This is a genomic window from Streptomyces sp. APSN-46.1, assembly GCF_022815725.1.
Taxonomy (GTDB): domain Bacteria; phylum Actinomycetota; class Actinomycetes; order Streptomycetales; family Streptomycetaceae; genus Streptomyces.
This window is the reverse complement of the sequence record NZ_JALGRF010000002.1, coordinates 740,786-965,990: the sequence shown is the minus strand read 5'-3', so window position 1 is coordinate 965,990 and position 225,205 is coordinate 740,786. Positions and strand designations below refer to the sequence as shown.

Here is a 225,205-nt window from a genome sequence, read left to right as displayed (position 1 = left end):
GAACCTCGGTTCGGTCATCGGCAACAGCGAGCTCCCGCAGCAGCAGCTGTGGGGCACGGTCCTGGCCTGCGCGATCGCCGCCCGCTCCCCGCGCGTCCTGCGTGAGCTGGAGCCGGAGGCGAAGGCGGCCCTGTCGCCGGAGGCGTACACCGCCGCCAAGTCCGCCGCCGCGGTCATGGCGATGAACAACGTCTTCTACCGCACGCGGCACCTGCTCTCCGACCCGGAGTACGGCACGCTGCGCGCCGGTCTGCGGATGAACGTCATCGGCAACCCGGGCGTGGAGAAGGTCGACTTCGAGCTGTGGTCGCTCGCGGTCTCCGCGATCAACGGCTGCGGCCAGTGCCTCGACTCGCACGAGCAGGTCCTGCGCAAGGCCGGTGTCGACCGCGAGACGATCCAGGAGGCGTTCAAGATCGCCTCGGTGATCCAGGCCGTCGCGGTCACCCTCGACGCGGAGGCCGCCCTCGCCGGCGAGTGACACGTCGTACGAAGTTCAGTGCCCCCGCGGCCATTCCCGGCGGCGGGGGCACTGTGCCGTCCCGGCGCTGTCCGGGCGCTGTCCCGGCGCCTCCCCGGCGTTCCCCGGCGGGTCTACTTCTTCAGCCGGGTCATCAGCGCGCGCATGTCCTCGATCATGGCCGCCTTGATCGCGTCCTCGTCCTGCTCGTCCTCGTCGCCGAGCCAGTCCACCATCATCGTGAACTCCGCGCCGCCGTCGAGCACCTCCAGCCTGGGCCCTCTGTACCCGCCGATCACGTGGCTCATCACCGCGCGCTCGCCGAGCCCCGGCACCTGCTCCTGCTGGGCGCTGCCGCCCTCGTACATATCCCTCGCGAACCCCGGCCCGGCGCCGAACTCCTCCCGGGGATCGGTCTTCTTGTGCAGCTCGACCACCGTCATGACCATGTACGACACCTGGCCATCGGAGTAGGCGGTGTTGTGCATGCAGGACGACCAGTCCAGCGCGGGTTCCTCCTTGTGGCGCCGGGTGCCGGGCTCGAAGGCCATCAGGGTCTTGGAGAGCCCGGCCAGGGGCTCCTCCCCGCACAGGTCCTCGGCATGCCGGTAGCCGATCCGGGGCGGTGCGTCGCCAAAACGATTCTGCACCGCCAGGGTGCCCGCCCAGACCGCCGAGGCCACCACCGCACCGCCCAGCGCCCACAGCCACGGCGCGCGCCGCCGCCCCCGTACCGGTACCTGCTCGCCCGCCGGAGCCGGCTCCGCCGCCTCGGCCGGACGGCCCGCCTCCCACACCCCGTCGAACTCGGGCTCGCTGATCATCCCTTGCCCCTCCCCCGGTTCCCCGTCGCTCTCAGGCCCTGCGGTCCTCGCCCGTCTCCAGTGCGGTCACGCCCAGGGCCATCGCACCGTGGGGCGCCGCACCGACCAGCGGGGCGCCCGCGCGGAGCTGGTCCTGCGAATACGCCCGCAGGTAGCCCACCACCGTGTTGGTGACGGCCACCAGCGGGACGGCGACGACCGCTCCGCCGATGCCCGCGATCATCCCGCCGGCGGCCACCGAGAGCACCACCGCGAGCGGGTGCACCCGTACCGCCCGGCCCAGGATGAAGGGCTGGAGCACGTGCCCCTCGATCTGCTGCACGAGCAGCACCACGGCCAGCACGCCCAGCGCCGTGTACACGCCCTGGGTCACCAGGGCCACGACCACCGCGAGGGCTCCCGAGATCACCGCGCCGACCAGCGGGATGAAGGCGAACAGGAAGATGAAGACCGCGAGCGGCACCGCCATCGTCACGTCGAGGAAGTACAGGCCGAGGCCGATGAAGACGGCGTCGATGAGCGCGACGAGGACCGTGCCGCGCACGTACGCGGTCAGCGTGCGCCAGGCGCGCGGACCGGCGCCCGCGACTCCCTGCCGCGCGGGCGCGGGGACCAGGCCGAGCACCCAGGTCCAGATGCGCTTGCCGTCGTACAGCAGGAACAGCGTCGAGAACATCGCGAGCAGCATGCCCGTCAGCACCTCGACGAGGACCGTCACGCCTTGGAGGCCGGCGGAGGTGATCTCCTCGGTGTTGGTGCCGATGGTGTCGGTGAGGTTCTTCGCGATGTCGTTGATCTGCTTCTCGGTCACATGGAACGGACTGTCCAGCGCCCAGAGTTTGAGCTCGTTGATGCCGTCGCGCACCCGGTCGGAGAGGTCGTCGAGGTTCTCCATGACCTGCCAGACGACGAACCAGCCGACCAGCCCGATGACCACGAAGCCCAGGATCGCGGTGACGGCGGTGGCCAGCCCGCGCGGCAGGCCCAGCCGGCGCAGCCGCACCACGAAGGGCTGGAGCAGTGCGGTGACGAGCAGCGCGGCGGCGAAGGCGAGGACGACCAGGCGGACTTCGCTGATCACCCGCATCATCACCCAGAGCATGCCCGCGAGCAGCAGCAGCCGCCAGCTGACCTCGGCGGCGACCCGCATCCCCCACGGGACGACGCTCACGGGGTCGGGGCGCGCCCGCAATCCGTCCGCGGGGACCGGCGGTGCGGTTTCGACGGGAGCGACGGGAGTGGCGGGAGTGACGTGCTGCTGGGGCACGCCCGAGGTCTCGGCCTCGACCTCGGCACGCCGTTCGTCGAGGCGCGCCTCCATCCGGCTCAGCCGGTTTCCCAGCCGGCCGAGCCAGCCTGCTCTCTTCGCCATGTCTTTCCTTCCCCCGCCCGATCCACTCGGTCACACCTCGCACGACCGTACACGCGAGGAGCCCCGCACCATATGACGGTGCGGGGCTCCCCGGGGTTGAGCGGCCGGCGCGGGGCCGGACCTGCGCCTAGTACCAGTGGTTGGCCTGCCAGAAGCTCCAGGCGCCGCAGGGGCTGCCGTAGCGCTCGTTCATGTAGGTCAGGCCCCACTTGATCTGCGTGGCCGGGTTGGTGCGCCAGTCGGCTCCGGCCGAGGACATCTTGGACCCCGGGAGCGCCTGGACGAGGCCGTACGCGCCCGAAGACGCGTTCACCGCCTTGTAGTTCCAGGTGGACTCGTGGTTCACGATGTTGGAGAAGCACTGGAACTGCCCGGCCGGGATCATCTGCTGGGCCATGGCCTTGACCTGGGCGACCGTGTAGGAGCTCTGGACCGCGAAGTCGCGGGCGGCGGAGCGGCTCGCGACCTGCTCCTTCTCGTCCCGCTCCTTCTTCTCCTGCGCGGCCTTCTCGTCCGCGGCCTTCTGCGCCTCGGCCTTCTTGGCCTTGGCGTCCTCGGCGGCCTGGATGCGGGCGGCCTCCTCCGCCGAGCGCTTGGCGTCGGCGTCGGCGGCGTGGGCGATGGCGTCGGCCTGCTGCGTCAGGGACGCGCTCTGGACAACGGCCTGGTCGCCGACCGGGATGTCAGTGAGGAGAGTCGCGCCGGACGCGGTCGTCTCGAGGTCGTTCGAGGCGGGGTCGCCGGTGGCGACGCCCACGACTGCTCCGACGGTGGTGACCGCAGTGGCCGAAGCCACGGCGAATCCCCGGACCGAGATCCGGCTCACACGGTGTCCTTCCAGCAGCGTCCGCAGTGACCGCGCGGGCGCAAGAGTGCCCCTCGACACTGGCCTCCGTGGTGATGCGGTCACTGGAGGCGCGGGCCCGTGGGCAACTCCTCTGCGAGGAGCGCCGCGTGAAGCTCGGGCGGCATACGGCGAACGGTTCTGGAGTTATCGGTGGTGCGCGTACCCACAGGGGATACAAGGGTGCCGTATGCGGGGCCTGACGGAAACCAGACTCTGCCGGACCCCGACACCGCAAGGCAATTCTCCGTTGCGTGGGAAAGGTCACACCTGGCATGGCGCGGTTGTTTCGGACAAAGGCCTGTGCAGCGCGACGCCGCCCGGCTAGGCTCCCGGGCCTTTGCCGGGCGGCGTCAACTCGCCTTCCCGCTATGGGGTCTTTGACCCTTTTCGCGCTTACAGGGATTCGAGCATCTCGGTGACCAGCGCGGCGATCGGCGAGCGCTCGGAACGCGTCAGCGTGACGTGCGCGAAGAGCGGATGCCCCTTCAGCTTCTCGACCACGGCGACGACTCCGTCGTACCGGCCGACCCGCAGGTTGTCCCGCTGAGCGACGTCGTGGGTCAGCACCACCCTCGAATTCGCGCCGATTCGGGACAGAACGGTCAGAAGGACATTTCGCTCCAGCGACTGCGCCTCGTCCACGATCACGAAGGCGTCGTGCAGCGAGCGGCCCCGGATGTGCGTGAGCGGCAGGACCTCCAGCATCCCGCGGTTCAGCACCTCCTCGATGACCTCGCGCCCGGCGACCGAGGAGAGGGTGTCGAAGACCGCCTGCGCCCAGGGGCTCATCTTCTCCCCCTGGTCACCCGGCAGGTAGCCGAGCTCCTGCCCGCCCACCGCGTACAGCGGCCGGAAGACCATCACCTTCTGATGCTGCCTCCGCTCCAGCACCGCCTCCAGTCCCGCGCACAGCGCCAGCGCCGACTTGCCGGTGCCGGCCCGGCCGCCCATCGAGATGATCCCGATGTCCGGATCGAGCAGCAGGTCCAGCGCGATGCGCTGCTCGGCGCTGCGGCCATGCAGCCCGAAGGCCTCGCGGTCGCCGCGTACGAGCTTCACGTTGCCGTTGGCCGTGACCCGGCCCAGCGCCTTGCCGCGCTCGGACTGGAGCACCAGTCCGGTGTGCACGGGCATCTCGGCCGCCTCCGGGACGTACAGCCGCTCCTCCGAGTAGAGGAGGTCCACCTGCTCCCCGGAGAGGGCGAGTTCGCTCATGCCGGTCCAGCCGGCGTCGGTGATCGCGAGCTCCGCCCGGTACTCCTCGGCGAGCAGCCCCACGGAGGAGGCCTTGATGCGCAGGGGGAGGTCCTTCGAGACCACCGTGACGTCGTAGCCCTCGGCCTGGAGATTGCGGGCGACGGCGAGGATCCGCGCGTCGTTGTCCCCCAATCGGCCCCGCTCGTTCAAGAACGTGGCGGGAAGGGCACCGGCGTCGGAGTGGTTGAGCTCGACACGCAGGGTGCCGCCCAGATCGCCCAGCGGGATGGGGGAGTCGAGGCGTCCGTAGCGAACCCGGAAGTCGTCGAGCAGGCGGAGGGCCTGACGGGCGAAGTAGCCGAGTTCGGGATGGTGCCTCTTTGCCTCCAGCTCGGTGATCACCACGATCGGGAGCACGACCTCGTGCTCGTCGAAGCGGGAGATCGCGTTGGGGTCTGCCAGCAGGACGCTGGTGTCGAGGACGTAGGTCCGCCTGTCGGGCAGGCGGCGCTTTGTGCTGGTCACCACGGAAGGACGTACCCCCTCGGAAGAGGTCGGGCCATGAAGACCGGACCGGTCATCGGCACCCATGCGGGGCCGACTTCCGGCCCTCCCACTCCGTCCGTGCGAACCGCACGTGCGTCCTGGTGCAAGGGGCCTCCCGGGCGGACGACCCCATGCCGTCCGCTGAGACTCGACACCCGTGGATCGGGCGTCGACCTGAAAGGGATATTCCCCGAACCGGCCAGGCCATGCCATGGCATATGACGGACGCTCGGTGAATCCCAGGTGAAGGCTTACGAGGGGGGACGCGAGGGGCGCGGGGGACGGCCGAGGGCCCGAGGGGGCGTCAGCTCACGGGGATCCGGGGGGAGATCCCTGTATTCCGGGGGCTCCGGAGGCTCCGGAGGCTCCGGAGGCTCCGAGACTCCAGGACTCCGGGGATCAGGTCCCGTACCGCCGGTGGCGCGCCGCGTAGTCGCGCAGCGCGCGCAGGAAGTCGACCTTCCGGAAGGCCGGCCAGAAGACCTCGCAGAAGTAGTACTCCGAGTGGGCGCTCTGCCACAGCATGAATCCGGACAGGCGCTGCTCGCCGCTGGTGCGGATCACGAGGTCCGGGTCGGGCTGGCCGCGCGTGTAGAGGTGCTCCGCGATGTGGTCGATGTCGAGGATCTCGGCGAGCTCCTCGAAGGAAGTGCCCTTCTCGGCGTGCTCCAGCAGCAGCGAGCGGACCGCGTCGGCGATCTCCTGGCGGCCGCCGTAGCCGACGGCGACGTTGACGAGTATCCCCTCGACGCCGTGCGTGGCCTGCTCGGCCTCCTTCAGCACCGCCTGGGTCCGCGGGGGCAGGATGTCGAGGTTGCCGACGTGGTGGACGCGCCACCGGCCGTCCGCGGCGAGGCCCCGCACGGTGTTCTCGATGATGTTGAGCAGCGGACGGAGTTCGACCTCCGGCCGGTCCAGGTTGTCCGTGGACAGCATCCACAGGGTGACGACCTCGACGTCCGTCTCGGTGCACCAGCCCAGCATCTCGGAGATCTTGTCGGCCCCCGCCTGGTGGCCCTGTTCCGTCGTACCACCGGACGCCTTCGCCCAGCGTCTGTTCCCGTCCAGGATGACACCGATGTGCTTGGGCGCCGCGTCATGGTCGAGGCGGCCTTCCACCCGGCGTGCATAGAGCCTGTACACCAGGTCGCGCAGCTTCACGATCTTCGAGCCCCTCCGTGCAATGCCCCCGTGCGGATTGCGGTCTCCCCCGAGAGGCGCCACATTACTGCGCGGTGGGATCGGGTACCCAACTCGGTGTGTCACGAGTCCGTGATAGGGAGGACAACGTGACTGATAACAATCCCTATCGGGCAGAGCCCTCGCGCTACGACTCCATGGAGTACCGGCGCTCCGGCCGCAGCGGCCTCAAGCTCCCCGCCATCTCCCTCGGCCTCTGGCACAACTTCGGCGACGACAAGTCGCTGGAGTCCCAGCGGGCGATCCTGCGCCGGGCCTTCGACCTCGGCGTGACCCACTTCGACCTGGCGAACAACTACGGTCCGCCCGCCGGCTCGGCCGAGCTCAACTTCGGCAAGATCTTCGCGCAGGACTTCGCGTCCTACCGCGAGGAGCTGGTGATCTCCACCAAGGCCGGCTACCAGATGCACGACGGCCCGTACGGCGAGTGGGGCAGCCGGAAGTACCTGCTCGGCTCGCTCGACGCCTCCCTGAAGCGGATGGGCGTGGACTACGTGGACATCTTCTACTCGCACCGCTTCGACCCGGACACCCCGCTGGAGGAGACCATGGGCGCGCTCGCGTCCGCGGTCCAGCAGGGCAAGGCGCTCTACGTCGGCGTCTCCTCGTACACCGCGCGGCAGACGGCCGAGGCGGCCGGGATCCTGCGCGAGATGGGCGTGCGCCCGCTGATCCACCAGCCCTCGTACTCCATGATCAACCGCTGGACGGAGGAGGACGCGCTGCTGGACACCCTGGAGGAGAACGGCATGGGCTGCATCTCCTTCGTGCCGCTCGCGCAGGGGCTGCTGACGGGCAAGTACCTCAAGGGCATCCCGGCGGACTCGCGGGCCGCCCAGGGCAAGTCCCTGAACCCGGACCTGCTGTCGGACGAGGTGCTGCGGCGCCTGGGCGGGCTGAACGACATCGCGGCGCGGCGCGGGCAGTCGCTGGCGCAGCTGGCGCTGAGCTGGGTGCTGCGGGACGAGCGGATGACCTCGGCGCTGATCGGCGCTTCGAGCGTGGCCCAGCTGGAGGAAAACGTCGCGGCCCTGGCCGGCGCGCCCCTCTCGGAGCGGGAACTGAAGGAGATCGACTCCTTCGCCGTCTCCACTCCCGGCACCAATATCTGGGCTCAGCGCGGCTGACCTGCGCTTTTGGCGTACCGGTCGGTCGGGGCGGGGGAAAGAAAAAACGGGCCGGTCCGTGGGGGGGATACGGACCGGCCCGAGGGGGGGGTTCCACCATAACCCTTCGTAAAGCGCACTGCGTGCATTGGCGCGAGATGATTACGCTCCGAATCCGCCCCACAGCACTCCGGTGAGGGTTCCGGCGGCCATGAAGGGCCCGAACGGGAATGCCGCCTTGAGGCCCGCGCGGCCCTTCAGCACTAGGCCGAGGCCGTAGAGGGCCCCGTAGACGAAGCCCAGGAACGCTCCGAGCGCCCATACCCCCCACCCGTACCACCCAAGAGCGACCCCCAGGGCGAGCGCCAGCTTGACGTCGCCGAAGCCGATGCCGGCCGGGTTGATCAGGAACAGCAGGAGGTACGAGGCCCCGAGCGCGGCCCCGCCGAGCAGCGCGAGCCGCCACGACCCGGCGGCGCGGGGCGCGAGGGCGGCCGCGCCGAGCAGCGCGGCGGTGGCGGCGGCCAGGGGCAGGGTGAGCAGGTCGGGCAGCCGGTGCACGGCCAGGTCCACGAGCGCGAGCAGGACGAGTACGGGCGCGAGCCCCACGAAGACCGCCACCTCGGGCCGCACCCCCACAGCCACCCCGACCGCACCGCACACCACGCCACTGACACCGCCCACCCGAAGGCGGGACACCCCGTACCGGTGCCCGCCCCGCACCCCACCGCCGGGCGCGGCCTGGGGGGCCTCGGGGGCCTGCGGGGCCCCAACACCTGGAGCGGCCTGGCGGGCCTGGCCGGCCTGGCGGGCCCCGACACCCGGCGCGGCCTGCGGGGCCTCCGGAGCCTGGGCGGCCTGCGGGGCCTCGGGGGCCCGGCAGACTCCGCCACCCGGCGCTGCCCGCGGGGCCTCGGGAGCCCGGGGGGTCTCGGGGGGCCGGCAGTGGGCGGGGCCGAGCCAGCCTGGGAGGGGGTGGCCCTCGGGGCAGCGGTCGCGCCACGGCTCCCCCGGGGCCACCGACAGGCGGTAGGCCGCCCGGGGCAGCGACAGCCCGGCGGCCACGCCGTACGCGGCGGCGAGAACGGTGATCACGACCACACTCATCCGCTGACGGTAGGCCCCGCCACCCCCGAGTGGCGTGGGCCCCCGGACCCATCCCCGCTCCGCCCCGCCCGGCCTAGGCTGGCGACGCCGGACCGGACCGGACCGGGGCCAAGGGAGGGCAGAGCAGCGTGCGGCAGCAGCACTGGCACGACGGGGCAGCCGTCCTCCGCGTCGGCGGCGGCCCGGCGATCCGCCCGGCGATCCCCCTGGAGATCGCCGCCTCCTACCGCGCCCGCACCCGCGGCCTCCTCGGCCGCGACGGCGTCGACGGGGCGCTGCTGCTCACCCCGGCCGCGAGTGTGCACACCTTCCGGATGCGGTTCGCCATCGACGTGGCGTACCTCGACCGGAACCTGCGCGTCATCGCCCTGACCACCATGGCCCCCGGCCGCCTCGGCCTGCCGCGCCCTCGTTCCCGCCACATCCTGGAGGCCGCCGCCGGCGCCATGGCCGGATGGGGCCTGCGCGTCGGTACCCCGCTGGCCGTCGAACCGCACTCGCGTCTCACCTCGCGCTAGGCGTGGTCCCCGCCCGGCGGTAGGTTGGGGCGGTTGAGCCGGGGTGTCAGGGGAGCGTCATGACGGAGAACGCGCGGGTCAAGGCGCTGGAGCAGATCATGCCGGCGACGCACGGCGCCGACGAGGACATCGACTGGCGGGCCGTGGAGGCGGCCTGGGGCACCCGGTTCCCGGCCGATTTCGTCGCGTTCATGGGCCGCTTCGGCGCCGGCTCCATCAACGGTGAGGCCAGCGTGCTGCTGCCGCTGCCCAAGCCCGGACTCCAGTGGGACCCGGCCGGGATGGCCGAGGAGACCGGCAACGCCCGGGCCGTCTGGGAGGCGGAGGGCGGCCGCGCCGCCTTCGACGTGGACCCGGAATCGATCATCGCCTGGGGCGTCACCGGCGGCTCCGACATCCTGTGCTGGCTCACCACCGACCCCGACCCGGACCAGTGGCCGGTATTGGTCTGTGGGCGGCACACCGCCGATTCCTTCGCCGTGTACCCGTACGGCATGGCCGAATTCCTCTACCGGCTGTGCGCCGACGAGTTCGACATGAGCCCCGTCAGCATCACCTTCTGGGACGGCGGCCACCTCAGCTTCGTGCACTGGCGCAAGGCCCAGCGCCGTTGGCAGGAGGGCCGCAACCCGGAGACGGGCGAGCCCGATCCCTACGCCGGAGACTTCTCCGACTAGCGATAGCGACGCCGGCCGGCGAAAACTACCGCCCTTCCCTCCTCCCGCACCACCCAACCCCGTTCCCTGGCCGGAAACGGGCGTTTCGGCATGTCTACGCGCGTTGGAATTGTGGATCACATATCGGAAAACACCAGCCGGAAAAGCCCTAGTTGGAGCATTGAACACAAGTACCGCCCCAATGGAATCAACCACCCTGCCCCCAGGAGAGAATTCCGGCCAACGGGCCACGGACGGACATCCCCAGCCCGGAGCAACTCGCAAGTAACAACGGGACTCAAAAGGAATTCAGGGGAACCCCACCGTGCGACGAAGAATTTTCAGCGCGACCGCGAGCACGCTCGCGCTCGGCATGCTGATACCGCTGACCGGCTGCGGAGGTTCCGGAGAGGACGCGGGTGACGGCAGTACGCTGCGCCTCGTCGCCGCGGAATACGGCGATGGTCCGGCCACCAGCTCCAAGGCTTTCTGGGACAAGGTTTCGGCCGATTTCACCACTGCCAACCCCGGCATCAAGGTCGAGGTCCAGCTCCTGCCGTGGGCCGACATCGACCGCGAGGTATCCCGTATGGTCAAGGCCGGCAAGGCGCCGGACATGGCACTGATGGGCTCCTACTCGGACTTCGCGGCGCAGGGCAAGCTCTATTCCGCGGAGGAACTCCTGTCGGTCACCGCCGAGGCGAACTTCCTTCAGCCGCTCGCCGAGGCCGGCTCCGTCGGCAACACCCTCTACGGCCTGCCCTTCGTGGCGAGCAGCCGTCTCCTCTTCTACAACGAGGCGCTGTTCGCCAAGGCCGGGGTCAGCGCCCCCAAGACCTGGTCCGACCTGAAGTCCGCCGCCAAGGCGCTGAAGGACAAGGGCGTGAAGTTCCCGTACGCCCTGCCGCTGGGCCCCGAGGAGGCGCACGCCGAGGCGATGATCTGGGAGCTGAGCAACGGCGGCGGCTACGCCGACAGCAGCGGCAACTACAGCCTGGCCTCCGACCAGAACATCGAGACCTTCCGCTGGATCAAGGACAACCTGGTCTCCCCGGGCCTGACCGGCCCGACCCCGCCCTCGCAGCTCAACCGGGCCGACGCCTTCGCCGCGTTCCTGCGCGGCGAGGTCGGCATGCTCAACGGCTACCCGTCGCTCGCCCACGAGGCGCGCGCCAAGGGCATCGGCGTCGGCACGGTGGCCATGCCGGTCTCGGACACGCTCGGCTCCGGTGAGAACCCGCCGGTCGTGGGGGTGGCCGACTGGATGATGGCGTTCAAGCAGAACGGCAAGCGGGCCGAGATCGGCACGTTCATGGACTTCGTCTACCAGGACAAGAACCTGTCGGACTTCGCGGGCCGCTACCACCTGCTGCCTTCGACGGTCTCCGCCGCCCGCACGCCGGCCGGCGGCGGCGGCCTCGACAAGAACGACGAGTTCTTCCTGACCGCCCTGCGCGGCGCTCAGCTCTACCCGGTGAACGACCCGTCCTGGGTGACGGTCAGCGACACCATCAAGCGCAACATCGGGCGCGCCGTCGAACCGGCCGGCGACCCGAAGACCGTCCTCGAAGACATCGCCGGCAAGGCGAACGAGGCGTCCAAAAAGCACTGAACGGACCCCCGACACGGGACCTTTGACCCTGCCGCATCCCACCCCGTGCGGCATCATGGCTGCTACGGCTCTTGATCCAAGGCCGCGGCCCAGCCGCCCGCCGAGCACTCACGAGGTGCGCGGGGCGGCCGGCCCCCACTCCCGACCGCCGACCGACCGCCGACCGCGCGCTACCGCGGATCGTTGCCGGACGTCTTGTACTGGACCCCGCGCAAGAAGCGGGGAGCTGACACAGTCTCGGCGCCTCAGGAACATAACCTGATCACCACCCGTTTTCCGAGCAGATACGACCGAACGATCTGATCAACGGGGGATGTCCATGAGCGTGAGCGTGGATGTGAGCGTCAACGGCACGGTGGCGACGGGCTGGGAGTCCGTACGGGAGGAGTTCGCGGCCTTCGTCGCGGCCGAAGCCCACTCGCCCGAGGCCCAGTTGGTGGTGCACCACCACGGCCGCCCCGTGGTGGACCTGTGGGCCGGCGAGGACACCGACGGGGACACCCTGAGCGGCGTCTACTCGATCACCAAGGGCGCGGCCCACCTGGTCGTGGCGCTGCTCGTGCAGGACGGCGTACTGGAGCTGGACCGTCCGGTGTCGGCGTACTGGCCCGAGTTCACGGGGTACGGCAAGGAGCGGCTGACGGTACGACAGCTCGTGTCGCACCAGGCGGGCCTCATCAACAGGCCCGAGGGATTCACCCTCGACGAGCTGGCCGACGACGCGGTGGTCGCGGCGAAGCTGGCCGCCGCGAAGCCGTACTGGGAGCCCGGGACGGCGTACGGCTACCACGCGTTCGTGATCGCCGCGCTGACCGGCGAGGTGGTGCGCCGCGTGACCGGCGGCCGCTCGATCCAGGACGTCTACGAGGAGCGGATCCGCGCGCCGTACGGTCTGGACCTATACCTTGGCCTGCCCGCCGAGCGGGAGGGCCGCTGGAAGCCGATCCTGGAGGCGCTGCCCACGCCGGAGCAGCTGGCCGCGATGGCGGCCGGGCCGGCGCCGTCGCCGCTGATGACCGTCGCGTTCAACTGGCACACCGACCCGCCGATGGACCTGATCGCCTTCGCCAACCACCCCGAGGTGAAGGCGCTCGGCCCGGCTTCGGCGGGCGGGGTCGGCTCGGCGCGCGGTGTCGCGGGCATGTACGCGGCGATGATCAGCGAGGTGGACGGCCGGGCTCCGCTGCTGAAGCCGGACACGGCCGCCGAGTTCGCGAAGCCGCACACCCCGGGCGAGGACCTGGTCGCGCCGGGTCCGGACCACTTCGCGCTCGGCTTCGAGCGGCTGCCCGACGTGGGGCCGCGGGCGCTCGGCCACAGCGGTGCGGCGGGAGGCCAGGGATTCGCCGATCCGGCGACGGGTGTGGCGTACGGGTACACGCGCCGCCGGTTCGGCTTCCCGGGCGGGCCGGCCCCGGAGAACGAGCGCCTGACGGCGGCGGTGCTGAAGGCGGCGCGGGCCGCCGGATAACCGCGCGGCGGGTCAGGCCTGGCCGGTCTCGAAGCGGCTGATGTGCCCGTCGTCGGAGACCGTGAAGCGCCAGGTGGTGCGCATCTCGCCCCACGTGTCGTTGCGGTAGTTGACCACGAGGGCGTGGCCGCCGTCGGACTCGGACTCGACCAGCATCCGGCCGCCGGAGGAGAAGATCTCCTTGTCGGCCCATTGAGCGACGTCACGGTCCGAGCCGTCGTCGGACATCGTCGCGTCGGGGGTGAGGACCGCCTCGAAGGCGTCCTGGTCACCCGCGTTGACGGCGGTGACGAAGGCGCGGACGGCGGGGTCGGACAGATGGCTCGGGGCGATCACGAGGGCCTCCTGGTCGGGTGTGCGGATGGGCTGCCCGACCAGGGAACACCTCGGGCGGGGCCGGGGCGCTGACCCTCACCCGTTCGCCGCCGGACGGCGTGTCAGGACGGCGTGTCAGGACGGCCCGGATGCGGGGGTGTCGGGCTCCGTGCGCACCGGGAAGCCGGTCGGGCGGCCCTGGTCCCCCAGCCAGGCCAGCACCTGGTCGAGGGCCTCGACGGTCTGCGCGCGGTTGCCGCCGCCGTCGTGGAAGAGGACCGTCGGGCCGTTGCCCATCTCGCGCTTCACCGCGTTGACGATCGCGGCCACGCCGGGCTTCTCGAAGTCCTTGGTGTCCACGTTCCAGCCGAGCGGGCGCATGCCGTTCGCGGCGGCGATGCGCCGGCTGTCGGGGGTGAACGCGCCGCCGGGGGCCCGGTAGTACTCGACCTTCGCGCCGCTGCCGGCGGCTTCCTCGATCAGCTTCTTCGCCTCCAGGATCTGGCGCTCCTGGTAGTCGACGGGCTTCTTGTCCATGGACGTGTCGTGGTCCATGGAGTGGTCGCAGAGCCGGTGGCCGCCCGCGACGACCTTCTTGACCAGGTCCGGGTGCGCCTTGGCCGCCGGGCCGACCATGCAGAAGGTGGCCTTCACGTCGTACTTCTTCAGTACGTCCAGGATCTGGGGGGTCCACCGGGGGTCGGGGCCGTCGTCGATGGTGATGTTGACGGCGTTCGCGCCGCTCTCGGAGGCGTGGGCGATGCCCTCGGGTATGCGGGGACGGGGACCGCCGCTCGCGGGGTCGCCGCCCGGCTTGCCGTCCGGCTTGCCGTCCGTGCCCTTCTTGCCGTCGTTGTCGCGCTGCGCGTCCGTCTGCCGTGAGGCGTTGTCCCGCAGGCTGTGTTGCCCCGGCTCGACCAGGGCCACCACTCCCCACACCGTCGCCGCCACGGCCGCGGCCGATGCCGCGACGGCTATCCGTGCCCGTGTCCCCTGACTGTGCATGCGCGCCATGAACCCCATGAACCCGTCCCCCTACCCGTCCGGCGTTGCGAGCCCTCCGTGGGTCATGACGTCGGTCAACGCAGCGGGGTTCCCGCCAAATCCCCCTAAAGGCGGAAGGCCCGGCCGCCGGTGGATCCGTTGATCCACCGGCGGCCGGGCCGTCCCGTCGTGCGTGTAGCGATACGTCGATCAGTGCGCGAGGGACTCCTGCGCGCGGCCCGACGCTCCGTCACCGGGGCCCGCACCCGCACCTGCACCCGCACCGGCATCCGCATCCGCTTCCGCGCCGGCCGGGGCCTTGGCCGGGCCCGCGCCCTTCAGCGGGACCTCCTTGACGAACCAGGCCGCGACGAAGCCCAGGACGGCGATGGCCGCGCCCAGCAGGAACGCCGAGTGCGTACCGGCGGCGACGGCGTACTGGTACGCCTCGCGCACCGCCTCCGGCAGCTTGGCCAGGCTCGCGGCGTCCAACTGCGCGGAGCCGGCGGCGCTCGCGGCCTCGGGGCCGAGGCGGTCGGCCATGGTGTTCGTGACCTGGGTGGTGAACAGGGAGCCCATCAGGGCCACACCGAAGGAGCCGCCGAGCGTGCGGAAGAGGGTCGCCGAGGAGGAGGCGACGCCCATGTCCTTCATGTCCACGCTGTTCTGTGCGACCAGCATGGTGATCTGCATGAGGAAACCGAGTCCCGCACCCAGCACGGCCATGTACAGGCCGGAGACCAGGCGGCTCGTCCCGACGTCCATCGTCGCCAGCAGGAACAGGCCGACGATCATGAGCGCGCCGCCGATGATCGGGAAGATCTTGTACTTGCCGCTGCTGGTGGTGATGCGGCCCGCGATGAGCGAGACGACCATCATCGAGAGCAGCATGGGCAGGAGCAGCAGGCCCGAGTTGGTGGCGGAGGCGCCCTGCACCGACTGCTGGAAGAGCGGCAGGTAGAGCACGCCGCCGAACATCGCGAAGCCGACGAGGAAGCCGATCACGCTCATGAGGGTGAAATTGCGGCTGCGGAAGATGTGCAGCGGCATCACCGGCTCGGCGGCCCTGGTCTCGGCGTAGAGGAACGCGGCGGTCGACAGCGCGCCGACCACGATCAGGCCGAGGATCTCGACGGACCCCCACGCGTACTCGGTGCCACCCCAGGTCGTCACGAGGACGGTGGAGGTGATGGCGATGGTCAGCAGGGCGGCGCCCAGGTAGTCGATCTTCCCCTGCGCTGCCCTCTTCTTGGGCAGGTGCAGCACGGCGGTGACCATGGCCAGCGCGACCGCGCCGAGGGGGAGGTTGATGTAGAAGGACCAGCGCCAGCCCATGTGGTCGGTGATGGTTCCGCCGACCAGCGGGCCGCCGATCATGGCGAGGGCCATCACGCCGGCCATCATGCCCTGGTACTTGCCGCGCTCGCGGGGCGGGATCAGGTCGCCGATGATCGCCATGACGCCGACCATCAGACCGCCGGCGCCCAGGCCCTGGATGGCGCGGAAGCCGATGAGCTGGCCCATGTCCTGGGCCATGCCGCTGAGGACCGAGCCGACGAGGAAGATCACGATCGAGGTGAGGAAGGCGCCCTTGCGCCCGTACATGTCGCCGAGCTTGCCCCAGATGGGGGTGGAGGCGGCGGTGGCCAGCGTGTACGCGGTGACCACCCAGGAGAGGTGCTCCAGGCCGCCGAGCTCACCGACGATGGTGGGCATCGCCGTACCGATGATCATGTTGTCGAGCATGGCCAGCAACATCGCGATCATGAGCGCCATCAGCACGACCCGGACGCTGCGCGGCTTCACCCCCGTCGCCCCCTCGGAGGGGTCGGCCTTTTCGACTGTCTCGCTCATGTCCACTCCCCTGGCACTGCCACGCCGGCCCACGCCCATCGGCACTTCTCGTCACTTGCTGCCGGCCGGGCACTTACTTGCCGACCGGCTAGTTCACTACACTGGGGAAGGTAGACCCGCTACTAGCCGGGCGTCAAGTAAGTTTTGGGGAGAGCCATGTCCGCGAGCAACAGTCCTCAGCAGCGCCGGGGCAACACCCGCCAGCGCATCCAGGACGTCGCACTGGAGCTCTTCGCCGAGCAGGGGTACGAGAAGACCTCGCTGCGCGAGATCGCGGAGCGGCTGGAGGTCACGAAGGCGGCGCTGTACTACCACTTCAAGACCAAGGAAGACATCATCATCAGCGTCTTCGAGGACCTGACGCGGCCGATCGACGAGCTGATCGAATGGGCGGAGGCTCAGCCGCGCACCCTGGAGATGAAGCGCGAGGTGCTGCGCCGCTACAGCGAGGCGATGGCGGCGGGCGCGCCGCTGTACCGCTTCATGCAGGAGAACCAGGCGACGATGCGGGAGCTGACCATCGGCGAGACCGTCAAGCGGCGGCTGTTCACCCTGGTCGAGCTGCTGCGCACCACGGACGGGCCCCTGGAGGACCAAGTGCGCTGCGTGAGCGCCCTGTTCACGCTGCACGCCGGGATGATGTTCCTCCAGCACGTGGAGGGCGACCCGGAGGAGACCCGCCTGGCGGCCCTCCAGGTCGCGACGGACCTGATCACCCAGGCGCACCACGCGGCGTAGCCGGGGTGGTGGGCCTGGGTGACGGCGTGGGTCAAGTGACGGGCGGGGGTCAGCGGCGGCCGATGACCCCCGCGAAGGCGGCCAGGGAGATGGTGCCGGTCTTCTTGGCGGCGCTTCCGACGGCGCCCCAGCTGCCGATGGACTGGCCGTAGTTGGCGGTCAGGGCGGTTCCGGTGGCGGCGTTCTTCGGGTCGGACATGTCCGTGCCGGCCGCCATCTCCACGACCAGCGGGACCTGGGTGGAGAGGTTGACGGAGCCCTGGAGGACCTTTCCGGCGATCTTCCCGGAGGCGGTGGAGGTCCCGACCACCTTCGCGCCCGTGGTGCCGATGTAGTTGAAGACGGTCGAGGCCTCGGACGCGGCGCTCCCGCCGGTGGTGGCCAGGAACGTGCGGCCCGCGGTCTTGGAGACCACGCTGGCCTTGGACACCGCGCCGCTCGCCACGCCGATCGTCTTCATGGCGACCTGCCCGGCCTTGAGGCTCTTGGCGACCGCGCCGATCCCGGGCAGGGCCGCGAGGGCGTCGGCGCCGAGGCCGACGAACGTCATCGCGTCCCAGTCACCCTTGATCGACGCGTCCACGGTGTGCGCGCCGAGCGCGGCGACGGCGGTCACGACGGCGATGGGCCCCGCGATCGGCGTGAGGACGGGGACGAGGGCCAGGACGCCGGCGACGGCGGAGACGATGCCGAGGATGTCGCCGAAGAGTCCCCAGAAACCGCCGCCCTGTTCGGCGGCCGCGGCCTCGGCCGCCTTGCGCGCGGCCTCGGCCTTGAGCCACTCGAACTCCTGGCCCCGGGTCTGGATGATCCGGGTGAACTCCCGGTCGGTGAGCAGGCACTGGAGCTGGAACTCGGCCTGGAGGGCGATCGCGGTGTCGACTAGATCGTAGAGGTGGCCGTCGGGGATGCGGTCGCGCGCGTAGCCGTTGTCCTTCAGCCGCCAGTAGTTGCCGGTGAAGCTCATGCCGCCCATGGCGAGCGAGTAGTTGGGGCCGGTGTTGCGGGCGATCTCCGGGTGCATGAAGGACATCACGCCCTGCACCGAATCCCGCAGCGCGTACCTGTCGCCCTCGTCGGGCCACCACGGTGACTCCTCGGAGGGCTTCCACTCCTCCATCTGCGTGTACTGCTTCTCCAGGTCCGACCGGAGGGACTCGGTGAAAGCCTCGGCCTGGGCGGCGGCTTCCGGGTTCGACTCCAGGTACGCGCCGTACTCCTCGTCGAGGCGCCGCAGCGCGGAGAGGATCTGGCCCCTCTGGAAGACGAACATCCGCAGGAGCTGGTCGATCTTGTAGCGTTCGGCACTGGTCAGGGCGTTCGCGTCCCAGCCCCAGATCCTCATCGCCATCGACTCGTCGCCGGTGTACATGTTCAGTTCGGAGTGGACCGCGCCGACGAACTTGTCGCTCCCCGGGTCGAAGCCGAGGCTGTAGAGGGGTGAGCTGATCTGGTACGAGATGTGCATGGCGGGGAGATCCCTTCTCAGGCAGCGGCTTCGGCGAAGGCGATGGTCTTGCAGACCTGGCCGATGATCTCGACGCAGTCGTCCCACTCGGCGATGTTCTCGGTGGCGATGGCGAAGTCCGCCATCGCGAGGCGGCCCGGGATGGGCACGAACACGTGGAGCTGGCGCACGGTGGTGGCGCCTCCCCCTTCGCCGAGGAGGTTCACCGGGCGCTCGACCTTCCGCTCCTCGGTGATCAGCACGGCGGGGCCGGCCTCCAGACGGACGACACCGACCTCTGCGTCCGGGTAGATCGCCCCCATGGTGCGGGCCAGGCGGTGCACGGTGAGCTCGTTCGACAGCTCGGCGGGGCGGGCGGTCACCGTCAGGGTCACCGAGGAGAGCTTCTTCTCCGGCTCCTCCGGCGAAGGCCCGGACAGCAGGGTGCCCGCGTAGACGGCTCCTGCCGCGCTGAGCATCTCGTACATCGACTGCTGGGACAGGACCGCGTGCGCGATCTCCTCGTCCGACGGCTTCGGATCGACCATGTTCAACCGCTCGATCAGCCGGTTGGTGTTCACCTCGGCGGAGACGGCGAAGTCGATGTCCTGGAAATGCTCCGGCACTCCGAAGCTGAGCGGCAGATCGATGGTGACATCGGGCACGGAGGCGCTCCTTGAGGGATGGAGGAGGGGCAGGAAGCACGGACGGCGCCGTCACGGGATCGACCGTGATCGGCCCGGCGGCGCCATCCTCGACAGGAGCCGGAATACCGACAAGGCGACACATCCGGCCATCCGCGCGAGACGGCCCGTTCCGCCCCCCAGGGGCTCCGGAAGATCCGGATCTCATCCGGAATGCGGAGGCCCCGGGCGGAAGTGAATGTCCTGATACTCCGTCACCCACACGAGGGGCGCCCCCCGCCGCCGGTCAGGCGGGAAGGTAGTCGGCGGCCCCGTGCCGGGGCAGGCTGGCCCAGGTGCGCGTGCCGCCTCCGGGCTCGCGGGACTCGCCGAACCCCCACGCCCCGCCGCACTCGCGCACCACCACCGCCATCAGCCGCAGCGCCGCCCGCCGCCGGGCCTCGCAGTGCGCGGCCAGCCGGGGGTGGGGGTGGGACGCGTGGCCGTCGTAGACGCTGAGGCGGAGCGAATCGTCCCGGTACCGGACGGACAGGTACAGGCTCCGCCCGGGGTCCAGGCGCCAGGCCGCGGCGACGAGTTCCCCGGTGACCTGCACGGCTGCGGGGGCCAGCGGGTCGAGCCGGTAGGCGTGCAGGACGGACCGTACGGCGCCCCGCGCGATCTGGGCGCTGTACGGGGCCCCGGGCACGGTGAGGCTGCACGTGAGCGTGTCGAGCGAGGGCGGCTCGCTCCCCGTGGGCGCGGGCGGGGTGACGGGGCAGGACATGAAGGGGCTGGGCATCGCGGACTCCCTGAGGTCGGTGGTGGCAGCGGTGAGTTCGACGCGCACGGGTGGCTGACGCGGAGATGGGAGCGTGGCTCGTCGCCGAGGCCGAGGCATGCTGCGGCGATGCACTTCAACTCCCCTGCGTGAGCGGTGCATTACCTAATGTAGCGCCGGTGGGCAGATTTTGGCCCGGGTAGCGGGAGAACTCTGCCGCCCGTGGCCGGAGGGGGCGCGTACGCGCGAGACTGCACACCATGACCGCTAGGACAGCTCCCACAGAGCGTCAGAAGAGGCTGGGACACGAGCTGCGCAGGATGCGCACATCGGCAGGCATCTCGGCCGAGTTCGCGGCCGGCCTCCTGGGTGTGGACCGAGGCGCCGTATCCGCCATGGAGTCCGGCACACGCGCCATCACGGCCGAACGGCTACGGACGCTGGCATGCAACTGCGAGGTGACCGATGAGCAGTACATCGCCGGGCTGACGGAGATGGCCCAGCCCGTCGGGCGCAGGTGGTGGGATCGCTACCGCGGCCAACTGCCCCAGGGATTCCTGGACATCGCCGAACTGGAGACACACAGCACCCGCATGCGGGGTGCCTACTCCGTTCACATGCCCGGGCTTCTCCAGACCTCCGACCACGCCCTCGCGGTGTTCCGGATGGTCATCCCCGCTCTGCCGGAACATGAGGTCGCGTTGCGGCTGGCACTGCGCGTCGAGCGCCAGCAAGTGCTGGACGGGGAGAACGGGCGCGACTTCGTCGCCATCGTGCACGAGGCCGCCCTGCGCATGCAGTTCGGCGGTCGCACCGTACTGCGCGCGCAGCTGAACCACTTGCTCAATCGGTCCGAGCAGGACAATGTGACGGTACTCGTCCTCCCGTTCGATGCGGGCGGCTTCCCGGGCGCAGGCCAGACCGTGCTCTACGCCGAGGGGCCGACAACCCAGCTCGACACCGTGCAGGTGGACAACTCGCACGGACCTGACTTCCTGCACACCGAAAGACAACTCGCCAAGTACCGGGCCCATTTCGACCTGATGGAGAAAATGGCGCTGTCCCCTCGGGACTCTCGGGACTTCATCCACACCGTCGCAAACCAGCTGTGAAAGGGGAGACCATGACCTCCGTAACGTGGGAAGAGCCGTTCTGCGGTGAAGGAAACTCCTGCTACCGGATCGGGGTGGACGGGGACGGCAACAGCTACATCGCCGTCGCGGGCGCGGAGGCCTCGTACCTCACCGACTCCACGGACGCCCTGCGCCAGCTGATCCGGGACATCAAGGCCGGCAAGGCCGATCACCTCCTGACGGACTGACCGGCGGCGGGCGGTTCCGAGGCCGCGAAGGCCTCGAACGCCATGCGGTCGGTCCGTGCGGGGTCGCCGTTCAGGCGGTGGAGCAGGAGCCAGCGGCCGTCGTCGTGCGCCACCGCGACGGCAGACGCGGCGCGCGTGGCGCCGTTGTGCCACAGCGAGGCGTTACCCCGTTGCCACGTGGGTGCCGGCGGGCCGAGCCTGCGCTCGACGAGCAGGCCGACCAGGATGGCGGCCATGGTCCTGGGGGTGGACCACAGGCCGCCGGAAGGCAGCATCGGCCCGGTCAGGGTCCAGATCGCACGGGGACGGCCGAACAGGGTGCGCGCCACCAGGCGCCGGTCGGCCGGGGGGACCGCCGTGGCCGCGCCCGGTGGCAGGCCCAGGGGTTCCAGCACGTATGCGTCGACCAGTTGCTGGTACGTACATCCCGACACCGCGGTCAGCGCCCGTCCGAGCACCGCGTACCCGAGGTTGGAGTACTCCGTCGCCCCGGGACGCGCCGTCACCACCCGCTCCAGGTCACGCAGCAGCACGCCGAGCGCGGCCTCGGTGAAGTCGAGGTACGGGTCGTCGGCGGGGCCGGTGTCGCCAGGTGGCAGGCGCGGCAGGCCCGATGTGTGCTCGGCGAGGTGGCGCAGGGTGATCCCGGTACCGGGGGGCACCTCGGCGAGGCAGTCCTCAAGGGGGGTGTCGAGGCCGGTCACCCCCCTTCCGGCGAGCCCCATCAGGATGGTTCCGGTCATCACCTTGCTCAGGGATCCGAGTTCCACGAACCGGTCCGCGTCATGCCCGCGGGTGACCCGGTCCGTGATCCCCTCTCCGCCCAGCAGGCAAGTGGCTGTCAGCACGTGAACTCGCTCCCGTCAGACCGTCCGCCGGTCGAGTGTCCCCGAGAGGAAGGCCAGGTCGCAAGCAACCACCGTCAGCGCGAAGCCCGCCAGGCCCTCCGGGTGGGCGGGGTGGCGGCACAGCGGCGGGTCGGTACCCCCGTCCAGGCCAACGCCGGAGGATCGGCCGGGGTGGCCTCCATCAGCCGCTTGGCCAACTGCTGCAGCAGCCCGCCGTCGCCCGTCAGCTGATGGCCGCCTGGGCTCGTCCACCTCGTCGATGAGCTGGCCGTTCACAGCCTTCCCCATCTGGGATTCAGCCGTCTCGGCGGTCTCGGCGGTTGTATTTTCACTTGGAAATTCCGGGGTGAGTGACGGTGCCAATTCTGGCCTGCTCGGCCCAAAGGCGTAGGGGGCTGGCTTGAATTACTCATATAGCTAGTTACTTGAGGTGCATCTGAGATTCCTGTGTGATCTGGGGCACAGCTTGGCTAAATCGGTTGATCACAAAGCGGCGAACCGAACAAACTCAAGAAGTCGGCGAGCCCGCACATCTCCCCGCTTGCTCAATGCGGAGGCGGGCGCATTCGCAACAACTGATTTGGGAGCGATCGTGAAGAACGCACAATTTTGGACGTGGCGGCGGGAAATCGCTGTGACTCTCATCGCGACAGGCTCTGCGGTCGCGTTGGTGGCAACCGCAGGTGCCGGGGTGTCCCACGCAAGCGAGGGCCCGGTAAGCATTCCCGCAAGTTCGCTCTCCGCAGATGGCAAGTTTTTCACACCTGGCCCGAACACCGTGGTCAAGCGGAACGCCGGGGCGACTGAAACCCGCAGCGAGTTAGCGCAGAACGTCGCCCCAGTGTCTCCGGCACCTGCGGGGACGACGGATTACTACGCGATTAAAAACGCACACTGGATAAGCCAGTCGTGTGGCACTAACGTGATCCAGCAGACGAGCGGGCAGGGCAAGACCACCCTCGTCCTGTCGGTTGAAAAGAGCGTCGCTGCGACCGTCACCAAGGAGGTGAACGTCGACCTGAAGTACATCTCCGCCGGCATGGGATGGAGCGTCACTAATACCTACAGCGTCAAGAACGAGACGCGCTACGAGGTTCCCAGTGGCAAGTTTGGGACCGTCCAAGCCTTCCCGCTGTACGATGTGTTCGTAGGTGACGCCTGGTCAGGAGCCGGCGGTCGGTTCCCCACAGGGAAGAAGGTGTACGCCTACAAGCCTGTAGGCGTCTGCTTTAATCAGTGGCTGCGATGATGATCCGCTGAGAATTCGAAAAGGATGAGGTGCGGCCGCGTGGCTTGGAAAATTCGACCCTTAGCCTTAGCGGCTGCCTTCATTTTTGCGCTTACTGGGTGCGAGGATAGCGTCACGCCGGATGTCAACCCCACCAAAAGTGCCATCAGATTCACCCCGCTAAACGAACTTGAATCGATTGGCGTATCCGACGATCCGCTGAACGATTTCGAAGAAGCCTCGGCCGGCTCCCTCAGGATCCTCGCCGAGCTAGATAGCAGCCAGCGGCGAATTATCGCGTACATAAACGGCGATTCCTGCGGCCTCTTGATCACCTCTAAGGCAGACCCCAAGGTGAACGATATTCATCTCGTGTCGCATTTCGCGAGGGGAGATGATGGTACCAATCCCTATCCCGCCGGTCCATATAACAGCGCTTCCGGTGCTGGAAGCTCTACAAAATGGGCATCCATGCATTGTGGCACGAATGCCATAGTGATCGAATACACGCCAGGCGAACCCGATGCCCCGATGAATGCGCGCGGCCATGCGTCAGTGATGCGAATACCGCACGGCCCATCGGCCACACGGATCGTTATTGGAGAACAAAAGACGCGAGAGCAGATCGCGGACCGAGCGAAAGCATCGGACAACGCAATTCCCTCGAGCTCTTCGCAATGAAATCGAATCGCCGACCATTTGTCACGATGTCGCGATAGCGTCTCCCGGCAACCCAGGGCTAAAGCCCAGCCCGAACTGAGGGCCCGCCTCGGTCGCGGAACGAGTGTCCCGCGGGCCTGCACGCTGGGCCCGGATCGGCGCCGCCCGTCATGGGCCGCGGTCCGCCCGGACTTGAACGGTGCCTACGACGCGGCGGACGCGATGAAGCCGGTGAGGTTTTCGGCGTAGCGGTCGGGGTGGGTGAGGTGTGGGACGTGTCCGGCCCCGTCCAGGGTGCGTACCCGCGCCTGGGGGAGGGCGGCGGAGAGCCTGTCGATGATGACGGGGAACCAGGGCGGGCTCTCGGTGCCTGTGGTCAGGAGCGCCGGGCCGGTGTAGTGGGACGACAGGCGGTCGAGGTCCACCGTGTTCCAGCCCGGGTCCGCCTGTTCGTCGGCGAAGGTGGGGGCGTTGGCGGCGAAGGTCTGGCGGATCGGCTCCGGCAGCGCGTCCCACGCGCCGGGGCCGAAGGCGACCTCCTCGACGAAGCGGCGCGCCCCGGCCCGCTCGTCGCCCGCGCGCAGGGAGGCGAGGACGCCCTCGATGCTGCCCTGGGTGGCCCGCATCAGCGGTCGCAATTCCGGGTCGTCGGCCACGATGCCCATGAGCGGCGGCTCGTGGGCGGTGAGGGTGCGCAGCAGCTCGGGGCGGCGAGCGGCGAGGCCGAGCGCGGTGGAGGCGCCGAAGGAGTTCCCGGCGACGTGGGCCGGCGCGCCGAGCATCTCGATGATCGCCGCGAGGTCGTCCTCGTCCTCGGTACGGCTGCCCTGGCCCGGCGGTCGCTCGCTCCGGCTGTGTCCGCGGCGGTCGTAGACGAGGACCTCGAACGAGCGGGCGAGGCGGGGCAGGACGCCCTGCCAGCCGAGGTGGTCGCTCCAGGAGCCGTGGACCAGGACCAGCGGGTCGCCCGCGCCGTGGACCTCGTAGAAGAGCTCGACGCCGTTCAAGCGGGCCCTTGGCATGCCTGGCCTCCGTCTGCTCACCGGTGTACCGACCGACCGTCCGTCCACCGGACACATACCGCGGGCCGGGGCGGGCCACCCGCCGGGCGCCGCCCCGTAGCCCGTCCAGGTCAGCCGAGCCGGCGGTCCGCGGCGGTGATCGGGACGTCGTTGATGCTGGCTTCGCGGCGGCGCATCAGGCCGTTGTCGGCGAACTCCCACTGCTCGTTGCCGTGGCTGCGCCACCACTGGCCGGAGGTGTCGTGCCACTCGTACTCGAAGCGGACGGAGATGCGGTTGCCGGTGTACGCCCAGAGCTCCTTGCGCAGCCGGTAGTCGAGCTCGCGCCGCCACTTTTCGGCGAGGAAGGCGCGGATCTCGGCGCGGCCGGTGAGGAAGCGGTCGCGGTTGCGCCAGACGGAGTCCTCCGTGTAAGCGAGGGCGACGCGCTCGGGGTCGCGGGTGTTCCAGGCGTCCTCGGCGGCCTGGACCTTGGCGCGGGCGGACTCCTCGGTGAAGGGCGGCAGGGGCGGGCGTACGGGGTCGGGCAGTCGCATGGCGGTCACCTCTCGGTCGCGAGAACGATCGTTCTCGAAGAGTATGAGAACGATCGTTCTCCACGCAAGGGGATGCTGGGCTACGCTGCCGTCATGGACGACGAAGAGGCCCGCACCCGGCTCCTGGACGCGGCGGAGACGCTGTTCTACGCCGAGGGCATCCAGGCCGTCGGGATGGACCGCATCCGCGCGGAGTCGGGGGTGCCGCTGAAGCGGCTGTACCGGCTCTTCCCGGCGAAGGAGGCGCTGGTCACGGCGTACCTGGAGCGGCGGGACGCGCGGTGGATGGCGAGCCTGCGGGGCGCGGTGGCCGGGGAGGCCGGGGTGTCCGGGGAGACCGATCCGGTGGGGGCCGTCTTCGACTGGCTGGAGCGGTGGTTCGCGGAGCCTGACTTCCGGGGGTGCGCGTTCCTGAACGCGTACGGGGAGCTGGGGGCCGGTGGGCCGGCCGGGGTGCTGGACGTCGTACGCCGGCACAAGGCGGAGCTGCGGGCGCTGCTGGCGGAGGTGGCCGGCCCGGGCCGACCGGAGCTGGCCGACCAGCTGCTGATCCTGGTCGAGGGCGCGACGGTGGTGGCCGCCCTCACCCCGGGCCCGACGGCCTCGGCCTCGGCCCCGGCCCGCCGGGCCCGGGAGGCGGCGTACGCGCTGCTGCGCTGACCCGGGGCCGGGCGGGACCGTCAGTTGCCGACGCTGCGGGGGAAGGTGATCTCCACGCGGCGGTTCTTCTTGCGGCCTTCGTCGGTGCTGTTGTCGGCGATCGGGTAGTCCTCGCTGTAACCGCGGACGTCGTAGGTGACGGAGGGGTTCGTCACGGTCTTGGCGAGCTCGGCCTGCACGGCGTCGGCGCGCTGCTTGGAGAGCTCCTTGCCGTGCTCGTAGCTGCCCTGGTCGTCGGTGAACCCGAAGACGCGGATGCGGGTGGCTTTCTGAGTGTTGATCTCCTGCCCGATGGCCTGTATCCGCGCGGCGGCCTGGGCGTTGAAGACGGCGCTGTTCTCGGGGAAGAGCACCTCGGACTGCAGCGCCATCATGACGGTCTGGTTGGTCTCCTGCCGCCGCTGCTCCCCGCCGAGGTCTTCGACGACCTCGGCGATGTCCAACACCTTGACGGGCGCGAGCGTTCCTCCCTGGGGGATCTTGAGCCCGGGGGCGTTGGAGTCGATCGCCACTGGCGGTGACGCGGATGGCTCGGTGCCGGGGGGGATTGAGGGCTTCACGTCATCGGCGTGGGCGCTGGTCGCGCCGACAAGGTGGGCACCAGCTATGACAAGCCCGGCGACCAGGGTCGCGGTGGAGATGCGGTGGCTTTTGGTCATGGCGTCACCCGGAGATCTTCAGAGTGGTCGAAGCGAATGTGGGGAAGTTGAACTCCACCTCGCTGGTGGTCGCGGGAGGTGCCGGGAACTGGGCGAAGAAGGGCACTGACTGACCTGCCTCGATGATGACAACGCCGGTGGTGCACAGGCACCTGCCATCCGTGTCCCGAAGAACGTAGTACCTCTTCTTGCCCACCTTGTCGACCAGCGTGACTCCCGCCATGGAAACGCCACTCGCCTTGAGTTCGTTGCCACGCCAAGCCGCTGTGTTGCCAAAGGGTTTGTCCCCGGTGTTCTTGATCTGACCGCTGACCGTGATGAAGCCTCCGGCATCCCGGGCAGCAGAGTTGATGTCCAGGACGATTCCCGCCTCCCCCTTGGCGGTCGCGATGATCTGCGGAGGTGCAGACGGCTGGCTGCTGCTCGCCTGAGGCTGCGATCCTGCGCTGGGCGTAGCGCTCTTCACCGGCGGAGCACTTGGGGAGGTCTTGGCTTGGCCGTCCTCGCCACATCCGGCCAAGGTGAGGAGCAACGCCGCCGAAATCGCAACGCCCGCCCCCCCACGCACTTTCACCCTATGCCGCATGCCCATCGAAGCCGCTTCCTTATCTCTCATCAATTTGTCAGCCGGCCAAGCGCACATCAAAGAGACTCCGCGCCAACGTTTTCCAGCGATCCGGTTTCAGAGGGTCGAACCTCACGGTTGTCCCGCCCCGACATTTGAAGACCACGGGGTCAGCCGAGGGGGAGGCTGTCGGCGAGGGTGCGACGGTCGGCGAAGGTGACGGCGCACCGGGAGGGTCTGCAGCGAAGCCCAGCTCGCACCGCGGCACGATCTCGGCCACCGCCTTGGCCTTGGCATGCGTCCCCTCGGTTCCCGGGACCACCGAGTCCCCCACCGTGCCGTCCGTGGTCACCTCGACGGTGAACCGCAGCATCGAGCGACTGCAGGTCCCCGCCGCATCGTTCCGCCGCGCGAAAGCCTCAGCAGCTCCACAGGCCCGTGACCAATCGAAGGACCGCCCCTCGACGACGCCCTCCCAGTCTTGAGGCTTGAGCATGGCGAGATCCAAGGCCGGGTCCAAGTTGTCCCTAGCTTCCCGCGCCGCCGCCAGGGCCGCCGCGTCCGCCGCCCCTTGGGCGTCGCTGCGTACCACGGCGGCCTGGCCGAACACGAAGAACACGAGGGCAGCGAAGAGCAGGGCAGCCACTACCACCACGTAGAGCGGAAAGGCCTGGCCCCTGTCATCCGGCCTCCCTGGAATCACGAACCGGCTGTGAGGCCCGCGATCGCCGTCGTGATGCGACCCACGATGGCGGTACCAATGCCGGTGCCGACCATGGCGCCGATGATCACCACGACCACCAGGATGATGCCCAGGTATTCGAAGGCCGTCTGGCCGCGGTCGTGGGCGGGGTTGGTCGGGTAGCGCTTTCGCATCCTCGCCAGGGTGTTCTGCAACATGGGGGTTTCCTCCCGGGCTGGTGCCGCTGTTGGTTTGCGGACCGTACGGGGTGTGACGGGGCGTTACCAAGGGTCCCGGGGCCCAATTGCGGACCCATTGTGTACTCCGTCTAGCCATGGCCGGTTACTCCTGGACGGGCGGTTCCCAGCCAGCGGGCTATCGCCTCGCTGCGGGTGGTGCTGTGGAGCTTCGCGAAGATGCGGTTGATGTGGTTCTTCACCGTCTTCTCGCTGATGAAGCAGGCGGCCGCGATCTGCTGGTTGCTCATCCCGGACGCGATCAGTTCCATGATCTCTACCTCCCGAGAACTCAGCCCGAAGACAACAGAGTTGTGCACCCGCTCAGAAGACTGTGCCACAGTTCGTTGCGGTTGCGAAGAGGTGCGGAGTTCCGCGAGGAGGGCGCTCGCCGCTGTCGTCGTGAAATGGGCCCGGCCCTCGCGGACGTCGCGGACCGCGCGGATCAGGTCGTCGGCCGTGAACTCACCGTGGACGAGGTACCCGCCGGCGCCCAGGAGCAGCGCTTCCCGGACGATCTCCGGCTCCTGGCTGTACGTCAGCATCAGGACGGGGGCCAAGCGCACGAGGTGCGGCAGGGCCGAGATGCCGTCGACGCCCGGCATGCGCACGTCCAGCAGGATCACGTCCGGGGTGTGGGTCCGGGTCAGGCTCAGGGCCTCGCGGCCGTCCGCCGCCTGGGCGGTGACCTCGATGTGCTCGGCCGTCGCCAGGAGGGCCGCGAGGCCGGCGCGGACGACCGGGTTGTCGTCGGCGATCAGGACCCGGATCGGCGTCATCACAGGGCTCCCGTCAGCGGGAGGTCCAGGCGGACCTGGGTACCGGGGGCGCCGCCCGGGCGGGGGCCGATGTGGAGGCGGGCGCCGATGGCGGCGGCGCGTTCGGTCATGCCGAGCAGGCCGAAGCGGCCCGCCCGCCGGAGGGCCGCGAGGTCGATGCCGCCCGGCAGGCCGCGGCCGTCGTCCCAGACGGTGAGGGTGAGGTGGGCCGCTTCCACGACCGCCTCGACGACCACCCGCGCCGCGTCCGCGTGCCGGCGGGCGTTCTCCAGCGCCTCGGAGGCCACCGCGACGACCTGCCGGGCCACCGCCGCCGGGACCTCCGGGAGCTCGGCGGCCAGCCGCAGTTCCGCGTCGGCGCCCAGCGCGTGGAGCTCCGCGGCCAGGGAGACCCCGGGGGCCGCCCGCAGGTCCGTCAGGAGGGCGCGGGACTCCCGTGCCGCCCGCCGGGCGGCGTCCGCGACGAGGGCCGCCCGCTCGTGCAGCGCGTCGGGGTCCCCGGTACGGGCCAGGGCGTCGGCGGCCAGGGCGAGGCCGTGCAGGGTCTTGGAGACCGAGTCGTGCATCTCGCGGGCCAGGCGGTCCCGTTCGGCGCGGACCGCCTCGGCGGCCGCCAGCCGGGCCCGCGTCTCCGTCAGGGCCTGACTCGCCGCGCCGAAGCGGAGGAGGAGGTCCCGCAGCGAGGCGCCCGCCGCCCCCGCCAGCAGGCACAGGGCGGGGAGGACGATTCCGCCCGCCCCGACACCCGCCCCGACGCCCGTCCCGACGCCCGCCACCAGGGCCGCCTGGAGCGCGGCGTAGACCGCGGAGCCGCGCCAGCCGTAGACCAGCCCGGCCAGCAGCGGCGTGCAGAGGGCGACCAGGCCGAGGGGTGAGTCCGCCGTCGCCGTGACGAGCAGGAGCCCGCTCAGCGCCATGTCCGGGGCCAGCAGCCAGCGGTGGCGCAGCAGTAAGGGCCCGAACCGCTCCCAGTCGCGGAACAGGACGTAGGACAGCATGAAGGTGAGCAGGATCGCGCCGGCCACGAGGTACGTCGGGCCGCCGCGTGCGGTGCGGCCCAGGACCAGCGGGGCCCCGAGGCCGATCATCACCATCCGGAAGGCGAAGACCCGCCGGCACAGGGCCTGAAGGGCCTTCGCCCGGAGATGGAGGAGATGGGGGAGATGGGGGAGGTGGACGAGGGGGAGCGAGGAATCCTCCGCCCGGTCGGCCGGCCCCGCCGAAACCGCCCCCGCCCCCGCGCGCCCCCGCCCGCCCGGCCACCGAGGCCACCGCGGCCACCGCGCCCGCCGCGGTGAGCCGGTGTCCAGGACCGCCACGCCGCTCACCCGCCCCCCAGCATCGCGCCGAAGTCCACGTTCGCCCCGTAGACGAAGCCGCACACGAGCAGGATCAGCGTGCCGGGCAGCATGAACATCGTCACCGCGAACGTCGCCTTCGGGACGGCCCGCGCCGCCCGCCGCCGCGCGTTCTGCGCGTCCGTACGCCGCATGTCCTCCGCGATGGCGATCAGCGTCTCGACGATCGGCGAGCCGAGCTCCTCGCCCTGCTGGAGGGCGGTCACGAACTGGGCCACCTGCTCGCTGTCGTTGCGCCGGCGCAGCTCGTCGAAGGCCTGGCGGCGGCTGACGCCCATGTCCATCTGCTGGAGGGTGATCCGGATCTCGTCCGACCACGGGCCGTCGTACTTGGCCGCCACCCGCTCCAGCGCCTGCCGGAAGCCGAGCCCGGCGCTGACGACGACGGCCAGGACGTCCAGGAAGTCCGGCAGGGTCCGCTCGATGTGGTCGCGGCGCATCCGGATCGCCGACCACAGGCCGGCCTCGATCCAGAACAGCCCGAACGCGACCATCAGCAGCGCCGGTACGAGCTGCCCGTTGAGCAGCATCGCAAGCGCGCCCAGGCCGCCGAGGAAGCCGTACACCGCCCGCCGGGCCGCGTAGCGGTCTATGGTCAGGCCCGCCGGATTGCCCGCCATGTCGATCTGGCGGCGCTTCCTCGCCACCCGCCCGGGGCCCATCAGGCGCAGCACCAGCGGCGCCCAGCGGATGCCCAGCCGGTCGACGGCCGAGCCGACCGCCGTCGTACGGGTGGCGCCGACCTCCAGGGCCAGCGCCAGATCGGTCGGCAGTTTCACCTCGGCCCGGTACATCCGTACGCCGTGGAAGACGCCGAAGACCGACGCACCCACGATCACGGCCAGCAGCAGTGCGATCACGACCGCCCCCTCACACGTCGATCTTCGACAAGCGGCGGATGAGGACGAAGCCCAGCGTGAACAGGCCGAGCGCGACCAGCACCGCCGTCTGGCCGATGAACGCGCCGGTCATCCGGTCCAGCGCGCCGGGCATCATCAGGTTCACCAGCAGCAGCGAGCCGAGTCCGATCGCCGGGACCAAGTACGCCGTCACCGTCACCTGGGACAGCTGGGTGCGGATCTCGCGCCGCGTCTCCTTGCGCTGCTCCAGCGTCACCGTCAGGTTGCGCAGGCTGCCGACGATCGCGCCGCCCGCCCGCGCGGACAGGACGAGGGTGGAGACCAGCACGACCAGTTCGCGCGACGGGAGCCGCTCGGCGATCTCGCCCAGCGATTCCTCGATGGAGTGGCCGACGGCGAGCCGGTCGGCGACCCGCGCGAGCTCCTCGCCCGCCGGGGCCTCCAGCTCCTCGGCCGCCATGGCGATGGCCGTACGCAGGGCCAGTCCGGCCTGGGTGGCGTTGGCCAGGATGCGGGCGAGCTCGGGCAGCTGGTTGATGAACCGCTCGGTGCGGCGGGACCGCTGCCAGTTGAGGAAGCCGTTGCCCGCCCACAGCCCGATCAGGCCGGCCACCGGCCCGAAGAACGGGGCCAGGAAACTCGCCGCGATCAGCCACGTCCCGGCCACGGACATCAGCACGTAGACGAAGAACTCCCCCGGGGTCAGGTCCAGGCCCGTCACGGCGAGCTTGACCTCGATCCGCTTGCCCAGCGCGGTCCTTCGCAGGCGGCGGTCCACGCCGGCGAAGCGGCGTCGGCGGCCGGTCGGTTCGGGTGCGCCGTCCGTGGCGAGACGTTCGATCAGGGCCGCGCGCTGGGCGCGGCCCGCGGCGTACGCGTGGACGCCGGCGACCACGAGCACACAGGCGAGCAGGGTAGCGCCGAGGGTGGCGAGGATGAAGGGGTTCAGGTTCACAGGGCGGTCCGGGTGATGCGGGTGGCGAGGGGGTCGCCGAGAGGGTCGGCGAGAGGGTCGGCGCGGTGGTCGGCCAGCGGGTCATTGCGGTGGTCGTCCGGCGGCGCGACCCCGAAGGCCTGCGGGATCGGCTGGTTGTTCATGTAGAGGCGCTCGGCGATGCGGCGCGGCAGCGGGTAGTACGCGAAGTAGCCGTGGACGCGCCCGTCCGGCCCCATGGGCTGGGCGGCGAAGCGGCAGACGGTGGTGATCCGGAAGGGCTCACGGCCGTGCGACTCCAGGATGGAGATCTCCGTGATGCGGCGCGAGCCGTCTCCGAAGCGGGTCAGCTGGACCACCACGTTCACGGCACTGTTGATCTGGTCCTGGAGGGCCTCGAACGGGACCTCCACCTCCGACATGGAGGCGAGGGTCTGCAGCCGCATCAGCGCGTCCTCGGCGCTGTTGGCGTGGACGGTGGCCAAGGAGCCGTCGTGGCCGGTGGACATCGCCTGGAGCATGTCGAGGGTCTCGCCGCCGCGGACCTCGCCGACGATGATGCGGTCGGGACGCATGCGCAGGGAGTTGCGGACCAGGTCGCGGATGGTGATCTGCCCCTTGCCCTCGACGTTCGCCGGGCGGGACTCCAGGCGGATGACATGGGCCTGCTGGAGCTGGAGCTCCGCCGAGTCCTCGATGGTGATGATGCGCTCGCCCTCCGGGATCAGGCCGGAGAGGGCGTTGAGGAGGGTGGTCTTGCCGGTGCCGGTGGCCCCGGAGACGATCAGGTTCATCTTCGCCTGGACCAGGCCGGAGAGCAGGAGCAGCATCTGCTCGTCCAGCGAGCCGAGGGCGATCATCTCGTGCAGGGTGAAGGCGCGCGGGAAACGGCGGATCGTGAGCGTGGCACCGGTCAGGGAGAGCGGCGGGATGATCACGTTGACGCGCTCGCCGCTCGGCAGGCGGGCGTCGACCATCGGATTCGCCTCGTCCACACGCCGGTTGACGGTGGAGACGATGCGCTCGATGGTCTGCATCAGCTGCTCGTGCGAGGCGAAGCGCAGCGGGAGCTGCTCGACGCGGCCGGCGCGCTCGACGAAGATCTGGTCGGGCCCGTTGACCATGATCTCGGAGATCGAGGTGTCTTCGAGGAGCGGTTCGAGCACGCCGAGGCCGAGTGCCTCGTCCACGACCCGGCGGATCAGCTGCGCCCGCTCGGCGGTGGAGAGTACGGGGCCCTCGCGGCTGATGATGTGGCCGAGGACGCGCTCCAGGCGCGCCCGGCGCTCGGCGGGGGCGAGCGCCGACATCTCGGCGAGGTCGATCTCCTCCAGCAGCTTGGCGCGGTACGAGGAGACCAGCCGGCCGTCCTCGCGGGGGCTGTGGCGGTCGTCGGGGGTGTTGACCCGGGAACGCAGGCTCATGGTCCGGTCACCTTCGGGTCGTCGTTGGGCATGACGGCCGTTGCCCTGGCCGGTTCGGGATTCAGTCCCGGGATGATCGAGTTGATCGTGATGGACACGCTCGCCGTGACGGCGTCGGCGTCCTTGCTCACGGAGACGTCGGCGGTGAGCCCGCCGCGCACCGCCGCCCGGCCGGCCGCGGCCCCGCCCGAGCCCTTGCGGGCCTCCACCCGCGCCGCCGTGCGCGCGGCCGTGTCCGCCTGCTCGTGTACGTACGCCACCCAGCCCAGCTGGATCCCGCAGAGCGCGACGAACAACAGGATCGGGATGAAGCCGATGTACTCCAGGGCGACTTGGCCCCGGTCGAGGTGCGCGCGCCGCCTCGTCTCGCTCCTCATCTCACTCCTCCCTCTCCATCGCGGCACCGGCGGTGCCTGCCAGCGAGCCGAAGTCGAGCCCGGGGAACAGCACGGGAATCCGCAGGGTGACGGTCGCCTTGTACACATCACCCGCGGGGCCGCAGTCCACGGACATGCCCCACGCGTCCCCGATGTGCCGGCCCGCGGCCGTACGGCACTCCCCGTCGCCCTTGACCGCCCCCGCCCGCGCCGCCTCGTCCGCCGCGTTGCCCGCCAGGGAGAAGGCGTACCCGATCAGTACGCACTCCCACACCGCCGCCACGAGCAGCAGGATCAGCGGCACCATGCCGACGAACTCGACGGCCACCTGGCCGAGGTCGCGGTCGTGGGCGCGGCCCCGGCGGCTGCATCTGCGACGCGCGGGCACCGGTCAGTCCTCCCGGCCGCGGCGCGACCAGCCGCCCACCGCGCCCCGGTCGCCGACCCGGTCCCGGCCGCGGTCGCCGCCCCGGTCGCCGCCGCCCCGCAGCCGCGCCACCGGACCGGAGGCCCGTACCGCCAGGGCCGCGCCCGGGGTGCCGGCGGCAGCGGCGGCGGCAGCGGCGGCGGCAGCGGCTTGCGGCTCCGCCGGGGCCGACAGCAGCCCGAGTTCGCCCGCCAGGGTCCACAGCGCCTGTTTCACGCTGGAGCGGTTGTCGAGGTCCTGCACCCGGCCCGCGTCCACCACCGCCTGGAGTTCCTTGAAGGCCGCCGGCACCGGGGTCCGCGTCGCCCGGGTCTTCGTGATCTTCTCGATCAGGGAGGGCTGGATCTCCGTGTGCTTGGTCCAGCGGTTGACCACCATCGCGGTGTCCTCGGCCTTGCGGACCTGGAGCCGTTCCCACATCCGGACCAGCCGCTTCGCCGCCCGGACCGCGACCACGTCCGGGGTGGTCACGAGCACCGCCACGTCGGCCATCTCCACCGCCGCCGCGTTGGCGCCCGTCACCTGGGTGCCGCAGTCGATGACGACGATCTCGTAGCGGCCGCGCAGGGCGCCGACGATGTGCCGGGTGGCCCGTTCGTCCACCTCCTCGCCGCGCTCGCCGTCCGCCGGGGCCAGCAGCAGCGCCAGCCCCGTCCGGTCGTCGTAGACCGCGTCCTGAAGCACCCGCGGCGAGATGTCCTGGATCCCGGCGAGATCGGCGATGGAGCGGCGGAACTGCACGTCGAGGTACGAGCCCACGTCGCCGGCCTGGAGGTCCATGTCCACCAGGGCCGTACGGCGGCCCGAGGCGACCGCGGCGAGGGCGAACTGCACGGCGGTGAAGGTGGTGCCGACGCCGCCCTTGGCCCCGGCGACCGTGACCACCCGGCCGCCCGGTCCGGCGGGCAGGTCGGGGCCCCGGCCCAGGTGGCGGCGTACGCCCACGGCCCACTGGGCGGCGGCCTGGACGCGGGCGGCGAGTTCCTCGTAGGCGAGCGGCAGCCCGACCAGACCCCGCGCGCCCGAGTCCATGGCGGCGGAGAACAGCGCCGGGCCCGCGTCGGAGGAGACCAGTACCACGCCCACCGCCGGGAAGCGGAGGGCGACTTCGCGGATGAGGTCCAGCGCGGGCACCGGGCCGATCCGCTCGTGGACCAGGACCACCTCGGGCAGTTCGTCGATCGACTCGGCGGCCAGCCGGGCCAGCGTGTCGAGCAGCGAGCCCGAGTCGGGGACGGGCCCGGCCGGCTCGGCGGCCGGCAGCTGGCTGAGGAGCGTGGAAATGACACGGGCGGCTTCCGGGTCGCCGACCGCGGGGAGGATTCGGGTGGTCATCGGACTTCTTTCGTGGAAACGCCCTGCTTCAGCTGGGTGGTAGTGGGTCCTTCGGGTCGGGTGGTGTAGGCGTATCCATCCGCTCGTTGGAGAAGGCGGAAGTGTTTGTGCCCGATGCCCTGGACAAGGCCGTGGGCGGTTTTGATGTCGAAGCTGCCGTTGGCGCGGACGGCGATACGGCCGGTGTGGGTGCCGGTCTTCTTGCCGGTGGGGACGACAGCGCGGGCGAAGTCGCCGGTCTGATAGCCGAAGAACGTCTTGTGCCTGGGCAGGCGCTGACGGGGGAAGCCGTACTTGTCGGGGCGGGTGCGGGTGTAGGTGCCGCGTCCGGTCGCGGTGACCGCGAGGACGTGGGCTGGGGAGCGGGTGACGGTGTCGAGATGGCCGACGCACAGGGCGTCGAGGGTGTGCGTCTTGGGCAAGCCGGTCCGCTGCCGGTTCCATTTGGTGCGGCCACCTGATGCGGTGCGCACGGTGTCGAACGAGGTGTCGAGGGCACGCCACAGTGCCCAGCGGGTGGCGTTGACGGCTGCCGCGTCGCGGAGCGGGGTCTTGGCTTGGGCGAGGATGCGAGCCAGCCGGCGCGGCGACTGCTTGAGGAAGTCCTCGACGGGCTGGTTGGACTTCTTCTCGTTGCAGGGGACGCAGGCGGTGCACAGGTTGGAGATGCGGTCGCTCCCGCCGCGTGAGCGGGGGTGGATGTGGTCGATGTTGAGGGGGACTCCGGTGGTCCCGCAGTAGGCGCAGGTCCGCTCCCATTTGGCGAGGAGGTACTCACGGACCTCTGTGCCGTGGAGGGTGCCGTGTTGGTACTCGGCGCCCTCCAGCGGTCCGCCGCTGGACATCGCGTGGGTGTCGAAGGCGACGCGTTCCACATGCACGGCGCGGACGGGTGCCCAGCGTGCGAGCCGTGTGGTCCACGACATGGTCGTCTCCACGCGGTGACGCAGCGACGGGGCGAGCCAGCCCTTGGGGCGAGTGCGGTTGGAGAATCGGGGTGCGCGGTAGCGCAGGTTGCGGCCGCGCCTACGGCGCCGGTAGCCAGCACGAGCCGTGAGCTTGTCCCGGATAGCGCCACCGCGGTGGGCGAGCTCGACCGCGTACAGGCCACGGCGCTCACCGTCCTTCGCGGTGAACACGGCGATGCCGGTGTGCTTCGATCCGGGGTCGATCCCGAGTTCCACACCTTCCACCTGCGATTCGGAGACCGTGCGGTCTTTGAGGCGGATCACGAACGGGGTGTGCCGGGCAATGGCCGCCCGGCCCTTCCTAAGGAGCTTGCGGGCCCTCGCGGGGCTGGTCGGTTGCAGCGGTGTGCCGTGCTTGTCCAGGACGAACACGACGGGATGGCCCTCACGGGCCTTCTCCCCAACCTCACGGTTGGGGGTGACGCGCCCGGCGCCAGGTGAAGCGCCGGGCATCTCCCCTCGCACATGTACCGCGCCGGGTGCCTCACGGCGTTCGAGCCCCGTTTCGTCCCCGATCCGGGGGGTGTCTGCTGACTCGAATTCGAGAGCGAGCTGCTGAGGAAGCACAGCTCGGTCGGTCTTCTGTCCTACGCGGTACGTAGCCAACTTCGTTCACCTCCAAATATGTCTTGTTGGCTGGTGCTGGTAACGGCGGCCCTCAGCCGGTGCGGCCGAAAGCCCTCTCCTTTAGGAGGGGGATCCCGTTACTACTTGTCCCCGTCGAGGGTGTACGTGCGGTCGCCCGCGCTGGGCGCGGAGTCGGTGCCGGGGGCTACCAGGGCCAGGCGGACGTGCTCCGCGAAGGACTCCGCGTAGGCGACGCGCTGGGTGTCCTTGGTGTTCAGGGCGAAGGTGATCGGGACCGCCTCGGCGGGGCCTCTCTTGTCGCTGTCCTTGTCGAGGGCCGTGAGCTTGCCGACGTTCAGGACCCGGGCGTTGGCCACGATGATCACCGAGCGCGAGGGGTCGGTGTCCTTGGCGCCCTTGAAGGTGGCGATGATGTTGACCTTGGCCCCGGAGTAGATCTTGCCGGCCACGCCCGTCGCCGCGTCGATCATGATGGCGATCTCCTGCTCCCCGGCCTGGAGCTGCGGCTTGTCCACGAACATGTCCGTCTGGAGCAGCGAGCCCTTCTTCAGCGTGGTGAGCGCGATCTTGTCCTTGAGCCGGCCGAGGTCGGTGACGGCCGTCTCGGACAGCCAGCGCTTGGGGATCGTGACCTCCTCGAACTGGCCTGCCGCCAGCGGACTGTACGGCGCGATGTCGCCCTTGGCCCGGTACGCGACGACCTCGGCCCCGACCTTGGAGTTGACGTCGCCGATCACCACGAGGACTCCGCCGAACGCCGCCAGGGCGCACAGAACCGACAGGAGCAGAAGGATGACGCCGCGGCGCTGGCGTGAGTTCATGAGCCGTACTACCTCGCCGTTCTTCGTTCGGTCTGGCCGGTCAGAGTCTTGATCTGGACGCGCTGGAAGGACTGGAAGGATTGGACGAAGCACTGGCTGCGGGCGGTGGTGCGGTGAGCGGCGCGGCGCAGAAGCCGCAGCGGTCGCCGATGAGCTCGAAGCCGCACCAGCGGCATTCCTCGCGGCGGACCGAGGCGACCAGCTGGTAGAGCACGGACGGGTCCGGGATGGCGGCGGCGAACTCCACGAGTTTCGGCGTGGCCCACCAGAGGGGCGAGGCGGCCGGGAGCGGGTTCTCCATCACGCCCTGGACCTGCCAGGCGGGGGCGAGTTCGGCGGCCACCCAGTCGGAGGCGAGCTGGCCGCGCGCGAAGGTGAGGTGGGTGGCGAACCCGGGCCCGGGAGGCAGTCCGCCGCCCGCTCCCGCGCGAGGCCCGCCGCCGTGCGCCCCTCCACCACGCGCCCCGCCGCCGCCGAGTTTGACGAGGTGCGGCGCCGGGTGGGCCAGTACGGCGAACTGCGCGCTCGGCGACCAGGACCGCGCGTGCGCCTTGAGGCTGACCGCGACCCGGTCGAGCTTGGCGACCGATCCCAGCAGGGCTCCCGCGTAGATGTAGTGGGACAGCAGCCGGGCCGCGGAGGCGAGCACTCCGGGGCTGAAGTCGCACACGCTGAGCTGGCGCAGCTGACGTACCAGCAGGGCGGTGGCCAGGGGCGGCAGATCGATGTCGAGAAGGGCGATCCGGTCGGTTTCCAGGATGGCCCGTACGGTGTGCAGCCGCTGGACGGTGGCGGGCGGCAGCCAGGGCGGTACGACGGCCACGAGATGGCCGTGGCGCTCCAGCAGGGTGCTCGTCTCGGCGAGCGCGCCCTCCAGGTCGAGCTGCCCCGGCGGGTGCAGTACGACGGCCGGCGGCGTGTGCCGGTCAGGGGCCGGCAGCACCAGATCGGCGCTGGTGACGGCAATGGCGGTCGGCACGCGAATCCCCCTGTTCACCCCGTACGCCACGAAGTTCACGCGACCCTCGCGCACGCGCACACCCCTGCGCGACCGCAAACGATCGGCGCCCTTCCCCCCTTGCCCCAGCACCATATCCGCGTCACCCCTGGCAGGGCAGGGCCTTGGGAATTCCCGTGCCACAAGCACATGTCACAGGAGGCCGAAAGCGCTGACAACCAGCCAACCAGGATCCGGAGGTCGATCAGTTCAAGCCACTTCGCAAAGAGTATTGACACGAGGATTGGTCTGGACCAACTTGTGTGCGGGGTCCCCGACTTACTCCCCCACGCGTTTCCCCGCTCCTTTCCCCGCTCGTTTCCCCACCCACATCCCCACCCACATCCTCACGCCCTTCTCCCCCCACGGAGCCCACGTGAACCGCATACGCTCCCTCGCCCTGCTGGGCGCGGCCTCCCTCGCGGCCGGCGGCCTCACCGCCCTCGCCACCGGTACCGCCCAGGCCGCCGACGTGAACGTCGCCCGCAACGGCGGCTTCGAGTCCGGCCTCGCCAACTGGTCCTGTTCGGGAGGCAGCGGCGCCGTCGTCTCCTCCCCCGTGTACGCGGGGGCCGGCGCCCTCAAGGCCACCCCGGCGGGCTCGGACAACGCCCGCTGCAGCCAGACCGTCACGGTCAAGCCGAACTCGACGTACACCCTGAGCACGCAGGTGCAGGGCTCCTACGTGTACCTGGGCGCGACCGGGACCGGCACGCAGGACGTCTCCACCTGGACCCCCGGCTCGGGCGGCGGCTGGCAGAAGCTCTCCACCACCTTCTCGACCGGCCCCAGCACCACCCAGGTCACCGTCTACACCCACGGCTGGTACGGCCAGCCGGCCTACGTCGCGGACGAGTTCAGCGTGTTCGGCCCGGACGGGGGCGGCGGCACCGACCCCGGCCCCTCGATCCCCGGAGCCCCGACCGGAACCGCTGTTTCCGGACAGAGTGCGAGCGGGCTCACCCTTTCGTGGAACGCGGTCAGCGGAGCCACCGGCTATTACGTGTATCAGGACGGCACCCGGGTCCAGACGGTCTCCGGGGCCTCCGCCCAGCTCACCGGGCTGGCGGCCTCGACCTCGTACTCCTTCCAGGTGAGCGCCTACAACGCGGCGGGCGAGGGCCCCAAGTCGGCGGCGGTCACGGGCACGACCACCGGCGGCGGCCCGAACCCCAACCCGTCCGTCCCCAAGCACGCCCTCACCGGCTACTGGCAGAACTTCAACAACGGCGCGACCGTCCAGAAGCTCTCCGACGTCTCGGCGCAGTACGACATCATCGCCGTCTCCTTCGCCGACGCCACGACCACGCCCGGGGCCATCACCTTCAACCTCGACTCGGCCGGCCTCGGCGGCTACACGGTCGCCCAGTTCAAGGCGGACATCGCCGCGAAGAAGGCGGCCGGCAAGTCCGTCATCCTCTCCATCGGCGGCGAGAAGGGCACCATCTCGGTGAACGACTCCGCCTCCGCGAACAACCTGGCGAACTCGGCGTACGCGCTGATGCAGGAGTACGGGTTCTCCGGCATCGACATCGACCTGGAGAACGGCCTGAACCCGACCTACATGACGCAGGCGCTGCGCTCGCTGTCCGCGAAGGCGGGTTCCTCGCTCGTCATCACGATGGCCCCGCAGACCATCGACATGCAGTCCACGCAGGGCGGCTACTTCAAGACGGCGCTGAACATCAAGGACATCCTCACCGTCGTCAACATGCAGTACTACAACAGCGGCTCGATGAACGGCTGCGACGGCAAGGTCTACTCCCAGGGCACGGTGGACTTCCTCACCGCGCTGGCCTGCATCCAGTTGGAGGGCGGCCTCGACCCCTCGCAGGTGGGCATCGGCGTGCCGGCCTCGCCGAGCGGTGCGGGCAGCGGGTACGTCTCCCCGACCGTCGTGAACAACGCGCTGGACTGCCTGGCGCGCGGCACGAACTGCGGCTCCTTCAAGCCGTCGAAGACCTACCCCGGGCTGCGCGGCGCGATGACCTGGTCGACCAACTGGGACGCCAAGGCGGGTAGCGCTTGGTCCAACGCGGTGGGTCCGAAGGTTCACGCCCTGCCGTAGGCGGTACGTGTGGGGGTGGCCGGATCGGGTCGGCGGGCACAGCGAGTCCTTGACCAGGACATGCCACGAGAGCACGCTGTCCGCACGTCCGCACGGCTCCCCCCACACTCCCCACCCAGGAGAACTGCATGCGGCTTCACACCCGCCGAAGGGCCGCCGTCACAGCGGCCCTGCTGGCGCTCGCACTCGGCGCACCCGCCTACGGAATGAGCGCCACGGCGTCGCCACCACCCACTCCGTCCACCGCCACCCAGGACGAGGCCATCGTCCAGTACCGGATCCACGGGCCGTCCACGGTCACCGACCGCACGGCCCTGCTCCGTACGGGTGTCTCGATCGACGAGGTCGAGGACCACACCGTCGTCGTCAGCGCCGACACCGCACAGGCCAAGAACCTGCGGGCGCTCGGCTACAAGCTCACCGCGCTGCCCGGCCCGCCGGACCGCTCCGAACCCGGTATCGCGACGAGCCCGATGGACTTCCCGTCCGCGGACTCGAAGTACCACAACTACGCCGAGGCGAACGCCGAGATCGACCAGCGCATCGCCCAGTACCCCGGGATCATGAGCAAGCGGGTCATCGGGAAGTCGTACCAGGGCCGCGATCTCGTCGCGATCAAGATCAGCGACAACGTCGCGACGGACGAGAACGAGCCCGAGGTGCTCTTCACGCACCACCAGCACGCGCGTGAGCACCTGACCGTGGAAATGGCCCTCTACCTGCTCAAGGAGTTCGGCTCCAAGTACGGGACCGAGAGCCGCGTCACCAACATGGTCAACGGCCGCGAGATCTGGATCATCCCGGACCTCAACCCGGACGGCGGCGAGTACGACATCGCGACGGGCTCGTACCGCTCGTGGCGCAAGAACCGGCAGCCGAACTCGGGTTCCTCGTACGTGGGTACGGACGAGAACCGGAACTGGAACTACAAGTGGGGCTGCTGCGGCGGCTCCAGCGGCAGCAGGAGCTCCGAGACCTACCGGGGCGCGGCCGCCGAGTCGGCGCCCGAGGTGAAGGTGGTCTCCGACTTCGTCCGTAGCCGGGTGGTCGGCGGCAAGCAGCAGATCAAGGCGGCCATCGACTTCCACACGTACAGCGAGCTGATCTTGTGGCCGTTCGGCTACACCTACAACGACACGGCGCCGGGCCTGACCGCGGACGACCTCGCGGCGTACAAGAAGATCGGGACCGGCATGGCGGCCAGCAACGGCTACACGCCGGAGCAGTCGAGCGAGCTGTACATCACGGACGGCACGATCGACGACTGGCTGTGGGGCGACCAGAAGATCTTCGCCTACACCTTCGAGATGTACCCGGCCTCGGGCGGGGGCGGCTTCTACCCGCCCGACGAGGTGATCGACCGCGAGACCGCGCGCAACAAGGACGCGGTGCTCCAGCTGCTGGAGAACGCGGACTGCGTGTACCGCTCGATCGGCAAGGAAGCGCAGTACTGCGCGTAGTGGTATCGAGTGCGTGTGAACCGGGGCGCCCCACCGCCAGGGGGGCGCCCCTCACCGTGGGCTATCCGAGGACGGCGAGCGCGTCGATCTCGATGAGCAGCCCGGCGGGCAGACCGACGTACACGGTCGTACGGGCGGCCGGGGCTTCCTTCAGGCCCTGCTCCTCGAAATAGGCGTTGTAGATGCCGTTCATCTCGGCGAAGTGCTCCGTGTCCGTCAGGTAGACGCGGATCATCATCACGTCGTCCCAGCCCGCCCCGCCGGCCTCCAGTACGGAGCGGACGTTGTCCAGCGTCTGGAGGGTCTGCGCGCGCAGCGTCGGCCCCGCCGGGGTGGGCGGCTGCCCGTCCACGTGCGGGAGGAAGCCGACCTGGCCCGCGACCTGGAGGATGTTCCCCTTGCGCAACCCGTGCGAGAACCGTGCGGGCGGGGCGGTGTGCGTGTCGGGGGTGATGGCGGTCTTCTCTGTCTTCTCGGTCACGACGGGTCGTCCCTCTGTACGGAGCCGGAGTACTCCCGGCTGATGGTTTCGGCGGTACGGCGCACCAGGGGCAGCAGTTCGAGCAGTTCCTCGGCGGTGACCACCACGGTGGGCGCGGAGATCGACAGGGCGGCGGCGACCCGCCCGTCGGGCCCGCGCACGGGGGCGCCGACGCAGTTGACGGCCTCTTCGTGGCCACCGAGGTCGGTGGCCCAGCCCTGTTCCCTTACGAGGGCCAGCTCGCGCAGGAAGTCCTGCGGACCGGGGGTCGAGCGGGCGGTGTAACGGGGGTAGGCGATCCGGCCGGCCAGCGCCTCGCGCTCGGTCTCGGGGAGGTCGGCGAGGAGCAGCTTGGCGACGGCGGCGACGGTGAGGGGGACGGGCTTGCCGATGCGGGAGTACATCCGGACGGGGTAGCGGCTGTCCACCTTGTCGATGTAGACGACCTCGTCGTCCTGGTGGAGGGCGAGGTGCACGGTGTGGCCGGTGGCCTTGTTCAGCTCGACGAGGTGCGGGTGGGCGACGGCGCGCACGTCGAGGGTTTCGAGCGCCTGCGCGGCGAGTGCGAAGAGCTGGGCGCCGAGGCGGTAGCGGCCGTCGGGCTGGCGGTAGACGAAGCCGCGCTCGTGGAGGGTGCGGAGGAGTCTGAGCGCGGTGCTCTTGTGGACGCCGAGCTCGTCGGCGACGGCCCCGAGACCGGCCGGGCCTTGCGCGAGCAGCGGCAGGATGCCGAGGGCTCGTTCCACGGACTGGCTCATCCCTCGTCCTCTCGTACCGTTCAGACGAACCCGGCTCCGCCGGGCCCCGGGCTCCGCCCGGACCCGCGCCTCAAACGCCGGCGGGGCTGAAAGATCCAGCCCCGCCGGCGTTTGAGGCGCGGGGTCTGGGGCGGAGCCCCAGCAGTGGCGCCCGCACCCGGCAGTCGGCGTTGACCCGTCGTCACCCGGGATGTTAGACAGCAGGCAGCGCCATACGCAACGACCGTTGCATGTCACGCAACACCCCGGGAGGCACCGCACATGCCCAGTGACCCCGTCAAGGAACTCGCCGACGAACCGGTCGACCACCGGTTCAAGGGCCTGCCCCCGGACGCGCACGCCGCCGGCCTCACCGTCGGCCAACTGGCCGCCCAGCGCCGGGACCTGTACGGCGGCGGGTTCACCACCCCGGTCCTCACCCTGGACGCCGACGCCCTCGCGCACAACATCGCCACGCTGGAGACGTACGCCACCCGCCACGGCCTCGCCTTCGCCCCGCACGGCAAGACCTGCATGGCCCCCCAGCTCTTCCGCCGCCAGCTGGACCACGGAGCGTGGGGCATCACCGCCGCCGTCCCCCATCAGGCCCGCGTGTACCGCGCCTTCGGCATCCAGCGGATCTTCCTCGCCAACGAGCTCGTCGATGCCGCCGCCCTGCGCTGGGTCGCCGCCGAGCTCGCCGCCGACCCCGGCTTCCGCTTCGTCTGCTACGTCGACTCCGTGCGCGGCGTCCAGCTCATGGACCGCGCCCTGCGGGACGAGTCGGCCGTCATCGACGTGGTCGTCGAACTCGGCGCGGGCGAGGGGGCCCGGACCGGCGCCCGGACCGACGAGGACGTCCGCGCCGTCGCCGACGCCGTCGCGCGGACCGCCACCCTCCGCCTCGTCGGCATCGCCGGCTACGAGGCCGAGGTGCCCGGCGCCGACCCGGACTCCGTCCACGCCTACCTGCGCCGGCTCACCGCCCTCGCCGTCGAGTTCGACAAGGCGGGCCGCTTCGCCGGCGACCTCGACGAGATCATCGTCAGCGCCGGCGGCTCGTCCTGGTTCGACGCCGTCGCCGACGTCTTCGCCGAGCTGCCCGAGCTGTCCCGGCCCACCCTGCGGCTGCTCCGCTCCGGTGCTTACGTCTCCCACGACCACGGCTGGTACACCAACCTGACCCCCTTCAACCGGGTCCCCGAAGAGGGCGGCCTGCGGCCCGCGTTCCGCCTCTGGACCCAGGTGGTCTCCCGCCCCTCCCCCACCCAGGCCTTCGTCAACGCCGGAAAGCGCGACATCGCCTACGACCTGGGCCTGCCGGAGGCCGAGCTGGTCCGCGACCCCCTCACCGGCGCCGAGCGGCCCGCCACCGGGGTCCGCGTCGTCAAACTGTCCGACCAGCACGCCTGGCTGGAGACCGACTCCGCCGAGGACGTGAACGTCGGCGACTGGGTGGCCCTCGGCATGTCCCACCCCTGCACCATCTTCGAGAAGTGGCCGCTGATCCCGGTCGTGGAGGCCGACGGCACGGTCAGCGACTACGTCCGCACCTTCTTCTGATCCGGCCGTGGACCTGCTCATCCGCGGGGCCCGCGTCGTGGACGGCACGGGCGGGCCCTCGTACACCGCCGACGTCGCCGTGCACGAGGGTCGGATCGCCGGCATCGGAAGGATCCCCTCCGGTGGCCGCGAGACCCTCGACGCGCACGGCCTCGTCCTGGCCCCCGGCTTCATCGACATGCACGCCCACAGCGACCTCGCCCTGCTCCGGGACCCGGACCACAGCGCGAAGGCCGCCCAGGGCGTGACCCTCGAAGTCCTCGGCCAGGACGGCCTGTCGTACGCGCCGGCCGACGACCGCACCCTCGGCGAGGTGCAGACCGTCATCGCGGGCTGGAACGGCTCGGGGGACGACGTCGACTTCGACTGGCGCACGGTCGGCGAGTACCTCGACCGGCTCGATCGCGCCCACGGCGGTCAGGGCTGTGCCGTGAACGCCGCGTACCTCGTCCCCCAGGGCACGGTCCGCGCGTACGCCCTCGGCTGGGACGACCGCCCGGCGAGCCCGGCCGAGCTGGACCGGATGCGTACGCTCGTCGCCGACGGCCTCGCGCAGGGCGCCGTCGGGATGTCCTCCGGCCTCACCTATACCCCAGGCATGTACGCGTCCGGCGCCGAACTGGCCGAGTTGTGCCGCGTGGTGGCGCGGTACGGCGGCTACTACTGCCCGCACCACCGCTCGTACGGCCGCGGCGCGCTGGCCGCGTACGCCGAGATGGTGGAGCTGACGCGGGAGGCCGGCTGCGCCCTGCACCTCGCGCACGCCACCATGAACTTCGCGGAGAACGAGGGCCGCGCCCCCGAGCTGCTGGCCCTGCTCGACGCGGCCCTCGCCGCCGGCGCCGACATCACCCTCGACAGCTATCCGTACACCCCCGGCTGCACCACCCTCGTCGCCCTCCTGCCGAGCTGGGCGAACGAGGGCGGCCCCGACGCGGTCCTCGCCCGCCTGCGCGACGACGCCGAGGCCGAGCGGATCCGGTACGCCCTGGAGGTCACCGGGGCCGACGGCTGCCACGGGGTGCCCGTCGACTGGTCGACGATCGAGATCTCGGGGACCACGGATCCCGCGTACGGGGCGCACGTCGGAACCCGCCTCGACGGCTGGGAGACCGCCCGGCGGCTCCTCCTCGGGGACCGCCTGGGGCCCACGATCCTCCAGCACGTCGGCCACGAGGAGAACGTCCGGGCGATCATGCGCCACCCGGTCCACACCGGCGGCTCGGACGGCATCCTGCGGGGCGCGAAGCCGCACCCGAGGGCGTACGGCACGTTCCCGCGCTACCTCGGCCGCTACGTCCGCGAACTCGGCGTGCTGTCCCTGGAGGAGTGCGTGGCCCACCTGTCCGGGCGGCCGGCGGCCCGGCTGCGCCTGCCCGACCGGGGTCTGGTCCGTGAGGGATACCGCGCCGACCTGGTGCTTTTCGATCCGGAGACGGTCGCGGCCGGTTCGACGTACGAGAATCCGCGCGCGGCGCCGACGGGCATCCCGCACGTCCTGATCGACGGCCGGTTCGTGATGCGGGACGGCCGCAGGACGGACGTCCTGGCCGGCCGGTCCGTCCGCCGCACGCCGTACGGGGGCCGGTGAGGCACGAGGAGGCCCCGGAAAGACACGGCGGAGCCCGGTCCGGGTGGGCCCGGGCCGGGCTGGGCTCGGCTAGCAGCAGATTCCGGTCGGCGCTAAGGAAGGAAGCGCTCGATGACCGCCGGGCCCTCCTTCTCGATCAGCTGGCGTGCCTTCTGGATCCGCTCCGGAGTCGGGTCCGCACCGGTCGCCATCACGAGGTCCTCGGGGTCGTACGGCCGTTCCCCGCCCGTGAAGAGCCGGTCCGACCGGGTGGGCTGCTGGTCCGATTCAGTGTCCATCGCGTACCTCCTCCAGTGCCGCCCCCTGGCCCCCATCCTCCGGCCCCGCCGCCATGAACGCACCTCGGCCGCCCGCGCGGGCCCGCGCGGCCGGATCACGCGACCTCGTAGACCGTCACGTCCACGTCCCGCGCGCACAGCGCGTCGGTGATCAGCGGCTCGATGCGGGACCACTTGCCGCCCGCGAGCCCGCAGCCGATGCGCGGCATGTGCACCGACGCGCCCAGCTCGACGGCGTGGTCGGCCAGGGCCGCCAGGCAGCGCTCCAGCGCCTCGTAGCGGATAGGCGGGCCGCTGCTGCCCGTGCGGGTCCCGCGCTGGCCGACCATGTTGGCCACCCACACGTCCGGCGCGACCTGGACCAGCTGGACCGCGCCCAGACCGAAATCGTTGCCGCTGCGCGCGCGATGCCAGGCCCGGTACCGCGCCTCGGGTCCGGGCCAGCGCTTCGAGACCGCCAGGACGAAGCCCTTGCCCCAGCCTCCGATGTCGTTGCAGACATGCGCGATGATCTTCGGCCCCTTGGCCTGGGGGCAGGTCGCGTCCCCCGAAATGATCTTGAGTGCCTTCACCGGGCCCATTCTCACCCCGCCCGGGCCCGTCGAACCCGCGGTTTTCCGGCGGGGCGGCGACCTCCGGCGCCGCGGTCACCGCCGCGCGAAGGCCCGCCGGTTACTCGCTCGGTGCGGCGGCGGTAGTCCGCCGGCTTCTATCCGTCCTGGCTCATGGGGGCAAGCGTCTCAAATCAGCTCAGTGATCCTGTGCCAGACAGAGCATCTGGTTCGGGGACGTGTTCCCACCGTGGAGGGGTGGCGTGGACGTGGAGGTGGAATCCCGCGCCCAGTGCTGCCCCTCGCGGCCGGTGTCGGCTGGTGGGTGTGCTGATCGTCGTCACGCCCTGGTGCCGGTGGGCTGCGCGGGGCAGCCGTGGCCGGTCCGTGTGAGCGTGTCCCTCCGGACGCTTGCCCGCCGGACCCGAGGGCCTGGTGGGGGAGGGTGTCCGGCGTCGCCTGGGCGTCGGACGTGTTGCCTGGTGCCGGGTGGGTCCGGTCTTGGACCGGTCCCGTCGGCTGGTCTTCGGCGTGGTCGGTGTGATGACCGCGCCCGCTTCGAGTCGGTCCACGACAGTGCGGATGGCCATCGCGCCGGTGGTGCGGTCGCAGGCAGTCTTTGCCTGGTGGACCAGGCCGCGGGCTGCGATGCGCTGCCAGGCGCCCTGGTCGCGGTCGCCCTGCCAGGAGCAGGTGGGGTTCGGGCAGCTGGCCCATTTCCAGCCGGGGACGGTGGGCCGGTCGGGGGCCTTGCGGTGCCGCAGTGGGGTGAGGCACCGGGGGCAGTGTCTGGAGGTGTTCCTGGCGGGGACGGTGACGACGGCGATGCCGGTCTCGGAGGCGAGGTGCCGCATGCGTTCCACGATCCGCCCGCGCACCTGCTGGGAGAGACGGGTGTTGAGGGTGCGGCCCATGCCACGGGCTTCCATCGAGCGGAGGTCTTCGACATAGATGACGCTCGCCCCGGCCGTGATGGCCTGATCCACCGCCCAGCGGGCGGCGGCCCACGCCAGTGCGTCGTTCAGGTTTGACCGGCGCGCGGAGACGTGCGCGATCTCGTCGCTCAGAATGGTGTGCTTGGCGGCCAGGGCATGCTGTTCGTCCCCGGCTGTCAGCCGCTGGTAGTGATCTGCCTTGGCGTGCAAGTACTCGCCTTGTCGGCGCAGGCGGTGCTGCTTGGCGAGGACGCCGGCCGTCCGGAACATGCCCCCGGCTCCGAAGGCGGTGATCCGCCCGTCGTCGTGGAGGCGAGCCGCGCCCGCGCTGAGCAGGGTGTTCAGGCCCCAGTCCACACCCAAAGCGACCGTATGCCCACTGCGGTCCGCCTTCGGCACGGCGTGGGTGTAGGCGACATCGGCCCGCACCCGGCCCCGGTGCGGGCGCAGGGTGGGCAGGTGCAGCACCGCGCCCGCCGGGACCGTCGGCGGCAGCCTGAGCGGGCAGGCCACCCACGACCAGTCCCGATAGGACTGCGGGTCCGGGCGGGTGGGCAACTGCAAGCGCAACAGCGCACGGCCCGACTCGGTCTCGTGACGTTCGATGGTCGCCTGCTGCCCGTCACACGCCGACAGCAACAGCAACCCCGCCGTCTTGGGCGCGCTCTCTACCTCGAACACATCGACAGGCATCCGCCCGTGCTTCTTCACGAAAGCGCTGATCTGCCGGGTGCGGGAGGTGATGACGCTGGACGGCAGATGCTCTCCGCCCGGCACCGCCGCACGCACCGCATCCCACTCCTCCGGCGTGCGCCTGGTCGGCTCAGCGGGCCACGCCTTGAGGACTCCGGCGGTCAGATCGGCCCGCCAGTGCGCCGAGCGCAGCAAACGCCCGGCCTGCTCCTGCGCCATCCGCACGATCCGGTCATTGACCCGAACACCCTCGGGCGGCGCGACACTCCAGCCCAGACGCCGCAAAGCCATCCACGCGTTCGACGGCAACTTCCGCCCGCCCACGTCCACCCCGGAAGCCAGCACATCCACATCGGCGGCGTTCCAGTGGACGGCCAGCAGCTCCGTGACCATCGCGGCCACCAGACCGGCCGCCCAGCCCACCGGCTCCGCCAGCACGGAGCCGGACACCAGCTCACCGCTCTCCTCATCCACACCCGACCGCAACAGACCACGGGCGCAAGCGGTCCGGGCGCTCTGACCCGCGGCGAGGGGCACCTTCCGACTCAACGCCCACCTCCCCCGCCACCGGTGCTGTCATCCGACCAACGACAGCACGCGCGAAAGGTCACCCATTCGACCCACGAACCCACATCCGGCACCCACACACGACGGACACCACCGCGAGAACGCAACACGATCACTACAGATCCCCAAGGAACAACGTGAGCCTCGCCGGGAGGCCGGCGGGCCGCATGAGTGCGCGTACTCACGCGTCCCGCTCGGACACTCCCTCACCCCAGGGCGCCCGTACTCAGCCCGCGCAAGGTCGCACAAGGTCACGCGCAAGGTCCCGCGCAAGGTGACGAGCGCAACACGGCGCCGCGTACGCGCCCCGCCCCGCTCCATTCCGCAGGCCGGAACGCGGGGCCGGCCGTCCTTTCCAAGGGTGGGCCGCGTCGCCGCCTCCGCATCGCGCGAAACGGGGCATACCGACCCGTTGCCTCCTCCCCGAATATCGCTGCGATCCCGCACCGGGGCCCGTAAGCTCCCGTCATGCAGGTGATCCAGTCAACGAAACTCGCCAATGTCTGCTACGAGATCCGCGGCCCCGTGCTCGAAGAGGCCATGCGGCTCGAAGCGGCAGGTCATCGCATCCTCAAGCTCAACACCGGCAACCCCGCGGCCTTCGGCTTCGAGTGCCCGCCGGAGATCCTTGAGGACATGCTCCGCAACCTGGGCAACGCCCACGGCTACGGGGACGCGAAGGGGCTGCTCTCCGCGCGCCGCGCGGTCATGCAGCACTACCAGACCAAGGGCATCGAACTGGGCGTCGAGGACATCTACCTCGGCAACGGCGCGTCCGAGCTGATCCAGATGTCGATGCAGGCGCTGCTCGACGACGGCGACGAGGTCCTCGTCCCCGCGCCGGACTACCCGCTGTGGACCGCCTCCGTATCGCTGGCCGGCGGCACCGCCGTGCACTACCGGTGCGACGAGCAGGCGGACTGGATGCCCGACCTCGCCGACATCGAGCGCAAGGTCACCGACCGCACCCGCGCGATCGTGATCATCAACCCGAACAACCCGACCGGCGCCGTCTACGACGACGAGATGCTGCGCGGGCTCACGGACATCGCCCGCCGCCACAACCTGGTCGTCTGCTCCGACGAGATCTACGACCGGATCCTCTTCGACGGCGCCACGCACACGAACACGGCCGCGATCGCCCCCGACCTGCTGACGCTCACGTTCAACGGGCTCTCCAAGAACTACCGCGTCGCCGGCTACCGGGCCGGCTGGATGGCGGTCTGCGGCCCCAAGAAGAACGCCTCGTCGTACATCGAGGGCCTGACGATCCTGGCCAACATGCGCCTGTGCGCGAACATGCCCTCGCAGCACGCCATCGCCACCGCCCTCGGCGGCCGGCAGTCCATCGAGGACCTGGTCCTGCCGGGCGGGCGGCTGCTGGAGCAGCGCGACACGGCGTACGACCTGCTGACCGGGATCCCCGGCATCACCTGCGTGAAGCCCAAGGGCGCGCTGTACCTGTTCCCGAGGCTGGACCCGTCCGTCTACAAGATCAAGGACGACCGGCAGATGGTCCTCGACCTGCTGCGGGAAGAGAAGATCATGGTCGTGCACGGCACGGGCTTCAACTGGCCCGAGCCCGACCACTTCCGGATCGTGACGCTGCCGAGCGCCAAGGACCTGGCCGACGCGGTGACCCGGATCGGGAACTTCCTCGACGGCTACGGCCAGATGTAGCCGGCCGGCCACACTCAGCCAGTCGCCGTCTCATATTCGGATGCGCCTCAACTTTAGAACCGATCCAATGTAGGATGGCCTCCTGACCACGCAGGAGGCCTCCTCATGTACGAGCCGATCCGCACCAAGTCGGTCGTCCACCGCATGGGTGACAGCCGCGCCGACTATCCCCACCGCAGCCGCGGCGAAGCCCTGGACATGCAGCTCGCCGGGCATTTGGCGGCCCTGCTCGCCGTCACCGACGAGCTCGGGCTCGTCGAGAGCGGCGACCGGATCGCCGCCCAGGTGGCGCGGCTGCGCGGGGCGCAGCCCGTCCGCGCGCCGCACGGCCCCGGCGGGGACATCGCCGCCCTGCACCAGCGGGCACACGACCACGCCGCCCGCGCGCTGCTCGTCGCCGCCTCCCGGGCCGACACCGCCGCCGCGATCCTCGCCGCCGAGCGGATGGACGCGCACGCCGCCGCGCTCCGCTCCGTCGGCCTGGCCGGCGCCCTCTGACGGCCCCGGTCCGGGGCCGCGGAGGCTCCGGACCGGGAGCCATGTCCCCTGCGGGGTCGCTTACCGGGGCCCGCGGGTGCGGGTCACTGCCGGGGCTCCGCCCCGTACCCCCGCGCCTCAAACGCCGGCGAGGCTGAATTAGTCGGCGAGGCTGTAATCGGCGATGCCGCACCAGGGGGTGGTGGCCGGGGGCCAGATGGGGCCGATGGCTTCGGCTTGTTCGGGGGTGGCGGGGGTGACGCCCGGGATCTTCACCAGGGACTGCGCCGACCGGGTTCCCGGCTGCGGGTCCTCGCTGTCGCGGAACTCCACCGTGACCACGTACGAGCCCTGGCCGCTCGCCTCGACTCCGGCCACCACCCGGCGGCTTGCCGGATCGATTCGGCATCCGGTGACCCGTACCGACTCCGCCACCGCGGGCGGTACCGCCGACGGCGGCGGGTCGCCGCTGGCCCATACGTACAGCCCCAGCGGGGCGAACACCAGCAGACCGGCCAGTACCACCAGCCCGACCAGCCAGCCCTGCCACTTCAACGCGCTCACGCCCATGGCGACGATCCTCCCGGCCTCCCGCCCCGCCCACCAGCACCCACGGACTCACACAGCATTTCGAAGTGGGACCGCCTGGACACCTGACGTTCATTCAAGTCATCGCGGAATGTGGGTTTCCGCGAGCACGCTGCACCCGTGAGACGCATCCTCGGAATCGCTCTGGCGGTCCTCCTGATCGGTGGCGTGATCGCCGTCGTCATCGGGGGCCAGGGACCAGAGGGCACGGCAACGAAGACCGTGCGTGGCGTCATCGGATCGGAGAAGTCGGAGTACTTCCGCGATCCTGACGTCGTCAAGGCCCTTGCGGACAAGGGCTACACCGTGAAGACGGAGACCTCGGGCTCCTGGGCGATGGACCAGCTCGCCCTCAAGGAGTTCGACTTCGCCTTCCCCAGCAGCAGTGAACCCGCCAAGGAGATCGAGGCGGCGGCCGGCGTCAAGGGCGCCCAGAACGCCAAGCCCTTCTTCTCGCCACTCGTCGTCATCGCCCGGCCGGGCGCGGCCAAGGTGCTGACCGACAACGGCCTCGCCAAGATGACCGGCAAGAACTCCGGCACGCTCCTGATGGGCCCCTACCTGAAGGCCGCCGGCGAGGACCGCACCTGGCAGCAGCTCCAGGGCAGCGCGCCCCATCCCGAACTGACCGGCACGGTGTTCATCAAGACCACCGACCCGGCGACCTCCAACTCCGGCGCGCTCTACCTCGCCGCGACCTCCAATGTCGCCAACCACCTCAACGTCGTCGCCGACGAAGCCGGGATCGAACGCACCGCCCCCCTGATGCACAAGCTGATCTCCGTACAGGGTGCCCTGGAGCCCAGCACCGACGACCCGTTCCGGGCCTTCATCAGCGGCAGCGGCGAACCGCTCATCCTGGCGTACGAATCGCAAGTGGCCTCGCTGCTGCTCCGGAGGCAGGACCCGGGCGAGATGGTCGTCCTCTACCCGGACACCACCGTGAACTCCCCGCACACCTTCGTGCCGATCAGCGACCGGGCCAGGGAACTCGGCAGCCTGCTCGCCACCGACCCGAAGCTGCGCGAGCTGGCCGTCCGCCACGGGTTCCGCCCGCAGGAGGGGGTCGCCGAGTTCACCGCCGCGACCGCGCCGCACGCCGCCTACCTCAACCCGGGACTGACCGGCATCCGCCAGGTCGGCGCTCCCACCGTCAAGATCCTGATGGCGCTGGCCGCGCGCGCCAAGGGCTAGGGGGACCACACGATGACAATGACGCCAACCGCCGACGGAAACGACGCCCCGCTCGTCCTCACCGCTCCCGAACCCGTCGCCCCCGTCAAGCGGGAGCAGGCATCCGGCCTGGTTCCGCTCCAGGACGGCGTGCGCGAGGAGATGGCCCGCCGGGCCGGGGAGTACGTCGGCTCGCTCGCCGGGATCGACACCCGCTCCCCCGAGTTCGCCACCCGCATCGGGGAGATCGCCGGACTCGGCGCCGCCGACATCCGGGGCGCCGCCCAGCAGTCCAACCGGATGCTGGAGCGGGCCGTACGGTCCCTCGGCTCGGACGGGGGCGGCGACGCGCAGGCCCGGGTCGCCGGGTCGCTCGTCGAGCTGCGCCGGACCGTCGAGGACCTCGACCCGCGGGACACGCCCGCGAAGGGGGCCCGCAAGCTGCTCGCGAAGCTGCCGGGCGGCAACAGGTTCCGTGACCACGTGGCCAAGTACGCCTCCTCGCAGGCCACCCTCAACCGGATCGTGGGCGCACTGCGCGGCGGCCAGGACGAGCTGCGCCGGGACAACGCCGCCCTGCACACCGAACGGGCCCGCCTGTGGGAGACGATGGGCAAGCTCCAGGAGTACGCCGTCCTCACCGAGGCGCTGGACACGGCCGTCGAGCAGCGGATCTCCGAGGCCGAGCTCTCCGACCCTCAGCGGGCGGACGCGATGCGGGCGGACGTGCTCTTCCCGGTCCGCCAGAAGCACCAGGACCTGCTGACCCAGCTGGCCGTGTGCGCGCAGGGCTACCTGGCGATGGACGTGGTCCGGCGCAACAACGACGAGCTGATCAAGGGCGTGGACCGGGCCGCCACCACGACGGTGTCCGCGCTGCGGATCGCCGTGATGCTGGCCTCGGCGCTGGACAGCCAGCGCAAGGTGATCGAGCAGGTCAACACGCTCCGCGACACCACGGAGGACCTGATCCGGGGCAACGCGGAGATGCTGTCCACGCAGAGCGGCGAGATTCAGCGGATCGCGGCCGATCCGGCGGTGGGTGCGGAGACCCTGCGGACCGCGTTCGCGCAGATCTACAAGACGCTCGACGCGATCGACACGTTCAAGGTGCAGGCCACCGAGAACATGGCCGCGACCGTGGAGTCCCTGACGGGGGAGCTTCAGACTGCGTCGGCGTATCTCGCGCGGACGCGGACCGCCTCCGCGTTGGAGGGTGGTGCGCTGTGAGCGGGCGTCCGCTGCGCGGGGCCCTTCCCCACCCCGCCCCTTCCCGACGTACCGAATATGCGGCTCCGCCGCGTGGGGGGCTCCGCCCCCAGACCCCCGCGCCTCAAACGCCGGCGAGGCTGAGTAGGCGGGGCTGGATTGTCGCCCTCGCCGTGCTCGTGGGCGCGAGCGGCTGCACCGCCGACTCGCCCGACGGTCCGAAGCCCACCGCCTACAAGGAAGGCACCCTGCGGGTGCTGGCCTCCAGTGAGCTGGCCGACATGCGGCCAGTGCTGGATCAGGCCAAGAAGGCCACCGGGGTCACGGTCGAGCTGACCTCGTCCGGGACCCTCGACGCGGTCGAGCAGATCGCCTCGGGGAAGGCCGACGGCAAGTACGACGCGATCTGGCTGTCCTCCAACGACTACCTGCGGCTGCGGCCCGAGGCCGCCGGGAAGCTCGCCAACGAGACGCCGGTGATGTCCTCGCCCGTCGCCCTCGGCGTGCGGCCGGAGGCGCTGTCCCGGCTGGGGTGGACGCCCGGGGAGGTGACCTGGTCGGCGGTGCACGAGGCGGTCGCCGGCGGGAAGCTGACGTACGGGATGACGGATCCGGTGCGCTCCAACTCCGGTTTCTCCGCGCTGGTCTCGGTGGCGTCGGGGCTGTCGGGCGCCCAAGCGGCGCTGACCGACGCCGACGTGCGGACGGCCCGGCCCAAGCTGAAGGAGTTCTTCGCCGGGCAGAAGCTGACCTCGGGCTCCTCCGGCTGGCTGGCGACCGCGTACGGCAAGCGCGGGGACGTGGACGCGCTGGTGAACTACGAGTCGGTGCTGCTGTCCATGAACCGGGACGCGAAGACGAACCTGACGGTGATCCGGCCGAAGGACGGGGTGGTCACGGCGCACTATCCGCTGACCCTGCTGACCTCGGCCCCCGCCGGGGCCCGCGAGTCGGGCCGGGCGCTGACGGACTACCTGCGCGGCGCGGAGGCCCAGAAGGCGATCACCGACCGGACGCTGCGCCGGCCGGTCGCGGCCGGGGTGACTCCCGCGGACGGGCTGGACGCCGAGAAGCGGCGCGAGCTGCCGTTCCCCGGCACCCGGTCGGTCGCGGACGGGCTGCTGTCCTCGTACGAGAACGAGCTGCGGCGTCCCTCGCGCACGGTCTACGTCCTGGACACCTCCGGCTCGATGGCGGAGGAGGACCGGATCGGGCGGCTGAAGTCGGCGCTCACGGAGCTGACGGGCACGGGCGGTTCGGGAACCGGGCAGCGGTTCCGCGACCGCGAGGAGGTCACGCTGCTGCCCTTCGGCGACAAGGTGAAGAAGGTGCTGACGCACGTCGTCGAGCCGGGCGATCCCGGGCCGGCGCTGGACGCGATCCGGGGTGATGTGAAGTCGCTGCGGCCGGAGGGCGGTACGGCGGTGTACGGCAGCCTGAAGGCGGCGTACGAGCACCTGGGGAAGGGCAGCGGGGACGCGTTCACCTCGATCGTGCTGATGACGGACGGGAAGAGCGACGACGAGGTGAAGGCCTTCGACTCCTTCTACGCCTCGCTGCCGGAGGGCCAGAAGCACACGCCGGTCTTCGCGGTGGTGTTCGGGGACTCGGACCGCAAGGAGCTCACGCACATCGCCGAACTGACCGGCGGGCACCTGTTCGACGCGACCGACGGGAACAGTTCCCTGGACGGAGCCTTCGAGGAGATCCGTGGCTACCAGTAGACCCCACAAGGTGCTCGGCTACCTGGAATCGAAGAAGAACCTGGCCGGCTGCGCCTGCGGCGTCGCCGGGCTGGGCCTGACCGTCACCGGCCTGGCGGGCACGTACTGGCCGGTGGTGGTGGCCGGCCTGTACGGCGCGGGCGCGCTGATCGCCCCGCCGGAGCGGGTTGCCCCTCCGGAGTTCGATGATCCGCAGGCCCGGCTGGGTCTGGTACGGGAGCAGTTCGGGCTGCTCCAGGAGTACCTGGCGGAGGTGGAGCTGCCGGCGGCGGCCGCCGGCCGGCTGGCGGAGCTGATGGAGCTGTACGGGGCGCTGCTGGAGCCGGGCTGGGTGGCGGAGGTCCTGGCCACCGAGCCGGAGGCGGTGCACGCGCTGTCGCGGACGATCCGGCTGGATGTCCCGGAGTGCGTGGACACGTACCACCGGACGCGCTGGTGGAACCGGCTCACGCCGGGCGGGGAGTCCCCGGAGCGCCACCTGGAGCGGCAGCTGGACCTGCTGTACGAGGAGGCGGAACGCCTGACGGCGGACCTCCGCGAAGCAGAGGCCCGCCGTCAGCAGACGCACACGACCTACCTGGAGGAGCGCGGACGCTCCTGACAGGTATCACTTTTGGCCGGTGCTGCGGTGGGAACCGCTTGGTCGGGGGCTCCCACGTTCATGCGCCCTTGGCCGGGCTCGGGCTCAGCCGAGCCGCTCGACCAGGGCGTGGTACTGGTCCCACAGCTCCTTCGGAGTGTGGTCGCCGTAGGTGTTCAGGTGCTCGGGGACCAGGGAGGCCTCGTCGCGCCAGACCTCCTTGTCGACGGTGAGGAGGAGCTCCAGGTCCTCGGCCGGGATGTCCAGGCCGTCGGTGTCCAGGGAGTCGACGGTCGGGAGGATGCCGATGGGGGTCTCGACGCCCTCGGCCTTGCCGTCGAGGCGGTCCACGATCCACTTCAGGACGCGGCTGTTCTCGCCGAAGCCCGGCCACACGAACTTGCCCGCGTCGTTCTTGCGGAACCAGTTCACGTAGTAGATCTTCGGGAGCTTGGCCTGGTCGGCACGGGCGCCGACCTTGATCCAGTGGGCCATGTAGTCGCCCATGTTGTAGCCGCAGAACGGCAGCATGGCGAACGGGTCGCGGCGCAGCTCGCCGACCTTGCCCTCGGCGGCGGCGGTCTTCTCGGAGGCGATGTTCGAGCCGATGAAGACGCCGTGGTTCCAGTCGAAGGACTCGGTGACCAGCGGGACCGCGGAGGCGCGGCGGCCGCCGAAGAGGATCGCGGAGATCGGGACGCCCTTGGGGTCCTCCCACTCGGGGGCGATCGTCGGGCACTGGGAGGCCGGGACGGCGAAGCGGGCGTTGGGGTGGGCCGCCGGGCTGTATCCATTTTCTGTCTGGGCCGACTCCGGAGTCCAGTCGTTGCCCTTCCAGTCGATGAGGTGCGCGGGCGCCTCTTCGGTCATGCCCTCCCACCAGACGTCGGAGCCGTCCGGGGTGAGCGCGACGTTGGTGAAGACGGTGTTCGCGTACATCGTCTTCATGGCGTTGGCGTTGGTGTGCTCGCCGGTGCCGGGCGCGACGCCGAAGAAGCCTGCCTCGGGGTTGATCGCGTACAGGCGACCGTCCGCGCCGAAGCGCATCCAGGCGATGTCGTCGCCGATGGTCTCGACCGTCCAGCCGGGGATCGTGGGCTCCAGCATGGCCAGGTTGGTCTTGCCGCAGGCGGAGGGGAACGCCGCCGCGACGTACTTCGCCTCACCCTGCGGCGGGGTGAGCTTGAGGATCAGCATGTGCTCCGCGAGCCAGCCCTCGTCGCGGGCCATGACGGACGCGATGCGCAGGGCGTAGCACTTCTTGCCGAGCAGGGCGTTGCCGCCGTAGCCGGACCCGTAGGACCAGATCTCGCGGGTCTCGGGGAAGTGCGAGATGTACTTGGTGGTGTTGCACGGCCACGGGACGTCGGCCTCGCCCTCGGCGAGCGGAGCGCCGAGGGTGTGGACGGCCTTGACGAAGAAGCCGTCGGTGCCGAGCTCGTCCAGGACGGCCTTGCCCATGCGGGTCATGGTGCGCATGGCGACCGCGACGTAGGCGGAGTCGGTGATCTCGACGCCGATCGCGGAGAGCTCGGAGCCGAGGGGGCCCATGCAGAACGGGACGACGTACATCGTCCGGCCCTTCATGGAGCCGCGGAAGATGCCTTCCTGCCCGGCGAAGATCTCCTTCATTTCGGAAGGAGCCTTCCAGTGGTTCGTGGGGCCCGCGTCCTCGGCCTTCTCGGAGCAGATGAAGGTCCGGTCCTCGACGCGCGCGACGTCGGAGGGGTCGGAGGCGGCGTAGTACGAGTTCGGGCGCTTCGTCTCGTCGAGCTTCTTGAACGTGCCCTTGGCGACGAGCTCCTCGCACAGGCGCTCGTACTCGCCCTCGGAACCGTCGCACCAGACGACGCGGTCCGGCTGGGTGAGGGCTGCGATCTCGTCCACCCAGGAGATCAGCTCCTGGTGGGACGGCGGGACGGAAGTGGTGGGAGCCGCGTTGTCGCGCGCCACGATTGCTCCTTGTCGAGGGGTGTGTTTGGTGTTTGCCCCGTGGGGGCTGCGACCCGGACGCTTCGCGCTCCGCTCATCCGGTGCCGACCGCACTCATCTGATCATCCGGTGCGTGTGCGCATATGTCCAGAGGGCCTCTCACGTGAGCATCGCCACTCCCGTCAATCTTCCGTAAAGAGGACTACCAGAAAGCTACGGACCCGTAGGTAGCATGACGTGCATGACTTCTGAAGCCGCCGCCACGGCCTTGCCGGAACCAGAACCGGATCCGGAACCGGAGGCCAAGCCCCTGATGCGCGGCTGGCTCCACACGGGGATGTTCCCCGCGGTGGTGGTCGCGGGCGTGGTGCTGATGGCCTTCACCGGCTCGACCCGGGCCCGGGTGGCGTGCGGGGTCTACATCCTCACGGCCTGCCTGCTCTTCGGCGTCAGCGCGGTGTACCACCGGGGCACATGGGGCCCGCGCGGCGAGGCGATCCTGCGGCGGCTCGACCACGCCAACATCTTTCTGATCATCGCGGGCACGTACACCCCGCTGACCGTCCTCCTGCTCCCGCCCTCCACCGGGCGGACGCTGCTGTGGGCGGTCTGGATCGCGGCGGCGGCCGGCATCGCCTTCCGCGTCTTCTGGGTCGGCGCCCCGCGCTGGCTCTACACCCCGTGCTACATAGCGATGGGCTGGGCCGCCGTCTTCTTCCTGCCCGACTTCATGCGGGCCGGCGGTATCGCGGTGCTGGTCCTGGTCATCGTCGGCGGCCTGCTCTACAGCGCGGGCGGCGTCATCTACGGAATGAAGCGCCCCAACCCCTCCCCCCGCTTCTTCGGCTTCCACGAGGTCTTCCACTCCCTGACGCTGGCGGCCTTCGTCACGCACTACGTCGGTATCTCGCTCGCCGCGTACGCGCACTGAGCGCGCTCCGTACCACCGGGGGCCCGGCTCCCAGGGCGATCGGGTGAAAGAGGCGTGTCTCCCCCTGCGGTTCGATCCGGCACTTCCCCCGCTTGGAAAGATCCGGCGTGAAGGATCGCGGTGACCCGCACGGGAGTGGAGAGCCATACATGAAGACGCACGGGTGGTCTCGTCGGATCGTCGGCCTCGCCACGGTGACGGGGCTGGGCGTCGCGCTGCCCCTGACCACGGGGGCCGTACCGGCGTACGCACAGGCGCAGCTGAGCGTCACGAAGACCCACGAGGGCGACTTCGCCCGAGGAGGGTTCGGCGACTACCTCATCACCGTGACGAACGTGGGGAACGAGGACGCGACCGAGGGCCTCGTCTTCGAGGACAACCTTCCGACAGGGCTCACGGTGAACGCCGTGACCTCGTCCGCGCCCGCCGGGCAGTGGGATTGTGGCATCGCGGCTGATCAGTCGAGCGTGGTGTGCACCGTCTCCAGCGACCTGCCCGCCAACAGCTCCTTCACGTTCACCGTGCAGGTCAGAGTCGCCGCCGACGCTCCCTGCGCCGTCACCAACATGGCCACGGCCACCCTTGCGCAACCTGATGGCTCCAGCGATTCGGCGAGCGATCCGACCAGGATCACCGGCGGCGAGTGCGACGGCGGCGATGGCGGGAACGGGGGTGGTGGGGGCAACGGGGGCTCGATCCTGCCCATCAACCTCAGCGGCATCCTCCCCATGTTCAACAACATCTCCATCAACAACAACATCCACAGCCCCGGCGCCAGCAACAACAGCCGCCAGACCTTCGGGCTGAACGCACCCTGAGACTGAGCAAGAGCACGAGCACGAGCACGGAAAGGGGGCCCGGCCGCGCACGCGGCCGGGCCCCCTCCCCTTGGTTCAGCGGGCGTGGCTTCAGCAGGCGTAGCCGTCGCGGTCGGGGTCGAGGCGGAGCGGGTCGCTGCCGTTGACCTTCATGCGCTTCGGGTACTGGTGGGAGGCCAGCCAGTCGCAGCGGGCCTTGGTCGTCCCCTTTACCTCCGCCGGGAACCTCGTCGGGACGCACAGGTTGACCGTGCCGTAGTGGCGGTCGCAGCCGGCCACGCCGGGCGAGACCGGGACGGAGTCCCGCTTGGCCGGATTGGTCTTCGGGGCCGCCTTCAGCGCGTCCGCGAAATCGTGGACGTGCGGCGAGGGCTGCTCTCCGCCGACGGCGGTCTTCGCCAGCGCCGCCGGACCGCCGAGGTGGACCCAGGTCGCGACCGAGGGGACGCCGTTCGCGTCGACGCCGAAGAGCATGTACCAGCCGGGCGGGGCCAGGTTGGGGTTGCTCGTGACGTTGAGGTCGATGGTGGTCTCGTTGACCACCGTCATCGGCAGGTCCACGAACCGCTGGTTCGGGTCCGAGGAGTGCGTGACCGCCGCCGGGCGGATCAGCTCGGCCTTGACGATGGGCCGGTTGACGGTGATCCGCTGCGTGTCGCCGTAGACCCACTCCGTGTCGATCACCGAGGTGAGCTGCGGGCGCGCGCCCTTGAACAGGTACGGCGGGGTGTAGATCGACACGTTGTGGTTGTACGTGCCGTTGCCCGGATTGTCGCCGACGCTCATGACCCGGCCGTCGGGCAGCAGGAACGACCCGGAGTGGTACGTCCGCGGGATCGGGTCGGCCGGCAGCCCCGCCTTGTAGGTGTTGGTCACCGGGTCGAAGAACGAGGCCTCGAACACCGGGTCGGCCCGGTCGTGCAGGGCGCCGCCGGTCTCCAGGACCTTGCCGTCGGGCAGCAGGACGGCGGACACGTACATCTTGCCCTCGGCGCCGGTCTGCTGGCGCTTGACCCCGCCCACGTCGACCAGACCCTGCGGAAGGTCCGGTCCCGCCGTGTACGCGGGGCTCGGCGCCTTCAGGTCGATGAGCTCGGTGAGCCGGTTCGCCGCCGGGTTGGACACGTTGTTGCCGCCTCCGACGGTCAGGACCCGCTGGTCCTGCGCCGGGGGCAGCAGTACGCTCGCGGACTCGTCGCGCTCGTCCTTCTTGCGCAGCCCGGGCACGTCCGTGACGGTGTTGGCGTCGTAGTCGTAGATCGACGCGCCGCTGCCCTGCGTCCCGTTGCCGAAGGTGTGGCTGCCCGAGTAGAAGAGCCTGCCGTCCTGCATCAGGATCATCGACGGGTACAGGCCCCAGTACGACCAGGTCTGGTTGACCTCGTTCATCGGCAGCCACTTGCCCTGCGCCGCCGAGAACTTCTCCGCGGTCACATTGCCCGTCGAGTCCTCCTTCAGCCCGCCGAAGGAGATCACGTCGCCGTTGCCGAGGATCGTCGCCGACGGGTACCAGTGCCCGCCGTTCATGTCGTTCGTCTTCGTGTACTGCTCGGTCGCCGGGTCGAAGACGTACGAGTCCTTCAGCCCCTGGTAGCCGATCTTCCCGTCGGCGGACGGATAGCCCTTGTTGCCGCTCATCACCAGCACCCGGCCGTCCGCCAGCTGCACGTGGCCCGAGCAGAACATGTCCACCGGCGTCGGGATCGTCTTGACGGACCCGTTCACCGGGTCGTAGACGGCCGAGGTGAAGGTGCCGGCGTTGAACTGGGCGATGTCGTTGCCCGAACCCGCGATCAGCAGGACCTTGCCGTTCTTGAGCACGACGGCGTGCATCGAGCGCACCGGGTTCTTGGTGGACATCACCTCCCACTTGCCCTTGGCGCACTCCTCGGGCGTGCCCGTACAGCCGGCCTGCGGCGGGGCCGCGCCGACCTCCTCCACCGCGTAGTCGTCGGTGGTGAGGGTGCCCACCCCGTACACCGACAGCCCCCACGCGATCTTGTCCGTGTTGGGCGGCACGGCGGGCGTACGGACCTCCGTGCGCGCCCAGCCCGCGCTGACCGGCGGGTTCTGCAGGTCGGTCCAGTACTGCCAGCCGGCCGTGGTGTCCCGGCGGAAGACCGTCACCGACACGTCCGGGGTGTTCGACTTGTACCAGGCGGACAGGTCGTACTGCCTGCCCGGCACCACGGTCGGGGCGCAGGTGGTGTTCTCGGTGACCAGGGCCTTGCGGTCGCCGTCGACGCGGCGCGTCAGCGCGACCTTCATCGCCTTGGTGCCGGTGTGCGCGTCGGCGACGGTGGCGAAGGTGAAGTCGTTGTCACCCCAGCCGGATTTGGACCAGCAGGAGGGCATGTCGGCGCCGGGCGCGCCGGCGGTCTCGAAGCCGGGATTGCTCAGCAGATTGGGCGGTCCGGCCGTGGCTTGCTGCGGTGCGGTGATCAGCAGGCCCGCGGTCATCGCCCCGACGGCCAGCAGGGCGGCCCGCCGCCCTGCCCGCCGCCGGATGTTCAGGCGCATGGACATGTTCCCTTCTGTGGTGCCGGTACGGCTCACTCGGCTACGGCTCAGGTACGACTCGGGTATGTCTCAGGTACGGCTCCCGGCCGTACGCCCCGCCGCGCGCGGGAGGTAGACGAGCGCCTCGGTGGCCGCGAACCGCAGGACGAAGGTGGTGACGAGGGCGAGGGCGGTGGCGGGCAGCACGGCCAGGCCGAACTGGCCGACGAACACCGCGATCAGCGGGATCCGCAGCAGCAGATCGGCGTTGGCGAGCAGCGTGAAGCGACCGATCCGGTCGGCCCAGTGGCGGTGCCGGCGGCGGTCGCGGAACAGGAACGTCTCGATGAGGACGAAGTTCCAGAGCACACCGGCCTGGTTGGCGACGATCTCGGCGGGCAGGTAGTGCATCCCGGCCCGCGTGAGCAGCCACAGCCCGGCCAGGTTCGGCAGGAACCCGGACAGCCCGATCAGCCCGAAGCCGATCATCCGGGCCACCGGGGACGCGGAGCGCAGCGCGGCCAGGTGGGTCAGGAAGCGCAGCCCTTCCCGAGCGGTGGACTTGGACTCCCCCGCGTACCGGTCCTGGAAGACGAACGGCACCTCGGCGACCTTGGCGGGGCGGCAGCGTACGGCCAGTTCCAGCAGGATCTTGTAGCCCAGCGGCCTCAGCGCGTCGGCCGTCACGACCGAGCGGCGCATCGCGAAGAAGCCGCTCATCGGATCGCTGACGCCGCGCAGGGCTCGTGGGAAGAGCCCCTTGGTGAGCCAGGTCGCGCCGCGCGAGACGGCGACCCGGTAGCTGCCGGCGAGCCCGGCGCGGCTGCCGCCCGGGAGGTAGCGGGAGGCGACGACGAGGTCGGCGCCGGTGCGCTCGCCCTCGCCGACGAGTTCGGGGACGAGGTGGGGCGGGTGCTGGAGGTCGGCGTCCATGACGACGATCCAGTCGCTCGCCGCCCGCCGCACCCCTTCGACGACGGCCCCGCCGAGGCCGCCCTCGGGCGTGTCCCGGTGCAGGACCGCCACCGGGAAGGGGCATCCGGAGGCGGCCTTCTCGATGACGGCCGGGGTGTCGTCCGTGGAGTCGTCCACGAACAGCACCTCGCAGGGCAGGTGGGCGGGGAGCGAGCCGGCCAGCCGGCGCAGCAACTCGCCGACGTTCGCGGACTCGTTGAAGGTCGGGATGATGAGGGTCACGCTGCCCTCCGCGGGAACCTCGGCGAGACCCTCGGAGAGAACCTCCGCGAGAACCTCCGCGGGAACCTCGGCGGGGTCGAGGCCGGTCGATCCGAGCCGGGCCGGAGCGGCGGACAGCTCCGGTTCGTCCAGGGCATGCGGGGCCCACAGGTCTTCGCTCACGCTGGCTCAGCTCCCACTCTCGCGGTCGGTCCGGCGTATCTCGATGCGGTCCTCGCCCGTGCCGAAGACGGCGACGGGGGTCGAGTGCTCCAGTGCGGCCTTCACGTTGGGCAGGTCCACCGCGTCGCGGCGGACGGTGGGCGAGGAGACCACGTAGTCGATGTCCCGCCAGCCGCGCGGCAGGGTCTGGGTGACGGCGGGGTCGAGGTCGGCCTTGTAGAACCAGATGGCGCCGAGGCCCGGTTCGAAGCCGTGGTGCACGGCGTCCAGCCAGAGCGCGTCGTCGACGAGGACGCGCGTACGGGCCGGGTCGGGGACCTCGCGGCCGAGCCAGGCCGCGGCCTGCCGGTACGGGGCGTTCGCGTCGACGGTGAGCGCGGTGCGGTTGCCGTCGTACCAGCGCGGGACGACGTACACCGCGGCGGACGCGGCGAGTACGCCGATCAGCGCCCAGCGCCCGATGACGAGGGTCCTGCCCTCCCCGGGCTTGCGGCCGCGGCGCAGCACGGCGTGCGTGATGCTGGCCGCGCCCCCGGCGAGGACCAGGGCGAGGAACGGCAGCGCCTGGATCACGTACATCGCCGGGAGGTAGCCGGAGGGCCGCATCGCGACGAGTCCGAGGATCACGGCGGCCAGCGCGGGCCCGGCGAGCGCGCGGGCGGTGACGGACCAGCGGTGGGTGACCAGCAGCAGGACGGCGCCGGCCAGCCCGCCGAGCGGCAGGACGGTGTCGTAGTAGAGCCAGGAGGTGAAGACGCCGTTCGAGCCTGTGCCGGGGGTGAGGATGAAGCCGGAGCCCGGGCGGCTCATCTGGTAGGAGATGCCGTCGATCAGCGAGACGTGCCCGGCGCCGGGCAGCAGTTCGCTGTTGAGCAGGGCGAAGAGCGGGTACGACAGGCCGATGAGCGTGCAGGCGGTGATGGCTCCGGTGACGGCGAACTTGCGGGTGTCGCGGTGGCTGTGGCGCCACATCGTCACCAGCAGCGCCGGGAGCACCACCAGCATCGTCTCCTTGGTCAGGACGGCGGTGGCGGCCGCCAGTCCCGAGGCGAAGAGGTGCCACAGGTGCCGGCTGGGGGACGCGGCGCAGCAGAAGGCCAGCAGCATCCACATCACGGCGAGGTTGTCGAGGAAGATCTCCCGCTGGAGGACGACGGAGAGCGGGGAGAGGCCGAAGAGGCCCATCGCCAGACCGGCCGCCCAGCGCGGCAGCCACAGCCGGCGCGCGAGGACGTAGATCAGCACGGCGCTGACGGCGGAGACGGCGAGCATCGAGAACCGCATGGGCGCGACGGTCATCGCGTCGGGCACGAAGAGGGACGGCAGGTACGTCAGGCCCGCTATCTGGATCCAGCCCAGCGGCGGGTGGTCGTACCAGTACGTGTAGTGGGCCAGGCCGTCGCCCTGCTGGACGGCCCACGCCTGGGCGAGGTACGTACCCTCGTCGTCGCTCAGGGTCGGGAAGTTGGTGATGTTCCAGCCCTGGACGAGGACGATCGCGAGCAGCAGGACTCCGCAGAGCAGCAGGTCGGGGCGGGAGGAGCGGAAGCGCACGAGCGGGCGGGCCGGGGCGGGCGGACGCACCCCGAGGCCTCCGGGCCGGCGCCGGACGGGGAGGCTCTGCGCGTGCGCTGCGCCGTTCGACTGGGGGTGGGGATCAGTGGCCGTGGGCAGGGTGGCGGTCACTGGCGGCGGTCCTCTCGGATGGAGGTGGCGGTGGCGGTGGCCGTGGCGGTGGCGGTGGATGTGGCGCCGGCGACGGCGACGGCCGGGCCGGCGGGCGCGAGGGCCTTGGCGGAGGCGTGCGCCGAGGCGGTCACAGCCGTCAGGTGGGCGCCGGTGTGGCTGGTCAGCTCCCACTCGTTGCGGCCGCGCTGCTCGCGCCAGACCGCGCGGATGGCCGCGCCCGCCAGCATCACCTGGTAGAACGGGCCGCCGACGACGAGCTTGACGTAGTGGATGAACCGCACGCGCAGGCCGTACTGGCGGCCGAAGTCGTGCAGGCCGACGATCTCGAAGACGAAGGTCACCATCGCCGTGATCATGGGCAGGAACGTGATGATCGCGATGCCGACCGGGACGTCGAGGAAGACCGCGATGGCGAAGTTCAGCGGGATGATCACACCGGAGGCCGCCTGCATGAACGGCGTCATCAGCGTGTAGCGGGCCAGCCAGCGCTGACCGCGGCCGGGCAGCTGCTGCCAGTCCTTCTTGCGGTAGACCTGGAGGAAGCCCTGGTTCCAGCGGGTGCGCTGCTTGAGCAGGCTCATCAGCGAGCCGGGCGTCTCCTCGCGGGTGACCATGTCGGAGTCGTAGGCGACGACTACCTTCTTGCCGGCCGACGACAGCCGCACCCCGAGGTCGCAGTCCTCGGCGAGGCAGTTCTGGTCCCAGCCGCCGGCCTCGCGCAGCACGTCGGTGCGCACGAAGACGGTGTTGCCGCCGAGCGGGATGAAGCCCTTCTCGGCGTGCAGGTGCAGCCGGGAGCGGAACCAGAAGAAGTACTCCAGGCAGTTGCGCAGGCTGTACCAGCTGGAGTGGAAGTTGATGAGCTGGACGCCGCCCTGGACCACGTCGGCGCCGGTGGCGCGGAAGGCGTGGTCGACGTGGGCGAGCAGCTCGGGGTGGACCTGGTCCTCGGCGTCGAAGACCCCGACGATGTCGCCCCGGCAGTGCGGGAGGGCGGTGTTGAGGGCCTTCGGCTTGTTCTTGACCTCGTGGTGGTCGGTGACCACCCGCACCCTCTCGGGCGCCCGGGCCGCGGCGCGTTCGGCGACGGCGGCCGTCTCGGGATCGTCGTGGCCGACGATGACGATGATCTCGTAGTCGGTGTGGCTCGATTCGAGCAGCCGGTCGATGGTGTGCTCCAGGACCGCCTGTTCGTGGCGGGCCGGCAGCAGCAGGGAGAAGGCCAGCCGGCCCTCCCCGTCGGGGTGGTCGAAACGGGTCGAGGCGAGCGTCTCAGGTGTGCGCCACGCGTGCATCTGCCACCAGAGGGTGAACGCGGCCATCCAGAAGAGCGCCAGCGATACGGCAGAAATGAACACAGAGGTGTACAAACTGTCCCCCCATAGACATGCCGCAACCCCAGGCGGCGATCGTCAAACCCCCCGGGGGACGAGGCGGGCCCCCCGGCCCGCCGCCCCCGATTCCCCTTGCGCGCGCACCCCCCAGTGCGCGGTCTCGGTGTCTCCCGAAGGCATGAGACTAGGCAGTGAACGTGACGCCGGGGCACTGCCTGGATAAAAAGCGCGTTGCCGAACTCCCTCTCGGACAACCGGAATTGACGGCACTCCAGTCTAATCAGGGACGAACCGCACCCAACTGCCCCGCAAGTTCGACCGGATCTGTCGTAGGCCGCGCGCAGACGAAATGTCGACACACGTACGCCGTCGGAAGGTCGCGTACGAGTGTGCGCTCGGCCAGAAGGGGGAACTCCCCGCCACTCCCGTCCGCCGCACGCGGCAGCCCGACCGCCACCACGGCCCCGGGAGCCGTACCCAGCAACGCGGTCCGGTGCAGCGCCGCCCGGCCCGGATCGTCCGGATGGCCGACGACCGCCACCTCGCGCGGGCCGTCGAGGAGCGCCTCGGCCACCGCCAGGCCGTGCCCGATGAAGCGCGGGGCGCGCGGACCGAGCGCCTGGACCACCCCGAGCGCCCGCTCGGCCGCCGTGCGGTGTGCCTCCGAGCCGGTGTGCGCGGCGTACGAGAGCAGCGCGCCGGCGGCGGCGGTCCAGCCGGAGGGGGCCGCCGTGTCGGTGGGGTCCTGGGGCCTGCGGATCAGCTTCTCCGCGTCGTGCGCGGTGTCGTACAGGGAGCCGTCCTCGGCGGTGAACCGGTCCAGGACCAGGTCCACGAGGAACCCGGCGAACTCCAGCCAGACCCCTTCGCCGGTCACGGACGCCAGCGCGAGGAACCCCTCGGCGACGTCACCGTAGTCCTCCAGCACTCCGGCGTTGGCGCCGACGTGGCCGTCCCTGCTGGTCCGGGCCAGCCGGGCCCGGCCGGCCGCCACGTCGAAGTGCACCCTGACCAGCAGGTCCGCGGCCTCCGTGGCCCGCTCGACCAGGTCCGGGCGCTCGAAGTAGGCCCCGCACTCGGCGAGGGCGGCGATCGCCAGCCCGTTCCAGGCGGCCACCACCTTGTCGTCCCGCCCGGGCGCCGGGCGCCGGTCCCGCGCGGCGAGCAGCCGCTCCTTGACGGAGGCGATCCTCTCCGCGTCCGCCGCCGGACCGTCCTGCGGCAGCTGGAGTACGGATTTCCCGTGCTCGAAGGTGCCTTCCTCGGTCACCCCGAAGTAACCGACGGCGAACGACCCGTCGGCCTCCCCCAGCACCTCCCGCAGCTGCGCGGGGGTCCAGGCGTAGTAGGCGCCCTCCACGTGCTCACCGGTCCGCGGATCCTCGCTGTCCGCGTCGAGCGCGGAGGCGAACCCGCCCTCGCGGGTGCGCAGCTCCCGCACGATGAAGTCGGCGGTCTCCAGCGCGACGCGCCGCGCGAGATCCGAACGAGTGGCCCGCCACAGGTGGGCGTAGACGCGGCAGAGCAGCGCGTTGTCGTAGAGCATCTTCTCGAAGTGGGGTACGACCCACTCGCGGTCCACGGAGTAGCGCGCGAACCCGCCGCCCAGCTGGTCGTAGATCCCGCCCCGGGCCATCGCCTCGCAGGTGTCCGCGGCCATCTGGAGGGCCCCCTCGGAGCCGGTCCGGGCGTGGTGGCGCAGCAGGAACTCCACCACCATGGACGGCGGAAACTTCGGCGCGCCGCCGAACCCGCCGCGCATGGCGTCATACTCCCGGGTCAGTCCGAGCAGCGCGTTGCCCTGGGACTCGGCGGTCGGCAGCTCCGAGCCCCCTGCCCCGAGCGCGCGCCCGGCCAGGTCGCGAGTGATCTTCTGCGCGACCTCGGCCACCTCCTCGCGCCGCCCGACCCACGCGGTCCGCACTCCTTCGAGCACCTGCATGAACGAGGCCGAACCGTGCCGGGGCTCGGGCGGGAAGTACGTACCGAAGTAGAAGGGCTCCCCGTCGGCCGTCATGAAGACGGACATCGGCCAACCGCCCTGCCCCGTCGCCGCCTGCACCGCCTCCATATAGACGGCATCGACGTCCGGCCGCTCCTCCCGGTCGACTTTGATGTTCACGAAGTGCTCGTTCATGTACGCGGCCGTCAGCTCGTCCTCGAAGGACTCGTGCGCCATCACATGGCACCAGTGACACGCAGAGTAACCAACCGACAACAGAACGGGCACATCGCGCCGTCGCGCTTCCTCGAAGGCCTCGGGCCCCCAAGGCCACCAGTCGACCGGATTGTCTGCATGCTGGAGGAGGTACGGGGACGTGGCCTGCGCAAGTCGGTTGGGCATGTACTCATCCTTACGCACCCCGCGACGCCCCGCCCAGGTGCCACGAGGTTGTATATCCAGCGCTCCTCGTGTCGTCCCGATGACGACCACGCTAGGAGCCGTTGTGACCAACTCGACGTTGACCTGTGCGGTGTCAGAAAGCTCCTCCTTGACACGGGGAGGCGCAAGGCGCCGAAAGCCCCCACGCTGTAATAAACACTGTCTTACACTGTGGGTATGAAGCCGACCCGAGCTGGCACCACCGAGAACATTTCTGTCTCCATGCCCGCCGAGCTGATCAGTGAGCTCCGCTCTCGGGCCGGACGCCGCGGAGTGTCCAGCTACATCACCGAGGCGGTCCGACACCAGCTCGCCATGGACGGGCTCGCCGAGATCGTCGCCGCACACGAAGAGGAACACGGCGCACTCACGGAGCAGGAGATCGAAACCGCTCGCCGCGAGCTGTTCGTGGAAGGGAACTCTCAGGACGCCGGACGGGCCGCTGCGTGAAGGAGCACCCCGCCCGATCCCTGGTGCTCGACTCCGAAGCGCTCTCCCTGCTCCTACGCAACGACCGCAAGATGGCAGCTCGCATCGAGGCATCCCGGCAGGCCGGCGTTCCCGTCCTCGTGTCCGTCCTGACCATCGTCGAAGCGACACAGGGGAAGACCGATTTCGCGCGGCTGAACTGGGTTCTCTCCCGACTTCGAGTGGAACCGGTCAGCCAGGAGGACTCGCTGACCGCAGTAGCGCTGCTTCGGGACGCCGGTGGGCTACACGGACACAAATACGCCATCGACGCCCTCATCGCCGCGCTGGCCCTCCGTGCCCCTGCGCCCGTCATCGTTCTGACTTCCGACCGCGACGACTGGTGGAAGCTGTGCGGCAACCGCGTCATCGTCAGGGAGACGTGAAGGCGCAGGGACAACCAGTGGCAGGAGGGAGCTGTAGCCAACGCTCAGGAACACGGGCAGGAACCTCGTGTCCCCCCGATCGGGCGGTCGTGGAGTGCGGGGTCAGGTGCGGGTGCACATGTGGATCGACATCTTGCCGGACATGTCGAAGTGGCGGATGCGCAGTTCTGTGCCGTTGTACGCGACCTCCAGGCGGCCGAACACGTCCTGGGCGCCCATCGGGTACCAGCGCAGGTTGAGCGCGAGGTCGCCCTCCACGGTGTCGGGGACCTTCTCGGCGGAGGAGGTGGAGATGTCGGGCTCCGTGAGGTGCCGCGGGCCGGCGAGGACCTGGAGGTCCAGGCGGCCGCGCTTGAGGGACCACGTGCCGCTCCAGGTGCCGGCGGCGGTGGCGGACCAGACGATGGTCCAGCGGCCGTCCGCGCCGATGGCGGCCCGGCCGGTGTCCTTGCGGCCGCCGATGCCGCCGCCGGGCAGGGTCGAGCGGATGGTCCAGGAGCCCTTGACGAACTCCGCGAACGCCCGGCCCACCACTCCGGAGGAGGCGGCGGCCGTGGGGGAGGCCGAGGATGTCGCCGACGGCGAGGAGGAGGGGGCGGGAGTGGAAGGGGACGCGGCCGGGGAGGTGGGGGGCGCGGCGGGCTTGTCCTTGCCCGTGCAGGCGGACACCAGCGCCGCTCCGGCTCCGAGCGCCAGGTAGCGCAGGGCGTTGCGGCGGCCGACGATCCGGGCCGCCGTTCGTATGTCTCGTAGCGTCACCAGGTCTCCTCGGCCGCACAGTTGGATCTTGGAGGAGTGTACGAGGGTCACTTGAGTAGCGGGGCCAGGTCCCGGGTCCACGCATCGCGGGCCTCGGGCCAGGCGGGGGCGCAGCCCCGGGTGCGGGCGGCCAGGTCGGGGTGGCGCTGCGGGGCCGCGCCGTGCAGGAGGCAGCGGTGGGCGGCCGCGCGGGCGGCGGGCGGTGCGTGCTCGTCGGGCCCGGGGTCCGCCGGCTCCGCGGCCGTGAGGTCGTACGCCTCGGCGGCGATACGGAGTTTGCGCTCGCCGTCCGGGCCCTCGCGGATCAGCATCAGCGCGGCGAACCGGTCGGCGGCGTCCTCCTCGGCCCGGTCGCCGTCGAACCGCAGGCCTCGCGCGGCGGCCAGCGCGTGGCCCGCCTCGTGGTAGACGGTCTCGGTCATGACGGCGGCGGCCTCCTCGTCGGCGGGGCCCCGGCCGGCCGCCTCGAAGAGCTCCCGCTCCTCGGTCAGGTCCTCGTAGCAGAGCTCGATCCGCCGGGTCGCGGGGTCATAGCCGGAGCCCTCGCCCCCGCAGGAGAGGGCGAGGACGGTGACCCGGTACGGGAGGTCCACGTAGCCGTTCAGCGCCGCCGCGGCCGCCTCCGCGATCCCCCGCTCGCGCAGGAACCGGGCGTCGTCGCGGGCGGCCGCGTCCGGTTCCTCGTACGCCACCGCGAACCCGGCTGCGGACGGCGGCCGTTCACACCCGGTTGCCAGTAACAGCAGCGCCGCGCACAGCGTCAGGGTCCCCCACCGTCGGCTCATCGGCCCAGCGTAGGGGTGTCCCGACGGCGAACTCCCCTGGATGCGGCTCGCCTTGACCTCACGCCTGCCCTGCCCGCTCCCTCTGAACTAAGACTTGATCCGCAATTCACCAGAGGGTGAGCTGTGGACTGCACGCCGTGCGGGGACCGGGCTTCCCGGCGTGGTCACGCACGAGGCGTGTCTCATCCGGGGTTGCTCGGTTCCGTTGTCCGGCGGTTCGGGGAGCAGAGGTCCCACGGCGTTGCCGTGGGACTGCCACGCGACCCGGCCGCCGGGGCGGTTTCGGGCTCGGTGTGGTTGACTCCCGCAGCGCTTCTTCCAGCGCTTCGGAATACGTGATCTGTGCGTGCCGGGAGAGTGTGGTGTCCAGGTACGCGGTCTTGGGGTCGTCCACGTCGGTGAAGCGGACGAACGCGGCGAGGGCTGCGGATACGAGGTCGCGCTTGCCTACCAGGCCGCAGGCGATGCACTTGTGCTCACGGTCACGGAGGGTCTTCTTCACGCGCTCGCCGCACAGGCAGTACTGCGACAGAGCCGTTGACCAGGTAGAGGCTCGCACCAGGCGGCCCCCTGCGGCTTCGCACTCGACCTTGAGGGCGGAAATGAGCATGCCGGGTGTGGTCTGGGAGAGGCGCTTGCCCCACAGCCGGTACCACGTGCGGATGTCGCAGTCCTCCACGACGAGCACGGGACCGTGGGCGGCGATGATCTCCCGCGCCACCTGGCGGGCTCGGTGTCGGCGGTGCTCGGCCAGCGAAGCGGCGTGCTCGGCCTGGCGGGCGCGCTGGGTCCGGTAGTTGGCGGAGAGCTGGTCGCGGCGGAACGCCTGCTTCGGAACACCATCGGACCGTGCGTCACGGGCACCGCCGGGGACGGTCACGGCCTTCGGGGCGAGTCCCTTGGTGGTACGACGCTCCGCCCTACGGGCCTGCTTCTTCGACAGCCCGTACTGCGCGGTGTTCGTCGCCCTGCGGGAGCGCTCCAGCGCCCTGGCACGGCCCCGCCGCTTCTTCGCGGCCTTCTCCAGCCGCGCCCGCTCCTCCTCGGTCAGCGTGATCTCGGTGGAGACCGGCTTGCCGCCGGTGAGGTCGGCGGGGAAGGAGACGACGGAGAGGTTGGAGACGTTGCCGTCCACCCCGCCGATCCGCTCCAGCTCGGCAGCCTGCTCGCGCATGGCGCGCACGTCCGGGGCGGTGTAGCCGGGGCCGAGGACCATCAGGTGTGCCTCGTAGGCCCAGCCGCCCGGAGCGCTGGCCTTGCGGCGGCGTACGAGGTCGATCTTGTGCCAGCGGCCGGGATTGCCGAGGAAGTGCTGTACGCGCTCCCACTGGCCCGCGCCCTGGGGGATGCGGACGGGGAGTACGAGGTCACCGCGCTTACCTTCGGGGCCTCCGGCGAAGACGACGGCCAGAGGGCCGGTGTGGTCCCACCAGTTCGCCCGGCGCGTTCCCGGCTTCCCGGCGGCGGTCGTCTTGCCCGTGGGCACCTTGCCGTCCGGCAGTGTCGGCTTCGGCATCGTCCGAGGCTACATCAGCGCGTGTCGGCCGCCGTCGGTGTAGGCCGTGACGTGGCCGTGGAGGGTGCCGACGAGGCGGAAGGTCTCCCATTTGTTCTCGGTGGTGTGGGAGCGGGCGCGGCCCGGAATGCGGGTGAAGTCGTGCCAGCGTCCGACCTTGGGGCGGCCGAAGCGCTGTCCGGTGGCGTCGGGGAACAGGTGACGCTGCACGCCGTTCCACACCTCGTCAGCCATGTGCATGGCCAGGGCCTTCGAGGCGTGGTGCTTCAAGTGCCCCGAGTCTTCGAGGTGCTTGTAGGCGCTGCGTTCCAGCGCTTCGCGGGAGAGGCCGAGGCGCAGCCGTACGGCCTTCGCCCCGTGCTCGTCCCTCTCGTGGAAGGCGGACCAGTAGGCATCGACCTTGGCGCGGGCATCACGCTGGACAGCCCGCTTGATCGACCACATCGCGGAGAACAGCTTCTCCAGCCGGGCGATATCGACGGGGTCGGTGACGGCCAGCGGCAGCACCATCACGGACACCATCCCGTCGTCGGGCTTCTTCCACTTCGGGGCCTTGTTCTTGCCCCGGAACTTCCGCGTCTGGGCAGCCCGCACAACTCATCACCCCCCGTCACACTGAACTCACTTACAGTACATTCTTTCGTGAGGTCAGCTTCCGAAAACTCGATAGGTCAATCCGCAGGACAGCGAAGATCCCGGGGTATGCGGATGCTCGGCAGGCGGCGGCCCGGCTCAAGGTGACCGTCCAGCACGTCTACAACCTCAACAGCAGCCGCGACGACTTCCCCAAGGCCGTGTACGTCGGCCGCACCCCGCTATGGCCGGTCGACCGGCTGGACGCCTGGCGGGCAGCGCACCCGAAGCGCGGAGAGCAACTGACCTTTCCCGAATGGGAAGTAAGTGACCCTCCTCCCCTCAGCCCTTAGCTCAGATTCCCTCGCGTTCGCGGACGTCCCGGCGGACACTTGGGGCGCGTTGCCGGAGCTCTCTGAGGAGGATGCCGATGCGGGACAGTCATCGCGGTGAGGCCGAGCGGCTGCTGGAGCGGGCCGTGGACGAAGAGGTCCGGCGGGCGGCGGGCACTGCGGCCCCGGCCGACAGGGCGGCGCTGCTGGCGCGCGGCCGGGAGGCGCTCGACGGGCTCGCGACGAGCGCCGCCTCCGAGTACGAGGCGTACGTACGGGCTCTGGACGAGGCGGCGGCCGGGAACGAGTCCCTGGGCGAGGCGTTCCGGCGCGGCAACACCTCGACGGCCCTGCTGGTCACGGCGGTGGCGGCGGCCACGGCCATCGGAGCGGACCTCGCCTTCGGCGTGGCGGCGGGAACGGCGCTGACCACCGGGGCCGTCGTGGGCGTCGCGGGGGCGGCGACGACGGTAGCCAAGGTGATGGCCCTGCACCTGCCGGCCGCGAACCGGCGGGCGGGCGAGCTCGGCCGGCCGGGCGGCCCCGAGCAGCTGAAGCTGCAGTGGCTGACGGCGCTGGAGGTACGCGGGATCCGGCCGTTCCTTGAGCAGCAGCGGGCGGTGGCGGCGGCCGCGCGGGCGCCCCGGCCGGCCCGGCCGGTCACACCGGCCGCCCCGCAGCTGCGCGGCGCGGACCGCAGCGCGGAGGCGCGCCGGCGCGGCATGCTGGAGCAGTCGTTCGGCCAGCTCCCGCTCGCGGAGGGGGTGTTCGCCGGGCGGCGGGCGGAGCTGATCCGGATCGAACAGTGGGTGCGGGCGGCCCGGGCCAGTACCGAGACCCGGCCGGTGGTCGTCGTCCTGCACGGCGAACCCGGGGTGGGCCGCACGGCCCTGGCGCTGCGGGCGGCGCACGCGCTGCGGGACCAGTTCCGGGGCGCCTGCGTCGTGGACCTGCGGGGCGGCTCCCCCGGCGGGGAGTCCCCGCTGTCCACGCGGGAGGCGCTGCTGCACCTGCTGAACCGGCTGGGCGCTCCGCGCGAGCAGTTGCTGTTCCGCGAGGGGGCGTCGGCGGAGCAGCAGGTACGGCGGCTCGCGGAGCTGTACCACCAGCACCTCCAGGGGCAGCCGGTGACGGTGGTCCTGGACGACGCGGTGGACGCGGCGCAGGTACGCATGCTCGTGCCGGAGCGCTCCGACAGCCTGGTGCTGGTGACGGCGCGGGAGCCGCTGGAGCTGCCGGCGGATCTGCGGGCCTGGGTGCACCGGCTCCCGGTGACCCGGCTGGAGGACGGCGCGGCCGCGGAACTGGTGCGGTCGGCGGCTACGGCGGCGGGCGCGGCCCCGTACGAGCCCGAGCCCGAGGCCGAGGCCGGCGACCCCGCCCGCGACCCCGCCCTCGCCCGGCTCCTCGCCCTCGCCGCCGGCCTCCCGCTGGCCCTGCGCGTCCTGGCCCCCCTCGGCACCGATACCCCGGGCACGGCGGTTGACGGGTCCGGGGCCAGTGCGGGCGGGCCGTTGTCGCGGGCGCTCGGGGTGGCCTACGGGCGGCTGCCCGAGGAGCGGCGGCGGCTGCTGCGGCGTCTCACCCTGGCCGGGCGGGCCTCGCTCGGCCCGTCGGCCGCGGCGGCGCTGATCGACGCGGACCGGGTGGAGGCCGGGCGGCTGCTGCGCGAGCTGGCACGGGCGGGACTGCTGGACCACGTACGCGGGGAGCGGTACCGGATGCACGACGCGGTGCGCGCGTACGCGGCGGCGCGGCTCGCGGCCGACGAGGACCGGGCGGAGGCGGCGGCCGCGCACGAGCGGCTGATCCGGAATTACGCGTTGCTCGCGGACTCGGTGATCCGGATGGTCGACGGGAAGATGTCCACCCGCGCGAACCACTTCGGCGGGCACGGCTTCGCCTCCCTGGACGCGGCGCTGCGCTGGCTGGACGACGAGTCGAGTTTCATCACGGCGGCGCTGCGGCACTCCGAGGGCGTGGACCAGCAGGCGGTGCTGGATCTGCTGGGCGCGCTCTGCGACTTCTGCCTGCTGCGCGGGGACCTGTACCGGCTCGGCGAGATCAACGAGCTGACGCGGGCCGTGGACCAGGGGCGCCTGGCCCGCTCGGTGCAGTGGCGTACGGGCATCGCGGCGCGCCAGCTGGGCGAGCTGGACAAGGCCCGCACCACGCTGACCTCGGTGGTGGACCAGTACCGGCAGGCCCACCAGGACGCGGGCGCGGGGATGGCGCTGATCTCGCTCGGGATCACCCTGCACCACCAGGGCCACCTGACGGAGGCGGCGGCCCGGATCCGCGAGGCCCTGGCCCTCCAGGAGCCGGCGGAGCTGGCGGGCGACCGGGCGTGGGGCCTGCACGCCCTCGGGGCGGTGGAACGTGACCGGGCGCGCCTCGGGGAGGCGATGGCGCTGCTGGAGCGGTCCCTGGCCCTGCACCGGGAGAACGAGAGCGTGCACGGGGAGGCCTGGGCGCACTTCCAGCTGGGGCAGGTGTACCTGCGGCTCGGCGACGTCGGCCGGGCGGAGGCGGAGCTGCGCCTGGCCCTGGAGCTGTACGGGCGCACGCGCGACGACCGCGGCGAGGCCTGGGCGTCGACGCAGCTGGGCCGGGCCCGTGTCCTGGACGGGGAGCCGGGTGCGGCGGTGGAGCGGCTGCGGGAGGCGCTGGCCCGGCACCGGGACGCGGAGGACGCGCGCGGGGAGGCGTGGACGCTGTACTACCTCGGGCACGCGCTGGAGGAGTGCGGCGAGCTCGATCCGGCGGTACGGGAGCTGGAGCGGGCCCGGACGATGTTCTCCCGGATGCGGGACGTGTACGGGCTGGCGCACGCCCGCCACCACTCGGGCCGGGTGACCAGGGACCAGCGGGCGGCGCAGACGGGCAATCTGCGCAACTCCGGGTTCGCCCGGCAGCTGCTGGTGGACGCGCGGGCGGATTTCCGGCGGACCGGTCTGGCACACGGCGAGGCGTGGACCTGCCTGGAGCTGGCGGTGGTGGACGCGGGCAACGGCCGGGTGTCGCAGGCGCTGGACCTGTGCGAGGAGGCGGTCCGGCTGTTCATCTCGTACGGGGACCGGCGCGGGGAGGACTGGGCGCGCTTCCTGCGGTGCACGGTGCTGCCGTACGCGCTGCCGTCCGCCCCGGAGGAGGCCCGGGCGGAACTGGACCGGCTGGCGGCGGCTCCGCACCCGGCGCGGGACGCGCGGCTGGCGGACTGCCTGGAGACGTACGGGGTGGTCCTGGGCCGGGGGGTGGATCCGGCGGAGGGCTGGCAGGCGTGGCGGCTGGGGATGGTCCCGGACCTGCGCGCGCGGGAGGTCATGGGGGTGCCGGCCGCGGCGCCCTCCCCGTGACGGAGCACGCGGAATCCGCCGCCCACCGGTTTCCGGAGGGCGGCGTTCACGCGGGGGTACCTACGGCGCCCGGTTCCCGTCCCCGGCCGGGGACGGGGCCGCCGGCTCCGGGGCCTCCTGGAAGTCGACCCGGCCCATGTGCCGGCTCATCGACTTCATCAGGCCCCACACCCCGAGGGCGAGGGCCGCGAACACCAGGAAGCCGAGGATTCCGGGGGTCACCTTGTTCTTGTCGAAGGTGTCACCGGCCAGCGGAAGGAGCTCGGTCAGTGCTGCCTGCGTAGCGCTCATAGCTACGCATTGTCCCGGATGCCCGCGAAGAGGTCGGACTCGGGGAGGGTGGTGTCGACGAGCGACTTCGCCAGCTCGTACTCCTCCGTCGGCCAGACCTCCCTCTGGATCTCCATCGGGACGCGGAACCAGCCGCCGTCCGGGTCGATCTGCGTGGCGTGCGCGACCAGGGCCTTGTCGCGGATCTCGAAGAAGTCCGCGCAGGGCACGTGCGTGGTCAGGGTCCGCTCGGTGCGCTCGAACTCCTTCCACCGCTCCAGCCACTCCCCGTAGGGGGACTCCAGGCCGCGCGCGAGCAGCGCCTCGTGCAGGGCGATGGTGCGCGGCTTGTTGAAGCCCTGGTTGTAGTAGAGCTTCCGCGGCTGGTACGCCGGGCCGAACTCGGCCTCCGGGTACTTCTCGGTGTCGGCCGCGCCGTCGAAGGCGACCATCGAGATCTTGTGGGTCATGATGTGGTCGGGGTGCGGGTAGCCGCCGTTCTCGTCGTACGTGGTGACGACCTGCGGCTTGAACGCGCGGATCTTCTTCACCAGCTCGCCGGCGGCCTCGTGCACGTCCGCGAGGGCGAAGCAGCCCTCGGGCAGCGGCGGCAGCGGGTCGCCCTCCGGGAGGCCGGAGTCGACGTAGCCGAGCCATTCCTGGTCGATGCCGAGGATCTGGCGCGCCTCCTCCATCTCCTTGGCGCGGACCTCGTGGATGTTCTCCTCGATGTACTTGTCCCCCTGGAGCTTGGGGTTGAGGATCGAGCCGCGCTCGCCGCCGGTGCAGGTCACGACGAGCACGGGCACCCCCTCGGACACGTACTTGGCCATGGTGGCCGCGCCCTTGCTCGACTCGTCGTCGGGGTGGGCGTGGACGGCCATCAGTCGAAGCTGCTCGGTCAAGACAGGATCCTCTGTGATTCGTCAGCGTGGGCGGTTTCTATACTGACCGAATCGGGGGACGGAAAATTCCATGGGCGGCACGGGATCTGAGACCGCCCGGGCTCCACGCCCGGCCCCTCTCCGAAAGGAACGATCATGAGCGCGGTGCGCGAAGGACTCCCCGAGGGCCGGTACGGCCGGTCGGCGGACGAGCGTGCGGACCGGAAGCTCAAGATCCTCGGCTCGGTGCTGGGCGTCGGCCTGCTGGGTGTGATCGGCTGGATCGGCTGGGACTACGTCGCCGGTCAGAGCGTCAGCGCCGAGGTGATCAAGTTCCAGCTCGTCTCGGACTCCGAGGTGAAGGTGCACCTGGAGGTCCGCAAGGAGGCCTCGGTCACCGGTGTCTGCACCCTGAGCTCCCAGGACAAGGAGCACGGCGAGGTGGGCCGCGCGGACTTCACGTTCGGCCAGCGCGCGGACCGCGTGGACGAGGTGGTCACGCTGAAGACCACCGGCCGCGCCGCTATGATCGAGCTGGTCGGCTGCCAGGCGGCCGACTCCGCGGGCTGACCCGCCTGACCCGCCCGGAGACGGCTGACCCACCCGGACACGGCTGACCCGCCGGACACGGCAGCCGCGCCCGGCACGGCAGCCGCCCCGAACCCCGCCACGCCGGATCTGGAACGGCGTCCGCGCGCAATGACACACTTCATACACATCGTGTCCTCCCCCTTTTCTTCCCGAATTGTTAGGCTCGTGGTTTCGCCCGCCGCTGGCGGCTTTGTAGTCCCCTGTACCGACGAGGAGCACCCGTGACCCAGACGAGCGAGAGCGTCACCTGGCTGACCCAGGCGGCGTACGACCAGCTGAAGGCCGAGCTGGACTACCTCTCTGGTCCCGCACGCACGGAGATCGCCGCCAAGATCGCGGCCGCCCGCGAGGAGGGCGACCTGCGTGAGAACGGCGGTTACCACGCGGCCAAGGAGGAGCAGGGCAAGCAGGAGCTCCGGGTCCGGCAGCTGACGCAGCTCCTGGAGAACGCCAAGGTCGGCACGGCTCCCGCCTCCGACGGCGTGGTGGCTCCGGGCACGCTCGTCAAGATCGCCTTCGATGGCGACGAGGACGACACCATGGAGTTCCTGCTGGCCTCCCGCGAGTACGCGTCCTCCGACTTCGAGACGTACTCCCCCCAGTCCCCGCTGGGCAGTGGCGTGCTGGACAAGAAGATCGGCGAGGACGCCGAGTACGAGCTGCCGAACGGCAAGAAGGCCACGGTCAGGATCCTCGACGTCAAGCCGTTCACCGGCTGATCACCCCCGTACACGAGAGCCCCCGACCGGACGATCCGGTCGGGGGCTCTCGCGTACGGGAGGGCGGGGTGGGGGTGAGGTGGGGGGACGCCGGGTGGGGCTTACGCCGTCGCCGAGCGGTACTTGCGGACCGCGAGGGTACGGAAGAGCACGACGATCAGCACCGACCACAGGACGGACGCGATGATCGGGTGCTGCATCGGCCAGGCCCCGGGCGCCTCGTAGCCCGGCGGCAGGTTGCCGAAGAGCACCCGGGCCGCCTGGACGGTCGCGCTGAAGGGGTTCCACTCCGCGATGGTGCGCAGGAAGGGCGGCATGTTCTCGGAGGGGACGAAGGCGTTCGAGATGAACGTCAGCGGGAACAGCCAGATCAGCCCGCCCGAGGTGGCCGCCTCCGGGGTGCGCACCGACAGGCCGATCAGGGCGCCGATCCAGGAGAAGGCGTAGCCGAGCAGGAGCAGCAGGACGAAGCCGCCCAGCACCTCGCCGGCGCTCGTGTGGGTGCGCCAGCCGACGAGCAGGGCGACCACGGCCAGCACGACGAGGGTGAGGGTGGTCTGGACGAGGTCCGCGAGGGTGCGGCCGGTCAGGACCGCGCCCCGGGCCATGGGCAGCGAGCGGAAGCGGTCGATCAGCCCCTTGTGCATATCGTCCGCGATGCCCGCGCCCGCGCCGGCCGTGGCGAAGGTGACGGTCTGGGCGAAGATGCCGGCCATCAGGAACTCGCGGTAGGCGGCGGGCGAGGTGCTGCCGTCGACGCTGATCGAGCCGCCGAAGACGTAGCTGAAGAGCACGACGAACATGACCGGCTGGATGACGCCGAAAATGATCATCTCCGGGATCCGGGACATCCGGATCAGGTTCCGCTTGGCTATGACCAGCGAGTCGTTGACGCCCTGGACGAGGCCGCCGCGCGGCCGGGGTGCGGCCGGCTCCGGGGTCGCGGAGGTGGGGGAGTTGAGGGAGTCGATGGTCACTTCGCCGGCTCCTTCACCGTCTTGTGGGCCCGGCGGCCCTTCTCGGGTACGGGCTCCTCGCCGTTCTCCTCCGCCGCCAGCTCGGCCGCGTGGCCGGTCAGGGAGATGAACACGTCGTCGAGGGTCGGGCGGCGCAGGGCGATGTCGTCGATCTCGATGCCCCGGCCGTCCAGTTCGCGGATGACCTCGGCGAGCAGCTTGGCGCCGCCCGAGACGAGCACGGTCAGCTTGCGGGTGTGCTCCTCGATCGTGGTCTCGCCCTTGCCGAAGCCGGCGAGGACCGCGCGCGCGTCGGCCATGTGGTCCCGCTCGTGGACGACGACCTCGACGCGCTCGCCGCCCGTCTGGGCCTTGAGCTGGTCGGAGGTGCCGCGGGCGATGACCTTGCCGTGGTCGACCACGCAGATGTCGTGGGCGAGGTGGTCGGCCTCCTCCAGGTACTGGGTGGTGAGCAGCAGGGTGGTGCCGCCGGCCACCAGTTCCTGGATGATCCCCCACAGTTGCTGCCGGTTGCGCGGGTCGAGGCCGGTGGTCGGCTCGTCCATGAACATCACGGGCGGGCGGACGACGAGGGCGGCCGCGAGGTCCAGGCGCCGGCGCATGCCGCCCGAGTAGGTTTTGGCGGTGCGGTCGGCGGCGTCGGAGAGGTTGAAGCGTTCGAGCAGCTCGTCGGCGCGGGCCTTCGCCGCCTTCGCCTTCATCTGGTAGAGCTGGCCGACCATCTGGAGGTTCTCGCGGCCGGTCAGGTACTCGTCGACGGCCGCGAACTGTCCGGAGAGGCCGATGGCGCGGCGGACTTCGTTGGGGTGCTTGAGAACGTCGATCCCGGCGACGACGGCCTTGCCGCTGTCGGGCCGGAGGAGGGTGGTCAGGACGCGCACGGTCGTGGTCTTGCCGGCGCCGTTGGGGCCGAGCAGGCCCAGCACGGTGCCTTCGGGGACATCGAGGTCCACGCCGTCCAGAGCCCGGACATCGCCGAAGGTCTTGACCAGACCTTCGGCGTAGATGGCGCCTGGCATATGGATTCTCCCAGAGCTGATCGGGCCAGCAGAATCGTTGCGTTGCTACGCGAATCCTAGGGTCGCCGGGCAGGCCTCGCCCGGCCGAATGGGGGACCCGCCGGCCGACGGACTGCGGTGAGAGTGAGACCGTATCGCGTTATGTCGCGTCCCACCACGGGAACGCGCGATTCAGGCTTCAGCCATCGCGCTTCAGCCATCAGGCTTCAGCCATCGCGCTTCAGCCCATCACCGTGTACCCCGCGCTGTGCAGCGAGCGCGCGACCTCCGTGCAGTGCTCCGGGCCCTTGGTCTCCAGGTGCAGCTCCACCTCCACCTCGGTGAGCCCGAGCCGCGGATCGGTCCGTACGTGACTCACGTCCAACACGTTCGCATCCACCACTGACAACACCCCCAGCAGACCGGCCAGGGCCCCCGGCCGGTCGGCCACGCGCAGCCGCAGCGACAGGTAGCGGCCCGCCGCCGCCATACCGTGCCGCAGGATCCGCTGGAGCAGCAGCGGGTCGATGTTGCCGCCGGACAGGACCGCGACCACCGGCCCGTCGCCGTACCGTTCCGGCTCGCCGAGCAGGGCAGCCACCGGGCTGCATCCGGCCGGCTCGACGAGCAGCTTGGCCCGCTCCAGGCAGAGCAGCAGCGCGCTGGAGAGCGCGTCCTCGGAAACGGTACGGACGTCGTCCAGCAGTTCGCCGATGATCTGGAAGGGGACGTCGCCGGGGCGGCCGACCTTGATGCCGTCCGCCATCGTGTGCGGGTTGTCGATCGAGACGGGGTGCCCGACCTTGAGCGAGGGCGGGTACGCGGCCGCGCCCGCCGCCTGGACCCCGATGACCTTCACGTCCGGCCGCAGTGCCTTCACCGCGACCGCCACGCCCGCCGCGAGCCCGCCGCCGCCGATGCCGACCAGGATCGTCCGCACCTCGGGGCACTGTTCCAGGATCTCCAGGCCGACCGTGCCCTGCCCCGCGATGATGTCGCGGTGGTCGAAGGGGTGGATGAACACCGCCCCCGTGCGGTCGGCGTAGTCCTGCGCGGCCGCCAGGGTCTCGTCCACGACCTGCCCGCGCATGATCACCTCGGCGCCGTAGTCCTGCGTGGCGGCCACCTTCGGCAGCGGAGCCCCGACGGGCATGAACACCGTCGAGCGGACGCCGAGCAGGGAGGAGGCCAGGGCCACGCCCTGCGCGTGGTTGCCGGCGCTGGCGGCGACCACACCGGCGGCGCGCTGCTCGGGGCGCAGGCCCGCGATGCGCACGTACGCTCCGCGCAGCTTGAAGGAACCCGTCCGCTGGAGGTTCTCGCACTTGAAGTGGACCGGGGAGCCGGTGAGGGCGGAGAGGTGCCGGCTGCCCTCCATCGGGGTGACCCGGGAGACGCCGGACAGCATCTTCTGGGCCCCCCGGACGTCGTCGAGGATGACCTGGGGGACGGGCGTGGGCACGCGGTAGTTCATACGGCCAGTCTCGCAGCCCGGGCCGATCCCCGGCGGGGCGCGGACGGGGTGCGGACGGGTGCGCGGACCCCCTCGCGGGAGACCGGGCGGACGGCTCGCCGACGGCCAGGCGGCGGCCTCGCTGACGGCCGGGCGGCGGCTCCGCAGGGGGCCTCGGCGGGGGTCGGGCGGGCTGGTTCGGGAGGGGCGAAATCTCGCCACGCGGAACAGCCCCCTTGGTCGGTTCTGAAGTGCCCGTATCAGTTCTCGTACGGGGCGTACGGGCCGCCGTACGGCCGCGTACTCTGTCCCCCATCCTTGTCCGACCCTCGCGAAGAGAGCCCACGGCCATGCCCTCCACCCCGGCCAATTCCGATCTGCCCGCGCCGGCCGAAGCACCCGCCGGAGCAGGCCTCCTCGACGCGCTCCAGCACCAGGTGGCGGTCTTCGCCCGCCGGGCCGAGCAGACCCGCCTGGGCGGGGTCGGCCAGGCCCGCAACTCGATGGACCGCGCCGCGTACCTGCTGCTGAACCGGCTCGACCTGGAAGGCCCGATGGGCGTCAAGGCGCTCGCGTGCGGGATGGGCATCGACTCGTCCACCGTCACCCGGCAGGTCGCGCCGCTGGTGGACAGCGGGCTGGTCAAGCGCACCTCGCACCCCGAGGACGGCCGGGCCGTGGTGCTCGCGCTGTCCCCGCGCGGACTGGCGCGGCTGGAGGAGGTCCGCTCCTCGCGCCGCGAGCTGATGGCCCGCGTGACCGAGGGCTGGACCGAGGAGGAGCGCGAGTCCTTCACCGGGCTCCTCACCCGTTTCAACGTCTCGCTGTCCGAGCTGATGTCGGCCGTCTCCGACGCCGGGCCCGCCTCCTGAGCCGGCCCTGAGGCGGACACGTCCGACCTCTTGACCCGGGTGGTCCCACCGGCCGCAATATGAGCCTGTGGACCACCGAGCCGGGCCCTACGCGGAGTTCGAGGCCTTCGTCGCGGGCGCGGCGGGGCGGCTGCTGCGCGTCGCGATCCTGCTGACCGCCGAAGCGGACGCCGCGTCAGGCGCCGAATGCCCCCTCGCACGGCGGCTGCTCGCGGGCGCGCTGGCCCGTACGTACGCGGACTGGGTCCGGCTGCGCGGGGACGATCCGTACGACCACACCCGCCAGGAGCTGTGCGCCGCGTACGCCCACGCCGCCCGGCGGCATCCCGCCGGGACGGGGATCCTCGCCCGGCTGAGTCCGCTGGAGCGGCTCGTCCTGGTGCTGCGGGTGTACGAGGGGGTCGCGGAGGAGGTCACCGCGGCGCAGCTCGGCCTGCCGCCCGAGCGGGTCCGCGTGCTGTGCAACCGGGCCGTGTCGGCCATGCGCGCCGCCGCCACCTCCGGCGGCCGGGGCGCGGCGGGCGCCGCATGAGCATCCCGGACCGCAAGGAGACGCAGGTCCGCCAACTGCTGGAGGGCCCTTACCCGGTGGTGCCGGCCGGACTGGCGGCCGCCGCCGCCGCGCGCGGGGACCGGCTGCTGCGACGCCGCCGTGCGGTGCGCCGGCTCGGCTGGGCGATGCTGTTCGCCGCGGTGGTGGCCTTCACCGTCTGGGCCGCCCTGACCCGCCCGTGGGCGGTCCCGCCGAGCGGGATATCCCCACCCCTGGAGGGCTGGTAGCCCGTGGTAGCCCCGGGGGTGCGACTACTCCGCGACGAGCGCGACCTGCAGCGCGGCCGGGGTCTTGGTGACCATCACATTGACGTTCGCCTTGACGGCCTGGACGCCTGCCGGGGAGCGGACCACCTCGTATCCGGCGGATTCGAGGGCGGTGGCGTAGGCGGCGAGTGCGGAGGCCGTGTCGGAGGTGGTGTAGGTGAGGACGTAGGTGCCGGTGGTGCCGGTGACCGAGGTCAGCTCGCCCTGGGGCAGGGGGAGGTCGGCGGGGAGGTCCGCGGGCTTCTGCTTGCCGTTGACCACGACGCTCGGCGCGGCGCGGCGCGGCGCTGGGGATGGGCTTGGCGCCGGCGCCCGCCGCGGACAACACGCGCCCGAGGCCGCAGCCGGGAGCTGCGGCCTCAGGCTGCGGCCTCGTCGCCAGCGCCTAGCCCAGCGCCTGGGTCAGGTCGGCGAGGAGATCGTCGGCGTTCTCGATGCCGACGGAGATGCGGACCAGGTCGCCCGGCACCTCCAGCGCCGAACCGGCCACCGAGGCGTGGGTCATCCGGCCCGGGTGCTCGATGAGGGACTCGACACCGCCGAGGGACTCGCCCAGGGTGAACAGCTTGGCGCGGTTGCAGACCTCGACCGCCGCCTCCTCGCCACCGGTGACCTGGAAGGAGATCATGCCGCCGAAGGAACGCATCTGCTTGGCGGCGATCTCGTGGCCCGGGTGCTCGGGCAGGCCCGGGTAGAGGACCTTGGTGACCTTCGGGTGGCGGGTCAGCATGTCGGCGACCTTGGTCGCGTTCTCCGAGTGCCGGTCCATGCGCACGGCCAGGGTCTTGATGCCGCGCAGCACGATCCAGGAGTCGAACGGACCGGCCACCGCGCCCATCGCGTTCTGGTGGTAGGCCAGTTCCTCGCCCAGCGCCGCGTCGGCGGTGACCAGCGCGCCGCCGACCACGTCGGAGTGCCCGCCCATGTACTTGGTCAGCGAGTGCACGACCACGTCCGCGCCGAGCGCGAGGGGCTGCTGGAGGTAGGGGGAGGCAAAGGTGTTGTCCACGACCAGCTTGGCGCCGGCCGACCGCGCGATGTCGGCGACGACGGCGATGTCGGTGATGCCGAGCAGCGGATTGGAGGGGGTCTCGACCCAGATGACCTTCGTCTTCGGGGTGAGGGCGGCCCGCACGGACGCCGGGTCCGAAGTGTCGGCCACCGACCACTCCACGCCCCAGCGGGAGACGACCTTCGCGAAGAGGCGGAAGGTGCCGCCGTACGCGTCGTTCGGGATGACCACGTGGTCGCCCGGGGAGAGCAGCGTACGCAGCAGGCAGTCCTCGGCGGCGAGCCCGGACGCGAAGGCGAGGCCGCGCCGGCCGCCCTCCAGCGCCGCGAGGTTCTCCTCCAGCGCGGTGCGGGTCGGGTTGCCGCTGCGGCTGTACTCGTAACCGCCGCGCAGTCCGCCGACGCCGTCCTGCTTGTACGTGGACACCTGGTAGATCGGGGGTACGACCGCGCCGGTCAGCGGGTCCGCCGTATTGCCCGCGTGGATCGCGCGGGTCTCGAAGCTCTGGTGCTCGTGGCTGTCGTCGCTCATGGGCTGATGCTAAGCCCCGTCAGGCGGCATTGGCCTTGGACCGGGTGCGTCTGGTTCGCTTGGTGCCATGGAGATTCTCTGGTTCCTGATCGCGATGGCCATGCTCGTGGCCGTCTTCGGGCCGTATCTGAGGCGCAGGCGCGGCGGTATCCGCCTCGCCGTGCCCGGCAGCAGCGACGCGGCGGACCCGGAGAACTACGGGTTCGTCCGGCAGGAGCAGCTCGACGTCCGCGTCCCCGGGCCGGACGAGGACCTCATGGACGCCCTGGAGAACGTGCGGAGCACCGGGCACTGGCGAGCGGCGTCGCAGCTGCTCGCCGGGACCCCCAAGGAGGGCGAGCGGCGCTGGCAGCGCGTGCAGGCCTTCGGCGGCGCGGCCGCGCTGGAGCTGGTGGAACAGCCCGGGGCGGGCGCGCGCTGGCTGAAGGCGTGGCGGCTGGAGGCGGAGAAGGACCCGGGCGGCGCCCAGGTGCACGCGGAGCTGCTGGTGCAGCAGGCGTGGCGGCACTCGGGCGGGGTGGGCTCGACGGACCACCGGATCATCCTGGAGGAGGCCCGTGAGGCGTGCCGCAAGGCCGCCCTGCTGTCGCCGGGCGACCCGGTCCCGTACATCACGGAGCTGGCGGTCGCGCGGGCGCTGGGGTATTCGGAGGCGGAGTTCGACGCGCTCTGGGCGAAGGTCATCGACCGGGCGCCGGAGCACATGGGGGCGCATCTGGCCGCCCTGCACTACTGGTGCGAGAAGTGGCACGGCTCGCGGGAGCAGGCCGACGCCTTCTCGCACGCGGCGGCGGCCCGGGCCCCGCAGGGGTCGCTGCTGGCGGCGCTGCCGCTGTTCGCGGTGTACGAGCACATCCCGGACGTCGTGCTGACGAACTTCTGGGAGAGCGCGGTCGTGACGCGGGCGGTGGAGGGCGCGCTGTACGCGGTGCACACCGCGCGGCCGGACGATCCGATGCTGGCGCACGTACGGCACATGCTGCTGTCGTTCCTGGTGCGGATGGGGCGCTGGGCGGAGGCGATGGAGCAGGTGCGGCACGTGGACGGGTACGTCGGCGCGCTGCCGTGGTCGATGGCCGGTGACCCGGCGGAGCAGTACGCACTGTTCCGCGCCCTGGCGGTAGCGGGCTACGAGGCAAACGGCGGCACCCCGGCAACCCTCCCCCACTGACGCCGCCCGGCGGACTTCCAGCCCGTCCGGCGAACCCTTCCAGCCCGTCCGGCGTTTGAGGACCGGGTCCGGGCAGAGCCCGGGTGGGGGTCCCCCCGGACGGAGTCTGGGGGAGGAGGAAGGGCGGGTCGGGGACAGCTCCGCGCAGCGGCGCCCCCACCCCGCCCGCCCCCGCCCCGCCCGCCCGCGCAGCACCGGCAAGATCCCCCGCCCCCGGGCGGGAAAACCCCAGGTCATAAGGTGCGCGTAAACAACGCGACCGCACCCGCTTCATCCCGTGGGGGGATACATCCATATGGCCCATATGGCCGCATCACTGCGCGCCTTGCGCGCCCTCGTCCTGCTCGCCGGCTTCTACCTGCTCGGCATCGCCCTGCTGGCGGTCCTCGCGGCCGCCGACTGGGCCGCCGCCACCTGGCTGCACCCGGCTGTCGCCGGCAAGATCCTCATCGTCACGGTCGTCCTCGCGATCCCGATCGTGCGCGGCATGTTCATGCTCCGCACCCCCAAGGGCGAGCCGCTGCCCGGAATACCCGTCACCGAGGGGCAGGAGCCCGCCCTCTGGCAGGCCGTGCGCGAGGTCGCCGAGCAGGTCGGCACCCGCGCCCCCGACGAGATCGTCCTGATCGACGAGGTCAACGCCGCCGTCGGCGAGGACGCCCGGCTGCTGGGCCTGCTGCCCGGCACCCGCCGCCTCTACCTCGGCCTGCCCCTGATGACGGGCCTGGACGAGATGCAGCTGCGCGCCGTCCTCGCCCACGAGATGGGCCACTACGCCAACCTGGACACCCGTCTCACCCCCCTGATCGCGCGCGGCCGCGCCCAGCTGATCCGCACCGTCGCCCACTTCCACGAGCGCGCCGACAAGAAGATCGCCAAGGAGCGCGCCAAGCAGGAGAAGAAGGCCGAGAAGCGGCTCGCCCAGGGCAAGAAGGCCAAGGAGATCGACACCGACGGCGAGGGCGCGATGTACCGCGCCATGGCCGCGGTCTACACGGCGTACGGGAAGTTCTACCTGCGCGCCTCCCTCTCGGGCGCCCGCCGCCAGGAGCTCGCCGCCGACCTGGCCGCCGTCCGGATCGCCGGCCGGGACGCGACCGCCTCCGCGCTGCGCGAGCTGAACGCCCTCGACTGGGCGCACGACTTCTACCTGCGCTGCTACGCCTCCATCGGGCTCGGCTCCGGGCTGATGCCGCCCGAGGGGCAGTTCTTCGGCGGCTTCCGGACCATGCTGGCCGCGCGCTCCGCCGACCTGGACGAGCTGCGTACCGAGCTGTCGACCGAGCCCGCCTCGCCCTACGACTCCCACCCCGCGCTCGCGGAACGCGTCGCCCGCATCGAGGCCCTGCCCGACGACGGCCGCGCCGCCCAGGCCGCCCGCCCGTCGCTGGACCTGCTCGCCGACGCGGACGCCTCGGTGGCCGCGCTGGAGCCGGCCGTGCTGAGCCCGCAGGTGCTCGCGCTGCCGCGGGTGTCCTGGGAGGAGCTGGTCCACGCGACCATGCTCCGGTACTCCGGGCAGCGGACGGCCGCCGTCCACGAGGCCGTCACGGCCGAGGGCGTGACCGGCGGGGGCGTGACCAGCGGGGGCATCGCCGCCGAGGGCTTGACCGGCGACGGCATCACCGGCGACGGCGTCACCGCCGAGGCCGGCACCGCCGAGGCCGGCACCGGCGACCGCGCCGAGGCCGGCGCCCCGGACCTGGCCGCGCTGCTCGACGCGATCGACGCCGACCCGGCGCTGCGCTGGCGCCTCGCCGACCGCTTCCCGAAGTCCGAGGAGGCGGCCGCCGCCACCGGCCGCGTGGCCCGCGAGTTCGCCCGCCCCGTCGTCCGGCGCGCCCTGAAGCAGCTGGCCGACGTCGAGCTGACGGCCCGCGGCCTCGCCCGCTGGCAACTGTCCTGGTCCGAATCCGCCACCCTGGGGTACCGGTCAGACATCTACGACCGGCTGGACGAGGCCCTGGACGCGGCCGTCGCGGACCAGTCCGACACCGAACCCCTGCGGAAGCTGGTGCTTGCCCCGTGATCACCATCCTGATCATCCTCGGCGTGCTGCTGCTCGCCGGCGCCCTGTACGTACTGCGCGGCGTCTACTACATCCGCAAGGCGAAGCGGCTGACCGCCGAGATCGCGGACCTGGAGGCGCGGACCGCGGACTCCGAGGCCCGTACCGCCGCCACCGAGGCCGACGAGAAGGCGCGCCAGGCGGCGGAGGTGGTCGCGCTGGGCTTCGTACCGGAAGCGGACCTCGACACCGACCACGCGGCGCCCGTACCGGCGGAGCGGACGGCCGTCCTGGCGGCCCTGGCCGACGGGGACTGGGAGGTCGGCGCCGCCTACGTCAAGGCGGCCGGCCGGGACTGGGAGGAGCGCTGGCAGCGCGTCCGCGCGCTGGCCGAGGTGGCCGCCGAGGACGACGGGTGGCTGCTGGCCTGGCGCTCCGCGAAGCCCTCGCATCCCGCGGCGGCGCTGGTCAACGCCGACACCGCGGTGATCGTGGCGTGGAACGTGCGCGGCAACCTGGGCGCCCGCCACACCACCACCGAGCAGTTCCGGATCTTCCACGACCTGCTGGAGAAGGCGCGGGTGTGCGCGCGGGAGGCCCAGCGGCTGGCGGACCCGGCGGACCCGGTCCCGTACATGGTCGAGCAGTCCATCGCGCTGGGTCTGGGCTACGAGCCCGAGGAGTACGAGAAGCTGTGGGGGGAGATCGTGGCGCGCGGCCCGAAGGTGCTCTCCGCGCACACGAACGCCCTGCAGTACTGGTGCGAGAAGTGGCGCGGCTCGCACGAGCTGGCGCTCGGCTTCGCCCGGGAGTCGGCGGCGTCCGGCGAGCCGGGTGAGCTCCTGTCGCTGCTCCCGCTGATCGCGTACTTCGAGCAGGACACGCACGAGCCGGAGCTGTCGGCGGAGGTGTTCTACAAGGCGCCGGAGATCCGCGCGGCGGTGGACGCGGCGCTGGAGGACCTGGCCGCGGCCGACGCGGACGACCCGCGGGCGGTGTGGGTGCGGCACATGCTGGCGTACCTGCTGTTCTGGCAGGACCGGGACGCGGAGGCGGTCGAGCAGTTCCGCCACGTCGACGGGTACATCGGCGCGCAGCCGTGGACGTACTCGGGCACGCCGAAGTCCCGGTACCTGTACGCGCGGGACTGGGCGGTACGGGTCACCGCGCAGGGCTGACCGACCGTCCGTCCGCCCGGGCGGACGGACGGGACGGCGGTCCGGGAATCCGGGGAGTCCCGGGGAATCCCGGACCGCCGTCGCCCGTTATGGGGAGACCACTAGGAGGGAATGAATCATGTTCTCGTACCGCCGCACGCCCGAGCTCCCCACCCGCGAGGAGGCCCTGCCGGGCCGCACGACCCCCCTGTTCAGCCTCCCGCCCGCGCACACCGTCCTGGGGAACCCCCTGGCGGGCCCGTACCCCGCGCACCTGGAGGTCGCGGACTTCGGGCTGGGCTGTTTCTGGGGCGCGGAGCGCAAGTTCTGGCAGACCCCGGGGGTGTGGACGACGCTGGCCGGCTACCAGGGCGGCCACACCGAGAACCCGACGTACGAGGAGGTCTGCTCGGGGCTGACCGGCCACACCGAGGTCGTCCGCGTGGTCTTCGACCCGTCCCTCGTCTCCTACGCGGCGCTCCTCAAGCTCTTCTGGGAGTCGCACGACCCCACCCAGGGCTTCCGCCAGGGCAACGACGTCGGCACCCAGTACCGCTCGGCGGTCTACACCCACTCCCCCGCCCAGCAGACGGAAGCCGAATCCTCCCGCACGGCCTACCAGCGCGTCCTCACGGCCTCGGGCTACGGCGACATCACCACGGCCGTCCTCCCGGCCGCAGACCGCCCCTTCTGGCCGGCGGAACCCCACCACCAGCAGTACCTCGACAAAAACCCCGCAGGCTACTGCGGCATCGGCGGCACGGGCGTCTCCTGCCCCATCGGCGTCGCCCAGGCGCCCGGAGAGTGACCGCCCCGCTCGCCGACCCCGCGCACCAGCACCTGACCCGGCTCTGGCAAGCCCACAGGCCTGCCGGGCCGATGCTGCCGTGGGAGCTGAAGACGGTGTACGGGGGCCGCTGGGTGCGCTTCCACAGCCTGCCGGAGTCGAAACGCTACCCGGAGGACGAGGCCGAGTACGCGGTTCTTCTCGACCGGTACAACACGGTCCTCGACGAACTCTTCGCGGGCGGCGAGGTGTACGTGGTGACCATCGACTGGAGCAACCCGGCCGACTCGGCTGCCGAGCCTCCGGAGTGGACTGTGCTCCGCAACGCCCTCCACCCGGCGGGCACCCTCTGGACCACCCTGGACGACGCGTCCGATCCGGATCCGGACAACCCCTGGTACTTCTACGCCGACCGGCGTCCCTGGGTACGCGGCTGCCTCGACCCCCTGCTCCGCGCGGTCGCGGACGACGCCGTGTCCGGGGTGTTCGTGACGAACCCGGACCTCACCCGGATCCACCACCCGTACGACGGCGGCGCCGACGTCATCCTCCCCACCCCCGAGGAACGCGACCGCCTGCGCGCCCGGCACACCGCCTGGCTGTCCGCACACCCCTCGGGGTACTGATGCAGGACGGGTCGTAGCCGCAGACCCGCTTCGCGTCCAGGTGGAGCTCGTACGGGCCGAAGCAGTCTGCGGCAAGCGTGGCAACCCGGGCGCCACAGGGGCAGGCCCGGTTGAGTCCGCCGTCGCCGGACGGACCGCAGCATCCGCCGCTGTTCTCCCAGTCTGGCAACGGCTGGAGGTCAGGCGCGTCCTCGGGGTGGATCACGATATTGCTGCGCGGCCCGGCCGAGACCATTACCACCCCTTCATGACACCGCCAAGGCCCACGCGGCTGCGCAGGCCCGCCGGCTTCCTGGTCCGGATGCGGCACGTACGGAGCACCCCATGGTTCGGTCTCGATCGCGTAGTGCCCCTGCGGCAGTGTGGCCGGCACCAGCCGACTCTCCTTGTCCCGTTCTTCGTCGTCGGGCACTGAGGGAACGACACCCAGCAGCGTCAGGTCTGGCGTAAGACTGCCGCCGCATTTGGCACACAGGAAGACGGTCATGCTGCCGTTGTAGCCGCCGCGTACGTCCCAACGCATCCCGATTCCAGCTGAGAAGGCTGCTTTCCTGTTCTGGAAAGGATCAGCGCTTGACCTCGGCGCGACCGGCTCGGGAGCATCGAACGCGACAGGCGTACACCGACATGTGGGGGCAAGGATGCTGCGGAAGCTGTCCGGTGACCCGGAGTGCAGGAACGGAACGTGCCCCACGCTGTGGGCCACGGGAGTACTTCCGTGCTCAGCGGTGAGGAGTTCGGCCAACTCTTCGAAACCTTCGAGCGGACCGCCTTCCGGCTGGAGACGCTCGCCATCTACGACATCGAGGACGAGCGTGAGGAGTTCGAGCGCTTCGTGGCTGGCGGGGACATGGGCCCTGACTGGGACGACAACCCGTGGGTGCGGTCGATGACCGACCAGGGAAAGCAGGTCTCGCGCGTCCATGTGCTGAGGTCTCCGCTGACCGACTACCTGCGGTACGAACTGGCCGCCTATCCGGGCAACATCACGGCCGGCGAGACCATCGGCATCGTCGACCAGGCTGAGCGGGACGTGACCAACCTGCCTGATCACGACTTCTGGTTGTTCGACGACCATGACGTGTACCGGATGCACTACACACCCGAAGGTGCGTTCATCGGCGCCGAACTGCTCCCTGACCACAAGCTTGCTGAGTATCAGAACTACCGGGACAGGGCCCTGACCGAAGCCGTGCCGTTCGCGGAGTACTGGGAGCGGCACCACTGACCGCCGACTCGATCGGGAATGCCCTGCGGGCGCTGCGCGACGCATCCGGACTCACGGGTGACTCGGTGGCCCGCAGGGCTTCCATGTCTGCCGGGAAGCTGTCGAAGATCGAGACCGGCAAGGTGCGGCCGACCGTCCAGGACGTGGACCTGGTCCTCACCGCTATAGGCGTGGGCCAGGAGGTGAAGGAAGAGTTTCTGGCGGCAGCCCGCGCTGAAGCCACCGAGGCCACCGCTTGGCGCCTGCTGCGCCGCATGGGCCCGTGGAAGCACCAGAAGACCATCCGGGCCATCGAGGCCGGCACCACCGTGCTCAGGCTCTTCCAGGGCCAGCTCGTCCCCGGACTCCTCCAGACTCCTGAGTACGCCTCCGCAGTCTTCTCCCTGCCTCCGGCCTTGCCACAGGAGACCAGAGCCAAGACCGTGGCTGCCCGCCTCGAACGGCAATCGGTCCTGTACGAGCCAGGCCGATCGTTCCGGTTCCTGATCTGCGAACACGTACTCCGGTGGCGCGTCAGCGAGCCCGTGATCACGGCGCTTCAGCTGGACCGCCTCGTGTCCGTGTCCCGTCTGCCCAACGTCTCGCTGGGTGTCGTGCCGTCCGACCGCCGGATGCCCGACTTCCCCATGACCTGCTTCAGCCTGCACGACGACCGGCTCGTCATCGTGGAAACGTTCCACTCCGAGGTCACCACCCGCGACCCGAAGGACGTCCAGCTCTACCTCGACACCTTCGAACGGTTCGCCGCGGTGGCTCTCTACGGCGACGCCATGAGAACCCTGGTCGAGGGCATCCGGGACGGATTCTTGCCCCAACAGGAAAGGTCCTAGAACGAGCTGCTCACCGGGTGAAGCATCAACGGTGCCGACACCCGAGGGAGGGAATCCCAGTGAGCAGCCCCACGACCACGATGGACCCGCCGGTTCAGCTGTCCTTTCCTCGTACACCCCCTGCACCTGCGTTACGAGGCACCCGGACACACCGCGAGCGGGACAGCGGTGCCCTTCCCATCTGAATCAAGGAGGACCAGATGACCGACCTGTACAGCCTCGACATCACCGGAACCCACTTCAGCAAGGCGTGTGGAGGCAACACGCACCCGGACGGCGAGGCGTGCGTGATCCTCTCCAAGATCGGCCCGGACTCGTGGGCCCTGGGTGACAGCAAGCGGCCGGCTGCCGAGCCGCTGCGCTTCACCACGGCCGAGCTGGACGCGGCCGGCATCGACCCCGCGCGGTTCGGGCTCTCCGCCTGACGCCCTGATCACCCCTCACTGACGGCCTCGCCCACATGCCAACGGGCGGGGCCGTCGCCTTCCCCAGGAACGGAGCACGTAGTGCACATCCACGGGTATGCCTGGCTGGGCGAGAAGAAGTCGTTCGACAAGGAGAGCGTGCGGCGACCGCCGGGTGCTCCGCCAACGGCAGGCAGCCCACCGGATGTGATCGAGCGGTACCGCTCGGCGGTGGCGGAGTTTCCCACGACGGACGTGCCACCGCTTCAGACAGCACACTGGCTGATGAAACCGGCGTCGATGGTCCGGGGCACGTGGCAGGAACCGAAAGAGGCCGGGGAGTGGCTGGGTCTTGAGCTCGCAGAGGCCGCATCTCGCTTCTCCAGCGAGCAGGAGCGGTACGCAACCCGTCTGATGCTTATGGCGAAGGCCGCCGTGGAGCGGCTGACATGGGGTGGAGACGTGTCCCTCGGCCACTACCTTAAGGGCACGCTCTTCCACTCGATTGCGCTCGTGACGTGCTCCCCCAACCACACCGGAACCGACCTGCCCTGTCCCATTCGATAGGCCGGCACAACGGCCGTGCCGCTCTCTCCCTTGGCGTACCGGGCGCGGGCCGCAGCGAGCTTGTCGTCATCGACTACGGACGGACGCCCACCGACGTTCCCCTTGCGGGCCGCAGCATCCAGCCCTTCCAGCGCACCAGCCCGTTGGGGTCGTAGACGCCCTGGAGGGGTCCGGAGAGGAGTTCGAGTTGGATGCCGTCCGATTGAAGGGCGGACGAGAGGGTCATCAGTTCGGCCGCACTGCGGGCGCGGCGTCCGTGCGCCGTCAGATCGTGGACGCGTCGATGACGAAGCGGTAGCGGACGTCGCTTGCCAGGACGCGCTCGTACGCCTCGTTGATTTCGTCGGCGCGGATCAGTTCGATCTCCGAGCCGAGGCCGTGTTCGGCGCAGAAGTCCAGCATCTCCTGGGTCTCGGCGATCCCGCCGATCATCGAGCCCGCGAGGGTCTTGCGGCCGCCGATGACGGAGAACAGGTTCAGCGCGACCGGCTCCTCCGGGGCGCCGACGTTCACCAGCGCGCCGTCCACCTTCAGCAGGCCGAGGTACGCGTCGAGGCCGAGCGGCGCCGAGACCGTCGACAGGATCAGGTCGAAGCTGCCGGCCAGTTCCTCGAAGGTGGTCTCGTCGCTCGTGGCGTAGTAGTGCGAGGCGCCCAGCTTCAGGCCGTCCTCCTTCTTGCGCAGGGACTGCGACAGTACGGTGACCTCCGCGCCCAGGGCGTGCGCGATCTTGACTCCCATGTGGCCCAGGCCGCCGAGGCCGACGATCGCGACCTTCTTGCCCGGGCCCGCCTGCCAGTGCTTCAGCGGCGAGTAGAGGGTGATGCCCGCGCACAGCAGCGGGGCGGCGACGTCGAGGGCGAGGCCGTCGGGGACGCGCACGGTGTAGTTCTCGTCGACGACGATGTGCGAGGAGTAACCGCCGTACGTGGGCTCGCCGTTCTTGTCGATGGCGTTGTACGTCCCGGTGATTCCCCGGACGCAGTACTGCTCCTGGCCGCGCAGGCAGTACTCGCACGCGCGGCAGGTGTCCACGATGCAGCCGACGCCCACCCGGTCGCCGACCGCGAACTTCGTTACCTCCGCGCCGACTTCGGCGACGACACCGGCGATCTCGTGCCCCGGGACCATGGGGTAGATACCCTCGCCCCAGCCGTCGCGGACCTGGTGGATGTCCGAGTGGCAGATTCCGGCGTACTTGATGTCGATGAGGACGTCGTGCGCGCCGACCGGCCGGCGCGGCACGGTGGTGCGCTCCAGCGGGGCCTTGCGGGCGGGGGCGGCGTAGGCGGGGACCTGGGTGACAACGGACATGGGACTACTCCCTGGAGAGGATGGGGAAGCTGGAGAGGATGGAGGGGATGGCTGAATGACGTTGCTGCGTGGGCCGCGGTGGTGTGCTGCGGCAGAGGGAACGATGCCCGGTCCGGTACGGCCCGCCCAGGCCCCTGTCGTGCCTACGTCTGCCGTGCCTACCACTGACGGGGTCAGGAACAGGCCACCGGCCGCGCCCCCCGACCTGGGATAATCGGGCCATGGACCAGCTTGATCAGCGAGCCGAACTGGGCGAGTTCCTCCGTTCCCGCCGCGCACGGCTGCGCCCCGAGGACGTGGGCCTGCCGGACTACGGGCGGCACCGCCGGGTGCCCGGGCTGCGCCGGGAGGAGCTGGCGCAGCTGGCGGGGGTTTCGGTCGCGTACTACACGCGGCTGGAGCAGGGAAACGCCCAGAACGTGTCGGCGGAGGTCCTGGACTCGATCGCGCGGGCGCTGCGGCTGGACGACACGGAGTCGGCGCACCTGACTCATCTGGCGAGGCCGAGGACCCGCGGGCGCCGCCAGGGCGCCGCCCGGGCGGAGCAGGTCCGGCCGGAGTTGCGGACGCTGCTGGACGCGATGGACGGCGTACCGGCGTACCTGGTGGGGCGGCGTCAGGACGTCATCGCCTGGAACCCGCTGGCGGCGGCGGTGTTCGGCGACTTCGGCGCGCTGCCCCCGCAGGAGCGCAACGTCGTACGGCAGGTGTTCCTGGACCCGGCGACGGCCGAGCTCTACCGGGACTGGGAGTGCCGGGCCTGCCAGGTGGTGAGCGATCTGCGGATCTACGCGGGCCGGCACCCGGAGGACGAGCAGTTGTCGGCGCTGGTCGGGGAACTGTCCGTGAAGAGCGAGGAGTTCCGGCGGCTGTGGGCGGCGCACACGCTGGCGGACAACAAGACGCGGGGCGTGATGCGGCTGCGGCACCCGCTGGTGGGTGAGCTGAGCCTGGCCTTCGAGACGCTGGCCCTGCCCGACAGCTCGGCGCAGTCCCTGGTCGCCTTCCACGCACCTCCGGGCTCCCCCTCGGCCGACGCCCTGCGCATGCTGGCCTCCTGGTCGGCCCCCGCGAACTCCCCCGCCAACTCGCCTGCCCAAGACCCCGCGCAGGAGGCGGCGACCGGCTGACCCGGGCGGTCGGTCGTCACAGCTTGAGCTGGAACACCGCCGCGTCGCGTTCGCGCCGGTAGCCCAGAGCCTCGTTCACCGCGCGCATCGGGGCGTTCTCGTCCGCCACCGTCGTGTCGACGTACCGCAGCGCGGGGTGGCGCCGCCGCGCCTCCGCCATCATGCGCAGCTTCACCGCGGGGCCGAGGCCCCGGCGCCGGTGCGCGGGGACGACCACCGTGTCGTACTGGAGGGCCCGCGTCCCGGACGGGTCCGGGAGGACGAGCTCCGTGTACGCCGCGACCTCCCCGGCGGGGGTGACCGCGGCCACCGTCAGGAAGCGGCCGCCCCGGTCGAGGATCAGCTTCTGGGCCGCGTGCAGCCGCTCCGCCGTCCACTCCTGGACCCGTTCGTCCGTGTCCCCGCTCGGCGCGTCCTCCATCGACCCGTGGGCCTCGGCCAGCGCCCCCGCCCACTCGTCCGGCGTCAGGCCGGGCCAGCAGAGGAGTGCGTAGCCCGGGGTGGCGGGCGGCTCGCCGGGCGACTGCGGCAGTTCCTGCGCGTACCAGGCCATGGGCAGTACGTTCTCGAACCCGAGCGACTCGGCGAACGCCTGGCCGGGACCCCCGAGGTCCACGACCGCCGAGACCGAGCTCCGGCCCTGCGCGAGCAGCTCCTCGCGGACCCGCGCCCACAGGGCCTTGCCCACTCCCCTCCGGCGCGCGTCCGGACGTACCGTCAGCACGTCCAGGAACGCGGTGTGGTCATTGGTCCCGTCCGCGTGCAGGAGCAGTCCCGCCACGCCCGCGTCGGCCGCCACGCCCGCGCCCTCCCGCACCGCCCAGAGCGCCGCACGGCCCCGTGCCGGGGCCACCTGGAGCCGTCCGGCCACCTCCACCCGGGAGGGCGCCGGGAGCCCCGGCAGGTCTGCGGCGCGGGCGGCGGTCAGGACCGCCAGCCAGGCGTCCACCTCGGTATCGGACGGCGGCACGGGCACGGGCACGGCGAGGGTGTTGATCTTCATCCCCGGACCCTAGCCAAACGACGGACGGCGGGGAACCCTCCGAAGAGGGTTCCCCGCCGTCCGATGTCAGGCGTGTCAGGCGTGTCAGGCGTGTTCAGGTCAGGCGGCCGAGCCGGCCTTCCAGTCCGCCCAGTTCATGTTCCAGCCGTTGAGGCCGTTCTCCGGCTTGATGGTCTTGTCCGGGGAGTTCACCACGGTGACCACATCGCCGATCAGCGAGTTGTCGAAGAACCACGCGGCAGGCTGGTTCGGGTCGTTCGCGCCCTTGACGTCGTTCAGACCGACGCAGCCGTGGCTGGTGTTCGCGCTGCCGAAGATCGAGTCCGATCCCCAGTAGTTGCCGTGGAGGAAGGTGCCGGAGTTGGACAGCCGCATCGCGTGCGGGACGTCCTTGATGTCGTACTCGCCCTTGCCCTCTTCGTTCTTGAAGCCGACGGTGGCGCCGTCCATCCGGGTCTCCTTGAACTTCTCGGAGATCACCATCTGGCCGTTGTACGTCGGGTTCGCCGGGGCGCCCGCGGAGATCGGGATGGTCTTGAGGACCGCCCCGTCCCGGGTGACCGTCATCTTCTTCGTCTTCACGTCGACCGTGGAGACCTGGCTCCGGCCGATCTTGAAGGTGACCGTCTTGTTCTGGACGCCCGCGATGCCGGGAGCACCCTGCACGCCCTGGAGCGCCAGCTTCATCGTGACGGTGGACTCCGCCTTCCAGTACTCCTCCGGGCGGAAGTCCAGCCGCTGCTCGCCGAACCAGTGGCCCACGACTTCCTGGCCGCTGCTGGAGCTGACGTTGATGGCCGCCTGGACGGCCTTCTTGTCCTTGATCGGCTTGTTGAACGTGATCGAGACCGGCATGCCCACGCCGACGGTCTGGCCGTCCTCCGGCACGAACGAGCCGATGAAGCTGTTCTCCGGGGAGAGCGTCGTGAAGGAGGCGTTCTCGTGCGCCTCCTTGCCGTCGGCGTCCTTCGCGGTCGCCGCGAGGGCGTACTTCGTGGAGCGCTTGAGCGCGGCGTTCGGCTTCCAGCTCTTGCCGTCGGCGGCGATCTTGCCGGCCACGGCCGCGCCCTCGGAGGTCTTCAGCTCGACCTGGGTGAGCGTGCCGTCGCTGACGGCGACGGTGGCACCGTCGTTCAGGGCGACGTTGGTGGAGCCGTCCTTGGGCGTGATGGTTATCTTCGCCTTGGAGGCGTCCTTGGCCGCGGCCGCGTCCACCTCCGCCTGGGACTTGGCGGTCGATTCGCCCTTGCCCTCCGGCTTTTCGTCGCCCCCGCCGTTGCACGCCGAGAGCACCAGTACGCCGCCGAGCACGGCGGATATGGCCACGAGGGACCTTCTCCGCCGCTTGCTGTCCGTCCTCACACGTCACTCCATCGTTGCCGGAACCCCGTGACCCCCCGGGCTTCCGCCGGGAGCATCCCCACCGGGCAGGGGGGAGCACCCCCCTGCCTCGTACGACAACGCGTGATCGGCCCGGGCCGGTTCCACATCCTGTTCGAATGTGGGCCACCCCACGGTCAGGCGCTGTCGGTTTTCTCTTCGAGGTCCCCATCTTCCTCGTCCATGTCCCACTCCATGGACTCGGGGTCGTATTCGACGGGCTCGCTGCTCCAGGAGGCCTGTACGAGCTCCACTCCGGGGATCTCCGCGACCAGGTCGGTGGGATCGATGAGGTAGGCGAGGGCCTCCGACTCGTCCTGGCGCACGGCCGACTCGGCGTGCCCGCGCTCCTCTTCCGGCATGTACTCGTCGGCCTGGATGTGGTCGAGCGCTGCTCCGGTGAGTGCCTCGGGTTCCGGGACCTCCAGCACCAAATCAACCTGTAGGCGTACAAATCGTGATGTCTCAGAAGGGTTCATACGACGGAGCGTAAGCCCGCGAGACCCCCGGCTTTCCCGCGACCCGCCCCTTTGCTTAGCATCACCGCACACGGCCAATTCGCTTCCGCACCAAGGGGGATCGCACCGTGTCCGCACGTCGACCGCTGCTCACCGCTCTCGGAGCGACCACCCTCCTCGCCGCCCTCTGGTTCGTCCCCTCGGCGAACGCCACCGCCCCCGCCCCCGAGGCCGCCGCGGTCACCACTACGACGCACCTCACGAACACCGGGACCGCCGGGACCGCCCGGACCACCGGGACCTCCGCCGCCGAGGCGGAGCCGCGCCCCGCGCTCGCGCTCGCCGACACCGGCGGCATCGACACCGCCCCCTACGTCCTGGGCGGCACGCTCTGCCTGGGCCTCGGGGCCGGGTTCGTGACCTTCTCGGTACGCCGCTCCCAGGCCGGCTGACGGAGGCCCGCGCGAGATCCCGTAGAGAACGCGAGATCCCGTAGAGCACGCAGAGAACACAGGGCCGCCCCCGGGAGTGATCCCGGGGGCGGCCCTGTGCGTCCCTTCGCGCGGGGGACGACGGGGTCAGGCGAGCGGGCCCGTCACCGTCTCCACCGCGTCCACGAGGCCGCCCGTACGGACGAACGCCTCGGCGGCAGCCAGGTCGGGGGCGAGGAAACGATCCGGCCCGGGACCCTCGACACCGGCCTCGCGGGCCGCCGCGATGGCGGCCCGGCTGGCCGGGGCCGCGGTGAGCCCGTGGCGCAGCTCGATGGCCCGGGTGGCGGCGTACAGCTCGATGGCGATGATCCGCGTCAGGTTGTCGACGGCGGTACGGAGCTTGCGCGCCGCCGACCAGCCCATGGAGACGTGGTCCTCCTGCATGGCGGAGGAGGGGATCGAGTCGGCGGAGGCCGGCACCGCGAGCCGCTTCATCTCGCTGACCAGGGCGGCCTGCGTGTACTGGGCGATCATCAGACCGGAGTCCACGCCTGCGTCGTCCGCGAGGAACGGCGGCAGGCCGTGCGAGCGGTTCTTGTCGAGCAGGCGGTCGGTGCGCCGCTCGGCGATCGAGCCGAGGTCGGCGGCCGCGATGGCCAGGAAGTCCAGTACGTACGCGACCGGCGCCCCGTGGAAGTTGCCGTTGGACTCCACGCGTCCGTCGGGCAGGACCACCGGGTTGTCGACCGAGGAGGCCAGCTCGCGCGAGGCGACCAGGGCGGCGTGCGTCATGGTGTCGCGGCCGGCGCCGGCGACCTGCGGGGCGCAGCGCACCGAGTAGGCGTCCTGCACGCGCGGCGCGGACTCCTCCTGGAAGTGGCCGGTGAGCCCCGACCCCTTGAGCACGGCGGCCATGTTGGCGGCGGCGGCCCCCTGGCCCGGGTGCGGCCGGATGGCGTGCAGTTCGGGGGCGAGGACCTTCTCGGTGCCGAGCAGCGCCTCCAGGGTCAGCGCCGCGGTGATGTCGGCGGCCTTGTAGAGCCGGCCGAGGTCGGCGAGGGCCATGACCAGCATGCCGAGCATGCCGTCGGTGCCGTTGAGGAGGGCGAGGCCCTCCTTCTCGCGCAGCTCGACGGGCTCGATGCCGGCTTCGGCGAGCAGCTCCCCGGCGGGCCGGACGACCCCGTCCGGTCCCTCGGCGTCGCCCTCGCCCATGAGTGTGAGGGCGCAGTGGGAGAGCGGCGCGAGGTCGCCGGAGCAGCCGAGGGACCCGTACTCGTGCACGACCGGCGTGATGCCGGCGTTGAGTACGTCGGCCATCGTCTGGGCGACGGACGGCCGGACGCCGGTGTGGCCGGAGGCGACGGTCTTCAGGCGCAGGAACATCAGGGCGCGCACGACCTCCCGCTCGACGCGCGGGCCCATGCCGGCGGCGTGCGAGCGGACGATGTTGCGCTGGAGCTGCGCGCGCAGCTCGGGGCTGATGTGCCGGGACGCGAGGGCGCCGAACCCGGTGGACACCCCGTAGACGGGCTCGGGCTTGGCGGCCAGGGCGTCGACGATCTCGCGGGAGCGGGCCAGGGCGTCGAGGGCCTCGGCGGACAGCTCGACGCGCGCGTTGCCGCGGGCGACGGCGATGACATCCTCGGCGGTGGTCCCGGACGTCCCCACCACGACAGTGTGCATATCCATATTCAGCACCCTACGGACTGAATCGCTTCATGTCACCCCTTCACGTCCGCCCCCGGAAACGCCGCCGCTCCCCCGGGGCCTCCTGTGCGGCGGCGTCAGCGAGTCGTACGACGGCCGTGTCCCGGCCCGCCACGACGGGTTGGGACGAGCGGGCGGCCTTGGCCTTGTACTGGGCGGCGTCGGCCAGCCGGAACAGCCGCCGGGAGGACTTCACCAGCCCGATGGGGTCTCCGGTCGAGGCCACCCCGCAGGCCACACCCTCGCCCAGCTCCAGCTCGGCGGCGCGCAGACACACCTCCTCGGTGACGCGCACCACCTCGTCGGCGGGGGGCCCGACGCTCACGAGGCAGAACTCGTCGCCGCCGAGCCGGGCCACGAGCGCGCCGGGCAGCATGGCCCCGCACAGGCTCAGGACGGATCCGAACCGCTCCAGCAGCCGGTCGCCCATGGCGTGTCCCAGGGTGTCGTTGACCTTCTTCAGCCCGTTCAGGTCGCACACCACCAGGCTCACCACGGCCCCGTCGCGCCGGTGCTCCTCCAGGGCCTCGTCGAGCCGCATGTCCACGGCCCGCCGATTGGCCAGCCCGGTCAGCGGATCGGTGAACGCGAGCCGGCGGGCCTCTTCGAGCCGCTCGTTCTGGGCGAGTCCGGCGGCGACGACGGCCGCGAGGACGGTGGCGAACTCGGCGTCGTCCTCGTCGAAGTCGGGCAGCCCGTCGTCCCGGGCTACGTAGAGCTCCCCCCAGGCCCGCCCGCTGAGCACGATCGGCGCGACCACGCAGGTCCCGCGGCCGCGCCGGCGCAGGGCCTCGCCGCGTCTCCCGGGCCGCCCGCCGCCGGCGCTCTCCACCCAGGCGTGCGGCCCTCCGCCGCCGACCCAGCGCTCGTGGAGGAACTCCGTGATCTCCGGGAAATCGTGCACGGGATACGACTCGTCCTCGGGGAACTCCTCTTCCCCGGCCCGGCGCTCGCCCTCGTTGACGAGTACGCGCAGCCGCCCGCGTTCGCGCTCCCAGGCGGAGATCGCCGCGAACGACCCGTCCATGGCCAGCCGGGCCCCGCGCGCGGCCGCGCGCACGCTGTCCCGCGGCGCGCTCGCGGCCGCCATCGCCTGAGCCATGCCCACGACGGCCCGCAGCCGCCCGTCGACTCCCATCACCCCACATTAGGGAGTTTTATCCGATTTAGTGACAACCGCCGCGCCACCCGGCCCCGCCGCCGGGCTCCGGCGTCCGGCCCCGTCACCCGATGCCCGGCACCCGCCCCCGCGGGGACCGGCACCTCACACCGCCCGCCCCGCAAGGACCGGCGGCTACGGCAACACGCCCGGCCACTCCGGGCGGCGCTTCTCGTTGAACGCCGCCACGCCCTCCGCACGGTCCCCGGAGAAGGCGACCGCGCGCCACGCCGCGTCCTCGATCTCCAGGCCCGCCGTCAGGTCCATCCCGTGGCCGAGGCGCAGCGCCCGCTTCGCGGCGCGCAGGCCCACCGGGGAGTTCACCGCCATCCGCCCGGCCAGGGCAAGGGCTTCGGCGCGGTCCGTACCCGCCGCCACCACCGAGTCCACCAGCCCCAGGGACAGCGCCTCCGCCGCCTCCACCCGGCGCGCGGTGAAGATCAGCTCGGCGGCTCGCGCGGCCCCCACCCGGCGCGGCAGCAGCTGCGTACCGCCCCCGCCGGGGATCACCCCGACCGAGACCTCCGGGAGGCCCACGACCGCCGTCTCGTCCGCCACGATCACGTCACACGCCAGCGCCAGCTCGAAGCCGCCGCCCAGCGCGAACCCGTGCACCGCCGCGACCGTCGGCATCGGCAGCTCCAGGACACCCCCGTAAGCGCCCCGCGTGGTCGGCCGCTGCCGCACCAGCTCCGCGTCCGACAGCGAGTTGCGCTCCTTGAGGTCCGCACCCACGCAGAACGCCCGCTCGGCGGTCGAGGAGAGCACGACCACCCGTACGGACGCGTCGGCGGCCAGCGCCGCGCACGCCGAGCCGATGGCCCGCGCCATCTCCGTCGACACCGCGTTCATCGCCTTGGGCCGGTCCAGGACCAGCTCGGCGACCCCGCCCTCATGCCTACGTACCGCTACGAACTCCGACTCCACAGGCACTGGGGACCCTCCCGGTTAACGAACGTTACCCGGGGATCTTAGGCTTCCGGCGCGTCAGCGACCAGGGCTCCACGACGCCCAGCCCGCGCACCGGCCGCTGCCACATCGGCTGGAGCGCGAAGCGGTACGCACCGCCGCCCTCCTCCGACTCGGCCTCCTTCTCCGACAGCGGCGCCGCCCCGGTCCGCCCGAGTTCCTCGGCCATCGCCCCGTCCACCAGCACCGCGTCCTTCGGCGCTATCGACGTCAGCCGGCTCGCCAGGTTCACCGTGGTCCCGAAGACGTCGCCCATCCGGGTCGTCACGGTGCCGAAGGCGATCCCGACCCGCAGCTCCGGCATCTGCGGATCGGCCTCCATGGTCTCGATCAGCCGCAGCGCGATCTCCGCCGCCGTCGCCGCGTCGTCCGCCGCGTACAGGACCTCGTCGCCCAGGGTCTTGATCAGCCGGCCGCCGTGCGCCGCCACCAGGTCCGCCGCCGTCGTCTCGAAGGCCTCGACCAGTTCGCCGAGCTCCTCCTCCTCCAGCCGCCGCGTGAGGCGGGTGAAGCCCACCAGGTCCGCGAACCCCACGGCGAGCCGCCGGTCGACCATCTCCTCGTCGTCCGCGACCTGCACCACCCGCCCGGTGGCGGCCGCCAGCTGCCGCCGCCACACGTAGACCAGGAACTCCTCCAGCTCCGGCAGCAGCAGCTCGACCAGCGGGTACGTGACCTCCGTACGGGTCATCCCCGGCTCCGGCGGCTCCGTCAGGCCCTCCAGGAAGGAGTCGATCTGCCATTCCGCCAGCCGGGCGGTGGTCTGCCCGGTGGACCGCGCCACCTGCACCGCCATCGGCTCGCTCAGCAGCCCCGCCTCGACCAGGCCGGCGAGCCGGCGCAGCGCCAGTACGTCGGCCTCCGTCAGCGCCTTGGCCTGCCCGATGTCCGCGAAGCCCATCGCCCGCCAGAAGCGGGAGGCGAGCTCCATCGAGACCCCGGCGCTACGGGCCGCCTGGAACGGGGTGTACCGGCGCTCGGCGCCCAGGATCAGCTGCTCCAGCCGGATGGCGAGCGGGTCCGCCGTGGGCTGGGCGGTGTGATCGACCTCGTGGTGGGGAGTGTGCTGGTCCCGCCCGATCGGCGTGCCGGCACTCCCCGCCGCCCCGGAGGGCCCGGGGGCGGACGCGCTGGACGTTGAGTCGTCGACGGTCAAGGGCCGCCTCCTGTCCATTCCGTGCGCACTGCCGAACCGGGTGATCACCGCGAGGAGCGGGATCGCCTAAACCATACGGCAGGTGTGCCGTAGCTCACTCCCCAGCCTTCCTCCCGCGCAGCTCCCGCGCCGCCCCTTCGCCGCTCCCTCGTCGGCGTTACCGGACCGACCTCAGGTGGACCACGTCCCCGGCGCCGACCGCCTCGCGCTCGCCCTCCGCCGTCCTGATGACGAGCCGGCCGTCGGTGTCGACGGCCTCGGCCGTTCCGGTGAGCCGGCGCCCGCCGGGCAGGTCCGCCCGTACGTGCTTGCCGAGGGTCGCGCAGCCCGCCGCGTACGTCTCCTGGAGGCCGCTGGCCGCCGGGTCGCCGCCGGCCGCCCTCCAGTCCCCGTACCACTGCTCCAGGGAGCGCAGTACGGCCTTCAGCAGCGGCTCCCGGTCCGTGGCGGCGGCCTTGGCCAGCGCCAGGGACCCGGCTTCCGGCACCGGGAGCTCGTCCTCGGTCAGCGTCACGTTGAGCCCGATCCCGATGACCACGCCGTCCCCGACCCGCTCCGCGAGGATCCCGCCGGTCTTGCGCTCCTCCCCGGCCACGGCGACCAGCAGGTCGTTGGGCCACTTGAGGACCGTGTCCACCCCCGCCGCCCGGGACAGCCCGGTCGCGGTGGCCACCCCGGCCAGCAGGGTCAGCCACCCCCACCGCTCCTGCGGGACGTCCTCGCCCGGCTTGAGCAGGACGGAGAAGAACAGCCCCGACCGGGCCGGCGCGACCCAGCTGCGGTCGAGCCGCCCGCGCCCGGCGGTCTGCTCCTCGGCGACGAGCACCGCCCCCTCGGGCAGCTCCCCGGCCCGGGCGGCGAGATCACTGTTGGTGGACCCGGTGGAGTCCACCACCTCCAGGGAGGTCCACAGCCCCCCGTCGGTCACCAGGGCCCGCCGCAGCGCGGCGGCGTTCAGCGGCGGCCGGTCGAGGCTCGACCAGTGGCCTGCGGAAGCGTCTGACGGCATCAAGTGTTCCCCTTGCCTGGAGCCCGGCCTCGGGCCGGGGCGGAAACGCATTTTCTCCGGCGAAGCGGGCATGGAAGTTCCGCGTCAACCCTACCGATGCGCGGCCGCGGTCCCTAGGGAACGTGGCGGGGCCAAGCAAGGCACTTCGGGTGTGTCAAACGCCGCACTGTCGAGCGACGTGCCCGCCGATACGCTACGCACCAGTAGCCAGCAGTAGTCATTCAATTGACCAGGCAGTTGACGACACCACGCAGGGAGCCGCGACCCCGATGTCACAACCCTCAGAGCCGATCGACATGCATACGACCGCGGGCAAGATCGCGGACCTGCAGCGCCGCATCGACGAAGCCACCCACGCCGGTTCCGCACGGGCTGTGGAGAAGCAGCACGCCAAGGGCAAGCTGACGGCGCGTGAGCGGGTGGCCCTGCTTCTGGACGAGGGATCGTTCGTCGAGCTCGACGAGTTCGCCCGGCACCGCTCGACCAGCTTCGGGCTGGAGAAGACCCGCCCGTACGGCGACGGCGTCGTCACCGGCTACGGCACGGTGGACGGCCGGCCGGTGGCCGTGTTCTCGCAGGACTTCACCGTCTTCGGCGGGGCCCTCGGCGAGGTCTACGGCCAGAAGATCATGAAGGTCATGGACTTCGCGCTGAAGACCGGCTGCCCGCTCGTCGGCATCAACGACTCCGGCGGCGCCCGCATCCAGGAGGGCGTCAGCGCGCTCGGCATGTACGGCGAGATCTTCCGCCGCAACGTCCACGCGTCCGGTGTGATCCCGCAGATCAGCCTGATCGTGGGCCCCTGCGCGGGCGGCGCGGTGTACTCGCCGGCCATCACCGACTTCACCGTGATGGTCGACCAGACCTCGCACATGTTCATCACCGGCCCGGACGTCATCAAGACGGTCACCGGCGAGGACGTGGGCTTCGAGGAGCTGGGCGGCGCCCGCACCCACAACTCCACCTCCGGCGTCGCCCACCACATGGCCGGGGACGAGAAGGACGCCATCGAGTACGTCAAGTCCCTGCTGGCGTACCTGCCGTCGAACAACCTCTCCGAGCCGCCCGCCTTCCCGGAGGAGGCGGATACCGAGGTCTGCGACGCCGACCGCGAGCTCGACGCGCTGATCCCGGACAGCGCGAACCAGCCGTACGACATGCACACCGTGATCGAGCACGTGCTCGACGACGCGGAGTTCCTGGAGACGCAGTCGCTGTTCGCGCCGAACATCCTCACCGGCTTCGGCCGCGTCGAGGGGCACCCGGTGGGCGTCGTCGCCAACCAGCCGATGCAGTTCGCCGGCTGCCTGGACATCAACGCCTCCGAGAAGGCCGCCCGCTTCGTCCGCACCTGCGACGCCTTCAACATCCCGGTGCTGACCTTCGTGGACGTCCCCGGCTTCCTGCCGGGCACGGACCAGGAGTACAACGGAATCATCCGGCGCGGCGCGAAGCTGATCTACGCGTACGCCGAGGCCACCGTGCCCCTGATCACCGTCATCACCCGCAAGGCCTTCGGCGGCGCGTACGACGTCATGGGCTCCAAGCACCTCGGCGCGGACCTGAACCTGGCCTGGCCGACCGCGCAGATCGCCGTCATGGGCGCGCAGGGCGCGGTGAACATCCTGCACCGCCGCGCCATCGCGGAGGCGGAGGAGGCGGGCAACGCCGAGGAGACCCGGGCCCGGCTGATCACCGAGTACGAGGACGCGCTGCTCAACCCGTACACGGCCGCCGAGCGCGGTTACATCGACGCGGTGTCCATGCCGTCCGAGACCCGCGCGCACGTGGTGAAGGGGCTGCGCCAGCTCCGCACCAAGCGGGAGTCGCTGCCCCCGAAGAAGCACGGCAACATCCCCCTCTAGGAGGTCAGTCCTGTGGTGATCAAGGTCGTCAAGGGAAACCCGACCCCGGAGGAGCTGGCCGCCGCACTGGCGGTGGTCCAAGCGCGCGCGGCGGTGCTGGCCTCGGCACCGTCGGGCGCGCCCCGGGTCGCGGACGAGTGGGCGGCGCCGTCCCGGGTGGCACGGCGGCACCTGCCGCGGCCGGGGCCGCGCGCGTGGGGACGTACGTACTGGCCCGCGTAGCGAAGATGGTGTGAACGGACGGTGGCGCCTGAGTACTCGTACTCAGGCGCCACGGCCCGTACCGGGGCCAGGATCGGGGCATGCTCTGGTCAGACCCGAAGGACGAGCCGCCCAAGGACATGCGCGACGCGCAGGCCATGCTGCGGCGGATGATCGTGGTGCTCGCGCTCGCCATGCTCGTGGTGGTGTACGTCCTGGGCGTGGGCCCCTTCTGAGCCCGCCCTACGATGGCTCCCATGACTGCTGCCGAACCGCGACGCGCCCTCGTCCTCGCCTCCGCCTCGCCCGCCCGGCTGAACCTGCTGCGGCAGGCCGGCCTCACCCCGCACGTCATCGTCAGCGACTTCGACGAGGACACGCTCAGCGCGGACAGCCCGGCCGAGCTGGCGCTGGCGCTGGCCGAGGCCAAGGCGGGCGTCGTGGCGGGGCTGGAGGAGGCCGCGGGCGCCCTGGTGATCGGCTGCGACTCGGTGCTGGAGCTGGACGGCGAGGCGCTGGGCAAGCCGGCGGACGCCGAGGAGGCCACGACCCGCTGGAAGTCGATGCGCGGGCGGTCCGGCGTACTGCGCACCGGGCACTGCGTCATCGACACGGCGAGCGGGCGCCAGGTCTCGGCCACCGCGTCCACGACGGTCCACTTCGGCGAGCCGACGGACGAGGAGGTGGCCGCCTACGTGGCGAGCGGCGAGCCGCTGCACGTGGCGGGGGCGTTCACCCTGGACGGGCTGTCGGCGCCGTTCATCGAGGGCATCATCGGCGACCACGGCAACGTGATCGGCCTTTCCATGCCGCTGCTGCGCTCCCTGCTGGGCGAACTGGACGTGTCGATCACGGACCTGTGGGTTTGATCTCCCCGAGCACCGGCTGCACCGGTCGCGCCACGTAGAGCGTCAGGGACAGGGCGAGCAGGCAGAAGATCAGCATCAGCACGGCGAAGGCGCCCCAGCCGACGAGTCCGACGGCGAGGGCGCCGAGCAGGCCGTGGGTGACGGCGGCGCTGATGAGCGCGGTGCGGGCGAGCCGCCCGGGCGCGAGGTCCCGTATCGCGGCGACGGCGAGCAGTACGGCGCACAGCAGGAGGAAGGCCCCGATGCCGACCCCCAGGGCATACGTCACCTTGGACATGACATCCGGATCGCTGCCCGCGATGGACATCGACTGATTCGCGGTCGTCCTGCCCAGGACGACGTGCACGAAGACGAGCACCGCCGCTTCCCCGACGAGCACGATCGCGGCCAGCCCGGCCACGAGTCTGCGCAGCAGCACGACGCCCCCACCCCCACACGCATTGGCACGGCACAGGCACGGCACAAGCCTGTTCGACGCCTGGAGGCTACTAACGGGTAAACCAGCGGACAAGGGTCCGGGGGCTCTTCGTTACCTGAGCGGCCGCGCGGGAGCGCCCCGCGGGGGTCCGGTGGCAAAGATTGCCTAGGCCGTTCGTAGGGACTCCACAAAGAATCGGCGCGGGCCGCTGGCCCGGTGGACAGAGACCTTGTATGGGCGACGGGGTTACTGTGCAGTCGGGGATCCCCCTGACCTGGGGCGCCACAAGGGCTTTCCGGACTCAAGGTGCACTCGAATCACACTCCGTGTGGGCAAGCTCACCTATGGGGAAGGGTCGAAAGGCCGTGTGGGCTGTCCCTAAACTCAGCTTGTTCCAAGGAGGGAGCCATCGTGCGCAAGGTGCTCATCGCCAACCGTGGCGAAATCGCTGTCCGCGTTGCCCGGGCCTGCCGGGACGCCGGGATCGCCAGCGTAGCCGTCTACGCCGATCCGGACCGGGACGCTCTGCACGTCCGCGCGGCCGACGAAGCTTTCGCGTTGGGCGGTGACACCCCGGCCGCGAGTTACTTGGACATCGCGAAGGTCCTGCAGGCCGCGGCTGATTCGGGTGCCGACGCCATTCACCCCGGTTACGGATTCCTGTCGGAGAACGCCGAGTTCGCCCAGGCCGTCCTCGACGCGGGCCTGACGTGGATCGGCCCGCCGCCGCAGGCCATCCGCGACCTGGGTGACAAGGTCGCCGCCCGGCACATCGCGCAGCGCGCCGGCGCGCCGCTGGTGGCCGGTACCCCGGACCCGGTCTCGGGTGCGGAGGAGGTCGTGACCTTCGCGAAGGAGCACGGCCTGCCCATCGCGATCAAGGCCGCCTTCGGCGGCGGCGGGCGCGGCCTGAAGGTCGCCCGCACCCTCGAAGAGGTCCCCGAGCTGTACGACTCGGCGGTCCGCGAGGCCGTCGCGGCGTTCGGGCGCGGCGAGTGCTTCGTCGAGCGCTACCTCGACAAGCCCCGGCACGTGGAAACCCAGTGCCTGGCCGACTCCCACGGCAACGTCGTGGTGGTCTCCACCCGTGACTGCTCGCTGCAGCGCCGCCACCAGAAGCTGGTGGAGGAGGCCCCCGCCCCGTTCCTGACCGCGGAGCAGAACGCGGAGCTGTACGCCGCGTCCAAGGCCATCCTGAAGGAGGCCGGGTACGTCGGCGCCGGTACCGTCGAGTTCCTCGTCGGCACCGACGGCACGATCTCCTTCCTGGAGGTCAACACCCGCCTCCAGGTCGAGCACCCGGTCACCGAGGAGGTCACCGGCATCGACCTGGTCCGCGAGATGTTCCGCATCGCCGACGGCGAGGCACTCGGCTACGGCGACCCCGTCCTGCGCGGTCACTCCTTCGAGTTCCGCATCAACGGCGAGGACCCCGGCCGCGGCTTCCTGCCCGCCCCGGGCACCGTCACCCGCTTCGCCCCGCCCTCGGGCCCGGGCGTGCGCCTGGACGCGGGCGTCGAGTCCGGCTCGGTCATCGGCCCCGCCTGGGACTCCCTGCTGGCCAAGCTCATCGTCACCGGCGCCACCCGCGAGCAGGCCCTGCAGCGCGCGGCCCGCGCGCTGGCGGAGTTCGAGATCGAGGGCATGGCCACCGCCATCCCCTTCCACCGCGCGGTCGTCACCGACCCCGCCTTCGCACCCGTCGACGGGAACCCGTTCACGGTCCACACCCGCTGGATCGAGACCGAGTTCGTCAACGACATCCCCGTCTTCGCCGCGCCCGCCGCGGAGGAGGCCGAGGAGGAGCCCGGCCGCGAGACCGTGGTCGTCGAGGTCGGCGGCAAGCGCCTGGAAGTCTCCCTGCCGTCCTCCCTGGGCATGACGCTGGCCCGTACCGCCGCCGCGGGCGGTGCCAAGCCCAAGCGACGCGCCGCGAAGAAGTCCGGACCGGCCGCTTCCGGCGACACCCTCGCCTCCCCGATGCAGGGCACCATCGTCAAGGTCGCCGTCGAGGAAGGCCAGCAGGTCACCGAGGGCGAGCTGATCGTCGTCCTGGAGGCCATGAAGATGGAGCAGCCGCTGAACGCGCACCGCTCCGGCACCATCGTCGGCCTCACCGCCGAGGTCGGCGCCTCCCTCACCTCGGGCGCGACCATCTGCGAGATCAAGGACTGACGTCCTTACCGGGGCTCCGCCCCGGACCCCGCGCCTCAAACGCCGGCGGGGCTGGTTTTCACCAGCCCCGCCGGCGTTTGCAATTCAGCCCCGCCGGCGTTTGAGGCGCGGGGTCTGGGGCGGAGCCCCAGCAGCGGACCCGCACGGGCTAACGGCGCCGCATGTCCGCGACCCGCACCCGCTCCGCCACCTGCTGCTGCTCCAGCATCGAGGCCGGGGCGCTGCGCAGCTGGGCGGTGGGCCCCCCACGGCGCTGTACGGGCAACGGCGACTCCCGGCGCGGGCGCCGGCCCACCATGCCGCCGTCGCCGCCGGAGGCGACCGACCCACCCGCCACAGTGATCTGCACGCCCTGGTCCGCCAGCGCCTGCAGCTCCGTCGCGGCCCGTTCGTCGTGCGGCGGCGGCTCGTCCGTCACCAGCCGCGTCATCACGTCCGTCGGCACGGTCTGGAACATGGTGTCCGTCCCGAGCTTCGTGTGGTCGGCGAGCACCACCACCTCCGCCGCCGCCTGCACCAGCGCCCGGTCCACACTCGCGGAGAGCATGTTCGAGGTGGACAGCCCGCGCTCGGCGGTCAGACCGCTCCCCGACAGGAACGCCCGCGACACCCGCAGCCCCTGGAGGGACTGCTCGGCCCCGCTGCCGACGAGGGCGTAGTTGGACCCGCGCAGGGTTCCGCCGGTCATCACCACCTCCACCCGGTTCGCGTGGGCCAGGGCCTGCGCGACCAGCAGGGAGTTGGTGACGACGGTCAGGCCGGGCACCCGCGCGAGCCGGCGGGCCAGCTCCTGGGTCGTGGTACCCGCGCCGACGACGACGGCCTCGCCTTCTTCGACAAGGCCGGCCGCGACATCGGCGATGGCGGTCTTCTCCGCCGTCGCGAGATGGGACTTTTGCGGAAAGCCGGACTCCCGCGTGAAACCGCCCGGCAAGACCGCACCGCCGTGCCGGCGGTCGAGGAGTCCTTCTGCCTCCAGTGCCCGCACGTCCCGCCGTACGGTCACTTCGGAGGTCTGGACGACGCGGGCGAGCTCCCGGAGCGATACCGCTCCGTTGGCCCGCACCATTTCGAGAATCAATTGGCGACGTTCTGCAGCGAACACGAAACTGACAGTAATGCCAACGACCGTCTGGTTTCAGCTCTTTACGCCGGAATACCGAAGTTGTTCATAGCGCGGGGGGACAAGTGGTATACGCGGTCCGACGACCGCGTGAACCCCTCACCACCACCCGCGCGCCCCACCCCAAACCCCTTGCCCCACAAGGGGTTTGCCGGGGGATCAGGCCTCCCCGGCGGCCTTCCGCGTGTGCAACTGGCGTGCCACCTCGGCGATCGAGCCCGACAGAGAGGGGTACACGGTGAACGCTTTTGCGATCTGCTCGACCGTCAGGTTGTTGTCGACCGCGATCGAGATCGGGTGGATCAGCTCGCTCGCGCGCGGCGAGACCACGACGCCGCCCACCACGATCCCGGTACCCGGACGGCAGAACAGCTTCACGAACCCGTCCCGGATGCCCTGCATCTTGGCGCGCGGGTTGCGCAGCAGCGGAAGCTTCACGACACGGGCCTCGATCTTGCCGGCGTCCACGTCGGCCTGGGTGTAACCGACCGTAGCGATCTCCGGGTCGGTGAAGACGTTCGACGACACCGTTTTCAGGTTCAGCGGGGCCACCGCGTCGCCCAGGAAGTGGTACATCGCGATGCGCCCCTGCATGGCGGCGACGGAGGCCAGCGCGAAGATCCCGGTCACGTCTCCCGCCGCGTACACGCCGGGGGAGGAGGTACGGGAGACCTTGTCGGTCCAGATGTGGCCGGACTCCTTGAGCCGGACCCCGGACTCCTCCAGGTTCATGTTCCCGGTGTTCGGGATCGCGCCGACCGCCATCAGGCAGTGGCTGCCGGTGATGACCCGGCCGTCGGAGAGGGTGACCTCGACCCGGTCGCCCACCCGCTTGGCGGATTCGGCGCGGGAGCGTCCGATGACGTTCATGCCGCGGCGGCGGAAGACGTCCTCCAGGACGGCGGCCGCGTCCGGGTCCTCACCGGGCAGCACGCGGTCGCGGGAGGAGACGAGCGTGACCCGGGAGCCGAGGGCCTGGTAGGCGCCGGCGAACTCGGCACCCGTCACACCCGAGCCGACGACGATGAGCTCTTCGGGGAGCTCCTCAAGGTCGTAGACCTGGGTCCAGTTCAGGATCCGCTCGCCGTCGGGCATCGCGTCCGGGATCTCGCGGGGGTGTCCGCCGGTCGCGATCAGCACGGCGTCGGCGGTCAGGATCGTCTCGGTGCCGTCGGCGGCGGTGACGATGACGTCCCGGGTCCCGTCGATGCCCTGCGGGCCGCCCAGCTTGCCGCGGCCGCGCAGCACGCGGGCGCCGGCCCGGGTGACGGACGCGGTGATGTCGTGCGACTGGGCGAGCGCGAGGCGCTTGACGCGCCGGTTCACCTTGCCGAGGTCCACGCCGACGACGCGCGCGGCCTGCTCGATGTGCGGGGTGTCGTCGGCGACGACGATGCCGAGCTCCTCGTACGACGAGTCGAAGGTCGTCATCACCTCGGCGGTCGCGATGAGGGTCTTGGAGGGCACGCAGTCGGTGAGCACCGACGCCCCGCCCAGACCGTCGCAGTCGACGACGGTCACCTCCGCGCCGAGCTGGGCCCCCACCAGGGCCGCCTCATACCCGCCGGGTCCGCCGCCGATGATCACGATCCGGGTCACGAAAACTCCGCCTCACGTCTACCCGGCCGGCTGCCGCCCCGGCCGGGGCTTCCGGGGGTTCCCCGGGGGATGCATTCCGTGCTCCATTGTCCCGCACGCTTCAAGGTGCTTCGCGCCCGGTCCCTCCATCCGTGACGACGGCCTCGTGGCACGGTCCGGCGCACGGTCCGGCGGACGGCTGGGAGAGCGGTCCGGGCCGCCCCTCCCGTACTCTCGACCTCATGTCGCTCTACGCCGCGTACGCCGGCAACCTCGACCCGCGGCTGATGACGCGCCGCGCACCCCATTCGCCGCTGCGCGGCACGGGCTGGATCAACGACTGGCGGCTGACCTTCGGCGGCGAGCAGATGGGCTGGGAGGGCGCGCTGGCGACGATCGTCGAAGCCCCGCGCCACCAGGTCTTCGTCGCCCTGTACGACATCGCCCCGCTGGACGAGGACTCGATGGACCGGTGGGAGGGCGTCGGGCTCGACATCTACCGCCGTATGCGCATCCGCGTCCACACGCTGGACGGCGAGGAGGCGGCCTGGTGCTACGTCCTCAACGGCTACGAGGGCGGCCTGCCCTCGGCGCGCTACCTGGGCGAGCTCGCCGACGCGGCCGAGTCCGCGGGGGCTCCGCACGACTATGTGATGGAACTCCGCAAGCGCCCCTGCTGAGCCCAACGTCTTCGTGAAGGACGCCGAGGGGCTGACCAGGCAAGTTCCTGGCCCTTCGTCGGAAACGACAACGCAACGATCTGAACTACGTAAGGCTGGTCATCTACGCGCGTAGGCAATGACCGGCTACGCTCGTCAGCGTGAACGCATCTGTTACCGACCCCTTCGCCGACGCCACCGCCGCAGCCGCCCGCCTGCGTGAGCTGACCGGTGCCGAATCCCACGATGTCGCCCTCGTCATGGGCTCCGGCTGGGCCCCCGCCGCCGAGGCGCTCGGCGCGCCCGAGGCCGAATTCCCGGTCACCGAGCTGCCCGGATTCCCGCCCCCCGCCGTCGAGGGCCACGGCGGCAAGATCCGCTCGTACAAGATCGGCGAGAAGCGCGCGCTGCTCTTTCTCGGCCGGACCCACTACTACGAGGGCCGCGGCGTCGCCGCCGTCGCGCACGGCGTGCGCACCGCCGTCGCCGCCGGCTGCAAGACCATCGTCCTGACCAACGGCTGCGGCGGCCTGCGCGAGGGCATGAAGCCCGGCCAGCCCGTCCTGATCAGCGACCACCTCAACCTGACGGCCGCCTCGCCGATCGTCGGCGCGAACTTCGTGGACCTCACCGACCTCTACTCGCCGCGCCTGCGCGCGATGTGCAAGGAGATCGACGAGACTCTCGAAGAGGGCGTCTACGTCCAGTTCCCCGGCCCGCACTACGAGACCCCGGCCGAGATCAACATGATCCGCGTCATGGGCGCCGACCTGGTCGGCATGTCCACCGTGCTGGAGGCCATCGCCGCCCGCGAGGCCGGCGCCGAGGTGCTCGGCATCTCCCTGGTCACCAACCTGGCGGCGGGCCTGTCCGGCGAGCCGCTGAACCACGAAGAGGTGCTCCAGGCCGGCCGCGACTCGGCCGCGCGCATGGGCAAGCTGCTCACCCAGGTCCTCGCCCGCATCTGAGACGGGACAGGCACCCGCACCGTACGAGAGACAAGGCGGAAGTAGTGCAGGAACAGGACGACCTGATCACCCGGGCCCGGGCCTGGCTGGCCGAGGACCCGGACCCGGAGACGGCGCGGGAGCTGGCCGGGCTCATCGAGTCCGGTGACACCACCGGCCTCGCGGAGCGCTTCTCCGGCACCCTCCAGTTCGGCACCGCCGGACTGCGCGGCGAGATCGGCGCCGGCCCGATGCGGATGAACCGCTCCGTGGTCATCCGGGCGGCGGCGGGCCTGGCGGCCTACCTGAAGGCCCAGGGACACGCCGGCGGCCTGGTCGTCGTCGGCTACGACGCGCGCTACAAGTCGGCGGACTTCGCCCGCGACACCGCCGCCGTCATGATCGGCGCCGGGCTGCGCGCGGCCGTCCTGCCCCGACCGCTGCCGACGCCCGTCCTCGCGTACGCCATACGGCACCTGGGCGCCGTCGCCGGCGTCGAGGTGACCGCGAGCCACAACCCGCCCCGGGACAACGGCTACAAGGTGTACCTCGGCGACGGTTCTCAGATCGTCTCCCCCGCGGACGCCGAGATCGCGGCCGAGATCGAGCGTGTCACCACCCTCGACTCCGTCCCCCGTCCGGAGTCCGGCTGGGAGAGCCTCGGTGACGAGGTGCTGGAGGCCTACCTGGCCCGGACGGACGCCGTCCTGACCCCCGGCTCCCCCCGGGGCGTGCGGACCGTCTACACGGCCATGCACGGCGTCGGCAAGGACGTCGTGATGGCGGCCTTCGCCCGGCACGGCTTCCCGACGCCGGTGCTCGTGGCCGAGCAGGCCGAGCCGGACCCGGCGTTCCCGACGGTCGCCTTCCCGAATCCGGAGGAGCCGGGCGCGATGGACCTGTCCTTCGCGAAGGCCGCCGAGGTCAACCCGGACATCGTGATCGCGAACGACCCGGACGCGGACCGCTGCGCGGTGGCCGTCCCGGACGACGGTGGCTGGCGGATGCTGCGCGGCGACGAGGTCGGCGCGCTGCTCGCCGCCCACCTCGTGCACAAGGGCGCGCGGGGCGTCTTCGCCGAGTCGATCGTCTCCTCCTCCCTCCTGGGCCGCATCGCGGAGGCCGCCGAGCTGCCGTACGAGGAGACCCTGACGGGCTTCAAGTGGATCTCCCGCGTGGAGGGCCTGCGCTACGGCTACGAGGAGGCGCTCGGCTACTGCGTGGACCCCGAGGGCGTCCGCGACAAGGACGGCATCACGGCGGCCCTGCTCGTCGCCGAACTTGCCTCGGAGCTCAAGGAGCAGGGCCGGACCCTGACGGACCTGCTGGACGACCTGGCGATGGCCCACGGGCTGCACGCCACCGACCAGCTGTCGGTCCGCGTCTCGGACCTGTCGGTCATCGCCTCGGCGATGGCGCGGCTCCGGGCGGAGCCCCCGACCTCCCTGGCGGGCCTGCGCGTGACCTCGGCGGAGGACCTGTCGGTCGGCTCGGCCACCCTCCCTCCGACGGACGGCCTCCGCTACTACCTGGACGGCGACTACAAGGCCCGCGTGATCGTCCGCCCGTCGGGCACGGAGCCCAAGCTGAAGTGCTACCTGGAGGTCGTGGTCCCGGTGGCCGAAGCCTCCGACCTCGCCCCGGCCCGCGCCCGCGGCCAGGAAGTCCTGGACGCGATCAAAAAGGACTTCGCGGCCGCCGCCGGCATCTAGCCGGCCCCGAGCGCGCCCCTCGGCCCCCTGAGCCCCGTCCGGCTCAGGGGGCCGTCGGCGTATCCGTCAGGACGAGCCGACGCTCCCTCGCAGTCAGCGGCCGCTCCGCTCCAGCAGCATCACCGCATACACCGGCGAGTCGGCGAACGGCTGGTTCTCGCCGATCTTCCGGTAGCCCCACCCCTCGTACATGGCCTGCAACCGGGGCCGCTCGGTGTCCACGGTCAGGACCGCGGATGCCTCGCCGCGGCCTTCGAGGAGCGCATCGTGCAGGCGCGGACCGAGGCCGGTCTTGCGCCACTTCGGGCACACCATCAGCTCGGAGACGTGAAAGGTGGCAGGGTCGGCCGGCGGGGTGCCGAGGTGCCCTTGCCACCACTGGCGGCCCTCGGCGGCGGGGGCCCCGTAGGAGAACCCGACCGGCACATCTCCCTCCCACGCGATCACGCAGGTGAAGCCGGGATTGCCGCCCCAGTGGTCCACGAACCACGGGAAGCGTTGGACGAACTCCTCGTTCATGCGGTCCGCATAGGCGTCGGCGTGCACATCCAGAAGGGTTTGCCGTATCGCGGGCAGATCATCGTGGGCGTGGCGGCTCAAGGTGATGTCGGTCAACGCGGGCTCCATTCGGTGCGGTATCGGTCAGCCCACTCGCGGGCCGCCCGGTCGGTGGGGGCGAGAGTGAACAGGTCGCGGTGGAAGTCACCGATCTGTGTCCGCATCCGGCCCGGGATCGGGTCACCGGCCATCAGATCGAACCCCTTGGCGGTCGTCGCGCACGCCTGGTCGATGTCGCCTTGGCGAAGCTGCGCGTGCGCGAGACGCACCATGGTCATGGCCCGGTTGCGGCGCAGGGTGGCGGGGAGCGCGGCCAACGCCCGGTGGGATGCGGCCTCGGCGTGCGCGGGCTCGCCCAGGAGGTCCCGGACGATCGCCGTGAGCGCGGCGAGCTCCGCCGGCCCGTAGAACCCGATCCACGGCGGCCGCGGAACTGCCTGGGCGCGGGTCAGAGCGTCTTCGGCGTAGCCGAGGGAGCGCAGCGCCGGTTGCCGGTCGCCGCATGAGGCGTGCCCGATCGCGGTACGCGCGTGGGCCAGGGACGCGAACAACGGGTCACAGCGGGCGATGGTCGTGGCCTTCGCCGCCTGGGAGGCGGCGACAACCTCCCCGAACTGCTCACACTGGTGCGCGAGCATCGCCGTCGAGTTCCAGACCCGCATCTGCGCCATGGAGTCCTGCGCCATCCCGGCCAGGCGCAATGCCTGATCGAGATGGGCGCGGGCACGGTCGAGTTGGCGTGCGTCGATGCACGACCAGGCGGCCGACGCCGTGTAGTGCGAGGCCAGGGAGAACAGCCTTTGCCTCACGGTCTGGGAGGCGGCCCGCTGCTGCAACGCGACTGCCTCGGCGGCCCCGGCGAGCGCGGCCTTCTCCAACGCCCCGTGGCCGCCCCGGGCCTGGTCCAGCGCGGTCAGAGCGCTCATGCCCTCCCGCAAGCGGATCACGTCCGCAGTGCCGACCGACCAACGGCCGGAGGGAACAGCGCCAGCGGCGGCCGCGCCGACGGTCAGAGAGCAGAAGGTGCGGCGTAGCACGGGGTCCTCCGGCGGTGCTGGTAGTGCGGGTGAGGCGAACCCTAGATCCGTGATCGGGCATCCGAACACCTGCTCAAGCGCTGCCCGGGTCCGGCCGATCGGCCTGGTCGTGGTCCCGTTCACGAGATTCCGCACGCTGCGCGCGGACACGTTGCCCGGTCTGCCGGTGATCGACTGCAGCGCGGCATTCATCTGACCTGCTAACTCGTCCTGAGTCAGACCCAGATCAGCCATTCGCGCCCTCAGTGCGGCGTTCTCTGCCATGCCACCGACCGTAAGGCCACGATCACGGTGCGATCCAGACGAAGAGTCAATCAGCCCTAAAGTTTTCCGGTTGCCCGCACCCCCGGCCCCGGCAACCTTTCCTGTCTCCCGCCGTCTCATGGTCGTTGACTGGGAATCAGCAACACCCCCTCCAAAGGCCGGGCCTTTCCCCGTCCGGCCTGGTGCGCGGGAGTCGTACCTGCTCTCAGCCACAGCCGAGGAACGACCCCCCACGCGCCATCCCCAGCGATCACGACCCAGGGCGGCGGCGATGACGATCACGACGCAGCTACAAGACCACCAGCGCCGATTCCCGCGCGCCATCACACTGCCCCGCCACCTCTGGCCGGCGCCCGGCACCACCGTCCGCGCGATGGAAGCCCCCGAGCACCTGGCCGTGGGCGTCCTCGCCCGCTACGGCACTCTGACCGACGCGTTCCCCGGCTACGGATACGTACGTCCGCTCGAAGGCGGCCGCGAGTGGGTCGCCACCCCCGAATACCTGAGACCGGCACACCCCATGGAAATCTCCGCCGCACGTATCCAGGGGTGGGCCCGGTGACCGGCCGCATCTCGGGCCCGGTCTCCGGCGGCGAGTGGCACACCATCGACCACCCGCTGACCGGAGAGACCGTCCGCGACATCGCCAACGGCCTCACCGGCACCCTGACCTGCGTCACCGAGGAACACCACAGCGGCCGTCTGCTGGAGATCGCCCACATCCGCCCCACTTGCGGAGGAATCGAGTGGACCACCGCAGCCTCAAACATCTCCCACGCCAGCGGTGCCCGGTGAGCGCCGCGCAGATCGGGGACCTGGTCGAAGACGGCCCCGGCGGCGGCCGGTGGATCTACACCGACCGGCGCGGCGGAACACCGATCCTGCGCCCCATGTACGGGGGCACCGGAAACACCCGGGAAACCGACCACCCCGAGGGGCTTCGGGTCATCAAGACCAGGAAAGAACTCCGCGCCGAGTCCCTGCACTTCCTGTAGCCGGGCCGCAGGGGCCGCACCACGTCCGGACGTGGTGCGGATCCACACGGACACCCCGACCACGCTCACGACTTCCTGCCCACCCGTTCAAGCGAGAGGGGCACCACCGTGACATCCCAGCTCATCCCACGCATCGGCCCGCCGCCCGCCCACGGCTGGACGGCGCTGCGGAACTTCGCACACCTGGGCGGACAGTTCCGAGTGTCCCTGACCCCCAAGTGCAACGTGGCCTGCTGGTTCTGCCACAACGAGGGCGACGTCCCCCCGCCGCTGACCCGCATCAACCGCAGCGCACGCCCCCGGTCCGGCGAGCTGGACGCCGACGGCTTCATCACCATCATGCGAGAGGTGATCGGGGCCGGACTGCGCCGCGTGTACTTCACCGGCGGCGACCCCCTGCTGTCCCCGATCGCCCACGACGTCCTCACCCGCCTGCCCGTACGTGAACCCGACGTGTCGTACACGCTGATCACGAACGGGACGCTGATCCGGGCGAACGAGGACTGGCTGCCCTATGCCGACCTCGACAAGGTGAAGGTGTCCCTGCACTACTTCTCGGATGACACCTTCCGGGCCATCGCGGGCACCCGCATGAGCGTGGACGTGGTCCTCGACGGCATCGACGCGGCCCGTGGAATGTTCCCCGCGGTCGAACTCAACACGCTGATGCAGAAGGAGAACGAACACGAACTGACCCGCATCCTGGACTTCGCCTTGGACCGGCGGATGCCCGTCCAGTTCATCGAGCTGGTAGAGACCGAGCACAACACCTCCCGGAAGTCCTCCGCCATCAGCGCCGACGGAATCATCCGCCACCTGCGGACCCTGACCCGTGACGAGCGGGTCGAGGCGTACGGCGTCGGGCAGGGCCGGCGCATCTTCACCGTGGACGATGTCGAGATCGACGTCATCCAGCGCGACCTCGGCCGCCACCACGTCGGACAGTGCGGCACCTGTCCCCTCCGCCCCAAGTGCATCGAAGGATTCTGGGCGCTGCGCCTGGACCACGCCGGGGGCCTGCAACCGTGTCTGCTGCGTGATGACCTGCGCCTGAACCTCCTGCCTCTGCTGGATACCCCGGAGAAGATCCCGGACGCGGTCGCCGCGCACGTCGCCGCGTTCACCGAGGGAACCCTGTGAACGCCCCCAGCGGCCCGTACGCGCCGCTTGCCGGAACGGGTGTACGGATGGGTCCGTTCGTCGTACTCGAAGGCGTCTCCGCCGTCGGCAAGTCCACGCTCGCCCGCCTCCTCGCGGACCGGCTCGGCGCGATGCGCCTGCACACCCTGCCCGCCCCGCATGGCGGGTGGTCTCGCACGGTGCACGCCGAGCTGCGGCCGCTGCCCACCCTCGCGTTCTACCTCTCCGGGCTACTCCACGCCTCCGACACCATCCGCGCCGACCTCACGCACCGGCCGGTCATCGCCGACCGGTACACGTCCTCCGTGATCGCCTGCCAGGCCGCCGTCAGCGGCACCACCACCGACGACGTGGCCCGGCTCCTGGCTCCCTTCCGCCCCTACCTGGTCGCCCCGGACGCAACGTTCTACCTGCGCAGCTCGGAGGCGACGCTGAAGGAGCGCATGGGGATCAAGCCGGACACGAAGGAAGACGACACCGCGCTGTTCGCCGTCCCCGGCCGTCTGGCCGCGCTGTGGGCCAACTTCGAAGAGGTCGCCGCCACCGACCCCACCGCCGTTCTCCTGGACACCGACGGCGCCACCCCCGACCAGCTCGCCGACTTCATCACCGACCGCCTCAAGGAGCAGCGTGCTTAACCCCATTAACCCCGGCGCGGTGATCACCGGCGGGCAGATTCACGGGACCTTCCCCGGGCAGATCCATGAAGGCGTGCCCTGGTGGGTCGCCGCCTGCTTCGTGACGGTGACCCGAACCGGCGCGCTTGCCGTCGCCCACGACGGACGCCCGGCCACCGGCCGCTTCCACCACAGCTTCCTCCAGGGCGCGATCAACGCTCACCACTTCGCGTGCGAGATCGCCGACGCCGGCGCCACCGACGAAACCGGGCTGCTGCACGCCATGAGCGCCCTCGGTGGCATCCCCGGCGCACTCATCACCACCAGCGGAGACGGCCCGCACACGGTGACCATCCGCCTCTACAGCGCGGACGGCCGCCAGGCGCAGGAGGACACCGGGCTCGCCGCGATCCGCGCCATGATCGCCGCCGACCGTGTCCCCATCCCCGTCAACGCCACCTGCAAGGGCCGCATTGTCGCCCTGGCCTACGTCGTAGGAGCAGACCGGTGATCAATGCCCGCCAGGTCATCGAGTCCGGCACGAACATCCTGTTCGTCACCCTGGACTCCCTGCGCCACGACGTCGCCCGCGCCACCATGCACGCCGGGCACACCCCGCGCCTCGCCGCGCTGCTGCCCGGCGGACAGTGGGAGGAACGCCGCACCCCCGGCACGTTCACCCTCCCCGCACACATGGCGTTCTTCTCCGGCTTCCTGCCCAAGCTCCCCACCCCCAACCAGCCGCCCCGCCTGTGGGAATGCCGGCCGCCCGCCTTCAAGACCGTGGACGAGGGCACGTTCGTCTTCGATGCCCCGAACCTCCTGACCGGTCTCGGACAGCACGGATACCGCACCGTGTGCGTGGGCGGTGTCACGTACTTCTCGCGTGAGACGCCGCTCGGGTCGGTCCTGCCGGACATGTTCGATGAGGACCACTGGCGGCCGGAGTTCTGCTCGCCCGAACCGGACTCCACCCGCCACCAGGCCGACCACGCGCTGACCGTCGCCGACCAGTACGCCGGGCGGCCGCTGTTCCTCTTCGTCAACGTCTCCGCCACCCACGTCCCCCACGGGCACTACCTCGGCGACAGCGCCGACACGTGGCAGTCTCAGGCGGCCGCGCTCACCTACGCCGATGAACACCTCGGCCGACTGGTGGAGGGGCTGGTGGCAGACCGGCCGTGGCTGGCCATCATGTGCTCCGACCACGGCGACGCGTTCGGGGAAGACGGCTACCACGGGCGCGGTATCACACACCCTGCGGTGATGAACGTGCCGTTCGCCGCCATGCTCGTACCAGCCGGGTCTAGGCTCCCCAGCCATGGACTCACACCCTGAAAACACGCGTGACGCAGCCGTCATCGTCGCCCGCGACGCCTCCGGACTCGTCGCCGTCCTGACCACCCGCTTCCCGAAGCACGGGGGCGACTACCTGTTCCTGCCCGGCGGCCGCCTCGAACCCGGCGAGACCCACGAGGAGGCCGCACGACGCGAACTCCAGGAGGAGGCAGGCATCACCGCCTCCTCCTGGCAGCACCTCGGCACTTACGCCATCACCCTCAACTCCCCGGCCCGCATGTCCCTCCACCTCGCCGAAGGACTGACGATCGGCCCCCAGCAGCTCGCCGAAGGCGAAGAGGACTTCAAGCTGATGTGGTGGCCCCTGGCCGACGCCCTCGACGCCGCCACGGAGGGCCGCTTCCTCCTCCCCGGCGGCCCCCTCGCTCTCCTCCTCGCCGAGCGCCACACCGCGAGCACCCCCGCCCAGTAACTATGAGCACCCCTCAGATCCTGACTACCCGGTGAGACGCTCGCGCTCGGCCAGCCCCGGCACGAGATGCTGCCCGACGGGCTCTGCCCCGATCTTCAGCCCCGCCTGGGGCCTGGTCAGTCGACTCCCCCATGCAGCACGTCCGACTGGACACCGCGTTTTCGCACATCCTTCTGTCCGACCCGGCCACCCGCGATGATGGGCTGACCGTCCTCGACAACGCGGCGCGCATGGCCTCGCAGCACGGCCTGAGTCACCAACTGCGCAGCATGAACCAGGGAGCCCCCGTGCCGGACCGCGCAGAGCGCACGATCACCGACGAGCAGTGGAGCGACGCCGTCCTGATCTGGCGCTATCACCAGATGGGCCACGAGGTACGCCCCTGCTCTGCGGCCATCGGCCTCGGCAGCCACGACCTGGGAGTCGCCACCGCCTCGGCGGACCTCTACCGCGCCGGCCTCTTCCCCGTGGTCGTGTTCAGCGGCGGCAACAGTCCGACCACGGCGGCCCGCCTCCCGCGCGGTGAGGCCGTCCACTACCGCGAGCACGCACTCGACCTGGGTGTGCCCGACGAGGCGATCCTTCTGGAGACCCAGGCCGGGAACACCGGCCAGAACATCACCCTCTCCCGCGACGTGCTGCGCGCGGCCGGTTTGGAGGTCGAATCACTGCTCCTGATCTCCAAGCCGTACATGGAGCGCCGTTCCTACGCCACGTGCCGCCACCTGTGGCCCGAGGTCGAGGTCGTCTGCGCCTCCGAGCCTCTGGAGTTCGACGACTACATCAAGTCCATCGGCGACGAGAAGCTCGTCGTAGACATGCTCGTCGGCGACCTGCAACGGGTCATCGAGTACCCGAAGTTCGGCTTCGCCATCGAGCAAGACGTACCGGGGGATGTCCATGACGCCTACGAGCGTCTTCTGCGCTCCGGATTCGACAGCCGGCTCATCAACGCCTGACCGGGCAGACGCTCACCACAGACTCCGGCCGGCCCCCGACGGACGGAGTCCGGCGCAGCGGCGCGAAGCCCATGAGGCGCCCGAGCGCCGAGTGGTGCGAGCGGCGCGTCAAGGACCGGTCGGGCGGACTATTTCGCCCAGTGTCGGGATCGACTCCGGTCGGGAGCGGACCGCGTCAGCGCACTCCCACGCCCGGGGCGGATCCGCGTCCGGGCCGCCCAGGACCACCGGGCCCGGGCCCGCCGACACCGCCTCGCTGCCCGCCAGCGTGCACACGATCTGCGACAGCGCCACCGGCGGCAGGTCCTCCGGCCTCCGGCTCAGCCGCAGCGTCCCCGCCGGGTCGCCCGCCCGCGGCGGCGCCGCGGTCAGCCCGCCCGGGACCCCGGTCGTGAAGCCCGCGTCCCGTTCCTCCGCGGACGGCGTCCGCTCCAGCGCCTCCAGCAGCGCCTGCGTCGCCAGCACCACGGGGTCGCGCCCGGTCCGCTTCTCCGGCACCGGCACCACCCGCTCCACGCCGACCAGCTGCGAGCCGCAGACCAGCTCCACCGTGGCCCGGAACCCCTGGACCCCGCCCTGTCCGCCCGCCGGCGGCTCCGGGGTGTCGCAGGACACCCGCGAAGGCGCGGCGCCCACGTCCACCGGGACCGTCGTCGCCCGGATCCCGCAGCCGAACGTCCCGCCGGCCAGGGCCGCCAGGACGACCCCGTACAGCGCCTTACGCGTCCACGTCACCGGCGATCACCTTCCCCACGTCCACCGGCAGCCGCAGCGTGAACAGCGCACCGCCCTCCGCCGCGTTGGCGGCCGTGATGTCGCCGCCGTGGATGTGCGCGTTCTCCACGGCGATGGACAGGCCCAGCCCGCTCCCGTCCGACTTCGGCCGCGACGCGCTCGCCTTGTAGAACCGGTCGAAGACGTGCGGCAGGACGTCCTCCGGGATGCCCGGCCCGTTGTCCTTGACCGCGATGACCAGCCACTCCCCCTCGACCGTCACCGACACCCGCACCGGCGAACCGCCGTGCTTGAGCGCGTTGCCGATCAGGTTGGCCAGGATGACGTCGAGCCGCCGCGGGTCGAGCCGGGCCATGATGCCCCGCTCCGCGTCGAGTTCGACGGCGTCGAGCCAGGCCCGCGCGTCGATGCACGCCGTCACCTGGTCGGCGACGTCCACGTCGTCCAGCACCAGCCGCGCCGTTCCCGCGTCGAAGCGGGTGACCTCCATCAGGTTCTCCACCAGGTCGTTCAGGCGCCGCGTCTCGCTCACGACCAGCGCCACCGCCGGCGCGATCATCGGATCGAGGTCGTCGACCTCCTCCTCCAGCACCTCGGCCACCGCCGTCAACGCCGTCAACGGAGTGCGCAGTTCGTGCGACATGTCCGCGACGAAGCGCCGGCTGGACTCCTCCCGCGCGCTCATGTCGGCGACCTTCTTCTCCAGCGCCTCCGCCGTCTTGTTGAAGGTCCGTGACAGGTCCGCGAGTTCGTCGGTCCCCGACACGTCGAGCCGGTGGTCCAGTTCGCCCTCGCCGAGCCGCCGCGCCGCGTCGCCCAGCCGCTGTACGGGCTTGAGCACCGTCCGGGCCGCGGCCTGCGCGAGCAGCGCCGACACGAGCAGCGCGAGACCCGTCGCGATGGTCAGCGACCAGCCCAGCGCGTTCAGGTCGTCCCGTTCCTGCGCCAGGGACTTGTACATGTAGCCGGTCGGCCCGCCGCCCACGATCCGCGTCCCGCCGACCAGGTACGGGTTGCCCTGCGGCTTCGTCCGCTGCCAGTACATGTGGTACTCGGCGTCATTGGCCGACGTCGTCTTCTGCCGGTCGTTCACCGCGTGCTGCAAGGACGTGGGTACGTCGTCCAGCCCGAAGGAGTCGGGACCGGCCGCGCCGAACACCTTGCGGCCGTCCTTGCGCTCGTCCACCAGCAGCACGCTGTACCCGGGACTGCTGCCCGCCATCAGCTCGGCGGTGCGCTGCATCTCCTCCGGGGTCGGGTCGCCGGGCAGCGCCGCGGCCCGGTTCTGCATCTCCTGCCGGAAGTCCCCGAGGGCGGCCTCCTGGACGCGGGTGAGCACCGCCTCCCGGTTCAGCCAGTAGGCGATCCCGGAGGCGGAGACGGCGGCCGTCAGCGCGACCAGGGCGAACACGACGAGGAGCCGCAGCCGCAGGCTGGTCCAGCGCCGGCCCGCGAACAGGGCTTTGATCACTGCGGGGAGTCCAGCCGGTAGCCGACGCCGCGCACGGTACGGATCAGGGTGGGCGAGGAGGGGATCTCCTCGACCTTGGCGCGCAGCCGCTGCACGCACGCGTCGACGAGCCGGGAGTCGCCGAGGTAGTCGTGCTCCCACACCAGGCGCAGCAGCTGCTGCCGCGAGAGCGCCTGTCCGGGGCGGCGGCTGAGTTCGAGCAGCAGCCGCAGCTCGGTCGGGGTGAGCTGGAGGTCCTCCCCGTTCTTCGTGACGGTCATCGCGGCCCGGTCGATGACCAGCGAGCCGAAGCTCGCGGAATCGCTGGACTCGCGCTCGCCGCGGCGCAGCACGGCCCGGATCCGGGCGTCGAGCACCCGGCCCTGGACGGGCTTGACCACGTAGTCGTCGGCGCCCGACTCCAGGCCGACCACGACGTCGATGTCATCGCTGCGCGCGGTGAGCAGGATGATCGGCAGCTGGTCGGTGCGGCGGATCCGCCGGCACACCTCGAAGCCGTCGATCCCGGGCAGCATGACGTCCAGGACGATCAGGTCGGGCCGCTGCTCGCGCAGCAGTTTCAGGCCGTCCTCGCCCGTCGCCGCGGTGGCCACACGGTGGCCCTGGCGAGACAGGGAGAGTTCGAGGGCCGTGCGGATGGCGTCGTCGTCCTCGATCAGCAACAGGAAAGGCACGGGCTCATTCTGTCCCATCGTCCGTCGGGAGTTCGACCCGCGTGCGCGTTCCCGGTTCCGGGACGCCTGTGACAGTGCTGTGACAGTCGGCGGACACCCCGGTTATGTGGCGGGGGCAGTCTTCTATCAACGCACCAACGAACCAACGAACCACACCGAACCGAAGCAGACTCCACGACGGGGGGCGCGAGATGAACACGCTGCACAGCACCACCACCAGCGCGGTTGTCACGCGGCTGCACGATGTGAACCGCCGGGCAGGTGTCCGTACGGCTACGGTCACCCGCTCCCGTGCGGCGCACGTCGTAGCCATTGACGCGAACCAGTACCAGGCGGTTCCCGCACCGCGCACCCCGTCCTCCACGTCCGAGGCGGAGTTCACGGCGTACGTCCAGGAGCGCCGGGCGGCGCTCTACGCGACGGCCTTCCACCTGACGGGCGACCGGCACGAGGCCGAGGACCTGCTGCAGAGCGCGCTGTTCTCGACGTACCGAGCGTGGGACCGGATCAGTGACAAGGCGGCCGTGGGCGGTTACCTGCGGCGCACGATGACGAACCTGCACATCAGCGCGTGGCGTCGGCGGAAGCTGAACGAGTACCCGACGGAGGAGCTGCCGGAGACGGCCTCCGACACGGACGCGATGCGGGGTACGGAGCTGCGCTCGGTGCTGTGGCAGGCGCTGGCCCGGATCCCGGAGCCGCAGCGGACGATGCTGGTGCTGCGGTACTACGAGGGCCGGACGGACCCGGAGATCGCGGAGATCCTGGGCATCAGCGTCGGCACGGTGAAGTCGAGCATCTGGCGGTCGCTGCGGCGGCTGCGGGAGGACGAGGCACTGAGCTTCGGGCGTGACGAGGCGGAATCCTTCGGGGAGCTCGTCGCGTAACCGGAAGAGCCATGGGCCGGGGGGCCCGTCCTACGGGGGTGGGACGGGACGGCCTATGGGGGGGAGAAGGCGGGATCATGCGGCCGGGGGTCCGCACGATCCCGCCTTCTCGTGTGCCCGGACGCCCGCCTCGGTGTGCCCGGACGCCCGCTGCGAGCCCGGCCTGATCGGCCGGACGACCGCTCAGGCCGGGGTGGCGGTGCGGTGGCGGCCGGCCGCGGCGGCGGCCAGGCGGCCGAGGGCCTCGTCACGGGCGCAGGCGTGGGCGCCGAGGGCGGTGTGCCGGGCGACGATCCCCCGCTCGGCGCGCATCAGCCGGTACCCCCTGCGCAGCAGGAACAGCACCGACTTGCGCCCCTCGCGCAGATCCCGCAGCAGCCGGCGCCGGAACGTCGTGGAGGGGCGCCCGCGCAGGCAGATGGCGTCGGCGAGCAGCCCCAGCTCCTGGCACCGGGCGACGATGTCCGCCGCGAAGATGCCCTCGGCGATGAACAGCGGCGTCCGGGAGATGTCCAGCGACTCCGTCCCGGTCCGGGAGGACGTCGCGATGTCGTAGACGGGAACCTCCGTACGGCCTCCCGCGCACAGCTCCTCGATCGCCGCGACCGCGGTGTCCGCGTCCCAGGACAGCGGAGAGTCCCAGTCGATGTCCGAGCTCCCCCCGACCAGCGGAAGGCTCGGGTCGTCGCCCTCCTTGTAGAAGTCGTCGAGGCGCAGCACGGGCAGCCCGGAGCGGGCGGCCAGTGACGATTTTCCGGAGCCCGACGGACCGGTCAGCAGGACGACACGCGTCGGCGAAGGAGAAGAACAGCTCACGGGACACCAGTCTGAACCATTAACCCCTGTAGGGGATCCTCCCGGTGGCCGGTTGGTATCCAGGATCACACGTCAACTACGCTGCGTGCGCACGCGACTACGACCACAGGCGGGAACCCCATGGCACGTCACGCAGCTCCGCACACCTCCACGCTGCGCACCGCAGGCCTCACGCTCTCGATGGCAGGCGCCGCGCTCGCGATGGCCGCGGGCGGCGCCCAGGCCGGCGAGCTCGATGTCCCGGCGGCGCTGGCCGGCGTCACCGACCCCATCGCGAACCTCAAGGTGAACCCGCTGGCGCACACCGGCGTGGACCCGCTGGACAACGGCATCGCCACCAAGGTCGCGGACTTCCCGGCCGTCGGCACCGGCATGGTCACCGGCGTCCTGACCCAGGGGCCCTCGGTCGGCGAGCTGCCGGGCGCCGCCGTCGGCTCGCTGCTCGGGCCGGTGCTGCCCAAGTAGCGGCCCGCGTACGGGTACGGGAAGGCCCCGGCAGCGCTGGGGGCACCTCCCAGCGGTAGCTGGGGGAGGGACGCTGCCGGGGCCGGTTCACGGGGGTCTTTAGTACGAGGACCCGCCCGCGCCCAGCGAACCCGTCGGGTGCCAGACGGTCTTGGTCTCCAGGAACGCCGTCATGCGCGACGTGCCCGGGTCCGCGCTCCAGTCGTCCACAGGCTGTGGACGCAGAACGCGCTTGAGGTTGTCGGCCGCCGCGATCTCCAGCTCCTTGGCGAGGGCCGCGTCGGCGCCCGCCAGGTCGATCGCGTTGACGTCCTGGTGCGACGCCAGGTGCGGGCCCATCTCGCCGGCCTTGCCGGACAGGATGTTGACCACGCCGCCGGGCAGGTCGGAGGTGGCGAGCACCTCGCCCAGGGAGAGGGCCGGGAGCGGGGACTTCTCGCTGGCGATGACGACGACGGTGTTGCCCGTCGCGATCACCGGAGCGATCACCGAGACCAGGCCCAGGAAGGACGAGTCCTGCGGGGCGACGACCGTGACGACGCCGGTCGGCTCGGGGGTGGAGAGGTTGAAGAACGGGCCCGCGACGGGGTTGGCCGCGCCCACGATCTGGCCGATCTTGTCGGTCCAGCCCGCGTACCAGACCCAGCGGTCGATGGCCGCGTCCACGACGGCGCCGGCCTTCGACTTGGACAGCCCCTCGGCCTCGCCGACCTCGCGGACGAACTGGTCGCGGCGGCCCTCCAGCATCTCGGCGATGCGGTAGAGGATCTGACCGCGGTTGTAGGCGGTGGCGCCCGACCAGCCGCCGAAGGCCTTGCGGGCCGCGACGACCGCGTCACGCGCGTCCTTGCGGGAGGACAGGGGTGCGTTGGCCAGCCAGTTGCCCTTGGAGTCGGTCACCTCGTACACCCGGCCGCTCTCGGAACGCGGGAACTTCCCGCCCACGTACAGCTTGTAGGTCTTGAAGACATTCAGACGGGTCGACTCAGACATCGAGGTAGCCCTCCAGGCCGTGGCGGCCGCCCTCGCGGCCGAAGCCCGACTCCTTGTAGCCGCCGAAGGGCGAGGTCGGGTCGAACTTGTTGAACGTGTTGGCCCACACCACACCCGCGCGGAGCTGGTTCGCGACCGCGAGGATGCGCGAGCCCTTCTCCGTCCAGATGCCGGCGGACAGGCCGTACTGGCTGTTGTTGGCCTTGGCTACGGCCTCGTCGGGCGTACGGAAGGTCAGCACGGACAGCACCGGGCCGAAGATCTCGTCGCGGGCGACGGTGTGCGCCTGGGTGACGTTCGTGAACAGCGTCGGGGCGAACCAGTAGCCGGCGGACGGCAGCTCGCACGCCGGGGACCAGCGCTCGGCGCCCTCGGCCTCGCCGGTCTCCGCGAGCGCGGTGATCCGGGCGAGCTGCTCGGCGGAGTTGATCGCGCCGATGTCGGTGTTCTTGTCGAGCGGGTCGCCGAGGCGCAGCGTGGAGAGGCGGCGCTTGAGCGAGTCGAGCAGCTCGTCGTGGATCGACTCCTGGACCAGCAGGCGCGAGCCCGCGCAGCAGACCTGGCCCTGGTTGAAGAAGATGCCGGTGACGATGCCCTCGACGGCCTGGTCGATGGGGGCGTCGTCGAAGACGATGTTGGCGCCCTTGCCGCCCAGCTCCAGGGTGACCTTCTTGTTGGTGCCGGCGACGTGGCGGGCGATCTTCTTGCCCACCGCGGTCGAGCCGGTGAAGGCGACCTTGTTGACGTCCGGGTGCTCGACGAGGGCCGCGCCCGCGTCCCCGTAACCCGTGAGGATGTTGACGACACCCTTGGGCAGACCGGCCTGGCGGCAGATGTCCGCGAAGAACAGGGCGGACAGCGGGGTGGTCTCGGCGGGCTTGAGGACGACCGTGTTGCCGGTGGCGAGCGCCGGGGCGATCTTCCACGCGAGCATGAGGAGGGGGAAGTTCCAGGGGATGACCTGGCCCGCCACACCCAGCGGGCGCGGGTTCGGGCCATAGCCGGCGTGGTCGAGCTTGTCGGCCCAGCCCGCGTAGTAGAAGAAGTGCGCGGCGACCAGCGGGAGGTCCGCGTCGCGGGTCTCCTTGATCGGCTTGCCGTTGTCCAGGGTCTCCAGGACGGCCAGCTCGCGGCTGCGCTCCTGGATGATGCGGGCGATGCGGAAGAGGTACTTGGCGCGCTCGGAGCCGGGCAGCGAGGACCACTTCTCGAAGGCCTTGCGGGCGGCCTTGACGGCCCGGTCCACGTCGGCGGCGCCCGCCTGGGCGACCTCGGCGAGGACCTCCTCGGAGGACGGCGAGACGGTCTTGAAGACCTTGCCGTCGGCGGCGTCGGTGAACTCGCCGTCGATGAAGAGCCCGTAGGAGGGAGCGATGTCGACGACGGACCGCGACTCGGGGGCGGGTGCGTACTCGAAGAGAGAAGACATGGTGATCAGTCCACCGTCACGTAGTCGGGACCGGAGTAACGCCCGGTGCTCAGCTTCTGGCGCTGCATGAGCAGGTCGTTCAGCAGGCTGGAGGCGCCGAAACGGAACCAGTGGTTGGAGAGCCAGTCCTCGCCCACGGTCTCGTTGACCAGGACCAGGAACTTGATCGCGTCCTTGGTCGTCCGGATGCCGCCGGCCGGCTTCACGCCGATCTGGATTCCAGTCTGCGCCTTGAAGTCACGGACGGCTTCGAGCATGAGCAGGGTGTTGGCGGGGGTGGCGTTGACCCCGACCTTGCCCGTGGACGTCTTGATGAAGTCGGCGCCCGCGAGCATGCCGATCCAGGAGGCGCGGCGGATGTTGTCGTAGGTCGACAGCTCGCCGGTCTCGAAGATGACCTTCAGGCGGGCGGCGGTGCCGTCCTCGCGGACGCACGCCTCCTTGACGGCCTTGATCAGCTCGTAGGTGTCCAGGTAGCGGCCGGCGAGGAACGCGCCACGGTCGATGACCATGTCGATCTCGTCGGCGCCGGCGGCGACGGCGTCACGGGTGTCGGCCAGCTTGACCGGCAGGGCGGCGCGGCCCGCCGGGAAGGCGGTGGCGACGGAGGCGATCTTGACGTCGGCGCCGTGCAGGGCCGCCTTGGCGGTGGCCACCATGTCGGGGTAGACGCAGACGGCGGCCGTCATGGGCGCGGTGCGGTCGGTCGGATCGGGGTTGACGGCCTTGGCGGCGAGCGCCCGGACCTTGCCCGGGGTGTCCGCGCCTTCCAGCGTCGTCAGGTCGATCATCGAGATGGCCAGGTCGATGGCGTACGCCTTGGCCGTGGTCTTGATCGAGCGAGTACCGAGCGCGGCCGCGCGAGCCTCCAGGCCGACGGCGTCGACGCCGGGAAGCCCGTGGAGGAAGCGGCGCAGCGCGCTGTCGGACGTCGTCACGTCAGCGAATGCGGGGAGGGTGGTCGGCATGGTCACCACATGAGCATATCTACGCGCGTAGCGACCTGTCACCCCCTCCCCCGAATCCAATCGGAATCAGCGCACCCGTTTGCTGTTACGCGACCAGGACGGAAAGAAGATCATCCGCCCGCACGCGGGCCGTAGATTCTTCTTCAGCAGCCCGCCACACCTGACCCGGTGAACCAGCCGAACAGACTCAACGAGGCATGCGACTCTCCTCCACTTTCCTCACCCATGCTTCAGGAGTCGTTATGCGTACCGCCCTCCGTACCTCGATCGTCACCGCCGCCCTCGCCGGCGCGATGCTCGCACCGGCCGCCGGCGCCGCCTTCGCCGCGCCCGCCGCCGCGCCCGCCGCGCAGAGCGCCGTGGCATCGACGTACGGAACCGTGTCGGACAACAGCCGCTACGAGGGGCAGGCCGTCTCCATCGGCGACAACATGGTCGCGGTGCTGCGCAACGAGGCCGAGGGCCCCGAGGCCTGGATCCGCGCGTCCGGCCCCGGGTGGATGCCGGGCGACGACTACATGTTCCGGGTCCTGACCATGCTGAACCGCCAGAAGACCACCGACACGGTGAACGGCGTGTCCCTCAAGCTCACGAAGGCGGACACGGCCGCCCCGGTGCTCGTCGTCACCAAGGGCGGCGTGAGCGCGTCCTACCCGCTGCCCAAGGGCCGGGCCACCGCGCCCGCCTCCTGCGTCTCCGAGGTCAAGCACGTGCAGGTCGGCGCCGGCATGACGGCCGACCTGACGATGTCCCCGAAGGGTCCGAAGGCCTTCGTGCACGCCGACCCGGCCAACACCTGGTCGCTGACGCTGGACCGCTCGCACCCCAAGGGGCCGGACAGCCACTACCTGCGCATCATCAACCCGAGCGGCGCCAAGCCGGTCCTGGAGTGGAAGACCCAGGGCGGCGAGAACGTCCCGGTCGCGAGCTCCTCCTTCCCCGCGCTCCCCAAGGGCTGCAAGGTCGAGTACAAGGTCACGGAGGAGCAGGCCGGCAAGCCGGCGGAGAAGCCCGCCGAGAAGCCGGCCGCCAAGCCCGCGCCGAAGCCGTCCGCCACCCCGGCCGACGTGAAGACCCAGACCGTCGCGGTCGCCGCTCAGACGGCCGTCGTCCCGAAGGGCGCGGTCGCGGCGGGCGCCGAGCTCCCGGTCGAGACCGTCGCGGACACCGACAACACCACCACGGTGGCCGCGGGCGCCGGCCTGGTCGCGATCTTCGCCGCGCTCGGTGCGACCGTCCTGCGCCGTCGCCGCAACCACGGCTGACCCTGAGCGCAGCCGTTCTTCCCTGCCCCTTCGGCGGGCCGTCCCCGTGGCGGCCCGCCGGTCCCCGTTCAGGAGCCGTCCATGGCCCGCGCCACCGTCCGCGCCCTCGCCCCGCTCGCCCTCGTCGCCCCGCTCGCCCTCGTCGCCCTCACCGGCTGTGGCGGCGCCGCGCCCGCGACCGCTCCGAGCACCCCGCCGGCGCACATCGCCGCGGCCTCCGCCGCCCCGCCGGCGCCCTCCGCGTCCGCCTCGTCCGCCTCGTCCTCGGCGGCACCGGCAACGGCACCGGAACCGGCCCCCGCCGTCACGCCCCTGCCCGCCTCGGAGCCCGTACGGGTACGGATCCCCGCGGCCGGCGTCGACGCCTCCCCCGTGCTCGGCCTCGGCCTGGAGGCCGACGGCACCGTCCAGGTGCCCTCCGTGGCCGACGGGGACAAGATCGGCTGGTACACCAAGGGCGTCACCCCCGGCCAGACCGGCCCCGCCGTGCTGATCGGGCACTTCGACACCGCGCGCGGCCCGGCCGTCCTCAAGAACGTCTCCAAGGTCCGCACCGGCGACGAGATCACCGTCTCCCGCGCGGACGGCAGCTCCGCCGTCTTCCGCGTGCGCGAGCTGGAGCAGGTCGACAAGAAGCGGTTCCCCACCGCCAAGGTGTACGGGGACACCGCGCGCCCGGAGTTGCGCGTGATCACCTGCGGCGGCGAGATCACCGACGGCCACCGCCCCGACAACATCATCCTGTACGCCGATCTGGTGGGCTGAGCCACCTCGGCGGCGCATGAGGCACAATCGGGCGCATGAGCAGCCAGCAGCCCCCTGACGAGCCGGTCTACGACGACCGGGTCTACCGCTCCCCCATGGCCGTCGTCACCGGCGTGCTGCTGCTCGCGCTGATCGTGTGGCTCTGCGGCGACGCCGTGGTGCGGGGCTCGGGGACGACCCGCTGGGCCGCGCTGGCCGTCGCGCTGTGCGTCGTCCCGCTGACGGTGGCCTTCACCCTGCGCGCCGCGGTCTTCGCGAACGACGACCGGTTGCGGATCCGCAACCCGTTCCGGACCATCGAGCTGCCCTGGAGCACGGTCGACGCCGTACGGGCCGGGTACTCCGCCGAGGTGCTCGCGGAGGGCAAGCGCTACCAGCTCTGGTCCGTCCCGGTCTCCCTGCGCGAGCGCAAGAAGGCGAACCGGCAGCAGTTCAGCCGCCGCGGCGGGCTGCGGGGCACGGGCCTCCAGCAGCAGGAGGGCAAGGCCGCCGAGGCCGCCGCCGGGCCGAAGCGGGCCGGCGCCGACAAGGTCGTGGACGAGCTGCGCGAGCTGGCCGAGCGCGGGGCCGGGCGGGCCGGCGCCCAGGGCGGCGTCAAGGTCCGCTGGTCCTACGAGATCATCGCGCCCGCCGTGATCGGCGCGGTGGCGCTGATCGTCCTCCTCGCGACGCGCTGAGCCGGGCGCGAGGAGCCGGGGCGAGGAGCGGGCGAGCGTGAGCACCACCACCCGTACGTCCGGAACCACGGCTACCGCTGGGCGCGTCCCCGCAGGTGTGCAGCGTCTTGAGGCCGGCGGCAGTGCCGCCACCGCCACCACCGCCCCTGTTCTCCGGTACCGGCTCCGGCTCGCGGGCTGGATCCTGCTCGCCGCCCATCTCCTCCTCGTCGGCTGGCTGACCCTGCGGCCCCTGGACGTGCCCTGGGCCGCCGCCGCCAACCTCACCCCGCTGGAGGGGATCAAGGCCGATCTCGCGTGGGGTCCGCTGGGAGCGGCCCGGCGGATCGGCGAGGGCCTGGCGCTGCTCGCTCCGCTCGGGGTCCTGCTGCCGGTGGTCGGTGGGCGGCTCGCGTCGTCATCGCCTGCCGCGTGGTCCTCGCTGGCCCGGACGGCGGCCGCCGCCGTGCTGTTCTCCGTCAGCATCGAAATGCTCCAGAGCGCCATCCCGGGCCGGGTCGTCGACGTGGACTCGGTCCTGCTGAGCACCGCCGGTGTGGTGCTCGCGCACGTGGCCGTCGTACCGGCCCTGCGTGCCCGGCTGCGGCGTTCCCAGCGGCTTTCCCAGCGGCGTTCTCAGGGGCCCACCCCGAGAATTACCAGGGTCGGGGTGGGCCCCTGGACCGAGGTTCTGTCGGCGGTTCCGCGTGAGTATTGAGGCATCGCAAGAAAGCGGTCCCCATACGAAGCGGTCCCCATACGAAGGAGACAACCTCATGAGCGCGATTTCCCGCCCCCGCGACGGACGGATGATCGGTGGAGTCTGCGCCGGTCTCGCGCGACGGTACGGAATGTCGGCGAAGACCATGCGCCTCATCTTCCTCGTCTCGTGCCTGCTGCCCGGCCCTCAGTTCCTGATCTACCTGGGGCTGTGGGTGCTGCTGCCGAACGAGAAGTCCTCGGCCGGCGCCGCCTGGTAGGACCGGGAGAGCCGCGGGAGCGGGAGCGGGCGCTCAGCCGGCCCGCCGGACCTTCTCCAGCTGCTTGTCCGTCACTTCCTGCGGCACCTGCGTCTGCTGCCGGGCCGCGGCCACGTTGAGGGCCGTCAGCCGGACGACGGTGGCGCCCTGGCGTACGAGGAGCAGGTGCACCTGCGCCGAGGCGCCGTTGGCGACCGCGGTGGTGGTCCAGCTGACGCTCTCGTCGCCGGCGCTCTTGTAAGCGGCCGCCCGGACGTCCTTGTAGCTGCCGGCCTGCTTCTCGATGGTGGCGGTGAAGCCCGTACCGCAGGCGGCGATCGCTTCCTTCAGCCGGGCGATCAGGCGCTTGGCGTCGCTCTCGGTGTAGGAGCTGACGGAGGCGGCGACGGCGAGTCCGATCTGCTTCTGGGAGCCGACGCCCCGGTTGACGGTCTCGCGCGCGGCCGGGTCCGGCTTGTCGCCCATGGCGTCGGCGAGCGGCTGGCAGGCCTTCTTGTCGGCCTGGGGCTGCCCATGGGGAGCGTTGGGGTTGCTCTGGGCGGAGATCTGGTAGCCGTCCAAGTCGCCCTGTTCGAGGGAGGCGCGCTCCAGCTTGCTTCCGCCGGACTTCGGGGCGGCGGGTCCCCCGGTGGCAGGTCCCCCGGCGGCCGATCCTGCGGAGGCCCCGGGCGTGCCGGAGGCGGCGGCGGACCCCTGGGGAACCGGGGCCTTGCCCGTCGCGGGGGTGTCCGTACTGCCGCAGCCCACGGCTGCGAAGAGCAGGGCGGGGAGCAGTGCGACCGTGGTCGCTCGTGCCTTCATGCGCATGACGGAAACCTCATACCCATTGCGTCGGCGGGCAGTTGGTGGTGATCGTGGCACACGGCACGACGCGGCGCACACCTCACCGAAGGAGTGTGCGCCACGCGTGCGTGCGTGCGAATTTCGCGGGCCGGGACGGCGCCCGCGGGCTCCGCGCGTGCCGATCCGGGGCGGATCAGCCGCCGAGGCCGTTCAGGCTGTTGGTGAGCGGGGTCAGCACACCGGTGACCTGCGAGGTGGGGTCGCTGGACTGCTGGGCCTCTTCGCCGCTCACGTGCTGCTGGCTGGTCAGCCCCTGGAGCGCGCCGGTGGCGCCGGTCAGCGTGTCGGTGAGCCCGACGGCGGGGGCGGCCGAAGCGGCACCGGCGGCGACGACGGCGAAGGCGGCACCGAGAGCGGCGGCACCGATGGTCTTGGCAGCTGACTTCTTCATGAAGGATCGTCCTTGCGACGGGGGAATTGAGCGGCTCCGCAAACTAGTCACTTCAAACCCTCGCCCGCAAACATCATTTGATATGAGAAAGCGCCCGGGAATTGTTCCTCCCGGGCGCTCTCAGTCCGTCACACCATGGCCTAGGCCGAGACGGAACCGCTGGTCGAAGCGGTCTGACGGAACAGCCATTCCGACTTCAGCTCGGCATAGCCGGGCTTGATGACGTCGTTGATCATGGCGAGTCGTTCATCGAAAGGAATGAACGCGGACTTCATCGCATTGACCGTGAACCACTGCATGTCCTCCAGCGTGTAGCCGAAGGTCTCGACGAGGTGCTCGAACTCGCGGCTCATGCTGGTGCCGCTCATCAGCCGGTTGTCGGTGTTGACGGTGAGCCGGAAGTGCAGCTTGCGCAGCAGGCCGATGGGGTGCTCGGCGTACGAGGCGGCCGCGGCCGTCTGCAGGTTCGAGGTCGGGCACATCTCCAAGGGGATGCGCTTGTCCCGGACGTACGAGGCCAGGCGGCCCAGCGTCACCGAGCCGTCCTCGGCGACCTCGATGTCGTCGATGATCTTCACGCCGTGACCCAGGCGGTCGGCGCCGCACCACTGCAGGGCCTGCCAGATCGACGGCAGGCCGAAGGCCTCGCCCGCGTGGATGGTGAAGTGGTTGTTCTCGCGCTTGAGGTACTCGAACGCGTCGAGGTGGCGGGTGGGAGGGAACCCGGCCTCGGCGCCGGCGATGTCGAAGCCGACCACGCCCTTGTCTCGGTAGCGGTTGGCCAGCTCGGCGATCTCCAGCGCGCGGGCGGCGTGGCGCATCGCGGTCAGCAGCGCGCCGATGCGGATGCGGTGGCCGTTGGCCTTCGCGCGGCGCTCGCCCTCGCGGAAGCCGGCGTTCACGGCCTCGACGACCTCTTCGAGGGTGAGCCCGGCTTCCAGGTGCTGCTCGGGGGCGTAGCGGATCTCGGCGTACACGACGCCGTCCTCGGCCAGGTCCTCGGCGCATTCGGCGGCGACCCGGAAGAGGGCCTCCTTCGTCTGCATGACCGCGCAGGTGTGCGCGAACGTCTCCAGGTAGCGCGGGAGGGAGCCGGAGTCGGCGGCTTCCCGGAACCAGATGCCGAGCTTGTCGGCATCGGTCTCGGGCAGGTTCTCGTAGCCGACCTCCTGGGCCAGCTCGATGATGGTCCCGGGACGCAGTCCACCGTCGAGGTGGTCGTGCAGCAGCACCTTCGGGGAGCGGCGGATCTGATCCGGGGTGGGCAGGTTGGGGGTCTCGCTCGTCATTTGTGCACTCTAGCTCCTACGCGCGTAGAGCGACGTGCTCGCGACGGCGGTCGATACGTAACAGTGACCGTGCGGACGGGTGGCGTACACCTCCGCGTCTGAGACTGTTCCGCCATGGCACAGCATGCGCCGCCGGCGCGCGGGGCCCGCCTGGGGCGGGCAGCCGGCGCGAACGGCTTGGGCTCGACGGTCAGCACGGCCAACACGGTCAACGCGGTCAGCACGGTCGACGGAGTGGTGCTCCTGCTTCCCGGGGCGTCCAGATTCTCCCCCGGTCCGGTACGTCCGCTCGCGCGGGCGCTGGGCCGGGCGGGCCGGGCGCGCGGGGCGGAAGGCCTGGTCACGCACCTGGTCCTGTACGGGTCGGGCGACGCCCGGGAGGACGACGCGAGGTGGGCGGCGGACGAGGCGGTGCGGCGGTACGGGGACGTGCCGGTGTGCCTGGCCGGCTACGGCGCGGGGGGCCGGGCGGCGTTGCGGGCGGCCGGCCACGAGGCCGTCAACTCGGTGCTGGCGCTCGCGCCTTGCCTGGACGAGGCGACCGATGGGGACTCCCCGGAACCGGTGAAGCAGCTCGCGGGGCGACAGGTGTTGATCGTCCACGGCACCAACGACGCGCGCAGCGATCCGGAGTTGTCGTTCCGGCTGGCGGCGCGGGCGAAGAAGGCGAATCGTTCCACGTGCCGGTTCGAAGTGCATTCGGACGGGCACGCCCTGCGGGAGCACCAGGCCGAAGTGGTCGCGCTGTCCGTGGATTTCGTGCTGGGCGCGGTGTTCTCGGGACGCTACTCGCGGCCGGTGACGGACGCGCTGGCCGCGCCGCCGCCGCTGGGGCTGCGCATGCCGCTGGCCTCCGGCTTCGGGCGCTCGCTGCGGGGCTGAGGAGCGGCCCGTAGAGTGAGAAGTGGACTCGGGGTGATCCTTCCGGGAGGCGATGGGCATGGGGATCGTGCGCAGGAGCTTCGACGCGGCCGACGAAACGCGTCCGTTCGTGGACGGCAAGGGCCGGCTGGACCTGATCCAGGCGGACGGCGGGCCCGTCGGCCGCGCGGTGTTCGAGCCGGGCTGGCGCTGGTCGGAGCACATCAAGCCGCTGGCCGGCACCGACAGCTGCCAGTCCGCGCACACGGGGTACGTGGTGAGCGGCAAGATGCACGTCGTCATGGACGACGGGACGAGCGACGACTACGGCCCCGGCGACTTCATGCAGGTCTCGCCGGGACACGACGCGTGGGTTGTGGGCGACGAACCGTGCGTGGCCATCGACTGGACCGGCTTCGGCGACTACGCGAAGGCAGCCGGCGCCTGACCGCCGCGGGGATCCGGCTTCCGGCGGCGGTCAGGCGGGCGGTTCCAGTTCTGGGATCAGGCGGCCGCGGCGGGAGAGGAGGAAGCGTTTGAACTCCGCGACCGGCGGGGTGTCGGGGTGGCCGTCGAGCCAGGCGACGCCGATCTCGCGGACCGCGCGCGGGGCGGTGACGGTCAGCTCCACCACGCCCGGGCGGGCGACCGCCGGCGGCGGCAGCAGGGCCACGCCGAGGCCCGCCGCGACCAGGCCGCGCAGGGTTTCGGCCTCCTCGCCCTCGAAGGCGACCTTCGGGGTGAACCCGGCCTCCGCGCACAGGTCGTCGGTGATCCGGCGCATGCCGTAGCCCGGCTCCAGGGTGACGAAGGTTTCCTCGGCGGCCTCGGCGAGGCGGATCCGCTTGCGGGTCGCGAGCCGGTGGTCGTCCGGCACCACCAGCCGCAGCCGCTGCTCGTCGAGCCGGCGGGCCACCAGGTCGGGCGCGTCCGGCAGCGGAGAGGTCAGGCACAGGTCGAGTTCGCCGGCCCGCAGCTTCTCCAGCATGGCCTCGCCGTAGTTCTGGACGAGGGAGAACCGGATCCGCGGATGGTCGGCGCGGAAGGCGCGGATCAGGCCGGGTACGGTCTCGGAGCCCAGGGTGTGCAGGAAGCCGAAGGCGACCTTGCCGGCCGCCGGATCGGCGTCCTGCTGGACCGATTCGGCGGCGCGGCCGATCTCGGTCAGGGCCTGTTCGGCCGAGGCAAGGAAGGTACGGCCCGCCGTGGTGAGGGCGACCGTACGGCCCGCTCGGGCGAACAGCGTGACGCCCAGGTCCTGTTCGAGCCGGACCATCGCGCGCGACAGGGTGGACTGCGGGACGCCCAGCTCGTGGGCGGCGCGGGTGACGTGCTCGTGCCGGGCGACCGCGACGAAGTACGCCAGCCGCGGGGCCAGCAACGTCGTCACATTCGTTGTCACAGTCGTGTCTTCCACGTAACGGTTCATCGACATCCACGGTCCTGAGCTGGGCTGATGCGGCAGTGGATTGATTATCGCGTTTCCATGCATTGGACGCATGAAAAGGAGGGGCCTACGGTCGAAGCATGCCTCCCGCTCATACCGGGGCGCCCGTCATCGCGGGCGCCTCCACCCCGTCGTCCCCCGCACCGGAACCCCACTCCCCCGGCCGCCCCGGCTACCGCCGCGTGAGCCTCGCGCTCTTCGCCGCCGGCCTCGCGACGTTCGCCCTCCTCTACTCCACCCAGGCACTGCTGCCCGCGATCTCCGCCGGCTTCGGCGTGACGGCGGGTCAGGCCAGCTGGACGGTGTCCGCGGCCACCGGCGCGCTCGCCCTGTTCGTCCTGCCGCTCAGCGCGCTGTCCGAGCGGTTCGGCCGGACCCGCATGATGACCTGCTCGATGGGGGTGGCGGTCGGCGTCGGGCTCCTCGTGCCGCTCGCCCCGAACCTGGAGTGGCTGATCGCGCTGCGCGCCGTCCAGGGCGCGGCGATCGCCGGGATCCCGGCCTCCGCGATGGCGTACCTGGCGGAGGAGGTCAAGCCGAAGGCGCTGGTGGCCGCGATCGGCCTGTTCGTGGCGGGCAATTCCATCGGCGGCATGAGCGGCCGCATCGTCACCGGGTGGGTGGCGCAGCTGTGGGGCTGGCGCGCGGGCCTGCTCTCGGTGGGACTGATGGCGCTGGCCTTCGCGGTGGCCTTCCTGGTGCTGCTGCCCCGGGCGCGGTTCTTCCGCCCGGCGTCGCTGAACCCGCGCGCGGTGGGACGTACCGTCGCGGGCCATCTGCGGGACCCGCTGCTGCTGCGGCTGTACGGGATCGGCGCGCTGTTCATGACCGTCTTCGGCGCCGTGTACACCGTGATCGGCTACCGCCTCGTGGACGAGCCGTTCTCGCTGGGGCAGGGCGTGATCGGGTCGGTCTTCCTGATCTACCTGGTCGGTACGGTCTCCTCGGCGGCGGCCGGCCGGCTGGTGGCGCGGGCGGGCCGGCGGGGCGCGCTGTACCTGGCCGTGACCACGACCGCGCTGGGGCTGCTGCTCTCGCTGGCGGACTCGCTGCCCGCGATCCTGGTGGGCCTGGTGCTGATCACGGCCGGCTTCTTCGCCGGGCACGCGGTCGCCTCGGCTGCGGTGAGCCGGACCGCGAAGACGGGGCGCGCGCAGGCCTCCGCGCTCTACCAGTCGGCGTACTACCTCGGCTCCAGCGCGGGCGGCACGCTGGGCGCGCTGGCCTACCACTCCTCCGGGTGGGCGGCCACGGTCGGGATCGCGCTGCTCGCGGTGCTCGGCGTCGTGTCGATCACCCTGTACGGGTCGCGGGCGGCCCGCGCGGAGCGGCCCGCCCCCGGACGGCCCGCGCCCGGGCGGCCCGCGCTCGGACGGCCCGCGCTCGGACGGCCTGCGCTCGGGCGGCCTGCGCTCCCGGTGCCCGGTGGGCCCGCGCGCGGTGTCCCGGCGGCGGCTGTCAGACCCCTCCGGTAGCTTCCGAGGTATTGGGATCGACCTGGGGGATGAAGCCATGACTGACCTCGCGACCAGCCCGGACCTGGATGCGGCGATGGACCGGTACCGGGTCGAGCTGACGGGCTACTGCTACCGGATGCTCGGCTCGTCCTTCGACGCCGAGGACGCCGTGCAGGACACCTACGTGCGCGCCTGGCGCGGCTTCGACACGTTCGAGGGCCGGGCCTCGCTGCGGTCGTGGCTGTACCGGATCGCCACCAACGTCTGCCTGGACCTGCTGAGCGCGGGGAACAAGCGGGCCCGCCCGATGGATCTCAGCGCCCCGCAGCACCAGGCCTCCGCCGTGCTCAACGAGCGGCCCGAGGTGACCTGGCTGGAGCCGGTGCCGGACGGCCGGGTGCTCCCGCAGACCGCCGACCCGGCGGAGATGGCCCTCGCGAGGGAATCCGTCCGGCTGGCGTTCGTGGCCGCGCTCCAGCACCTGCCGGCGAAGCAGCGGGCCGTGCTAATCCTGCGCGAGGTGCTGGCGTGGAAGGCGGACGAGGTCGCGACGCTGCTGGACACCACGGTGGCGTCGGTCAACAGCGCGCTCCAGCGGGCCCGGGCCACGCTGTCGGCGCGGCGGATCCGCGAGAGCGAGGCCGACCCGCTGGACGCGGACCAGAACAAGCTGCTGGAGCAGTACCTGCACGCCTTCGAGGCCTACGACATCGCGCGGCTCACCACGCTCCTGCACGAGGACGCGGTGCTCTCGATGCCGCCGTTCGACCTGTGGCTCCAGGGCCACGACGACATAGCGGCGTGGCACCTGAACCAGGGCATAGGCTGCGCGGGCTCCCGGCTGATCCCGACGAGGGCGAACGGCCTGCCGGCCTTCGCCCAGTACCGGCCGCGCGAGGACGGGGCGCCGGGGCACGTCCCGTGGGCGCTCCAGGTGCTGGAGATCTCAGACGGCAAGATCGTCGGGCTCAATGCCTTCCTCGACACCAACCGCTGGTTCCCGCTGTTCGGGCTCCCCGAGCAGCTCGACGAGTCCTACGAGGTCCAGCAGGGCGCGTAGCCGCCCGCTGGCGCCGGTCACCCTGAAGGGGGTGCCGTGCCGGCGGGCGGTGAGCGCCATGCGCGCGAGCGCGTCGATGGTGGCGAGGCCGGGCTCCTTGACGGCCCGCACGTCGCAGACGACGTGGGTGGGCCCGTCGCGGCACGCCTCGCTCACGCGTGCGCACAGCTCGGGGATGTCCGGCTGGGGCCCGTCCAGGGCCAGGGTTCTGATCTCCACGGGAGGATGACCGTCCCCGGCCCCGAAACTCATCGCCGCTGAGCGGTCTCGGGGGGAGGTGAGGAAAGGCCGTCGGCGCGGCTCCGGACGGGGAGCCGCGCCGACGGGGTCGGGGATGGATCGTCAGGCGATGCGGTCCAGGACGATCGGGGTGGCGGAGAAGGCCGTGCCCGCCGGGGCGATGTCGTACGAGCCCTCCAGGGAGGACAGGGCGTACGCGAACTTCTCCGGGGTGTCGGTGTGCAGGGTCATCAGCGGCTGGCCCGCCGTCACCGTATCGCCCGGCTTGGCGTGGAGCTCGATGCCGGCGCCCGCCTGGACCGGGTCCTCCTTGCGGGCGCGGCCCGCGCCGAGGCGCCACGCGCCGACGCCCACCGCGTACGCGTCCAGCCGGGTCAGGACGCCGGACTCGGGCGCGGTGACCACGTGCTGCTCCCGGGCGACCGGAAGGGCCGCGTCCGGGTCGCCGCCCTGGGCCGCGATCATCCGGCGCCAGTGGTCCATCGCGGAGCCGTCGGCCAGTGCCTTCGCCGGGTCGGCGTCCTTGATGCCCGCCGCGTCCAGCATCTCCTTGGCCAGGGCGATGGTCAGCTCGACCACGTCCGCCGGACCGCCGCCCGCCAGGACCTCCACCGACTCGCGGACCTCCAGCGCGTTTCCGGCCGTCAGGCCCAGCGGGGTGGACATGTCCGTCAGGAGCGCGACGGTCTTGACGCCCGAGTCGGTGCCCAGGCCCACCATGGTCCGCGCCAGCTCACGCGCGTCCTCGATGTTCTTCATGAAGGCGCCGCTGCCGACCTTCACGTCCAGGACGAGCGAGCCGGTACCCTCGGCGATCTTCTTCGACATGATCGAGGAGGCGATCAGCGGGATGGCCTCCACGGTGCCCGTCACGTCGCGCAGGGCGTACAGCTTCTTGTCGGCCGGGGCCAGGCCGTCGCCCGCCGCGCAGATGACCGCGCCCGTGGTCTCCAGGACGTGCAGCATCTCCTCGTTGGAGAGCAGCGCGCGCCAGCCCGGGATGGACTCCAGCTTGTCCAGGGTGCCACCGGTGTGGCCGAGGCCGCGGCCGGACAGCTGCGGCACCGCCGCACCGCACGCGGCGACGAGCGGGGCCAGCGGGAGGGTGATCTTGTCGCCGACGCCGCCGGTCGAGTGCTTGTCGGCGGTCGGACGGGACAGGGAGTCGAAGTTCATGCGCTCGCCGGACGCGATCATCGCGGCGGTCCAGCGCGCGATCTCGGCCCGGTTCATGCCGTTGAGCAGGATGGCCATCGCCAGCGCCGACATCTGCTCGTCGGCGACGACGCCGCGGGTGTACGCGTCGATGACCCAGTCGATCTGCTCGGGGCTCAGCTCCCCGCGGTCCCGCTTGGTACGGATGACGGAGATGACGTCCATGTGGTGCTTCCTTCTACGCGCATAGAGAAGAGAGGGGTCGGAGAGGGTCTGCGAAGTACGACGGCCCCTCGCCCGCGGGGGCGAAGGGCCGTCGGCACGGCTATCTCAAGTGGTCCGGCCCGAAGGCCTGCGGGAGCATCTCCGCCAGCGGAAGGATCCCCTTCGGGGTCTCCACCAGCAGTTCCGGTCCGCCGAATTCGAACAGCAGCTGGCGGCAGCGCCCGCACGGGACGAGGATCTCGCCCCGGCCGTCGACGCAGGTGAAGTGCGTCAGCCGGCCGCCGCCCGTGGCCTGGAGGGAGGAGACCAGACCGCACTCGGCGCACAGGCCGAGCCCGTAGCTCGCGTTCTCGACGTTGCAGCCGACGACGATCCGGCCGTCGTCGACGAGCGCCGCGACGCCGACCGGGAAGCCCGAGTACGGGGCGTACGCCCGGGACATGGCGTCCCGGGCGGCCTCGCGCAGGGCCTCCCAGCCGGGGTTGAACGCCGTGGTCACTTGCCCTGGCCCTTGCGGTACGGCATGCCGTCCGCCTTCGGCATCCGCAGCCGCTGCGCGGACAGCGCGAGCACCAGCAGCGTGGTCAGGTACGGGGCAGCGTCCACGAACTGGCTCGGCACCGCGTCGGTGGTCGCGTACCAGACGAACAGCAGCGCGGCGAAGACCGCCGAGATGCCGGCCTGGACGTACTTCTTCTTGTAGAGCTGCCAGGCCACGACCAGCACGAGCAGGATCGCGAGCAGGAGCAGCATCGCGTGGACGTTCTCGGCGCCGCCGCGCAGCTTGAGGCTGTCGGTGAAGCCGAACAGGCCGGCGCCGAGCGCCATGCCGCCGGGCATCCAGTTACCGAAGATCATCGCGGCGAGACCGATGTAACCGCGGCCGCCCGTCTGGCCTTCCTGGTAGATCGGGCTGGCGACGATCGACAGGAACACGCCGCCGAGGCCCGCGAGGCCGCCCGAGACGATCACGGCGATGTACTTGTACTTGTAGACGTTGACGCCCAGGGACTCGGCGGCGACGGGGTTCTCACCGCAGGACCGCAGCCGCAGGCCGAAGGTGGTCCGCCACAGCACCCACCAGGTGCCCGGGATCAGGAGCAGGGCGACCACGGTCAGCAGGGACAGCTCGGTGACCAGGCCGCCGATGACGCCCGCGAGGTCCGAGACGAAGAACCAGTGCTTGGCCTGGAGATCCGCCATCCACTCGGAGAGCCCTGGCACGGTGATCGTGTAGATCGGCTCCACGCGCGGCGACTGCTTGGAGGAGCCGCCCGGCGCGTCGGCGAACGTGAAGTTCGACAGGTACTGGGTGAAGCCCAGCGCGAGGATGTTCACGGCCACACCGGAGACGATGTGGTTGACGTTGAACGTGACCGTGATGATCGCGTGCAGCAGGCCGCCGAGGGCGCCGCCGGCGATGCCGACGAGGACGCCGGTCCACGGACCCCACTGGTAGCCGGCCCAGGCGCCGAACCAGGTGCCGAGGATCATCATGCCTTCGAGGCCGATGTTGACGACGCCCGCGCGCTCGGCCCACAGGCCGCCGAGGCCGGCGAGGCCGATCGGCACGGCGAGCTGGAGGGCGCCGGAGACCTGGCCGACGGAGGTCAGGTCATCGGCGCCGCTGATCACGCGGACCAGCGAGATCAGCGCGAGGCCGCCCGCGATGATCAGCATGATCCAGGGCAGGGTGAGCTTCTTGCGGCCGCCCGGCTTCTTCGGGGCGGCGCTCGTCGCGGATACGGTGCTGGCGCTCACGCCGCGACCTCCTTATCGGTCTTGATGGCGTGGCCCGCGGCGAGCTCCTCGCCGACCTTCTGCTGCTGGCGGCGGATGCCGTAGCGGCGGACGAGCTCGTACGAGACGACGACCGCGATCACGATGAGGCCCTTCATGATCGTGCCGATCTCCTTCGCGTAGCCCTCCGTGTCGAGCGAGGCCGAGGCCTTGTCGATGAAGGCCATCAGGAGCGCGGCGAAGAAGATTCCGATCGGGCTGTTGCGGCCGAGCAGCGCGATGGTGATGCCGGTGAATCCGACGCCGACCGGGAAGGACAGGCTGTACGTGTGGCTCTCGCCCAGCAGCACCGGCATGCCGGCGAGGCCGGCGACGGCGCCGGAGATGAGCATCGAGGTGACGATCATCTTCTTGGCGTCCACACCGGAGGCCTGGGCGGCGGACTCGCTGGCGCCGGTGGCGCGCAGGTCGAAGCCGAAGCGGGTCCGGTTGAGCACGAACCAGTAGACGATGCCCAGGGCGAAGGCGATGAAGGTGAAGCCGTAGATCTCCAGGCCGTCACCCAGCGACAGGGCCGGGAACCAGCCCGACGCGGCGATCTCGCCGGTGGTCAGGTCGTTGGAGCCCTCGGGCTGGACGCCGAGGTTCTTCGGCAGGATCAGGTAGGCGATCAGGCTGGTCGCGATGGCGTTCAGCATGATCGTGGAGACGACCTCGCTGACGCCCCGCTTGGCCTTGAGGACACCGGCGATACCGGCCCAGAAGGCGCCGACCAGCATCGCGACGAGCACGATCAGCAGGATGTGCAGCGGCCCGGGCAGGGTCACCGCCGTGCCGACCACCGCGGACAGCATCGCCGCGAGGCGGTACTGGCCGTCGACGCCGATGTTGAAGAGGTTCATCCGGAAGCCGATGGCCACGGCCAGGGCCGCCAGGTAGTACGTACCGGCCTGGTTGACGATGAGGACCTGGACGTCCTCGTAGCCGGCGTTCTCCACCATCAGGCGCAGCGGCTCGATCGGGTCCACACCCGTCGCGGCCAGCACGGCCATCGTCAGCAAGAAGGCGGTGACCAGCGCGAGCGCGGGCCCGGCGAAGCCGAGGATCAGCCGGTCCTTGTCGAATTTCTTCATCGGGCCTCGTCCTCCGGGGAGTCGGTACCAGCGTCGGTACCGGCGGCGGAGTGGTTGTCGTTGGCTTCCAGGTGCCCGGAGGCGGCGCCCGTCATGGCGGTGCCGAGCTCTTCGGGGGTGACGGTCGCGGGGTCGGCGTCCGCGACCAGTCGGCCGCGGTAGATCACGCGCAGGGTGTCGGACAGGCCGATGAGCTCGTCCAGGTCGGCGGAGATCAGGAGGACGGCCAGGCCCTCGCGACGGGCCTCGCGGATCGCGTCCCAGATCTGCGCCTGCGCACCGACGTCCACGCCGCGGGTGGGGTGGGCGGCGATGAGGAACTTCGGGTTGTGGCTCATCTCTCGGCCGACGATCAGCTTCTGCTGGTTGCCGCCGGAGAGGGAGGCCGCGGTGACGTCGATGCCGGGCGTGCGGACGTCGTACTCGCGCACGATCCGCTCGGTGTCCTTGCGGGCGGCCTTCGGGTCGATGATGCCGCGCTTGGAGTTGGGCGCCTCGGTGACGTGGCCGAGGATGCGGTTCTCCCACAGCGGGGATTCCAGCAGCAGGCCGTGCCGGTGGCGGTCCTCGGGGATGTACCCGATGCCGCCCTCGCGGCGCTTGCGCACCGGCGTCTTCGTGATGTCGGCGCCGTCGAGGGTGATCATGCCCGAGTCGGCGGGGCTCATGCCCATCAGGGCCTCGATGAGCTCCGTCTGGCCGTTGCCCTCGACGCCGGCGATACCGAGGATCTCGCCCTTGTGGATGGTGAAGCTGATGTCGTCCAGCAGCAGCCGCCCGACCTCGACGTGCTCGTAGAGGTAGGAGTCCTCCGGCGCCGCGCCGGTCATGGTCTCCGGTTCGGGGGTGACGACGCCGGCCGCAGCGAGGGTCAGGCCCTTGACCGTCAGCATCGGAACGTCCGTCACCGTCGACTCGCGGGTCTCCGGCGACGGCAGCTCGGCGCCCACCATCAGCTCGGCGAGCTGCTTGGGCGTGGCGGTCTTCGGGTCGGCCGTGCCGACCGTGGTGCCGCGCCGGATGACGGTGATGTCGTCGGCGACCTTCAGCACCTCGCCCAGCTTGTGCGAGATGAAGATGACGGTCAGGCCCTCGGCCTTGAGCTCGCGCAGGTTGTCGAAGAGCGCGTCCACTTCCTGCGGTACGAGCACGGCGGTCGGCTCGTCGAGGATGAGGATCTTGGCGCCGCGGTAGAGGACCTTGAGGATCTCCACGCGCTGCCGGTCGGCGACACCGAGGTCCTCGACCAGGGCGTCGGGGCGCACGCCGAGGCCGTACGCGTCCGAGATCTCCTTGATCTTCTTACGGGCCTTCGCGCCGATGCCGTAGAGCTTCTCGCCGCCGAGAACGACGTTCTCCAGGACGGTGAGGTTGTCGGCGAGCATGAAGTGCTGGTGCACCATGCCGATGCCGCGGGCGATGGCGTCGCCGGGGCTGTGGAAGGAGACCTGCTCCCCGTCGATGGCGATGGTGCCCTCGTCCGGCTTCTGCATGCCGTAGAGGATCTTCATCAGGGTCGACTTGCCGGCGCCGTTCTCGCCGATCAAGGCATGGACCGTGCCCTTGCGGACGGTGATCGCGATGTCCTTGTTGGCGACGACGCCGGGGAAGCGCTTGGTGATGCCGTGCAGTTCTACGGCGGGGGGCGGGCTGGACGCGTTGATGACGCACTCTCCTTGGCGCGAAAGGAGCTGGAAAGCCGGAGGCAGGGGGGACAGAGCGGTGATCGGCCGGGCGGGTGGGCGGGAGCAGGAACGTATCGCGTCCACACTGCCTCTACGCGCGTAGCACTGTCGAAAGTGAAAACTTGCGGCCATCTGGCCACAAGCGACACGGACTACGACGTCGAGACGCGGTTCGGGGCCCGGGAGCGGCAGAGACCGCTTCCCGGACCCCGGAGACCACGACTACCTGTCAGACGGAACCTTACGGCGCGGTCTTGACGGTGATCTTCTTCGCGATGATGTCGGCCTTGGCCTTCTCCACCGCGGCGGTGAGCTCGGTCATCTTCTTGTACTCGGGGTTGGAGTCGGACAGGCCGACGCCGTCCTTGTCGAGACCGTAGCGGACCTCACCGGTCTGCGGCTTGCCGTCCTGAACCGACTTGATCAGGTTGTAGACGGAGTCCGAGACGTCCTTGGTGACCGAGGTCAGGATGCGGTCCTTGTACTTCGACAGACCGGCCTGGTTGTACTGGTCGGAGTCGACACCGATGGCCCACGCGCCCTTGCCGGCGGCGGCCTCGATGGCACCCGAGCCCGCGAGACCGGCGGCGGCGTAGATCACGTCGGCGCCCTTGTCGAGCTGGCCCTGGGCGGCGGCCTTGCCGAGGTCGGGCTTCGAGAAGCCGTCGAAGTTCGGCGGCTGGGTCAGGTAGGTGGTCAGGACCTCACCCTTGGGATTGGTGTCCTTGACGCCCTGCACGAAGCCGGCCTCGAACTTCTTGATCAGCGGAACCTCGACGCCGCCGATGAAGCCGACCTTGCCCGTCTTCGACGCCTTGGCGGCGGCGACGCCGGCCAGGTAGGAGCCCTGCTCCTCGTTGAAGACGATGTTGGCGACGTTCTTGTCCTGCACCGAGAGGTCGTCGATGATGCCGAACGTGGTGTTCGGGAACTTCGGCGCGACCTTCTTGATGGCCGGGGCGTAGGAGAAGCCGACGCCGATGACCGGGTTGTTGCCCTTGCGGGCCAGCTCGGTGAGGCGCTGGACCTTGTCGGCCTCGCCCTCGCCGTCGGTGGGCTCCGCCTCGGCGCCCTTGACCTTCAGGTCCTTCTCGGCCTTTTCGAGGCCCGCGTAGGCGGCGTCGTTGAACGACTGGTCGCCGCGGCCGCCGATGTCGTACGCGATGGCGACGCTGGCGGACTTGGTACCGGGGGAGGACTCGGAAGATCCGGCGTCCGACGACTTCTTTCCGCCACAGGCGGTGGCCGAGAGGGCCAGCGCCGCGGACGCGATGCCCACGGTGGCGATCCTGGTGATCCGGCGCAAGGGGAGGCTCCTTCAAAACCTGACCGAAGCGCCACGACCGGCGCTGGTTTCGCCGCGATCGTAACGCGCGTAGATGTCAGTTAAAGGCCCGTTCATGAGTCGTTATCGGATCGTCGTGAACCAGACAGTGACCGATCAGTAACTCACTTTGCACCCAGCCCTTGTGTACCAAGGGCTGGACGCCTCCGCCGGATGATCCGCAATTGTTGTAAGCAATTCGTTCCCGGCCATCACCGGACCGGCCCGGCGCGCCTCCCGTCGAGCAGTGCGGCGGCCGTGAAGAACTCCACGCCGACGCCGATCGCGGACTCGTCCACGTCGAAGTCGCCGCGATGCAGGTCCTTCTTGGTGGTGTCCCCCGGCTTGCGGACACCCAGGCGGGCCATGGCCCCCGGGACGTGCTCCAGGTACCAGGAGAAGTCCTCGCCGCCGAGGCTCTGCTCGGTGTCCTCGACCGACTCGGATCCGCGGCGGGCCGCCATCGCCTCCCGGAGCAGTTCGGTGATCACCGGGTCGTTGACGACCGGCGGGACCCCGCGCACGTAGGTGATCTCCGACTTGGCCCCGTGCAGGGTGGCGATCTCGTCGATGGCCGCGTGGATCTGGTCGGGGGCCTCGTGCCAGGCGTTGATGTCCAGGCAGCGAATGGTGCCGGAGAGCTCCGCGTGCATCGGGATGACGTTGCAGGCGTGTCCGGTCTCGATCCGGCCCCAGGTGACGGACATGCCCGAGCGGGCGTCCATCCGGCGGGAGAGGACGGCCGGTACGTCGATGGCGACGCGGGCCGCCGCCGTCACGAGGTCGGTGGTCAAGTGCGGGCGGGCGGTGTGCCCGCCCGGGCCGTTCAGGGTGACCTCCAGCCGGTCGCAGGCCGAGGTGATGGGGCCGGGCCGGAGCCCGATCTTCCCGGCGTCGACCCGGGGGTCGCAGTGCACGGCGATGATTTTGCCCACGCCGTCCAGCACCCCGGAATCGATGGCTTCGCTGGCCCCGCCCGGGAGCACCTCCTCGGCGGGCTGGAACAGCAGCCGCACCGCGCGGGGCAGCAGACCCTCCCGGTCGAGCTCGGCGAGGACCAGGCCGGCGCCGAGGACGACCGCGGTGTGCACGTCGTGGCCGCAGGCGTGGGCGCGGTCCGGGAAGGTCGAGCGGTACGGGACGTGGGTCTTGGCATCCGGGATGGGCAGGGCGTCGATGTCCGCGCGCAGGGCCAGAATCGGCCGGACCCCGTCCCACCTGCCGACATCGCAGACGAGGCCGGTTCCGGACTTCAGCACCCGTGGGCGCAGGCCGGCTTTCTCCAGCCGGGCCTTGATCGCGGCCGTGGTGCGGAACTCCTGGTTCCCTAGCTCGGGGTACATGTGCAAGTCCCGGCGGAAGGCGATCAGTTCGGCACGCAGGTGGTCCGGAAGCTTGCCGGGCAGCTCGGGCCGGTCGGGCGTGCCGGGCAGGGCGGTCTGGGACTCGCGGGACATCAACTGGTTCACCTGTTGAAGGGTAGGCGCACCTACCCGCCAACTGGCTGGAGATCACGAAAAGTTCATGCCGTTAGGGGATAGAAACCCGGCCTCTGGACGCATGACCGGATGCGCCGGGGGGTAAACTCGCGCGCTCATCCGGCCGCGGGAGCCGCCTGCGCGGGGAGTCTGCGCACATCACGGGCGGTGTCGGTGACGCCCGCCAGGAAGCTGCGGGCGCGCGGCGACGCCGTCCCGGTGAGCCAGCCGGGGTCGATGTCGCATACGGCGACGGTCACACCGGTACCGGTCAGGGCATACGGCAGAGTGTGGACGACCGTAGACGGAAAGCTGACGATCGTACGGCCGACCGGGCCACGCCTGGCGATCAGTTCCAGCGGCAGGTCCGGTCGGACGATCTCCAGCCCGGTCGCCTCGCTCAGGGCCCGCAGCTTCTCCGGGGACTCGCGGCGGTGCGCGAAGTACCGGGTGGCGCCGTGGGTCCGGGTCAGGGTCCGGACCGCTTCGAGATAGCGGGCGGGCTCCACCACGCCGGTCTCCACGAGGGAGGTGCCGACCAGGTCGGTGCCCTTGGTCAGGCGGGGCGGGCCGAACCGGGCGCGGGTCCAGGCGAAGTCGTTGACCCGCAGGGTCATGCCGCCGTGGGCGGTGACGGGCATCGAACTGAACACCTCGACGTGCCGGCCGCCGCCGACGGCCGGGGTGAAGCGGCGGCGCGCGGTCGCCGAGACCGGGGCGTACGCGAGTTCGCGCACCCGGCCGGGCAGGCCCCCGCCGCCGACCCGGTGCCAGCGCACGAGGCGCTCGCCGCAGGCGGTCTGCGCGATGAACTCCATGGTGGCGGTGCCGTCGTCGACCACGACGAGCTCCTCGGCCCGTACCAGGGTGAGCAGCAGCTGCACGTACCGGGAGAACGGGTCGCCGACGACGACCCGCCGGGCCCGGCGCACATCGCGGGAGAGCGCGGCGAGCGCCTTGAACGGCGCGAACCTGCCGCCGCGGGCCTCCTGCCAGTGGACCTCGTGCCCCTCGTCCCGGGCCAGCCCCGCCATGCGGCGCAGCTGGCCCCGGGACATCGGGTCGACGGGCGGCAGCACGACGATCCGTACCCCGGTCGCGTCCCCGGAGGGACCGGCCGCGGCACGCCGGGCCGGCTGGCTCGGGAGGCCGCTGAGCAGCGGGGACCCGGCCTCCGACGCGGTGGCTCGGGCGTGGGCCCACTCCAGCACGTTGAGCAGCTGGACCGGGCTCTCGACGAAAGCCAGGGTGGAGTCTGAACGGGTCACCACGTACTCCTCGTACTCCTCGTCGGGGGACGGAACGTCGTTCACTGCGGGCGGTCGGACCCGGGAGGTCGGACCGGGTGGGTCAGACCGTGGCGAGGTCGCCCTGGACGCGGCGGAGCTTCTTCATCGGGCCGAGCTCGGAGTCGTAGACGCGCTTGACGCCGTCACCGAGGGCGGTCTCGATGGTGCGGATGTCGCGGACCAGGCGGGTCAGGCCGCCCGGCTCGACGGAGGCGGCCTGGTCGGAGCCCCACATCGCGCGGTCGAGGGTGATGTGGCGCTCGACGAAGGTGGCGCCGAGGGCGACGGCGGCCAGGGTGGTCTGGAGGCCCGTCTCGTGGCCGGAGTAGCCGATCGGGACGTTGGGGTACTCCTCCCGCAGGGTGTTGATGACCCGCAGGTTGAGTTCCTCGGCCTTGGCCGGGTACGTCGAAGTGGCGTGGCAGAGCAGGATGTTGTCGCTGCCGAGCACCTCCACCGCGTGGCGGATCTGCTTCGGGGTGGACATGCCGGTGGAGAGGATGACCGTACGGCCGGTGGCGCGCAGGGCGCGCAGCAGCTCGTCGTCGGTGAGGGAGGCGGAGGCCACCTTGTGGGCGGGGACGTCGAACTTCTCCAGGAAGGCGACGGCCTCGGTGTCCCACGGGGAGGCGAACCAGTCGATGCCGCGCTTGGCGCAGTGCTCGTCGATGGCGCGGTACTCGTCCTCGCCGAACTCCACGCGGTGGCGGTAGTCGATGTACGTCATGCGGCCCCAGGGGGTGTCGCGCTCGATGTCCCACTGGTCGCGCGGGGTGCAGATCTCCGGGGTGCGCTTCTGGAACTTCACGGCGTCGCAGCCGGCCTCGGCGGCGGCGTCGATGAGGGCGAGCGCGTTGTCCAGCTCGCCGTTGTGGTTGATGCCGATCTCGCCGACGACGTAGACGGGCCGGCCGGGGCCGGCGGTGCGCTGGCCGAAGGTGCGCAGACGGGAGTTGGCGTTGGCGGTCATGGCAGGTGTTGTCCTTCGGTACGAGGGTGCGGGGGTGTGCTCTAGGGGTGTAAGCGTCGGGTCGGTCCGGGTGTCCGGCTGTTCGTCGAACACGTCGAACAAGGGGGCGAGGAGTCGGGCGCGGGCCAGATCGTGCGGATCGTCGATCTCCAGCACCCGCGCCGGGTCGGTCGGGACGGGCAGGGTGTGCCCGAAGAACCGGTGCCGGGCGGTGCGGAATCCGGCGGCGTCCATCGCGTAGGCGGCGCCGGTCTCCAGCAGGTCTTGGGGCCGGTCCTGACGGCGCGGACGGACGGCCTTGTCGTGGTTGACGCCGCGGCCGGAGCCGGGGGCGTGACCGGGGCCGAGGCCGCCGTCACCCGAGCCGGGGCCGGGGGCGTCGCCGAAGACGGAGCCGGGGCCGGGGCCGGGGCGGTGGCCGGAGCCGGGGCCGTCGCCGGAGCCGGGGCCGTCGCCCTCGCCGCCGCCCTCGCCGTCTGCCGTGCGCCAGAGGAAGCCGTGGAAAGGGGCAACCGTCAGGGCCGAGTCGGCGGGGCCGCGGGCCACGGCGGCGGCCACCGCTTCCACGTCGGAGGAGGTCAGGAAGGGGCTCGTGCACTGGATGAGGAGGACCACGTCCACCGTCACCGAGTGCAGTTCCTCGAAGGCGTCGAGCGCGTGGAGCACGGCGGCTTCGCTGCTCGCGGTGTCGCCGGAGATGGCGGTGGGACGGCGGACCACGCCGGCGCCGGCGGCCTCGGCCGCGTCGGCGATCGCCTCGGCGTCGGTGGAGACCACCACGTCGGTGACGGTCGGCGCGGCCAGGGCGGCCCGCACGGCGCGGGCGACGAGCGGAATCCCGGCGACCTCGGCCAGGTTCTTGCCCGGCACGCCCTTGGATCCTCCCCGGGCGGGGACGACGGCCAGGACGCGGGGCGCCCGGCCGGCGGTGTCGGAGGCGTCGGCGGCGTCGGCGGCGGCGGCGGCGGCCGCGTCGGTGTAGGCGGCCGCGTCGGTGTCGGTGCCGGCGGCGCGGAGTTCACGGGCGGACCCGTCGGTCTGGTTCACAGCTCCCCCATGCGGCGGATGAGCGGGGCCACGCGCTGGACCCCGTGTCGGTACACCCCGCGGGCGGCGTCGCGCAGGTGTGCGCGGAGCCGGCGGCGCAGCCGCGACTCCCCCGCGCCGTCCCGGACGGCGCCGGGCAGCGGGGTTCCGTCGGGTGCGAGGTGATGGCGGGCGAGGATCCCGGGCAGGTACCGGGGGGCGGTGGTCAGCGTGTAGTACGGGTCCACGGGCGGAAGTTGGGGCAGCTCCAGCAGCTCCCCGAGCCGCGCGCGGGCGGCGCCGAAGGCGTCGCCGCCGCAGGTACCCGATACGTCGGCGGAGCCCGCGCCGCCCACCCCGGGCGCACCGGCGGCAGGCGCGTCGGCGAAGCCCTCCCCGCCCGCGCGGGGCGCGCCGGGCGCGGGCGCCGGGTTCCGGTCCGCCGCGCCTGAGGCCCCACCGGGCACATCCAGCCTCGCCGGCGAGGCTGAAAATGGCCCGCGGACCGGGGCAACGCCCTGGGCGGTCAGCCAGGCCGGGTTGCCCTGCGGCAGCAGCCCGGCGTCCAGTTGGTCCCACGAGGCCAGGCAGCCCGAGCCGAGGAAGTGGTGGTTTCCCAGCGCCTCGCGGATGCCGAGGTCGGTCAGGACGGCCGTCGGGATGCCCCGGTGCAGGGACTCCAGCGCGGCGGTCGAGGACACGGTGACCAGCAGGTCGGTGCCGTCCAGGACCTCGCCCATGTTCCCGTACGCCAGGCGGCAGTTGGCGGGGAGTCCGCCGGGGAGCCGCTCGGCGAGCCGCTGGTACGGCTGCTCCTCCAGGTGCGTGGTGTGCTCCCCGGGCCGGCTGCGCAGCTTGACCAGCACCTCCCGGTCGGGGTGCAGCCGGGCGTGTCCGGCGGCCCGTTCCAGCAGGTAGGCGCGGTCGGCGCGGCTCTCGGGCACCGAGGGCTGCACGGCGAAGACCACCGTGTGGGCCCGGCTCCCGGCCGGCTCGTACGGCGCCCCGTCGAGGAAGGGCAGCACGGTCTCGGTGACGGCGCCCGCGTCCGCGCCCACCCCCTCGTACACGGCGCGGAAGCGTTCCGCGTCGTGGCGGGAGTTGGCGAGGACGAGGTCGGCTCCGTGCCGCAGCAGCAGGCCGTCGGCGAGCTTCTCGTACACGACGCCCACGTATCCGGTGACGAGGACCGGGCGGGCGGCCGGGTCGGGCCACAGGGCGCGGACGCCGTGCAGAACGGCCTGGACGGCCCCGCCGACGAGGGCGAGGACGACCACGTCGTACTGCTCGCGCTCGATGTCCGCGAGGAACTCCGCGCAGGTCACCTCGGTCAGCCGGTCGGCCTGGACACCCACCTCGCCGAGCTGGCGCGCGGTGGGGGTGGCCCGGCCGCGCAGCAGGTATCCGGTGAGCCGGTTGCCGGGCGCGAGGCGGCGGGCGGTGAGGGCGCCCCATTTCCATCGCGTATCCGAATCGGCGAGTACGGCGACCCTGAGGGAACTGCGAGGGGCGGAGCGTTGCGCTGATCGATTGCTGACTGACACGCGGCAGAAGCTATTCCGCAATTTCGGTGATCGGCCCAACGACTGCACAACAGCGGGTTAACAACCCGTCTACGCCGTGCGAATCCGCACGGGTTAACTCGCCCGCCCCGCTTCGTTCACATGGAATACGTATGCGGGCCATGGTGAATGCCGGACAACGGCCTAACGTCTCGCAGGTGTTCAAGCTCTCTGTTGTCGTGCCGTTCTACAACGTGCAGACATATGCGCCGGATGCCCTGAAAAGTCTCGAACTCAACGCTCGGGACGACTTCGAGTTCCTGCTCGTCGACGACCGCTCGACGGACGGGACTCCCGACCTGCTGGAACGGGCGGCCCGGGAACTGCCAGGCGCGGTGCACCTGCGCCACGACCGGAACGGCGGCCTGGCCACCGCCCGCAACACCGGTCTGGACGCGGCCAGGGGCGAGTACATCGCCTTCATGGACGGAGACGACTGGCTGGCACCGGGCCACCTTGCCCGTATGGTGGCCGCCATCGAGGCCCTGAACTGCGATTTCATCCGCAATGACCACGTCAAGGTCACCAATAGGGCGCGCTCCGTGCAGCGCGTCCCCTTCGGTGCGCACGGGGTCGTCGCCGATCCGCGCTCCGGAATCCTGCCCGCCGACCGGGCCACCTCCGTGGACTACCCGTACGCCTGGGCCGGCATGTACCACCGGCGGCTGCTGGACCAGGGACTGCTGCACTTCACCGACGGGCTGCGGACGGCGGAGGACCGGCCGTGGATCTGGCGGCTGCACCGGGAGGCGAAGTCCTTCGCGGCCGTCGGAATGCCCGGAATCTTCTACCGACGCGGGGTTTCCACCTCGTTGACGCAGATCGGCGACGAGCGTCAGCTCGATTTCATGCGTGCATTCGATCAGGTGATTTCGGAAACGGCCGACGACCGGGAATCCGACCTCCTGCTCCCGAAAGCCGTCCGCACCTATTGCGCGATCATCGCCCACCACAACGGGTCCCTTGAAAGGTTCGAACCGGCCGTGGCCAAGAAACTCCGTTCGATGAGCGCGGCCGCGCTCGGACGCATGCCCCAGGACGTGCTGGACCAGGCGCTGGCCTCGATGGACGCCGACCGCTCCGCCCTGCTGCGCCGGCTCCGCCGCCGCACCCCGTCGGGAGCGGCCGCGTGAGCCTGACCCAGATCTTCATCGGCTCCACCCTCTACGGGACGGCCACGCTCGCCGCGGCCGTGGACGCCGGCAGCTTCCCGGCCGCCGACCGCCGGATCCTGCTGACGAGCAACCACGCGCTCGCGGCCGAGATCAGCCCGCGGCTGGCCGACATGCCGGGCTTCGCCACGCTGAGCACCCGCTTCGACGAGGTGCTCGACTGGAACGCCGTCATCGAGCCGCAGCACCCGAGCTCCTGGTCCCCGCGCGCGGACGACGTCCCGCTGTGGGAGCGGTACCTGCGGACGCTGTGGGGCCTCGGCGACGACCGGGTCGAGCTGATCGTGGAGTCCCTCCAGGTACCGCCCGCGCAGAGCCTGTGCCAGCTGTTCCCCGGCGCCGCCGTGGACGTCTACGCCGACGGGCTGATGAGTTACGGGCCCACGCGCGTCCGGCTCGACCCGCAGATCGGGATGCGGGTGCGGCGGGTGCTGCACCTGGACCTCGTACCGGGGCTGGAGCCGCTGCTGCTCACGGAGTTCGGCGTACCGGCGGAGCTGGTGCCGACCGACGAGTTCCTGAAGGTCCTGGCCGAACTGGCCGCGACGGCTCCCGCCGATGCCGTGGAACCGGCCACGGACCGCGAGGAGGCCCCGGCGCTGCTGCTGGGCCAGTACCTCTCCGCGCTGGACCTGATCACCCCCGCCCAGGAGGAGGAGCTGCACGCCGAGATGGTGCGCGGCGCGTACGCCCTGGGCCACCGGGAGCTGGTCTTCAAACCGCACCCCAGCGCCCCGGCCGTGTACTCCCGCCGGGCCGAGGCCGAGGCCGAGCGGCTGGGCGCCCGCCTGACCGTGCTGGACACCCCGGTACTGGCCGAGGTGCTGTACCAGCAGGTCCGCCCGGCCCTGGTGGTCGGCTGCTTCTCCACCGGGCTGCTGACGGCGGCCACTCTGTTCGGGCTGCCCGTCGCCCGCGCCGGGACGAAGACCCTGCTGGCCCGCCTCACCCCGTACCAGAACAGCAACCGGGTCCCCCTGACCGTGGTGGACGCGCTGCTCCCCGACCTGGCCGACACCGAGGCCGTGCGCGGCTGGGCCGCCCCCGGCCCGGAGGAGGTGCGCTCGCGGCTGGGCGGCCTGCTGACCGCCGTCGGTTTCGCGATGCAGCCGCGGATCCTGCACGAGCACCGCGCGGCGGCCGAGGACTACCTGACCCGCCACCTGGACACCCGTACCCGGCGCTACTTCAACCGGCGCCGCCTGGCGAGCCAGGGCCTGCCGGGCGGAGTCCCGGCGCGCCTCGCCTTCCTCGTCAAGAACCCGTCCGTGCGGCGCGCGGTCCGCCAGGTCCGCCGGGTCCGCCGCCTGCGGGGCAAGCGATGACCGCCACGGCCATACCGGCCCCGCGCACCGGAGCCGCGCCGGCTCCGAAGGCCGGCCCGGACCGGCTCCGGGCTCTGGACGGGCTGCGGCTGCTGGCCGCCCTCATGGTCTGCGGCTACCACTACGGCGGCCGCGGCGGGGAGGTGGCCAAGGCCTGGGGCACCTCGCCGAACAAGCTGTTCCCCGAGGCCTCGACGTGGCTGGCGTACGGCCCGCTGGGCGTGCAGATCTTCTTCGTCATCAGCGGATTCGTGATCTGCATGAGCGCCCAGGGGCGTACGGTCCGCCAGTTCGCGGCCTCCCGCGTGGGGCGCCTCTACCCCGCGTACTGGGTGGCGGTCGTGCTGGTCGCGGTGGCCGTGGAGACGGTCTCGCCCTCGGACTTCCTGCTCAACCTGACGATGGTCCACCAGCCGCTGGGCGCCGAGCGGGTGCTCGGGGTGGACTGGACGCTCTGGGTGGAGCTGCGCTTCTACGTGCTGTTCGCGCTCTGCGTGATCCTGCCGGGCGGCGGACGCCGCCGGACCCTGATGTTCTGCGGGGTCTGGACGGTCGCGGCGGTCCTCGCCGATGTCGCCGACCCCTCGGGCAAGGGGTTCCTCAGCCAGGCCCTGATGCCCCAGTACGCGCCGTTCTTCATCGGCGGCGTCGCCCTGTACCTGGTGCACCGCGACCACCGCGACAAGCTCGCCTGGGCGCTGGCCCTGACCGGCTGGCTGATCGGGCAGCACTACGCGGTGGCGGGGCTGTGGCACGCGCCGAACCCGAAGTTCTTCTCGTACCGCAGCTCGCTGGTGATCATCGCGATCGTCACGGCCGGCTTCGCGCTGGTCGCCCTGATCGCCCTCGGCAAGCTCGGCTGGGCCCGCTGGAAGTGGCTGACCGTCGCGGGGGCCCTGACGTATCCGTTCTACCTGGTCCACGAACACCTGGGCTGGGTGGTCATCGAGGCCCTGCACCGGCGGGCGGGCCTGTCGGCCCCGGTCACCTTCGCCCTGACGGTGGTGTTCATGCTGTGCCTGGCCTGGGCGATCCACCGCCTGGTGGAACGCCCCTTCGGGCCGAGGCTGCGGGGGCTCCTCAGCTGACGGCGAGCTTGGCGGCGAAGCCGAGGAACAGGACGCCCGCCGCCGAGGTCGCCCCCGCCGACAGCCGCTTGCGGCGGCGGAAGGCCGCCGACAGCCGGGCGCCGCTGAATATCAGCGTGCTCAGATACAGGAAGCTGGTCAGCTGTCCGATCGTGCCGAGCACCAGGAAGGAGACCGCCGGGTAGGCGTATCCGGGGTCCACGAACTGCACGAAGAACGACAGGAGGAAGAGGATCGCCTTCGGGTTCAGCAGGCTGATCACCAGCGCCCGCCGGTACGGCCGCTCCCCGGCCGCGCCCGGCAGTTCCACGGCGGTCGCCGACTCCTCCTCGCGGGCCTCGCGGGCCGCGCGGTCCCGCCACATGCCCCAGGCCGCGCGCATCATCCCGACCGCGAGCCACGCCAGATAGCCGGCGCCCAGCACCTTCACGACGCCGAACAGCAGCGGGCTGGCCCGCAGCAGCGCTCCGGCGCCGACCGCGGCCAGCGTCATGAGCACGGCGTCCCCGGTGAACACGCCGCAGGCGGCCCGGTAGCCCTCCCGCACCCCGCGCCGGGAGGCCACGGAGAGCACGTAGAGGGAGTTCGGTCCCGGCAGCAGCACGATCAGCACCAGCGCGGCGAGATAGGTCGGAAGATCGGTCACACCCAGCATGTGCAGGAGTGTCGCACAGGGTTGCTCCTGTCGTGGATCGAATTTCACCAGGTGGACGCGACCGGCTCGTACGTCCCCCACACCTCCCGCAGCGCCCCGCAGACCTCCCCCACCGTGGCCCGCGCGCGCAGGGCCTCCTTCATCGGGTAGAGCACGTTGTCCGTCCCGGCCGCCGCCTCCCGCAGCGCCGCCAGGCCGGCGGCCACCGCGGCCGCGTCCCGCCGCGCCCGCAGGGCGGCCAGCGCCTCGCGCTGGCGGGTCTCGATCGCCGGGTCCACCCGCAGCGGTTCGTACGGCTCCTCTTCCGCGAGCGCGAACCGGTTGACCCCGACCACCACCCGCTCCCCGCTCTCCTGCTCCCGCGCGATCCGGTAGGCGTTGTGCTCGATCTCCCCCTTCTGGAACCCCTCCTCGATCGCGGCGACCGCCCCGCCCAGGTCCTCGACCCGCTCCATCAGCCGGACCGCCGCCGCCTCCAGCTCGTCCGTCATGCGTTCCACCACGTACGAGCCCGCGAAGGGGTCCACGGTGTGCGGCACGTCCGTCTCGTACGCCAGCACCTGCTGGGTCCGCAGGGCGAGCCGCGCGGCCTTCTCCGTCGGCAGCGCGATCGCCTCGTCGAAGGAGTTGGTGTGCAGTGACTGGGTTCCGCCCAGAACGGCGGCCAGCCCCTGCACGGCCACCCGTACGAGATTGAGCTCGGGCTGCTGCGCCGTCAGCTGGACCCCGGCGGTCTGGGTGTGGAACCGCAGCATCAGCGACTTCGGGTCCCGCGCCCCGAACTCCTCCCGCATGACGCGGGCCCAGATCCGCCGCGCGGCCCGGAATTTCGCGACTTCCTCCAGCAGCGTGGTGCGGGCCACGAAGAAGAACGACAGCCGGGGCGCGAACTCGTCCACGGCCATCCCCGCGTCGATGGCCGTACGGACGTACGCGATCGCGTCGGAGAGGGTGAAGGCCACCTCCTGCGCGGGCGAGGCCCCGGCCTCGGCCATGTGGTAGCCGGAGATGGAGATGGTGTTCCACTTGGGGATCTCGGCCCGGCAGTAGCGGAAGGTGTCGGCGGTCAGCCGGAGCGAGGGCCCGGGCGGGAAGATGTACGTCCCGCGCGCGATGTACTCCTTCAGGACGTCGTTCTGGATCGTCCCCGTCAGCCGGTCGCCCGCGATCCCGTGTTCCTCCGCGACCAGCTGGTACAGCAGCAGGAGCAGGGCGGCCGGCGCGTTGATGGTCATCGACGTGGAGACCCGGTCGAGGGGGATCCCGTCGAACAGCACCCGCATGTCCTCGACCGAGTCGATCGCGACGCCGACCTTGCCGACCTCCCCGTGCGCGAGCGGGGCGTCGGAGTCGTGCCCCATCTGCGTCGGCAGGTCGAAGGCGACGGACAGCCCGGTGCCGCCGCCCGCGATGAGCTGCCGGTAGCGGGCGTTGGACTCGGTGGCCGTGCCGAAGCCCGCGTACTGGCGCATGGTCCACGGCCGGCCGGTGTACATCGTGGGATAGACCCCCCGCGTGAAGGGATATGACCCGGGTTCACCCAGTTTGGTGGCCGGGTCCCAGTCCGTCAGGTCCTCGGGCCCGTAGACGGGTTCGATCGGGATTCCGCTCTCGGTGTTCGCCATCTGACCGTGGACCTCCGGGGAGCCGCCTGGCCCGGGACCGGTACGACTCCGCCGGCCACGGGCTCCTGGTCACAATGGCGCAACATCGGACGGCCGGGTGCAACTCTCCACGCCCGCCAGGCATCACCTAGGTACACGACATCGGAAAAATGGGGGGACTGACATGCACCGCCAGAGAGTAATAGTCCGCACGCTCGGGGTGGCCACCGCCGTCGCGCTCGCCGCGACCGCCTGCGGGCCGCAGAAGGCGGAGAACGCCGGCTCCGCCTCCTCGGCTCCCTCCGTGTCCACGGCGGTCACTTCCCCCGAGACCTCCCCCTCCCCGGACGACAAGCCCGGCGGTGACCCCTCGCAGTCGCCGTCGCCGTCGCCGTCCGCCTCGAAGTCCGCTTCCGCGTCCGCCTCGCCGTCCCCGTCCGCCTCGCCCTCGGTCAAGCCGATCATGGCGAACGGCGACGAGAGCGAGCAGGTGCGCGAGCTCCAGGCCCGCCTGAAGCAGCTCAAGCTGATGAGCGTCGCCCCCACCGGCTTCTACGGGTCGAAGACGACGGCCGCGGTCAAGGTCTTCCAGGCGAAGAACAAGGTCCCCGCCACCGGTTCGGTGGACGCCGGGACCTGGCAGAAGATCCAGAACCTGACCAAGAAGCCCACCCCCGCCGAACTGCGCCCGCCGACCGTCAACGAGGTGGACGCGCCGGACCCGCGCTGTATGGAGGGCCGGGTCATGTGCATCAGCAAGGAGAGCCGCACCCTCGCCTGGATGATCGACGGCAAGGTCATCTCCACGATGGACGTCCGCTTCGGCTCGGAGAACACCCCGACCCGCGAGGGCGTGTTCAACGTGGGCTGGAAGGCCAAGGAGTGGACGTCGACGATCTACCACACGCCCATGCCGTACGCGATGTTCTTCAGCGGTGGCCAGGCGGTGCACTACTCGGCGGACTTCGCGGCCCGCGGCTACAACGGCGCCTCGCACGGCTGCGTGAACGTCCGGGACAAGGGCAAGCTGTCGAAGCTGTTCGACGAGGTGAAGGTCGGCGACAAGGTCGTCGTCTACTGGTGAGTTAGGGGCGCGGGCAGGGCCGGGGGAACGTGCCCCGCCCGCGCCGGTTGCGCAGAGCCCAGGGGTACGGGGGGAACCCCGGCTCATGCGCGGCCGATGACCAGTCGGCTCGATATGTACTGCGCCGGCGACGCGGAAAGTGTTACAGCCGTGTGCACCGGGCCGCCGAGTCCCGTTACGGGAGGCTGCGGAAGAGGAGCGATCCGGCCGAGGCGGCCGGGGTCGGGACCTGGAGGATGTCGCTCCCGGCGCCGCCGGAGGAGCCCGTGCCGCCGGAGCCGGCGGAGCCCCCCGAAGTGTCGCTCTCGCGTGCCCCGTCCAGCAGCGCCTCGCAGTACTTCGCGATCCGCGCGGCCCCGCGGGCCAGTTTCGTCAGGCGCTCGCGCCGGTCGTCGTTGAGCCGCCCCATGCGGTAGTCCTCGCACAGGTCCGCGGCCTTGACCGTGCTCTCCCGGTCCGGATCGCGGTCGCGGTCCTTGGCGCCGTCGCGGAACTTGTCCGGGGTGGCGTCCTTGCCGGTACCGCCGACGGACGCCGGCTCCGAGGAGTTCCCGGTGTCGGCTCCCGAGGACGTACCCCCGTCCGCGCCGGCCGTGGGCGAGGAGCCGGCGGAGCCCGCGCCCTCGCCGCCGAACGGCGAGGTGGGGCGCAGCTGCGGCGATCGCAGCGGCTGCGCGCCGTCGCCGTCCCGCGTCGACTCCGGATGCGGGCCGGAGCTCACGGACACCGACGGCAGCGGCCCGGCCGAGGCGTTGAGGGTCTGGTCCAGCAGCCCGGTTCCCGCGGCGGCGGCCAGCCCGCCGACGGCGACGCTCGCCAGTGCGGCCGCGAGCCCGAACCGTACGGTCGTGCTCCGCCGGGGCGGGCGTACGAAGACCGTCTGGGAGCCGCGGGCCAGTTCCACCAGGGGGGCGGGGGCGTAGGGCGTCGCCTCGGCGGCCTCGGGCCGGATCCCGCCGTGCGCCGCGCGGAACGCGGCCAGGGCGGCGGCCTCGCCGGGCAGTTCGGGGCCGGCGGCGGGGTGCGGGGCGCTCGGGGCGAGGGCGTCGAGGGCGGCCCGGAGGCGGGCGGCCTCGGCCTGGGCAAGCGGATCGGCGACAGGTGCGACCGACTCGCCGCGCAGCAGTCGGTCCGCCGCGGCCTCGTCCAGCCACCTGTTGCGCTCGTCGGCCATCACATGTCCTTCTGCGTCCGCCAACGTGAATGCGTCACACCGGTTTGTTCTACGAGGCTCCCGCCACGACCGCGCTGCGCGGGCACGGCGTCGAGATCCCTCTCGCCGTCGCCGTCCCGTGACTGGTCTCCGGACCGTCCACCGGACTGGCCACCGGCATTATGGCCGACTTCCGGGCCGGTACCGGAAGCCCCCTCCGCACTCAGCTCGCTGCCGATCAGCTCCGCCAGCCTCTTCAGGCCCCGGTGGGCCGCCGTGCGGACGGCGCCCGGCCGCTTCCCGAGGGTCTCGGCCGCGCTCTTGGCGTCGAGTCCGACGACCACGCGCAGCACCACGGCCTCGGCCTGGTCCTGCGGAAGCCGGGCTATCAGCGCCATGGTCCGGCCGGTGGAGAGGGACTCCATCGCGAGGCCGGCCGTATCGCTGTCGGAGGCGTGGCCGGTGAGTTCGGTCTCGTCGCCGCCGATGGCGGGGCGGCGGCCGCGCATGCGGATGTGATCGAGCGCACGGTTGCGGGCGATGCGGGCGGCCCAGCCCCGGAAGCGGTCCGCGTCTCCGGTGAAGGAGTCGAGGTCGCGGGCGATCTGCAGCCAGGCCTCGGAGGTCACGTCCTCCGCGTCGCCGTCGCCGACGAGCGTGCGTACGTATCCGAGCAGGCGTGGGTGCACGGCTCGGTACACAGTACGGAACGCGTTCTCGTCGCCGTGCTGTGCCGCGAGCACGGCGGCGGTCAGCTCCGCGTCGTCCCCCAGCAAAGTCCCCAACCCGTTCACTGTCCTGTACGTGTGGCGCAAATCAGCACGTTACGGCTTTCAGGCACGTCTCGTCCACGCGTTGTACAACCAGCAACCAATCCTGCGCGGAGCGGGGTGTGACACAAAACGCACCGAGGGCGCTGACAGGGGTACGGGCTTGTCGCACGAGTCCGTGACGGATGGCGACCGGGGCCTCTCCTGTGGGGGGTGGCGGCCTCGGTCGTCCTCCCCTCCTCGTTCCCGGCGCTCCCGTGGCTCCGGTCGTTCCCGTCGCTCCCGCGTATCGCCCGTTCGGGGGGCTCGGCCAGTTCACACATGCCGCGCATCATCCTTTCGGCTCACTTCCGGGTGAAAACCTCGAATGGGTGGGGCACACCCGGCCGAGCATCGATAGCGTGGCGGCACACCCGCGCCGCGCACCGAGGAGCCCCCCGCTGTCCAGCCACCTTCCGGCACAGGTCTTTGGGGGTACCTCCCTGGGGGCCGGCCACGGCTCCGGGCTGCCGCGGTTCAACGCCCTGCCGCACGAAGACGCCACCGCCATCCTGCTGCACTGCTGCGGCAGCCGGCGCTGGGCCCACCGGGTCGCCGCCCACCGCCCCTACCCCGACCTCCCCGCCCTGCTGGCGGCCGCCGACGAGGCCTCGTACGACCTCTCCCAGCCGGATCTCACCGAGGCGCTGAGAGCCGAGTTCCCCACGGAACTCGGTCACGGGGCACCGTACGCCGCGCTGCTCGCGCTCGACGCCGCCCACCAGGAGTACCAGCGCACTTTCGGCCACGTCTTCGTCATGTGCCTGGCCGGACACCCCCCGGAGGAGCGGGCGGACCAGCTGCTGGGCGCGATCCGCCGCCGGATGACGCACGAGGTTGACGAGGAGCGGGCGATCTCGGCGGACGAGCTGCGCCGCCTCGCGCAGGCCCGACTCGCCGATCTGATGGACCGACTGCCGGGACTGCTGGACCGGGCCACCCCGCACGATGGGCTGTTCGCGGCGGATTTCGGGCTATTTTCCCCTGTGGGATAGCCCGTCCGTGCCTGTTTGATCACACCGATGGACCCCGGGCGAAGGAACCGACAAAGCGTCGCTACGATGTCCGGGGCCGGTGGACCGTACCCGGCCGGGCCCGACCGACAACGAAGCCGGCTGGCCCCCGCCCCGCTTCCGGAGGGTTTTCCGTGCCGGCTGGAACGTTGTACCGCGGCCGGGAAGGAATGTGGTCCTGGGTGGCTCATCGAGTCACCGGCGTCCTCATCTTCTTCTTCCTGTTCGTACACGTCCTCGACACCGCTCTCGTCCGCGTCTCTCCCGAGGCGTACGACGATGTCGTGGCTACCTATAAGAATCCGATCGTCGCGCTGCTGGAGTACGGCCTCGTCGCCGCAATCCTCTTCCACGCGCTCAACGGTCTCCGTGTCATCGCCGTGGACTTCTGGTCCAAGGGCCCGCGCTACCAGAAGACGATGCTCTGGACTGTCGTCGCCATCTGGATCGCGCTGATGATCCCGGCCATGATTCCCGTCCTCGGCCACGCGGCCGACCAGATCTGGGGGAAGTGACACGCATGTCTTCTGACACTTCTTCCGCCGCCGTGGAGAGCGTGAGCCTCTACGACGTCGACAACCCCGCCCCGTACATCGAGGCCCCGCGCAAGCGCACCGGCAAGACGCCGCGCTCGACCCGCGGCAACTTCGAGATGGTCGCGTGGCTCTTCATGCGCCTGTCGGGCATCGTCCTCGTGGTCCTGGTCATCGGCCACCTGCTGATCCAGCTGGTGCTGGACGGCGGCGTCTCCAAGATCGGCTTCGCCTTCGTGGCGGGCCGGTGGGCGTCCCCGTTCTGGCAGGCCTGGGACCTGCTGATGCTGTGGCTGGCCATGCTGCACGGCGCCAACGGTCTGCGTACCGTCATCAACGACTACGCGGAGCGCGCCAACACGCGGCTGTGGCTGAAGGGCCTGCTCTACACCGCCACGGTGTTCACCATCCTTCTGGGCACGCTGGTGATCTTCACCTTCGACCCGAACATCCGCTAGGCAACGGGGCTGAGGCGAAACCAATGAAGATCCACAAGTACGACACCGTCATCGTCGGCGCGGGCGGCGCGGGCATGCGCGCCGCCATCGAGGCGACGAAGCGCAGCCGCACCGCCGTGCTGACGAAGCTGTACCCCACCCGCTCCCACACGGGCGCCGCGCAGGGCGGCATGGCCGCCGCGCTGGCCAACGTGGAGGACGACAACTGGGAGTGGCACACCTTCGACACGGTCAAGGGCGGTGACTACCTGGTCGACCAGGACGCCGCCGAGATCCTGGCGAAGGAGGCCATCGACGCGGTCCTCGACCTGGAGAAGATGGGCCTGCCGTTCAACCGCACCCCGGACGGCACCATCGACCAGCGCCGCTTCGGCGGTCACTCCCGCAACCACGGTGAGGCGCCGGTCCGCCGGTCCTGCTACGCCGCGGACCGCACCGGCCACATGATCCTCCAGACGCTGTACCAGAACTGCGTCAAGGAGGGCGTGGAGTTCTTCAACGAGTTCTACGTCCTGGACCAGCTCCTGGTCGAGGAGGACGGCGTCAAGAAGTCGGCCGGCGTGGTCGCGTACGAGCTCGCCACCGGCGAGATCCACGTGTTCCAGGCGAAGTCCGTCATCTACGCCTCCGGCGGCACCGGCAAGTTCTTCAAGGTGACCTCCAACGCGCACACCCTCACGGGTGACGGCCAGGCGGCCTGCTACCGCCGCGGCCTGCCGCTGGAGGACATGGAGTTCTTCCAGTTCCACCCGACGGGCATCTGGCGCATGGGCATCCTGCTGACGGAGGGCGCCCGCGGTGAGGGCGGCATCCTCCGCAACAAGGACGGCGAGCGCTTCATGGAGAAGTACGCGCCGGTCATGAAGGACCTCGCGTCCCGTGACGTCGTCTCGCGCTCCATCTACACCGAGATCCGTGAGGGCCGCGGCTGCGGTCCCGCCGGTGACCACGTGTACCTGGACCTGACGCACCTGCCGCCGGAGCAGCTGGACGCCAAGCTCCCGGACATCACCGAGTTCGCCCGTACGTACCTCGGCATCGAGCCGTACACGGACCCGATCCCGATCCAGCCCACCGCGCACTACGCCATGGGCGGCATCCCGACCAACGTCGAGGGTGAGGTCCTGGCGGACAACACCACCGTCGTCCCCGGCCTGTACGCGGCCGGCGAGGTCGCGTGCGTGTCGGTGCACGGCGCGAACCGCCTGGGCACCAACTCGCTGCTGGACATCAACGTCTTCGGCAAGCGCTCGGGCATCGCGGCGGCCGCGTACGCGCACGAGAACGACTACGTCGAGCTGCCGGAGAACCCGGCGCAGCAGGTCATCGACCTCGTCGAGCAGCTGCGCAACTCCACGGGCAAGGAGCGGGTCGCGGAGCTGCGCCTGGAGCTCCAGGAGACGATGGACGCGTGCGTGATGGTGTTCCGTACGGAGCAGACCATCAAGACCGCGGTCGAGAAGATCGCGGAGCTGCGCGCGCGCTACAAGAACGTGTCCGTCCAGGACAAGGGCAAGCGCTTCAACACGGACCTGCTGGAGGCCATCGAGCTGGGCAACCTGCTCGACCTGGCCGAGGTCATGGCCGTGTCCGCGCTCGCGCGCAAGGAGTCCCGCGGCGGTCACTACCGCGAGGACTACCCGAACCGCGACGACGTCAACTTCATGCGCCACACCATGGCGTACCGCGAGGTGGACGGGAACGGCACGGACTCGGTCCGGCTGGACTACAAGCCCGTCGTCGTCACCCGCTACCAGCCGATGGAGCGTAAGTACTGATGGGAACCCCGACCCTGTCCAAGACGGACAAGACGGACAAGATGGAGGCCGCGGCGTCGCCCTTCATCACGGTCACGTTCCGGATCCGCCGCTTCAACCCCGAGATCTCGGACGAGCCGCAGTGGCAGGACTTCCAGATCGAGATCGACCCGAAGGAGCGCGTGCTCGACGGTCTCCACAAGATCAAGTGGGACCTCGACGGCACGCTGACCTTCCGTCGCTCGTGCGCGCACGGCATCTGCGGCTCCGACGCGATGCGGATCAACGGCAAGAACAGGCTCGCCTGCAAGACGCTGATCAAGGACATCAACCCGGAGAAGCCGATCACGGTCGAGGCGATCAAGGGCCTCACGGTGATGAAGGACCTTGTCGTCGACATGGAGCCCTTCTTCCAGGCGTACCGCGACGTCATGCCGTTCCTGGTCACCACGGGCAACGAGCCGACGCGCGAGCGTCGGCAGTCCGCCGAGGACCGCGAGCGCTTCGACGACACGACGAAGTGCATCCTGTGCGCGGCCTGCACCTCCTCCTGCCCGGTGTTCTGGAACGACGGCCAGTACTTCGGCCCGGCGGCGATCGTCAACGCGCACCGCTTCATCTTCGACAGCCGTGACGAGGCGGGCGAGCAGCGTCTCGAAATCCTCAACGACAAGGACGGCGTGTGGCGCTGCCGCACGACGTTCAACTGCACCGACGCGTGCCCGCGTGGCATCGAGGTCACGAAGGCCATCCAGGAAGTCAAGCGCGCCCTGATCACGCGCCGCTTCTAGTTCTTGACGCACCTCTCGCACCGCTCGGCCCTGGCGGGCCTCGCGGGCTTCGAGGTGCTGCGACGGACTCCGTCCGTCGGCCTCGGCCGAGGTCGGCGGACGCGTGAGGCCCGCACCCCCGAGGGGGTGCGGGCCTCCTTCGTCCCCACCGGGCCCGGGAGCGCGTGGGTCAACACCCGGGTCCGCGCCACCTTCTGACGGGGGGACAGCCCGGGCGGACCCGCGCCTGTGGAAGGATCGGCCATATGAGTGAGCAGCAGCCGAATCCGTACGCGAGCGACCCCGGTCAGGTCCCCGGCCAGGGCTCCGGCCAGCCGGCCCAGGACGACTACAGGTGGGGCCCGGGCCAGGCCAGTTACGGCTATCCGCAGCCCTACCCGCAACCCCCGGCGTACCAGCCGACCATCGGCGGCGCCGGACTCCCCGCCCCGGCCCAGCCCCCGGCCCACGGCGGCCAGGTCTTCGCCCTCGGGGACATCAGCATCGCCGGGGACCAGATCATCACCCCGTCGGGGTCGATGCCGCTCAGGGGCGCGATGTGGAACGCCACCGACTTCTCGCGCACCGAGGAGAAGATGCCGACCCACGCGATCGTGCTGGCGATCATCTTCTTCCTGTTCTGCCTGCTGGGCCTGCTGTTCCTCCTGATGAAGGAGAAGAGGACCACCGGCTTCATCCAGGTCACCGTGTCCGGCGGCGGCCGCCACCACTCCACGATGATCCCGGCGACCGACGCCGGCACCTTCCACTGGGTCATGAACCAGCTCAACTACGCCCGCTCGCTCAGCATCTGACGCGGCGGCGGCCCGCCCGATGCCACGCCGCCGGGGGCCGGGCGATCGGAAACCCGGTGGCGGGTGGGTCGGGCTCCGGGCAGGATCGGCGGATGATCATCGCTCATGACGTGACCGGGCCCGCCGACGGCCCGGCCGTGGTTCTGCTGCACTCCTCCGTCTGCGACCGGCGCATGTGGGAGCCCCAGTGGGCGCCGCTGGCCGAGGCCGGATTCCGGGTGGTCCGGCCGGACTTCAGGACCTGCGGCGAATCCCCCGCCGCCGAGGCCCCGTACAGCGACCACGGCGACGTGCTCGCGCTGCTGGACCACCTCGGCATCGAACGGGCGGTGCTCGTCGGCTCCTCCTACGGCGGCCGCGTCGCGCTGCTGCTCGCGGCGCTGACGCCCGAGCGGGTCAGCGGCCTGGCCCTGCTCTGCCCCGCTCTCCCCGGCCAGGTCCGCGGCCCCGCACTCCAGGCCTTCGCCGCCGCCGAGGACGCCCTGCTGGAGGCCGGAGACCTGGCGGGCGCCGCCGAGTTCAACGCCCGCCACTGGCTGGGCCCCGACGCCGACGAGGCCGCGCACGCCCTCGTACGGGCCATGCAGCTGCGCGCGTTCGAGGTCGCCCTGACCGCCACCGGGGACCACGAACTCCCGGAGCCGGCCATCGACCTCTCCGCCGTCACGGCCCCCGTCCTGGCGATCGGCGGCGCCCACGACATCCCGGACTTCCGCGCGGTCCCGGCCCACCTGGCGTCCCGGATCCCGGGCGCGACCGCCCGGGAACTCCCCTGGGCGGGCCACCTCCCGTCCCTGGAACGCCCGACGGAGACGACGCGGCTGCTGCTGGAGTTCCTCCACCCGATCCGGTGACGCGGGCGCTTACGGGACGTGCGGCTCTCACGGTCCTACGATGATGTCCTCGACCCAGCCCACGGGAGGCCCGGAATGTCCACAGCGCCCGTCGAGCACCCTGAGCCCTCCGACGATGAGAGGCCGCTGACCCTCCTCGAAGAGGCGGACCAGCTCATGGAGCGGAACCCCGGCTATCGCGTCGAGATCATCGGAGGCATCCTCACCGTGACCCCACCGCCGGACGCCCCACACGCACGCGCACTGACGAAGCTCATGGCCCCCTTCCTCGCCGCAGGCCTGGGCGACAGTGAGACCGAGGTGCTCCAGGGGATCGGCCTCTGGCTGCCCGACGGGCCCGAGGACTACGCGATCCCGGACCTGTCGGTGGTCGATGGCGACATCGACGACCACCTCATCGAGTTCAACTGCTATGACCCGGCGGCATTCCGCCTGGTGCTGGAAGTGACCTCGTCGAACTACAACAACGACCTGCGCGCCAAGGCCGTCGCCTATGCCCAGGCCCAGGTGCCCGTCTACGTCATCGTCAACCGCAAGCACCAGCGGGTGCACGTCCTGACCGACCCCATCGAGGGTAAGTACGACAGCCACCGCATCCTCGCCGCAGGCGAGCTGGCCACCCTGCCCGACTCGATCGGCGCGAAGGTCACCCTCGACGTGGAACAGCTCCTGGCGGCGGGCCGGCCGCAGGCCAAGAAGGCCCAGCCGGGCGACTGAGTACTAGAGCCAGCCGCGCTGGGCCGCCTTGAGGCCCGCCTCGAAGCGGCTGGAGGCGTCGAGGCGTTCCATCAGGGCGGCCATCTGGCGCCGTACGGTGCGCAGGGAGATGCCGAGGCGCTTGCCCGCGGCCTCGTCCGTCATGCCGGAGGCGAGGAGGCTGAGGAGTTCCCTCTCGCCGGGGGCCAGCCCGGTCCGTTCGTCCTGGGGCTTGTCGGCGCCGAGCGGGACCGCGCTGTGCCACGTCTGCTCGAACAGGGCGGTCAGCGAGGCTACGATGCCCGGCTCCCGGGTGCACAGGGCGCCCAGCCGCGTGTTCGCCGGATCGACGGGTACGACGGCGACCTCGCGGTCGAAGACGAGCAGGCGGGGCGGGAGCGTCGGGTGGGTGCGGACCAGCCCGCCCTCCGTCGTCATCCACCGGGCGTAGGCGAGCGTGGCGGGGTCGTTGCGCACGCTGTCCTGGTAGAGGGTCAGGAGCGCGACACCGCGGCCCATCGCGTCCTCGTCCAGGGGGCGCGAGGCGTCCAGACTGGCCTGGGACTGGGCGCCGCCCGGCATCACGGACAGGCACTCGCGGGAGACCTCCTTCGCGAGCACCTCCAGCTTGCCCTGGATCGCGTCGAGCCCGACGAGGCGTTCCGTGCTGTCGGCCCTCGTGTTCGGCCGCAGGTCGGCGTACTCGGCGACGGCGCGCGCCGCGGCGGCCTTGCTCCGGGCGAGCTCCTGCTGGCGGCGCAGGAGGTCCTCCTCCTGGCGGCGCAGGATCAGCTCCAGCCCCACCTCCGGGCTGACCGGCCGCATCGCCCCCGGCATGTCCCTTGAGGCGCGCAGGAGTTCAAGGTCGGCGAGCTCGTCCAGGGCCCCCCGTACGGCCGCCTCGGTCAGATCCAGCCGCGCGCAGAGGTCGGCGACCCCTCCCAGAGGATCGGTGAGCATCGCCCGGTAGACGGCTTCCGATGTGGTGCCCAGCCCCAGTACTGCCAGCATGTCCAGCCCCCCGACTGTATTTCGAACGCACTCTCTCGTTCGGCCACGTGATCATCGCAGGACCTGCACAGACGTCGCAATGAAGCCATCTCAAAGGCCGGAATCGCGCCGAGGTGGCACCAAGGTGCCAGGCAGTTTGGTGCCGGTCTCCGCCCCTTCCCGGGGCTCCCCGGGCCGACCAAGATGGTGATCACACCGGAACGGCGGGGGAGTCGAAAGCCCCCGGCCAGGCCCCAAGGCCCGGCCTACAGCCCGACCGGATCCAAAATCCACGTCGTCACTTCGGGGGCACAGCCATGTCGAAAACCTCTCGCCGCCTCACCACCGCCATCGTCTCGGCCCTGCTGGGCGGCGCCCTCGCCGTCGGCAACGGAATCGGCTGGGACGTGGCCCCCGCCTCGGTCAGCGCCTCGGGCTCGGTCGTGAGCAACGGCATCGGCTGGGACTGATCGGTGTGCTCCTCGTGCACCTGCCCCTCGCCAGTGACACCGGCTTAGCGGGCACGGAGAGCGAAGCCGCCCTCCTCCAGGACGCCATCTGGGTCCACGCCGGACCGCAGCACTCGCTCGAACACATCCGGGTCCGTCCCGTCGAGCACGGCATGAACGTCGCTCTGTTCGTCCGGGCCGACAACCTCGCCGACGCCCGAGTCAAAGCCCGCAGCCTGCTCTCGCACGTCATCGGAGCACGCGCCGCCCGTGGCTACCGCCTCGCTGATTCGAGGCAAGGGTGACCCACGGCCCAACCGCTCCAACCGCTCCAACCGCTCAGACCGTCCGGCCGCTCCGCCGGTCTTCCGCCCCCGACCGCTGCTCCTGCAGGGCAGCTGTCCACCGCGGAGTGACCCGCCATCGAGCCGTCGAGCCCTCGCACCGCCGGGCACGGCCACCGCGCCGCCCGTCCCTTTCGCCCCGTCCCAGTGGGCGACTTCCAGCTTCGCAACACCTTCTGAACCTTCTGACCACACCAGTTCGGCCCTGATGCCCGGGGCCGCCATGCCTCCTGGAGAGCATCATGTCCGCACGCCGTACCTCCCGCACCCTGTCCATCGCCCTCGCCGCCTTCGTCGCCGCACCCCTGATGGCCGTCCTGCCCTCCACCCTGGCGAACGCCGAGTCCCAGACCGTGGCGTCCATCGCCCGAGGAGAGGTCGGCGGGACCTGTAGCGACTACAACTGCCAGAACCCGACCGCCTGGTGCGCCGAGTTCGTCCGCTGGGTCTGGAACCAGGCCGGCGCCGACGTCTCCGGTGTCACCCCCGCCGCAGTGAGCCTCTACACGTACGGCGGGAACAAGGGAACGCGCCACAGCACCCCCCAGGTCGGTGACGCGGTGCTCTACGACAAGGACGGCTCGGTCACCGACGGAAACGCCGACCACGTCAACATCGTCGTGGCCGTCTCGGGCGACGAGATCCAGACCGTCGGCGGAAACGAGAGCGGCGGCGTGCGGTTCCGCGGCTGGTTCAACTGGCGCACCCACTCCTCCCCGGTCGGCGCCGGCCGCGCCCTCGCCTTCATCGGCCCGTCCGGTCTGAGCGAGACCCCCTCCGTACCGGTCAGCCAGGCCGGTGACCTCTTCCACGCCACCCGGCTGGTCAACGGAGACTGGGAGTCCTTCCAGCCGCTGAACGGCGTCGGCGGCGCGGCCTTCTTCAACGCCAAGCAGGAGTCGATCACCGCGACGCCGGACGGCTCCACCCAGACGCTGGCCACGGGCAACGACGGAAACCTGTACCACACGGCCCGCTACCCCGACGGCTCGTGGACCGGCTGGGCGCCGCTCGACGGGTACCAGGGCGCGGCGACCTTCGGCGCCAAGGCCCAGACCATCGCCGGCATGGGCAACGGCGACGCCCAGGTCATGGCCGTGGGCAACGACGGCAAGATCTACCACAACGCCCGCTTCGTGAGCGGCTCCTGGCAGGGCTGGGTGCCGGTGGGCGACTGGGGCGCGCAGAAGATCGCCGCCGCCGGCCTGCCGAACGGAAGCATGCAGTCGCTGATCGTGGGCAACGACGGCAACGTCTACCACAACGTCCGTAGCGTGGACGGCACCTGGCAGGGCTGGTTCGCGGTGGACGGCTTCGGTGGCGCCGCCACCTTCCAGGGCAAGGACGTAGCGGTGGCGGGCATGCCGAACGGCGACGCGCAGTTCCTGGCCACCGGCACGGACGGGACCGTCTACCACAACATCCGCTTCGCCAACGGCACCTGGCAGGGCTGGAGCAAGACGGCCGGCGTCGGCGGCGCCACGACCTTCGCCGCGAGCAGCATCGGCATCACCGGTATGCCGAACGGCGACACCCAGATCCTGGCGGTCGGCAACGACGGCAAGGCGTACCACTCGGCCCGCTACGCCGGCGGCCAGTGGCAGGGCTGGTGGAACACGGGCATGGGCGCCCAGAAGGTCGGGATCGCGGGCCTGGGCAACGGCGAGGCGCAGATGCTCGTCACCCGCAGCTAGCCCTCAGCACCCACGGGCCGACCCGCCGCTCTCCGGCGGGTCGGCCCGTGGGTGCCGCCACCCTCCCCGCCCCGCCCCTCCCCTGCCCTGCGCTGCCAGAGAAGAGACCTCCGATGTCCCGCACCCCGCGCCGCCCGCGCCTCGCCGCCGCCATCGCCACCGCCGCCGTCACCCTCAGCCTGTCGGCGCTCTCCGTCGGCTCCTCGCAGGCCGCTTCGGTCGCCACCTGGGACAAGGTGGCGCAGTGCGAGAGCACCGGCAACTGGAGCATCAACACCAACAACGGCTACTACGGTGGCCTCCAGATAGCCAAGCCCACCTGGGACGCCTTCGGAGGCAAGCAGTACGCGGCCTACCCGCACCAGGCCACCAAGGTGCAGCAGATCCTGACCGCCGAGAAGATCCTCGCGGGTCAGGGCCCCGGCGCCTGGGGCGGCTGCGCGACCTACGCCAATCTCGGTTCGGACCACGCGGACCCGTACCCGGACGCGCCCACCAGCCAGGCGGGGGACTTCTACCACGCGATACGCCAGGTCGACGGGTCGTGGACCAGCTTCAACGCGGTCGGCGGTTTCGACGGCTCACCGTTCTTCAACGGGTCGCAGGAGGCCATCACGTCCACGCCGGACGGTTCGGCGCAGGTGCTCGGCACCGGGACCGACGGCAACCTCTACCACTCGGCTCGCTACAGCAACGGCACCTGGACGGGCTGGGCGCCGCTGGACGGGTACCAGGGCGCGGCGAAGTTCGGCGCCAAGGGCGAGGCCATCGCGGGCATGGGCAACGGCGACGCCCAGATCATGGCCATCGGCAACGACGGCAAGATCTACCACAACGCCCGCTACGTGAACGGCTCCTGGCAGGGCTGGCAGCCGGTGGGCGACTGGAGCGCGCAGAAGATCGCCGCCGCCGCGCTCCCCAACGGCGACCTCCAGGTCCTGATCGTCGGCAACGACGGCAACCTGTACCACAGCCTCCGTACGGCCGGCGGCTCTTGGCAGGCCTGGAACGCGGTCTCGGGTGTCGGCACCGCCGCCACCTTCCAGGCCGGCAGCATCGCCATCGCGGGTCTGCCCAACGGCGACAGCCAGCTCCTGGCGGTCGGCAACGACGGCAAGACCTACCACAACATCCGCTTCGCGAGCGGTTCCTGGCAGGGCTGGGGCGCCGTCGAGGGCATCGCCTCCGCGAGCAGCGTCGCCATCACCGGCATGCCGAACGGCGACACGCAGATCCTCGCCACGGGCCAGGGCGGCACCACCTACCACAACGCCCGTTTCGCGAGCGGTTCCTGGCAGGGCTGGTGGAACACCGGCTTCGGCTCCCAGAAGGTCGCCCTGGCGGGCATGGGCGACGGCGCCGCCCAGATGCTCGTCACCCGCAGCTGACCGCCGCCGCCGTCACTCGGCCACGCCCGCCGCCCCCGGACTCCACCGGGGGCGGCGGGCGTGGCCCCGTTGCGGCCCTAGGCCGCAGCGAAGTCCGTGAAGGCCGCCCATGCCGTCGGTGTGACGGTGAACGCGGGGCGGGCAGTGTCCTTCGAGTCCCGGACGTGGACGGCGGAGGGGCACGCCGCCACCTCTACACACTGACCGCCGTCGCTACCGCTGTAGCTGCTCTTCTGCCAGGCCATGGCGACTTCGACGCACTCGCCGCCGTCGCCACCGCTGTAACTGCTCTTGAACCAGGCCAGTTCGGTGCTCATTGCTCTCCTAGCAGCCGCTCGATCCGCTGCGCCGAGTCCTGCGGGTTCAGCGCCATCCCTCGAATGTTCGCATGGCGTTGGACCATCTCGCTGACCACAGCCCGGTCGGAAATCACCCAGCTCTGGCCCTGCCCTTCGACGTATCCGAGCATCCGGTGCGCAGGGGTCTCGGCGATCGTCATGGGCCCCACCGAGCCCAGCGCCACCTCGCACTCCAAGGGGACAAGCTGGATGGACACGTACGGCAACCGCCCGCACTCCAGAAGGTGTTCGAGCTGTTCCCGCCAGACCCTCTCCCCACCGATTTTGCGCAGCAGGAAGGTCTCCTCCAGCACGAAGCACAGCACTGGGGGCGGGTCCCGGTGCAGAACCGCCTGGCGGTCCAAGCGGGCGTCCAGTCGTCGCTCTATCTCCTTGGTTCCGACCGGCGGCCAGTGGTCCTCGAAGACCTGGCGCGCGTAGGCCTCGGTCTGGAGCAGGCCGTGCAGCACGTGGGTGGAGTACACCCAGAGGCTCACCGCCTTGGCCTCGATCGGGAGGAAGTTCCGGAACTGCGGTGCGTACCGCTCCTCCTCCAGGTACGGCACGACGACCTTCAACAGGCCCTGCCCGCCCAGCAGGTCGTCCACCGTCTCGATCGTCCCCACGTCCATCGACCGCTCGCCCCGCTCGAACGCGCCGATCGTCGAGGGGGAGAAATTGGTCTGGCCACCCAGCTCCTGCCGCGAGAGCCCGCGTTTCTCGCGGAGCGTCCGCAGCTGCGCGCCCAGCCCGCGCCGCAGCGCCGACGGGAGGGGTTCACTTGAGTTCACAGGCTCGGACACCGGCTTCACAGCCCTTCACGGTTCGCTGTCTGTAGCGGCGTGACTACTGGTCCAGGCTAGAGCTGATGCGTCAGCCTGTGCGGCATGAACGAGGAAATCTCCCCCCACTCCTGGGCGCCCGACTGGGTCCCGGACTCCGGATTTCAACTGCGGCTCGCCGGTGTGCACTTCGACGCCCTCCGGATCCAGGGGCAGCTCGGCGAGGAGACCGCCAAGCAGCTGTGCCGGCTGGCCGGCTACGACCCCGGGCCGATCGTGTACGAGCTCAACGGCTTCCGGTGGATGTACTTCCTGCTGCCGCCCGGCACCGTCCGGGAGCGCAGCTGGCCCTCGTACGCCCAGCGGTACAGCTCCCGTACCCGCCCGGCCGTCGCCGCCTACGTCGGCGTGCCCGCGCTGAGCGGCTGTACGTGGCCCCTGGCCTGGCGGTCGCTGCCGACGCGCGAGCGCCCGTATGTCGATCCGGACCAGCTGGAAAAAGCTATCGGAGACTGACGCTTGAACCTGTTCAAAAGAAGGTCTACAGTCAACGACGTCAGCAGTTGAACACGTTCAAGGGGGCTGAGGGCTGTGGACCTCACCGTGGTCGCGTACGTCATCTACCTGCTCATCAGCATCGGACTCACCGTCTGGGTGGCCCGTACGCTCAGCCGCAACGGCCGGATCTTCATCGCCGACGTCCTCCAGGGGAACGAGAAGCTGGCGGACGCCGTGAACCACCTGCTGGTGGTCGGCTTCTACCTCGTGAACATCGGGTTCGTGACCCTCTACCTCCGCTCGGGCGGGACGATCCTCGAAGCCCGCGGCCTGTTCGAGGCCCTGTCGGTCAAGCTCGGCGTCGTCCTGCTCGTCCTCGGCGGCATGCACCTCGGCAACGTCTGGGTGCTGAACAAGATGCGCCGTCGCGGGATCATGGAGCGTCAGCAGACCCCGCCGGTCGCCCCGCAGGGGTGGACCGTGCCGGCCGGGGCCTGACCGGTGGCCACGGCGAAGAGCCGGCCCGTCCGGCACCTGACCGTGCTGTACGACGCGAACTGCCCGCTCTGCGTCCACATCCGGCACTGGCTGCTCGGGCAGCGTTGGCTCGTACCGCTGCGGCTCGTCCCGGCCGGGTCCTACGAGGCGCGTCAGCGGTTCCCGGTCCTCGACCACGCGGCGACGCTCCGCCAGATCACCGTGGTCGGGGACACGGGTCAGGTGTGGACCGGCACCGACGCCTTCATCGTGTGCCTGTGGGCGCTGGCCGAGCACCGTCCGAGGGCGAACTGGCTGGCCACCCCGGCCGGCCGGCCCTTCGCCCGGGCGGCCATGCACACGGCCTCCGCCTGGCGGGCCGCGGTGCGGACCAACGGCGAAGCGGAGTCCGGGGAACCGGCCTGTGACGACCAGTGCGCCGTACCCCGATAAGGTCGGACACCGTGACTGATCAGAAGGCTCCCAAGAGCGAACAGACCCGCACGCTCATCCTCGAAACCGCGCTCCGTCTCTTCCAGGAGCGCGGCTTCGACAAGACGACCATGCGGGCCATCGCCAAGGAGGCGGGGGTCTCGGTCGGCAACGCCTACTACTACTTCGGATCGAAGGAACACCTCGTCCAGGGCTTCTACGACCGGATCGGCGCCGCTCACCAGGCGGCGGTCCGGCCCATCCTGGACAGCGAGACCGACTTGCAGAAGCGGCTCGCGGGCGTGCTGACGAGCTGGCTGGACATCGCCGCCCCGTACCACGAGTTCGCCTCCCAGTTCTTCAAGAACGCGGCGGACCCCGAAAGTCCGCTCAGCCCCTTCTCGCCCGAGTCGGAGCCCGCGCGGCAGGCGGCGATCGAGATGCACCGCGAGGTGCTGGCGGGGGCGAAGACCAAGGTTCCGGAGGAACTGGCCGACGTACTGCCGGAGCTGATGTGGCTCTCGCAGATGGGCCTGGTCCTGTACTGGGTGTTCGACCGCTCACCGAACAGCGAGAAGAGCCGGCGGCTCGCCGAACGCGGGGCGCAGCTCACGACGCGCGGCATCGTCCTGGCCCGCTTCCGCGTGCTGCGGCCGCTGGTGCGCGAGGTCCACGAGCTGTTCACGGACTTCCTGCCGGGCATGGCCGAGACGGCGGTGGGCCGCAAGCGCGCCGCCGACGCCGACGGACCCGCTGCCTAGGCCGCGCAAGGCGGCCCTCAGCCGAATCGGCACAGTGCACGAGATGCGGCACGCTCAGGGTCTGCACACCGCATAGCCCCCGAGATCAAGGAGAGTGACGCTGTGCCCTCGGCAGACGAACTACTCAGCGCGGACACCGTCGCCGGCCTTGCCCGATGCCTTACGCGAGCCGGTGACGGGATCACGGCGCAGGAGACCCGGGGGTGCGGCGCCGTCCTGGACGGGCTGAGCTTCACCGAGCGTGTCGCCCTGATCAGAAATGCCGTCCTGGTTGATCTTCCGGCGGACTACCCGGCCTTCGCGAACGTATTGCGCGCCGCACTGCGGGACAGCGATTTCACCGGATGGATGATCTTCCCGGTCACCGAGGCCGTCGCCGTACGTGGCCGGGACGCCTTCGAACCAGCGCTCGCCCTGCTTGCAGAACTCACCCCGCGCCTGACCGCGGAGATCGCCGTCCGGCCCTTCCTCCGTGCCGACCTGGAACGCGCGCTCGGGGTCATGACGCCGTGGACCGCGCATCCCGACCTCCACGTCCGCCGACTGGCCAGTGAGGGCACGCGGCCAAGACTGCCCTGGGCGCCCCGGCTTCCGGAGCTGATCGCCGATCCGACACCCGCACTGCCCCTGCTCGACGCGCTGTACCGGGATGACTCCGAGTACGTCCGCAGATCAGTGGCCAACCACCTCAACGACATCAGCCGTGACCACCCCGACATCGCCACTGGTGTCGCGGCGCGCTGGCTGAGCGACCCGGCACCGACGACGGCCCGGTTGGTACGGCACGGCCTGCGCACCCTGATCAAGTCCGGCCACGCCGGGGCCCTCACGCTGCTCGGCCACTCCCCGGACAGTCCCGTCGCCGTCGAGGGCCCGCACGTCCACGCCTCGGAGATCCGGGTCGGCGACTATCTGCTGTTCGACTACTCGGTGACCAACACGCACGATCAGACCGCTCAGCTCGTCGTCGACTACGTCGTCCACCATATGAAAGCCAACGGGACCCGCACCCCCAAGGTCTTCAAACTCACCACGCGGTCCCTGGCTCCCGGCGAGACGTGGCGCGCGACACGCAGACACTCCTTCAAGCCGATCAGCACCCGGCGCTACCACCCGGGTGTCCATCTGGTGCAGCTCCAGGTCAACGGCCGATCCCACGGGGAAGCCTCGTTCACGCTGCACTGCTGAGGGCATCTCGCGTCAGGCCTGGTACGAGGCCAGCTCCACGACGGTGATGTCGGACGGCGCGCCGACCCGGACCGGGGGACCCCAGGCGCCCGCGCCGCGGGACACGTACAGCTGGGTGTCGCCGTAGCGCTCCAGCCCGGCGACGGTGGGATTGGCGAGCTCCGCGATGTAGTTGCCGGGCCAGAGCTGGCCGCCGTGGGTGTGGCCGGACAGCTGGAGGTCCACGCCGTGCCGGACCGCGTCGTGGATGACGACCGGCTGGTGGGCGAGGAGTACGGCGGCCCGGGCCCGGTCCCGGTCGCCGAGGGCCGCCTGGAAGTCCGGGCCCTGGCCCTCCCGCTCGCCCGCGATGTCGTTCACCCCGGCGAGGTCGAAGTGCGGCAGGGCCCGCCGGGCGTTCTCCAGCGGGGTCAGGCCGAGTTCGCGGACGTGTTCGACCCACGGCTGCGCCCCCGAGAAGTACTCGTGGTTCCCGGTGACGAAGTACGAGCCGTGGCGGGCGCGGAGGCGGCGCAGCGGCTCGGCGGCCGGGCCGAGGTCGTGGACGGTGCCGTCGACGAGGTCGCCGACGATGGCGATGGCGTCCGGCTGGGTGCGGTTGACGGCGTCCACGATGCGCTGGGTGTGGGCGCGGCCGAGGATCGGGCCGAGGTGGATGTCGCTGACGACGGCGATCCGGAAGCCGTGCGCTGCGCGGGGCAGCTTGGCGAGGGGGACCTGGACGCGCTTGACGCGCGGCCCGCGCATGACCCCGTACGTCCCGTACCCGACGGTCCCGACGGCCGCGGCGGCGGCCGCCCCGCCGACCGCCCGCGCGATCAGCGTCCGCCGGGTCACCCCCACCGCCACCTCGCCTGCGGCGTCGCCGAACTCGCCGGACCCGGTTCCGTCGACCTGGCTCCCCACCGGCGCGGTGGCCTCACCCGCCGCGCCGGCCCCCGGGCCGGGGGCCGGGCCGGTGGCCGGGGCGGGAGCCGGGGCGGGAGCCTGCGGCGCTGTTCCCCTACCCGCCCCTTCCCGAAACCGGGGCTCCGCCCCGGACCCCATGCCCGCCGCGGCCATGCCATCCAGCCCCTCCGGCGTTTGAGGAGCGGGGTCCGGGGCGGAGCCCCGGGAAGCCTGGGCCGCACCCACCAGCCCCTCCGGCGATTGAGGAGCGGGGGTACCCGGGCCGGACCCCGGCAGGCGGGCGGCCCGGTTTCCCCGGCGGAGCAGAAGGGCTCGGAGCGGCTCCGCGATCAGCATCGCCAGCGTCAGATACAGCAGCACCGCCAGCCACATGAACCCCGGCCAGGACACCACCCGCTGGAGCCAGAACGGAACACCGGCCCGGCCGGCGACGAGGGCCGCCACCGACAGCAGCGGCAGCGCGAAGGCCAGGGCCGTGCCCGCGCGGCGCCATCCGCCGCCCGGCCGCGAGGTGTCCCGGACCAGTCGGATCCAGAGCCACCGGTGCACCAGCACCAGCAGCGCCACCACCGTCAGCGCGATCAGCGCGAAGATCAGGATCGTCATCGTGATTCCCGCCGCGATTCCCGCCGCAGCGCCCGCACGCCACGCCACCCGATCACACCAACGGCCGTCCCCAGGAGAAGAGAGGTCACGGCCAGGAGAAGGTGGACCCAGAAGTAGGACGTCGGGTCGCCCGCGGCGTCAAATGCCAGGCCGCTGCCGTTCTTCCACAGGTTCCGGACGAAGGACACCCAGATGAACCAGCTCCACACTCCGAAGGCGAGCAGGAACCAGGAGGCGGTGCGGCTGAGTTTCATGTGCCCAGTATCGGATTCGTCCCCAGGACGGACGCGCCGGGGTGGGCTGTACCGGGGGTGGTTGCGCCGGTTTGGCCGGTCCGCGACGCCGGACAGAGCATCGGGATGTACTTTCACCTGCGTGTCTGCCAAGAAGACCGCGCTGGCGGTCCTTTCCGCCGCGCTGCTGGTCCCCGTGCTGCTCACGGCCCCCGCGCACGCCGTCCCGCGCACGCCCCCGCCCCCCGCGCCCCCGGCGCCCCCGCCCCCGCCGACGCCCGACAACGGCAAGGGCAAGGGCAACGGCAAGGGCAAGGGCAGGCCCCAGCAGGCCCCCGCGCCCCCGGTGTCGATGTCCTCGATCGGCGGTGCCCGGCTCGGCCAGCCGGGGACGCAGGTGAACCTGCTGCCCGGCGCGCCCGCCCTGCCGGAGAGCCTCACCGGGCGGTCGTGGATCGTGGCGGACGGCGACTCCGGCGAGGTCCTGGCCTCGCACAACGCGCACTGGAAGCTGCCCCCGGCCTCCACGATGAAGATGCTCTTCGCGGACACCCTGCTGCCCGGCCTCCCCAAGGACGAGGTCCACAAGGTCACGTGGGAGGAGATGTCCGACGTCGGCGAGGGCTCCAGCCTCGTCGGGGTCAAGGAGGACCACGAGTACTCCGTCCACGACCTGTGGCTCGGGGTGTTCCTGCGGTCCGGCAACGACGCCGTGCACGTACTTTCGGCCATGAACGGGGGCATCGAGAAGACCGTCAAGGACATGCAGGCGCACGCCGAGGAGCTCCAGGCCCTCGACACGCACGTGGTGTCCCCCGACGGCTACGACGCTCCGGGCCAGGTGTCCAGCGCCTACGACCTCACCCTCATCGCCCGCTCCGGGCTGCGGAAGCAGGACTTCAAGGAGTACTGCGGCACGGTCAGCGCGAAGTTCCCCGGCATGCAGGGGTCCGGCAAGGAGCGCGACTACTTCGAGATCCAGAACACGAACCGGCTGATGACGGGCTCCGGCGGCCTCACCCCCTACAAGGGCATCTCCGGGGTGAAGAACGGCACCACCACCATGGCCGGTTCGACCTTCACCGGCTCCGCCCAGCGCGACGGCAAGACGCTGCTGGTCACGGTGATGAACCCGGGTGCCGGCGGCCTCAACTCCGTCTACGAGGAGACCGCCGACCTCCTCGACTGGGGGTTCGCGGCATCCGGCAAGGTCAAGCCGGTGGGTGAGCTGGTGCCGCCGAAGAGCGAGGACACCGCCTCCGTGGGCTCGCCCGCCCAGTCCCACGAGCACACGTCGGCGTCCGTGCAGGGCGCCGGCGGCGGGGCCGGGACCGCGCTCGGCATCGCGGGCGGGGCGCTGGCCGTCGTGGCGGGCGGGGTGCTCGTCGCCAACCGCCGCCGCCCGCGCCGCCCGCGCGACGGCCACGACTCCGACGACGCGGAACTCCTGCCCTAGGTCCTGCCGGGCGCGGGCGCGGGCCCGGGCGCGGGCTCCGGGTCAGGCGTGCCGTCGGCGTCCGCGTCGGCGTCCGCGTCCGCGTCGGCGTCCGCGTCGTCACCGGTGGCGGTCCAGGCCGCGCAGTACAGCAGCAGTTTCGCCGTGAAGTTGATCCAGAGCAGCAGGGCGATCGGCACGCCGAACGCCCCGTACATGCTCTTCGCCGCGACCTCCCGCATGTAGCCGCTGAGCAGCAGCTTCAGCAGCTCGAAGCCCGCCGCGCCGATGAGGGCCGCCTGGATCAGGCGGCCGCGCGGCGGTTGGACGCCGGGCAGCAGGGTCAGGAGGTAGAGCAGGAGCAGGAAGGCGGCCAGGACCCCCACGAGGAACGCGCCGGTCCGCAGCAGGCCACCGCCCACGCCCTGCCGGGGGATGCCGAGCCAGCCGCCGACCTTCCCGACCGCGCTGGAGCCGATGATCGAGGCCGCGGCGGACGCCAGGCCCGCGCCGCCCAGGCCCAGCAGGACCAGCGCGTCCTTGCCCTTGCGCGTGAAGGGGTTTCCCTCGTCCTCGTCGTCCTTCTCCCAGACCGCGCGCAGACATTCCCGCATCGAGCCGACCCAGCCGATGCCGGTGAACAGCAGGAGGGCGCCGGCGACGAGCCCGACCGTGCCCGCGTTCGCGACGAGCCCGTCGAGGTCCAGCTGGTCGGAGATGCCGGGGACTTGTTCGGCGAGGGTCTTCTGGAGCGTGTCCAGCTGCTCCGGGCTGAGGAGCGCCGCGCCCACCGCGGCCGCCACGGTGATGAGCGGGAAGAGGGAGAGGAAGCTGATGAAGGTGATCGCGGCGGCGAGCCGTGTCCAGTGCGCCCGGTCGAGACGCTCGTACGAACGCCACGCGCGCGTCCGCATCAGCGCGGCTGCCCACGGCCCGATCACGGGGAGCTTCGTCAGCCAGTCCATAGCCAGTCCATGGGGTCACCGTAAATCAGGCGCCGGAAATAGCGGGGATTGTCGCATTCGGGCACTACGGTCGTCGTTTGTGACTTTTCGCCTGACGGCTTGCCCGTTCCATGCCCTGGTTCTACGGAGGATCAGGTTCGGCGCCCGGCTGGCCCTGCGGCCGCTGACCGCGCGGCCGCCCCGTCACGAGGGGCGTATGGCCGCCTCGGCCGCGTCATCGGCCGGTGAGCTCAGCTGCGCCGGGACCCCGGTGGGGCCGGTGCCGAACGGGTACTCGCGCAGCTTGCGCCAGACACCGTCGGAGCCCTGCTCGTAGAGCGCGAAGCCCTCGCAGACCCATCCTGCCGTGTAGGCGGCGAGGGCGGTGAACGCCAGGTCCATCGCCTCCTCGGAGATCCCGTGGGCGACCGTGACGTGCGGGTGGTACGGGAACGCCAGCTCGCGGTTGAGCGGCCCCTCGGGGTCACGGACCTGGTGCTGGAGGCGGGTGCAGCCCTGGGCGCCCTCGACGATCTGGACGAAGACGACCGGCGAGAGCGGCCGGAAGGTTCCCGTGCCGGCCAGCCGCATCGCGAAGGAGCGGAAGGCGGCCGCGACCTGGGCGAGGTGCGCGCGGATCTCCGGCAGCCGCTCCGACGCCACCTCGGTGGGCGGCAGGAGGGTGACATGCGTGGGAATGCCGTGCGCGGCGGCGTCCCCGAAGCCGGCGCGCCGCTGCTGGAGCTGGCTGCCGTACGGCTCCGGGACCGCGATCGAAACGCCGAGCGTTACGGTCCCCACGTATGTCTCCTCCGTCTGTGTGCGACCTGTGTGCGTGGACGCTGCCGCCAGTGTGGGGGCAGCACCCCCCGGACCGCCAGGGGCCTCTTTTTGTCCGTATTTTCGTCCAAGCGGTTTCAGTGCTTGGCGGGCAGGAAACCGAGGCGGTCGTACGCCTGCGCCAGGGTCTCGGCGGCGACCGCGCGGGCCTTCTCCGCGCCCTTGGCGAGGATCGAGTCCAGCGTCTCGGGGTCGTCCAGGTATTCCTGGGTGCGCTGCCTGAACGGTGTGACGAAATCGACCATCACGGCGGCCAGGTCGGTCTTCAGCGCGCCGTAGCCCTTGCCCTCGTACTGCGCCTCCAGGGCGGGGATCGTGTCGCCCGTGAGGGTGGAGTAGATCGTGAGCAGGTTGCTGACGCCGGGCTTCTTCTCGGTGTCGAAGCGGATCTCGGCCTCGGTGTCGGTGACCGCGCTCTTGATCTTCTTCTCGGTGACCTTGGGCTCGTCGAGGAGGTTGATCAGGCCCTTGGGCGAGGACGCGGACTTCGACATCTTGATCGTCGGGTCCTGGAGGTCGTAGATCTTCGCGACCTCCTTGACGATGTGCGCGGCGGGCAGCGTGAAGGTCTGGCCGAAGCGCTGGTTGAAGCGCTCGGCCAGGTCGCGGGTCAGCTCGATGTGCTGGCGCTGGTCCTCGCCGACGGGGACGGCGTTCGCCTGGTAGAGCAGGATGTCGGCGACCTGGAGGATCGGGTACGTGAACAGGCCGACGGTGGCGTTGTTCGCGCCCTGCTTGGCGGACTTGTCCTTGAACTGGGTCATCCGGCTGGCCTCGCCGAAGCCGGTGATGCAGTTCATGACCCAGCCGAGCTGCGCGTGCTCGGGGACGTGGCTCTGGATGAAGAGCGTGCAGCGCTCGGGGTCCAGGCCGGCGGCGAGCAGCTGGGCGGCGGAGAGCCGGGTGTTCGCGCGGAGATCCTTCGGATCCTGCGGCATGGTGATCGCGTGCAGGTCGACGACCATGTAGAAGGCGTCGTGCGTCTCCTGTAGGGCGACGTACTGACGGATGGCTCCGAGGTAGTTCCCGAGGTGGAACGAACCGGAGGTGGGCTGGATGCCGGAGAGCGCGCGAGGACGATCAGAAGCCATGGCTTCATTCTCTCAGGTGCGGGGGCGGGCTCGGGCCCGCCACTGGCCTGATCCCTCCGGGTCGCGCCGCCGACACCGCTGCCGTACCGGGGTACCGGACAGTATCGGCCCGTCCGGATCTTGCCCCGGCCGAGCGACCGCTTTCCGTTCGGGGTACGGGGGGATCCCGCTGCGCGGGGCATCCTGGGCTCCGCCCAGACCCGCGCCTCAAACGCCGGCGGGGCTGGTTTCTGGCTGAGCCGCGTTCGCGCCTGCCGCTGGCGGGCTGGTTGCCGCGCAGCGGCACATCCAGCCTCGCCCGCGGCAAAATCCAGCCCCGCCGGCGTTTGAGGCGCGGGGGTCCGGGGGCAGAGCCCCCGGCAGCCGGGCCGCGGGGTCAGGACAGCGGGAGGCCCGGGGCCGGGAAGGCCGACAGGAGGTCCGCGACCTCGCTCCGGATCGCGGCCAGGGCCGGCTCGTCCGACTTCGCCGCCGCGTCAACGGCCCGGGAGATCCAGTCCGCCACCACCGGCATGTGGTCCACCCCGAGCCCACGGGAAGTGAGCGACGGCGTCCCGATCCGCACCCCCGAGGGATCGAACGGCTTGCGCGGGTCGAACGGGACCGTGTTGTAGTTCACCACGATCCCCGCCCGGTCCAGCGCCTTGGCCGCGATCTTCCCCGGAACCCCCCGCGAGGTCAGGTCCATCAGGATCAGGTGGTTGTCCGTACCGCCCGAGACCAGGTCGAACCCCCGTTCCAGCAGCGACGCGGCCAGCGCCCCGGCGTTGGCCACCACCGCGTGGGCGTACGTCACGAACGCCGGCTGCGCCGCCTCGTGCAGCGCCACCGCGATGCCGGCCGTCGTCTGGTTGTGCGGGCCGCCCTGGAGCCCCGGGAAGACCGCCTTGTCGATGGCCTTCGCGTGCTCCTCCCGGCACATCAGCATCGCGCCGCGCGGACCCCGCAGGGTCTTGTGGGTGGTGGTCGAGACGACGTCCACGTGCGGCACCGGCGAGGGGTGGGCCCCGCCCGCGATCAGGCCGGCGATGTGCGCCACGTCCGCCACCAGGATCGAGCCCGCCTCCCGCGCGATGGACGCGAAGGCCGCGAAGTCGATGGTCCGCGGCAGCGCGGTCCCACCGCAGAAGATGATCTTCGGGCGCTCGGCCAGCGCGAGCTCGCGCACCGCGTCGTAGTCGATCAGGCCGGTCTCGGCGGAGACGCCGTACTGCACGCCCCGGAACCACGAGCCCGTCGCGGAGACGCCCCACCCGTGGGTGAGGTGCCCGCCCATCGGCAGCGCCATGCCCATCACCGTGTCCCCAGGCTTCGCGAACGCCAGGTACACCGCCAGGTTCGCCGGCGAGCCGGAGTACGGCTGCACGTTCGCGTGGTCCACCCCGAACAGGCCCTTCGCCCGCTCGACGGCCAGCGCCTCGACGCGGTCGATGTTCTGCTGGCCCTCGTAGTAGCGGCGGCCCGGGTAGCCCTCGCTGTACTTGTTCTGGAGCACCGTGCCGGAGGCTTCGAGCACCGCCGCGGACACGTAGTTCTCGCTCGGGATCAGGCGCAGGGTCTCGGCCTGCAGGGATTCCTCCGCCGCGACGAACGACGCGAGCTCGGGGTCGGTCGCGGACAGGGCGGGATGGCGGCGCGCGGACATGGCGGGCTCCTCCGGGGTCGATGTGATCGGTACCCCGCGAGGCCCAGGCGAGCGGCCCTGTGTGCGGTCGTGCGCGCACGACTCCCCCGGAGTTGGTTCTCCGTACGCCAGTCGCCGTGCGTACCGCCCACCTTAGCGGGCGCGCCACGAGAAAGGTTTCTCCCCTCGCATTACGAGCGAGGATGGACAGTGACGCCACCCTCGTCACAGGCCTGACGGACGATCGGAGACCCCGTGTCGACAACTGCTGATGCCATCCGCTCCGCCGACGCGCACGCCGCGCACACCTATCACCCGCTGCCCGTCGTCGTCGCGTCGGCGGACGGCGCGTGGATGACCGACGTGGAGGGACGGCGCTATCTGGACATGCTCGCCGGGTACTCGGCGCTCAACTTCGGGCACGGAAACCGTCGCCTGATCGAAGCCGCCAAGGACCAGCTGGAGCGGGTCACCCTCACCTCCCGCGCCTTCTACCACGACCGCTTCGCCGACTTCTGCGCCCAGCTCGCCGCGCTGTGCGGCAAGGAGATGGTGCTGCCGATGAACACGGGCGCGGAGGCCGTGGAGACGGCGGTGAAGACCGCGCGGAAGTGGGGCTACGAGGTCAAGGGCGTCCCGGACGGCCAGGCCAAGATCGTGGTCGCGGCCAACAACTTCCACGGCCGGACGACGACCATCGTGTCCTTCTCGACCGACCACGAGGCCCGCGACCACTACGGCCCGTACACCCCCGGCTTCGAGATCGTCCCGTACGGCGACCTGACCGCGCTCAACGCCGCCGTCACCGCCAACACCGTCGCCGTGCTGCTGGAGCCGATCCAGGGCGAGGCCGGGGTGCTCGTACCGCCCGCCGGATATCTGCGGGGCGTACGGGAACTGACGAGCCGGCGGAACGTTCTCTTCATGGCGGACGAGATCCAGTCGGGGCTGGGCCGGACGGGCAAGACCTTCGCGTGCGAGCACGAGGGGGTCGTGCCGGACGTGTACATCCTGGGCAAGGCGCTCGGCGGCGGGGTCGTGCCCGTCTCGGCCGTGGTCGCCGACCGGGATGTGCTCGGCGTGTTCAAGCCCGGCGAGCACGGGTCCACCTTCGGCGGCAACCCGCTGGCCTGCGCGGTCGCCCTGGAAGTGATCGCGATGCTGCGTTCCGGCGAGTACCAGCAGCACGCCGCCGAACTCGGCGACCACCTGCACCGGGAGCTCAACCTGCTGGTCGGCGGCGGCGCGGTGACCGCCGTACGCGGCCGCGGGCTGTGGGCGGGCGTGGACATCGAGCCGTCGCACGGCACGGGCCGGGAGATCTCCGAGAAGATGATGGAGCTCGGGGTGCTGGTGAAGGACACCCACGGGTCCACCATCCGGATCGCCCCGCCGCTGGTGATCAGCAAGGAGGACCTGGACTGGGGCCTGGACCAGCTGCGTTCCGTACTAGCCGTCTGATCGGATCGTCAGGCAATCAAAGGATGACGTGGGGCAGGAAGCGGGCGTACTCGTCCGTGACCGGCCCCGCCGATTCCCGGATGCCGAGCCCCGCCGCCTCCTCCTCGACCACCCACGCGCCGAGCACCACGCGGTTCCCGTCGAAGTCGGGCAGCGGCGCCAGGCCCTGGAAGACGTACGTCTCGCCCTCGACGGGGACGAACTCCTCGCCGCCCCCGCCCGCCTCGTGGAGCGTCACCCCGGCGCCCTCGCGGCCCAGCAGCGGCTTGGCGGCGTAGCCGGTGGTGTCCGCGAGCTCGCGCGGGCCGTCGAGGTAGGCGGGCAGCAGGTTCGGGTGCTCGGGGAAGAGCTCCCACAGGATGGCCAGCAGCGCCTTGTTGGAGAGCAGCATCTTCCACAGCGGCTCGATCCAGAGGGTCGTGCCGGAGCCGCCGCCGTGGTCGTACGTGCCGAGGACCTGGGGGCCGAACTCGTCCGAGGCCAGCCACTCCCACGGGTAGAGCTTGAAGATGCCGCGTATGAAGCGGAGCTTGTCGTCCACGAACCGGCCCGACAGGCCGTCCCAGCCGATCTGTTCGACGGAGAGCGCGTGGGTCTCCAGACCGGCCTGGTCGGCGGTCTCCTGGAGGTAGGCGACCGTCATCAGGTCCTCGCCGAGCTCGTCGGTCTCGGAGTGCGCGAAGTGCAGCGGGCCGGGCGGCAGCAGCTCGGCCTGGCGACGCCAGGCGTCGACGAGCCGCTCGTGGAGGGAGTTCCACTGGTCGGCGCCGGGGAAACGGTCCTCCATCCAGAACCACTGGGGGCTCGCCGCCTCCACCAGGGAGGTGGGGGTGTCGGCGTTGTACTCCAGCATCTTGGCCGGGCCGGTGCCGTCGTAGCGCAGGTCGAAGCGGCCGTACAGGGAGGGCTGTTCGGCGCGGCGCCGCCAGGACTCGGCGATCAGCGCGGCGAGCCGCGGGTCGGTGATGCCGAGGTCCGCGAAGCGGTCCCGCTCCACGATGTGCGCGGCTGCGGCGAGGCACATGGCGTGCAGCTCCTCGACGACCCCCTCCAGCGCCTCGACCTCCGGGAGCGAGAAGGAGTAGTACGCGCTCTCGTCCCAGTACGGGCGCAGGGAGTCGTCGGGGTACCGGGTCAGGGGGTAGATCAGCCCCTGCTCCTCGACGGTCTGCTGCCAGTTCGGGCGGGGCTCGATGGTGTGCCGCTTCATCAGGGGTCAGCCGCCGGAGGAGCCGGAGTTGGTGTGTCCGCCGATGCCGCCGCGGGTGACGGCGGACTTGTCGAAGCTGCCGCCGCTGACCTTGCCGCTCCGGACGGTGCCGCCGTAGTAGTACGAGCCGTGGCCGCCGCTCTTGCACTCCTTGGAGTTCAGGTGGTCCAGCGTGGCGCGGGAGGCGCAGCGCTTGTCGGGCTCGCCGCTGCTGCCGCACGCCACGAGGGTGGCGGCGAGCAGGCCCATGCCGCCGAGCGCGACGGCGCCGGAGCGCATACGGCGTTGGGTGGTGCGGCTGGTCGTATCCATGTGTGGCTCCCCCTCGTGGCGGCGTACTAGCGGACAGAGTAGAGCGGCACCTCGGACCGACGGAATCCGGCCGCCGTCTCCAGACCCGCTTCGCTCCGCTTGGGACGATTTGCCCGCCCGATGCGGCACCCCTCCCGCGGCCAGCCCCAGACCCCGCGCCTCAATCGCCGGCGGGGCTGAAGTGTGCCGGTGCGGCACCCCTCCCGGGGCCACCCCCGGACCCCGCGCCTCAAACGCCGGCGAGGCTGAAGTGTGCCGAGTGCGGCGCCGCTGCCGGGGACCAGCCCCCGGACCCCCGCGCCTCAAACGCCGGCGAGGCTGAGGATGGCCGTCCGGGGGCTGAATGTTGCCGGGGCTGACTTTGCCGGGGACGGGGACGGGGTGGGGTGTTGGCCGGGACGTAAAACGTGATTTGTGGCGCTCACTGCCGCCGCACGGCGAAGGATCCCGCCAAGGCGCCAAAAATCATGCAGTCCCGGCCAACACCCCACCCCGTCCCCGGCCCCGCCCCACCCCCGCCCGGCCAGGGCAACGGCCCCGGGCCGCCCGGCCCGGCCAGGTCACCGGCACCGGCACCGGCACCGGCACCGGCACCACCCGTACCGCCCGGCCAGGGCAGCGGCCCCCGCACCGCCCGGCCAGGGCACCGGCACCGGCCTCCACCCGTACCGCCCCGCCCGGCCAGGGCCCCGGCCCCGCGCCGCCCGCGGCAGCGGCCCCCGTACCGCCCGGCCAGGGCACCGGCGTCAGACCGTGCCCAGCCACGTCCCCACCGCGTACGTGACCGCCATCGCCAGCGCGCCGCCCGCCACGTTGCGCAGCACCGCCCGCCCCGCCGGCGCGCCGCCCAGCCGGGCGCTGATCACGCCGCACAGCGTGAGCGCCGCCAGCACCGCCGCCACCGTCACCGGCACCCGCTCGGACGCCCCCGGCAGGACGATCGCCAGCAGCGGCAGCAGCGCCCCGACCGTGAAGGCGATCAGGCTCGCGAACGCCGCGTGCCACGGGTTCGCCAGCTCGTCGGGGTTGATCCCCAGCTCCACCCGCGCGTGCGCCCGCAACGCGTCCCGCTCCGTCAGCTGCACGGCGGCCTCCCGCGCCAGCTCCCGGCTCAGGCCGCGCGCCCGAAGCAGCTCGGTCAGTTCCGCCAGCTCCGCTTCCGGATCCTCCGCGAGCTCCTGGGCTTCCGTCTCGATCGCGGCCCGCTCCGAGTCCCGCTGGCTGCTCACCGAGACGTACTCCCCCGCCGCCATGGACAGCGCCCCCGCCAGCAGCCCGGCCACCCCCGCCGCCAGGATCGACGCGCGGGAGGTCGTGGCCCCGGCCACGCCCACCACCAGGCCGGCGGTGGAGATGATCCCGTCGTTGGCCCCGAGCACCCCCGCGCGCAGCCAGTTCAGCCGGGTGCTCATCTCGCCGCTCTGTGGATGGGGCTCGTGCGATGTCCGCGGTGCAGGTGTGTCCGTCACGCCACCACTGTCGTGGCCTACGGCCTACGGGGCCACCCGGCGTGCGCGCCCCGGATCCCGGCACCAGGGTGGAGGGGTGAGACGCGTACGCGCGGAGCCGGGCTGGCTGCGCGGGGAGCCGCCGCCGCGCTGGGCCCGGATCGCGCCGGCGGTGGCCATGGTGCTGCTCTGTCTCGCCCAGTGGCTCACCCCCGACGACGTCGAGGTCGGCTACTTCCTGGCCGGGATCCCGCCCGTCGCCGCGTTCGCGTACGGGGCGAGCGGCACGGCGGTGTTCGCGACGATCGTCCTGTTCCTCCTCGGGGTTCCGCAGCTCGGCGTCGCGCACACCCGCGGCACGGACCTGGCGACGGTGGCCGTGGTCGGGCTGCTCAGCGTGGTGATCGCCTGGGTGCGCCGGCGCCGGGACGCCCAGCTGGTCAGCGTCCGCACGGCGGCCGAGGCGGCCCAGCTGGCGGTGCTGCCGCCGGTACCGGACGCGGTGGGTCCGGTGCGCTGCGCCGGGCTCTACCGGGCGGCCCAGCGCGGCACCCTGGTCGGCGGCGACCTGTACGACGTACGGGCCGGGCCGTACGGGGTACGGGCGGTGGTCGGAGACGTCCAGGGCCACGGCCTGGCGGCGGTCGGCACGGTGGCGGCGCTGCTCGGCGCGTTCCGCGAGGCGGTGCTGGACGACGCGGAGCTGCCGGCGGTGGCGGCCCGGCTGGACCGGCGGCTGCTGGCGGACGCGGAGGCCGGCGGGGTGGAGCACCCCGAGCTGTTCGCGACGGCGGTGCTGCTGGAGTTCCCGCCCGGGCGGGACCTCGTACGGGTCGTGTCGTGCGGACATCCGCCGGTCCTGCTGCTGCGCGGCCACGGCGTCTCGGAAGTGGTCGCGGAACCCGGCCCCCCGCTCGGCCTGGGTCTCTCCGGGCCGGACCTGCCGCCGGCGACGGAGCTCCCGCTGCTGCCGGGCGACCGGCTGCTCGCGCACACGGACGGCGTCACCGAGGCCCGGGACGCGGCGGGGCACTTCTACCCGCTGTCCGTGCGGGTACCGGTGCTGGCGACCGACCCGGCGGGCCTGGCCATGGCAGTGTGGCGCGACCTGGCGGCCTTCACGGACGGCGGCCCGCGCGACGACGTGGCCTTGCTGGTGCTGTCCGTCCCTGGTTCCCCGGCACCCTGAGGGCTTCCTTCGGGGCGGGGGCCCGGGGCTCTCGCCGAGCAGGGCGTCCGAGGTCCCGGGTCCCGGGTCCGGGGACCTGTAACGCCCTGCTCGACGCGTTCATCCCCGCGCCGGGATGCTCAGCTTCCGTCGCGGATGAAGGACCGCACCATCTTGCAGGTGAGGTTGGACGGCCGGTGGATCCCGACTCGGACGGCCATCGTCCGGATCTTCCGGTTGGTGGCGCGCTGGACGTCGTACGTCCCCGTGTCGAGCAGGGATATCGCCAACCGCATCGCCTTCAGACGGCGGTTGTGGCTCTCGTACCACTCGCGGGGCAGCCCCGCCGGCAGCGGCTTCTTCTTCGGCATCTCAATGATCGCGGCAGCGGCCATCTACAGCCTCCCAAACGGTAGTTGGCTTCCTGTCGTTCTCCCTCGATTTTACCGGCGACCACTGACAAACACCCCTGGCCAGACGGGCTCGCGACCCCTCTGACCCCCCTTGTCTCCGACTACCCTTGGCGCCATGGAGATCTGGATCAACCCCGCCTGTTCGAAGTGCCGCAGCGCGCTGACCCTGCTGGACGCGGAGGGCGCCGACTACACGGTGCGCCGCTACCTGGAGGACGTACCGTCCGAGGCCGAGATCACCGAGGTGCTGGGCCGCCTCGGGCTGGAGCCGTGGGACATCACCCGCACCTCGGACCCACTGGCCAAGGAGACCGGCGTACGGGAACTGCCGCGCGAGCGGACCGAGGAGGCGCGGGCGCGCTGGATCGCGCACCTGGCCGCGCACCCGAAGCTGATCCAGCGCCCGATCATCACCGCCGAGGACGGCACCGCCGTGGTCGGCCGCTCCGAGGAGGCCGTCCGCGAGGCCCTGTCCCGCAAGGGTTAGCCCTGGGTCAGCCCGGCGCGTCAGCGCTGCGCGGCGGGGAGGTAGAACTCCGGCGCGATGTTGTCCGGATCCTGCCCCCGGGAACCGCGGCCCGGCCGCACGCGGTATCAGCCGGCCAGTCGCCGGGCCATCTCCTCGGCCGCGACCAAGGGCAGCGCGTGGTGCGAAACGCCGGGGAGTACGTCGATCCGCGCGCCCGGCAGCGCCTGGCGAGCGGCCCGCGCCACCCGGGCGGAGTCATGGCAGCGGGCGTCGGCGGCGAACAGCACCCGCACGGGGAGCTTCCCGAGCCCGGCCGGATCGGGGCGCGGCCCGCCGACCGGCCGGACGGTGGGGAAGGCGGCCGTCTCGTCCTGGAGCCGCAGCCAGACCGGGTCGAGCGCGGCCCCGCCGGTCTCCCACGCGAGGAAGGAGCGGATCCGCGCGGGCGTCGGCCGCAGCAGCATGGGCACGGCCCGCAGCACGTACTCGGGCCGGAGCCCCGCGAACACCCGGGTCGGGTCGAGCAGTACGAGGCGGGCGAGCCGCCCGGGGCGCCGGGCGGCGTAATGGGCGGCGTAATGGGCGGCGATCCAGGCCCCGTACGAATGCCCGCCGAGGGCCACGGGCCGCCCGGCGCCGAGCCCGTCGAGCCCGTCGAGCACCGCGTCCAGCCACCCCACCAGGTCCCCGACGGCCCGGATCGGCCTCCCGGCGGCCGGCACGCTGAGCCCGGGATCCCCGACCAGGTCCACGGCATGCACCCGGTACGCCCCGGCGGCGGCGAACGCGCCCCACACCGTGGAGGTGGCCCCACCGCCGGGCAGCAGCACCAGGGGCGGGGCGTCGGCGGGACCGCAGCTGTTGACGCGGGTGAGGCCGTAGGAGGTGGGGAGTTCGACGGCCTCGACGGGGCCGGGCCACCGGGCGAGCATCTCGTCGTAGGCGGTGCGGAAGGACGTCCGGGACATGGCTGGCTCCAATGCCTCGCTGGGCGATAATCTCGCTCAGCGAGGAATATTAGACGGAGGCGATGTGGACGACAACGATGTGAAGGACAACCTGGATCTGGTGCATCTACTGCGGGCCGTGACGGTCGAATTCGGCCTCCGTCAGGCGGAGTTCGCGACCCGCAACCACATGCACCCCACCGATGTGCGGGCCCTGATCTGCCTCCTGGACGCGGCCCGCGCCGACGAGCCGGTGACGGCGGGCCTGCTGGGCACCCGGCTCGGCCTCAACTCGGCGGGGACCACGGCGGTGATCGACCGTCTGGAACGGCTGGGCCACATCGCGCGCTTCCGCGACGCCCGCGACCGCCGCCGCGTACTGCTGCGGGTCGAGCCGGAGGCGGTCCGGCTGGGCCAGGAGTTCTTCGGCCCCATGCTGGACGGCGTCCTCCAGGCCCTGGCCCCTCTTTCCCCCGCCGAACGGGCCACGATCCGCCGCTTCCTGACGGTGGCCCGCGAGGCCTTCACCCCCTGAGGGCGCACTCGGCCCACACGGTCTTCCCGACCACCCGGTCGGCGACCCCCCAGGCGGCGGCGACCGCCTCGACCATCCGCAACCCGTACCCACCCTCCCGGCGACATGGCCGCCGATCCCGCCGCCCGTCGGCCACCTCGACGCGCAGCACTCCGTCCAGCCGGATCACCCGCACCTCGAAGTCCCGCCCGGGAACCCTCCCGTGCGTCACGGCGTTGGCGGCGAGCTCGGCGATGACGAGCCCGACGTCGTCGGAGACGCCGCTGCCGTGCGGGATGCCCCAGGCGTGCAACTGGACGAGCGCCAGATGCCGGGCGAGCCGCACGCCCCGCGCGGTGGCACTGAACCGCTGGACGAAGACGAGCTCCCGCAGCGCCGCATCGAGCCCGCACACCAGCCCGGCCACGGCCCCGTCGAGCTGCGGCAGGACTTCGGCCAGCCACTCGGTATCGCTGGCCTCATCGGCCGCTCGTACCGGTTCATGCATGACATGCCACCATTCGTTCGAGTGCTCAATCACCTTGCGTGAGGCCAGAGTTACGCAGGCAGAGCTACGATCGAAAGCGCTCGGGTGACCGACCTGCGCTTTGGCCGTAGTGGCATATTCCGACCTGCCTGACCTGCGGGAACGCACCGGGTCCGGTCGTGACCAACCGCATGGGAACGTGGGAAGGGGGCGTCCGTGGATTCGGACCCACGCCGCCAATTCGCCGAGGAACTCAAGAGCGCCCGGGAGCTGTACCCGGAACGTCGCCTGACCCAGACGGACCTGGCCCGCCTGGCGCGCACGTCGAAGAGCACGATCAGCCGATTGGAGTCGGGGAAGGGGCCGATTCCACCGGAGCTGCCGGCCGTGCTGGATCAGCTCTTCAAGACTGACGGCCTCTTCAAGCGGCTACACGAGGAAACCCTGGCCCAGAGCTTTCCCGCGATTCATCGGCGCCGCATGAAACTGGAGCGGGAATCGATTGCCGTCTGGGAGTGGTCACAGAACGTCGTACCTGGGCTGTTGCAGACCAGTGATTACGCCCGCGCAATCCTCAAGAAGGGTGACACCCGCGCCAGCGAGGCCGAGATCACGAACCTTCTACGCGCCCGGCTCGCGCGGCAAGACATCCTCCGGAGTGCCACCCCTCCGGAACTGCGCGTGGTGCTGTGCGAGTCCGTACTCCATCGCCACTTGGGCCATCGCGACGTGATGAGAGGTCAGCTCGCCGCGCTCCTCACTCACATGGAACAGCCCACTACAGGCATTCGCGTGCTCCCTCTCGACGCGGAGGGACACTTGCTGCTTGCGGGGTCGGTGAGCTTCCTCACCGCCCCGAACCACGTGACCGCGGTTTGCGTGGAGGCGTACCGTACTACTGGAATCGTCGAAGAGCCCGAACACGTGCGCGCAGCCCAGCGCGCCTTCGAGGACCTGATGGGCGAGGCCCTCTCCGCACGACGCAGCGCGGACCTCATCAGAGATCAGATGGAGCGACTGACGTGAACATCTACCCCCCGCTGGGGCAGGACCAGTGGGTCAAGTCCAGCTACAGCGGTCCCGACGGCGGCAACTGCGTCGAGGTCGCTGACTGTACGGACACCATCCGCGTCCGGGACTCCAAAGTGACGGGCGGTCCCGAGCTGGCGGTGGCTCCCACGGCGTGGGGCACATTCCTGGGCGGGATCATGACGGCCGGCTGACGCTGGACGGCGTCAGAGAAGGTACGGGGGTTTCCCGTCAGTCTCACTGTCCTTCCGTGTCGGTCCGGTCCCTCAAGGGCGCTCCTCCTCGTTCCTCGTCGTCGCGTCGCTTCGCGATGGCCTTCGGCCACCCTTGACCGACCGGCCCGCCCCGGAAAGACAAAGACTGCCGGGAAACCCCCGAAGGAACGGTCAGGGGGAAGGGTTCCCACCGATCGGGAGCAGAGCGCCTGAACGGAAGCCCGGCCGCCCGGCAACGCCGCCCTTCGGGCGGAACCACCCCGGAACCTGCCCCGAACAGCGTCCAGAACAGCCAGAGCAGCGGTAAGGCGCGTCAGATCGCTACACGCTCCTCACGGCTTGGCGTCCGGCGGCCGTTTGTAGCCGGACATAAGCCGCCACCGATCGCTACGCGCTCCTCGCCGATGGCGACTGCGGGCCATCTGCAGCTGGACATAGGCCGCCCACGGCCGATGGGCGTCTCCAGCGGCGCGCCTGCGGCCTGTTTGTCCCATCTTGAGGCCCCTCTGGGGGCTATGACGCCTGGTGCCGGAGCGAGAGGTTGACGAGTCCGGCAGCCGACTCCCCCTCGCCTGCCCGGGGCCCTAGAGGCAGGCGAGTGATGGGCGGAGGCAGTGGTTCCGTTTTCTGGCGCGCGATGTATTGTCCTGCACCATGTCTCGCATCACCATCCGTGCCATAGGTCTCGCCACAGCGCTCATCGGCGTGCTCATAGGCGTGTATGGGACCCAGACCTTCGCCACTGCGGTGGGCCTGGCCGGTACGGGAGGAGCCCTGACCGTCACCGGCTGCCGGGTGGACGTCTCCTACAGCGACCGTGACCGCGAAGACGACGACCGGCACGAGACCCGACGGTGCTGGGGAGAATTCAGCGCCGCCAACGGCTCGGACTTCGACCCGCAGCACGAGCTCGTCAGCGACGAGGCACAGCCGGGTGACCGCGTGGAGGTCCGGGACAACGGCACCATCTACATGGAACCGAATGCCGCGTCGGCGACAGGGGGCGCCGCCATCATCTTCATCGGTCTCGGCATGCTGGTGCTCGGAGGGCTGATCCTCATCACCGGGCGCCGCCCCTCTGCCGGGGCGATGGAGCAGAGCCAGCGCTTCAATGCCGCGGTCCGCGCCCTCCCGTTCGGCCGGACCGCGTTCTGGACCTTCCTCGGGTCCTTTGCCGCAGGCCTGCTCAGCTTCGGCCTCGCCGAACTCCTCTGAACAGACGCGCGCTCACCGATCCCGTCCGCGGGAATGCGCCCAGCCACAGACGGGCCGCTGACGCCCTCGGCGAGGAGCGCGTAGCGATCGGTGGCGGCTTGTGCCCAGCCACAGACGGCCGGCGGACGCTATGCCGGCAGAAGCATGTAGCGATCTGACGCGCCTTACCGATTCCTCAGGTGTTCTGGACGCTGTCTGGTGCAGGTTCCGGCGTCTTTTTCGCCCGAAGGGCGCGGATGCCGGGCAGCCGGGCGTCCGCCCAGGAGGTTGGCCCCCGCTCAGTGGGAACCCTTCCCCCAGACCGTTCCTTTGGGGGTTTCCCGGCACCGTCCAATCCCGCTCCACCAGCACCCCGCACCCGGAAACCCCGCCCCACCCGTCGAAGCCCGCCCCGTCAACCCGGCACCCCCAGGCCGTACCGCTGAGGGAGGGGGGAGGGGCGGCCGGGATCAGTGTGCGTTCTGCCCGAAGGTCTGGTTGCTGACGTTGGTGGCGTCTGGGCTGTGGATGTTGTTGTTGATGCTGATGTTGTTGAACAACGGAATCAGGCCGCTGAGGTTGATCGGGAGGATGGACCCGCCGCCTCCGTTGCCTCCGCCGCCTCCGTTGCAGTTGGGGCCGGGGATATTGACCGTGTGGCTCGCCGAGTCACTGAGAGCGCCATCCCTTTCGGTCACGGTGGCGGTGTTGGTGACCGTGCAGGGTGTGTCGCTGGGGACGAACACGACCGCGTCGACGACGTAGCTGTCGCCAGGTTCCATCTGGGAGGAGATGCACTGGGTCGACTTCCGGTCAGGATCCTGGGGGACCACACCCTCACACCCCAACGTGTCGGTGGTGTAGCTCACGATGCGGACCTCTTGGACTGTGAGTCCGGCCGGGTAAACGTCCAGCATGCGGGTCCCGGCAGAAACAGTCGGTTCGTTACCGGTGTTGCGGACCGTGACGCGATAGGTCCCCACTCCGCCTCGGGTGAACTCGCCCACATGAGTCTTCGTGATCTCCAGCTGCGCCTGCGCGTACGCGGGGGTGGCGCCTGCGGCGAAGGGCACTGCGATGCCCAGTCCAAGGACGGTGCCGAGGGCGGCGACGCGCCGCCTCAACGTGTGGATGGCCATGGTTCCTCTCCTGTCGGGTGACTCACGGGGGACCTCCGCACACACAGGAACGCGTCGGCAAACGCCATGATCACGGGTGCGATGGCCACGCCACTCGATCGCCACACCCGGCCGGCGGGCCCCGGGCGGACCGTCACCCGTACGGCCGTGCACGGTGCCGCACCGCCGCCCCCGCCCTCCGCCTTCACCTCGCCCTCACCCCCTCAACTCGTAGGGTGGCCCGTACCCAAAAGGGATATACCGCGCCACAAAGGACAGGACACGTCGTGAACGACCAGTCGCCCGCCGCCCCCGCCTCGCCGTTCGCGCCGCCCCGGCGGGGAGCCGACTGGATGTTCGGCGGGGTGTACGGAACCGTGCTCGCCAGTGGGCTGTTGGCCGCGCTGGAACAGGAGGGCGGGGACTACACCCCGTTCTACGACGCCAGCTGGGTCCTCGTCACGGCCGCCGCGGCCGCCCTCGTGCACGGCTACTCGCACCACATGACCAGCCACCAGGCGGGCGCCGCCCACCGCTGGCACGTATTGGTGCGGGCGCTGTGGAACGAGTGGCCGGTGATCGCGGCGGCCCTTCCCACCGTGCTGCTCCTGGTCTGCGCGGGGCTCGCGGACTGGAACTCGTACGCGGTGACGGCCATCGGGCTCGGCCTGAACACCGCGCTGCTGTTCGCCTGGGGTTCCTTCGTGGCGCTCCGGGTCGGCTACCGGATCGCCTCGTCGCTGCTGATCGGCCTCGCGGACGCCACCATCGGGCTCGTCATCATCGTGGCCAACGCCCTGATCAAGTAGGCCCGCCCCTCAGCCGGAGAGCTGCGCAGCGCCCTCAGCCGGGGAGCTTCGCCCCTCAGCCGCGGAGCTGCGCCTCCGCCCCCGCCAGGATCTCGGTCAGCCGGGCCCCGAACTCCGCCCCGCGCGGATCGGGCACCCCGGTGCGGGCCGCGGCGAGCAGCGCGTCCAGGGCCCGCCCGTACGCGCCGGGTACGTCGTTCCAGCCGGGCAGCGCGAACACCCCGTCGGCCCCGCGCAGCTCCAGGCCCACCCCGGCGGCCGCGTGCGGTGCGCCCAGGCTGAGCACGGCGGTGCTGGCGGCGCCGGAGCTGTGCCGCAGGGCGAGCTGCACCAGGTCGGACGGCCCTCGGGTGGCGCTGACTTCGGTGACCTCGCCGAGCACCGGGATCAGTACGGACAGCGCGTGCGGGCCGACGTCCCACAGGCCGCCCTTGGCCTTCCGCCAGGGCGAGTCGGCGTAGGCGCTGGGCGTGCCGTCGGGTGGGAAGACGGCGCCGAGCCAGTGGGCGCCGGCCGTGAACCACCCCGTTCGCCGGGCTTGTTCCTCGACCCAGCCGGCGGTGGGCTCCGCGAAGCGGAGGGTGAGGAAGACGACGGACGCGACCCGGTGGCGGGCCACGGCCTCGGCGACGGCCCGGGCGTCGTCCACCGTCGTCGCGACGGGTTTGTCGAGCAGCACGTGGCAGCCTGCGGCGGCCGCGCGCACGGCGAGCGGGGCCTGTACGTCGGGCGGCAGGGCGAAGGCCACGACGTCACAGTCCGCGAACAGCGCGTCGGGGTCTTCGTACACCTTCACGCCGTGCGCCCGCGCCAGCTCGGCCGCGGCCTCCGGGCGCCGGCCCCACACTCCGGCGAACTCGGAGCCGATGTGCGCGACGAGGGCGGGGGCGTGCGTGCGGTGGGCCCAGGGACCGGTGCCCAGCAGGCCGACCCGGGGGCGGGCGGGAACACCGGTAGGGCTCAAATCATACGAAATGCTCACGGACTCAGTCTGCCCCACCCGGACGGGCGCGCCGCGTCCAACCCGCACAACCGGCTCCACCTGCGGCGTAAACGTCGGTAACACGGGGTTCACACACGGGCAACGGAAGAGAAATCGCGGACGGGCACGCTGCGGTCAACACCACAGCACGCAATCGCAGTACGAATCGCAGTACGCAATCGCGGCGCGCAACCGCCGTACCGCAACCGCAGCACCGCAACCGCAGCACCGCGACCGCAGCACCCGCAGAGTCTGCGCCCGGAGCGACGCACCGAAGGATGGGGCCCGTGAGCTACAAGGCTGAGTACATCTGGATCGACGGCACCGAGCCGACGGCGAAGCTTCGCTCGAAGACGAGGATCCTGGCCGACGGCGCGGAGCTGCCGATCTGGGGCTTCGACGGATCCAGCACCAACCAGGCCGAGGGCCACGCCTCCGACCGCGTGCTGCAGCCGGTCTTCTCCTGCCCGGACCCGATCCGCGGCGGGGACCACGTCCTCGTGATGTGCGAGGTCCTGAACATCGACATGACCCCGCACGAGTCGAACACGCGCGCGCTGCTGCGTCCGATCGCCGAGAAGTTCGCGGGCCAGGAGCCGATCTTCGGCATCGAGCAGGAGTACACCTTCTTCGACGGCGCCCGTCCGCTCGGCTTCCCGGTGAACGGCTTCCCGGCCGCGCAGGGTGGCTACTACTGCGGCGTCGGCTCGGACGAGATCTTCGGCCGCGACATCGTCGAGAAGCACCTGGACCACTGCCTCGCGGCGGGCCTGAGCATCTCCGGCATCAACGCCGAGGTCATGCCCGGCCAGTGGGAGTTCCAGGTCGGCCCCGTCAGTCCGCTGGAGGTCTCCGACCAGCTGTGGATCGCGCGCTGGCTGCTCTACCGCACGGCTGAGGACTTCAACGTCTCGGCGACCCTGAACCCGAAGCCGGTCAAGGGCGACTGGAACGGCGCGGGCGCGCACACCAACTTCTCCACCAAGGCGATGCGCGAGGACTACCGCGCGATCATCTCCGCGTGCGAGGCGCTGGGCGAGGGCTCGAAGCCGCTGGACCACGTCAAGAACTACGGCGCGGGCATCGACGAGCGCCTGACGGGTCTGCACGAGACGGCCCCGTGGAACGAGTTCAGCTACGGCGTCTCGGACCGCGGCGCTTCGGTCCGCATCCCGTGGCAGGTCGAGCAGGACGGCAAGGGCTACATCGAGGACCGCCGCCCGAACGCGAACGTGGACCCGTACGTGGTGACCCGCCTGATCGTGGACACCTGCTGCACCGGCCTGGAGAAGGACGGCCTGGTCTAAGGCCCGTTCCCGTCCGGGATCCCCCCTCCCACCCGCTTGTCCTACGGCGCCCGCCGAGCCCTCCGTGGCCCGGCGGGCGCCGTTGTCAGTGGCCTGTGGCACGGTGTTGAGCATGATGGCGATCAGGATCCAGACGGAGCGCGGCGAGTCCTACGAGCGGCCCGCGCTCGGCATGCTGTCCCAACTCGCGGGCCGCATCGGCGGGGACGAGGACCGCTTCCTCGTCGTCGAGCGGATCCCGAGCGACCCGGACGTATACATACAGGTCTGGCACGCGGAGGGCGGCGACTACCAACTGGAGCACCGGGCCGGCGCGCCCGAGCGGCACTTCCGCACCGATCTCGCGACCTCGGCCGAGGTGGTGGAGGTCATGGCGCGCTGGGTCCGCCAGGAGAAGGGCTGGGACTTCGGCCCGGCCTGGGAGCGGCTGGACTTCCCGGCGGAGGAGGTGCCGCCGCTCGCCCCGGAGGTGGAGCGGGAGCTGACCGGGCTCGTCCGCGAGTGGCTGGTGTGCGGCTACGACGGCCGGGCAACCCTGGCCGAGAACGCCGAGCACGTCCTCAGGGAGGGTGACGAGCGGCCGGTCTCCCGCGCCCAGGCCGAGCACCTCGTCGACCGGCTCTGGCGGGAGCGGGTGGCCGAACAGGCGGGCTGGGAGGGCGAGACCGATCCTGAGCGGCTGGCCCGCGCCTTCGCCGCGCTCGACGCCTCGGGGATCACGGCGCGGGAGAACTTCTTCTGCTGCCGCACCTGCGGTGTCTCCGCCATCCGGGAGGCCGGCGCGCCGGACGCGCGCGGGTTCGTCTTCTTCCACGCCCAGTGCGTGGAGGGCGCCGCCGGCGGCGGGGATCTGTACCTCCTCCACGGCGCCTTCGGCCGGGGCGACGAGCACGGCGCCCGCGTGGGCCGGGAGGTGGCCGCCGCCCTGGACGCGGTGGGGCTGGCGTGGACGTGGGACGGAACCGCCCACGATGCGATACGGGTGACCGGGATGGACTGGCGCAAGCGGCTTGCCGGTTGACCATTCGCCGGGATTGTCCTGGGTGAATCGCGGCGTGATCGCGGAATTTGAGATTCCGCTCCACGACGTGAGACGCGCTCTGCCCAGGGTGAGCGGCATCTGCTTCAATGGCGCCATGGCCAGCCACTCGCACCCCACCTCGTCAGGTCGCAGCGACCTCGAGCCGTTCTGGCCGTCCCGTCAGCATCACGATTTCGACCGGGAGTGTTGCCGCGCGAAGAACGCGCCGGCCCTCTAAAACCTCCGGGACCTTCCACCAGACCTGCCCCGAGGCCTTCGGCCCGCGCGGTACGACAACGACGACTTACGGCGACATGCGTACGTACGTCTCCTGCCGACCTCTCCGCGTGAAAGAGCTGACCACTCATGGCTAACACCCGTTCCCTCGCTTCCGCCGCCTCCGCCGCGACCGCCCCCCTGACCTTCCCGCCCAGTCCGCGCCACCGGCTGCGCGCCGTGGACGGGGACGAGGTGGCCCGGGTCGTGGACCTGCTCCCGCCCGGCGCCACCTGGCTGCCCGCGCCGCCGCACAGCCTGCCGACGCTGCCGGGCAACCCGCCGATGGTGGGCTACCTGGTCCTCGTACCCGCCGACCAGCAGGCGCGGTGGACCGGCGGGCCGGCGCGCGCCCCGCGGGCCGTCGCCGCCCACCCGGCCCCCGAGGCTCCGTCCGCCGCGAGTTCCGTCACGGACGACGGCTCCCTGGTCCGGATCGACACCGCGCGGCGCACCGCCGAGGTCGAGGGCCAGGTACTCGACCTGACCTACCTGGAGTTCGAGCTGCTGGCCCACCTGGTGGCACACCCGCACCGGGTGCACAGCCGGGACCAGCTGGTGACCACGGTGTGGGGCTACGGCCACGTCGGCGACGGCCGCACGGTGGACGTCCACATCGCCCGCCTGCGCCGCAAGCTGGGCGCGGCCCACCGCGACGCGATCCAGACGGTGCGCCGCGTGGGCTACAAGTACGCGCCCTGACGGGTGCGTCGAGACGACGGTGGGCCCGGGCCCGTACTCCGCGAAGGGGGTACGGGTCCGGGCCCACCTGCTGCTAGGCGGCGTTCGCGGCGGCGCGGCGCCCGGCGGCGAAGCCGAGCAGCACGTCGATCGCGAGGAACGCGACCAGGCTGATCCCGAGCATCGGGACGAACCAACCGACCACCGCGGTCACGGCGGCGAGCGGCAGCAGCACGGTCAGGGGCGCCTTCCGCCAGGCGCCGCGAGACTGCGGGCGGCCGAAGGAGAGCGCGCGGCCCTGGGTGGGCCGGCGCAGCCACCACATCCGGTAGCCCCAGAAGACCAGGAACATCACCGCTACGGCGAGCGCGGCCAGCGCGAGCTGGTTGGCGAGGCCGAAGGTCTTGCCCATGTGCAGGTCGATGCCGAAGCGCGTCAGCTGCGCGAGGACGGGGTAGTCGGCGAAGCGCAGCTCGTCCATGACCCGGCCGTCGGCGGGGTCCACGGCGACGGCGTCCAGGTGCACGGGCACCTGCTTGTCCTGCTCCTTGATCACGTAGCCCTTGCCCTCGGCGGGCAGGGTCACGCGAAGATACTCGGTGACCCCGGCGGCCCGGGCGGCCGCCACGGCCTTGTCGATGCCGATGTCGGCGGTGGTGGGCTGCGGCGGGGGCATCTCCGTGCCCTCGGGCATGGTGTGCCCGGCGTGCTCGTCGGCCTCGCCGGAGCCGGAGCCGGAGCCCGCGCCGGATCCGACGGTGGCGGAGACGGCGGGGGTGGCACCGCCGAGGCGGTCCTGGAGCTGCCCGATGTTCTCACCGGCGTACTTCGACCAGGTCAGGCCGGTGGCGGACAGCGCGACGAGTCCGACGACGGCCCAGAGCCCGACGGTCCCGTGCCAGGACAGGGTCCGGCGGCGGCCGGTGGCCTTGCGGTCGGGCAGGACCAGCTGGGCGCGGGTGGAGCGCCGGCGGCCGATCCACAGGGCGAGGCCGCCCAGGGCGACCACCCACAGCCAGCTGGCGGCGAGTTCGCTGTAGTTGCGGCCGAACTCCCCCAGCTGGAGGGTGGAATGGAACTCGCTGAGCCAGGCCCGCAGCGGCAGCGCGTCGCCCGCGGTGGCGAGCTGCCCGCGCACATCGGCCGTATACGGGTCGACGAAGACGGTGAGGGTCTCGCCCTCCGCGAGCCCCGGCTTCTCCATGATCACCCGGGTGGTGTCCTCGGCCTCGGGGGCGGGCCACACGCCCACGACCGTGCCGTCGGGCGCGGCGCTGCGGGCCGCCTGGAGCTGCGTGCTGAGGGGCAGGGCGCTGTCGCCGACACCGACGCGGGCGACGGTCAGCTCGTGGGCGTAGACGACCTTCTCGGCCTGCCAGGAGAGTGCGTAGAGCAGCCCGGTGGTGGCGGCGACGAAGAGCAGCGGGGCTATGAGCAGCCCGGCGTAGAAGTGCATGCGCAGCACCAGGGGCCGCAGCGCCCCCCACCCGCCGCCTGCGCGCGCGCCGCCGCCCGGGGCCCCGCCCCCGACGCTGGCGCTGGCGGCCGCGCCGACGTCGGCGCCGGCCCGGAACCCGGCGCCGGCCCGGAACCCGGCGTTGGCGTCGGCCGTGGCGTCGGCGTCGGCGGTGTCGTAGGCGTCGGCGGTGTCGTCGGCGGCGGCCGTGGCGTCGGCGGCGTCGGCGGTCGCGTCGGCGGCGTCGGCGTCGGCGTTGACGGTCGCGCTGATGTCGGCAGCGTCAGCGCTGGCCCGAGCCTCGGCCCGAGTCCCGGCGCTGGCCCGGAACCCGGCGTCGGCGCCGGCATCGGCATCGGCATCGGCATCGGCATCGACCTTGGCGGTGGCGGTCGCGTTGGCCCGGACCTTGGCATTGGTATTGGTGTTGGCCTCGGCCTTGGCGGTCACGCCGGCTTCAGCGGTGGCGGTCGCGTTGGCATCGGCCTCGGCGTTGGCGTCAGCGGTCGCGCTGGCCCGGGCCTTGGCGTTGGTGTTGGCGCCGACCTCGGCCTTGGCGGTCACGCCGGCTTCGGCGGTGGCGGTCGCGTTGGCATCGGCCTCGGCGTTGGCGTCAGCGGTCGCGTTGGCGCGGACCTCGGCCTCGGCGTTGGTGTTGGCGTCGGCCTCAGCCTTGGCGGTCGTGCCAGCTTCGGCGGTGGCGGTCGCGCTGGCGGGCGCGCTGGTGTTGGCGGCAGCGGGGGTGGTGTTGGGCTTGGGGGCGTCGGGGTCCGCGGTGCGGACGGCCTGACTGGCGTCAAGGGACATGCTGGTCCTAAGGATTGGCGAAGACATGGGTGACCGGCCCCAGGTCTCGCCCTCCCCCGTCGTGGAGGGAGACGCGCCGATCAGGCGCGGGCAGGAAGGCCGGGGGCCGTGGCTCGGGTGTCACGGCGCCCGGGCGGACCTCGCCTCACGACGGCATGGGCGTGCACGGCCCCGCGCAGTCGGCGCGGCCGTACGTACGTCCGGCGGAACGCGGGCCGCGGCGGTACGGGGGCCACGTGTGTCCGTACCAGCGCGAGCGCCCGGGAGAGCGGCCGGGCGGCGAGCAGCGCGGCCGCTCCGAGGGCTCCGGCCAGCCGGAAGACGGCGGCCTCGCCCCAGGCCAGCCAGATGGCGCAGAACAGGCCGGCGAGCACGTGGGCGGCGATCATCCCGAGGCCGCCGTGCCCGGCTACGCCGGCCATGTCCTCCAGCCCGGCCATACCCGCCATGTCATGCACGCCTGGCATCGCGGGCGCCGAGGCGGCCAACTCCGGCACAGCCAACTCCGGCACAGCCATGCCCGGCACGGACATCTCCGGTACGCCCACGCCCGGCACGGCCAACTCCGGTGCAGCCATGTCCGGCATGGACATCCCCGGCACGCCCACGCCCGGCACAGGCAGCTCCGGCACGCCCACACCCGGCACGGCCAACTCCGGTACAGCCATGCCCGGCACGGACATCCCCGGCACGCCCACGCCCGGCACAGGCAACTCCGGCACGCCCACACCCGGCACGGCCAACTCCGGCATAGCCATGCCCGGCACAGGCAACTCCGGCACGCCCACGCCCGGCACGGCCAACTCCGGCGCAGCCATGTCCGGCACGGACATCCCCGGTACGCGCACGCCCGGCACAGGCAGCTCCGGCACGCCCTCCCCCGGAACAGGCACGGCCAACTCCGGTACAGCCATGCCCGGCACGGACATTCCCGGCACGTCCACGCCCGGCGCAGCCACGCCCCGCGTGTGGTGGTGCCCCGGCGGGGCCGTCGTCGCCTCGGGGGGCGCCTGGGTGGCGGAGAAGACGAGGTGTAGGACGCCTTGTACGGCGAGCAGTGCCGCCGTGATGCCGAGCGGGCCGCGCCGCCGGCCGGCGCCGAGCCAGGCCAGCACCCCGGTCACCCCGAAGGCGGCCAGAAGCCCTGTGAGGGGGACATCCACGCCGGACATGGCCGAATGCCCCACCGCGGCCAGCGCGACACACACCGCCGCGAACATCGCGGCACGTATGGCGCGCAGAGGCGCAAGGCTTTCAGGCATGGCCGGAACATGGTCCCACGGGGTCCGGTGGTGCCCGCAGGAGGGCCGTATCCGATCATGGTCGGGTGAATTCATTGCCATGGGCACCACCACTGGGTGCGGTGTACGCGGGCGGGGTCCAGCTCGGCGCGTTCGCCCTGGAGCGGCTGGGCGGGGACGAGCGCGAGCGGGTGCTGCGCGGCTGCTCGACCAATGTCGACAACCTCGCCGCCGGGCGCTGGGAGACGCTGCTGAGCAGCGCTTTCGTCGTCGAGGAGCCGATGCCGCTGGCGTACGCGCTGCTGCTGGTCGCGGTCCTCGGATACGCCGAGTACGCGTACGGGGCCTGGTGGACCGCCGCGGTGTTCCTCTTCGGCCACGCCACGGCGTCGCTCCTCGTCTACGGCGCCCTGCGCGGGACATCCGACGCCCGGACCCGGCGGGCCCTGGACGTGGGCACCAGCTACGGATTCAACGCCGTACTCGGAGCGCTGACCTCGGCGCTACCGCGCGGAGCGGTGCGCACCACCGCACGGGTGGGGCTGCTGGCGCTCGCCGCCGCCCCCGTGGTGAAGCGCGGGCGGACCTTCACGGACGCGGGCCATCTCGTGGCTCTGGGGCTGGGCGTCGGCCTTTCGGTGGCCCTCGATTACCTTTCCGGAGCGAAACATCCGAAAATCATATAGATGACACGCGTCACCCCGCATACCGCGACCGCTGGAGCTGCCAGATGACCGCCGTCCCCTCCACCACCGTCGCCAATTTCCGCGACCTCGGCGGTACCCCCCTCTCCGGTGGCCGCACCGTGCGCCCCGGTCTCGTCCTGCGCTCCGGCCAGCTCGACCGGCTCGACCCGGGCGCCGATCCGGCGGTGGCCTCGCTGGGGATCCGCACCGTCATCGACTTCCGCACCGCCATGGAGCGCACCGCCCACCCCGACCGGGTGCCGGACGGGGCCCGCCTGCTGGTCGGTGACGTCCTCGCGGACAAGATGGGTACTGACACGGTGCCCGCCGCCGCCCAGCTCAAGGACCTGCTGTCCGATCCGGCGGTCGCCGAGGAGCACCTGGGCGGCGGCAGGGCGGCGGCCATGTTCGCCGACATCTACCGGTCCTTCGTGCTCTCCGGCTCGGCGCAGGCCGCGTACCGGCTGCTGCTCACCGAGGTGGCCGACCCGGACTCGGGCCCGGTGCTGTTCCACTGCACGGCCGGCAAGGACCGTACGGGCTGGGCCGCGACCGTCATCCTGTCGCTGCTCGGCGCCGACGACGAGACCCTGATGGCCGAGTACCTCTCCGTCAACCCGGCGGTCAGGCAGGCCTTCGCCCCGATGATCGAGGGCTTCACGGCGGCCGGCGGCGACCCGGAGCTCGCGCTGGCGCTGATCGGGGTGTTCCCCTCGTACCTGGAGGCGGCGCTGGAGGAGGTCAGCACGCGGTACGGCTCGATGGAGAAGTACGTACGCGAGGGCCTGGGCGTCTCCGACGAGACGGTCGAGGCCCTGCGCGCCCGCCTGACGGCCTGACGGCCTGACCGACGAGTCGACCGACGAGTCGACCGACGGCCCCCCGGGGCCCGCGTACCGGGGACGGGTGACCATCCGACGATTCGCTCGTTCTGCTGAACGTGACTGCCCCGGATACCGCCACCCGCCCTTCGTCTCCCGTGCCGCCCGACGTCGAGCAGGCCGAGGCCGCCATCGTCGAGCACTACCCGCGGCTGGTGCGGCTCGCCTACCTGGTGCTGCCGCCCGCCCTCGGCCGCAACCGGCGGGTGCTCACCGCCCATTCGCTGACCCAGCGGGCCCTGCCCCGGCGTCGGCGGGGCGCCGGCCCCGCCCCCGTGCGGGGCGGGGTCCCGGCCGCGCGCGGTGAGGCGGAGGGAGCCGAGTCCGGATACGCGTACGTCCGGCTGCGGGTGCTGCGCACCGCGCTGGAGGCGGGGGTTCCGCTGACCTTCCGGGCCCTGCCCCTGCGCGGGCAGCTGCCGCCGCTGCTGCCCCAGGTGTGGGGGCTGCGGCTGTTCCCGCGCTCCGGCGGGGCCGAGGAGCTGGCCCTGGACCAGTGGCTGGCCACCCTCTCCGGGCCCGGCCGGGCGGCCTGCGTGCTGCGCGCGCTGGAGCGGCTGCCGGAGCGGGAGGTGCTGCGCGTACTGGGGCAGGCCGGGGTCGCGGATCCCGCCTTCGCGGTCGCGGAATCCGGGGACGCGGCGAGCGACGCCCTGCTCGCCTCCCCCGAGTTCGACCCCTGCGTACTCCAGGCCCGGCCCACCGACCTGCTGCGGCGCCGCCGCTTCCTGCGGGCCGGGCTGGCCGCCGGGGCCGCCCTCGCCGTCTGCGGGGCGCTGCTCGCGCTGCCCGACGGGGGCTGGGGGTCGGACGGGGCGGCGGCCCCGCCGTACGCGCTGAACGCCGCGGCGCAGCAGGCCCTGGACCCCGGGAAGCTGACGCGGGTCCCGCCGGGGCTCTGGCGCACCTCCTCCCGTACCGGCTTCTCCGCGTGGCCGGCCCGCGGCGACCGCGCCGGGGACGCGGAACTGCTGCGCCGGGCGCTGGCGGTGTGGGCCCGGCCCGGCTCGTCCGTGGTCGTCTCGGCCAGCCCGGGCACGCCGTCCGGTCCGCCGATGGGGCCGCCGCAGCTGCTGTTCGCCGGCGTCGTGGACCAGGCCGTCGTGGTCCTGCTGTACGACGGGCTGCGCGTGGTCCGGTACGCCGAACCGCTGTCGGGGACCGGCCTGGTCGGCCTCGACTTCGCCCGGACCGACGGGGCGTCGGCGGACACCGCGACCGCGCTGGTCCTCAGCCGGGTCGACGGCAACGTCCGCTATCTGACGGCGCCCTGGGTCACGCGCGCTGCCCTGCGGGACCTGCTCAAGCCCGGCGAGTCCCCGGCGGCGCTGAAGCTGACCCCGGACGGGGTCACTCCGCCGGTCGGTAGCCCCGCCCCGGCGGGCAGCTGTACCAGCTGGAACGCCCTGGCCCTGACGGGTGACGGCGCGACCCGGCTGGTCACGGACCTGGGCGAGCTGACGCCGGCGCGGCTGACCTCGGGAGCGCCGGGCGCCGAGCGCGATGTGACGGAGGCGGCGGAGCTCGTTGAGTGGTCGCGGACCGCGTGCCTGCTGCCGTCGGTACGCTCGCACGGGGTCCGCTCGGTCAACGCCTGGACGTACGCGAAGCAGCCGCTGCCCGGGGGCGACGGCACCGCGACGTGGCTGTGCTCCCGGGCGGAGACCTGGCAGGGTACGGCGGACCGGGTGCAGGCCCAGTTCCTGGCCCCGGGCGCACCGGTGGCGGCGCAGGCGGCGAAGGCGGAGGGCTCGCCGGCGTGCGGGCCGCGGGAGCCCCGGGTGCTGGCGGGCGTGCTGTGGAAGTCGCGGGCCGGCCAGTGGTACGTGCTGGCGGCGGGCAGCGCGCAGTTCGCCTCCTTGTCGGTGTCGGGCGGCGGGGTGAGCGGCGCGGCGAACAGCAACCGGCTGGCGGTGAAGGCGCCGGAGGGCGCGCAGGTCGATCTGACCGGCAAGCTGACCGACGGCTCCAAGGCGGGGGTGCTCCGCTAGCTCCTCCGTGCAGAGGGGTTCTCCTCGGCTCTACCCATCAGTACATTGACGCCATGTCTAATACGCCGCTCATGCCCGCCCCCGTGGCGTCGGAACACATAGACCTCAAGGCGCGGAACGTGTCCTTCGACTGGGAGGACACCCCGCTCCACTGGCTGCCCTCCGATCCGTTCGCCGGGCACACCATCAACGTGCTGCACCTGCTGCTGCCCGCCGGTGAGCGCTGGTTCGTCCACGTCTACAAGCAGGTGCTCCCGTACATCACGGACGACCGGCTGCGCGCGGACGTCATCGGGTTCATCGGCCAGGAGGCGATGCACGCCGCCGCGCACGACGACGTGCTGCCCCACCTGAAGCGGCTCGGCCTGGACCCGACCCCGTACACGGCCCAGGTGGACTGGCTGTTCGAGAAGCTGCTCGGCGACCGGACGCTGCCGCCGGGCAAGGCGCGCAGGTGGTGGCTCATGGAGCGGGTCGCGATGATCGCGGCCATAGAGCACTACACGGCGTTCCTGGGCGACTGGGTACTGAACGCCGACGAGCTGGACCGGCGCGGCGCGGACCCGATGATGCTGGACCTGCTGCGCTGGCACGGCGCCGAGGAGGTCGAGCACCGTTCGGTGGCCTTCGACCTCTTCATGCACGTGGACGGGACCTACCGGCGCAGGGCCCGGACCTGGGCCACGGCCTTCGCGGCGCTGGTCTTCCTGTGGCAGCGCGGCGCCCGGTTCTTCCTGGAGAACGACCCGGAACTGCCCGCCGCCAAGGCCTCGCTGGGCCAGTTCTTCCGGGCGGGCCAGCAGGGCACCCTGCCCTCCACGGGCGCGATGCTCCGGTCCATCCCCACGTACCTCTCCCGTACGTACCACCCCTCGCAGGAGGGCTCGACGGCCCAGGCGGTGGCCTACCTGGCCGCCTCCCCCGGCGCCAACGGCGGGGTGACGGCATGAGGCGCGCCCTGACGGTGACGGCGGTGGCGGGTGCCGCGCTCCTGACCCGGCGCGCCCTGCGGCGGCGCATCGGCCGCTCCCCGCTGTGGCCCCTCCCGGCGCTGGAGACCCCGGTGTCGGGTCATTCGCCGCGCCGGCTCCTGCGGGCCCGGATCGTGTCCCGTACGGAACCCGCCGAGGGGGTCGTGCGGCTGGTGCTGGAGTCCCCGGACCTGCCGGCGTGGACCCCGGGCGCGCACGTGGACGTCGTCCTGCCGTCGGGCCTGGTACGCCAGTACTCGCTGTGCGGCGACCCGGGCGCGGCGGGCCGCTACACGATCGCGATCCGGCTGGTCGAGGACGGCCGCGGCGGCTCCCGCGAGGCGCACGCGCGGCTGGTGGAGGGCGCGGAACTCGAACTCCGGCCGCCGCGCAACCGTTTCGCCCTCGCGCCGGCCACCTCGTACGTCTTCGTCGCGGGCGGCATCGGCATCACCCCGATCCTCCCGATGCTCCGGGCGGCCACGACGGCGGGCGCGGACTGGACCCTGCTGTACGGGGGCCGCTCCCGTGCCTCGATGCCGTTCCTCCCCGAACTCGCCGCCTACGGCGACCGGGTCACGATCCTCCCGGAGGACGAGACGGGCCTGCCCGACCTGGCCCCGCTCACCGGGGCCCGGCCGGGCACGCCGGTCTACTGCTGCGGCCCGGAACCGCTGATGGCCGCGGTGCTGGCGGCGGCCCCGGACCCGTCGGTGGTCCACCTGGAGCGCTTCACGCCGGCGCCGGGAACCGGGGCCGGAACCGGAACCGGGGCCGGGGCCGGAACCGGAACCGGAGCGGCGAACCCCTTCACGGTGACCCTGCGCCGAACGGGCCGCACCATCGAGGTCGGCGCGGACGAAACCACCCTGGCAGCCGTCCGCCGGGAGCTCCCCAACACCCCGTACAGCTGCCAGCAGGGTTTCTGCGGAACCTGCCAACACCGTGTCCTGGCAGGTGAGGTGGATCACCGGGACCAACTGCTCACGGACGCCGAACGCGAGGACTCCATGCTGCTGTGCGTCTCGCGCGCGTCGTCGGACCATCTGGTGCTGGACCTTTGAACCTCCCCCGGGAGGGGGCGAAGTAGGGTGTCCGCATGACAACCGGAGTGCGACGCAGGATGGGTGTCGAGGAGCGGCGGCAGCAGCTGATCGGGGTGGCCCTGGAGCTGTTCAGCCACCGGTCGCCCGACGATGTGTCGATCGACGAGATCGCGGCGGCGGCCGGCATATCCAGGCCGCTCGTCTACCACTACTTCCCCGGCAAGCTGAGCCTGTACGAGGCCGCTCTGCGGCGGGCGGCCGATGAGCTGGCGCTGCGGTTCGTCGAGCCCCAGGAGGGGCCGCTCGGGGCCCGCTTGCTGCGGGTCATGGGGCGGTTCTTCGCGTTCGTCGACGACCACGGCCCCGGGTTCTCGGCGCTGATGCGGGGCGGTCCGGCCGCCGGAAGCAGCCGGACCAACGCGATGATCGACGAGGTCCGGCAGGCGGCGTACGAGCAGATCCTCACGCACCTCGGCATCGAGCGGCCGCCCGCGCGGCTCGCGCTCGTCGTGCGGTCGTGGGTGTCGCTCGCCGAGTCCACCGCGCTGATCTGGCTGGACGGGCGGGAGATCCCGCGGGCCGAGCTGGAGTTGCAGCTCGTGCACGACTTCGCCGCGCTGGCCGCCGTGAGCGCCGCGTACGACGAGGAGATGGCCGGGATTCTCGTACGGGTCCTGGCCGACGAGCCCGCCGACGGCCCCTTCGGGGTGCTGGTCGGACGGCTGGCGGCGCTCGTACCGGGGCCCGCGTGATAATTCCCGCGTGATCATTGACGACGGGATGTTGTTCCGGCACGCCGAGGAGAAGGACGCCGGCACGCTGGTGAAGCTGTACGACCGGGCCGCCCGGTGGATGCGGGCCAACGCCATCGCCCAGTGGAAGCCGGGCGAGAAGGACACGGCGCACTTCCGCGCGAGGATGCGCGACGGTGAGGTGTGGCTCGCCGAGGACCCCGACGGGCGGGTCGTCGGGGCGTACGAGCTCTGGTGGTCCGACGAGGAGGCCTGGGGCGTCCAGCCGCCGGTCGCGGGCTATGTGCACCGGCTGATGGTGGAGCGGGAGGCGGCGCCCGCCGGCGCGGGACGGCGCATACTCGGCCACGCCGAGTGGCGGATCGCCCGGACCGGGCGGGAGCGGGCCCGGCTGGACTGCGTCGCCACCAACCCGCGGCTGCTCGCGTACTACCAGGGCGCGGGGTACCGGATCGTCGGCGAATATCCGTCCAAGCAGGGCAAGGACGGAAAGGTCTACGGCGTGATCCTGCTGGAGCGCCGCCTCGACGTCTGACGCACGTGGGGGAATGAGGAAGCGGCGGTGCCGGACCATGGCCGGCACCGCCGCTTCACCTCTTCCCTTCAGGTCAGGAGCGCTTGAACACCGCGACCGTGCGGGCGGGCACGGTGAACTCTCCCGTCTTCGCGTCGTACGCGGACCGCTTCACCGCCGGGTCGGGACCGCCCGCCTGGACGGGGTGCAGGGCGTAGCCGCGCCCCGCGAGGTCCGGGAGCCGCTGGGGCTGGGCGGCGGGGGTGGAGTTGAAGACCACCACCAGGTCTCCCAGGGTCATGGTGATCACGCCCGGGGTCTCGTCCCTCCCCGACAGCGGGAAGGCCAGGTTCGCCTGGACCGCCTGCGCCGTGGTGAGGGCGAAGGCGGGTTCCGTCGTACGGATCCTGAGCAGGTCGCGGTAGGCGGCCGCGGTGCCCGTGGTGTCCGCGCAGCTCGGGACCGGTCCGGTGAGGAGCGGCTTCGCGTACGGCCACTTCGCCTTGTTGTCGGCCGCCGGCGGCAGGCCTCGGCCGAAGCCGTTGCCGTTGCCGTTCCCGTCGCCGCAGTCCCAGTGGATGGCGTTGAACCAGTCGCCGCTGTCGTACGAGTTGCGGTCCAGGGACTTCGAGCGGAGCAGGTCCGTGCCGGCCTGGGACAGGGACGGCCCCTGCGAGAGGGTGCTCACCGCCATCGCCAGGACCTGCATGCGGGCCTTGTCGGCCTCCGTCGTGCCCTGCGGGAGCTTGTACGTCAGGGCGTCGTAGAGAGACTCGTTGTCGTGGGCGTCCGCGTAGGCGAGGGCGTCGCCCGGCGCCGCCGCGTACCCGGCCGGGGCGCCGTTGTAGTCCAGCTCGGAGCCCTTGATCCGGCGGCCGGCGGTGTCCGTGAACACGTACGAGGCGAGATTGCCGGACAGGCCGACCTTGATGAGGTCCTGGGAGTGCAGCAGACGGGCCCGCTGCTGCTCCGGGGTGCCGTTGGCGGGCGAGGAGTTCGGGGCCGTGAACAGGCCGGAGGCGAAGCCCTGCACGCGCGGGTCCTCGTCGAAGGGGCCGCCGCCGCGGACCGCGTCGCGGGCCCGGTCGGAGAAGGTGGCGATGCCGGTGCCGGCCATGTTCTTCTGCGTGGCCTGGACGAAGCGGGCGTCGTCGGCGACCTCGCCGAAGTTCCAGCCCTCCCCGTAGAGGACGATCTTCTTGCCGTCCACCCCGTCCTTCTCGACGGTCAGGGCGTCCAGGGCGGAGCGCACGGCCAGGATGTTGGCCTTCGGGTGGTGCCCCATGAGGTCGAAGCGGAAGCCGTCGACCTTGTACTCCTTGGCCCAGGTGACGATCGAGTCCACGACGAGACGGCCCATCATGGCGTTCTCGGGCGCGGTGTTGGAGCAGCACGTGGAGGTGGCCACGCTGCCGTCGGCGAGCAGGCGCTGGTAGTAGCCGGGCACGATCCGGTCCAGGACGGACTTGTCCGACTGGCCGGACGCCACCGTGTGGTTGTAGACCACGTCCATGACGGTGCGCAGTCCGGCGCCGTTCAGCGACTGGACCATCTCGCGGAACTCGACGGTGCGGGCGGTGCCGTTCGGGTCGCTCGCGTACGAGCCCTCGGGCACGGTGTAGTGCAGCGGGTCGTAGCCCCAGTTGTACGCGTCCTTCGCCGCGGCCGCGGCCACGCACGCCTGCTGTTCCTCGGAGTCGGGCGCGTAGACCTTGAGGTCGCAGGCGGGCTCGGTGCGGTCCGCCGCCTTCTCCGGGATGGTGCCGATGTCGAAGGCCGGCAGGAGGTGGACGTACGAGGTGCCGGAGGCGGCCAGCGCGCGCAGGTGCTCCATGCCGGCCGAGTCCGCGTCGGTGAAGGCCCGGTACTGGCCGGGGTGCTTGCTCGTGCGGTCCGCGACCGAGAAGTCGCGGATGTGCAGCTCCTGGATCTGCGCCGAGGTGAAGGGCACGGCGGCGGGCTTGCGCAGGTCGCGCCAGCCGGGCGGGGCGAGCTTGGGGTCGGCCAGGTCGACGGCCAGGCTGTGCGTGGAATCCGTGGTCAGCGCCGTGGAGTACGGGTCGGTGACCAGGTTGCGGACGATCCGCCCGGCGCTCGGGGCCCAGACGGTGACGGCGTAGCGGTAGGGCTTGCCGGTCCAGCCGCGTTCACCGCGCACCGACCAGACGCCGGTGGTGTCGTCGCGGCGCATGGCGACGGTGCGGCCGTCGAGTTCGAGGGAGACCTGCTGGGCGGTGGGGGCCCAGACGGAGAGGGTGGGGCGGCCGTCCTTGAAGACGGGGCCCAGTGCCGCGTCGTTCGCGTACAGGTCGTCCAGTACGCCGGCCAGCTGGACGCCGGTGGCGGCCAGGACGGCGCCGTTCGCGGCCCGGGCGCTCGCGACGAGCTGGCCGCGCGGGGCCTCGCGGACGCGGTCGCGGTCGCGGGGGTCGATGGTGTAGGCGGTGTACGAGGCCAGGTGCGGGAACTTGCTCTTCTGGGCCTCGGTGAGCTCGGACTTGGCCAGGCGCAGCCACCGCGCCGTGTCCGCGCCGGTCAGGGTGCCGTTCTCGGCCTTGACGGTGCCCTCGCGGGAGGCGAGGAGCTGGACCGAGGCCGCTGCCGCCGGGGCGTTCCAGGCGAGGGTGTCGCGGTCGATCCAGACAGCCTGGGCCTTGGTGAGGTCCAGGGCGGCGGAGGAGCCGGCGGGCTGCGGGAGGAGGTAGGAGGCCCGGCCGCCCAGCATCCAGACCTCGTGGCCGGTGGCCTTGAGGTCGAGGGACTGGTCGGAGGGGAGGTCCTTCTCGTCGCCCTTGTGGAGGATGTAGCTGAGGCTGGTCGCGCCGGCGGCGAGCGGGACCTCGTAGACCGCGCCGTAGGCGTCGGTGCGGGCGGGAGCCAGCGGCTTGGACCAGTCGGTGGGGGTCGCGGCGCCGGTCCAGACGTGCAGGCCCCAGCCGTCGTAGGCGCCGTCGGCGCGCTGGTAGTGCAGGACGGCCTTGGCCTGGTCCTGCGGCGGGTAGGCGGGGCGGTCGGTGCGGGCGGGTTCCTTGCCCTGCTCCAGCCAGATCTCGCCGGTCCTGGTCACGTCGATGGCGCGGTCGGCGGCGACGTCCTTGGTGCCGTCCTTGTCGATGACGAGGTAGCCGACCGAGGAGGCGCCGGGCTTGAGCTTGACGTAGGCGAACGCGCCATAGGCGTCGCGGCCGGTGAAGTCGTGTCCGGCCGGCCAGGGGGTCGCCTCGCCCTCGGCGATGTCGCCCCAGGCGTACAGCCGCCAGTTCGTGTAGTCGCCGTCGGGGCGGTTGTAGTGGACGACGGCGTAGTCGCGCTGGGTGGCGGTGGGAGTCTCGGGCGCCGGGGCCTGTCCGGCGGCGGACGCGGCGAGGGCGCTCGCGGTGCGGCCGGCGGCGTCGATGACGACGGCCTTGTAGCGCAGGGGCGTGCCGGCCGGGGCGGTGATGTGCTGGGTGACCTTGTACGGGGCGTGGTCGGCCGAACCGAGCACCTGCCACTTCTCGTCGCCGGTCTGGGCGGCGAAGACGACGCGGTTCAGGCCGCCTCCCGTGACCTCGGCGGTGAGCTCGACGGTGCCGGTGGCTCCGGGGGCCGGGGCCTTGAGGGTCAGAGCGGGGTTGGCGGTGGGCGCGGCGAGCGGGGTGACGCCCTGGAGGACCACCGAGCCGAGGGCGGGGACGACGACGGTGAGCTTGCCGGCCGCCGAGGCGCGGATCAGTGCGGTGCCGCCGTACAGGGTGCGGTACTGGGCGCCGGCCGGGGCGTCGATCTCCACGGCCTTGGACTCGCTGCCGTTGTTGGCGGCGACCAGGTATTCGGTGCGCCCGCCAATGTCACCGCGGGTGTCGGTACGGGCGAAGGCGTAGACGGAGGCGTCGGCCAGGCGCTCGCTCTGGACGCCGTCACGCAGGGCCGGGTGGGCCTTGGTCAGCTTCGAGAGAGCACTGATCTGCTTGTAGAGCGGGTGCTCCGGATCGTAAGCGTCGCTCGCGTGGGTGCGGTCGGTGCCGAGCTGGTCGTCGTCCAGGTAGTCGGCGACCCGGGAGGCGAACAGCGGCTGGCGCGCGTCCTTGTCGCCGCCGGCGCCGGTGAAGCCCTGCTCGTCGCCCGAGTAGATCACCGGGTTGCCCCGGGAGAGGAACATCAGCTCGTTGGCCAGCCGGTACCGGTCGAGCAGTTCGCGCTCCCCCGCCCCCGGCCGGTCCTGCTTCAGGAAGGTCCCGAAGCGGCCCATGTCGTGGTTGCCGAGGAAGGTGACCTGCTCGTACGCGTTCGCCTTGTCGGTGGTGTAGCGGTAGTCGTCACCGAGGACGGAGCCGAGGCGGCCGGCCGCCGCGCCCTGGGAGGCGTACGAGCGGATCGCGTCCTGGAGCGGGAAGTCGAGGGTGGCGTCGAGTCGCCCCCGCGTCACGTACGGGGAGGTGACGGCGGTGTCGGCGGAGTAGACCTCGCCGAACATGAAGAAGTCCTCGCGCCCGCGCTGGGCGGCGTACTTGTCGAGGGCGGTGGCCCACTGGGTCCAAAACCCGGTGTTGACGTGCTTGACCGTGTCGATGCGGAAGCCGTCGATGCGGAAGTCCTTGACCCACTTCTCGTAGATCTTCTCCATCCCGCTCACGACCTCGGGGCGCTCGGTCCACAGGTCGTCGAGACCGAAGAAGTCGCCCTGCTCGGAGGATTCCCCGGCGAAGGTGGAATCGCCCCGGTTGTGGTACATCGTCGGGTCGTTCAGCCAGGAGGGGACCTTGGCGTTCTGCTTGCCGGCGGGGACGAAGGGCGTGA

At 71.3% G+C, this 225,205-nt stretch carries 227 protein-coding genes, 1 pseudogene and 1 riboswitch (2 of these 229 cut by a window edge); of the genes and pseudogenes, 113 read left to right on the top strand and 115 right to left on the bottom strand.

The annotated features are described in order from the left end of the window. Positions 1-481: the 3' portion of an alkyl hydroperoxide reductase gene (locus MTF65_RS11090; RefSeq protein WP_243628379.1), read on the top strand. Its footprint begins 56 nt before the window's first position; 481 of the gene's 537 nt are visible here — the last part of the coding sequence; its start codon lies beyond the left edge, outside the window; the stop codon is at positions 479-481. A 113-nt stretch (positions 482-594) separates the two neighbouring features. Here MTF65_RS11090 and MTF65_RS11085 read toward each other — a convergent pair whose 3' ends face one another. From MTF65_RS11085 to MTF65_RS11065, 5 genes are all read right to left on the bottom strand, one after another. Continuing rightward, positions 595-1,284 carry a hypothetical protein gene (locus MTF65_RS11085; protein ID WP_243628378.1) on the bottom strand — a complete coding sequence of 230 codons (690 nt, stop codon included), beginning with the start codon at positions 1,282-1,284 and terminating at the stop codon, positions 595-597. A gap of 31 nt (positions 1,285-1,315) precedes the next feature. Continuing rightward, complete coding sequence (locus tag MTF65_RS11080) at positions 1,316-2,656, bottom strand: AI-2E family transporter (protein ID WP_243628377.1); 1,341 nt, start codon at positions 2,654-2,656, stop codon at positions 1,316-1,318. Between the two features lie 127 nt (positions 2,657-2,783). Beyond that, a complete protein-coding gene (locus MTF65_RS11075; RefSeq protein ID WP_243628673.1) occupies positions 2,784-3,500 on the bottom strand; it encodes a transglycosylase SLT domain-containing protein in 717 nt (238 codons plus the stop codon). Positions 3,501-3,896: 396 nt separating this feature from the next. Beyond that, positions 3,897-5,228, bottom strand: a complete 1,332-nt coding sequence (locus MTF65_RS11070; protein ID WP_243628376.1) for a PhoH family protein — start codon at positions 5,226-5,228, stop codon at positions 3,897-3,899. A gap of 417 nt (positions 5,229-5,645) precedes the next feature. After that, positions 5,646-6,407: an isoprenyl transferase gene (locus tag MTF65_RS11065; protein WP_243628375.1), complete on the bottom strand. Its 762-nt coding sequence runs from the start codon at positions 6,405-6,407 to the stop codon at positions 5,646-5,648. Between the two features lie 128 nt (positions 6,408-6,535). Here MTF65_RS11065 and mgrA point away from each other — a divergent pair, with 128 nt between their 5' ends. Further along, a complete protein-coding gene (mgrA, locus tag MTF65_RS11060) occupies positions 6,536-7,573 on the top strand; it encodes an L-glyceraldehyde 3-phosphate reductase (RefSeq protein ID WP_308407145.1) in 1,038 nt (345 codons plus the stop codon). Between the two features lie 141 nt (positions 7,574-7,714). Here mgrA and MTF65_RS11055 read toward each other — a convergent pair whose 3' ends face one another. Further along, positions 7,715-8,659, bottom strand: a complete 945-nt coding sequence (locus MTF65_RS11055; RefSeq protein WP_243628374.1) for an A24 family peptidase — start codon at positions 8,657-8,659, stop codon at positions 7,715-7,717. 128 nt (positions 8,660-8,787) lie between these two features. On the opposite strand from MTF65_RS11055, the gene MTF65_RS11050 reads away from it, so the two are divergent. The 4 genes from MTF65_RS11050 (at position 8,788) to MTF65_RS11035 (ending at position 12,916) form a co-directional block, all read left to right on the top strand. After that, positions 8,788-9,177 carry a DUF192 domain-containing protein gene (locus MTF65_RS11050; protein ID WP_374207202.1) on the top strand — a complete coding sequence of 130 codons (390 nt, stop codon included), beginning with the start codon at positions 8,788-8,790 and terminating at the stop codon, positions 9,175-9,177. A 59-nt stretch (positions 9,178-9,236) separates the two neighbouring features. Further along, positions 9,237-9,854, top strand: coding sequence for an SMI1/KNR4 family protein (locus tag MTF65_RS11045; RefSeq protein ID WP_243628373.1), 618 nt, complete (start codon positions 9,237-9,239; stop codon positions 9,852-9,854). 352 nt (positions 9,855-10,206) lie between these two features. Next, positions 10,207-11,445, top strand: a complete 1,239-nt coding sequence (locus tag MTF65_RS11040) for an extracellular solute-binding protein (protein WP_243628670.1) — start codon at positions 10,207-10,209, stop codon at positions 11,443-11,445. 319 nt (positions 11,446-11,764) lie between these two features. After that, positions 11,765-12,916 (top strand): serine hydrolase, encoded by a 1,152-nt coding sequence (locus MTF65_RS11035; protein WP_243628372.1) that lies wholly within the window; start codon positions 11,765-11,767, stop codon positions 12,914-12,916. 12 nt (positions 12,917-12,928) lie between these two features. Here the strand turns inward: MTF65_RS11035 and MTF65_RS11030 are convergent, their stop codons facing one another. From MTF65_RS11030 to MTF65_RS11020, 3 genes are all read right to left on the bottom strand, one after another. Continuing rightward, entirely contained in the window at positions 12,929-13,252 is a 324-nt protein-coding gene (locus tag MTF65_RS11030) for a nuclear transport factor 2 family protein (RefSeq protein ID WP_243628371.1), read from the bottom strand. A gap of 114 nt (positions 13,253-13,366) precedes the next feature. Then, on the bottom strand, positions 13,367-14,245 hold the full coding sequence (locus MTF65_RS11025; protein WP_374207201.1) for a polysaccharide deacetylase family protein: 879 nt from the start codon (positions 14,243-14,245) through the stop codon (positions 13,367-13,369). A gap of 180 nt (positions 14,246-14,425) precedes the next feature. Then, positions 14,426-16,069 (bottom strand): MDR family MFS transporter, encoded by a 1,644-nt coding sequence (locus MTF65_RS11020; protein WP_243628369.1) that lies wholly within the window; start codon positions 16,067-16,069, stop codon positions 14,426-14,428. Between the two features lie 156 nt (positions 16,070-16,225). Between MTF65_RS11020 and MTF65_RS11015 the strand changes: the two genes are divergently transcribed. Beyond that, a complete protein-coding gene (locus MTF65_RS11015) occupies positions 16,226-16,807 on the top strand; it encodes a TetR/AcrR family transcriptional regulator (protein WP_243628368.1) in 582 nt (193 codons plus the stop codon). Between the two features lie 49 nt (positions 16,808-16,856). On the opposite strand, the gene MTF65_RS11010 is transcribed toward MTF65_RS11015, so the two are convergent. The 3 genes from MTF65_RS11010 to MTF65_RS11000 all read right to left on the bottom strand — a co-directional run bounded on the left by MTF65_RS11010 (position 16,857) and on the right by MTF65_RS11000 (position 19,679). Then, positions 16,857-18,275 carry a hypothetical protein gene (locus tag MTF65_RS11010; protein WP_243628367.1) on the bottom strand — a complete coding sequence of 473 codons (1,419 nt, stop codon included), beginning with the start codon at positions 18,273-18,275 and terminating at the stop codon, positions 16,857-16,859. Between the two features lie 17 nt (positions 18,276-18,292). Beyond that, positions 18,293-18,919 (bottom strand): hypothetical protein, encoded by a 627-nt coding sequence (locus MTF65_RS11005; protein ID WP_243628366.1) that lies wholly within the window; start codon positions 18,917-18,919, stop codon positions 18,293-18,295. A gap of 265 nt (positions 18,920-19,184) precedes the next feature. Beyond that, positions 19,185-19,679, bottom strand: a complete 495-nt coding sequence (locus tag MTF65_RS11000) for an ATP-binding protein (protein ID WP_243628365.1) — start codon at positions 19,677-19,679, stop codon at positions 19,185-19,187. A gap of 239 nt (positions 19,680-19,918) precedes the next feature. Between MTF65_RS11000 and MTF65_RS10995 the strand changes: the two genes are divergently transcribed. Together MTF65_RS10995 and MTF65_RS10990 are read left to right on the top strand one after the other, a co-directional pair. Further along, a complete protein-coding gene (locus MTF65_RS10995) occupies positions 19,919-20,770 on the top strand; it encodes a helix-turn-helix transcriptional regulator (RefSeq protein WP_243628364.1) in 852 nt (283 codons plus the stop codon). Positions 20,771-20,781: 11 nt separating this feature from the next. Next, positions 20,782-20,979, top strand: coding sequence for a hypothetical protein (locus MTF65_RS10990; RefSeq protein WP_243628363.1), 198 nt, complete (start codon positions 20,782-20,784; stop codon positions 20,977-20,979). Here the strand turns inward: MTF65_RS10990 and MTF65_RS10985 are convergent. Continuing rightward, complete coding sequence (locus MTF65_RS10985; protein WP_243628362.1) at positions 20,961-21,827, bottom strand: serine hydrolase; 867 nt, start codon at positions 21,825-21,827, stop codon at positions 20,961-20,963. The genes MTF65_RS10990 and MTF65_RS10985 overlap by 19 nt on opposite strands. Before the next feature lie 592 nt (positions 21,828-22,419). On the opposite strand from MTF65_RS10985, the gene MTF65_RS10980 reads away from it, so the two are divergent. Further along, entirely contained in the window at positions 22,420-23,076 is a 657-nt protein-coding gene (locus tag MTF65_RS10980) for a hypothetical protein (protein ID WP_243628361.1), read from the top strand. A 39-nt stretch (positions 23,077-23,115) separates the two neighbouring features. Next, positions 23,116-23,736 carry a hypothetical protein gene (locus tag MTF65_RS10975; protein ID WP_243628360.1) on the top strand — a complete coding sequence of 207 codons (621 nt, stop codon included), beginning with the start codon at positions 23,116-23,118 and terminating at the stop codon, positions 23,734-23,736. 182 nt (positions 23,737-23,918) lie between these two features. Here the strand turns inward: MTF65_RS10975 and MTF65_RS10970 are convergent, their stop codons facing one another. Together MTF65_RS10970 and MTF65_RS10965 are read right to left on the bottom strand one after the other, a co-directional pair. Continuing rightward, positions 23,919-24,737 (bottom strand): alpha/beta fold hydrolase, encoded by an 819-nt coding sequence (locus tag MTF65_RS10970; RefSeq protein ID WP_243628359.1) that lies wholly within the window; start codon positions 24,735-24,737, stop codon positions 23,919-23,921. A gap of 110 nt (positions 24,738-24,847) precedes the next feature. Next, positions 24,848-25,273 (bottom strand): nuclear transport factor 2 family protein, encoded by a 426-nt coding sequence (locus MTF65_RS10965; protein WP_243628358.1) that lies wholly within the window; start codon positions 25,271-25,273, stop codon positions 24,848-24,850. 93 nt (positions 25,274-25,366) lie between these two features. On the opposite strand from MTF65_RS10965, the gene MTF65_RS10960 reads away from it, so the two are divergent. Next, positions 25,367-25,933 carry a TetR/AcrR family transcriptional regulator gene (locus MTF65_RS10960; protein ID WP_243628357.1) on the top strand — a complete coding sequence of 189 codons (567 nt, stop codon included), beginning with the start codon at positions 25,367-25,369 and terminating at the stop codon, positions 25,931-25,933. Positions 25,934-25,953: 20 nt separating this feature from the next. Here the strand turns inward: MTF65_RS10960 and MTF65_RS10955 are convergent, their stop codons facing one another. From MTF65_RS10955 to MTF65_RS10885, 15 genes are all read right to left on the bottom strand, one after another. After that, positions 25,954-26,592, bottom strand: a complete 639-nt coding sequence (locus MTF65_RS10955) for an OmpA family protein (RefSeq protein WP_243628356.1) — start codon at positions 26,590-26,592, stop codon at positions 25,954-25,956. A 4-nt stretch (positions 26,593-26,596) separates the two neighbouring features. After that, positions 26,597-27,184 carry a hypothetical protein gene (locus MTF65_RS10950; RefSeq protein ID WP_243628355.1) on the bottom strand — a complete coding sequence of 196 codons (588 nt, stop codon included), beginning with the start codon at positions 27,182-27,184 and terminating at the stop codon, positions 26,597-26,599. A gap of 31 nt (positions 27,185-27,215) precedes the next feature. Then, positions 27,216-27,860, bottom strand: coding sequence for a pilus assembly protein TadG-related protein (locus MTF65_RS10945; RefSeq protein ID WP_308407144.1), 645 nt, complete (start codon positions 27,858-27,860; stop codon positions 27,216-27,218). After that, entirely contained in the window at positions 27,857-28,057 is a 201-nt protein-coding gene (locus tag MTF65_RS10940; protein ID WP_243628353.1) for a hypothetical protein, read from the bottom strand. Before MTF65_RS10940 ends, MTF65_RS10945 begins: the two co-directional genes overlap by 4 nt. 110 nt (positions 28,058-28,167) lie before the next feature. Continuing rightward, positions 28,168-28,854 (bottom strand): response regulator transcription factor, encoded by a 687-nt coding sequence (locus MTF65_RS10935; RefSeq protein ID WP_243628352.1) that lies wholly within the window; start codon positions 28,852-28,854, stop codon positions 28,168-28,170. Then, positions 28,854-29,948 carry a histidine kinase gene (locus MTF65_RS10930; RefSeq protein ID WP_308407142.1) on the bottom strand — a complete coding sequence of 365 codons (1,095 nt, stop codon included), beginning with the start codon at positions 29,946-29,948 and terminating at the stop codon, positions 28,854-28,856. Before MTF65_RS10930 ends, MTF65_RS10935 begins: the two co-directional genes overlap by 1 nt. Positions 29,949-30,178: 230 nt before the next feature. Continuing rightward, entirely contained in the window at positions 30,179-31,069 is an 891-nt protein-coding gene (locus MTF65_RS10925) for a DUF5936 domain-containing protein (protein ID WP_243628668.1), read from the bottom strand. A 13-nt stretch (positions 31,070-31,082) separates the two neighbouring features. Beyond that, entirely contained in the window at positions 31,083-32,027 is a 945-nt protein-coding gene (locus MTF65_RS10920) for a type II secretion system F family protein (RefSeq protein WP_374207200.1), read from the bottom strand. Next, a complete protein-coding gene (locus tag MTF65_RS10915; RefSeq protein ID WP_243628351.1) occupies positions 32,024-33,430 on the bottom strand; it encodes a CpaF family protein in 1,407 nt (468 codons plus the stop codon). The genes MTF65_RS10920 and MTF65_RS10915 overlap by 4 nt, the downstream gene beginning before the upstream one ends. After that, complete coding sequence (locus MTF65_RS10910) at positions 33,427-33,807, bottom strand: TadE/TadG family type IV pilus assembly protein (protein WP_243628350.1); 381 nt, start codon at positions 33,805-33,807, stop codon at positions 33,427-33,429. Before MTF65_RS10910 ends, MTF65_RS10915 begins: the two co-directional genes overlap by 4 nt. 1 nt (position 33,808) lies before the next feature. Continuing rightward, positions 33,809-34,195 (bottom strand): TadE/TadG family type IV pilus assembly protein, encoded by a 387-nt coding sequence (locus MTF65_RS10905; protein WP_243628349.1) that lies wholly within the window; start codon positions 34,193-34,195, stop codon positions 33,809-33,811. Positions 34,196-34,198: 3 nt separating this feature from the next. After that, on the bottom strand, positions 34,199-35,569 hold the full coding sequence (locus MTF65_RS10900; RefSeq protein ID WP_243628348.1) for an AAA family ATPase: 1,371 nt from the start codon (positions 35,567-35,569) through the stop codon (positions 34,199-34,201). Beyond that, a complete protein-coding gene (gene iscB / locus MTF65_RS10895; RefSeq protein ID WP_374207199.1) occupies positions 35,566-36,990 on the bottom strand; it encodes an RNA-guided endonuclease IscB in 1,425 nt (474 codons plus the stop codon). Before iscB ends, MTF65_RS10900 begins: the two co-directional genes overlap by 4 nt. 254 nt (positions 36,991-37,244) lie before the next feature. Continuing rightward, positions 37,245-37,946 carry a Flp pilus assembly protein CpaB gene (gene cpaB / locus MTF65_RS10890; protein WP_243628347.1) on the bottom strand — a complete coding sequence of 234 codons (702 nt, stop codon included), beginning with the start codon at positions 37,944-37,946 and terminating at the stop codon, positions 37,245-37,247. A 40-nt stretch (positions 37,947-37,986) separates the two neighbouring features. Next, positions 37,987-38,925 carry a hypothetical protein gene (locus MTF65_RS10885; RefSeq protein WP_243628346.1) on the bottom strand — a complete coding sequence of 313 codons (939 nt, stop codon included), beginning with the start codon at positions 38,923-38,925 and terminating at the stop codon, positions 37,987-37,989. 394 nt (positions 38,926-39,319) lie between these two features. Between MTF65_RS10885 and MTF65_RS10880 the strand changes: the two genes are divergently transcribed. Both MTF65_RS10880 and MTF65_RS10875 read left to right on the top strand, forming a co-directional pair. Then, positions 39,320-41,011, top strand: a complete 1,692-nt coding sequence (locus MTF65_RS10880) for a chitinase (protein WP_243628345.1) — start codon at positions 39,320-39,322, stop codon at positions 41,009-41,011. 128 nt (positions 41,012-41,139) lie between these two features. Then, positions 41,140-42,471: a M14 family metallopeptidase gene (locus MTF65_RS10875; protein ID WP_243628344.1), complete on the top strand. Its 1,332-nt coding sequence runs from the start codon at positions 41,140-41,142 to the stop codon at positions 42,469-42,471. Between the two features lie 61 nt (positions 42,472-42,532). Here the strand turns inward: MTF65_RS10875 and MTF65_RS10870 are convergent, their stop codons facing one another. Further along, positions 42,533-42,952 (bottom strand): RidA family protein, encoded by a 420-nt coding sequence (locus MTF65_RS10870; RefSeq protein ID WP_243628343.1) that lies wholly within the window; start codon positions 42,950-42,952, stop codon positions 42,533-42,535. After that, on the bottom strand, positions 42,949-43,710 hold the full coding sequence (locus MTF65_RS10865) for an IclR family transcriptional regulator (RefSeq protein WP_243628342.1): 762 nt from the start codon (positions 43,708-43,710) through the stop codon (positions 42,949-42,951). Before MTF65_RS10865 ends, MTF65_RS10870 begins: the two co-directional genes overlap by 4 nt. 261 nt (positions 43,711-43,971) lie before the next feature. On the opposite strand from MTF65_RS10865, the gene MTF65_RS10860 reads away from it, so the two are divergent. Both MTF65_RS10860 and MTF65_RS10855 read left to right on the top strand, forming a co-directional pair. Next, entirely contained in the window at positions 43,972-45,252 is a 1,281-nt protein-coding gene (locus tag MTF65_RS10860) for an amino acid deaminase (RefSeq protein ID WP_243628341.1), read from the top strand. A gap of 7 nt (positions 45,253-45,259) precedes the next feature. Further along, positions 45,260-46,843, top strand: a complete 1,584-nt coding sequence (locus tag MTF65_RS10855; protein ID WP_243628340.1) for an amidohydrolase family protein — start codon at positions 45,260-45,262, stop codon at positions 46,841-46,843. 92 nt (positions 46,844-46,935) lie between these two features. On the opposite strand, the gene MTF65_RS10850 is transcribed toward MTF65_RS10855, so the two are convergent. From MTF65_RS10850 to MTF65_RS10840, 3 genes are all read right to left on the bottom strand, one after another. Then, positions 46,936-47,121, bottom strand: a complete 186-nt coding sequence (locus MTF65_RS10850) for a hypothetical protein (RefSeq protein WP_243628339.1) — start codon at positions 47,119-47,121, stop codon at positions 46,936-46,938. A 95-nt stretch (positions 47,122-47,216) separates the two neighbouring features. Further along, the gene (locus MTF65_RS10845; RefSeq protein WP_243628338.1) at positions 47,217-47,702 is read right to left on the bottom strand and encodes a macro domain-containing protein; all 486 of its coding nucleotides are present in this window, start codon (positions 47,700-47,702) and stop codon (positions 47,217-47,219) included. Between the two features lie 164 nt (positions 47,703-47,866). Beyond that, positions 47,867-49,750 (bottom strand): transposase, encoded by a 1,884-nt coding sequence (locus MTF65_RS10840; RefSeq protein WP_243628337.1) that lies wholly within the window; start codon positions 49,748-49,750, stop codon positions 47,867-47,869. 585 nt (positions 49,751-50,335) lie between these two features. On the opposite strand from MTF65_RS10840, the gene MTF65_RS10835 reads away from it, so the two are divergent. Next, positions 50,336-51,547 carry a pyridoxal phosphate-dependent aminotransferase gene (locus tag MTF65_RS10835; protein WP_243628336.1) on the top strand — a complete coding sequence of 404 codons (1,212 nt, stop codon included), beginning with the start codon at positions 50,336-50,338 and terminating at the stop codon, positions 51,545-51,547. A 105-nt stretch (positions 51,548-51,652) separates the two neighbouring features. Then, the gene (locus MTF65_RS10830) at positions 51,653-52,045 is read left to right on the top strand and encodes a hypothetical protein (protein ID WP_243628335.1); all 393 of its coding nucleotides are present in this window, start codon (positions 51,653-51,655) and stop codon (positions 52,043-52,045) included. A 138-nt stretch (positions 52,046-52,183) separates the two neighbouring features. On the opposite strand, the gene MTF65_RS10825 is transcribed toward MTF65_RS10830, so the two are convergent. Then, the gene (locus MTF65_RS10825; RefSeq protein ID WP_243628334.1) at positions 52,184-52,588 is read right to left on the bottom strand and encodes a hypothetical protein; all 405 of its coding nucleotides are present in this window, start codon (positions 52,586-52,588) and stop codon (positions 52,184-52,186) included. Between the two features lie 144 nt (positions 52,589-52,732). Between MTF65_RS10825 and MTF65_RS10820 the strand changes: the two genes are divergently transcribed. The 4 genes from MTF65_RS10820 to MTF65_RS10805 all read left to right on the top strand — a co-directional run bounded on the left by MTF65_RS10820 (position 52,733) and on the right by MTF65_RS10805 (position 57,319). Then, a complete protein-coding gene (locus tag MTF65_RS10820) occupies positions 52,733-53,806 on the top strand; it encodes a substrate-binding domain-containing protein (protein WP_243628333.1) in 1,074 nt (357 codons plus the stop codon). A gap of 12 nt (positions 53,807-53,818) precedes the next feature. Then, entirely contained in the window at positions 53,819-55,015 is a 1,197-nt protein-coding gene (locus MTF65_RS10815) for a toxic anion resistance protein (RefSeq protein WP_243628332.1), read from the top strand. A gap of 119 nt (positions 55,016-55,134) precedes the next feature. Beyond that, positions 55,135-56,718 carry a VWA domain-containing protein gene (locus tag MTF65_RS10810; RefSeq protein WP_279398963.1) on the top strand — a complete coding sequence of 528 codons (1,584 nt, stop codon included), beginning with the start codon at positions 55,135-55,137 and terminating at the stop codon, positions 56,716-56,718. Beyond that, positions 56,705-57,319, top strand: a complete 615-nt coding sequence (locus tag MTF65_RS10805) for a hypothetical protein (protein WP_243628331.1) — start codon at positions 56,705-56,707, stop codon at positions 57,317-57,319. The genes MTF65_RS10810 and MTF65_RS10805 overlap by 14 nt, the downstream gene beginning before the upstream one ends. A gap of 84 nt (positions 57,320-57,403) precedes the next feature. Here MTF65_RS10805 and MTF65_RS10800 read toward each other — a convergent pair whose 3' ends face one another. Further along, on the bottom strand, positions 57,404-59,251 hold the full coding sequence (locus tag MTF65_RS10800) for a phosphoenolpyruvate carboxykinase (GTP) (RefSeq protein WP_243628330.1): 1,848 nt from the start codon (positions 59,249-59,251) through the stop codon (positions 57,404-57,406). A 220-nt stretch (positions 59,252-59,471) separates the two neighbouring features. On the opposite strand from MTF65_RS10800, the gene MTF65_RS10795 reads away from it, so the two are divergent. Then, the gene (locus MTF65_RS10795; RefSeq protein WP_243628329.1) at positions 59,472-60,161 is read left to right on the top strand and encodes a hemolysin III family protein; all 690 of its coding nucleotides are present in this window, start codon (positions 59,472-59,474) and stop codon (positions 60,159-60,161) included. A 149-nt stretch (positions 60,162-60,310) separates the two neighbouring features. Next, positions 60,311-60,979 carry a DUF11 domain-containing protein gene (locus tag MTF65_RS10790; protein ID WP_243628328.1) on the top strand — a complete coding sequence of 223 codons (669 nt, stop codon included), beginning with the start codon at positions 60,311-60,313 and terminating at the stop codon, positions 60,977-60,979. Between the two features lie 90 nt (positions 60,980-61,069). On the opposite strand, the gene MTF65_RS10785 is transcribed toward MTF65_RS10790, so the two are convergent. The 5 genes from MTF65_RS10785 to MTF65_RS10765 all read right to left on the bottom strand — a co-directional run bounded on the left by MTF65_RS10785 (position 61,070) and on the right by MTF65_RS10765 (position 70,204). Further along, a complete protein-coding gene (locus tag MTF65_RS10785; protein WP_243628665.1) occupies positions 61,070-63,499 on the bottom strand; it encodes a galactose oxidase-like domain-containing protein in 2,430 nt (809 codons plus the stop codon). A gap of 69 nt (positions 63,500-63,568) precedes the next feature. Continuing rightward, a complete protein-coding gene (locus MTF65_RS10780; protein ID WP_243628327.1) occupies positions 63,569-64,837 on the bottom strand; it encodes a glycosyltransferase family 2 protein in 1,269 nt (422 codons plus the stop codon). A gap of 6 nt (positions 64,838-64,843) precedes the next feature. Next, positions 64,844-66,421, bottom strand: a complete 1,578-nt coding sequence (locus MTF65_RS10775) for a glycosyltransferase family 39 protein (RefSeq protein WP_243628664.1) — start codon at positions 66,419-66,421, stop codon at positions 64,844-64,846. Positions 66,422-66,519: 98 nt separating this feature from the next. Further along, on the bottom strand, positions 66,520-67,896 hold the full coding sequence (locus MTF65_RS10770) for a glycosyltransferase (protein ID WP_243628326.1): 1,377 nt from the start codon (positions 67,894-67,896) through the stop codon (positions 66,520-66,522). A gap of 244 nt (positions 67,897-68,140) precedes the next feature. Beyond that, the gene (locus MTF65_RS10765) at positions 68,141-70,204 is read right to left on the bottom strand and encodes a thioredoxin domain-containing protein (protein ID WP_243628325.1); all 2,064 of its coding nucleotides are present in this window, start codon (positions 70,202-70,204) and stop codon (positions 68,141-68,143) included. Between the two features lie 216 nt (positions 70,205-70,420). Between MTF65_RS10765 and MTF65_RS10760 the strand changes: the two genes are divergently transcribed. Together MTF65_RS10760 and MTF65_RS10755 are read left to right on the top strand one after the other, a co-directional pair. Continuing rightward, positions 70,421-70,693: a hypothetical protein gene (locus MTF65_RS10760; protein WP_243628324.1), complete on the top strand. Its 273-nt coding sequence runs from the start codon at positions 70,421-70,423 to the stop codon at positions 70,691-70,693. Beyond that, positions 70,690-71,097 (top strand): PIN domain-containing protein, encoded by a 408-nt coding sequence (locus MTF65_RS10755; protein ID WP_243628323.1) that lies wholly within the window; start codon positions 70,690-70,692, stop codon positions 71,095-71,097. Before MTF65_RS10760 ends, MTF65_RS10755 begins: the two co-directional genes overlap by 4 nt. A 102-nt stretch (positions 71,098-71,199) precedes the next feature. On the opposite strand, the gene MTF65_RS10750 is transcribed toward MTF65_RS10755, so the two are convergent. From MTF65_RS10750 to MTF65_RS10735, 4 genes are all read right to left on the bottom strand, one after another. After that, on the bottom strand, positions 71,200-71,856 hold the full coding sequence (locus tag MTF65_RS10750) for a hypothetical protein (protein ID WP_243628322.1): 657 nt from the start codon (positions 71,854-71,856) through the stop codon (positions 71,200-71,202). A gap of 47 nt (positions 71,857-71,903) precedes the next feature. Further along, positions 71,904-72,641, bottom strand: coding sequence for a DUF4344 domain-containing metallopeptidase (locus tag MTF65_RS10745; protein ID WP_243628321.1), 738 nt, complete (start codon positions 72,639-72,641; stop codon positions 71,904-71,906). 106 nt (positions 72,642-72,747) lie between these two features. Then, positions 72,748-74,157, bottom strand: coding sequence for a zinc ribbon domain-containing protein (locus tag MTF65_RS10740; RefSeq protein ID WP_243628320.1), 1,410 nt, complete (start codon positions 74,155-74,157; stop codon positions 72,748-72,750). A 9-nt stretch (positions 74,158-74,166) separates the two neighbouring features. Beyond that, positions 74,167-74,751 (bottom strand): hypothetical protein, encoded by a 585-nt coding sequence (locus MTF65_RS10735; protein WP_243628319.1) that lies wholly within the window; start codon positions 74,749-74,751, stop codon positions 74,167-74,169. 409 nt (positions 74,752-75,160) lie between these two features. Between MTF65_RS10735 and MTF65_RS10730 the strand changes: the two genes are divergently transcribed. Beyond that, positions 75,161-78,418, top strand: a complete 3,258-nt coding sequence (locus tag MTF65_RS10730) for a tetratricopeptide repeat protein (RefSeq protein ID WP_243628318.1) — start codon at positions 75,161-75,163, stop codon at positions 78,416-78,418. Positions 78,419-78,478: 60 nt separating this feature from the next. Here MTF65_RS10730 and MTF65_RS10725 read toward each other — a convergent pair whose 3' ends face one another. Then, positions 78,479-78,709 (bottom strand): hypothetical protein, encoded by a 231-nt coding sequence (locus MTF65_RS10725; protein ID WP_243628317.1) that lies wholly within the window; start codon positions 78,707-78,709, stop codon positions 78,479-78,481. Positions 78,710-78,711: 2 nt separating this feature from the next. Beyond that, positions 78,712-79,593, bottom strand: coding sequence for a mycothiol conjugate amidase Mca (gene mca, locus MTF65_RS10720; RefSeq protein WP_243628316.1), 882 nt, complete (start codon positions 79,591-79,593; stop codon positions 78,712-78,714). Between the two features lie 135 nt (positions 79,594-79,728). Here mca and MTF65_RS10715 point away from each other — a divergent pair, with 135 nt between their 5' ends. Beyond that, positions 79,729-80,142: a DUF4307 domain-containing protein gene (locus tag MTF65_RS10715; protein ID WP_243628315.1), complete on the top strand. Its 414-nt coding sequence runs from the start codon at positions 79,729-79,731 to the stop codon at positions 80,140-80,142. 242 nt (positions 80,143-80,384) lie between these two features. Further along, the gene (gene greA / locus MTF65_RS10710; protein WP_243628314.1) at positions 80,385-80,882 is read left to right on the top strand and encodes a transcription elongation factor GreA; all 498 of its coding nucleotides are present in this window, start codon (positions 80,385-80,387) and stop codon (positions 80,880-80,882) included. 101 nt (positions 80,883-80,983) lie between these two features. Here the strand turns inward: greA and MTF65_RS10705 are convergent, their stop codons facing one another. The 3 genes from MTF65_RS10705 to ilvA form a co-directional block, all read right to left on the bottom strand. Further along, positions 80,984-81,859 carry an ABC transporter permease gene (locus MTF65_RS10705; RefSeq protein WP_374207198.1) on the bottom strand — a complete coding sequence of 292 codons (876 nt, stop codon included), beginning with the start codon at positions 81,857-81,859 and terminating at the stop codon, positions 80,984-80,986. Continuing rightward, positions 81,856-82,878, bottom strand: a complete 1,023-nt coding sequence (locus MTF65_RS10700; protein WP_243628313.1) for an ATP-binding cassette domain-containing protein — start codon at positions 82,876-82,878, stop codon at positions 81,856-81,858. The genes MTF65_RS10705 and MTF65_RS10700 overlap by 4 nt, the downstream gene beginning before the upstream one ends. A 220-nt stretch (positions 82,879-83,098) precedes the next feature. Beyond that, entirely contained in the window at positions 83,099-84,331 is a 1,233-nt protein-coding gene (gene ilvA / locus MTF65_RS10695) for a threonine ammonia-lyase (protein WP_243628312.1), read from the bottom strand. A 329-nt stretch (positions 84,332-84,660) separates the two neighbouring features. Here ilvA and MTF65_RS10690 point away from each other — a divergent pair, with 329 nt between their 5' ends. The 3 genes from MTF65_RS10690 (at position 84,661) to MTF65_RS10680 (ending at position 85,962) form a co-directional block, all read left to right on the top strand. After that, positions 84,661-85,182: a MarR family winged helix-turn-helix transcriptional regulator gene (locus MTF65_RS10690; protein ID WP_243628311.1), complete on the top strand. Its 522-nt coding sequence runs from the start codon at positions 84,661-84,663 to the stop codon at positions 85,180-85,182. Between the two features lie 67 nt (positions 85,183-85,249). Continuing rightward, positions 85,250-85,714, top strand: coding sequence for a sigma factor-like helix-turn-helix DNA-binding protein (locus tag MTF65_RS10685; RefSeq protein ID WP_243628310.1), 465 nt, complete (start codon positions 85,250-85,252; stop codon positions 85,712-85,714). Then, the gene (locus MTF65_RS10680) at positions 85,711-85,962 is read left to right on the top strand and encodes a hypothetical protein (protein WP_243628309.1); all 252 of its coding nucleotides are present in this window, start codon (positions 85,711-85,713) and stop codon (positions 85,960-85,962) included. Before MTF65_RS10685 ends, MTF65_RS10680 begins: the two co-directional genes overlap by 4 nt. A gap of 24 nt (positions 85,963-85,986) precedes the next feature. Here the strand turns inward: MTF65_RS10680 and MTF65_RS10675 are convergent, their stop codons facing one another. Together MTF65_RS10675 and MTF65_RS10670 are read right to left on the bottom strand one after the other, a co-directional pair. Next, positions 85,987-86,262, bottom strand: a complete 276-nt coding sequence (locus tag MTF65_RS10675; RefSeq protein ID WP_243628308.1) for a hypothetical protein — start codon at positions 86,260-86,262, stop codon at positions 85,987-85,989. A gap of 124 nt (positions 86,263-86,386) precedes the next feature. Beyond that, the gene (locus tag MTF65_RS10670; RefSeq protein WP_243628307.1) at positions 86,387-87,544 is read right to left on the bottom strand and encodes a cystathionine gamma-synthase; all 1,158 of its coding nucleotides are present in this window, start codon (positions 87,542-87,544) and stop codon (positions 86,387-86,389) included. A gap of 67 nt (positions 87,545-87,611) precedes the next feature. Between MTF65_RS10670 and MTF65_RS10665 the strand changes: the two genes are divergently transcribed. From MTF65_RS10665 to MTF65_RS10625, 9 genes are all read left to right on the top strand, one after another. Continuing rightward, positions 87,612-88,715 (top strand): hypothetical protein, encoded by a 1,104-nt coding sequence (locus tag MTF65_RS10665; RefSeq protein ID WP_243628306.1) that lies wholly within the window; start codon positions 87,612-87,614, stop codon positions 88,713-88,715. A 304-nt stretch (positions 88,716-89,019) separates the two neighbouring features. Then, positions 89,020-90,744 carry a M48 family metallopeptidase gene (locus MTF65_RS10660; RefSeq protein WP_243628305.1) on the top strand — a complete coding sequence of 575 codons (1,725 nt, stop codon included), beginning with the start codon at positions 89,020-89,022 and terminating at the stop codon, positions 90,742-90,744. Further along, a complete protein-coding gene (locus tag MTF65_RS10655) occupies positions 90,741-91,901 on the top strand; it encodes a hypothetical protein (protein ID WP_243628304.1) in 1,161 nt (386 codons plus the stop codon). Before MTF65_RS10660 ends, MTF65_RS10655 begins: the two co-directional genes overlap by 4 nt. A 118-nt stretch (positions 91,902-92,019) precedes the next feature. Then, on the top strand, positions 92,020-92,688 hold the full coding sequence (gene msrA, locus MTF65_RS10650) for a peptide-methionine (S)-S-oxide reductase MsrA (protein ID WP_243628303.1): 669 nt from the start codon (positions 92,020-92,022) through the stop codon (positions 92,686-92,688). Beyond that, positions 92,685-93,293 carry a hypothetical protein gene (locus MTF65_RS10645; protein ID WP_243628302.1) on the top strand — a complete coding sequence of 203 codons (609 nt, stop codon included), beginning with the start codon at positions 92,685-92,687 and terminating at the stop codon, positions 93,291-93,293. The genes msrA and MTF65_RS10645 overlap by 4 nt, the downstream gene beginning before the upstream one ends. Positions 93,294-94,011: 718 nt before the next feature. Further along, positions 94,012-94,521: a DUF6879 family protein gene (locus tag MTF65_RS10640; RefSeq protein ID WP_243628301.1), complete on the top strand. Its 510-nt coding sequence runs from the start codon at positions 94,012-94,014 to the stop codon at positions 94,519-94,521. Continuing rightward, complete coding sequence (locus MTF65_RS10635) at positions 94,503-95,351, top strand: helix-turn-helix transcriptional regulator (RefSeq protein WP_308407156.1); 849 nt, start codon at positions 94,503-94,505, stop codon at positions 95,349-95,351. The genes MTF65_RS10640 and MTF65_RS10635 overlap by 19 nt, the downstream gene beginning before the upstream one ends. 200 nt (positions 95,352-95,551) lie before the next feature. After that, positions 95,552-95,776 (top strand): DUF397 domain-containing protein, encoded by a 225-nt coding sequence (locus tag MTF65_RS10630; RefSeq protein ID WP_243628300.1) that lies wholly within the window; start codon positions 95,552-95,554, stop codon positions 95,774-95,776. Between the two features lie 81 nt (positions 95,777-95,857). Beyond that, positions 95,858-96,322 (top strand): hypothetical protein, encoded by a 465-nt coding sequence (locus MTF65_RS10625; RefSeq protein WP_243628299.1) that lies wholly within the window; start codon positions 95,858-95,860, stop codon positions 96,320-96,322. 73 nt (positions 96,323-96,395) lie between these two features. On the opposite strand, the gene MTF65_RS10620 is transcribed toward MTF65_RS10625, so the two are convergent. Together MTF65_RS10620 and MTF65_RS10615 are read right to left on the bottom strand one after the other, a co-directional pair. Next, entirely contained in the window at positions 96,396-96,548 is a 153-nt protein-coding gene (locus MTF65_RS10620) for a hypothetical protein (protein ID WP_243628298.1), read from the bottom strand. 38 nt (positions 96,549-96,586) lie between these two features. Continuing rightward, the gene (locus MTF65_RS10615; RefSeq protein ID WP_243628297.1) at positions 96,587-97,636 is read right to left on the bottom strand and encodes an NAD(P)-dependent alcohol dehydrogenase; all 1,050 of its coding nucleotides are present in this window, start codon (positions 97,634-97,636) and stop codon (positions 96,587-96,589) included. A 221-nt stretch (positions 97,637-97,857) separates the two neighbouring features. Here MTF65_RS10615 and MTF65_RS10610 point away from each other — a divergent pair, with 221 nt between their 5' ends. Next, the gene (locus MTF65_RS10610) at positions 97,858-98,766 is read left to right on the top strand and encodes a helix-turn-helix transcriptional regulator (protein WP_243628296.1); all 909 of its coding nucleotides are present in this window, start codon (positions 97,858-97,860) and stop codon (positions 98,764-98,766) included. A gap of 16 nt (positions 98,767-98,782) precedes the next feature. Here the strand turns inward: MTF65_RS10610 and MTF65_RS10605 are convergent, their stop codons facing one another. The 3 genes from MTF65_RS10605 to MTF65_RS10595 all read right to left on the bottom strand — a co-directional run bounded on the left by MTF65_RS10605 (position 98,783) and on the right by MTF65_RS10595 (position 101,628). After that, positions 98,783-99,769 (bottom strand): GNAT family N-acetyltransferase, encoded by a 987-nt coding sequence (locus MTF65_RS10605; protein ID WP_243628295.1) that lies wholly within the window; start codon positions 99,767-99,769, stop codon positions 98,783-98,785. Between the two features lie 99 nt (positions 99,770-99,868). Further along, positions 99,869-101,131 (bottom strand): Ig-like domain-containing protein, encoded by a 1,263-nt coding sequence (locus MTF65_RS10600; protein ID WP_243628294.1) that lies wholly within the window; start codon positions 101,129-101,131, stop codon positions 99,869-99,871. A gap of 155 nt (positions 101,132-101,286) precedes the next feature. After that, entirely contained in the window at positions 101,287-101,628 is a 342-nt protein-coding gene (locus MTF65_RS10595; protein WP_243628293.1) for a hypothetical protein, read from the bottom strand. 107 nt (positions 101,629-101,735) lie between these two features. Here MTF65_RS10595 and MTF65_RS10590 point away from each other — a divergent pair, with 107 nt between their 5' ends. Continuing rightward, positions 101,736-102,059, top strand: coding sequence for a hypothetical protein (locus MTF65_RS10590; protein ID WP_243628292.1), 324 nt, complete (start codon positions 101,736-101,738; stop codon positions 102,057-102,059). Between the two features lie 126 nt (positions 102,060-102,185). Here MTF65_RS10590 and hutH read toward each other — a convergent pair whose 3' ends face one another. The 5 genes from hutH to MTF65_RS10565 all read right to left on the bottom strand — a co-directional run bounded on the left by hutH (position 102,186) and on the right by MTF65_RS10565 (position 108,044). Then, positions 102,186-103,727: a histidine ammonia-lyase gene (gene hutH, locus MTF65_RS10585; RefSeq protein WP_243628661.1), complete on the bottom strand. Its 1,542-nt coding sequence runs from the start codon at positions 103,725-103,727 to the stop codon at positions 102,186-102,188. A 46-nt stretch (positions 103,728-103,773) separates the two neighbouring features. Then, on the bottom strand, positions 103,774-104,889 hold the full coding sequence (locus MTF65_RS10580; protein ID WP_243628291.1) for a GGDEF domain-containing protein: 1,116 nt from the start codon (positions 104,887-104,889) through the stop codon (positions 103,774-103,776). Positions 104,890-105,045: 156 nt separating this feature from the next. Next, positions 105,046-105,843 (bottom strand): enoyl-CoA hydratase/isomerase family protein, encoded by a 798-nt coding sequence (locus tag MTF65_RS10575; protein WP_243628290.1) that lies wholly within the window; start codon positions 105,841-105,843, stop codon positions 105,046-105,048. Positions 105,844-105,868: 25 nt separating this feature from the next. Further along, entirely contained in the window at positions 105,869-107,035 is a 1,167-nt protein-coding gene (locus MTF65_RS10570; RefSeq protein WP_243628289.1) for an adenylate/guanylate cyclase domain-containing protein, read from the bottom strand. 157 nt (positions 107,036-107,192) lie between these two features. Next, positions 107,193-108,044 (bottom strand): biotin--[acetyl-CoA-carboxylase] ligase, encoded by an 852-nt coding sequence (locus MTF65_RS10565; protein WP_243628288.1) that lies wholly within the window; start codon positions 108,042-108,044, stop codon positions 107,193-107,195. Positions 108,045-108,313: 269 nt separating this feature from the next. Here MTF65_RS10565 and MTF65_RS10560 point away from each other — a divergent pair, with 269 nt between their 5' ends. From MTF65_RS10560 to MTF65_RS10550, 4 genes are all read left to right on the top strand, one after another. Beyond that, the gene (locus tag MTF65_RS10560) at positions 108,314-109,909 is read left to right on the top strand and encodes an acyl-CoA carboxylase subunit beta (RefSeq protein ID WP_243628287.1); all 1,596 of its coding nucleotides are present in this window, start codon (positions 108,314-108,316) and stop codon (positions 109,907-109,909) included. Positions 109,910-109,924: 15 nt separating this feature from the next. Continuing rightward, positions 109,925-110,131 (top strand): acyl-CoA carboxylase epsilon subunit, encoded by a 207-nt coding sequence (locus MTF65_RS10555; protein WP_243628660.1) that lies wholly within the window; start codon positions 109,925-109,927, stop codon positions 110,129-110,131. Positions 110,132-110,211: 80 nt separating this feature from the next. Then, positions 110,212-110,346 carry a morphogenic membrane protein MmpB gene (gene mmpB / locus MTF65_RS30220; RefSeq protein WP_279398805.1) on the top strand — a complete coding sequence of 45 codons (135 nt, stop codon included), beginning with the start codon at positions 110,212-110,214 and terminating at the stop codon, positions 110,344-110,346. Positions 110,347-110,367: 21 nt separating this feature from the next. Further along, a complete protein-coding gene (locus MTF65_RS10550) occupies positions 110,368-110,979 on the top strand; it encodes a nucleoside triphosphate pyrophosphatase (RefSeq protein WP_374207197.1) in 612 nt (203 codons plus the stop codon). On the opposite strand, the gene MTF65_RS10545 is transcribed toward MTF65_RS10550, so the two are convergent. Then, positions 110,960-111,397: a hypothetical protein gene (locus MTF65_RS10545; protein WP_243628285.1), complete on the bottom strand. Its 438-nt coding sequence runs from the start codon at positions 111,395-111,397 to the stop codon at positions 110,960-110,962. The genes MTF65_RS10550 and MTF65_RS10545 overlap by 20 nt on opposite strands. A gap of 411 nt (positions 111,398-111,808) precedes the next feature. On the opposite strand from MTF65_RS10545, the gene MTF65_RS10540 reads away from it, so the two are divergent. Further along, positions 111,809-113,572 (top strand): biotin carboxylase N-terminal domain-containing protein, encoded by a 1,764-nt coding sequence (locus MTF65_RS10540; RefSeq protein ID WP_243628284.1) that lies wholly within the window; start codon positions 111,809-111,811, stop codon positions 113,570-113,572. 148 nt (positions 113,573-113,720) lie between these two features. Here MTF65_RS10540 and MTF65_RS10535 read toward each other — a convergent pair whose 3' ends face one another. Together MTF65_RS10535 and MTF65_RS10530 are read right to left on the bottom strand one after the other, a co-directional pair. Further along, entirely contained in the window at positions 113,721-114,641 is a 921-nt protein-coding gene (locus MTF65_RS10535) for a DeoR/GlpR family DNA-binding transcription regulator (RefSeq protein WP_243628659.1), read from the bottom strand. 213 nt (positions 114,642-114,854) lie between these two features. Continuing rightward, entirely contained in the window at positions 114,855-116,294 is a 1,440-nt protein-coding gene (locus MTF65_RS10530) for an NAD(P)H-quinone dehydrogenase (protein ID WP_243628283.1), read from the bottom strand. 221 nt (positions 116,295-116,515) lie between these two features. On the opposite strand from MTF65_RS10530, the gene MTF65_RS10525 reads away from it, so the two are divergent. From MTF65_RS10525 to MTF65_RS10515, 3 genes are all read left to right on the top strand, one after another. After that, a complete protein-coding gene (locus tag MTF65_RS10525) occupies positions 116,516-116,953 on the top strand; it encodes a gamma-glutamylcyclotransferase (protein WP_030290800.1) in 438 nt (145 codons plus the stop codon). Positions 116,954-117,093: 140 nt separating this feature from the next. Next, positions 117,094-117,900 carry a purine-nucleoside phosphorylase gene (locus tag MTF65_RS10520; protein WP_243628282.1) on the top strand — a complete coding sequence of 269 codons (807 nt, stop codon included), beginning with the start codon at positions 117,094-117,096 and terminating at the stop codon, positions 117,898-117,900. Positions 117,901-117,944: 44 nt separating this feature from the next. Further along, a complete protein-coding gene (locus MTF65_RS10515) occupies positions 117,945-119,591 on the top strand; it encodes a phospho-sugar mutase (RefSeq protein WP_243628281.1) in 1,647 nt (548 codons plus the stop codon). Between the two features lie 93 nt (positions 119,592-119,684). Here the strand turns inward: MTF65_RS10515 and MTF65_RS10510 are convergent, their stop codons facing one another. After that, entirely contained in the window at positions 119,685-120,218 is a 534-nt protein-coding gene (locus tag MTF65_RS10510; protein ID WP_243628280.1) for a GNAT family N-acetyltransferase, read from the bottom strand. After that, positions 120,203-121,075, bottom strand: a complete 873-nt coding sequence (locus MTF65_RS10505) for a hypothetical protein (RefSeq protein WP_308407139.1) — start codon at positions 121,073-121,075, stop codon at positions 120,203-120,205. The genes MTF65_RS10510 and MTF65_RS10505 overlap by 16 nt, the downstream gene beginning before the upstream one ends. 160 nt (positions 121,076-121,235) lie before the next feature. Here MTF65_RS10505 and MTF65_RS30495 point away from each other — a divergent pair, with 160 nt between their 5' ends. From MTF65_RS30495 to MTF65_RS10460, 10 genes are all read left to right on the top strand, one after another. Beyond that, the gene (locus tag MTF65_RS30495; protein ID WP_308407138.1) at positions 121,236-121,382 is read left to right on the top strand and encodes a hypothetical protein; all 147 of its coding nucleotides are present in this window, start codon (positions 121,236-121,238) and stop codon (positions 121,380-121,382) included. 339 nt (positions 121,383-121,721) lie between these two features. After that, entirely contained in the window at positions 121,722-122,012 is a 291-nt protein-coding gene (locus MTF65_RS10500) for a hypothetical protein (protein ID WP_243628278.1), read from the top strand. Beyond that, positions 122,009-122,245 (top strand): hypothetical protein, encoded by a 237-nt coding sequence (locus tag MTF65_RS10495; protein WP_243628277.1) that lies wholly within the window; start codon positions 122,009-122,011, stop codon positions 122,243-122,245. Before MTF65_RS10500 ends, MTF65_RS10495 begins: the two co-directional genes overlap by 4 nt. Next, complete coding sequence (locus MTF65_RS10490; protein WP_243628276.1) at positions 122,242-122,445, top strand: hypothetical protein; 204 nt, start codon at positions 122,242-122,244, stop codon at positions 122,443-122,445. The genes MTF65_RS10495 and MTF65_RS10490 overlap by 4 nt, the downstream gene beginning before the upstream one ends. Before the next feature lie 108 nt (positions 122,446-122,553). Then, entirely contained in the window at positions 122,554-123,585 is a 1,032-nt protein-coding gene (locus tag MTF65_RS10485; RefSeq protein ID WP_243628275.1) for a radical SAM protein, read from the top strand. Further along, the gene (locus MTF65_RS10480; protein ID WP_243628274.1) at positions 123,582-124,223 is read left to right on the top strand and encodes a thymidylate kinase; all 642 of its coding nucleotides are present in this window, start codon (positions 123,582-123,584) and stop codon (positions 124,221-124,223) included. The genes MTF65_RS10485 and MTF65_RS10480 overlap by 4 nt, the downstream gene beginning before the upstream one ends. Continuing rightward, positions 124,216-124,713 carry a hypothetical protein gene (locus MTF65_RS10475; RefSeq protein ID WP_243628273.1) on the top strand — a complete coding sequence of 166 codons (498 nt, stop codon included), beginning with the start codon at positions 124,216-124,218 and terminating at the stop codon, positions 124,711-124,713. The genes MTF65_RS10480 and MTF65_RS10475 overlap by 8 nt, the downstream gene beginning before the upstream one ends. Then, entirely contained in the window at positions 124,710-125,540 is an 831-nt protein-coding gene (locus MTF65_RS10470) for an STM4013/SEN3800 family hydrolase (protein ID WP_243628272.1), read from the top strand. The genes MTF65_RS10475 and MTF65_RS10470 overlap by 4 nt, the downstream gene beginning before the upstream one ends. Continuing rightward, positions 125,524-125,973, top strand: coding sequence for an NUDIX hydrolase (locus MTF65_RS10465; protein WP_243628271.1), 450 nt, complete (start codon positions 125,524-125,526; stop codon positions 125,971-125,973). Before MTF65_RS10470 ends, MTF65_RS10465 begins: the two co-directional genes overlap by 17 nt. Positions 125,974-126,242: 269 nt before the next feature. Beyond that, on the top strand, positions 126,243-126,932 hold the full coding sequence (locus MTF65_RS10460; protein WP_243628658.1) for a YdcF family protein: 690 nt from the start codon (positions 126,243-126,245) through the stop codon (positions 126,930-126,932). Between the two features lie 108 nt (positions 126,933-127,040). Here MTF65_RS10460 and MTF65_RS10455 read toward each other — a convergent pair whose 3' ends face one another. Genes MTF65_RS10455 through afsQ1 form a run of 3 tightly spaced genes read right to left on the bottom strand, consistent with a single transcriptional unit; the run spans position 127,041 to position 129,812 of the window. Then, entirely contained in the window at positions 127,041-127,667 is a 627-nt protein-coding gene (locus MTF65_RS10455; protein ID WP_243628270.1) for a hypothetical protein, read from the bottom strand. Beyond that, positions 127,651-129,138: a HAMP domain-containing sensor histidine kinase gene (locus tag MTF65_RS10450; protein ID WP_243628269.1), complete on the bottom strand. Its 1,488-nt coding sequence runs from the start codon at positions 129,136-129,138 to the stop codon at positions 127,651-127,653. The genes MTF65_RS10455 and MTF65_RS10450 overlap by 17 nt, the downstream gene beginning before the upstream one ends. Next, positions 129,135-129,812, bottom strand: a complete 678-nt coding sequence (gene afsQ1, locus MTF65_RS10445) for a two-component system response regulator AfsQ1 (protein ID WP_243628268.1) — start codon at positions 129,810-129,812, stop codon at positions 129,135-129,137. The genes MTF65_RS10450 and afsQ1 overlap by 4 nt, the downstream gene beginning before the upstream one ends. Positions 129,813-130,003: 191 nt before the next feature. Between afsQ1 and MTF65_RS10440 the strand changes: the two genes are divergently transcribed. Next, positions 130,004-130,699, top strand: coding sequence for a SigE family RNA polymerase sigma factor (locus tag MTF65_RS10440; RefSeq protein WP_243628267.1), 696 nt, complete (start codon positions 130,004-130,006; stop codon positions 130,697-130,699). Positions 130,700-130,882: 183 nt separating this feature from the next. On the opposite strand, the gene MTF65_RS10435 is transcribed toward MTF65_RS10440, so the two are convergent. Beyond that, positions 130,883-131,581: a uridine kinase gene (locus MTF65_RS10435; protein WP_243628657.1), complete on the bottom strand. Its 699-nt coding sequence runs from the start codon at positions 131,579-131,581 to the stop codon at positions 130,883-130,885. 54 nt (positions 131,582-131,635) lie between these two features. Between MTF65_RS10435 and MTF65_RS10430 the strand changes: the two genes are divergently transcribed. Beyond that, positions 131,636-131,980: a hypothetical protein gene (locus MTF65_RS10430; protein ID WP_243628266.1), complete on the top strand. Its 345-nt coding sequence runs from the start codon at positions 131,636-131,638 to the stop codon at positions 131,978-131,980. Between the two features lie 99 nt (positions 131,981-132,079). Here the strand turns inward: MTF65_RS10430 and MTF65_RS10425 are convergent, their stop codons facing one another. Genes MTF65_RS10425 through deoC form a run of 3 tightly spaced genes read right to left on the bottom strand, consistent with a single transcriptional unit; the run spans position 132,080 to position 135,376 of the window. After that, entirely contained in the window at positions 132,080-132,973 is an 894-nt protein-coding gene (locus MTF65_RS10425; protein WP_243628265.1) for an aldehyde dehydrogenase family protein, read from the bottom strand. Beyond that, positions 132,966-134,402 (bottom strand): aldehyde dehydrogenase family protein, encoded by a 1,437-nt coding sequence (locus tag MTF65_RS10420; protein WP_243628264.1) that lies wholly within the window; start codon positions 134,400-134,402, stop codon positions 132,966-132,968. The genes MTF65_RS10425 and MTF65_RS10420 overlap by 8 nt, the downstream gene beginning before the upstream one ends. Before the next feature lie 5 nt (positions 134,403-134,407). Next, positions 134,408-135,376 (bottom strand): deoxyribose-phosphate aldolase, encoded by a 969-nt coding sequence (gene deoC / locus MTF65_RS10415; RefSeq protein ID WP_374207196.1) that lies wholly within the window; start codon positions 135,374-135,376, stop codon positions 134,408-134,410. A 236-nt stretch (positions 135,377-135,612) separates the two neighbouring features. Between deoC and MTF65_RS10410 the strand changes: the two genes are divergently transcribed. The 5 genes from MTF65_RS10410 to MTF65_RS10390 all read left to right on the top strand — a co-directional run bounded on the left by MTF65_RS10410 (position 135,613) and on the right by MTF65_RS10390 (position 139,036). Next, positions 135,613-136,635, top strand: coding sequence for a hypothetical protein (locus MTF65_RS10410; RefSeq protein WP_243628263.1), 1,023 nt, complete (start codon positions 135,613-135,615; stop codon positions 136,633-136,635). 81 nt (positions 136,636-136,716) lie between these two features. Then, a complete protein-coding gene (locus tag MTF65_RS10405; RefSeq protein ID WP_243628262.1) occupies positions 136,717-137,400 on the top strand; it encodes a class F sortase in 684 nt (227 codons plus the stop codon). A 35-nt stretch (positions 137,401-137,435) separates the two neighbouring features. Continuing rightward, the gene (locus MTF65_RS10400; RefSeq protein WP_243628261.1) at positions 137,436-138,077 is read left to right on the top strand and encodes a PH domain-containing protein; all 642 of its coding nucleotides are present in this window, start codon (positions 137,436-137,438) and stop codon (positions 138,075-138,077) included. 97 nt (positions 138,078-138,174) lie between these two features. Beyond that, positions 138,175-138,774 carry a VanZ family protein gene (locus MTF65_RS10395; RefSeq protein WP_243628655.1) on the top strand — a complete coding sequence of 200 codons (600 nt, stop codon included), beginning with the start codon at positions 138,175-138,177 and terminating at the stop codon, positions 138,772-138,774. Between the two features lie 58 nt (positions 138,775-138,832). Then, positions 138,833-139,036, top strand: coding sequence for a PspC domain-containing protein (locus MTF65_RS10390; protein ID WP_243628260.1), 204 nt, complete (start codon positions 138,833-138,835; stop codon positions 139,034-139,036). Between the two features lie 33 nt (positions 139,037-139,069). Here the strand turns inward: MTF65_RS10390 and MTF65_RS10385 are convergent, their stop codons facing one another. The 3 genes from MTF65_RS10385 to MTF65_RS10375 all read right to left on the bottom strand — a co-directional run bounded on the left by MTF65_RS10385 (position 139,070) and on the right by MTF65_RS10375 (position 141,559). Continuing rightward, a complete protein-coding gene (locus tag MTF65_RS10385) occupies positions 139,070-139,837 on the bottom strand; it encodes a hypothetical protein (RefSeq protein WP_243628259.1) in 768 nt (255 codons plus the stop codon). A 175-nt stretch (positions 139,838-140,012) separates the two neighbouring features. Next, positions 140,013-140,270, bottom strand: coding sequence for a hypothetical protein (locus MTF65_RS10380; protein WP_243628258.1), 258 nt, complete (start codon positions 140,268-140,270; stop codon positions 140,013-140,015). Between the two features lie 140 nt (positions 140,271-140,410). Next, positions 140,411-141,559, bottom strand: a complete 1,149-nt coding sequence (locus tag MTF65_RS10375; protein ID WP_243628257.1) for an adenosine deaminase — start codon at positions 141,557-141,559, stop codon at positions 140,411-140,413. A gap of 114 nt (positions 141,560-141,673) precedes the next feature. Between MTF65_RS10375 and MTF65_RS10370 the strand changes: the two genes are divergently transcribed. Both MTF65_RS10370 and MTF65_RS10365 read left to right on the top strand, forming a co-directional pair. Then, positions 141,674-142,441, top strand: coding sequence for an alpha/beta hydrolase (locus tag MTF65_RS10370; RefSeq protein WP_243628256.1), 768 nt, complete (start codon positions 141,674-141,676; stop codon positions 142,439-142,441). Between the two features lie 58 nt (positions 142,442-142,499). Continuing rightward, entirely contained in the window at positions 142,500-142,868 is a 369-nt protein-coding gene (locus tag MTF65_RS10365) for a cupin domain-containing protein (protein WP_243628255.1), read from the top strand. Positions 142,869-142,898: 30 nt separating this feature from the next. On the opposite strand, the gene MTF65_RS10360 is transcribed toward MTF65_RS10365, so the two are convergent. Then, the gene (locus MTF65_RS10360; RefSeq protein ID WP_243628654.1) at positions 142,899-143,885 is read right to left on the bottom strand and encodes a LysR family transcriptional regulator; all 987 of its coding nucleotides are present in this window, start codon (positions 143,883-143,885) and stop codon (positions 142,899-142,901) included. 62 nt (positions 143,886-143,947) lie between these two features. On the opposite strand from MTF65_RS10360, the gene MTF65_RS10355 reads away from it, so the two are divergent. Further along, positions 143,948-145,342, top strand: coding sequence for an MFS transporter (locus MTF65_RS10355; protein WP_243628254.1), 1,395 nt, complete (start codon positions 143,948-143,950; stop codon positions 145,340-145,342). A gap of 37 nt (positions 145,343-145,379) precedes the next feature. Beyond that, positions 145,380-146,384, top strand: coding sequence for a sigma-70 family RNA polymerase sigma factor (locus MTF65_RS10350; RefSeq protein WP_243628253.1), 1,005 nt, complete (start codon positions 145,380-145,382; stop codon positions 146,382-146,384). On the opposite strand, the gene MTF65_RS10345 is transcribed toward MTF65_RS10350, so the two are convergent. The 12 genes and pseudogenes from MTF65_RS10345 to MTF65_RS10290 all read right to left on the bottom strand — a co-directional run bounded on the left by MTF65_RS10345 (position 146,271) and on the right by MTF65_RS10290 (position 160,193). Further along, positions 146,271-146,603, bottom strand: a complete 333-nt coding sequence (locus MTF65_RS10345; RefSeq protein WP_243628252.1) for an STAS domain-containing protein — start codon at positions 146,601-146,603, stop codon at positions 146,271-146,273. The two genes, MTF65_RS10350 and MTF65_RS10345, sit on opposite strands and share 114 nt — an antisense overlap. A 123-nt stretch (positions 146,604-146,726) precedes the next feature. After that, positions 146,727-148,004, bottom strand: a complete 1,278-nt coding sequence (locus MTF65_RS10340; protein WP_243628251.1) for a thymidine phosphorylase — start codon at positions 148,002-148,004, stop codon at positions 146,727-146,729. Positions 148,005-148,104: 100 nt separating this feature from the next. After that, entirely contained in the window at positions 148,105-148,503 is a 399-nt protein-coding gene (locus MTF65_RS10335) for a cytidine deaminase (protein ID WP_308407136.1), read from the bottom strand. Further along, the gene (locus MTF65_RS10330) at positions 148,500-149,765 is read right to left on the bottom strand and encodes an ABC transporter permease (protein ID WP_243628250.1); all 1,266 of its coding nucleotides are present in this window, start codon (positions 149,763-149,765) and stop codon (positions 148,500-148,502) included. The genes MTF65_RS10335 and MTF65_RS10330 overlap by 4 nt, the downstream gene beginning before the upstream one ends. Beyond that, a complete protein-coding gene (locus MTF65_RS10325; protein WP_243628249.1) occupies positions 149,762-150,877 on the bottom strand; it encodes an ABC transporter permease in 1,116 nt (371 codons plus the stop codon). Before MTF65_RS10325 ends, MTF65_RS10330 begins: the two co-directional genes overlap by 4 nt. Beyond that, positions 150,874-152,694, bottom strand: a complete 1,821-nt coding sequence (locus MTF65_RS10320) for an ABC transporter ATP-binding protein (protein ID WP_243628248.1) — start codon at positions 152,692-152,694, stop codon at positions 150,874-150,876. The genes MTF65_RS10325 and MTF65_RS10320 overlap by 4 nt, the downstream gene beginning before the upstream one ends. 109 nt (positions 152,695-152,803) lie before the next feature. Further along, entirely contained in the window at positions 152,804-153,868 is a 1,065-nt protein-coding gene (locus tag MTF65_RS10315) for a BMP family protein (protein ID WP_243628247.1), read from the bottom strand. 230 nt (positions 153,869-154,098) lie between these two features. Next, positions 154,099-155,343 carry an amidohydrolase gene (locus MTF65_RS10310; protein ID WP_243628652.1) on the bottom strand — a complete coding sequence of 415 codons (1,245 nt, stop codon included), beginning with the start codon at positions 155,341-155,343 and terminating at the stop codon, positions 154,099-154,101. A 137-nt stretch (positions 155,344-155,480) separates the two neighbouring features. Further along, positions 155,481-156,632: a hypothetical protein gene (locus tag MTF65_RS10305; RefSeq protein WP_243628246.1), complete on the bottom strand. Its 1,152-nt coding sequence runs from the start codon at positions 156,630-156,632 to the stop codon at positions 155,481-155,483. 82 nt (positions 156,633-156,714) lie between these two features. Further along, the gene (locus MTF65_RS10300; protein WP_243628651.1) at positions 156,715-157,623 is read right to left on the bottom strand and encodes an N-acetylneuraminate synthase family protein; all 909 of its coding nucleotides are present in this window, start codon (positions 157,621-157,623) and stop codon (positions 156,715-156,717) included. A gap of 540 nt (positions 157,624-158,163) precedes the next feature. Then, positions 158,164-158,670, bottom strand: a pseudogene (locus MTF65_RS10295) (cytidylyltransferase domain-containing protein); the annotation flags it as partial. After that, the gene (locus MTF65_RS10290; RefSeq protein ID WP_243628245.1) at positions 158,667-160,193 is read right to left on the bottom strand and encodes a DUF6716 putative glycosyltransferase; all 1,527 of its coding nucleotides are present in this window, start codon (positions 160,191-160,193) and stop codon (positions 158,667-158,669) included. The gene MTF65_RS10290 and the pseudogene MTF65_RS10295, both read right to left, overlap by 4 nt. Before the next feature lie 176 nt (positions 160,194-160,369). On the opposite strand from MTF65_RS10290, the gene MTF65_RS10285 reads away from it, so the two are divergent. From MTF65_RS10285 to MTF65_RS10275, 3 genes are read left to right on the top strand one after another with little or no spacing between them, the layout of a single operon-like run. Next, a complete protein-coding gene (locus MTF65_RS10285; protein WP_243628244.1) occupies positions 160,370-161,344 on the top strand; it encodes a glycosyltransferase family 2 protein in 975 nt (324 codons plus the stop codon). A 2-nt stretch (positions 161,345-161,346) separates the two neighbouring features. Continuing rightward, a complete protein-coding gene (locus tag MTF65_RS10280; RefSeq protein ID WP_243628650.1) occupies positions 161,347-162,708 on the top strand; it encodes an alpha-2,8-polysialyltransferase family protein in 1,362 nt (453 codons plus the stop codon). Continuing rightward, entirely contained in the window at positions 162,705-163,796 is a 1,092-nt protein-coding gene (locus tag MTF65_RS10275) for an acyltransferase (protein WP_243628243.1), read from the top strand. The genes MTF65_RS10280 and MTF65_RS10275 overlap by 4 nt, the downstream gene beginning before the upstream one ends. On the opposite strand, the gene leuE is transcribed toward MTF65_RS10275, so the two are convergent. Next, on the bottom strand, positions 163,789-164,451 hold the full coding sequence (leuE, locus tag MTF65_RS10270; protein ID WP_243628242.1) for a leucine efflux protein LeuE: 663 nt from the start codon (positions 164,449-164,451) through the stop codon (positions 163,789-163,791). The genes MTF65_RS10275 and leuE overlap by 8 nt on opposite strands. Positions 164,452-164,495: 44 nt before the next feature. Then, positions 164,496-166,076: a methylmalonyl-CoA mutase gene (locus MTF65_RS10265; protein WP_243628241.1), complete on the bottom strand. Its 1,581-nt coding sequence runs from the start codon at positions 166,074-166,076 to the stop codon at positions 164,496-164,498. Positions 166,077-166,239: 163 nt separating this feature from the next. Between MTF65_RS10265 and MTF65_RS10260 the strand changes: the two genes are divergently transcribed. Beyond that, complete coding sequence (locus MTF65_RS10260; protein WP_243628240.1) at positions 166,240-167,139, top strand: L,D-transpeptidase family protein; 900 nt, start codon at positions 166,240-166,242, stop codon at positions 167,137-167,139. A 175-nt stretch (positions 167,140-167,314) separates the two neighbouring features. On the opposite strand, the gene MTF65_RS10255 is transcribed toward MTF65_RS10260, so the two are convergent. After that, entirely contained in the window at positions 167,315-168,313 is a 999-nt protein-coding gene (locus tag MTF65_RS10255; RefSeq protein ID WP_243628239.1) for a hypothetical protein, read from the bottom strand. Beyond that, positions 168,313-169,068: an RNA polymerase sigma factor gene (locus MTF65_RS10250; protein WP_243628649.1), complete on the bottom strand. Its 756-nt coding sequence runs from the start codon at positions 169,066-169,068 to the stop codon at positions 168,313-168,315. Before MTF65_RS10250 ends, MTF65_RS10255 begins: the two co-directional genes overlap by 1 nt. 395 nt (positions 169,069-169,463) lie before the next feature. Here MTF65_RS10250 and MTF65_RS10245 point away from each other — a divergent pair, with 395 nt between their 5' ends. The 9 genes from MTF65_RS10245 (at position 169,464) to MTF65_RS10205 (ending at position 176,018) form a co-directional block, all read left to right on the top strand. Beyond that, entirely contained in the window at positions 169,464-170,096 is a 633-nt protein-coding gene (locus MTF65_RS10245) for a 2-oxo-4-hydroxy-4-carboxy-5-ureidoimidazoline decarboxylase (protein WP_374207195.1), read from the top strand. A gap of 152 nt (positions 170,097-170,248) precedes the next feature. Then, positions 170,249-170,629, top strand: coding sequence for a succinate dehydrogenase, cytochrome b556 subunit (sdhC, locus tag MTF65_RS10240; protein WP_308407135.1), 381 nt, complete (start codon positions 170,249-170,251; stop codon positions 170,627-170,629). A gap of 5 nt (positions 170,630-170,634) precedes the next feature. Continuing rightward, on the top strand, positions 170,635-171,105 hold the full coding sequence (locus MTF65_RS10235; RefSeq protein ID WP_243628238.1) for a succinate dehydrogenase hydrophobic membrane anchor subunit: 471 nt from the start codon (positions 170,635-170,637) through the stop codon (positions 171,103-171,105). Between the two features lie 23 nt (positions 171,106-171,128). Next, complete coding sequence (gene sdhA, locus MTF65_RS10230) at positions 171,129-172,883, top strand: succinate dehydrogenase flavoprotein subunit (protein ID WP_243628237.1); 1,755 nt, start codon at positions 171,129-171,131, stop codon at positions 172,881-172,883. Next, entirely contained in the window at positions 172,883-173,653 is a 771-nt protein-coding gene (locus tag MTF65_RS10225; protein WP_243628236.1) for a succinate dehydrogenase iron-sulfur subunit, read from the top strand. Before sdhA ends, MTF65_RS10225 begins: the two co-directional genes overlap by 1 nt. Positions 173,654-173,656: 3 nt before the next feature. Beyond that, a complete protein-coding gene (locus MTF65_RS10220; RefSeq protein WP_243628235.1) occupies positions 173,657-173,851 on the top strand; it encodes a hypothetical protein in 195 nt (64 codons plus the stop codon). 47 nt (positions 173,852-173,898) lie between these two features. Next, positions 173,899-174,447, top strand: a complete 549-nt coding sequence (locus tag MTF65_RS10215; RefSeq protein WP_243628234.1) for a hypothetical protein — start codon at positions 173,899-173,901, stop codon at positions 174,445-174,447. 92 nt (positions 174,448-174,539) lie between these two features. Then, positions 174,540-175,301 (top strand): alpha/beta fold hydrolase, encoded by a 762-nt coding sequence (locus MTF65_RS10210; protein ID WP_243628233.1) that lies wholly within the window; start codon positions 174,540-174,542, stop codon positions 175,299-175,301. Positions 175,302-175,376: 75 nt separating this feature from the next. Then, positions 175,377-176,018 carry a Uma2 family endonuclease gene (locus MTF65_RS10205; RefSeq protein WP_243628232.1) on the top strand — a complete coding sequence of 214 codons (642 nt, stop codon included), beginning with the start codon at positions 175,377-175,379 and terminating at the stop codon, positions 176,016-176,018. A 3-nt stretch (positions 176,019-176,021) separates the two neighbouring features. On the opposite strand, the gene MTF65_RS10200 is transcribed toward MTF65_RS10205, so the two are convergent. After that, positions 176,022-177,008: a helix-turn-helix transcriptional regulator gene (locus MTF65_RS10200; RefSeq protein WP_243628231.1), complete on the bottom strand. Its 987-nt coding sequence runs from the start codon at positions 177,006-177,008 to the stop codon at positions 176,022-176,024. A gap of 296 nt (positions 177,009-177,304) precedes the next feature. Here MTF65_RS10200 and MTF65_RS10195 point away from each other — a divergent pair, with 296 nt between their 5' ends. The 4 genes from MTF65_RS10195 (at position 177,305) to MTF65_RS30215 (ending at position 180,862) form a co-directional block, all read left to right on the top strand. Next, entirely contained in the window at positions 177,305-177,457 is a 153-nt protein-coding gene (locus tag MTF65_RS10195; RefSeq protein WP_243628230.1) for a hypothetical protein, read from the top strand. 5 nt (positions 177,458-177,462) lie between these two features. Next, a complete protein-coding gene (locus MTF65_RS10190) occupies positions 177,463-177,741 on the top strand; it encodes a hypothetical protein (RefSeq protein WP_243628229.1) in 279 nt (92 codons plus the stop codon). A gap of 281 nt (positions 177,742-178,022) precedes the next feature. Next, a complete protein-coding gene (locus MTF65_RS10185; RefSeq protein ID WP_243628228.1) occupies positions 178,023-179,474 on the top strand; it encodes a CHAP domain-containing protein in 1,452 nt (483 codons plus the stop codon). 113 nt (positions 179,475-179,587) lie between these two features. Continuing rightward, entirely contained in the window at positions 179,588-180,862 is a 1,275-nt protein-coding gene (locus tag MTF65_RS30215) for a transglycosylase family protein (protein ID WP_279398801.1), read from the top strand. A 77-nt stretch (positions 180,863-180,939) separates the two neighbouring features. Here MTF65_RS30215 and MTF65_RS10175 read toward each other — a convergent pair whose 3' ends face one another. Both MTF65_RS10175 and MTF65_RS10170 read right to left on the bottom strand, forming a co-directional pair. Continuing rightward, positions 180,940-181,179, bottom strand: a complete 240-nt coding sequence (locus tag MTF65_RS10175; protein WP_243628227.1) for a DUF397 domain-containing protein — start codon at positions 181,177-181,179, stop codon at positions 180,940-180,942. Then, on the bottom strand, positions 181,176-181,991 hold the full coding sequence (locus MTF65_RS10170) for a helix-turn-helix transcriptional regulator (RefSeq protein WP_243628226.1): 816 nt from the start codon (positions 181,989-181,991) through the stop codon (positions 181,176-181,178). The genes MTF65_RS10175 and MTF65_RS10170 overlap by 4 nt, the downstream gene beginning before the upstream one ends. A gap of 96 nt (positions 181,992-182,087) precedes the next feature. On the opposite strand from MTF65_RS10170, the gene MTF65_RS10165 reads away from it, so the two are divergent. The 5 genes from MTF65_RS10165 (at position 182,088) to MTF65_RS10145 (ending at position 185,338) form a co-directional block, all read left to right on the top strand. Continuing rightward, entirely contained in the window at positions 182,088-182,498 is a 411-nt protein-coding gene (locus MTF65_RS10165) for a hypothetical protein (protein WP_243628225.1), read from the top strand. Between the two features lie 75 nt (positions 182,499-182,573). Further along, a complete protein-coding gene (locus tag MTF65_RS10160; protein ID WP_243628224.1) occupies positions 182,574-182,978 on the top strand; it encodes a hypothetical protein in 405 nt (134 codons plus the stop codon). Between the two features lie 3 nt (positions 182,979-182,981). Then, positions 182,982-183,410 carry a DCC1-like thiol-disulfide oxidoreductase family protein gene (locus MTF65_RS10155; RefSeq protein WP_243628223.1) on the top strand — a complete coding sequence of 143 codons (429 nt, stop codon included), beginning with the start codon at positions 182,982-182,984 and terminating at the stop codon, positions 183,408-183,410. Between the two features lie 11 nt (positions 183,411-183,421). Next, the gene (locus MTF65_RS10150; protein ID WP_243628222.1) at positions 183,422-184,150 is read left to right on the top strand and encodes a TetR family transcriptional regulator; all 729 of its coding nucleotides are present in this window, start codon (positions 183,422-183,424) and stop codon (positions 184,148-184,150) included. A 102-nt stretch (positions 184,151-184,252) separates the two neighbouring features. Then, on the top strand, positions 184,253-185,338 hold the full coding sequence (locus tag MTF65_RS10145; RefSeq protein WP_243628221.1) for a DNA alkylation repair protein: 1,086 nt from the start codon (positions 184,253-184,255) through the stop codon (positions 185,336-185,338). 12 nt (positions 185,339-185,350) lie between these two features. Here the strand turns inward: MTF65_RS10145 and MTF65_RS10140 are convergent, their stop codons facing one another. Then, on the bottom strand, positions 185,351-186,853 hold the full coding sequence (locus tag MTF65_RS10140; RefSeq protein ID WP_243628220.1) for a metallophosphoesterase: 1,503 nt from the start codon (positions 186,851-186,853) through the stop codon (positions 185,351-185,353). Further along, the gene (locus MTF65_RS10135; protein ID WP_243628219.1) at positions 186,850-187,107 is read right to left on the bottom strand and encodes an SCO4848 family membrane protein; all 258 of its coding nucleotides are present in this window, start codon (positions 187,105-187,107) and stop codon (positions 186,850-186,852) included. Before MTF65_RS10135 ends, MTF65_RS10140 begins: the two co-directional genes overlap by 4 nt. A gap of 121 nt (positions 187,108-187,228) precedes the next feature. On the opposite strand from MTF65_RS10135, the gene MTF65_RS10130 reads away from it, so the two are divergent. Beyond that, entirely contained in the window at positions 187,229-188,542 is a 1,314-nt protein-coding gene (locus MTF65_RS10130) for a D-alanyl-D-alanine carboxypeptidase family protein (RefSeq protein ID WP_243628218.1), read from the top strand. Here MTF65_RS10130 and MTF65_RS10125 read toward each other — a convergent pair. The 4 genes from MTF65_RS10125 to glyA all read right to left on the bottom strand — a co-directional run bounded on the left by MTF65_RS10125 (position 188,539) and on the right by glyA (position 193,041). Continuing rightward, the gene (locus tag MTF65_RS10125; RefSeq protein WP_243628217.1) at positions 188,539-189,486 is read right to left on the bottom strand and encodes a YihY/virulence factor BrkB family protein; all 948 of its coding nucleotides are present in this window, start codon (positions 189,484-189,486) and stop codon (positions 188,539-188,541) included. The two genes, MTF65_RS10130 and MTF65_RS10125, sit on opposite strands and share 4 nt — an antisense overlap. Before the next feature lie 183 nt (positions 189,487-189,669). Then, positions 189,670-190,266 carry a 2'-5' RNA ligase family protein gene (locus tag MTF65_RS10120; RefSeq protein ID WP_243628216.1) on the bottom strand — a complete coding sequence of 199 codons (597 nt, stop codon included), beginning with the start codon at positions 190,264-190,266 and terminating at the stop codon, positions 189,670-189,672. 116 nt (positions 190,267-190,382) lie between these two features. Next, positions 190,383-191,396: a tryptophan--tRNA ligase gene (gene trpS, locus MTF65_RS10115; protein WP_243628215.1), complete on the bottom strand. Its 1,014-nt coding sequence runs from the start codon at positions 191,394-191,396 to the stop codon at positions 190,383-190,385. 376 nt (positions 191,397-191,772) lie between these two features. Continuing rightward, positions 191,773-193,041: a serine hydroxymethyltransferase gene (gene glyA / locus MTF65_RS10110; RefSeq protein WP_243628214.1), complete on the bottom strand. Its 1,269-nt coding sequence runs from the start codon at positions 193,039-193,041 to the stop codon at positions 191,773-191,775. A gap of 34 nt (positions 193,042-193,075) precedes the next feature. Beyond that, positions 193,076-193,166: riboswitch (ZMP/ZTP riboswitch) on the bottom strand. 109 nt (positions 193,167-193,275) lie between these two features. On the opposite strand from glyA, the gene rocD reads away from it, so the two are divergent. Continuing rightward, entirely contained in the window at positions 193,276-194,481 is a 1,206-nt protein-coding gene (gene rocD / locus MTF65_RS10105) for an ornithine--oxo-acid transaminase (protein WP_243628211.1), read from the top strand. 16 nt (positions 194,482-194,497) lie between these two features. On the opposite strand, the gene MTF65_RS10100 is transcribed toward rocD, so the two are convergent. The 3 genes from MTF65_RS10100 to MTF65_RS10090 form a co-directional block, all read right to left on the bottom strand. Then, the gene (locus MTF65_RS10100) at positions 194,498-195,691 is read right to left on the bottom strand and encodes a glutathionylspermidine synthase family protein (RefSeq protein ID WP_243628209.1); all 1,194 of its coding nucleotides are present in this window, start codon (positions 195,689-195,691) and stop codon (positions 194,498-194,500) included. Positions 195,692-195,697: 6 nt separating this feature from the next. Continuing rightward, positions 195,698-196,003 carry a hypothetical protein gene (locus MTF65_RS10095; protein ID WP_243628208.1) on the bottom strand — a complete coding sequence of 102 codons (306 nt, stop codon included), beginning with the start codon at positions 196,001-196,003 and terminating at the stop codon, positions 195,698-195,700. Positions 196,004-196,749: 746 nt separating this feature from the next. Further along, positions 196,750-197,415: a VIT family protein gene (locus MTF65_RS10090; RefSeq protein WP_243628205.1), complete on the bottom strand. Its 666-nt coding sequence runs from the start codon at positions 197,413-197,415 to the stop codon at positions 196,750-196,752. Between the two features lie 133 nt (positions 197,416-197,548). Here MTF65_RS10090 and MTF65_RS10085 point away from each other — a divergent pair, with 133 nt between their 5' ends. Beyond that, on the top strand, positions 197,549-198,640 hold the full coding sequence (locus tag MTF65_RS10085; protein ID WP_243628204.1) for a PP2C family protein-serine/threonine phosphatase: 1,092 nt from the start codon (positions 197,549-197,551) through the stop codon (positions 198,638-198,640). Positions 198,641-198,759: 119 nt separating this feature from the next. Here MTF65_RS10085 and MTF65_RS10080 read toward each other — a convergent pair whose 3' ends face one another. Then, positions 198,760-199,014, bottom strand: coding sequence for a hypothetical protein (locus tag MTF65_RS10080; protein WP_243628202.1), 255 nt, complete (start codon positions 199,012-199,014; stop codon positions 198,760-198,762). Between the two features lie 133 nt (positions 199,015-199,147). On the opposite strand from MTF65_RS10080, the gene MTF65_RS10075 reads away from it, so the two are divergent. After that, positions 199,148-199,519 carry an ArsC/Spx/MgsR family protein gene (locus MTF65_RS10075; RefSeq protein WP_243628200.1) on the top strand — a complete coding sequence of 124 codons (372 nt, stop codon included), beginning with the start codon at positions 199,148-199,150 and terminating at the stop codon, positions 199,517-199,519. Positions 199,520-199,626: 107 nt separating this feature from the next. On the opposite strand, the gene MTF65_RS10070 is transcribed toward MTF65_RS10075, so the two are convergent. Continuing rightward, positions 199,627-200,469, bottom strand: coding sequence for an alpha/beta fold hydrolase (locus tag MTF65_RS10070; protein ID WP_243628199.1), 843 nt, complete (start codon positions 200,467-200,469; stop codon positions 199,627-199,629). 64 nt (positions 200,470-200,533) lie between these two features. On the opposite strand from MTF65_RS10070, the gene MTF65_RS10065 reads away from it, so the two are divergent. Beyond that, positions 200,534-200,983, top strand: coding sequence for a MarR family transcriptional regulator (locus MTF65_RS10065; RefSeq protein ID WP_243628198.1), 450 nt, complete (start codon positions 200,534-200,536; stop codon positions 200,981-200,983). Here the strand turns inward: MTF65_RS10065 and MTF65_RS10060 are convergent. Continuing rightward, positions 200,973-201,470: an ATP-binding protein gene (locus tag MTF65_RS10060; protein ID WP_374207194.1), complete on the bottom strand. Its 498-nt coding sequence runs from the start codon at positions 201,468-201,470 to the stop codon at positions 200,973-200,975. The genes MTF65_RS10065 and MTF65_RS10060 overlap by 11 nt on opposite strands. A 195-nt stretch (positions 201,471-201,665) precedes the next feature. Here MTF65_RS10060 and MTF65_RS10055 point away from each other — a divergent pair, with 195 nt between their 5' ends. The 3 genes from MTF65_RS10055 to MTF65_RS10045 all read left to right on the top strand — a co-directional run bounded on the left by MTF65_RS10055 (position 201,666) and on the right by MTF65_RS10045 (position 203,908). Then, on the top strand, positions 201,666-202,475 hold the full coding sequence (locus MTF65_RS10055) for a helix-turn-helix transcriptional regulator (RefSeq protein WP_243628197.1): 810 nt from the start codon (positions 201,666-201,668) through the stop codon (positions 202,473-202,475). After that, positions 202,472-202,672 carry a DUF397 domain-containing protein gene (locus MTF65_RS10050; protein ID WP_243628195.1) on the top strand — a complete coding sequence of 67 codons (201 nt, stop codon included), beginning with the start codon at positions 202,472-202,474 and terminating at the stop codon, positions 202,670-202,672. The genes MTF65_RS10055 and MTF65_RS10050 overlap by 4 nt, the downstream gene beginning before the upstream one ends. Positions 202,673-203,347: 675 nt before the next feature. Then, a complete protein-coding gene (locus MTF65_RS10045; RefSeq protein ID WP_243628193.1) occupies positions 203,348-203,908 on the top strand; it encodes a hypothetical protein in 561 nt (186 codons plus the stop codon). A gap of 449 nt (positions 203,909-204,357) precedes the next feature. On the opposite strand, the gene MTF65_RS10040 is transcribed toward MTF65_RS10045, so the two are convergent. Next, entirely contained in the window at positions 204,358-205,026 is a 669-nt protein-coding gene (locus MTF65_RS10040; protein WP_243628192.1) for a hypothetical protein, read from the bottom strand. A 266-nt stretch (positions 205,027-205,292) separates the two neighbouring features. On the opposite strand from MTF65_RS10040, the gene MTF65_RS10035 reads away from it, so the two are divergent. Further along, positions 205,293-205,814, top strand: a complete 522-nt coding sequence (locus MTF65_RS10035) for a hypothetical protein (RefSeq protein ID WP_243628191.1) — start codon at positions 205,293-205,295, stop codon at positions 205,812-205,814. A gap of 55 nt (positions 205,815-205,869) precedes the next feature. Here MTF65_RS10035 and MTF65_RS10030 read toward each other — a convergent pair whose 3' ends face one another. Further along, the gene (locus MTF65_RS10030) at positions 205,870-206,790 is read right to left on the bottom strand and encodes a Gfo/Idh/MocA family protein (RefSeq protein ID WP_243628645.1); all 921 of its coding nucleotides are present in this window, start codon (positions 206,788-206,790) and stop codon (positions 205,870-205,872) included. Between the two features lie 293 nt (positions 206,791-207,083). Here MTF65_RS10030 and glnII point away from each other — a divergent pair, with 293 nt between their 5' ends. The 3 genes from glnII (at position 207,084) to MTF65_RS10015 (ending at position 210,102) form a co-directional block, all read left to right on the top strand. Then, the gene (gene glnII, locus MTF65_RS10025; protein ID WP_243628189.1) at positions 207,084-208,103 is read left to right on the top strand and encodes a glutamine synthetase; all 1,020 of its coding nucleotides are present in this window, start codon (positions 207,084-207,086) and stop codon (positions 208,101-208,103) included. Between the two features lie 112 nt (positions 208,104-208,215). After that, entirely contained in the window at positions 208,216-209,124 is a 909-nt protein-coding gene (locus tag MTF65_RS10020; RefSeq protein ID WP_243628181.1) for a DUF6891 domain-containing protein, read from the top strand. A gap of 366 nt (positions 209,125-209,490) precedes the next feature. Further along, positions 209,491-210,102: a winged helix-turn-helix domain-containing protein gene (locus tag MTF65_RS10015; RefSeq protein ID WP_243628180.1), complete on the top strand. Its 612-nt coding sequence runs from the start codon at positions 209,491-209,493 to the stop codon at positions 210,100-210,102. Positions 210,103-210,175: 73 nt separating this feature from the next. Here MTF65_RS10015 and MTF65_RS30695 read toward each other — a convergent pair whose 3' ends face one another. Beyond that, positions 210,176-211,537 carry a PepSY domain-containing protein gene (locus tag MTF65_RS30695; protein ID WP_243628644.1) on the bottom strand — a complete coding sequence of 454 codons (1,362 nt, stop codon included), beginning with the start codon at positions 211,535-211,537 and terminating at the stop codon, positions 210,176-210,178. An 887-nt stretch (positions 211,538-212,424) separates the two neighbouring features. After that, on the bottom strand, positions 212,425-213,606 hold the full coding sequence (locus tag MTF65_RS10005; protein ID WP_243628179.1) for a hypothetical protein: 1,182 nt from the start codon (positions 213,604-213,606) through the stop codon (positions 212,425-212,427). A gap of 65 nt (positions 213,607-213,671) precedes the next feature. Between MTF65_RS10005 and MTF65_RS10000 the strand changes: the two genes are divergently transcribed. The 7 genes from MTF65_RS10000 (at position 213,672) to MTF65_RS09970 (ending at position 220,447) form a co-directional block, all read left to right on the top strand. Next, positions 213,672-214,271: a rhomboid-like protein gene (locus tag MTF65_RS10000; RefSeq protein ID WP_243628177.1), complete on the top strand. Its 600-nt coding sequence runs from the start codon at positions 213,672-213,674 to the stop codon at positions 214,269-214,271. A 44-nt stretch (positions 214,272-214,315) separates the two neighbouring features. Continuing rightward, the gene (locus MTF65_RS09995) at positions 214,316-215,110 is read left to right on the top strand and encodes a tyrosine-protein phosphatase (protein WP_243628175.1); all 795 of its coding nucleotides are present in this window, start codon (positions 214,316-214,318) and stop codon (positions 215,108-215,110) included. Positions 215,111-215,211: 101 nt separating this feature from the next. After that, positions 215,212-217,143, top strand: a complete 1,932-nt coding sequence (locus tag MTF65_RS09990; RefSeq protein WP_374207193.1) for a hypothetical protein — start codon at positions 215,212-215,214, stop codon at positions 217,141-217,143. A gap of 53 nt (positions 217,144-217,196) precedes the next feature. Further along, complete coding sequence (locus MTF65_RS09985) at positions 217,197-218,093, top strand: metal-dependent hydrolase (protein WP_243628174.1); 897 nt, start codon at positions 217,197-217,199, stop codon at positions 218,091-218,093. Beyond that, positions 218,090-219,178: a PDR/VanB family oxidoreductase gene (locus tag MTF65_RS09980; RefSeq protein ID WP_243628173.1), complete on the top strand. Its 1,089-nt coding sequence runs from the start codon at positions 218,090-218,092 to the stop codon at positions 219,176-219,178. Before MTF65_RS09985 ends, MTF65_RS09980 begins: the two co-directional genes overlap by 4 nt. Positions 219,179-219,213: 35 nt before the next feature. After that, on the top strand, positions 219,214-219,912 hold the full coding sequence (locus tag MTF65_RS09975) for a TetR/AcrR family transcriptional regulator (RefSeq protein ID WP_243628172.1): 699 nt from the start codon (positions 219,214-219,216) through the stop codon (positions 219,910-219,912). Positions 219,913-219,922: 10 nt separating this feature from the next. Further along, a complete protein-coding gene (locus tag MTF65_RS09970) occupies positions 219,923-220,447 on the top strand; it encodes a GNAT family N-acetyltransferase (protein WP_243628171.1) in 525 nt (174 codons plus the stop codon). 73 nt (positions 220,448-220,520) lie between these two features. Here MTF65_RS09970 and pulA read toward each other — a convergent pair whose 3' ends face one another. Further along, on the bottom strand, positions 220,521-225,205 hold the 3' portion of the coding sequence (gene pulA, locus MTF65_RS09965; protein WP_243628170.1) for a pullulanase-type alpha-1,6-glucosidase. 685 nt of this gene lie beyond the right edge of the window; the window shows 4,685 of its 5,370 coding nt (coding positions 686-5,370); its start codon lies off the right edge, out of view; the stop codon is at positions 220,521-220,523.

Bases quoted from the DNA above. Each gene is read 5' to 3' on its own strand.
- MTF65_RS11035 (WP_243628372.1), top strand. From the start codon at position 11,765: ATGAGCGTGAGCGTGGATGTGAGCGTCAACGGCACGGTGGCGACGGGC.
- MTF65_RS10095 (WP_243628208.1), bottom strand. From the start codon at position 196,003: ATGGATACGACCAGCCGCACCACCCAACGCCGTATGCGCTCCGGCGCC.
- MTF65_RS10935 (WP_243628352.1), bottom strand. From the start codon at position 28,854: ATGACGCCGATCCGGGTCCTGATCGCCGACGACAACCCGGTCGTCCGC.
- MTF65_RS11045 (WP_243628373.1), top strand. From the start codon at position 9,237: ATGACGGAGAACGCGCGGGTCAAGGCGCTGGAGCAGATCATGCCGGCG.
- MTF65_RS10860 (WP_243628341.1), top strand. From the start codon at position 43,972: ATGCCCAGTGACCCCGTCAAGGAACTCGCCGACGAACCGGTCGACCAC.
- MTF65_RS09995 (WP_243628175.1), top strand. From the start codon at position 214,316: ATGACCGCCGTCCCCTCCACCACCGTCGCCAATTTCCGCGACCTCGGC.
- MTF65_RS11080 (WP_243628377.1), bottom strand. From the start codon at position 2,656: ATGGCGAAGAGAGCAGGCTGGCTCGGCCGGCTGGGAAACCGGCTGAGC.
- MTF65_RS10275 (WP_243628243.1), top strand. From the start codon at position 162,705: ATGACCGCCACGGCCATACCGGCCCCGCGCACCGGAGCCGCGCCGGCT.
- MTF65_RS10425 (WP_243628265.1), bottom strand. From the start codon at position 132,973: ATGTCTGAGTCGACCCGTCTGAATGTCTTCAAGACCTACAAGCTGTAC.
- MTF65_RS10500 (WP_243628278.1), top strand. From the start codon at position 121,722: ATGACGATCACGACGCAGCTACAAGACCACCAGCGCCGATTCCCGCGC.
- MTF65_RS10370 (WP_243628256.1), top strand. From the start codon at position 141,674: ATGGCACAGCATGCGCCGCCGGCGCGCGGGGCCCGCCTGGGGCGGGCA.
- MTF65_RS10225 (WP_243628236.1), top strand. From the start codon at position 172,883: ATGGGAACCCCGACCCTGTCCAAGACGGACAAGACGGACAAGATGGAG.
- MTF65_RS10505 (WP_308407139.1), bottom strand. From the start codon at position 121,075: ATGAGCGCTCTGACCGCGCTGGACCAGGCCCGGGGCGGCCACGGGGCG.
- MTF65_RS10040 (WP_243628192.1), bottom strand. From the start codon at position 205,026: ATGGCCATCCACACGTTGAGGCGGCGCGTCGCCGCCCTCGGCACCGTC.
- MTF65_RS10205 (WP_243628232.1), top strand. From the start codon at position 175,377: ATGTCCACAGCGCCCGTCGAGCACCCTGAGCCCTCCGACGATGAGAGG.
- MTF65_RS10835 (WP_243628336.1), top strand. From the start codon at position 50,336: ATGCAGGTGATCCAGTCAACGAAACTCGCCAATGTCTGCTACGAGATC.
- MTF65_RS11055 (WP_243628374.1), bottom strand. From the start codon at position 8,659: ATGAGTGTGGTCGTGATCACCGTTCTCGCCGCCGCGTACGGCGTGGCC.
- MTF65_RS10090 (WP_243628205.1), bottom strand. From the start codon at position 197,415: ATGAGCACCCGGCTGAACTGGCTGCGCGCGGGGGTGCTCGGGGCCAAC.
- MTF65_RS10200 (WP_243628231.1), bottom strand. From the start codon at position 177,008: ATGCTGGCAGTACTGGGGCTGGGCACCACATCGGAAGCCGTCTACCGG.
- ilvA (WP_243628312.1), bottom strand. From the start codon at position 84,331: ATGAACTACCGCGTGCCCACGCCCGTCCCCCAGGTCATCCTCGACGAC.
- MTF65_RS10390 (WP_243628260.1), top strand. From the start codon at position 138,833: ATGAGCGCGATTTCCCGCCCCCGCGACGGACGGATGATCGGTGGAGTC.
- MTF65_RS10135 (WP_243628219.1), bottom strand. From the start codon at position 187,107: ATGAAACTCAGCCGCACCGCCTCCTGGTTCCTGCTCGCCTTCGGAGTG.
- hutH (WP_243628661.1), bottom strand. From the start codon at position 103,727: ATGCACACTGTCGTGGTGGGGACGTCCGGGACCACCGCCGAGGATGTC.
- MTF65_RS10510 (WP_243628280.1), bottom strand. From the start codon at position 120,218: ATGGAGCCCGCGTTGACCGACATCACCTTGAGCCGCCACGCCCACGAT.
- MTF65_RS10620 (WP_243628298.1), bottom strand. From the start codon at position 96,548: ATGACCCTCTCGTCCGCCCTTCAATCGGACGGCATCCAACTCGAACTC.
- trpS (WP_243628215.1), bottom strand. From the start codon at position 191,396: ATGGCTTCTGATCGTCCTCGCGCGCTCTCCGGCATCCAGCCCACCTCC.
- MTF65_RS10005 (WP_243628179.1), bottom strand. From the start codon at position 213,606: ATGCCTGAAAGCCTTGCGCCTCTGCGCGCCATACGTGCCGCGATGTTC.
- MTF65_RS10930 (WP_308407142.1), bottom strand. From the start codon at position 29,948: ATGGTGATGATCGGCCTCGGGGCCCCGCTGGTCCTGGGCCGCACCGCA.
- MTF65_RS10325 (WP_243628249.1), bottom strand. From the start codon at position 150,877: ATGAAGAAATTCGACAAGGACCGGCTGATCCTCGGCTTCGCCGGGCCC.
- MTF65_RS09980 (WP_243628173.1), top strand. From the start codon at position 218,090: ATGAGGCGCGCCCTGACGGTGACGGCGGTGGCGGGTGCCGCGCTCCTG.
- MTF65_RS10310 (WP_243628652.1), bottom strand. From the start codon at position 155,343: ATGTCCCGCGAGTCCCAGACCGCCCTGCCCGGCACGCCCGACCGGCCC.
- MTF65_RS10210 (WP_243628233.1), top strand. From the start codon at position 174,540: ATGATCATCGCTCATGACGTGACCGGGCCCGCCGACGGCCCGGCCGTG.
- MTF65_RS10140 (WP_243628220.1), bottom strand. From the start codon at position 186,853: ATGACGATCCTGATCTTCGCGCTGATCGCGCTGACGGTGGTGGCGCTG.
- MTF65_RS10100 (WP_243628209.1), bottom strand. From the start codon at position 195,691: ATGAAGCGGCACACCATCGAGCCCCGCCCGAACTGGCAGCAGACCGTC.
- msrA (WP_243628303.1), top strand. From the start codon at position 92,020: ATGTTCTCGTACCGCCGCACGCCCGAGCTCCCCACCCGCGAGGAGGCC.
- MTF65_RS10955 (WP_243628356.1), bottom strand. From the start codon at position 26,592: ATGACCAAAAGCCACCGCATCTCCACCGCGACCCTGGTCGCCGGGCTT.
- MTF65_RS10680 (WP_243628309.1), top strand. From the start codon at position 85,711: ATGAGCATCCCGGACCGCAAGGAGACGCAGGTCCGCCAACTGCTGGAG.
- MTF65_RS10165 (WP_243628225.1), top strand. From the start codon at position 182,088: ATGAACGAGGAAATCTCCCCCCACTCCTGGGCGCCCGACTGGGTCCCG.
- MTF65_RS10970 (WP_243628359.1), bottom strand. From the start codon at position 24,737: ATGCCAAGGGCCCGCTTGAACGGCGTCGAGCTCTTCTACGAGGTCCAC.
- MTF65_RS30695 (WP_243628644.1), bottom strand. From the start codon at position 211,537: ATGCACTTCTACGCCGGGCTGCTCATAGCCCCGCTGCTCTTCGTCGCC.
- MTF65_RS10255 (WP_243628239.1), bottom strand. From the start codon at position 168,313: ATGGCCGACGAGCGCAACAGGTGGCTGGACGAGGCCGCGGCGGACCGA.
- MTF65_RS10015 (WP_243628180.1), top strand. From the start codon at position 209,491: ATGGCTAACACCCGTTCCCTCGCTTCCGCCGCCTCCGCCGCGACCGCC.
- MTF65_RS11015 (WP_243628368.1), top strand. From the start codon at position 16,226: ATGTCCGCGAGCAACAGTCCTCAGCAGCGCCGGGGCAACACCCGCCAG.
- MTF65_RS10690 (WP_243628311.1), top strand. From the start codon at position 84,661: ATGCCCTCCACCCCGGCCAATTCCGATCTGCCCGCGCCGGCCGAAGCA.
- MTF65_RS10525 (WP_030290800.1), top strand. From the start codon at position 116,516: ATGTCGCTCTACGCCGCGTACGCCGGCAACCTCGACCCGCGGCTGATG.
- MTF65_RS10020 (WP_243628181.1), top strand. From the start codon at position 208,216: ATGATGGCGATCAGGATCCAGACGGAGCGCGGCGAGTCCTACGAGCGG.
- MTF65_RS10605 (WP_243628295.1), bottom strand. From the start codon at position 99,769: ATGAAGATCAACACCCTCGCCGTGCCCGTGCCCGTGCCGCCGTCCGAT.
- MTF65_RS11040 (WP_243628670.1), top strand. From the start codon at position 10,207: ATGCTGATACCGCTGACCGGCTGCGGAGGTTCCGGAGAGGACGCGGGT.
- MTF65_RS10950 (WP_243628355.1), bottom strand. From the start codon at position 27,184: ATGGGCATGCGGCATAGGGTGAAAGTGCGTGGGGGGGCGGGCGTTGCG.
- cpaB (WP_243628347.1), bottom strand. From the start codon at position 37,946: ATGAACTCACGCCAGCGCCGCGGCGTCATCCTTCTGCTCCTGTCGGTT.
- MTF65_RS10725 (WP_243628317.1), bottom strand. From the start codon at position 78,709: ATGAGCGCTACGCAGGCAGCACTGACCGAGCTCCTTCCGCTGGCCGGT.
- MTF65_RS10615 (WP_243628297.1), bottom strand. From the start codon at position 97,636: ATGTCCGTTGTCACCCAGGTCCCCGCCTACGCCGCCCCCGCCCGCAAG.
- MTF65_RS10355 (WP_243628254.1), top strand. From the start codon at position 143,948: ATGCCTCCCGCTCATACCGGGGCGCCCGTCATCGCGGGCGCCTCCACC.
- leuE (WP_243628242.1), bottom strand. From the start codon at position 164,451: ATGCTGGGTGTGACCGATCTTCCGACCTATCTCGCCGCGCTGGTGCTG.
- MTF65_RS10440 (WP_243628267.1), top strand. From the start codon at position 130,004: ATGAACACGCTGCACAGCACCACCACCAGCGCGGTTGTCACGCGGCTG.
- MTF65_RS09975 (WP_243628172.1), top strand. From the start codon at position 219,214: ATGACAACCGGAGTGCGACGCAGGATGGGTGTCGAGGAGCGGCGGCAG.
- MTF65_RS10900 (WP_243628348.1), bottom strand. From the start codon at position 35,569: ATGACCACCCGAATCCTCCCCGCGGTCGGCGACCCGGAAGCCGCCCGT.
- MTF65_RS10400 (WP_243628261.1), top strand. From the start codon at position 137,436: ATGAGCAGCCAGCAGCCCCCTGACGAGCCGGTCTACGACGACCGGGTC.
- MTF65_RS10815 (WP_243628332.1), top strand. From the start codon at position 53,819: ATGACAATGACGCCAACCGCCGACGGAAACGACGCCCCGCTCGTCCTC.
- sdhA (WP_243628237.1), top strand. From the start codon at position 171,129: ATGAAGATCCACAAGTACGACACCGTCATCGTCGGCGCGGGCGGCGCG.
- MTF65_RS10560 (WP_243628287.1), top strand. From the start codon at position 108,314: ATGTCACAACCCTCAGAGCCGATCGACATGCATACGACCGCGGGCAAG.
- MTF65_RS10385 (WP_243628259.1), bottom strand. From the start codon at position 139,837: ATGAAGGCACGAGCGACCACGGTCGCACTGCTCCCCGCCCTGCTCTTC.
- MTF65_RS10565 (WP_243628288.1), bottom strand. From the start codon at position 108,044: ATGCCGTCAGACGCTTCCGCAGGCCACTGGTCGAGCCTCGACCGGCCG.
- MTF65_RS10430 (WP_243628266.1), top strand. From the start codon at position 131,636: ATGGCACGTCACGCAGCTCCGCACACCTCCACGCTGCGCACCGCAGGC.
- MTF65_RS10320 (WP_243628248.1), bottom strand. From the start codon at position 152,694: ATGGCCGCAAGTTTTCACTTTCGACAGTGCTACGCGCGTAGAGGCAGT.
- MTF65_RS10960 (WP_243628357.1), top strand. From the start codon at position 25,367: ATGGACGACGAAGAGGCCCGCACCCGGCTCCTGGACGCGGCGGAGACG.
- MTF65_RS10375 (WP_243628257.1), bottom strand. From the start codon at position 141,559: ATGACGAGCGAGACCCCCAACCTGCCCACCCCGGATCAGATCCGCCGC.
- MTF65_RS10350 (WP_243628253.1), top strand. From the start codon at position 145,380: ATGACTGACCTCGCGACCAGCCCGGACCTGGATGCGGCGATGGACCGG.
- MTF65_RS10700 (WP_243628313.1), bottom strand. From the start codon at position 82,878: ATGCCAGGCGCCATCTACGCCGAAGGTCTGGTCAAGACCTTCGGCGAT.
- MTF65_RS10265 (WP_243628241.1), bottom strand. From the start codon at position 166,076: ATGGCGAACACCGAGAGCGGAATCCCGATCGAACCCGTCTACGGGCCC.
- MTF65_RS10665 (WP_243628306.1), top strand. From the start codon at position 87,612: ATGGAGATTCTCTGGTTCCTGATCGCGATGGCCATGCTCGTGGCCGTC.
- MTF65_RS10715 (WP_243628315.1), top strand. From the start codon at position 79,729: ATGAGCGCGGTGCGCGAAGGACTCCCCGAGGGCCGGTACGGCCGGTCG.
- MTF65_RS10405 (WP_243628262.1), top strand. From the start codon at position 136,717: ATGGCCCGCGCCACCGTCCGCGCCCTCGCCCCGCTCGCCCTCGTCGCC.
- MTF65_RS10215 (WP_243628234.1), top strand. From the start codon at position 173,899: ATGAGTGAGCAGCAGCCGAATCCGTACGCGAGCGACCCCGGTCAGGTC.
- MTF65_RS10745 (WP_243628321.1), bottom strand. From the start codon at position 72,641: ATGAGCCGACGGTGGGGGACCCTGACGCTGTGCGCGGCGCTGCTGTTA.
- MTF65_RS10740 (WP_243628320.1), bottom strand. From the start codon at position 74,157: ATGCCGAAGCCGACACTGCCGGACGGCAAGGTGCCCACGGGCAAGACG.
- MTF65_RS10060 (WP_374207194.1), bottom strand. From the start codon at position 201,470: ATGCATGAACCGGTACGAGCGGCCGATGAGGCCAGCGATACCGAGTGG.
- glyA (WP_243628214.1), bottom strand. From the start codon at position 193,041: ATGTCCGCGCGCCGCCATCCCGCCCTGTCCGCGACCGACCCCGAGCTC.
- MTF65_RS10175 (WP_243628227.1), bottom strand. From the start codon at position 181,179: ATGAGCACCGAACTGGCCTGGTTCAAGAGCAGTTACAGCGGTGGCGAC.
- MTF65_RS10875 (WP_243628344.1), top strand. From the start codon at position 41,140: ATGCGGCTTCACACCCGCCGAAGGGCCGCCGTCACAGCGGCCCTGCTG.
- MTF65_RS10195 (WP_243628230.1), top strand. From the start codon at position 177,305: ATGTCGAAAACCTCTCGCCGCCTCACCACCGCCATCGTCTCGGCCCTG.
- MTF65_RS10845 (WP_243628338.1), bottom strand. From the start codon at position 47,702: ATGGGCCCGGTGAAGGCACTCAAGATCATTTCGGGGGACGCGACCTGC.
- MTF65_RS10410 (WP_243628263.1), top strand. From the start codon at position 135,613: ATGCGTACCGCCCTCCGTACCTCGATCGTCACCGCCGCCCTCGCCGGC.
- MTF65_RS09985 (WP_243628174.1), top strand. From the start codon at position 217,197: ATGTCTAATACGCCGCTCATGCCCGCCCCCGTGGCGTCGGAACACATA.
- MTF65_RS10850 (WP_243628339.1), bottom strand. From the start codon at position 47,121: ATGGACACTGAATCGGACCAGCAGCCCACCCGGTCGGACCGGCTCTTC.
- MTF65_RS10730 (WP_243628318.1), top strand. From the start codon at position 75,161: ATGCGGGACAGTCATCGCGGTGAGGCCGAGCGGCTGCTGGAGCGGGCC.
- MTF65_RS10535 (WP_243628659.1), bottom strand. From the start codon at position 114,641: ATGGTGCGGGCCAACGGAGCGGTATCGCTCCGGGAGCTCGCCCGCGTC.
- MTF65_RS10460 (WP_243628658.1), top strand. From the start codon at position 126,243: ATGAACCAGGGAGCCCCCGTGCCGGACCGCGCAGAGCGCACGATCACC.
- MTF65_RS10235 (WP_243628238.1), top strand. From the start codon at position 170,635: ATGTCTTCTGACACTTCTTCCGCCGCCGTGGAGAGCGTGAGCCTCTAC.
- mmpB (WP_279398805.1), top strand. From the start codon at position 110,212: ATGCTCTGGTCAGACCCGAAGGACGAGCCGCCCAAGGACATGCGCGAC.
- MTF65_RS11010 (WP_243628367.1), bottom strand. From the start codon at position 18,275: ATGCACATCTCGTACCAGATCAGCTCACCCCTCTACAGCCTCGGCTTC.
- MTF65_RS10830 (WP_243628335.1), top strand. From the start codon at position 51,653: ATGTACGAGCCGATCCGCACCAAGTCGGTCGTCCACCGCATGGGTGAC.
- MTF65_RS10790 (WP_243628328.1), top strand. From the start codon at position 60,311: ATGAAGACGCACGGGTGGTCTCGTCGGATCGTCGGCCTCGCCACGGTG.
- MTF65_RS10340 (WP_243628251.1), bottom strand. From the start codon at position 148,004: ATGGACGTCATCTCCGTCATCCGTACCAAGCGGGACCGCGGGGAGCTG.
- MTF65_RS10795 (WP_243628329.1), top strand. From the start codon at position 59,472: ATGACTTCTGAAGCCGCCGCCACGGCCTTGCCGGAACCAGAACCGGAT.
- MTF65_RS10910 (WP_243628350.1), bottom strand. From the start codon at position 33,807: ATGAGGAGCGAGACGAGGCGGCGCGCGCACCTCGACCGGGGCCAAGTC.
- MTF65_RS10965 (WP_243628358.1), bottom strand. From the start codon at position 25,273: ATGCGACTGCCCGACCCCGTACGCCCGCCCCTGCCGCCCTTCACCGAG.
- MTF65_RS10580 (WP_243628291.1), bottom strand. From the start codon at position 104,889: ATGGGAGTCGACGGGCGGCTGCGGGCCGTCGTGGGCATGGCTCAGGCG.
- MTF65_RS10990 (WP_243628363.1), top strand. From the start codon at position 20,782: ATGACCTCCGTAACGTGGGAAGAGCCGTTCTGCGGTGAAGGAAACTCC.
- MTF65_RS10865 (WP_243628342.1), bottom strand. From the start codon at position 43,710: ATGAGCCAGTCCGTGGAACGAGCCCTCGGCATCCTGCCGCTGCTCGCG.
- MTF65_RS11020 (WP_243628369.1), bottom strand. From the start codon at position 16,069: ATGAGCGAGACAGTCGAAAAGGCCGACCCCTCCGAGGGGGCGACGGGG.
- MTF65_RS10610 (WP_243628296.1), top strand. From the start codon at position 97,858: ATGGACCAGCTTGATCAGCGAGCCGAACTGGGCGAGTTCCTCCGTTCC.
- MTF65_RS10760 (WP_243628324.1), top strand. From the start codon at position 70,421: ATGAAGCCGACCCGAGCTGGCACCACCGAGAACATTTCTGTCTCCATG.
- MTF65_RS10995 (WP_243628364.1), top strand. From the start codon at position 19,919: ATGACCGCTAGGACAGCTCCCACAGAGCGTCAGAAGAGGCTGGGACAC.
- MTF65_RS10075 (WP_243628200.1), top strand. From the start codon at position 199,148: ATGGAGATCTGGATCAACCCCGCCTGTTCGAAGTGCCGCAGCGCGCTG.
- MTF65_RS10670 (WP_243628307.1), bottom strand. From the start codon at position 87,544: ATGAGCGACGACAGCCACGAGCACCAGAGCTTCGAGACCCGCGCGATC.
- iscB (WP_374207199.1), bottom strand. From the start codon at position 36,990: ATGCCCGGCGCTTCACCTGGCGCCGGGCGCGTCACCCCCAACCGTGAG.
- MTF65_RS10080 (WP_243628202.1), bottom strand. From the start codon at position 199,014: ATGGCCGCTGCCGCGATCATTGAGATGCCGAAGAAGAAGCCGCTGCCG.
- MTF65_RS10125 (WP_243628217.1), bottom strand. From the start codon at position 189,486: ATGGACTGGCTGACGAAGCTCCCCGTGATCGGGCCGTGGGCAGCCGCG.
- MTF65_RS10940 (WP_243628353.1), bottom strand. From the start codon at position 28,057: ATGTTGCAGAACACCCTGGCGAGGATGCGAAAGCGCTACCCGACCAAC.
- MTF65_RS10045 (WP_243628193.1), top strand. From the start codon at position 203,348: ATGTCTCGCATCACCATCCGTGCCATAGGTCTCGCCACAGCGCTCATC.
- MTF65_RS10915 (WP_243628351.1), bottom strand. From the start codon at position 33,430: ATGAGCCTGCGTTCCCGGGTCAACACCCCCGACGACCGCCACAGCCCC.
- MTF65_RS10550 (WP_374207197.1), top strand. From the start codon at position 110,368: ATGACTGCTGCCGAACCGCGACGCGCCCTCGTCCTCGCCTCCGCCTCG.
- MTF65_RS11025 (WP_374207201.1), bottom strand. From the start codon at position 14,245: ATGGCGCGCATGCACAGTCAGGGGACACGGGCACGGATAGCCGTCGCG.
- MTF65_RS10185 (WP_243628228.1), top strand. From the start codon at position 178,023: ATGTCCGCACGCCGTACCTCCCGCACCCTGTCCATCGCCCTCGCCGCC.
- MTF65_RS10630 (WP_243628300.1), top strand. From the start codon at position 95,552: ATGACCGACCTGTACAGCCTCGACATCACCGGAACCCACTTCAGCAAG.
- MTF65_RS10465 (WP_243628271.1), top strand. From the start codon at position 125,524: ATGGACTCACACCCTGAAAACACGCGTGACGCAGCCGTCATCGTCGCC.
- MTF65_RS10785 (WP_243628665.1), bottom strand. From the start codon at position 63,499: ATGCGCCTGAACATCCGGCGGCGGGCAGGGCGGCGGGCCGCCCTGCTG.
- MTF65_RS11085 (WP_243628378.1), bottom strand. From the start codon at position 1,284: ATGATCAGCGAGCCCGAGTTCGACGGGGTGTGGGAGGCGGGCCGTCCG.
- MTF65_RS10380 (WP_243628258.1), bottom strand. From the start codon at position 140,270: ATGAAGAAGTCAGCTGCCAAGACCATCGGTGCCGCCGCTCTCGGTGCC.
- MTF65_RS10420 (WP_243628264.1), bottom strand. From the start codon at position 134,402: ATGTCTTCTCTCTTCGAGTACGCACCCGCCCCCGAGTCGCGGTCCGTC.
- MTF65_RS10660 (WP_243628305.1), top strand. From the start codon at position 89,020: ATGGCCGCATCACTGCGCGCCTTGCGCGCCCTCGTCCTGCTCGCCGGC.
- MTF65_RS10300 (WP_243628651.1), bottom strand. From the start codon at position 157,623: ATGACCGCCAACGCCAACTCCCGTCTGCGCACCTTCGGCCAGCGCACC.
- MTF65_RS10070 (WP_243628199.1), bottom strand. From the start codon at position 200,469: ATGTCCCGGACGTCCTTCCGCACCGCCTACGACGAGATGCTCGCCCGG.
- MTF65_RS10595 (WP_243628293.1), bottom strand. From the start codon at position 101,628: ATGAACCCTTCTGAGACATCACGATTTGTACGCCTACAGGTTGATTTG.
- MTF65_RS10365 (WP_243628255.1), top strand. From the start codon at position 142,500: ATGGGGATCGTGCGCAGGAGCTTCGACGCGGCCGACGAAACGCGTCCG.
- MTF65_RS10260 (WP_243628240.1), top strand. From the start codon at position 166,240: ATGCACCGCCAGAGAGTAATAGTCCGCACGCTCGGGGTGGCCACCGCC.
- MTF65_RS30215 (WP_279398801.1), top strand. From the start codon at position 179,588: ATGTCCCGCACCCCGCGCCGCCCGCGCCTCGCCGCCGCCATCGCCACC.
- MTF65_RS10765 (WP_243628325.1), bottom strand. From the start codon at position 70,204: ATGCCCAACCGACTTGCGCAGGCCACGTCCCCGTACCTCCTCCAGCAT.
- MTF65_RS11000 (WP_243628365.1), bottom strand. From the start codon at position 19,679: ATGCCCAGCCCCTTCATGTCCTGCCCCGTCACCCCGCCCGCGCCCACG.